The sequence below is a fragment of the Chryseobacterium paludis genome (assembly GCF_025403485.1).
GTDB lineage: Bacteria > Bacteroidota > Bacteroidia > Flavobacteriales > Weeksellaceae > Chryseobacterium > Chryseobacterium paludis.
The window spans coordinates 4152501-4383186 of sequence record NZ_CP099966.1; the positions used below are offsets into that span (position 1 = coordinate 4152501).

At 34.1% G+C, this 230686-nt stretch carries 208 protein-coding genes, 1 tRNA gene and 1 pseudogene (2 of these 210 only partly in view); 103 read left to right on the top strand and 107 right to left on the bottom strand.

Going from position 1 to position 230686, the window contains the following annotated elements:
- A protein-coding gene (locus NG806_RS18855) for an acyl-CoA carboxylase subunit beta (protein ID WP_214833191.1) crosses the window boundary here: on the bottom strand, positions 1-1121 show its 5' portion. 508 nt of this gene lie to the left of the window's left edge; only the first 1121 of its 1629 coding nucleotides appear in the window; it begins with the start codon at positions 1119-1121; the stop codon falls past the left edge of the window.
- Positions 1122-1559: 438 nt separating this feature from the next.
- On the opposite strand from NG806_RS18855, the gene NG806_RS18860 reads away from it, so the two are divergent.
- From NG806_RS18860 to NG806_RS18870, 3 genes are read left to right on the top strand one after another with little or no spacing between them, the layout of a single operon-like run.
- Positions 1560-2438 (top strand): DMT family transporter, encoded by an 879-nt coding sequence (locus NG806_RS18860; RefSeq protein WP_214833189.1) that lies wholly within the window; start codon positions 1560-1562, stop codon positions 2436-2438.
- 13 nt (positions 2439-2451) lie between these two features.
- A complete protein-coding gene (locus tag NG806_RS18865) occupies positions 2452-3534 on the top strand; it encodes a putative type IX sorting system protein PorV2 (RefSeq protein ID WP_214833187.1) in 1083 nt (360 codons plus the stop codon).
- Between the two features lie 11 nt (positions 3535-3545).
- The gene (locus tag NG806_RS18870; RefSeq protein WP_261511022.1) at positions 3546-4316 is read left to right on the top strand and encodes a hypothetical protein; all 771 of its coding nucleotides are present in this window, start codon (positions 3546-3548) and stop codon (positions 4314-4316) included.
- 83 nt (positions 4317-4399) lie between these two features.
- Here NG806_RS18870 and NG806_RS18875 read toward each other — a convergent pair whose 3' ends face one another.
- On the bottom strand, positions 4400-4969 hold the full coding sequence (locus NG806_RS18875) for a fasciclin domain-containing protein (protein ID WP_214833183.1): 570 nt from the start codon (positions 4967-4969) through the stop codon (positions 4400-4402).
- A 384-nt stretch (positions 4970-5353) separates the two neighbouring features.
- On the opposite strand from NG806_RS18875, the gene NG806_RS18880 reads away from it, so the two are divergent.
- On the top strand, positions 5354-5863 hold the full coding sequence (locus tag NG806_RS18880) for an RNA polymerase sigma factor (protein WP_261511023.1): 510 nt from the start codon (positions 5354-5356) through the stop codon (positions 5861-5863).
- Between the two features lies 1 nt (position 5864).
- Positions 5865-6683 carry an anti-sigma factor gene (locus NG806_RS18885; protein ID WP_261511024.1) on the top strand — a complete coding sequence of 273 codons (819 nt, stop codon included), beginning with the start codon at positions 5865-5867 and terminating at the stop codon, positions 6681-6683.
- Positions 6684-6739: 56 nt separating this feature from the next.
- Here the strand turns inward: NG806_RS18885 and uvrC are convergent, their stop codons facing one another.
- Positions 6740-8530 carry an excinuclease ABC subunit UvrC gene (gene uvrC / locus NG806_RS18890; protein ID WP_214833180.1) on the bottom strand — a complete coding sequence of 597 codons (1791 nt, stop codon included), beginning with the start codon at positions 8528-8530 and terminating at the stop codon, positions 6740-6742.
- Positions 8531-8621: 91 nt separating this feature from the next.
- Entirely contained in the window at positions 8622-9386 is a 765-nt protein-coding gene (locus tag NG806_RS18895) for a hypothetical protein (protein ID WP_261511025.1), read from the bottom strand.
- A gap of 123 nt (positions 9387-9509) precedes the next feature.
- On the opposite strand from NG806_RS18895, the gene hutH reads away from it, so the two are divergent.
- The 4 genes from hutH to NG806_RS18915 all read left to right on the top strand — a co-directional run bounded on the left by hutH (position 9510) and on the right by NG806_RS18915 (position 13626).
- Positions 9510-10997: a histidine ammonia-lyase gene (gene hutH / locus NG806_RS18900; protein ID WP_214833177.1), complete on the top strand. Its 1488-nt coding sequence runs from the start codon at positions 9510-9512 to the stop codon at positions 10995-10997.
- 8 nt (positions 10998-11005) lie between these two features.
- Positions 11006-11464 (top strand): DUF2059 domain-containing protein, encoded by a 459-nt coding sequence (locus NG806_RS18905; RefSeq protein WP_261511026.1) that lies wholly within the window; start codon positions 11006-11008, stop codon positions 11462-11464.
- Positions 11465-11570: 106 nt separating this feature from the next.
- Complete coding sequence (locus tag NG806_RS18910; RefSeq protein ID WP_214833173.1) at positions 11571-12017, top strand: GNAT family N-acetyltransferase; 447 nt, start codon at positions 11571-11573, stop codon at positions 12015-12017.
- Between the two features lie 124 nt (positions 12018-12141).
- On the top strand, positions 12142-13626 hold the full coding sequence (locus tag NG806_RS18915; protein ID WP_261511027.1) for a S8 family peptidase: 1485 nt from the start codon (positions 12142-12144) through the stop codon (positions 13624-13626).
- 111 nt (positions 13627-13737) lie between these two features.
- On the opposite strand, the gene ygiD is transcribed toward NG806_RS18915, so the two are convergent.
- The 3 genes from ygiD to NG806_RS18930 form a co-directional block, all read right to left on the bottom strand.
- Positions 13738-14565: a 4,5-DOPA-extradiol-dioxygenase gene (gene ygiD, locus NG806_RS18920; RefSeq protein ID WP_261511028.1), complete on the bottom strand. Its 828-nt coding sequence runs from the start codon at positions 14563-14565 to the stop codon at positions 13738-13740.
- 74 nt (positions 14566-14639) lie between these two features.
- A complete protein-coding gene (locus NG806_RS18925; protein ID WP_214833166.1) occupies positions 14640-15152 on the bottom strand; it encodes a YceI family protein in 513 nt (170 codons plus the stop codon).
- A 125-nt stretch (positions 15153-15277) separates the two neighbouring features.
- Positions 15278-15439, bottom strand: coding sequence for a hypothetical protein (locus NG806_RS18930; protein ID WP_214833165.1), 162 nt, complete (start codon positions 15437-15439; stop codon positions 15278-15280).
- A 142-nt stretch (positions 15440-15581) separates the two neighbouring features.
- Here NG806_RS18930 and NG806_RS18935 point away from each other — a divergent pair, with 142 nt between their 5' ends.
- Entirely contained in the window at positions 15582-17720 is a 2139-nt protein-coding gene (locus tag NG806_RS18935; protein WP_261511029.1) for a S9 family peptidase, read from the top strand.
- Between the two features lie 92 nt (positions 17721-17812).
- Here the strand turns inward: NG806_RS18935 and NG806_RS18940 are convergent, their stop codons facing one another.
- The 13 genes from NG806_RS18940 to NG806_RS19000 all read right to left on the bottom strand — a co-directional run bounded on the left by NG806_RS18940 (position 17813) and on the right by NG806_RS19000 (position 31669).
- Positions 17813-18586, bottom strand: a complete 774-nt coding sequence (locus tag NG806_RS18940; RefSeq protein WP_261511030.1) for a hypothetical protein — start codon at positions 18584-18586, stop codon at positions 17813-17815.
- A 3-nt stretch (positions 18587-18589) separates the two neighbouring features.
- On the bottom strand, positions 18590-18952 hold the full coding sequence (locus NG806_RS18945) for a hypothetical protein (protein WP_261511031.1): 363 nt from the start codon (positions 18950-18952) through the stop codon (positions 18590-18592).
- Positions 18943-19503 carry a LemA family protein gene (locus tag NG806_RS18950; protein ID WP_214833156.1) on the bottom strand — a complete coding sequence of 187 codons (561 nt, stop codon included), beginning with the start codon at positions 19501-19503 and terminating at the stop codon, positions 18943-18945. The genes NG806_RS18945 and NG806_RS18950 overlap by 10 nt, the downstream gene beginning before the upstream one ends.
- A 6-nt stretch (positions 19504-19509) precedes the next feature.
- The gene (locus NG806_RS18955; protein WP_261511032.1) at positions 19510-20595 is read right to left on the bottom strand and encodes a hypothetical protein; all 1086 of its coding nucleotides are present in this window, start codon (positions 20593-20595) and stop codon (positions 19510-19512) included.
- Between the two features lie 179 nt (positions 20596-20774).
- The gene (gene htpG, locus NG806_RS18960; protein WP_261511033.1) at positions 20775-22667 is read right to left on the bottom strand and encodes a molecular chaperone HtpG; all 1893 of its coding nucleotides are present in this window, start codon (positions 22665-22667) and stop codon (positions 20775-20777) included.
- Between the two features lie 223 nt (positions 22668-22890).
- Entirely contained in the window at positions 22891-23898 is a 1008-nt protein-coding gene (recA, locus tag NG806_RS18965) for a recombinase RecA (protein WP_214833150.1), read from the bottom strand.
- Between the two features lie 175 nt (positions 23899-24073).
- The gene (locus NG806_RS18970; protein ID WP_261511034.1) at positions 24074-25270 is read right to left on the bottom strand and encodes an oxygenase MpaB family protein; all 1197 of its coding nucleotides are present in this window, start codon (positions 25268-25270) and stop codon (positions 24074-24076) included.
- 79 nt (positions 25271-25349) lie between these two features.
- Entirely contained in the window at positions 25350-26129 is a 780-nt protein-coding gene (locus NG806_RS18975; RefSeq protein ID WP_261511035.1) for a LuxR C-terminal-related transcriptional regulator, read from the bottom strand.
- A 416-nt stretch (positions 26130-26545) separates the two neighbouring features.
- On the bottom strand, positions 26546-27550 hold the full coding sequence (gap, locus tag NG806_RS18980) for a type I glyceraldehyde-3-phosphate dehydrogenase (RefSeq protein WP_214833144.1): 1005 nt from the start codon (positions 27548-27550) through the stop codon (positions 26546-26548).
- Between the two features lie 28 nt (positions 27551-27578).
- Positions 27579-28565 (bottom strand): 6-phosphofructokinase, encoded by a 987-nt coding sequence (gene pfkA, locus NG806_RS18985; protein WP_214833142.1) that lies wholly within the window; start codon positions 28563-28565, stop codon positions 27579-27581.
- Between the two features lie 82 nt (positions 28566-28647).
- On the bottom strand, positions 28648-29514 hold the full coding sequence (locus tag NG806_RS18990; protein WP_261511036.1) for a DUF4846 domain-containing protein: 867 nt from the start codon (positions 29512-29514) through the stop codon (positions 28648-28650).
- Between the two features lie 82 nt (positions 29515-29596).
- On the bottom strand, positions 29597-30355 hold the full coding sequence (locus NG806_RS18995) for a TIGR03915 family putative DNA repair protein (RefSeq protein ID WP_214833138.1): 759 nt from the start codon (positions 30353-30355) through the stop codon (positions 29597-29599).
- Positions 30356-30409: 54 nt separating this feature from the next.
- Complete coding sequence (locus NG806_RS19000; RefSeq protein ID WP_261511037.1) at positions 30410-31669, bottom strand: putative DNA modification/repair radical SAM protein; 1260 nt, start codon at positions 31667-31669, stop codon at positions 30410-30412.
- A gap of 146 nt (positions 31670-31815) precedes the next feature.
- On the opposite strand from NG806_RS19000, the gene NG806_RS19005 reads away from it, so the two are divergent.
- The 4 genes from NG806_RS19005 to sucC all read left to right on the top strand — a co-directional run bounded on the left by NG806_RS19005 (position 31816) and on the right by sucC (position 36334).
- Positions 31816-33144, top strand: coding sequence for a hydroxymethylglutaryl-CoA reductase, degradative (locus NG806_RS19005; RefSeq protein ID WP_261511038.1), 1329 nt, complete (start codon positions 31816-31818; stop codon positions 33142-33144).
- Positions 33145-33342: 198 nt separating this feature from the next.
- On the top strand, positions 33343-33729 hold the full coding sequence (locus NG806_RS19010; RefSeq protein WP_214833134.1) for a DUF423 domain-containing protein: 387 nt from the start codon (positions 33343-33345) through the stop codon (positions 33727-33729).
- A gap of 5 nt (positions 33730-33734) precedes the next feature.
- Entirely contained in the window at positions 33735-35012 is a 1278-nt protein-coding gene (locus tag NG806_RS19015; RefSeq protein WP_261511039.1) for a chloride channel protein, read from the top strand.
- A gap of 131 nt (positions 35013-35143) precedes the next feature.
- Complete coding sequence (sucC, locus tag NG806_RS19020; protein ID WP_214833132.1) at positions 35144-36334, top strand: ADP-forming succinate--CoA ligase subunit beta; 1191 nt, start codon at positions 35144-35146, stop codon at positions 36332-36334.
- A gap of 62 nt (positions 36335-36396) precedes the next feature.
- On the opposite strand, the gene NG806_RS19025 is transcribed toward sucC, so the two are convergent.
- Positions 36397-37275 (bottom strand): mechanosensitive ion channel family protein, encoded by an 879-nt coding sequence (locus NG806_RS19025; protein WP_214833131.1) that lies wholly within the window; start codon positions 37273-37275, stop codon positions 36397-36399.
- A 98-nt stretch (positions 37276-37373) separates the two neighbouring features.
- Between NG806_RS19025 and NG806_RS19030 the strand changes: the two genes are divergently transcribed.
- Positions 37374-38009, top strand: a complete 636-nt coding sequence (locus NG806_RS19030; protein ID WP_214833130.1) for a peroxiredoxin — start codon at positions 37374-37376, stop codon at positions 38007-38009.
- Positions 38010-38109: 100 nt separating this feature from the next.
- Here NG806_RS19030 and NG806_RS19035 read toward each other — a convergent pair whose 3' ends face one another.
- The 3 genes from NG806_RS19035 to NG806_RS19045 form a co-directional block, all read right to left on the bottom strand.
- Positions 38110-38703, bottom strand: a complete 594-nt coding sequence (locus NG806_RS19035; RefSeq protein WP_214833129.1) for a hypothetical protein — start codon at positions 38701-38703, stop codon at positions 38110-38112.
- Between the two features lie 162 nt (positions 38704-38865).
- Entirely contained in the window at positions 38866-39381 is a 516-nt protein-coding gene (locus tag NG806_RS19040) for a hypothetical protein (RefSeq protein WP_261511040.1), read from the bottom strand.
- Positions 39382-39465: 84 nt separating this feature from the next.
- Positions 39466-41697, bottom strand: coding sequence for a TonB-dependent siderophore receptor (locus tag NG806_RS19045; RefSeq protein WP_214833127.1), 2232 nt, complete (start codon positions 41695-41697; stop codon positions 39466-39468).
- A gap of 185 nt (positions 41698-41882) precedes the next feature.
- On the opposite strand from NG806_RS19045, the gene NG806_RS19050 reads away from it, so the two are divergent.
- The gene (locus NG806_RS19050; protein WP_214833126.1) at positions 41883-42941 is read left to right on the top strand and encodes a Gfo/Idh/MocA family oxidoreductase; all 1059 of its coding nucleotides are present in this window, start codon (positions 41883-41885) and stop codon (positions 42939-42941) included.
- Positions 42942-42997: 56 nt separating this feature from the next.
- Here NG806_RS19050 and NG806_RS19055 read toward each other — a convergent pair whose 3' ends face one another.
- From NG806_RS19055 to NG806_RS19065, 3 genes are all read right to left on the bottom strand, one after another.
- Positions 42998-44899: an ABC-F family ATP-binding cassette domain-containing protein gene (locus tag NG806_RS19055; protein WP_214833124.1), complete on the bottom strand. Its 1902-nt coding sequence runs from the start codon at positions 44897-44899 to the stop codon at positions 42998-43000.
- Positions 44900-45014: 115 nt separating this feature from the next.
- Positions 45015-45737 (bottom strand): ferredoxin reductase domain-containing protein, encoded by a 723-nt coding sequence (locus NG806_RS19060; protein ID WP_261511041.1) that lies wholly within the window; start codon positions 45735-45737, stop codon positions 45015-45017.
- 75 nt (positions 45738-45812) lie between these two features.
- The gene (locus tag NG806_RS19065; RefSeq protein ID WP_261511042.1) at positions 45813-46694 is read right to left on the bottom strand and encodes a helix-turn-helix domain-containing protein; all 882 of its coding nucleotides are present in this window, start codon (positions 46692-46694) and stop codon (positions 45813-45815) included.
- 166 nt (positions 46695-46860) lie between these two features.
- Between NG806_RS19065 and NG806_RS19070 the strand changes: the two genes are divergently transcribed.
- Positions 46861-48507, top strand: coding sequence for an alpha/beta fold hydrolase (locus NG806_RS19070; protein WP_261511043.1), 1647 nt, complete (start codon positions 46861-46863; stop codon positions 48505-48507).
- Here NG806_RS19070 and NG806_RS19075 read toward each other — a convergent pair whose 3' ends face one another.
- Positions 48508-49371, bottom strand: a complete 864-nt coding sequence (locus NG806_RS19075) for a glycoside hydrolase family 25 protein (RefSeq protein ID WP_214833116.1) — start codon at positions 49369-49371, stop codon at positions 48508-48510.
- A 65-nt stretch (positions 49372-49436) separates the two neighbouring features.
- Here NG806_RS19075 and NG806_RS19080 point away from each other — a divergent pair, with 65 nt between their 5' ends.
- From NG806_RS19080 to deoC, 5 genes are all read left to right on the top strand, one after another.
- On the top strand, positions 49437-50696 hold the full coding sequence (locus NG806_RS19080) for an NAD(P)/FAD-dependent oxidoreductase (RefSeq protein WP_214833114.1): 1260 nt from the start codon (positions 49437-49439) through the stop codon (positions 50694-50696).
- A complete protein-coding gene (gene trmD, locus NG806_RS19085; RefSeq protein ID WP_261511044.1) occupies positions 50693-51364 on the top strand; it encodes a tRNA (guanosine(37)-N1)-methyltransferase TrmD in 672 nt (223 codons plus the stop codon). The genes NG806_RS19080 and trmD overlap by 4 nt, the downstream gene beginning before the upstream one ends.
- A 337-nt stretch (positions 51365-51701) precedes the next feature.
- Complete coding sequence (locus NG806_RS19090) at positions 51702-52637, top strand: endonuclease/exonuclease/phosphatase family protein (RefSeq protein ID WP_261511045.1); 936 nt, start codon at positions 51702-51704, stop codon at positions 52635-52637.
- 32 nt (positions 52638-52669) lie between these two features.
- Entirely contained in the window at positions 52670-53140 is a 471-nt protein-coding gene (locus NG806_RS19095) for an Lrp/AsnC ligand binding domain-containing protein (protein WP_214833108.1), read from the top strand.
- Positions 53141-53146: 6 nt separating this feature from the next.
- Positions 53147-53890 (top strand): deoxyribose-phosphate aldolase, encoded by a 744-nt coding sequence (gene deoC, locus NG806_RS19100; protein ID WP_214833106.1) that lies wholly within the window; start codon positions 53147-53149, stop codon positions 53888-53890.
- Positions 53891-53948: 58 nt separating this feature from the next.
- Here the strand turns inward: deoC and dusB are convergent, their stop codons facing one another.
- Both dusB and NG806_RS19110 read right to left on the bottom strand, forming a co-directional pair.
- Complete coding sequence (dusB, locus tag NG806_RS19105; RefSeq protein ID WP_214833104.1) at positions 53949-54944, bottom strand: tRNA dihydrouridine synthase DusB; 996 nt, start codon at positions 54942-54944, stop codon at positions 53949-53951.
- A 98-nt stretch (positions 54945-55042) separates the two neighbouring features.
- The gene (locus tag NG806_RS19110; protein WP_214833102.1) at positions 55043-58246 is read right to left on the bottom strand and encodes a hypothetical protein; all 3204 of its coding nucleotides are present in this window, start codon (positions 58244-58246) and stop codon (positions 55043-55045) included.
- A 178-nt stretch (positions 58247-58424) separates the two neighbouring features.
- Here NG806_RS19110 and NG806_RS19115 point away from each other — a divergent pair, with 178 nt between their 5' ends.
- Complete coding sequence (locus NG806_RS19115; RefSeq protein ID WP_261511046.1) at positions 58425-59267, top strand: T9SS type A sorting domain-containing protein; 843 nt, start codon at positions 58425-58427, stop codon at positions 59265-59267.
- Positions 59268-59471: 204 nt separating this feature from the next.
- Positions 59472-60242, top strand: coding sequence for a T9SS type A sorting domain-containing protein (locus NG806_RS19120; RefSeq protein WP_261511047.1), 771 nt, complete (start codon positions 59472-59474; stop codon positions 60240-60242).
- Positions 60243-60897: 655 nt separating this feature from the next.
- On the opposite strand, the gene NG806_RS19125 is transcribed toward NG806_RS19120, so the two are convergent.
- The 4 genes from NG806_RS19125 to NG806_RS19140 all read right to left on the bottom strand — a co-directional run bounded on the left by NG806_RS19125 (position 60898) and on the right by NG806_RS19140 (position 69117).
- Positions 60898-61065 carry a hypothetical protein gene (locus tag NG806_RS19125; RefSeq protein ID WP_261511048.1) on the bottom strand — a complete coding sequence of 56 codons (168 nt, stop codon included), beginning with the start codon at positions 61063-61065 and terminating at the stop codon, positions 60898-60900.
- Between the two features lie 438 nt (positions 61066-61503).
- Entirely contained in the window at positions 61504-62031 is a 528-nt protein-coding gene (locus NG806_RS19130) for a hypothetical protein (protein WP_261511049.1), read from the bottom strand.
- The gene (locus tag NG806_RS19135; protein ID WP_261511050.1) at positions 62028-68666 is read right to left on the bottom strand and encodes an RHS repeat-associated core domain-containing protein; all 6639 of its coding nucleotides are present in this window, start codon (positions 68664-68666) and stop codon (positions 62028-62030) included. Before NG806_RS19135 ends, NG806_RS19130 begins: the two co-directional genes overlap by 4 nt.
- A complete protein-coding gene (locus NG806_RS19140; protein ID WP_261511051.1) occupies positions 68629-69117 on the bottom strand; it encodes a T9SS type A sorting domain-containing protein in 489 nt (162 codons plus the stop codon). The genes NG806_RS19135 and NG806_RS19140 overlap by 38 nt, the downstream gene beginning before the upstream one ends.
- Positions 69118-69620: 503 nt before the next feature.
- Between NG806_RS19140 and NG806_RS19145 the strand changes: the two genes are divergently transcribed.
- Entirely contained in the window at positions 69621-69818 is a 198-nt protein-coding gene (locus tag NG806_RS19145; RefSeq protein WP_261511052.1) for a T9SS type A sorting domain-containing protein, read from the top strand.
- Positions 69819-69897: 79 nt separating this feature from the next.
- Here the strand turns inward: NG806_RS19145 and NG806_RS19150 are convergent, their stop codons facing one another.
- From NG806_RS19150 to NG806_RS19185, 8 genes are all read right to left on the bottom strand, one after another.
- Entirely contained in the window at positions 69898-72723 is a 2826-nt protein-coding gene (locus NG806_RS19150; RefSeq protein WP_261511053.1) for an aminopeptidase, read from the bottom strand.
- Positions 72724-72779: 56 nt separating this feature from the next.
- Entirely contained in the window at positions 72780-74147 is a 1368-nt protein-coding gene (gene pyrF, locus NG806_RS19155; RefSeq protein ID WP_214833096.1) for an orotidine-5'-phosphate decarboxylase, read from the bottom strand.
- A gap of 124 nt (positions 74148-74271) precedes the next feature.
- Complete coding sequence (locus tag NG806_RS19160; protein ID WP_214833094.1) at positions 74272-74619, bottom strand: YkvA family protein; 348 nt, start codon at positions 74617-74619, stop codon at positions 74272-74274.
- A gap of 83 nt (positions 74620-74702) precedes the next feature.
- On the bottom strand, positions 74703-75242 hold the full coding sequence (locus NG806_RS19165) for a TlpA family protein disulfide reductase (RefSeq protein ID WP_214833092.1): 540 nt from the start codon (positions 75240-75242) through the stop codon (positions 74703-74705).
- Positions 75239-75802: a thioredoxin family protein gene (locus tag NG806_RS19170; protein ID WP_214833090.1), complete on the bottom strand. Its 564-nt coding sequence runs from the start codon at positions 75800-75802 to the stop codon at positions 75239-75241. Before NG806_RS19170 ends, NG806_RS19165 begins: the two co-directional genes overlap by 4 nt.
- A gap of 18 nt (positions 75803-75820) precedes the next feature.
- Positions 75821-76891: a chorismate synthase gene (gene aroC / locus NG806_RS19175; RefSeq protein ID WP_214833088.1), complete on the bottom strand. Its 1071-nt coding sequence runs from the start codon at positions 76889-76891 to the stop codon at positions 75821-75823.
- Positions 76892-77082: 191 nt separating this feature from the next.
- The gene (locus NG806_RS19180; protein WP_261511054.1) at positions 77083-78714 is read right to left on the bottom strand and encodes an LIC_10190 family membrane protein; all 1632 of its coding nucleotides are present in this window, start codon (positions 78712-78714) and stop codon (positions 77083-77085) included.
- A gap of 52 nt (positions 78715-78766) precedes the next feature.
- Positions 78767-79318 carry a YMGG-like glycine zipper-containing protein gene (locus tag NG806_RS19185; protein WP_261511055.1) on the bottom strand — a complete coding sequence of 184 codons (552 nt, stop codon included), beginning with the start codon at positions 79316-79318 and terminating at the stop codon, positions 78767-78769.
- Positions 79319-80568: 1250 nt separating this feature from the next.
- Here NG806_RS19185 and NG806_RS19190 point away from each other — a divergent pair.
- The gene (locus NG806_RS19190; protein ID WP_261511056.1) at positions 80569-84339 is read left to right on the top strand and encodes a fibronectin type III domain-containing protein; all 3771 of its coding nucleotides are present in this window, start codon (positions 80569-80571) and stop codon (positions 84337-84339) included.
- Between the two features lie 207 nt (positions 84340-84546).
- Here the strand turns inward: NG806_RS19190 and NG806_RS19195 are convergent, their stop codons facing one another.
- Positions 84547-85788: a PKD domain-containing protein gene (locus NG806_RS19195; RefSeq protein ID WP_261511057.1), complete on the bottom strand. Its 1242-nt coding sequence runs from the start codon at positions 85786-85788 to the stop codon at positions 84547-84549.
- A gap of 89 nt (positions 85789-85877) precedes the next feature.
- A complete protein-coding gene (locus tag NG806_RS19200) occupies positions 85878-88904 on the bottom strand; it encodes a reprolysin-like metallopeptidase (RefSeq protein ID WP_261511058.1) in 3027 nt (1008 codons plus the stop codon).
- 269 nt (positions 88905-89173) lie between these two features.
- Between NG806_RS19200 and NG806_RS19205 the strand changes: the two genes are divergently transcribed.
- Positions 89174-90613 carry a LuxR C-terminal-related transcriptional regulator gene (locus NG806_RS19205; protein ID WP_261511059.1) on the top strand — a complete coding sequence of 480 codons (1440 nt, stop codon included), beginning with the start codon at positions 89174-89176 and terminating at the stop codon, positions 90611-90613.
- A 759-nt stretch (positions 90614-91372) separates the two neighbouring features.
- On the opposite strand, the gene NG806_RS19210 is transcribed toward NG806_RS19205, so the two are convergent.
- From NG806_RS19210 to thrA, 7 genes are all read right to left on the bottom strand, one after another.
- Positions 91373-91443: transfer RNA gene (locus tag NG806_RS19210), tRNA-Cys, on the bottom strand.
- Between the two features lie 50 nt (positions 91444-91493).
- Entirely contained in the window at positions 91494-92009 is a 516-nt protein-coding gene (locus NG806_RS19215; RefSeq protein WP_214833074.1) for an RDD family protein, read from the bottom strand.
- Positions 92010-92036: 27 nt separating this feature from the next.
- Positions 92037-93407 carry a DUF4403 family protein gene (locus NG806_RS19220; protein ID WP_251040633.1) on the bottom strand — a complete coding sequence of 457 codons (1371 nt, stop codon included), beginning with the start codon at positions 93405-93407 and terminating at the stop codon, positions 92037-92039.
- 25 nt (positions 93408-93432) lie between these two features.
- Entirely contained in the window at positions 93433-93801 is a 369-nt protein-coding gene (folB, locus tag NG806_RS19225; protein WP_261511060.1) for a dihydroneopterin aldolase, read from the bottom strand.
- A 5-nt stretch (positions 93802-93806) separates the two neighbouring features.
- Positions 93807-95111 (bottom strand): threonine synthase, encoded by a 1305-nt coding sequence (gene thrC / locus NG806_RS19230; RefSeq protein ID WP_261511061.1) that lies wholly within the window; start codon positions 95109-95111, stop codon positions 93807-93809.
- A 15-nt stretch (positions 95112-95126) separates the two neighbouring features.
- Positions 95127-96056, bottom strand: a complete 930-nt coding sequence (locus tag NG806_RS19235; protein WP_261511062.1) for a homoserine kinase — start codon at positions 96054-96056, stop codon at positions 95127-95129.
- Positions 96057-96067: 11 nt separating this feature from the next.
- Positions 96068-98518, bottom strand: coding sequence for a bifunctional aspartate kinase/homoserine dehydrogenase I (gene thrA / locus NG806_RS19240; RefSeq protein ID WP_261511063.1), 2451 nt, complete (start codon positions 98516-98518; stop codon positions 96068-96070).
- Positions 98519-99209: 691 nt separating this feature from the next.
- Between thrA and NG806_RS19245 the strand changes: the two genes are divergently transcribed.
- The 8 genes from NG806_RS19245 to NG806_RS19280 all read left to right on the top strand — a co-directional run bounded on the left by NG806_RS19245 (position 99210) and on the right by NG806_RS19280 (position 101378).
- Positions 99210-99338 (top strand): hypothetical protein, encoded by a 129-nt coding sequence (locus NG806_RS19245; RefSeq protein WP_261511064.1) that lies wholly within the window; start codon positions 99210-99212, stop codon positions 99336-99338.
- A gap of 370 nt (positions 99339-99708) precedes the next feature.
- Complete coding sequence (locus NG806_RS19250) at positions 99709-99876, top strand: bacteriocin-like protein (protein ID WP_261511065.1); 168 nt, start codon at positions 99709-99711, stop codon at positions 99874-99876.
- A 41-nt stretch (positions 99877-99917) separates the two neighbouring features.
- Positions 99918-100112, top strand: coding sequence for a bacteriocin-like protein (locus NG806_RS19255; RefSeq protein ID WP_214833064.1), 195 nt, complete (start codon positions 99918-99920; stop codon positions 100110-100112).
- A gap of 128 nt (positions 100113-100240) precedes the next feature.
- Positions 100241-100435 (top strand): bacteriocin-like protein, encoded by a 195-nt coding sequence (locus NG806_RS19260; protein WP_214833062.1) that lies wholly within the window; start codon positions 100241-100243, stop codon positions 100433-100435.
- Positions 100436-100499: 64 nt separating this feature from the next.
- Complete coding sequence (locus NG806_RS19265; RefSeq protein ID WP_261511066.1) at positions 100500-100685, top strand: bacteriocin-like protein; 186 nt, start codon at positions 100500-100502, stop codon at positions 100683-100685.
- 97 nt (positions 100686-100782) lie between these two features.
- Positions 100783-100968, top strand: coding sequence for a bacteriocin-like protein (locus tag NG806_RS19270; protein WP_214833059.1), 186 nt, complete (start codon positions 100783-100785; stop codon positions 100966-100968).
- Positions 100969-101002: 34 nt separating this feature from the next.
- A complete protein-coding gene (locus NG806_RS19275; protein WP_214833057.1) occupies positions 101003-101176 on the top strand; it encodes a hypothetical protein in 174 nt (57 codons plus the stop codon).
- A gap of 22 nt (positions 101177-101198) precedes the next feature.
- Positions 101199-101378: a hypothetical protein gene (locus NG806_RS19280; protein WP_261511067.1), complete on the top strand. Its 180-nt coding sequence runs from the start codon at positions 101199-101201 to the stop codon at positions 101376-101378.
- Between the two features lie 40 nt (positions 101379-101418).
- Here NG806_RS19280 and nadA read toward each other — a convergent pair whose 3' ends face one another.
- The 3 genes from nadA to NG806_RS19295 all read right to left on the bottom strand — a co-directional run bounded on the left by nadA (position 101419) and on the right by NG806_RS19295 (position 104006).
- Positions 101419-102438 carry a quinolinate synthase NadA gene (nadA, locus tag NG806_RS19285; protein WP_214833052.1) on the bottom strand — a complete coding sequence of 340 codons (1020 nt, stop codon included), beginning with the start codon at positions 102436-102438 and terminating at the stop codon, positions 101419-101421.
- A gap of 49 nt (positions 102439-102487) precedes the next feature.
- Complete coding sequence (gene gmk / locus NG806_RS19290; protein WP_261511068.1) at positions 102488-103054, bottom strand: guanylate kinase; 567 nt, start codon at positions 103052-103054, stop codon at positions 102488-102490.
- Between the two features lie 94 nt (positions 103055-103148).
- Entirely contained in the window at positions 103149-104006 is an 858-nt protein-coding gene (locus NG806_RS19295) for a YicC family protein (RefSeq protein WP_214833048.1), read from the bottom strand.
- Positions 104007-104118: 112 nt separating this feature from the next.
- On the opposite strand from NG806_RS19295, the gene miaA reads away from it, so the two are divergent.
- A complete protein-coding gene (gene miaA, locus NG806_RS19300) occupies positions 104119-105027 on the top strand; it encodes a tRNA (adenosine(37)-N6)-dimethylallyltransferase MiaA (RefSeq protein WP_261511069.1) in 909 nt (302 codons plus the stop codon).
- Positions 105028-105077: 50 nt separating this feature from the next.
- On the opposite strand, the gene NG806_RS19305 is transcribed toward miaA, so the two are convergent.
- From NG806_RS19305 to NG806_RS19320, 4 genes are all read right to left on the bottom strand, one after another.
- Positions 105078-106490 (bottom strand): efflux transporter outer membrane subunit, encoded by a 1413-nt coding sequence (locus tag NG806_RS19305; RefSeq protein WP_214833043.1) that lies wholly within the window; start codon positions 106488-106490, stop codon positions 105078-105080.
- Positions 106491-106511: 21 nt separating this feature from the next.
- Positions 106512-109688 (bottom strand): efflux RND transporter permease subunit, encoded by a 3177-nt coding sequence (locus NG806_RS19310; protein ID WP_214833042.1) that lies wholly within the window; start codon positions 109686-109688, stop codon positions 106512-106514.
- A 43-nt stretch (positions 109689-109731) separates the two neighbouring features.
- Positions 109732-110892: an efflux RND transporter periplasmic adaptor subunit gene (locus NG806_RS19315; RefSeq protein WP_214833040.1), complete on the bottom strand. Its 1161-nt coding sequence runs from the start codon at positions 110890-110892 to the stop codon at positions 109732-109734.
- Positions 110893-111232: 340 nt separating this feature from the next.
- The gene (locus NG806_RS19320; protein ID WP_214833038.1) at positions 111233-111829 is read right to left on the bottom strand and encodes a TetR/AcrR family transcriptional regulator; all 597 of its coding nucleotides are present in this window, start codon (positions 111827-111829) and stop codon (positions 111233-111235) included.
- Between the two features lie 166 nt (positions 111830-111995).
- Here NG806_RS19320 and NG806_RS19325 point away from each other — a divergent pair, with 166 nt between their 5' ends.
- The gene (locus NG806_RS19325) at positions 111996-112550 is read left to right on the top strand and encodes a thioredoxin family protein (RefSeq protein WP_214833036.1); all 555 of its coding nucleotides are present in this window, start codon (positions 111996-111998) and stop codon (positions 112548-112550) included.
- 181 nt (positions 112551-112731) lie between these two features.
- Here NG806_RS19325 and NG806_RS19330 read toward each other — a convergent pair whose 3' ends face one another.
- Positions 112732-113631, bottom strand: coding sequence for an AraC family transcriptional regulator (locus NG806_RS19330; RefSeq protein ID WP_261511070.1), 900 nt, complete (start codon positions 113629-113631; stop codon positions 112732-112734).
- A gap of 123 nt (positions 113632-113754) precedes the next feature.
- On the opposite strand from NG806_RS19330, the gene NG806_RS19335 reads away from it, so the two are divergent.
- The 3 genes from NG806_RS19335 to NG806_RS19345 are packed head-to-tail and all read left to right on the top strand — an operon-like array spanning position 113755 to position 118925.
- Positions 113755-114984, top strand: a complete 1230-nt coding sequence (locus tag NG806_RS19335) for an MFS transporter (RefSeq protein WP_261511071.1) — start codon at positions 113755-113757, stop codon at positions 114982-114984.
- 1 nt (position 114985) lies between these two features.
- Positions 114986-116464, top strand: a complete 1479-nt coding sequence (locus tag NG806_RS19340; RefSeq protein WP_261511072.1) for a trehalase family glycosidase — start codon at positions 114986-114988, stop codon at positions 116462-116464.
- Between the two features lie 16 nt (positions 116465-116480).
- Positions 116481-118925 (top strand): TonB-dependent receptor, encoded by a 2445-nt coding sequence (locus NG806_RS19345; protein WP_261511073.1) that lies wholly within the window; start codon positions 116481-116483, stop codon positions 118923-118925.
- A 245-nt stretch (positions 118926-119170) separates the two neighbouring features.
- Here the strand turns inward: NG806_RS19345 and NG806_RS19350 are convergent, their stop codons facing one another.
- A complete protein-coding gene (locus NG806_RS19350) occupies positions 119171-119809 on the bottom strand; it encodes an MBL fold metallo-hydrolase (RefSeq protein WP_261511074.1) in 639 nt (212 codons plus the stop codon).
- A gap of 73 nt (positions 119810-119882) precedes the next feature.
- Between NG806_RS19350 and NG806_RS19355 the strand changes: the two genes are divergently transcribed.
- Together NG806_RS19355 and NG806_RS19360 are read left to right on the top strand one after the other, a co-directional pair.
- The gene (locus NG806_RS19355) at positions 119883-121097 is read left to right on the top strand and encodes a type IX secretion system plug protein (protein WP_261511075.1); all 1215 of its coding nucleotides are present in this window, start codon (positions 119883-119885) and stop codon (positions 121095-121097) included.
- A gap of 388 nt (positions 121098-121485) precedes the next feature.
- Positions 121486-123456, top strand: coding sequence for a M4 family metallopeptidase (locus tag NG806_RS19360; RefSeq protein WP_261511076.1), 1971 nt, complete (start codon positions 121486-121488; stop codon positions 123454-123456).
- A gap of 76 nt (positions 123457-123532) precedes the next feature.
- On the opposite strand, the gene hemH is transcribed toward NG806_RS19360, so the two are convergent.
- The 3 genes from hemH to NG806_RS19375 are packed head-to-tail and all read right to left on the bottom strand — an operon-like array spanning position 123533 to position 125906.
- Positions 123533-124561: a ferrochelatase gene (gene hemH / locus NG806_RS19365; RefSeq protein WP_214833020.1), complete on the bottom strand. Its 1029-nt coding sequence runs from the start codon at positions 124559-124561 to the stop codon at positions 123533-123535.
- The gene (locus tag NG806_RS19370; protein ID WP_214833018.1) at positions 124561-125019 is read right to left on the bottom strand and encodes a hypothetical protein; all 459 of its coding nucleotides are present in this window, start codon (positions 125017-125019) and stop codon (positions 124561-124563) included. Before NG806_RS19370 ends, hemH begins: the two co-directional genes overlap by 1 nt.
- A gap of 8 nt (positions 125020-125027) precedes the next feature.
- Positions 125028-125906 carry a NifU family protein gene (locus NG806_RS19375; protein WP_214833016.1) on the bottom strand — a complete coding sequence of 293 codons (879 nt, stop codon included), beginning with the start codon at positions 125904-125906 and terminating at the stop codon, positions 125028-125030.
- A gap of 153 nt (positions 125907-126059) precedes the next feature.
- Between NG806_RS19375 and NG806_RS19380 the strand changes: the two genes are divergently transcribed.
- Complete coding sequence (locus tag NG806_RS19380) at positions 126060-126575, top strand: gamma carbonic anhydrase family protein (RefSeq protein ID WP_214833014.1); 516 nt, start codon at positions 126060-126062, stop codon at positions 126573-126575.
- Between the two features lie 72 nt (positions 126576-126647).
- Here NG806_RS19380 and NG806_RS19385 read toward each other — a convergent pair whose 3' ends face one another.
- Positions 126648-127094 carry a hypothetical protein gene (locus NG806_RS19385; protein WP_261511077.1) on the bottom strand — a complete coding sequence of 149 codons (447 nt, stop codon included), beginning with the start codon at positions 127092-127094 and terminating at the stop codon, positions 126648-126650.
- An 82-nt stretch (positions 127095-127176) separates the two neighbouring features.
- Here NG806_RS19385 and NG806_RS19390 point away from each other — a divergent pair, with 82 nt between their 5' ends.
- Positions 127177-129303: a helix-turn-helix domain-containing protein gene (locus NG806_RS19390; RefSeq protein WP_214833010.1), complete on the top strand. Its 2127-nt coding sequence runs from the start codon at positions 127177-127179 to the stop codon at positions 129301-129303.
- Between the two features lie 42 nt (positions 129304-129345).
- Here NG806_RS19390 and NG806_RS19395 read toward each other — a convergent pair whose 3' ends face one another.
- Positions 129346-130122, bottom strand: coding sequence for a M12 family metallopeptidase (locus tag NG806_RS19395; protein ID WP_261511078.1), 777 nt, complete (start codon positions 130120-130122; stop codon positions 129346-129348).
- A 570-nt stretch (positions 130123-130692) separates the two neighbouring features.
- On the opposite strand from NG806_RS19395, the gene NG806_RS19400 reads away from it, so the two are divergent.
- On the top strand, positions 130693-131697 hold the full coding sequence (locus tag NG806_RS19400) for an LLM class flavin-dependent oxidoreductase (protein ID WP_261511079.1): 1005 nt from the start codon (positions 130693-130695) through the stop codon (positions 131695-131697).
- A 67-nt stretch (positions 131698-131764) separates the two neighbouring features.
- Positions 131765-132886, top strand: a complete 1122-nt coding sequence (ribB, locus tag NG806_RS19405) for a 3,4-dihydroxy-2-butanone-4-phosphate synthase (RefSeq protein WP_214833004.1) — start codon at positions 131765-131767, stop codon at positions 132884-132886.
- A 43-nt stretch (positions 132887-132929) separates the two neighbouring features.
- On the opposite strand, the gene fmt is transcribed toward ribB, so the two are convergent.
- The 5 genes and pseudogenes from fmt to folK form a co-directional block, all read right to left on the bottom strand.
- Complete coding sequence (gene fmt, locus NG806_RS19410; RefSeq protein ID WP_261511080.1) at positions 132930-133877, bottom strand: methionyl-tRNA formyltransferase; 948 nt, start codon at positions 133875-133877, stop codon at positions 132930-132932.
- A gap of 129 nt (positions 133878-134006) precedes the next feature.
- A complete protein-coding gene (locus NG806_RS19415; RefSeq protein ID WP_261511081.1) occupies positions 134007-135908 on the bottom strand; it encodes a RecQ family ATP-dependent DNA helicase in 1902 nt (633 codons plus the stop codon).
- 78 nt (positions 135909-135986) lie between these two features.
- Positions 135987-137438: an OmpA family protein gene (locus NG806_RS19420; protein WP_214832998.1), complete on the bottom strand. Its 1452-nt coding sequence runs from the start codon at positions 137436-137438 to the stop codon at positions 135987-135989.
- 59 nt (positions 137439-137497) lie between these two features.
- A pseudogene (locus tag NG806_RS19425) lies at positions 137498-138601 on the bottom strand (OmpA family protein); the annotation flags it as partial.
- Positions 138602-138622: 21 nt separating this feature from the next.
- Entirely contained in the window at positions 138623-139039 is a 417-nt protein-coding gene (gene folK, locus NG806_RS19430) for a 2-amino-4-hydroxy-6-hydroxymethyldihydropteridine diphosphokinase (protein WP_214833221.1), read from the bottom strand.
- A 19-nt stretch (positions 139040-139058) separates the two neighbouring features.
- Here folK and sppA point away from each other — a divergent pair, with 19 nt between their 5' ends.
- Positions 139059-140813: a signal peptide peptidase SppA gene (gene sppA / locus NG806_RS19435; protein WP_261511082.1), complete on the top strand. Its 1755-nt coding sequence runs from the start codon at positions 139059-139061 to the stop codon at positions 140811-140813.
- Positions 140814-140886: 73 nt separating this feature from the next.
- On the opposite strand, the gene NG806_RS19440 is transcribed toward sppA, so the two are convergent.
- From NG806_RS19440 to rpmB, 6 genes are all read right to left on the bottom strand, one after another.
- Positions 140887-141141, bottom strand: a complete 255-nt coding sequence (locus tag NG806_RS19440) for a GlsB/YeaQ/YmgE family stress response membrane protein (RefSeq protein ID WP_214832992.1) — start codon at positions 141139-141141, stop codon at positions 140887-140889.
- Positions 141142-141209: 68 nt separating this feature from the next.
- On the bottom strand, positions 141210-142163 hold the full coding sequence (ftsY, locus tag NG806_RS19445; protein ID WP_214832990.1) for a signal recognition particle-docking protein FtsY: 954 nt from the start codon (positions 142161-142163) through the stop codon (positions 141210-141212).
- Positions 142164-142173: 10 nt separating this feature from the next.
- On the bottom strand, positions 142174-142647 hold the full coding sequence (locus tag NG806_RS19450; RefSeq protein ID WP_214832988.1) for a RidA family protein: 474 nt from the start codon (positions 142645-142647) through the stop codon (positions 142174-142176).
- A gap of 90 nt (positions 142648-142737) precedes the next feature.
- Entirely contained in the window at positions 142738-142890 is a 153-nt protein-coding gene (locus NG806_RS19455) for a DUF4295 domain-containing protein (RefSeq protein WP_214832986.1), read from the bottom strand.
- 20 nt (positions 142891-142910) lie between these two features.
- Positions 142911-143093, bottom strand: coding sequence for a 50S ribosomal protein L33 (rpmG, locus tag NG806_RS19460; protein ID WP_214832984.1), 183 nt, complete (start codon positions 143091-143093; stop codon positions 142911-142913).
- Positions 143094-143100: 7 nt separating this feature from the next.
- Positions 143101-143340, bottom strand: coding sequence for a 50S ribosomal protein L28 (gene rpmB, locus NG806_RS19465; RefSeq protein WP_007841810.1), 240 nt, complete (start codon positions 143338-143340; stop codon positions 143101-143103).
- Positions 143341-143578: 238 nt separating this feature from the next.
- Between rpmB and NG806_RS19470 the strand changes: the two genes are divergently transcribed.
- Entirely contained in the window at positions 143579-145291 is a 1713-nt protein-coding gene (locus tag NG806_RS19470; protein WP_261511083.1) for a T9SS type A sorting domain-containing protein, read from the top strand.
- Positions 145292-145436: 145 nt separating this feature from the next.
- On the opposite strand, the gene lnt is transcribed toward NG806_RS19470, so the two are convergent.
- Positions 145437-147077 carry an apolipoprotein N-acyltransferase gene (gene lnt / locus NG806_RS19475; protein WP_261511084.1) on the bottom strand — a complete coding sequence of 547 codons (1641 nt, stop codon included), beginning with the start codon at positions 147075-147077 and terminating at the stop codon, positions 145437-145439.
- Between the two features lie 55 nt (positions 147078-147132).
- On the opposite strand from lnt, the gene NG806_RS19480 reads away from it, so the two are divergent.
- On the top strand, positions 147133-147555 hold the full coding sequence (locus NG806_RS19480) for a VanZ family protein (RefSeq protein ID WP_261511085.1): 423 nt from the start codon (positions 147133-147135) through the stop codon (positions 147553-147555).
- On the opposite strand, the gene proC is transcribed toward NG806_RS19480, so the two are convergent.
- The 4 genes from proC to NG806_RS19500 all read right to left on the bottom strand — a co-directional run bounded on the left by proC (position 147536) and on the right by NG806_RS19500 (position 151179).
- Positions 147536-148339 (bottom strand): pyrroline-5-carboxylate reductase, encoded by an 804-nt coding sequence (proC, locus tag NG806_RS19485; protein WP_261511086.1) that lies wholly within the window; start codon positions 148337-148339, stop codon positions 147536-147538. The genes NG806_RS19480 and proC overlap by 20 nt on opposite strands.
- Positions 148340-148463: 124 nt before the next feature.
- Positions 148464-149477, bottom strand: a complete 1014-nt coding sequence (gene murB, locus NG806_RS19490; RefSeq protein ID WP_261511087.1) for a UDP-N-acetylmuramate dehydrogenase — start codon at positions 149475-149477, stop codon at positions 148464-148466.
- A complete protein-coding gene (locus tag NG806_RS19495; RefSeq protein WP_214832972.1) occupies positions 149467-149964 on the bottom strand; it encodes a hypothetical protein in 498 nt (165 codons plus the stop codon). The genes murB and NG806_RS19495 overlap by 11 nt, the downstream gene beginning before the upstream one ends.
- Positions 149965-149973: 9 nt before the next feature.
- Positions 149974-151179, bottom strand: coding sequence for a pyridoxal phosphate-dependent aminotransferase (locus tag NG806_RS19500; RefSeq protein ID WP_214832970.1), 1206 nt, complete (start codon positions 151177-151179; stop codon positions 149974-149976).
- Between the two features lie 376 nt (positions 151180-151555).
- Here NG806_RS19500 and NG806_RS19505 point away from each other — a divergent pair, with 376 nt between their 5' ends.
- The 6 genes from NG806_RS19505 (at position 151556) to NG806_RS19530 (ending at position 157537) form a co-directional block, all read left to right on the top strand.
- Positions 151556-153256, top strand: a complete 1701-nt coding sequence (locus NG806_RS19505) for a T9SS type A sorting domain-containing protein (RefSeq protein WP_261511088.1) — start codon at positions 151556-151558, stop codon at positions 153254-153256.
- Positions 153257-153380: 124 nt separating this feature from the next.
- Positions 153381-153836, top strand: coding sequence for a DUF1801 domain-containing protein (locus NG806_RS19510; RefSeq protein WP_261511089.1), 456 nt, complete (start codon positions 153381-153383; stop codon positions 153834-153836).
- Entirely contained in the window at positions 153814-154464 is a 651-nt protein-coding gene (locus NG806_RS19515; protein ID WP_261511090.1) for a YiiX/YebB-like N1pC/P60 family cysteine hydrolase, read from the top strand. The genes NG806_RS19510 and NG806_RS19515 overlap by 23 nt, the downstream gene beginning before the upstream one ends.
- 161 nt (positions 154465-154625) lie before the next feature.
- Entirely contained in the window at positions 154626-154937 is a 312-nt protein-coding gene (locus NG806_RS19520) for an NIL domain-containing protein (RefSeq protein WP_214832962.1), read from the top strand.
- A gap of 113 nt (positions 154938-155050) precedes the next feature.
- On the top strand, positions 155051-155605 hold the full coding sequence (locus NG806_RS19525) for a LemA family protein (protein WP_214832960.1): 555 nt from the start codon (positions 155051-155053) through the stop codon (positions 155603-155605).
- A gap of 3 nt (positions 155606-155608) precedes the next feature.
- Positions 155609-157537 (top strand): DUF2207 domain-containing protein, encoded by a 1929-nt coding sequence (locus NG806_RS19530; RefSeq protein ID WP_261511091.1) that lies wholly within the window; start codon positions 155609-155611, stop codon positions 157535-157537.
- 74 nt (positions 157538-157611) lie between these two features.
- Here the strand turns inward: NG806_RS19530 and murA are convergent, their stop codons facing one another.
- Positions 157612-158919, bottom strand: coding sequence for a UDP-N-acetylglucosamine 1-carboxyvinyltransferase (gene murA / locus NG806_RS19535; RefSeq protein ID WP_214832957.1), 1308 nt, complete (start codon positions 158917-158919; stop codon positions 157612-157614).
- The gene (locus NG806_RS19540) at positions 158920-159582 is read right to left on the bottom strand and encodes a DUF4290 domain-containing protein (protein ID WP_214832955.1); all 663 of its coding nucleotides are present in this window, start codon (positions 159580-159582) and stop codon (positions 158920-158922) included.
- A gap of 189 nt (positions 159583-159771) precedes the next feature.
- On the opposite strand from NG806_RS19540, the gene NG806_RS19545 reads away from it, so the two are divergent.
- On the top strand, positions 159772-161205 hold the full coding sequence (locus NG806_RS19545) for an alpha-amylase (RefSeq protein WP_214832953.1): 1434 nt from the start codon (positions 159772-159774) through the stop codon (positions 161203-161205).
- A 53-nt stretch (positions 161206-161258) separates the two neighbouring features.
- Here NG806_RS19545 and NG806_RS19550 read toward each other — a convergent pair whose 3' ends face one another.
- Together NG806_RS19550 and NG806_RS19555 are read right to left on the bottom strand one after the other, a co-directional pair.
- Positions 161259-161672: a thiol-disulfide oxidoreductase DCC family protein gene (locus tag NG806_RS19550; RefSeq protein ID WP_261511092.1), complete on the bottom strand. Its 414-nt coding sequence runs from the start codon at positions 161670-161672 to the stop codon at positions 161259-161261.
- A gap of 13 nt (positions 161673-161685) precedes the next feature.
- Positions 161686-162147 (bottom strand): heme-binding domain-containing protein, encoded by a 462-nt coding sequence (locus NG806_RS19555; RefSeq protein WP_261511093.1) that lies wholly within the window; start codon positions 162145-162147, stop codon positions 161686-161688.
- Positions 162148-162433: 286 nt separating this feature from the next.
- On the opposite strand from NG806_RS19555, the gene katG reads away from it, so the two are divergent.
- The 3 genes from katG to upp all read left to right on the top strand — a co-directional run bounded on the left by katG (position 162434) and on the right by upp (position 167181).
- Positions 162434-164707 carry a catalase/peroxidase HPI gene (gene katG / locus NG806_RS19560; protein ID WP_315941741.1) on the top strand — a complete coding sequence of 758 codons (2274 nt, stop codon included), beginning with the start codon at positions 162434-162436 and terminating at the stop codon, positions 164705-164707.
- A 264-nt stretch (positions 164708-164971) separates the two neighbouring features.
- Positions 164972-166282, top strand: coding sequence for a ribosome biogenesis GTPase Der (gene der / locus NG806_RS19565; RefSeq protein WP_214832944.1), 1311 nt, complete (start codon positions 164972-164974; stop codon positions 166280-166282).
- 248 nt (positions 166283-166530) lie between these two features.
- Complete coding sequence (upp, locus tag NG806_RS19570) at positions 166531-167181, top strand: uracil phosphoribosyltransferase (protein ID WP_261511094.1); 651 nt, start codon at positions 166531-166533, stop codon at positions 167179-167181.
- Between the two features lies 1 nt (position 167182).
- Here the strand turns inward: upp and NG806_RS19575 are convergent, their stop codons facing one another.
- The 3 genes from NG806_RS19575 to NG806_RS19585 all read right to left on the bottom strand — a co-directional run bounded on the left by NG806_RS19575 (position 167183) and on the right by NG806_RS19585 (position 170187).
- Entirely contained in the window at positions 167183-167872 is a 690-nt protein-coding gene (locus NG806_RS19575; protein WP_261511095.1) for an alpha/beta fold hydrolase, read from the bottom strand.
- 112 nt (positions 167873-167984) lie between these two features.
- A complete protein-coding gene (locus tag NG806_RS19580) occupies positions 167985-168635 on the bottom strand; it encodes a ComF family protein (protein WP_214832938.1) in 651 nt (216 codons plus the stop codon).
- 55 nt (positions 168636-168690) lie between these two features.
- On the bottom strand, positions 168691-170187 hold the full coding sequence (locus NG806_RS19585; protein WP_261511096.1) for a helix-turn-helix domain-containing protein: 1497 nt from the start codon (positions 170185-170187) through the stop codon (positions 168691-168693).
- A gap of 126 nt (positions 170188-170313) precedes the next feature.
- Here NG806_RS19585 and aceB point away from each other — a divergent pair, with 126 nt between their 5' ends.
- The 9 genes from aceB (at position 170314) to NG806_RS19630 (ending at position 178428) form a co-directional block, all read left to right on the top strand.
- A complete protein-coding gene (aceB, locus tag NG806_RS19590) occupies positions 170314-171888 on the top strand; it encodes a malate synthase A (protein ID WP_261511097.1) in 1575 nt (524 codons plus the stop codon).
- 144 nt (positions 171889-172032) lie between these two features.
- Complete coding sequence (gene aceA, locus NG806_RS19595; RefSeq protein WP_261511098.1) at positions 172033-173313, top strand: isocitrate lyase; 1281 nt, start codon at positions 172033-172035, stop codon at positions 173311-173313.
- Between the two features lie 97 nt (positions 173314-173410).
- Positions 173411-173794, top strand: a complete 384-nt coding sequence (locus tag NG806_RS19600) for an acyl-CoA thioesterase (protein ID WP_214832931.1) — start codon at positions 173411-173413, stop codon at positions 173792-173794.
- A 59-nt stretch (positions 173795-173853) separates the two neighbouring features.
- Positions 173854-174429, top strand: coding sequence for an OmpH family outer membrane protein (locus tag NG806_RS19605; RefSeq protein ID WP_261511099.1), 576 nt, complete (start codon positions 173854-173856; stop codon positions 174427-174429).
- A 345-nt stretch (positions 174430-174774) separates the two neighbouring features.
- The gene (locus NG806_RS19610; RefSeq protein ID WP_214832927.1) at positions 174775-175221 is read left to right on the top strand and encodes a 6-pyruvoyl trahydropterin synthase family protein; all 447 of its coding nucleotides are present in this window, start codon (positions 174775-174777) and stop codon (positions 175219-175221) included.
- Between the two features lie 26 nt (positions 175222-175247).
- A complete protein-coding gene (locus NG806_RS19615; protein ID WP_214832925.1) occupies positions 175248-176039 on the top strand; it encodes a UDP-2,3-diacylglucosamine diphosphatase in 792 nt (263 codons plus the stop codon).
- Positions 176040-176211: 172 nt separating this feature from the next.
- Positions 176212-177201: a LuxE/PaaK family acyltransferase gene (locus tag NG806_RS19620; RefSeq protein ID WP_261511100.1), complete on the top strand. Its 990-nt coding sequence runs from the start codon at positions 176212-176214 to the stop codon at positions 177199-177201.
- Between the two features lie 61 nt (positions 177202-177262).
- Positions 177263-177769 (top strand): phosphate ABC transporter permease, encoded by a 507-nt coding sequence (locus NG806_RS19625; RefSeq protein WP_261511101.1) that lies wholly within the window; start codon positions 177263-177265, stop codon positions 177767-177769.
- 113 nt (positions 177770-177882) lie between these two features.
- Complete coding sequence (locus NG806_RS19630) at positions 177883-178428, top strand: hypothetical protein (RefSeq protein WP_261511102.1); 546 nt, start codon at positions 177883-177885, stop codon at positions 178426-178428.
- A gap of 49 nt (positions 178429-178477) precedes the next feature.
- On the opposite strand, the gene aqpZ is transcribed toward NG806_RS19630, so the two are convergent.
- Positions 178478-179194 (bottom strand): aquaporin Z, encoded by a 717-nt coding sequence (gene aqpZ, locus NG806_RS19635; RefSeq protein ID WP_214833218.1) that lies wholly within the window; start codon positions 179192-179194, stop codon positions 178478-178480.
- A gap of 217 nt (positions 179195-179411) precedes the next feature.
- On the opposite strand from aqpZ, the gene NG806_RS19640 reads away from it, so the two are divergent.
- From NG806_RS19640 to NG806_RS19700, 13 genes are all read left to right on the top strand, one after another.
- On the top strand, positions 179412-180032 hold the full coding sequence (locus tag NG806_RS19640; RefSeq protein ID WP_261511103.1) for a DUF5715 family protein: 621 nt from the start codon (positions 179412-179414) through the stop codon (positions 180030-180032).
- 148 nt (positions 180033-180180) lie between these two features.
- Positions 180181-180909 carry a hypothetical protein gene (locus tag NG806_RS19645; RefSeq protein WP_261511104.1) on the top strand — a complete coding sequence of 243 codons (729 nt, stop codon included), beginning with the start codon at positions 180181-180183 and terminating at the stop codon, positions 180907-180909.
- A gap of 6 nt (positions 180910-180915) precedes the next feature.
- Positions 180916-181539 carry a hypothetical protein gene (locus NG806_RS19650; protein WP_214832913.1) on the top strand — a complete coding sequence of 208 codons (624 nt, stop codon included), beginning with the start codon at positions 180916-180918 and terminating at the stop codon, positions 181537-181539.
- Between the two features lie 32 nt (positions 181540-181571).
- Positions 181572-182321, top strand: a complete 750-nt coding sequence (locus NG806_RS19655) for a sensor histidine kinase (RefSeq protein WP_261511105.1) — start codon at positions 181572-181574, stop codon at positions 182319-182321.
- Positions 182287-182964 carry a response regulator transcription factor gene (locus tag NG806_RS19660; protein ID WP_214832911.1) on the top strand — a complete coding sequence of 226 codons (678 nt, stop codon included), beginning with the start codon at positions 182287-182289 and terminating at the stop codon, positions 182962-182964. Before NG806_RS19655 ends, NG806_RS19660 begins: the two co-directional genes overlap by 35 nt.
- Before the next feature lie 145 nt (positions 182965-183109).
- Positions 183110-184426, top strand: a complete 1317-nt coding sequence (locus tag NG806_RS19665) for a T6SS phospholipase effector Tle1-like catalytic domain-containing protein (RefSeq protein ID WP_214832909.1) — start codon at positions 183110-183112, stop codon at positions 184424-184426.
- Between the two features lie 161 nt (positions 184427-184587).
- Positions 184588-186525 carry an ABC-F family ATP-binding cassette domain-containing protein gene (locus tag NG806_RS19670; protein ID WP_261511106.1) on the top strand — a complete coding sequence of 646 codons (1938 nt, stop codon included), beginning with the start codon at positions 184588-184590 and terminating at the stop codon, positions 186523-186525.
- Positions 186526-186607: 82 nt separating this feature from the next.
- Positions 186608-186964 (top strand): hypothetical protein, encoded by a 357-nt coding sequence (locus NG806_RS19675; protein WP_214832906.1) that lies wholly within the window; start codon positions 186608-186610, stop codon positions 186962-186964.
- 245 nt (positions 186965-187209) lie between these two features.
- Positions 187210-189594, top strand: a complete 2385-nt coding sequence (locus NG806_RS19680; RefSeq protein WP_261511107.1) for a TonB-dependent receptor — start codon at positions 187210-187212, stop codon at positions 189592-189594.
- A gap of 46 nt (positions 189595-189640) precedes the next feature.
- A complete protein-coding gene (locus NG806_RS19685; protein ID WP_214832902.1) occupies positions 189641-190231 on the top strand; it encodes a hypothetical protein in 591 nt (196 codons plus the stop codon).
- Positions 190232-190369: 138 nt separating this feature from the next.
- Positions 190370-191704, top strand: coding sequence for a trigger factor (locus NG806_RS19690; protein WP_214832900.1), 1335 nt, complete (start codon positions 190370-190372; stop codon positions 191702-191704).
- Positions 191705-191818: 114 nt separating this feature from the next.
- A complete protein-coding gene (locus NG806_RS19695) occupies positions 191819-192502 on the top strand; it encodes a hypothetical protein (protein WP_214832898.1) in 684 nt (227 codons plus the stop codon).
- Between the two features lie 153 nt (positions 192503-192655).
- A complete protein-coding gene (locus tag NG806_RS19700; protein ID WP_261511108.1) occupies positions 192656-195505 on the top strand; it encodes a M16 family metallopeptidase in 2850 nt (949 codons plus the stop codon).
- 53 nt (positions 195506-195558) lie between these two features.
- On the opposite strand, the gene NG806_RS19705 is transcribed toward NG806_RS19700, so the two are convergent.
- Positions 195559-196143: a DUF3109 family protein gene (locus NG806_RS19705; RefSeq protein WP_214832894.1), complete on the bottom strand. Its 585-nt coding sequence runs from the start codon at positions 196141-196143 to the stop codon at positions 195559-195561.
- 8 nt (positions 196144-196151) lie between these two features.
- Complete coding sequence (locus tag NG806_RS19710) at positions 196152-197057, bottom strand: DUF6427 family protein (protein ID WP_214832892.1); 906 nt, start codon at positions 197055-197057, stop codon at positions 196152-196154.
- Positions 197058-197099: 42 nt separating this feature from the next.
- On the opposite strand from NG806_RS19710, the gene NG806_RS19715 reads away from it, so the two are divergent.
- Positions 197100-197333 (top strand): DUF6341 family protein, encoded by a 234-nt coding sequence (locus NG806_RS19715; protein ID WP_214832890.1) that lies wholly within the window; start codon positions 197100-197102, stop codon positions 197331-197333.
- A gap of 79 nt (positions 197334-197412) precedes the next feature.
- Here the strand turns inward: NG806_RS19715 and NG806_RS19720 are convergent, their stop codons facing one another.
- The 5 genes from NG806_RS19720 to NG806_RS19740 all read right to left on the bottom strand — a co-directional run bounded on the left by NG806_RS19720 (position 197413) and on the right by NG806_RS19740 (position 200507).
- Positions 197413-197850, bottom strand: a complete 438-nt coding sequence (locus NG806_RS19720; RefSeq protein ID WP_214832888.1) for a universal stress protein — start codon at positions 197848-197850, stop codon at positions 197413-197415.
- A 59-nt stretch (positions 197851-197909) separates the two neighbouring features.
- The gene (locus NG806_RS19725; protein WP_214832886.1) at positions 197910-198515 is read right to left on the bottom strand and encodes a fumarylacetoacetate hydrolase family protein; all 606 of its coding nucleotides are present in this window, start codon (positions 198513-198515) and stop codon (positions 197910-197912) included.
- 74 nt (positions 198516-198589) lie between these two features.
- Positions 198590-198988, bottom strand: a complete 399-nt coding sequence (locus NG806_RS19730; protein WP_214832884.1) for a DUF2007 domain-containing protein — start codon at positions 198986-198988, stop codon at positions 198590-198592.
- A gap of 3 nt (positions 198989-198991) precedes the next feature.
- Positions 198992-199756, bottom strand: coding sequence for a 3'-5' exonuclease (locus NG806_RS19735; RefSeq protein WP_261511109.1), 765 nt, complete (start codon positions 199754-199756; stop codon positions 198992-198994).
- Between the two features lie 52 nt (positions 199757-199808).
- Positions 199809-200507 (bottom strand): CDP-alcohol phosphatidyltransferase family protein, encoded by a 699-nt coding sequence (locus tag NG806_RS19740; protein WP_261511110.1) that lies wholly within the window; start codon positions 200505-200507, stop codon positions 199809-199811.
- A gap of 89 nt (positions 200508-200596) precedes the next feature.
- Between NG806_RS19740 and NG806_RS19745 the strand changes: the two genes are divergently transcribed.
- The 10 genes from NG806_RS19745 (at position 200597) to NG806_RS19790 (ending at position 211834) form a co-directional block, all read left to right on the top strand.
- The gene (locus NG806_RS19745; protein WP_214832878.1) at positions 200597-202525 is read left to right on the top strand and encodes an LTA synthase family protein; all 1929 of its coding nucleotides are present in this window, start codon (positions 200597-200599) and stop codon (positions 202523-202525) included.
- 151 nt (positions 202526-202676) lie between these two features.
- On the top strand, positions 202677-203096 hold the full coding sequence (locus tag NG806_RS19750; RefSeq protein ID WP_214832876.1) for a DUF2147 domain-containing protein: 420 nt from the start codon (positions 202677-202679) through the stop codon (positions 203094-203096).
- A 113-nt stretch (positions 203097-203209) separates the two neighbouring features.
- The gene (locus NG806_RS19755; protein ID WP_214832874.1) at positions 203210-204193 is read left to right on the top strand and encodes a pyruvate dehydrogenase complex E1 component subunit beta; all 984 of its coding nucleotides are present in this window, start codon (positions 203210-203212) and stop codon (positions 204191-204193) included.
- 103 nt (positions 204194-204296) lie between these two features.
- A complete protein-coding gene (locus tag NG806_RS19760) occupies positions 204297-206288 on the top strand; it encodes a KUP/HAK/KT family potassium transporter (protein ID WP_214832873.1) in 1992 nt (663 codons plus the stop codon).
- A gap of 65 nt (positions 206289-206353) precedes the next feature.
- Entirely contained in the window at positions 206354-206827 is a 474-nt protein-coding gene (locus NG806_RS19765; RefSeq protein ID WP_089027587.1) for a Fur family transcriptional regulator, read from the top strand.
- Positions 206828-206830: 3 nt separating this feature from the next.
- A complete protein-coding gene (locus tag NG806_RS19770) occupies positions 206831-208573 on the top strand; it encodes an OstA-like protein (RefSeq protein WP_261511111.1) in 1743 nt (580 codons plus the stop codon).
- A gap of 18 nt (positions 208574-208591) precedes the next feature.
- Complete coding sequence (locus NG806_RS19775; protein WP_261511112.1) at positions 208592-209173, top strand: hypothetical protein; 582 nt, start codon at positions 208592-208594, stop codon at positions 209171-209173.
- A 27-nt stretch (positions 209174-209200) separates the two neighbouring features.
- Positions 209201-210376, top strand: a complete 1176-nt coding sequence (locus NG806_RS19780; protein ID WP_261511113.1) for an aspartate aminotransferase family protein — start codon at positions 209201-209203, stop codon at positions 210374-210376.
- A 188-nt stretch (positions 210377-210564) separates the two neighbouring features.
- A complete protein-coding gene (locus tag NG806_RS19785; RefSeq protein WP_089027585.1) occupies positions 210565-210951 on the top strand; it encodes an START-like domain-containing protein in 387 nt (128 codons plus the stop codon).
- A gap of 73 nt (positions 210952-211024) precedes the next feature.
- Positions 211025-211834 (top strand): aminotransferase class IV, encoded by an 810-nt coding sequence (locus NG806_RS19790; RefSeq protein WP_214832869.1) that lies wholly within the window; start codon positions 211025-211027, stop codon positions 211832-211834.
- A gap of 325 nt (positions 211835-212159) precedes the next feature.
- On the opposite strand, the gene NG806_RS19795 is transcribed toward NG806_RS19790, so the two are convergent.
- Positions 212160-212708, bottom strand: coding sequence for a YqgE/AlgH family protein (locus NG806_RS19795; protein ID WP_214832867.1), 549 nt, complete (start codon positions 212706-212708; stop codon positions 212160-212162).
- A gap of 24 nt (positions 212709-212732) precedes the next feature.
- Here NG806_RS19795 and pdxH point away from each other — a divergent pair, with 24 nt between their 5' ends.
- On the top strand, positions 212733-213374 hold the full coding sequence (pdxH, locus tag NG806_RS19800) for a pyridoxamine 5'-phosphate oxidase (RefSeq protein ID WP_214832866.1): 642 nt from the start codon (positions 212733-212735) through the stop codon (positions 213372-213374).
- A gap of 75 nt (positions 213375-213449) precedes the next feature.
- Here pdxH and NG806_RS19805 read toward each other — a convergent pair whose 3' ends face one another.
- Positions 213450-213740 carry an HU family DNA-binding protein gene (locus NG806_RS19805; protein WP_034682524.1) on the bottom strand — a complete coding sequence of 97 codons (291 nt, stop codon included), beginning with the start codon at positions 213738-213740 and terminating at the stop codon, positions 213450-213452.
- Positions 213741-214137: 397 nt separating this feature from the next.
- On the opposite strand from NG806_RS19805, the gene panD reads away from it, so the two are divergent.
- The 4 genes from panD to NG806_RS19825 all read left to right on the top strand — a co-directional run bounded on the left by panD (position 214138) and on the right by NG806_RS19825 (position 216868).
- Positions 214138-214488: an aspartate 1-decarboxylase gene (gene panD, locus NG806_RS19810; RefSeq protein WP_214832864.1), complete on the top strand. Its 351-nt coding sequence runs from the start codon at positions 214138-214140 to the stop codon at positions 214486-214488.
- 3 nt (positions 214489-214491) lie between these two features.
- Positions 214492-215520 carry a lysylphosphatidylglycerol synthase transmembrane domain-containing protein gene (locus tag NG806_RS19815; protein ID WP_214832862.1) on the top strand — a complete coding sequence of 343 codons (1029 nt, stop codon included), beginning with the start codon at positions 214492-214494 and terminating at the stop codon, positions 215518-215520.
- Positions 215521-215621: 101 nt separating this feature from the next.
- A complete protein-coding gene (locus NG806_RS19820; protein ID WP_214832860.1) occupies positions 215622-216197 on the top strand; it encodes a TerD family protein in 576 nt (191 codons plus the stop codon).
- A 2-nt stretch (positions 216198-216199) separates the two neighbouring features.
- Positions 216200-216868, top strand: coding sequence for a TerD family protein (locus NG806_RS19825; protein WP_261511114.1), 669 nt, complete (start codon positions 216200-216202; stop codon positions 216866-216868).
- Positions 216869-216894: 26 nt separating this feature from the next.
- Here the strand turns inward: NG806_RS19825 and NG806_RS19830 are convergent, their stop codons facing one another.
- The 5 genes from NG806_RS19830 to NG806_RS19850 form a co-directional block, all read right to left on the bottom strand.
- Positions 216895-217368: a GNAT family N-acetyltransferase gene (locus NG806_RS19830; protein WP_261511115.1), complete on the bottom strand. Its 474-nt coding sequence runs from the start codon at positions 217366-217368 to the stop codon at positions 216895-216897.
- 9 nt (positions 217369-217377) lie between these two features.
- Complete coding sequence (gene tyrS / locus NG806_RS19835) at positions 217378-218577, bottom strand: tyrosine--tRNA ligase (RefSeq protein WP_261511116.1); 1200 nt, start codon at positions 218575-218577, stop codon at positions 217378-217380.
- A gap of 259 nt (positions 218578-218836) precedes the next feature.
- The gene (locus NG806_RS19840; RefSeq protein ID WP_261511117.1) at positions 218837-219469 is read right to left on the bottom strand and encodes an NAD(P)H-dependent oxidoreductase; all 633 of its coding nucleotides are present in this window, start codon (positions 219467-219469) and stop codon (positions 218837-218839) included.
- A gap of 81 nt (positions 219470-219550) precedes the next feature.
- Positions 219551-220375: a helix-turn-helix domain-containing protein gene (locus NG806_RS19845; protein ID WP_261511118.1), complete on the bottom strand. Its 825-nt coding sequence runs from the start codon at positions 220373-220375 to the stop codon at positions 219551-219553.
- A gap of 68 nt (positions 220376-220443) precedes the next feature.
- A complete protein-coding gene (locus NG806_RS19850; protein WP_261511119.1) occupies positions 220444-221067 on the bottom strand; it encodes a TetR/AcrR family transcriptional regulator in 624 nt (207 codons plus the stop codon).
- A gap of 92 nt (positions 221068-221159) precedes the next feature.
- Here NG806_RS19850 and NG806_RS19855 point away from each other — a divergent pair, with 92 nt between their 5' ends.
- Both NG806_RS19855 and NG806_RS19860 read left to right on the top strand, forming a co-directional pair.
- Positions 221160-221291, top strand: a complete 132-nt coding sequence (locus NG806_RS19855) for a hypothetical protein (RefSeq protein WP_261511120.1) — start codon at positions 221160-221162, stop codon at positions 221289-221291.
- Positions 221292-221325: 34 nt separating this feature from the next.
- On the top strand, positions 221326-221667 hold the full coding sequence (locus NG806_RS19860) for a hypothetical protein (protein WP_214832846.1): 342 nt from the start codon (positions 221326-221328) through the stop codon (positions 221665-221667).
- Here the strand turns inward: NG806_RS19860 and NG806_RS19865 are convergent.
- Positions 221664-224042, bottom strand: coding sequence for an outer membrane beta-barrel family protein (locus NG806_RS19865; RefSeq protein ID WP_261511121.1), 2379 nt, complete (start codon positions 224040-224042; stop codon positions 221664-221666). The genes NG806_RS19860 and NG806_RS19865 overlap by 4 nt on opposite strands.
- A gap of 140 nt (positions 224043-224182) precedes the next feature.
- Here NG806_RS19865 and NG806_RS19870 point away from each other — a divergent pair, with 140 nt between their 5' ends.
- Together NG806_RS19870 and NG806_RS19875 are read left to right on the top strand one after the other, a co-directional pair.
- Positions 224183-224779 (top strand): Crp/Fnr family transcriptional regulator, encoded by a 597-nt coding sequence (locus NG806_RS19870; RefSeq protein ID WP_261511122.1) that lies wholly within the window; start codon positions 224183-224185, stop codon positions 224777-224779.
- 62 nt (positions 224780-224841) lie between these two features.
- Positions 224842-225852, top strand: coding sequence for an NAD-dependent epimerase/dehydratase family protein (locus tag NG806_RS19875; protein WP_261511123.1), 1011 nt, complete (start codon positions 224842-224844; stop codon positions 225850-225852).
- Positions 225853-225872: 20 nt separating this feature from the next.
- Here the strand turns inward: NG806_RS19875 and NG806_RS19880 are convergent, their stop codons facing one another.
- Positions 225873-226538, bottom strand: coding sequence for a hypothetical protein (locus NG806_RS19880; protein WP_214832840.1), 666 nt, complete (start codon positions 226536-226538; stop codon positions 225873-225875).
- A gap of 202 nt (positions 226539-226740) precedes the next feature.
- On the opposite strand from NG806_RS19880, the gene NG806_RS19885 reads away from it, so the two are divergent.
- Together NG806_RS19885 and NG806_RS19890 are read left to right on the top strand one after the other, a co-directional pair.
- Positions 226741-227304 (top strand): TetR/AcrR family transcriptional regulator, encoded by a 564-nt coding sequence (locus NG806_RS19885; protein WP_261511124.1) that lies wholly within the window; start codon positions 226741-226743, stop codon positions 227302-227304.
- Between the two features lie 38 nt (positions 227305-227342).
- Positions 227343-228740: an MFS transporter gene (locus NG806_RS19890; protein ID WP_261511125.1), complete on the top strand. Its 1398-nt coding sequence runs from the start codon at positions 227343-227345 to the stop codon at positions 228738-228740.
- Positions 228741-228763: 23 nt separating this feature from the next.
- On the opposite strand, the gene NG806_RS19895 is transcribed toward NG806_RS19890, so the two are convergent.
- Complete coding sequence (locus NG806_RS19895; protein WP_261511126.1) at positions 228764-229870, bottom strand: TlpA family protein disulfide reductase; 1107 nt, start codon at positions 229868-229870, stop codon at positions 228764-228766.
- Positions 229871-229990: 120 nt separating this feature from the next.
- Positions 229991-230686, bottom strand: partial view of a 4-hydroxy-tetrahydrodipicolinate reductase gene (gene dapB, locus NG806_RS19900; RefSeq protein WP_214832832.1) — the 3' portion only. It continues 105 nt past the right edge of the window; only the last 696 of its 801 coding nucleotides appear in the window; the start codon falls outside the window, past its right edge; it ends in the stop codon at positions 229991-229993.

Genomic DNA, 230686 nt, shown 5'->3' on the forward strand with positions numbered 1-230686 from the left:
ATCTTTCTTTGATTACAATTCGCAATAAATCTTGTCGCTTTATCCGCTGAATCAGAATAAATAACTCCTCCAAATTGCATTTCTCCTTTGCCACTTTTTACCAATTTTCTCTGGTTAGCAACAATTCCTACAGACCAGCCATCCACCCGCGCAGTTGCGCAAATAATGGTTTTTCCATAATCAGGTTTATATTCTTCGTACTCAGAATTATCAACCATACATTTTATGATATCTAATGTGTCATATTGTTCAGTTCTGGAAGATGGCATAATACCAAAAATGTTCTCTGGGTTTTCTTTTGGAGGGAAACTTTCAATCCTATCAAAACCTGCTTTTTCAGTACTTCCGATAGATTTCATTATATTTTTTATTCTATCTAAAGCGTCTTTATCATCTTTAGCTTTATAATCAGTAACACCCGAAATAGAACAGTGTGTAGTAGCTCCTCCAAGAGTTTCATTATCTATACTTTCACCAATAGCAGCTTTTACAAGATAACTGCCAGCTAAGAAAATTGAACCTGTTTTATCAACAATCATGGCTTCATCACTCATGATAGGCAGGTAAGCACCACCAGCAACACAACTGCCCATTACTGCAGAAATCTGAATGATTCCCATGGAGCTCATTTTAGCATTATTCCTAAAAATTCTTCCAAAGTGTTCTTTATCAGGAAATATTTCGTCCTGCATAGGTAAATAAACACCAGCAGAATCTACCAGATAAATAATAGGAAGTTTGTTTTCCATTGCAATTTCCTGAGCTCTGAGATTTTTCTTTCCAGTAATTGGAAACCAGGCACCAGCTTTTACTGAAGCGTCGTTAGCGACAATAAGACATTGTCTTCCAGAAACATAACCTATAACTACAACAACTCCACCAGAAGGACATCCACCATGCTCGGTATACATTTCATAACCAGCGAAAGCTCCTACTTCTATGGAATCTGAATTCTTATCAAGGAGATATTCAATTCTTTCTCTTGCAGTCATTTTTCCTTCGTCACGTAACTTTTGAAGCTTTTTCTCTCCACCTCCTTTTTTTATTTCAGCAAGTAAACGATTTATTTCGGATAATTTTAATCTATTTTGATCTTCTCGTTTGTTGAATTCGATGTCCATAAAATTTTTAATTTTTTACGCCTAAAGATACTATTTTTAAAGAGAATATTATTTTTGGTAAAACAAGTGTTTAATAGGTTGGTTTACAGAAAATTGTGAAATATTTAACAAAAAATTATTTTTGATTAATTGATATTTTTGCTAACTTTACGTAAGAGTATTGAGGGGTATTATTCCCTTCGCAAAATACTCTGTTCCTAGTTTATTTTTTTAATAGTTTATTATTTGAAAGCCCCGAAAGTTGAATAAATTTTCGGGGTTTTTTTATTCATTTTATTTCGTTTTCCAAGTCTGTCAATTTATTGAAATTAAGTACTTATAAAATTCTGAAAAAGTCGAATAAAATTTAATTGCTTTTTCTTCAAATCTATTTTTATTTATCAAAGAATTGCAAAACCTATTCGTAAATTTGCATCTTAAAAATTCAAAAGATAGGTTATGCATAAATTAGCACTTTTCAGATTGCATTTAATTATATTTTTATGGGGGTTCACTGCAATCTTGGGAAAATTAATTCATGCCAATGCACAAGTTCTTGTATTTTACAGAATGCTATTTGCAGCCATTTGCCTATACGCCTATATAAGAATCTATAAAAAGGAAAGTATAAAGGTTTCAAGGAAAATATTTTTTCAATTGGCGGCCATAGGAACTGCAATGGCTATCCATTGGTTTTGTTTCTTCTATTCCATTAAAGTCTCGAATGTTTCCATAGCTTTAAGCTGTTTATCGTTATCAACTCTTTTTGCTTCGATATTAGAACCTATTATCTTTAAACGAAAGATCGATGTTTCAGAAGTTATCATGGGAATAGTCATAGTGGCTTGTATTCTTTTAATTTTTAAAACAGAGTTTCAATATAAAGAGGGAATTCTCTACGGGGTATTATGTGCAATTTTCGGGACTGTCTTTTCAGTCTTTAATGGTAAAATGTTTGGAAAAACAAGTTCAGGAAATATCATTTTTTATGAAATTTTCTGTGGTTGGGCAGTTTTGTTGATATTTTATTTGTTTTCGGGACAAATTTTTCAAATGGATGAAATAAACTATAGGGATATTGCGTTAATATGCTTGTTAGCAAGTGTTTTTACGGCTTTTCCAATGTTGGAATCGGTTAATTTAATGAAGTATATTTCTCCGTTTACACTAATTTTAACAGTTAATTTAGAACCAGTTTACGGAATTATACTAGCTTTTTTTATCTTTGGCGAATCAGAACATATGAGCCCTATATTTTATATAGCATCATTTGTTATGATATTGGCAATTATAGCCAATGGATTGATAAAAGCCAGAAAACAAAAAAAAACTAATTAAGCATCAAATTTATATGATGAAAAAATATCTATTATTTTTATTTTCACTGTTATTCGGGATGTCTCAATCCCAAATTATCAGGAAATATTCCAATGAATTTCTAAATATTGGAGCAGGAGCAAGAGGACTGGCTATGGGAGGTGCTGTGATTTCAAACCAGGATGATGTCTACTCTCCAATGTGGAATCCCGCAGGTTTAATGTCAATCGAAAGAGACTGGCAGGGTGCTGCAATGCATGCTGAATATTTCGAATCCATTGCTAAATATGATTATCTGGCTTATGCAAAAGTATTGGAAGAAGGAGTTTTTGGAGTTTCAGTTGTTAGACTTGGTGTTGATAATATCTTGAATACAACTCAAATGATTGATGCTGAAGGTAATATTGATTATGATAAAATCACGAAATTCTCACAATCTGATTATGCTGCAATACTTTCTTATGCTTTTCATCCAGCGGGAAATACAAAATTAGATGTAGGAGTAAATGCGAAAATAGTATATAGAAATGTTGGGAAATTTGCCAGCGGATACGGATTTGGTTTCGATGTTGGAGCCATTTATAAGGCAGATAATGGCTGGAAGTTTGGCGGCATGCTTCGCGATGCTACAACAACAGTTAACTTCTGGAGTATTAATCAAAAAGAATTATCTACAGTTGTTAATGGTGAGGAATTTAACCCGGCACCCAAAGATAAGATGGAACTTACGATGCCCAAGCTTAATGTAGGAGCTAGTAAGATATTTGAAATTAACAGCAGTATATACGTTTTACCGGAAGCTGGAATAAATGTAGATTTTGCTAAAACTGCGGCTCTGGTTTCAACAGATTTTGCTAGTATTACACCTTATGCCGGAGCTGAACTAGGTTATCAGAAAATGATCTTTGTAAGACTAGGGGTAAATCGTTTCCAGTCTATTACGGATATTGAAGATTTAAAAAGAAAAGTTTCTTTTCAACCGAGTGCTGGTTTAGGTATTAGATACAGGGGACTTACTTTAGATTATGCGATTACAAACTCGGGAATTGGAGGATCTAACTTCTATTCTAATTTCTTTTCCCTAAAGCTAGATATGGGAACATTTAGAAATGATTAAAAATTAAAAAAATGAAAAAAGCATCACTATTTATATTGACCGTTTGTTCAATGTTAACTTTCGGACAAAAAGTATCAGATTATAAATATATTTCTATTCCGGAGAAGTTTACAACTTTTAAAGAAAATTTTGAGTTAGATATGGTACTATCGAAATCGCTTAAAAGCAAGAAATATGTTGTTCTTCAGGGAAATAAAGATCAGTGGCCTGCAGAAGCAAAAGATAATTCTTGTAATGTTCTAAATGCAGATGTTGTGGACGACAGTGGTTTTTTAAGAAATAAGGTTGTTTTACAGTTTAAAGACTGTCATGATAAAATTGTATTGGCGAGCAAAGGAGCTTCAAACATTAAGGATTATAAAGAAGGATTTCAGGATGCATTAAAGCAAACCTTTGTGGCAGTGCCTGTTTCTTACCCTACTGTAATGGCCGTTCAGACTGAAACTAAAAGTATTGAACAGGTTAAAGAGACTCCAACAACTGAAGTTGTTGCTTCCTCTGCTTCTACTTCCTCTACTTCTTCTGGAAGTACTGCTAGCAAATATAGTAATGGTAAATTAAATCTACAGAAAGTACAGATCGACAACAGTCAGTTTATTCTTGTAAGACCTGATAGCTCTATTCCTTATGCTACTTTTAAGGAAACAACAAAAAGAGATGTTTTCAGAGTGAAGTTTGAAAATGGAGATACTACGATTGGTTATTATGAAAATGGAAATATTGTAATAGAAGTTCCTGCTGCAAATGGTGGATATTCTAAAGATATATTTTTAGGTAAATAAGATATTATTATCGATTAGGATATAAAAGAATCCCTTGTCTAAACAGACAAGGGATTTTTATTAAACCATTTAAAAATTAAAAACTATGGCATTAAAACAGTGTCTATGACATGAATTACTCCATTGGATTGATTGACGTCTGCGATAGTAACTTTTGCACTGTTACCCTTTGCATCTTTAATATAAAGATCTTTACCTTTCGTCCAGAATGTGACATCTTCACCTTCTACAGTCTTCATCATACTTTTCCCATTTCCAGCTTTTACAGCGGCCCAAATTTCTTTAGCACTGTACTTTCCAGCGAGTACATGATAGGTTAAAATCTTAGTGAGCATTTCTTTATTCTCAGGCTTCACCAGATTTTCTACCGTTCCTTTTGGAAGTTTAGCAAATGCAGCATCAGTAGGAGCCAGGACAGTAAAAGGTCCACTTCCTTGTAAAGTTTCTACCAATCCAGCGGCTTTCACTGCAGCTACTAATGTTTTATGATCTTTAGAGTTTACAGCATTTTCAATGATATTTTTTGAGGGATACATAGCAGCCCCACCTACCATTACTGTTTTTTCTTTCATTGTTTGTGCTGTTACCTTCCCACTTAATACGAATGATAAAGTGACCATTCCGAATACGGCGATTTTTGATCTTGTGTTCATTTTTTGATTTTTTAATTAAATAATATTTGATTCTTATCTTATTCTTATCATCATTTACGACATTAATGTCATTTCAGATTTAAAAAGATTTTGTTTTTAAATTTTTAAGCTCTGTTTAAATATGTAATGGATATACCAGGGTACTATGGGTTTAATTTTTTAGTTTTTGGTTGAATAACATATTTTCTGCAAGTCAGTATTAAAAAGAATAAAGAAATTGTCTTTAAAAAGGTATTTTCCATATTCTTATTTTTTTACTTAAAATCATATACGAAATAAAAGAACTTTTGGTTTTTACTTGTTATATGTTTTATTTTGTTACATTTGGAATGAAAAATATTCGCTATTAAAACAATCTATTCGGAGGACGAACTTGTCGTTTTATTGAAAGAAAAAAACGAAGCTGGTTTTCATTACTTGTATGACCACTATTCTGGTGCGCTCTATGGTGTAGTACTCCGAATTGTACAATCAAAAGAATATACTGAAGAAATTATTCAGGACGTTTTCGTAAAAATCTGGAATTCCATTCATCAATATGATATCAGTAAAGGGAGATTCTATACCTGGATGATTAATATTGCCAGAAACACAGCGATCGATTATTTAAAATCAAAAAGTTTTCAAAACGAACTAAAAAACCAATCAATTCCGGATTTCGTATATAACAGTGCAGAACTTTCTACCACGAATGATGCATCTGATTTCATTGGTTTTAGTAATGTTCTTGAAAGTTTGGAATCTGATAAGCAGGAACTTATAGATCTGGCTTATTATCAGGGATATACACAGAATGAAATATCTGATAAATTGAAAATACCTTTGGGTACGGTAAAAACGAAAATGCGAAATGCATTAATAAAATTAAAGGATTTGTTAAAAGATTATCAATAAATTGAACACTAAGGAATACATATCATCCGGAATCATAGAATCTTATATTCTAGGTCTTGCTTCTCCAGAGGAGGCAGGTATTTTGGAGTGTGTGATGAAAAATAATGCTGAAGTAAAGGCGGCTTTTGAGGAAGCACAAAAAACATTGGAAGATCTTGCGACAGCACAGGCTGTAGCTCCACCTGTAGAATTAAAGTCTAAGATTTGGGCTAAGATTCAAAAGGAGCAAACTATTGACGAAATAAAACCGGTAGTTTTACAAAATGAATCCAATGTACATTCTGAAAAGGAGACAAAAGAAATTGTGGTTCAGAAAAATAATACTTGGAAGACATATGCTATTGCGGCTTCGGTGTTATTTTTAGTAAGTATAGCAGGGAATCTATTTTGGATGAATAATCAATCCAAAAACAAGGCAGATATAGCGAAATTAGAAACTGAAAAACAGTCTAAAGATCTGGCTTTGCAAAAGATGAATGAAAAATGGAATATGATGTCCAGCCCCGATATGCAATTGGTCAAGTTAAAAGGAGTGGAGAAACATGCAGATTCCAAAGCTATGGTTTTTTGGAACAAGAATACCAAAGAGGTCTATCTAAATGCTGAAGACTTGCCGAAAGCTCCGGCAGGAATGCAGTATCAGCTTTGGGCCATAGCAGATGGAAAGCCCGTAAATGCAGGAATGTATACAAAAGAAAAAGACAGTAAAATTGCTCTTGCCAACATATCTAAAGCCCAGGCTTTTGCCATAACTCTTGAAAAAGAAGGCGGAAGTGAGGTGCCTACAATGGAAAATATGTATGTAATGGGAGGTGTATAAAAATATGATTTACCATCTAAATAAAAAAACGCTCGAAAGAGCGTTTTTTTATTTATTTAATCATTGAAATATTCCCAGATAACTTTAGCCTTACTTTTACCCAGTATTTCTTCTAAAGTTTCCAAATTAGATTCTTTAATTCTTTTAACGGATTTTAATTTTGATAATAATAATTCTATTGTTTTTTCACCAACGCCTGGAATCTCTTCTAACTCAGATTTTATCGTAGAGTTTTTTCTTCTTGTCCTGTGATGCTTTACACCAAAACGGTGGGCTTCATCACGAACCCGTTGTAAGATCTTAAGTGTTTCAGATTTTTTATCAAGATACAATGGAATGGAATCCTCAGGAAAGAAAATTTCTTCCAACCTTTTAGCAATTCCAACAATAGTAATTTTTCCATACAGCCCTAATAATTTTAAACTTTTTATAGCTGAAGATAGTTGCCCTTTTCCTCCATCGATAAGAATAAGTTGAGGAAGTGGTTCGGCCTCATCCAACATTCTTTTATAACGGCGGTAAATAACTTCTTCCATAGTTGCAAAATCGTTAGCTCCTTCTACGGTCTTTGGATGAAAAATCCTATAATCTGCTTTACTTGGCTTTCCATCTTTAAAAACAACACAAGCAGAAACGGGATTGGTTCCTTGAATATTGGAATTGTCAAAACCTTCAATATGTCTTGGCTCCACAGGCATTCTTAGCAGTTTCTGCATTTCAGCCATAATTCTGTTGGTATGTCTTTCAGGATCTACGATCTGCACCTGTTTTAATTTCTCTAAGCGATACTCTTTTGCATTCTTTTCAGAAAGTTCTACGATACGTTTTTTATCACCCACTTTGGGAACGATCAACTTTACATTAGGAATTTCTACAGATAAATGGAAAGGGAGCAGTACTTCTTTGGAATCGGAGCCGAATTTCTGACGAATCTCGATCAAAGCCTCTTCCATAATATCCTCATCAGTTTCTTCAAGGATCTTTTTAATTTCCGTAGTGAAACTCTGAATGATATTTCCATTTCTGATTTTAAAGAAATTGACATATGCTGCGGTTTCATCACTGGTCATTCCAAAAACATCTACATCATCAATATTTGGATTTACCACTGTATTTTTAGCCTGATAATCTTCCAGGATATCCAGTCTTTCTTTAATAATTTGAGCATCTTCAAATTGTAAATTAGAAGCATGTTTCATCATCTGGTTAATCAGATAATCTTTGGCTTTTCGGAAATCTCCTTTTACTATTCCCCGGATGGAATCGATCTTTTCATCATATTCCGCTCTACTTTCCAGCCCTTCACAAGGCCCTTCACAGTTTTTAATATGGTATTCAAGACAAACTTTATATTTGCCATCTTCAATTTTATTCTGTGCCAGATTTAAATTACAAGTTCTCAGCTTATAAATATGCTTTATCGTATCCAGTAATATTTTTGCCGGACGAACCTTTGCGTACGGCCCATAATATTCTGAACCATCTTTAATAATATTTCTTGTCAGAAAAATTCTAGGAAAAGCTTCATTTTTAATACAAATCCAAGGATATGTTTTATCATCCTTGAGCATTACATTGTAAAAAGGTCTGTGTTCTTTAATCAGGTTATTTTCTAATAAAAGAGCATCATATTCACTATTTACAATAGTAGTTTCTAATCGTTGGATCTTTCCAACCATTATTTTAATCCTATAACCCGGTAGGTTTTTATTGAAGTAGGATAGAACCCTTTTCTTTAAGTTTTTTGCCTTCCCAACATACAATAGATGATCGTTTTTATCGTAGTAACGATAAACACCAGGTTCAGATGGTAAAGTTTTGAGCTGTAATTCTAAAGAAGGATTCATATAACAAAATTACGGAATCCATCCGGTATTTAAAAGAACAAAAAAACTGCAGAATTTTCTGCAGTTTTATCATATATGTTAAAATTAAATTTTATCCGTTGCTCATTTCAGTGTATGCATTTACTAAAAAACTGAAATAATCCCATTCAGTAGATTTTTTTGGATATTTTTTCATGAATTCAGGATTATCCCCAAATAAGAAGTCATAATTATCTTCAAAATCATCTTTATGAAGCCACATGATTTTATCTCCCTTTTTTACATAGTAAGATTTGATAACGCCACCACCAAGTTGAGGAGAGCCTCCGATTGAAAATCCACCTGTTTCTTTAGCTCTTGGATCATGATAAACGGAAATTATTTCACTGAAATCAGGATTGATCAATTGCATTAAGAATTCTTTTTCGTCTTTTTTGTTTTTTAATGAAACAGTTTGATTAACAAAATGTATACGCTCACCTGTTGTATTTTTGGTCAGTTTTTTAGTTCCAAAGTTTCTGATGTTTCCCATGTACTTTGCAACCTTAGCTATTTTTTCTGCATTACTTGGATACAAATACATTTCACTAATCTGATCAGCATTAAAAGCTTCATTTTTTTTAGAAATACTGTCTTTGACTGAAACTTTGTAGATCTGTCCTTTTTTTGCTTCAATTTTTCCACAAAAACCTTTGTGAGAGCTTCCGTCTTTTAAAACAATGGTAGATGTTTTTTTAGGGGATGGAAGGTTGAATCCTTCATTGAAGAGATAAGTTTCCATTTTCTTGATCTCTTCTTTTGAGTATTTTACCTTGTCTTGTGCAAAAGAAGCTGTACTTACAAAGCATAATGCAAGCAGTAGAGTTTTAAATTTCATAGATTATTGTTTTTTATTGGCGTAAAAATAACAATTTAAACCACTTATTGTTAAAATAAATTATGGTCATATTTAGTTTTTACAATTATTGCTAAATGTGTAATTTTAAAGAAATTTTTAGAAATGATATACGGAGTAGATATTTTCAGTTTCCATGATGTATTGGAAATCTGTAAAAAACCAAATAAAGCTAAACTTAATAAAGCAGCAAAAGAGCAGATTTTAAAATCTCAAAAGAATGTTCAGGAAATTGTGGCATCGGATCGATGTGTTTATGGTATAAATACCGGTTTTGGTCCTCTTTGTGATACTAAAATTTCTGCCGATGAAACAGCGCAGTTACAATATAATTTAATTATCTCTCATGCCGTAGGAGTTGGAAAGCCAATTCACAAAGATTTTTCTAAGATCATGATGATCGCTAAAGTTCATGCATTGTCAAAGGGATATTCAGGAGTTTCTATGGAGGTTATTGAGAGGCTTATTCTAATGCTTGAAAAAGATATCATTCCTGTAGTTCCTGAGCAAGGGTCTGTAGGGGCTTCAGGAGATTTAGCTCCATTAGCTCATTTAGTACTTCCTTTATTAGGTTTAGGACAGGTTTGGGAAGGTGAAAATATTTATGAAACGGCTGAAATTTTAGAAAAACATAATCTGGAACCTTTGACATTAGGACCAAAAGAAGGATTAGGATTAATTAATGGAACTCAATTTATCCTGGCTCACGCTATTAAAGGATTAGAGAAATTCGAATATTTATTAGATCTGGCAGATATGACTGCTGCAATGAGTCTCGAAGCTTACAGAGGTTCTGAGAGCCCATTTAAAAAGGAACTTCATGATATCAGGCCATTTGAAGGAAGTAAAAAAGTGGCAGCAAGAATGCTGAAATTCCTTAAGAATTCTGAGAATATGAAAGCACATGAAGACTGTGAAAGAGTACAGGATCCTTATTCAATGCGATGTGTTCCTCAGGTACACGGAGCTAGCAGAAATGCTTATGAGCATCTGAAACAGATGGCTGAAACAGAATTGAATTCCGTAACAGATAATCCAATTATATTAAGTGCTGAAGAATCTATTTCAGGAGGGAATTTCCACGGACAGCTAATGGCTATGCCATTAGATTATGCAACATTGGCAGCAGCTGAATTAGGAAATATTTCTGACAGAAGAAGTTATTTACTCCTGGAAGGAAAATATGGACTTCCAAGACTATTAACGGAAAGCTCAGGTTTGAATTCTGGATTCATGATTCCTCAATATACTTCAGCAGCATTGGTTACAGAAAATAAAACCTTATGTTTCCCGGCTTCTGCAGATTCTATTCCTACAAGTTTAGGACAGGAAGATCACGTTTCTATGGGAAGTATCTCAGGAAGAAAATTTAACCAGGTTTTAGGTAATTTGGTGAATATTTTATCTGTAGAATTGATGTTTGCAGCCCAGGGACTGGAATTCAGAAGACCTGCTAAGTGCTCAAAGATTATCGAAGAGAATTTTGCTATTCTTCGTACTAAAGTAGCAAAGCTTGAGGATGACAGATTAATAGGAAAGGATATGCTGGCTATCGCAGAATTAATTAATGATAGAAAGTTTATTGTGAATTAATAACGAGAATGAAGAAGATAGTTGTTGTAAGTGCTTTATTTTTGGGAATAAGTACTTTTGCTCAAACAAAACAAGATAAAATAAAAGAGCTAATTTCTTTAAATGGAACTTTTACCATCTCAAAAGAAGTAAAAAAGGATTTTATTTCAGAATATAAGAAAAGGTATAGCCATGTTCCAGATTTAGCTTGGAAACCTATCGAAGAGAAGATTAATATTGATGAACTTGTGGATAAAGTGGTTGATATGTATGGGAATAAATTTAATGAAAAAGAAATTGATCAATTACTCATTTTTTATAAATCAGATGTAGGAAAAAAAGTTATTCAAAATGCACCAACTATGATAGCTGAAATCCAAGATGTTACTCGTAATTGGGCAATAAAAATTAATCAAACAATTAATGATGATTTAGAGAAAATGGGATATTTACAGTCACCACCTCCTCCAATGCCTTCTTCAAAATAAATAAAAAAGCTTCCCATCAGGAAGCTTTTTATTTTGTAAATCTTTCAATTTTTAAATAACATTCAATCTTTAAATCCCCTATCCCTTATATTTGTCAAAAAAAATAATGATAATAAAAAGAGTAGACTCCTCTAATACCGACTTTCAGAATCTTGTACAACTCCTTGATGCTGATCTGGCTATTCGTGATGGTGATGATCACGCATTTTACCATCAGTTCAATGGGATAGATATGCTAAAAAACTGTATTGTAGTATCTATCGATGATATAGCTGTTGCCTGTGGTGCTTTCAAACCTTTTTCTGATGGTACAGTGGAAATTAAAAGAATGTATACCAACCCTCAGTATAGAGGTAAAGGTTTAGCCTCAATGACGCTAAATGAACTTGAAGTCTGGGCCAGAGAATGCGGCTATGAAAGATGTATTTTGGAAACAGGAATTAAACAACCTGAGGCCATTGCTTTGTATGAGAAAAGAGGCTATAAAAAAACAGCTAATTATGGACAATATATAGGAGTTGAGAACAGTGTTTGTTTTGAAAAACTGGTATAACTTAAGTTTATAGTTCTTAAATCATTTTGGAAAAATTAATATTCGGGAAATACTAAATTAATTTTTAAAGAATTGTAATTCAAAAGAAAGTGATATCTTTTGTTTACCAATCAAAATTAATTATATGAAAAAAAATGTATTTTACCTTTTAATCTTATTCTTCTTTGTAGCCTCGTGTAACAGGGAAGGTGTACAAAATGAGACAGCTGACGTCGAAGTTTTTCAAAAAGATCCTTTAACAGCGAAACAGATCAACGCTGAGATCAATCAATCTATTAAAGACAAAGGCTCTTTCAATTGGAGTCAGTCTTCCAATCACGTTCTGTGGAGTGCAATTTTCCGTGGAAACAGAATGGTATCCATCGGATTTGGTTCTTCTAAAGAAGATTTCGACAGAAGCAAATCCCCGAACACTAATGAAATGGAGAAGGAAATCCTGTCTGTTATCAAAAAATATGAAGGAAAAGATGAGAGAGCGTTTCTTCTTCTTTCTGACCGATATCTGAATCAGATGGATGTTGTGATTGAAAAAGAAGAAACTATTTCTGCTCTCCGGCAAATGAAAATAATCCGATATCTGGAGCCGGCAGATTACCATTATTTTGAATTTGAAGCTCAATATAATGCAACAGCAAAATCTTCAGGGAGTGGCTCTTCGGGATGTGGCTTTTCATCAACTACTATAAATGCAGCAGATTATACCGCTACTACTCCAAGTGCAAAAATTCCATGGGCTTTTACAAAACACAGTATTCCTGATGCCTGGAGTTACAGTACAGGGGCAGGTGTTACCATTGGTCTCATTGATACTGGAGTCTCTCCGGACCAGACCTTATTAGGAAGCAATTTTAACAATGGTGCTTCATCAGGAAGAACAATCAATAAATTTGGAGTATATAATTCTGATGGCTCAGGAGATCAATGTGGACACGGAACAAAAATGGCTTCCGTAATGACAGCTCCAAGAAATAATTCGGGATTACCAGTAGGTGTCGCCTATAATGCCAATTTAATAGCTTACAGAGCTGCAGAAAATGTTGTACTGGAAACTTCCAGTGAGCAGACTGGTGTTAAAACAGCTTTTACCGAACTGGCAAATAATACCAATGTAAAGATTATCTCTATGTCGATGGGACATATATTCTCTGTCGGAAAAATTGAAGATGGCGTAAAATATGCCTATTCTAAAGGAAAATTGATCTTCTGTGCGGGTGGAACATCTACCAGTTTTACCAACTTTGTGGGGGTGATATTCCCGGCATCAATGTCGGAAACACAGGCGATTACAGGGGTTAAAGAAAACACTTCCAATCAGAAATGTGATGTTTGCCATTCTGGAAGCCAGATCGATTTTACATTCCAGATGGAAAGAGCTTCAGGAAATACCGTTCCTGTTCTAAGTTACTATAATGAACAGGCCGATTATGTAGGTGGTTCTTCTGTAGCAACAGCGGCTACTGCCGGAATTGCAGCTTTAGTATGGTCAAAAAATCCATCATGGACAAGAGAACAGGTGCTTAATAAAATGAGACAGTCAGCAACATATTATCCGAATCCGAATTCCAGTTACGGATATGGAAATATTAATGTGCTAAACGCGGTACAATAAAATAATACATAAAAAAAGGAAATATCTCAACTAAGATATTTCCTTTTTTATTTTTCAGAGAGAATGTAAACAATATTACAAAATGTATAAATATAAAAACATCCCTTACTTCTAACCGATCCTCACACTCGTCATACTCAAAGAACCACCTATTAATTCATCATTGAATAAACGAAGTTCTTCCGACTGATGTTTTAATCCTAAACTATAAAGCAAAGGTAAATAATGATCCGGTGTAGGAACTGCATACTGTAGAAAAGCACCCTGTTTTTGGTAGTCAATTATATTTTGAAAGTTGCCGTCAAGAAGCCAATTGTTGGTTTTTTCTCTGGCTTCAATAGCCCAATCCCATCCAGCTCCAACTGTATTAATATTTCTCCAGTCTATTAATCGTAAATTATGAACGATATTTCCACTTCCAATAATTAAAATACCTTTTTCACGAAGCTTATTTAATTTCTGAGCCAGGTCAAAATGATATTGTGGCGGCCGGGTATAATCAATACTCAACTGAATCACCGGAATATCCGCTTCAGGATACATATGTTTAATGACAGACCATGCACCATGATCTAATCCCCAATTATGATCTTCTTCAACCAAAACAGGAGCTAAAAGCTCAGCCGTTTCTTTTGCCAATTCAGGATTTCCGGGAGCAGGATATTCTACATCAAATAAAGCTTTAGGGAAACCTCCAAAATCATGAATTGTTCTTGGCATATCCATCGCAGTTACAAAAGTTCCCGGTGTATACCAATGTGCAGAAATACACAAAATAGCATTGGGTTTGGGGATCTCTGTTGCCGCTTTTCGAAATCCCTGTACAAACTGATTTTCTTCAATAGCATTCATTGGCGAACCATGTCCAAGAAATAGAACCGGCATTCTTTGAGTGCTTTGAAAATTATCACTGATGTTTTGTAGATCGTTGAGGTTCATAAGAATCGTATTAAAAATAAAAAAGGTTCAAGGTTTTTAGAAATCCCCGAACCTTTTAAATATATGAATGAAAATTATGCTTGTTTTACAAACTGTAATTCACCGCCTAATTTTACTTCTTCACTTACCATTACACCTCCCGCTTCAAGAGCTGCATTCCAGTTTAATCCGAAGTCTTTTCTGTTGATTTTACCTTCAAAAGAGAAACCTGCTTTAGTATTTCCCCATGGATCAACATTAATTCCATTGAAGTCTACATCAAGCTTTACAGGTTTTGTAATTCCGTTGATCGTAAGATTTCCAGTTACATCTCCGTTCAATGCCTGAGATTCGAATGTAATTGTAGGATTCTGTTCAGCATTAAAAAACTCCTCACCTTTTAAGTGATTATCTCTGTCTTCATTATGGGTTGCTATAGAATTAGTCTGAATAGTAGCCGTTGTTTTTGCGTTAGCAAAAGTGTCATCGTCAGCTTCGATTTCTGCATTAAAATTGGTGAAATTTCCTTTAATGTTAGAGATCATCATGTGTTTTACTTTAAAAGTAATTTCACTATGTGCTGGGTCTAAATTCCATTTTGTTGCCATTGTATTGTATTTTTTTATTGTTATTTATAATGCAAATCTACACCAAGAACCGGGTTCAAAACATTGATATAGGATAAGAAATGAGGATTAATGATTTATTAATATTAGAGTATCATAATTTGGAGCTATTTCCCGCTATTCACTTTTACTCCTCGCTCCATCGCTTTCCAAGCTCTTGCTGTGGGGTAACCGTTACTATCGGGGCTAAGATATCTGTCATTGTGAGCAAAGCGCAGATTCCGCACTCCACTTTGTTCTCCTCTGAATGACAACTCAGTAGGAACCAATTAAAAACGGTTAAGAAAACACGACAATAAGTTAAGGAATTATTTAATTAACATAATAATATCATTTTATGAATGTTTTTAATTTAACATTTCTTAACGGATGACTTTTATTTCTTATTTTTGGTGGATTCAATTTTAAATAATGAAATTACATAAGTTTACTTTATTGATGGTGGTTTTGGGTGGATCAGCTTTTGCCCAGACCCAAAAATTTACGATGGCGGAGGCTGTAAATGGCTTAAGAACTAATCTGGCAGTGAAAAATATCTCTCAATTTTCATGGACTGAAGATGGTAAATCTTACATTCAGGCTGTAAAAGGAGGGTATTTAATTACCGATCTGAAGACAAGCAAGCAAGATACTTTATTGTCTTTAAACCAGCTGAATAAACAGTTTAAAACAAATAAACTGAATGCATTGCCGCCAGTTAAATTTCTAAACAATTCCAATGGTTATTTTAATTCTGATGGCCATATGTTTTGGGTGGAAAAATCAGGAAACGATTGGAAAGTAAAAAGTACTTCATCACTGGATGAAAATGCAGCAAATGTAAAGATCTTTGGAGATAATCAGACATTAGCTTACACAGTGAAAAATAATTTGTACGTCAATAGAAATGGAAAATCTATAGCAGTAACAAAAGATACTGATGAAAATATCATCAGCGGACAGGCAGTACATAGAAATGAATTTGGAATTGATACAGGAATTTTTCCAGCTCCAAATTCCGAGTCTGTAGCTTTCTATAGAATGGATCAGAGTATGGTTGCAGATTATCCTGTTATCGATTGGTCTGTAACACCTGCTGTAAATCACAATATGAAATATCCAATGGCTGGGCAGGCATCACATCAGGTGACATTGGGTGTTTACAATATTAAAGATCAATCAACTACTTTCTTAAAGGTAGAAGGAGAGAAAGATCAGTATCTGACTGCTATTACCTGGAGTCCTGATTCAAAATATATTTTTGTTGGTGTTTTAAACAGAGGACAAAACCATATGAAAATGAATCAGTATGATGCTATAACAGGAGAGCTTGTTAAAACCCTCTTTGAAGAGTCAAGTGATAAATATGTAGAACCTCAGCATCCACTTGTGTTTTTTCCAAAATCTAATACCGATTTTATCTGGCAGAGTCAAAGAACTGGATATAATCATTTATTTCATTACAGTTTAGAAAAAGGATTGGTTTCTCAGATTACCAAAGGAGATTGGTTGGTTACTGATATTTTAGGATTTAATGAAAAGAAAAAAGAAATCTTTTTCGTTTCTACAAAAGAAACTCCTCTTGAAAGACATCTATATAAAATCAACTGGACGAATTTTAAAATGCAAAAACTGGATGATGCGGAAGGAATGCATACAGGGCTTTTGAGCAGTGATGGAAATTATTTATATGATGTATACAGTAATGCCAATACACCAAGAGTCGCCAATATTATTAACACCAATACTTTAAAGTATAACAATATCCTTACTGCTGAAAACACATTAAAAAATTATCAGCGACCGGAAATTAAAAATATAAATCTAAAAGCAGATGATGGAACTCCATTGTTTGGAAAGATCATTCTTCCAACCAATTTTGATCCTAATAAAAAATATCCGGTTATTGTTTATTTATACAATGGACCCCATCTTCAATTGATCACCAATACATTTCCGGCATCAGGAAATCTTTGGTATGAATATATGGCTCAAAATGGATACATCATTTTTACAATGGACGGAAGAGGTTCTTCAAACCGTGGACTGAAATTTGAGCAGGCAGTATTCAGAAATCTGGGAACTACGGAAATGAATGATCAGATGAAAGGAGTGGAATATTTAAAGTCTCTTCCGTACGTGGACTCTGAGAAAATGGGAATTCATGGATGGAGCTTCGGTGGATTTATGACCACAAGTTTTATGCTTCGTCAGCCTGATGTTTTCAAAGTAGGTGTAGCCGGAGGGCCTGTTATCGATTGGAAGATGTACGAGATTATGTATGGTGAAAGATATATGGATACTCCACAGGAGAACCCTGAAGGATATGCAAAGGCAAACCTATTGGATAAAGTTCAGAATCTAAAAGGTAAACTATTGATGATCCATGGAGCACAGGATGATGTAGTCGTTTGGCAGCATTCTATTAAATTTATCAAATCTGCTGTAGACAACGGAGTTCAATTGGATTACTTTGTGTATCCGGGACATCCTCACAATGTAATAGGAAAAGACAGAGTGCATCTGATGCAAAAGATCACAGACTATTTTGATCAGAACTTGAAAAAATAATTAGAATCCAACCGATGAGGTTGGATTTTTTTATTTGAATATTCTTGATATAATATTTTTCAAAAGGATAAAACAGATCACTGTTTTTTTACTTATTTAGAAATTCTTTTCTTTATCTCAGATCTTCTGTTTAATTTAATGACCGACTTGTCTTTTGAGAAAAGCATTTTCATATATCCAAAAAAAGCAGGAATTAAAATGGTAACAAAAAGACTGCATATTCCCAATGCCCAAATTGGCATGTCATCTCTTTTTCCTTGGAAATACTCCCATATCACCCAGGACATTACCCCTATAAAAAACAGCATTGCAAGTGGAAAGACGAGATATACCACAAATCCTAAAGCAATATGGAGAACGATTGAGTAATCTTTACCCACAGCATGTAAGAATATTGCTGATACGGCTAAACCCAGCACGAAAAAGAAAAGAAGAACTGCGCCAACAACAAGCTTTTGTGTTCCAAAACTTAGATTTGTCACGGTTTTATCTCCGTTTTCGTATCCTATTGTAATCATTTTTCCAATTTCGACAGGATCACTTCCACCATAGTTCAGAGGTTTTTTGATCAGTAGGTTATTACTGTCCTTAAATTCCACCACTGCACGGTATGTATCTTCAGAACTTGAGGCTTCATGCTCTACAACCCGGGCTTCATACTTAGTTTTGAATAAAAGGGAGCCGATGGTAGAAGAACACATTGCAACAAGTCCAAAGAACAGGGCAGATAATGCATAAACAACTACACCTTGAAAAACAACGGTGAGCAAAGAGATTTTTTCATCTTTCGACTTCTTTTTTCGGTAATTCATAAAAAGAATAAAAGCTGTAAAAGCCAACGGTATGTATAACATGAAATTTCCCATCAATTAAAATTTTCGATTTTGTTTATCTTTTAATTTTGACGCCTCTTTTATAAAGTTTACAGTTTCTTCGGTATTAAATAGTGTGTAGACTGTTACACAAAGTAAGATAGATAAATAAATGAGACTAAGTTTCAACTTATCAAAACCAACAAAAGCCGAGAAAAAAACAAAAGGAATAAGTATGATAATAGATAATCCGAAGGTGAGAATAATAAACTTCAGGATCTTTTTTATAAAAAAAACTTTTTTAAAAATACCGTATAAACCAAACAATCCAAAGGTGAAAACCGGAAATCCAATAGCCAGACTTCCAAAAAATTTTTGAGAATTGATAAAACTGCCAATAATACCTAGATCTATTTCCATGATAATGTTTCTTTGCTGTTATGTATTTCTGACTCAGAGAATTTCAACATTTCCTTTTTTTGATAGTTCATCATTTTGGCGAAAATAAAATCAGGAAAGACTTCGATACCCGTATTATATAAATTTACAGATTCGTTGAAATATTCTCTTCGGTCTGCAATGATGTCTTCCAGCTCACTTAATCTTTTCTGAAGCTCAAGAAAAGACTGAGTTGCTTTTATCTCTGGATAGTTTTCTACGGTAATCATAAATGACTTAAGCTTGCTATCGATATGTTCTGCAATTTTCATCTTTTCGTTGTCTTTATTGGAATTAAAATACTGAGAACGGAGTGAAACCAAGTCTTTAAGGGTGGTATTCTCATAAAGAGCAGTTGCTTTCACTGTTTTTACCAGATTAGGAACCTCATCCGCACGTTGTTTTAAAACCACATCAATGTTGGCAAAAGATTTTTGCATGTTATTTTTTAATAATACCAATCGGTTGTAGGTGTTGATTAGAAATGTAACCAGTCCAACGCTAACGATAATTAAAATTAAAAGTGAAATCATATTTAGTTATTTCTTTATGAACCAGTCAAAAGGATTGGACTGAAAGGTTTCTTTCCAGTTTTTTTGTTCTATAATAATTTTATTTCCTACCATCCTGATTGGTGTAAAAAGAATGAATGCTGAGAAAATAGCTATAAAAGATAGAGTAGTTAATGCTCTTAATTTTAAAGGTCTCCATTTATTCGAGAAATTAACAATATCTAATGGTGCAATGCCGAAGACATTCTTGTTTTCATCAAAACGGAAAACCGATTTTGAACCTTCATAAAAAGCCTGACCTATTAAAAGGAAATCCGTTTTTTCGTCAATGATAAATTCCCGGTATCGACGTCCCAGGTCTTCTCTGGAATTTGTAGCTGAAAAATTAAGCCATTGCAACTTATCCGGGATAATTTCTATTTTCCCTGTCTCGTCTTCGATGTGGAAGTTTTTAATTTCAGTTTTCCTGGAAATTTCGTGGTATGAAGTTGAGGTTCTGCCATCATCATCTCTGGAAGTACTTATTTCATCAACAGTGTAAATGTATCCTACACATGGAGTATCTGTATCGGGAGAAATAACCGTTTCTATAGCCTTAGCCTTCCCTGAAATTTCAGCAAGACCCATGGCAATACTTTTTATAGTTGAGGTCGGCAAAGTCCTCTGGTAAAAATAAAACCTGTTTTTATTATTGGGAAGTAAAGAGCTTAAGATGATCAGAAAAAAAATAATAAAGAAAGAATAGATTCCCAGATAGAAGAAAATTAAGTAAGCAAAAAGAGCTAAAAATGCACCGCCAATAATTTTCCATACAGGAGTCTTATTTTTTCGTTGTTCCCTGAAAGATTCTATGGTCGATTCTATTCCGTTTTTAATAAAACCAATGATGGCCATTATAAAAACGGATACAAATAATCCGATAAAAATAATTCCTGATTCTTTTGGGACAAATAAATAAGCAAGGATTAAAATAACCGGATCTATAATGAACATCAACCAGCTTGGCTTTAAATTCACATTAAATATTCCGGATAAAATTAAAGTATGGAATAAGGCAATCCCTAAACTGAATAGGACTAAGAAAGGAAGAATTTCGGGAGAGATCTCAAACATTTATTAGGTTTTGAACAAATGTAAGAATATTCGGTAAAGAATTAAATATCAATTACAAATTGACAAAAACCTTACAGCTAAATAAAATTAAAGCGAGATGAATCTATGTACTCTTACCAGAAAAGGAAATACAGTATAATAAAAAAGCGGTACAGATCATCTGTACCGCTTTGATTGTATTATTTCTCAAGCTGCTTATAACTTCTTTGAATGAAGTCTGTAAGATCTTTCCCTTTTAGTAAATTTTGAGAAAGCTTAGCGAGGTCTAATGCATATTTTATAAGATTTTCTTTTTCTTCAGGGCTCTCTGTTTTCAGGATCTGACCAGCAAATTCACTATTTGAATTCACAACAAGATTGTACATCTCAGGGAAACCTCCCATTCCGAACATTCCGCCTCCACCGGTTGCCTGCATTTCTTTCATTCTTCTCATGAATTCTGGTTGCGTAATAGTAAAAGGTGCATCCGTACTATCAAGGTCTTCCAGCTGAACAGTGAACTTTTTATCACTAATTGTTTCCTCAACATTCTTTTTCAATGATTCCTTTTCAGTATCATTCAATTTAGAAATAACAGGCTCATCCTTCTTGATCAGATTATTAACGTGATCTGCATCCACTCTTACAAATGAAATTTTCTCTTTTGAACCTTCAAGCTTTTGAATAACGTGAGGTACGATTGGAGAATCTAACAGAAGAACCTCATAGCCTTTGTCTTTTGCAGACTGAATATAGCTGTGTTGTTCATCAGCATTGGATGCATAAAGAATGATCAGATTGCCGTCTTTGTCAGTTTGTATCGGTTTTACTTTTTCTGTAAGCTCATTCCATAAGAAGTAAGTTCCATCAACAGTAGGGTATAAAGTAAACTTATCAGCTTTTTCATAGAATTTCTCTTCAGAGATCATTCCGTATTCAATTACGATCTTGATATCATTCCACTTTTTCTCGTAGTCTTCACGGCTTTCATTGATAAGAGAAGCCATTTTATCAGCTACTTTTTTAGTAATGTAAGAAGAGATCTTTTTTACTGCGCCATCAGCTTGTAAGTATGAACGGGAAACATTCAACGGGATATCCGGAGAATCAATTACTCCACGAAGAAGCATTAGGAAATCAGGTACAATTCCTTTTACCTCATCAGTAACGAATACCTGATTCTGGTATAACTGGATTTTATCCTTTTCAATATTCAGGTTGTTAGCCAGTTTAGGGAAAAACAATACTCCTGTAAGGTTAAATGGATAGTCAACATTCAGGTGGATATTGAATAATGGTTCTTCAAACTGCATAGGATATAGCTCGTGATAGAACGCTACATAATCCTCTTTCGTTAGATCACTTGGAGCGATCGTCCATGCTGGATTGGGATTATTGATAATATTGTCCACTTCTTCCGTTTCAGCTACAGCATCTTCTGCCGCGTCTTCAGGTAGTGGAAGTGTATGCGTTTTAGTACCGAATTTAATCGGAACAGGCATGAACTTATTGTACTTTAATAGTAATTCACGAATTTTTGATTCCTCAAGAAATTCTGTAGAGTCTTCTGCAATATGAAGAATAATTTCAGTTCCTCTTTCAGTTTTATCTGCAGTTTCCTCAAGAGTAAATTCAGGACTTCCATCACATATCCAACGAACAGCAGGTTCATCACGATATGACTTTGTAAGAATTTCTACTTTTTCAGCAACCATAAATGCAGAATAAAAACCAAGACCAAAATGTCCGATAATTCCTGAATCTTTTGCGCTGTCTTTATATTTTTCTAAAAATTCTTCAGCTCCGGAAAAAGCAACCTGATTGATGTACTTTTCAACCTCCTCTGCAGTCATCCCGATTCCCTGATCAATAATACGAAGTGTTTTTTCTTCCTTATTGATTTTTACTTCAAGCTTAGGATTTCCATATTCTACTTTAGCTTCACCAATGCTTGTTAAGTGTTTTAACTTTAAAGTAGCATCAGTGGCATTGGAAATTAATTCTCTTAAAAATATTTCGTGATCACTGTAAAGAAATTTTTTGATAAGTGGAAAGATATTTTCCACAGAAACATTAATATTTCCTTTAGTCATAATTTTTGGGTTTTAAATTTCCTATAATTTCTCAAAAAAAATACCATACCAAGGAAAGTGACAGATTGACAGGCTTACCTTAATTTAATAATTTAAAAATTAAAATAGATAAGAATTAAAACGCGTTTATATATGAATATGATGATTAATCAGAAATAAGTAAACTTTATTATAACAAAAAAGACAGCACTATGGCTGTCTTTAATTATAGTGTTTTGAAAAACTATTTTACTTTGGTTTTCAATTCTGCCTTGATCTTGTTTTCAAGTTCCTCAGAAAGTTCAGGATTGTCTTTCAGAACATCTTTTACGGCATCACGCCCTTGTCCTAATTTTGTTTCTTCGTAGCTGAACCAAGAACCGCTTTTCTTAACAATTCCTAATTCAACAGCCTGGTCAAGAATTTCTCCTGTTTTAGAAACCCCTTCTCCATACATGATATCAAATTCAGCCTGTTTGAAAGGTGGAGCTACTTTATTTTTAACAATCTTCACTTTCACACGGCTTCCAACTGCTTCATCGCCATTTTTAATCGGTGCACTTGCTTTTCTGATATCTACTCTTACAGATGCATAGAATTTCAAAGCATTACCCCCTGTTGTCGTTTCAGGATTTCCAAACATGACACCTATCTTTTCTCTCAACTGGTTGATGAAAATTACGGTACACTTTGTTCTTGAAATAGTAGCCGTTAATTTTCTTAATGCCTGAGACATCAATCTTGCATGAAGACCCATTTTTGAATCTCCCATTTCGCCTTCGATCTCCGCTTTTGGAGTAAGAGCCGCAACAGAGTCAATAACAACAATGTCAATAGCTCCTGAACGGATAAGATTGTCAGCAATTTCCAAAGCTTGCTCACCGTTATCTGGCTGCGATATAATTAAGTTTTCTAGATCAATACCTAATTTTGAAGCATAGCTTCTGTCAAAAGCATGCTCAGCATCAATAAATGCTGCAATTCCACCTGCTTTTTGAGCTTCCGCAATAGCGTGAAGAGTTAAAGTTGTTTTACCAGAAGATTCAGGACCATAAATTTCAATGATTCTTCCCCTAGGGTATCCGCCTACTCCTAGTGCAATATCTAATCCCAAAGATCCAGAAGGGATAACTTCTATTGTGTTATCAACAGAATTATCTCCCAATGTCATTACAGTTCCTTTTCCGTATGTTTTATCTAGTTTATCAAGCACTAATGCCAATGCTTTTTTCTTATCTTCAATGTTACTCATTTCTATAAAATAATTTCTCAAAAGTACATAATTTTGGAATCAAAAACTAATATTTTTCTATTTCAAAATCTCTTTTTAACGTTAAAAATCCAATAAATCCGATTGGCTAAATAAGTGCTATCTTATTCTGAATGAAATGATAGGATACCTAAATTATAGTTTAAGACAATTTGGTTTAATGAAAGTTGGAAGCTGCTGTAATTCTTAGGTAATCCTCCAGAACCTTGAGATGTTTTTTATTGCCGGCTTCAATTCGTGTATTACGGCTTATCAAGGTATTGTAAACTTTGTTGATCATTTTTTTTACTACTGGAAATGCATTCTTATTGGAAACATCGGGTATGCTTAACCGTTTGCACACTTCATCATCCAAAAGATACCAGGTGCAGCAGATATGGAGATATCTCAGATTTTTTCTTTGAAACTTAAACTTTAATATGGGATTCTCTAAAGATTCATTCAGGAGAGAGTGGGCGAGAAGTGCCGAATCTTTATCCGAAGGTGGCTGAATAGCTGTCCATAAATAAAAATATTCTGTAGCCTGCTTTTTATTATCAGGTAAAAGACTCTCCGGTATACCCAATAAATATCCAACATATTTCCAAAGATGGAAAATACCCAACTCTTCTTCCTTAGAAAAAGTGTTTCCCAATTTTTGTAAACTGTGTAGAAAAACCAGGCTAAAACCAATATAGGTTGCCATCATATCCCATGAATTAATGGGTTCACCCCAGTTCTCAGTATCCCAGTTTTGATAATGTTTTTTAATAGAAAGTCTGGCGTAGGAGTGAATAAGGCGAGTTTTGATGGCGAATTCATAACCTTTAGAATGGATTTCTAACGCATTATAGCGAGTAGCATTAACCCAAAAATCAAGGGTTTCAGAAAGACGTTTTACAGCTCCTTTTTTTAAAGCTTCAGTTACAATAAGAGGTTTGTTGAGGTATGCATAATCGTAACCGCCGATTAAACAATAATCCCGCAAAGAAATTAAGGCATCCAATCCGCTTCTCATACAAAGTTCAGCACCAATTTTCAGTAAATCATCATTCAGCCATTCCGGTTTTCTTTGAGTTTCTATGAAAAGTTTTTTTACACTTTCTGGTACATTGTCATCTTGTAAAACTCCATTACGAATATAGTGTTCAATCTCTCGTGATGCTTCATGAAACTTTTTAGTCAGATAAACATCTTTTACAACCTGGTCACCAATTTCATCTACGTGATAGAAATACGCTGCAAATTTTCCAAAATCTTTGAAACTTATTTCTGCTCCGGAAAACTCAATAAGCTGTTTTCCATTTCCTTTTTCCCAGAAGTCTTTGAAATGAGGTGAATTTTTAAAACGTGGTTGTAAAATAGGTCTTTCCATCTCTTATAAAAGTACAAGTTTTACACCGAAATGTATGAGTGAGATTTATCAGTTGGAGAAATGTTTTTTTATATATACATTAAATAATACCCCATTCGAAAGCTTTTTTTAAAAGTTCTTTGCCGTTCCTTGAATTGGTTTTAGTTAAAATGTTTTTGCGATGAGAGCGAACCGTATGTTGTGATAAAATAAGTATTTCCGAGATCTCTGTACCCGAATAACCTTTTGCAATGAGAGATAGTACCTCCACTTCCCGTTTAGTTAAGCTTTCCAAACATTGATGGGTAGCTAGAAAAGGATCTTCTATTTTAATCTGGTGGAAATCATTTCTTGGGCCTATTCCTGACACCAGCACGGTATACGGATTTTGTTTGGTAATGTGATTAATGTTGGTATGTATATTAATTGCCTGAATAAGATTACCATTCTCATCTTCCAGTGTAGGCATCGCCTGATGATGGAACAGTTCATAATTTCCTTTTGCTGTTTTCATCCTGAAACAGTAGCTGGATTTAAGATAAAGCTGGTGTTCTACACCTATTTCCAACATTTTTGTAATAACAGCCTGCTCTGCTTTTATAACAAAAGGAATATCTTCTGGATGGGTAAGATCAATGACTTCTTTTAAATTTTCCGGAAACTTCTTTAAACCATGCAATTTTAAAATATTTTCATGGTGGTGAGAAAGGGTACTGTTGGTAAGATTCATTACATAATAGTAAAACTCCCCGATGGCAAACATTTCACCTATGATACGCTCGATAGGAGGCTTTTTCAATATTTCCTTCTTCTCTTTCCTGGTACCTGGATAAGTATTCCAAACCTCGATTAATGGATGTTTTTTTTCAGAATCTTCCATGAATATTGCTTTGTTTTAAAAATAGTTAAAATTTTCTTAAAAAATCCCCCCAAAGGGGGATTTTTTTGCTTTGAAAAAAATGCAAAATTTGTTGTAAACTAATAACCCTGAAAACTTAATTTCCAAAACTGTTTTAGAAATTTTATTTTAATTGTCATTTTAGGTAATTTAATTACAATTCGGAAATATATTAATTTATTAAATTAAAGTAATTATAAAGTAGTATATTATTTCGTAATATTTATTTTTTAATGAATATTTAAACATATATCCTTTTGAGTGTATGTGCAGTATGGAAAAAAGTCTTCAGGAAAATAATAGTTTATACTTTCTTTATTAGTTGTTTGGAAATGATAAACTAAAAACCCCGCTCAAATTCTGAGCGGGGTTTATATATTTAATTGCTTAGTTAATTACTATAAAGAAGCAGCGTGAACAAGCATATCAACTAATTTGTTAGAATAACCCATTTCGTTGTCATACCAAGAAACAAGCTTTACAAAGTTAGGTGAAAGCATGATACCCGCATCTTTGTCGAAGATTGAAGTTCTCTTATCTCCTACAAAATCCTGAGAAACTACTGCATCTTCAGTGTATCCAAGAATACCTTTTAATTCTCCTTCAGAAGCTGCTTTAATGGTAGCACAGATTTCATCGTAAGAAGTCGCTTTTTCAATTCTTACTGTAAGGTCTACTACAGAAACATCTACTGTTGGTACTCTGAAAGACATACCTGTTAGTTTTCCGTTCAATGAAGGGATTACTTTTCCTACTGCTTTAGCAGCACCTGTAGAAGAAGGAATAATATTGTTAAGAGCAGCTCTACCACCTCTCCAGTCTTTTACTGAAGGACCATCTACTGTTTTTTGAGTAGCTGTTGTAGCGTGTACTGTTGTCATTAGACCTTCAACAATTCCAAAGTTATCGTGGATAACTTTAGCTAAAGGAGCTAAACAGTTTGTAGTACATGAAGCATTAGATAAGATTTTGATATCATCTGTAAGCTCTTTGTGGTTTACACCCATTACAAACATTGGTGTATCATCTTTAGAAGGAGCAGAAAGGATTACTTTTTTTGCACCCGCATTAATGTGAGCCTGAGCAGTATCTTTAGATAAGAAAAGACCTGTAGATTCTACAATATAGTCAGCTCCTATTTCATTCCACTTTAGGTTGTTCGGGTCTCTTTCTGCAGTTACTCTGATTTTTTTCCCGTTTACCACAAGATCGTTACCTTCTACAGATACCTCACCTGGGAAGATTCCGTGTACAGAATCATATTTTAACATGTAAGCCATGTATTCTGCATTGATAAGGTCATTGATTCCTACTACCTCAATGTTGTCTCTTTCAGTCATTGCTCTGAAAACAAGACGTCCAATTCTACCAAACCCGTTGATACCTACTTTAATTGTTGACATAATATTTTGATTTTTACAATTATAAAAATTAGATTGCTAATATTTCTGAGATCAATAAAAGATCTTTATTAATTTCGTTATGTTTTTTAATGGCTTCTTCAATCGGTGTATAAACCATATCATTAGATCGCATTCCAGCCATTACATTCGTTTTTCCTTCCATTAATCCGACTACAGCTCCATAACCTAATCGACTTGCCAGTACTCTGTCTGCACAACTTGGAGAACCACCTCTCTGGATATGTCCCAAAATAGCAACTCGAATATCGTAATCAGGAAACTCCTGCTTGGTTTTCTCTGCAAGTTCGTAAATATTTGCTAGTCTTTCGCCTTCTGCCACCACAACGATGCTGGAAGCTTTACCCGTTTTTTCAGCATTTCTGAACGTTGCAAAAAGCTCGTCTATGCTGTCTTTTTTCTCGGGAATCAGAATATCTAAAGCACCGGTTGCTAATCCGCTGTTCAAAGCGATAAAACCAGCGTCACGACCCATTACCTCAACAAAGAAAACCCTATTGTGAGAAGTTGCCGTATCACGGATCTTATCAATGGCTTCCATAGCAGTATTTAAAGCCGTATCGTAGCCAATAGTATTGTCGGTACCGAAAATATCATTGTCAATAGTTCCCGGAACTCCAATTACTCTGATGCCAAATTCTTCATTGAAGATCTTTGCTCCGGTAAAAGTTCCGTCCCCACCAATACAAACGATGGCCTCAACACCGTGTTTAACACAATTATTGTAGGCTTTTTTACGCCCTTCTTCAGTTCTAAATTCTACGGATCTGGCGGACTTTAGAATGGTTCCACCCTGGTTGATTATATTTTTTACGGAACGTGGTCCCATTTTTAAGAAATCATCGTTGATAAGGCCATTGTAACCTTCTCTTACTCCGTAACATTCGATATCATAGTAATTTGCCGTTCTTACCACCGCTCTTAATGCGGCATTCATACCCGGAGCGTCTCCTCCGGAAGTAAGAACTGCAATTTTTTTTACAGCACTTTCTTTCATCTAGTAAAAAATTTCGAACACAAATTTACAAAAACAAGTTCAGATTATAGTAGTAACTTGACAATAGTTTGGATATAAATTTTTAAAAACTTCTAAAATTTGTTGGTTTAAAAACATATCTCGCAGTTTTCGTCTCTGGAGCATTTACATCCAAATCGTACCATGGCGAAATATTTTTATCAAAAGGATTGGAAAGAAGGTGGATAGATTGGGCTGGTGTGAAGCCTTCGCTTAACAAAAATAGGCTTTTACCTTCTTTATTTCTGCATATTCCGGTTATCAATACAACATGTCCTGGACTACCGGCTGTTATTAAAATATCCCCGGTTTTTAAGTCTGTATTTTTTGTAATTGGTGTAGTTTCTTTGTTTAAAGAAATGGTTCCTGCATAATTAAAGATCAATTCTAGATAATTCCTGAAATTTTGATAAGAATCGTCGAAACTAGCTGTTTTCCTAAAGCTTACAGAATTACCATTTATATAGGCTCTTATTCCATTTTTATAATCATTCCAACTAACCAGATCTCCGTTGGTAAAATGGAATTTTATGTCATCAAATTTTTTTATTTTGAATAAATACTCAGCCCTTAGTCGAATGACTGCATCAGCACATTGTTGTAAATCTTTATTTCCGGTATCTATATCAAACACAGCTTCATGAAGATGCTGCGTGGAAATAGGAGTTCCGTCATATTTAAGGATTGGACTTTCATAAGGTTTTAGTTTAAAGTTTTCGAGAAAATATCCAAATGTTTCTGGCTTTTCATTGATCCATTCGTAACCATCAGGAGTAGAAAATCTATTCTTGATGGTATTTTTATCTTTATTGATTGTAACTAAAGTTTTTGGAGCTGAATTTTCTTTTGTGCCACTTTTGATACCTGAGGTTTTATCATTGTTACAACTTAGAATTGTTGTTAAAGTGATTGTTAATAGTATTTTTATCATCATAGTTCATTTGCCTAAGCATGTTATCAAATAGTTGGATTTAAAATCTGCATTTTATCTGCAGGAGGACCTATTGTTGAAATTAACTCTTCTCTGTCAGATACTTCCAATACCTTCTTGGAACATGCTGAATATGAAGTTTTAAATTCTTTCTTTCTACAATGTTTGTTTTAGTGAAATAACGCTGCCAGAGTTTTTGATACTGTGCTTCTTCTTCATGGAATTTCTGTTGATACTGATCTAGGTTTAATTTTTCATCGGGATAGAAGAAATCACAGTTTTCAAGATCATATAGGATCCCATAATTTCTTCTGAGATCATAAATCATCCATTTCTGGTCCTGATATCGGTCTTTAAAATGTTTTCTGATCAGCGGAATCACATTGAAATCCGGGTCTATTTTTGCAAAGAAAACACCATCCTGCATTTTTTCAAACCTTACAAAAGCGGTCATCCGATGTCGTTCTCTATCTACAGATTTACAGATCTTTGAGATTTTTAAAATATCATTATCAGCATAATTTTGAAGGATATTTTCTACGGGATGTTGAATGGATTGTTTTATGGCAGATAAAATGATTTGTTCTGACTCTGGGTCTTCTGATAAAAAGACTTTTAATAATTGATTGATTCCGGATTTACCTATATTTTGTTCCAGTTTACTTAAAACCCTTTCTGCTTTATCATTTTGGGTGATTACCTCGTGTATTTCTGCAAAAATATTTTCCTGATGAAACCTTTCTCTATTGAAAATTTCCACATCTTTATAACGGTATTCGAATACTTCAAATACCGCAGTTAAAAGTCCGTCAAAACTGCCGTCATAGAGTAGGGTGATCATTATTTAATATAGCAATGTAAAAGTTTCGTGTTCATTTCTGAAAAAAAATAGTGTCTAAAACAAAGTAAGTTGCTGCGAAAACTGATTTTGAAATTTGGAAGAGCTTCCGCCAATAAGTAGCTTTCTGAAATTCTTATCGGTAAGATATCTTAGGTACATATTTCCAGCATCAAAGTCAATGAAATATTTTGCCCTGTTTACAGCGGCTCCCAGTTTTTTAAGATGATCGATGTTTAAGACCTGAAAACGTCGGGCATGAACGATTTTTTTTGCGGTCTTTACACCAATCCCAGGAATTCTAAGAATCATTCGATAATCTGCTGTTTGCAGGTTTATGGGAAATTGGTTCAGATTTCTGAGTGCCCAACTTAATTTAGGGTCAATCTCAAGATCTAAAAACGGAATATTGGGATCTAAAATTTCTTCTGCCTTAAAACCATAAAATCTCATTAACCAGTCCGATTGGTATAATCTGTTTTCCCTTAACATCGGAACTTCTGTCGTTAAGGAGGGTAATCTTTTATCCTCTAAAACCGGAACATATCCTGAATAATAAACTCTTTTAAGGTTAAAATTTTTATAAAAATGATCTGCAACTTTTATGATCTGCAGATCATTTTCGTTAGTAGCTCCAACAATCATTTGAGTAGATTGGCCAGCTGGAGCAAATTTTGGAACGTTTCGGAAGATTTTCTTTTCGTCATTATATAGTGAAATTCCATTTTGGATATATCGCATTGGACTGATCATATCTGCTCTGTTCTTTTCCGGAGCAAGTAATTTTAATCCACTTTCAGTTGGAATTTCAAGATTTATAGATAGCCGATCTGCATATAAGGCGGCTTCCTGCATCAGTTCATCACTCGCTCCAGGAATAGATTTTAAATGGATATATCCATTAAAGTTTTCTTCCAGACGCAACTTTTTAGCTACTCTTACCAAACGCTCCATGGTAGTATCAGCATTTTTGAAAATACCTGAACTTAGGAAAAGTCCTTCAATATAATTTCTTCGGTAAAAATTTATAGTTAAATCAACCACCTCTTCCACCGTGAAGGCTGCTCTTTTGATATCATTGGAGCTTCTTGAAACACAATAAGCACAATCATAAATACAATGATTGGTTAAAAGAACTTTGAGAAGTGAAACACATCGTCCGTCTTCTGTATAGGTATGACAAATTCCGCTTATGGAACTGTCTCCTAAAGCCCCTTTTTTGTTCTTTCGGGTACCTCCGCTTGAGGAACAGGAAACGTCGTATTTCGCTGCGTCAGCAAGGATTTCAAGTTTTTCTTTTAGACGGTCAAAGTTCATTTGTTATAATGTAACGTCGGTTTAACGTCATGAATTTAAGATCAAATGTAATTCCAAAATTGAGAAATGTCAGGCTTTTTAACATAAAGTTATCAACAGAATAACGCATCAAAATCATTATATTTACGGTTCTTTAAAGTTAAACTATGAATCATCAACCGATTGAAGGTTTTTCCAAGTTGACGAAACAAGGGAAAATGGACTGGCTCGTTAATGAGTATCTTGACGGAAACCAGGAATATCAAAATATATTGCAACAATACTGGAACGAAAATACTGATCTTCAGAAACTTCATGATGAATTTTCCGAAAATACAATTTCCAATTTTTATATGCCTTACGGAATTGCCCCGAACTTTTTAATAGACGGTAAGTTAATAGCTTTGCCAATGGCTGTGGAAGAAAGTTCGGTAGTAGCAGCAGCATCTAAAGCGGCTAAATTCTGGATCGATAAAGGAGGTTTTAAAACAACGATCATTAATACAGAGAAACTGGGACATACCCATTTTATATTTAATGTAGAGGCTCACAAATTGTTACACTTCTTTAATTTTAAATTGAAGAAAAAGTTATTTGAAGCTACGGAAGCAATAACAGCCAACATGAGAAACCGTGGTGGTGGAATTTTAGATATCAAACTGGTAGATAAGACCACTGAGATGGCTAATTACTACCAGTTAAAGGCAAGTTTTGATACCGTAGATTCAATGGGAGCTAATTTCATTAATTCTTGTCTTGAGCAATTTGGAAAGACATTGAAAGAAGAAGTAGCAAAAGAAGAAGATTTTAACCAGGAGGAAAAAGATTCTTTACAGATCGTTATGAATATCCTTTCCAATTTTACGCCTGATTGTATAGTAAGAGCTGAGGTTTCCTGTAAGATTGACGATCTGAAAGATGATAGTGGAATTTCTAACGAAGAATTTGCCAGAAAATTTAAGCAGGCGGTAACCATTGCTGAAATAGAACCGTTTCGTGCGACAACCCATAATAAAGGAGTCATGAATGGGGTAGATGCTGTAGTAATTGCTACAGGTAATGATTTCAGAGCAACGGAAGCTTGTGCTCATGCATATGCTTCGCGAGATGGGCAGTACAGGTCACTGACTCATTGTACTACGGATAATGGGATATTCAGATTCTGGATTGATCTTCCTATTTCTGTTGGAGTTGTAGGAGGGTTAACAAATCTTCATCCTTTGGTAAAATTCTCCTTAGCACTTCTTGGTAAACCATCGGCTCAGGAATTAATGAGTATTCTTGCAGTATCAGGATTGGCACAGAATTTTGGAGCACTCCGTTCCTTAGTGACAACAGGAATTCAAAAAGGACATATGAAAATGCACTTACTGAATATTTTGAATCAGATGGGTGCTACAGAAGATGAAAAACAACACTTTGTCACTTACTTTAAAGATAAAACGGTAACTCATCATGAGGTTATCAATGAATTTAACAGATTAAGGGCCCAATAACATGTTTGGAATTGTATTGTCAGCTTTTATGTTGTTGTTCGGGATCTTTCTAAGCATTACTAAAAATCCGGGTTTTGCAAAGAATAAAAAATTAGCCTGGGTTTTTATTGCCATTGGAGCTTTAGCATTGATATTCAAAATTGTAAACTATAAATAGAAAACAGATTTTCAATTGATCTGTTTTCATAAATTGATAAAATGAAAACAATTACTTTAGTATTTGGTGCCGTTTATGGCATGCTGTCGGTAATTTTAGGTGCATTCGGCGCGCACGCTTTAAAGAAAATTTTATCCGTTGAAAGACTGGAAAGTTTTGAAACTGGTGTAAGATACCAAATGTATGCTGCTTTCTTTCTATTGATTGTAGGGTATATTTTGAAATTTGAAACCTCATCAGAAAAATGGGTTTCCATATTAATGATTGCCGGCACCATGTTATTTTCATTCAGTATTTATTTTCTGAGCCTTCAGGATTATTTAGGTGCTAATCTTAAATTTTTAGGACCAATTACACCACTTGGAGGATTACTAATGATCCTTAGCTGGGGGATGCTTATTCTTTATTTTGCTAAAAATAAGATATAGTTGCAATGAAGATCAACAGAAGAAGGAGGTTAATAAAAACGTTCAATCTTTTAGATCAGCCTATAAAGTTTAATCCTTTTGTATTCAGCCGGACTTTTTTCATGTGGGCACTTACTGGATTGGTGGGCGGTGTGATCGCAGGATTATATTGGATCGTTCTTGAACATTTTACGGAATTTTTAGCACAGTATCAGGGATGGATGGTGATACCAACCATGGCAATCTGCGGATTGTTGGCAGGCCTTGTGATTCATTTTATTGGTGATCCCGGAGAAATCCATTTGATCGTTAATAATATCAGATTTAATAAAGGAAAGCTTGATCCTAAAAATAATCCTTCAATGATTTTGTCATCACTTTTTTGTGTGGCTTCTGGAGGGAGTTTAGGTCCAGAGGCACCATTGGTCCAGGTTACGGGATCTACAGGAACCTGGCTGGGAAAGATTTTCAGATTGAAAGGTGAAGAACTGCGTTCTCTAAGTATTGCAGGAATGGCTTCCGGTTTTACAGCTTTGTTTGGTGCTCCACTTGGAGGGAGTCTTTTTTCACTCGAAATATTACATCACAAACATGCGGTAGAATATTACAGAGCGATAATACCGGCATTGGTTGCTAGCTGCTTTAGCTATGTCATGTTTGCATTGATCATTCACTTGGGTATTGGAGCAACATGGGATCTGAAGGCTTACCATTATTCAGGGGTCTACGATTTTGCCTTCGCTTGTCTGTTTGCGGTTGTAGCTACTTTCGTTGGATGGATCTTTATTTTTGTAGTTAAATTTTTCAAGAAAGTTTTTGAATACAGAAACTTTCCGATCTATATTAAGACATTAGTTGGCGGAATTATTTTAGGAATTATCGCCTATTATTTTCCAATTACAAGATACTTTGGACATCATGAAGTCAATGAACTTATCGGGGGGAATTTTGGATTAAAATTTTTAATTTCGGTTTTGATCTTTAAAATTTTAGCCATAGCCATTACCGTAACTTCTGGTTGGAGGGGAGGCTTTATCATTCCATTATTCTTTGTGGGAACTACTTTAGGTTTAATCATTCATCATCTTTTTCCTTCTGTAGATACCACGTTGGCAATAGTAAGCTGTATGGCGGCAATCAACGCCTGTGTCACAAGAACTCCTATGAGTACGACTATTATTTTGGGGACCTTAACTGGGTTTACTTATTTTGTTCCTATACTTTTTGCGAGCTTAACAGGATATTTCCTGGCGCCTAAAATTCCTTTTATAGGTTCACAGTCTGAAAAATTAACTGAAGAATAAAGAAAATTTCTAAGACCTGTTAAAAATCAAGATGCTTAACCTTTAATTTTTGGACTTAGAATCTTGAACTTCCATGTCTTTTTAGTAAATTTGTCAACCTTTAAAATTTAAAATAAAATAATAAAAATAATATGAATCTTCACGAGTATCAATCAAAAGAGATTTTATCAAAGTACGGAGTAGCAATACAACGTGGTTTCGTAGCTAATAATGTAGACGAAGCTGTTGCAGCTGCTGAAAAATTGACTGCTGAAACCGGAGCACAAGCTTGGGTTGTAAAAGCGCAAATTCACGCAGGTGGTCGTGGTAAAGGTGGTGGTGTAAAGTTCTCTCCAAATATGGATAAACTTAAAGAAAATGCACAGAACATCATCGGAATGCAGTTGGTAACTCCACAAACTTCTGCTGAAGGTAAAAAAGTAAACTCTGTTTTGGTTGCAGAAGACGTTTATTATCCTGGAGAATCTGAAACTAAAGAATTTTACGTTTCTATTCTTTTAGATAGAGCTGAAGGTAAAAATACAATTGTATATTCTACTGAAGGTGGGATGGATATTGAGCACGTTGCAGAAGTAACCCCTCATTTGATCCACAACGAACTTATTGATCCTGCTTTAGGTCTTCAAGGTTTCCAGGCTAGAAAAATTGCTTTCAACCTAGGTCTTGAAGGAAATGCTTTCAAAGAATTTACAAAGTTCATTACTTCTTTATATAACGCTTACGTAGGAATTGATGCTTCTCTTTTTGAGATCAACCCTGTATTGAAAACTTCTGATAACAAAATTATCGCTGTAGATGCTAAAGTAACTTTGGATGGTAACTCATTGTTCCGTCACAAAGATCTTGAAGCTTTAAGAGATACAAGAGAAGAAGATCCTATGGATGTTGAAGCTGGTGAAGCTGGTCTTAACTTCGTAAAACTAGATGGTAACGTTGCTTGTATGGTAAATGGAGCTGGTCTTGCAATGGCAACAATGGATATCATCAAATTATCTGGTGGTAGCCCTGCAAACTTCCTTGACGTTGGTGGTACTGCTGATGCTCAGAGAGTACAAACTGCTTTCGGAATTATCTTGAGAGATCCAAATGTAAAAGCAATCTTGATCAACATCTTCGGAGGTATTGTAAGATGTGACAGAGTTGCCCAGGGTGTTGTAGATGCTTACAAAGCTATGGGAAGCTTACCTGTTCCGTTGATCGTAAGATTACAAGGGACTAACGCTGTAGAAGCTAAAAAATTAATTGATGAGTCTGGTCTTCCAGTACACTCTGCAATTACTTTAGAAGAAGCTGCAAACAAAGTAAAAGAAGTTTTAGCATAAGCCTGAAATTTTTAAATAAATAAAAAAACCGTTTCAAAACTGAAACGGTTTTTTTTATTTTTCTATTGATTTCCTGCCAGATTACTGTCTCCACTTGTAATACTGATACTTGTTGGGGTAACAAGTAAGATATTATCGGAATCGAGGCGTTGTTTGATCTGTAAATAAGCATCACTCTTAACACGGGTGATATTAGCACCTACAGTCATCCAGAATTTAGCCTGAAGATTAAATACTCCCTGTTTAAGATCTGTAAATACAACTTCAGCGGTATCCAGTTTATCGACATATTCTAAGCCTTTTATGACTTCTAAGATTCCTTTTTGAGCTTTGTTGATATCTTCATCTGCAGGAATTTCAAAATTCAATATGATTCTTCTCTGTGGTGAAGCGGTAATATTTGAAAACGGAGAATTGAAAATGACCTGATTAGGAATATATACTTTTTTTCCGTCATCCGTAATTATTTTTGTAGTAAGAAATCCAATCTCCTGTACAGTCCCGGAGTTGGTTCCGATAGATACATAATCACCCACCTTAAAAGCTTTATCAATTCCTATCAGCATCCCAGAAAATATACTGGATACAAGATCTTTTAATGCAACCCCGGCAATCACCCCGGCAACTCCTAAACTTCCGATGAATTTCCAGAGAAAGCCACTGAATCCCATTATTTCTAAAGCTATAAAACTTCCCATCATCATAATGATGAATCGAAAAACAGCTAGTAAAGTAACCAGAGAACTTTCTTTTTGGCTTTTGGGAAATAATTTATGGAAGACCTTAACCGCAATCTTACTCAGATATTTACTTGTAAATAAGAAAAAAGAAAAAACCAGTACTCCAACAATCAATTTAGGGGTAAGTTCTGCAAATTTCAGATACCAGCTTTGCAAGACTTTATAGACCACATCAACATAACTTAAACCAATTTTCTCCATGTATTAATTTTTTTTTAATCTAATATATAATTTTTCATCAAAAAATTTGCCAGTTTGAAAAAGTCTACTAAATTTGTAGACTATAAAAAGAGAATATTATGTCAATTAAACTAGGAGATTCCGCGCCAAACTTTCAGGCAGAAACAACTGCCGGTGATCTTGATTTTTATAATTATCTGGGAGATTCCTGGGGTATTCTATTCTCACACCCTGCAGATTATACTCCTGTTTGCACTACCGAGCTCGGTTTTACTTCTAAACTGAAGTCAGAATTTGAAGCAAGAGATACAAAAGTAATTGCGCTGAGCGTAGATGGAGTGGAAGATCATCAAAGTTGGATCAAAGATATTAATGAGACACAGAATACAGAAGTTCAGTTCCCGATTATCGCAGATAAAGACAGGAAAATTTCAGAGTTGTATGATTTTATCCATCCAAATGCTTCAGCGACTGCTACAGTTCGTTCTTTATTGATTATTGATCCGGCAAAAAAAGTCCGTTTAATTATTACTTATCCGGCATCCACTGGACGGAATTTTAATGAAATTATCCGAGTTCTCGATTCTCTTCAGTTAACAGATTCTCATAAAGTAGCTACCCCTGTAAACTGGAAAAATGGAGAAGATGTTATTATACCACCATCCATATCAACAGAAGATGCTCGTAAAATATTCCCTAAAGGAGTTACAGAAATAAAGCCATATTTAAGATATACACCTCAACCCAATACGTGATTTATTTGATTTTTTATAGTTTAGTTTTAATTTGTACGAAAAGTGCCTCGAAATTCTTCGAGGCACTTTTATGTTTTGTAAAAGCTAATCTTTTTACAGATTAATTTTTTACGTCGTTCATAATTTCTTTTCCTTTAGATGTAGGTAAATAAATACTAAATCCAATATTGAAAGTTAATGTAGATGTTAAACCTTCATTACCAAATCCTGCAACACCATTGTATTTAACCAGACCTTCAACACCGATGTTAGGTGTAATGAAATAAGAATATCCAGGACCAGCACCAAAATCTAAACCTGTTGTAGAATTACTACCTTCAGTAGATGTTCCTCCGATACCAACATTACCTTCAAAGAACCAACGTCCGTGGTGTAAAAGATTATTTATACCTTGTTCTCCTGGCGATACATAATAACGTCCTAAAGCACCAACTTTATATACAAAATTTGTAGGTGTTCCCTTTGTAACTTTATTAAAACCTAAATCAACATAACCACCGACAGCGATATTATCTTCAATAAAATAAGCTGCTTTCGGTTGTAAAGAAATGTTGTATCCGCCACCTGTATTAAGACCAAAATTACTAGCTACAATACTACTACCAACCATCCAGTTACCTTTTTGAATCTGAGCATTCATTGTTGTAGCTAAACCAGCCACTGCTAGTATTCCTGTTAAGATTAGTTTTTTCATAATTTATAATTTTTAATAATTAATGTTTATTATTCTATAGATGGTGAAAATCAATAAATGTGCCATAGTACTCATTTTTAGCTAATTTTACCAAATTAATGTTAAATTAAGAAAAATGAAAATCCAATTTTAAAGGGCGTTTCATTAAGTATTTTATAATTTCTAAATAAAGACCAATATAATAGAAATGATAAGTCCCGCAACAGTAAAAATCATTCCCCGTTTGAAGGCTTTTGTTTTTGGATTGAACATCCAGAAGCTGGAAATAACAAAGAAAAATAAAGCGACTCCGAAAAAAGTATTGAGTGGTGATAGGGTATCTTTAGACTGTGCTTTGTGAAGTTTTGTCATCTTATCAAGTACAAAAGGCAACTCTTTTTTTACATATTTTGCTTCACCGGTTGTCATATTGTAAGCTCCCTGTTTAAAGTATGCGATATTGCCAACCTTACTTTCTATTTCAAAATTTTTAATCTTTAGCTCTTTACCTAATGCTTTTTCAGAAAGATCTTTACCGACAATTGTACTGTAATTTTTTTCTTTTTTTAAGAGGTCCGTATCCCTGTAAACGAGGAGAACACCACTTACTCCGTAAACGGCCATAATTCCTGCCAGAAAATAACCCAAATATCGATGGGTAATCCTCATAAAACTTCTTGTATCCTTTATTTTATCCATATCTATTGTTTGTTATTTAAAAAAGTGAAAGCTGCAAAAATGCAACTTCCACTTTAAATGAAAAAATAATTTATGTTATTATTTTTAAAGTTTGTAAGTCAATGTAAAGTAATAGTTTCTTGGAGTTATTGGATTTACAGAGTAGTTTTCATGAACGTTGTAGTTAACAACATCAAATAGATTACCTACTTTTCCTTGGATACTGAATTTATCCCATGCATAGCCTAGAGATAATGCAACAGTGGTGTAATCTTTTAATTCAAATACTCTACTAATTCCTTTTCGGGCTTGCAGACTATTTGCTCCAGTTTTAGTGTCATTCCATCCTGCCAGCCTATCTCCTATATAGTATGCACTTAATCCTACTTTTAGTCCTTTTGCAAAATTTTGTAGGGTATAGAATACTGAACCATTAGCTGTAGTTGCCGGAGTCCTTACTAATCTTTGTTTTTCTATATAACCGGATATTTCAGGAGTATCTAAATAAACAGAATTATTATAAGAGAAGCCTCCAATGATTGAAAGACCATCAATTGGATTTCCTGTAATGTCCAGTTCTACACCACGACTTCTCATTTTACCTGCAAATTCTTTATAGAATGAATCAGAGTTTGCATTTCCATTTGCTAAAAAAGGTGCAGTCTGATAATAATTGTTATATACAATTTGATAAGCAGTTAAATTAACCGCAAGCGCATTGTTCCAAAAATTCTTTTTAATACCCATTTCATATTGATCAATGGTTGTGGGCTTTAGAGTTTGCTGATAAATGTCCTGCCCTGTATTCTGTGCAAAAGAATTGGTATAGGTTGCGAAAACAGATAGGTTGTCATTAGGCATATAAACAAGCCCTACCTTCGGAGAGAATGCGTTATCTGCTGTAGCTGTGTTAATTTTATCGGATTCAGTATTCTTGACAAAATCCCTAAAAGAATTAGATACTGTTTCTAAATATGACCATCTTAATCCTGCTATAACCTTAAACTGCTTTGTTAAGCTAATATAATCCTGTAAGTAGATGCCAAATCTTTGAGTTGGGATTTTTGTTCTATCCTTTAATGAAGCATCAGGTATTGACCCGCTTGCCCAAGTACTTGGATCATCCATATAAATAATACCATTTAAAGTATTTCCATTGGTTCCATATTTTGTAGGATTGGTGTAAGTGTAATTATTTATTACACCATAATCTCCATCGGCACCAACTAATATCTTATGATTAATTTTTCCTGTATTAAATTCACCATTCACATTAACTTGTAATGAAGTGTAGTTTTGTTCATTAAAAGTTTTGTTTAATGGACGATCCCATTTCAAACGATTGTCCGCATCATAGGTCCATTGAACCCTTTCAGTTGAATAATAATCTTTAGTATAGCTTTGATAAGAGGCAATTGCATTTAAAGACCATTTTTCAGTAAACTGATGATTAAAAGTTATATTTGTGGAAGCCTGTTGCACGTTTTGATATTGCCAGTCTGTTCCTAAGAAAGCATTTCGAGGAAGTAAACTATTCAATTCATAGGTAAGCCCATCCTGTTTGGTAATTGATCCAATTCCAAAATCCGGAGTTAAGTCGTTTTTAAGATAATCAGCTTCAACAATTAACTGAGAATTTGCTCCTAAGTTAAATAAGAATGAAGGATTGAAATAATATTTTGTTGACTGAACAACATCCCTGAAGCTTTCTGCATATTCATATGCCCCATTTATTCTGAAAGCTATATTTTTTGATAATGGACCATAAATATCCACTGTAGGTTTATATGAATTCCAGCTTCCTGCATTTAAACCAACACTTCCTCCAAAATTGAACTTTGGTTTCTTGGTAATCATATTAATGATTCCTCCTGCTGCTGTGTTTCCATAAAGCATAGCATTTGCTCCTTTTAATACTTCCACTCTTTCTAAACCACTTACTTCAGGAAATACTCCACTGTTAACTCTTGCTCCATTTTTGAAAATATTATCATTCCCAAAAGTAAAACCACGAGCACCAAAACTATCTTGAGAGCCTCCTCTTGCAGAAGTAAGGTATACTCCATTTATGTTTTGTAAGACATCACTTAATTGCTTGGCCTGCTGTTGTTCAATTACTTCATGAGTAACTATGGCAATGGGCTGCGGGTTCTCCATTACCGTAAGGTTTGACTTTGTAGATAATGATTTAGCTTTATTTGGATTACCTGTTTTATGGAGATTTACGTCTTCAATAGTTTGAATTCTGATAGTGTCGGTTTCAGATTTATGTCCCATTTGTGCACTTAGCGAAAGGGATATTATCATAAAACCTAAAGTAGTAATTTGTCTTTTCATTTTGTTTTATTTAGAGTGGGTTTAAATAACGCGCAAAAGTAAGTATTTAGCATATCATTATTTAGAATCAATAAAAATGATTGCAGTGATATTTATCATGTTTTAATAAATGATGAATTATTACTATATCAATTATAGTAGTCACAGAGAAAATTTTTCTCAATATCTTTGTTAAAAAATAAAGTATGCAATTGGTAAAAGTGGGTCTTTGTGCCTTTGGAATGAGCGGAAAGGTTTTCCATGCACCTTTTTTGAAAGAACATCCTGGTTTTTTCATGTCTGCTGTAGTAGAAAGAAGTAAAGAAGAATCAAAAGAAAAATATCCTGATGCTACGATTTATCGTTCAGTAGAAGAGATGTTGAATAACTCAGATGTGGAAGTAGTAGTAGTTAACACTCCTGTTCAGACACATTTTGAATATGTAAAAATGGCTCTTGAAGCGGGTAAGAATGTTATTGTAGAAAAACCCTTTACAGTAGATGTTTCAGAAGCTGAGCAATTGGTGAAACTGGCTGAAGAAAAAGGTTTGTTTTTGAGCGTCTACCAAAACAGAAGATTCGATCGTGATTTTCTTCAGGTAAAAAAAATTATTAATAGCAAAAATCTTGGAGACATCAAAGAGGTTGAAATACGATTCGATAGATTTCGCACTGAACCGAGTGGAAAGCAGCATAAGGAAAACCCACAAGAAACAGGTTCAGGATCGCTTCACGATTTAGGGGCTCATTTAGTGGATCAGGCGGTTCAGCTTTTTGGATTTCCAGAAAAGCTTTTCGCCGATGTTTTTTCAATGAAAGGGGCAGAATATGCGAATGATTATTTTGAGATCCTATTATATTATAAAAATAACATGAGGATCAGATTAAAATCATCTGTTTTTAGCAAAGAGGCACATTATGCTTATATGGTTCATGGTAGTAAAGGGAGCTTTTTACAGGAAAGGACAGACAATCAGGAGGCAGAACTGGTAGCAGGAACTTTACCAACGTATGGTGAAAGCTGGATGCTTCCTTTGAAAGATTTTGATGGGATTTTAAATTATATCAGTGACCACTCTGAAACAGAAAGAATTCTAACAACCAGTGAACCTGGAAACTATATGAACTATTACCAGGAGATTTATGAACATATTGTTTTTGGATATGACTTGCCTTCCCCGGGAAAACAAGTCATTCAGAATATGAAACTTATTGATGCTTCTATAAAAAGCTCGAACGAAGAAAAAGTTCTTAACCTGACATAAAAAATTCGGCTTCACTTAATGTGAAGCCGAATTTTTTTATATTTTAATTGATCATCTTAAGCTTCACCCAGGATTTCCTGAAACTCCAGCCATTTCATTTCATGGTCTTCCAGCTTTCCTGAGATGGTTTCCAATTCCGCAGAAAGTTTTGAAATCTTTTCATAATCTTTCTCATTGTTAAGTTGCTCAAGGATCTTCTCACGCTGTTCTTCCAATTGAGGCATTTCCTTTTCAATAGTTTCCAGCTCTCTTTGTTCTTTAAAAGAAAGTTTTCGCTTTTTGGAATTTGTTGGTGGAGCTATAACAGGAACTGGTGCTGTTTCTTTAACTTCCGTTTTTTGAGGTGCATTTTTTTCTAAAGCATCCTCACGGCTTTTTGCTTCTCTGTATTCTGAGAAAGTTCCAATAAAATCTTTTATTTTTCCTTCACCCTCAAAAGCTAAAATATGATCAACAATTCGATCCATAAAATATCTATCGTGAGAAACAATAATTAATGAGCCTTGAAACTGCTGTAAAAAGTTCTCAAGAACCGTTAATGTAGGAAGATCGAGATCATTGGTAGGCTCATCAAAAATCAGGAAGTTTGGATTCTGATAAAGAATATACATCAAATGCAGTCTTCTTTTTTCACCTCCGGAAAGTTTTGAAATAGGAGAGTATTGTGTTTGATCATCGAATAAAAAGAGTCTTAAAAACTGAGATGCTGAAAGGCTTTTTCCATTCGCTAACGGATAGAATTCTGCAATTTCTTTAATAAAATCAATGACCCTTTCATCCTCTTTATAAGTTAGCCCCTTTTGTGAAAAATAACCGAAAGAAATGGTTTCTCCTGTTTCAATTTCTCCGCTATCGGCCTTTTCAAATCCTTGAATAATATTTAAAAGAGTAGATTTTCCCGCACCATTCTTACCTACAATTCCTACTTTCTCTCCACGTTGGAATGAATAGCTGAAATCTTTTAATAATAATTTATCACCAAAACTCTTGTCAATATTTTTAAGTTCCAGGATTTTATTACCAAGACGTTTCATTTCAAAATCAAGTTCAAGACCCTGTTTTGAAGTGTCTGTTTTAGCTACTTTTTCAGTTTCATAAAAAGCGTCAATTCTACTTTTTGATTTTGTGGTTCTCGCTTTAGGCTGTCTTCGCATCCATTCCAATTCCTTTCTGTAAAGGTTATTTGCCTTATCAATGGTAGAATTGAGATTGTCTTCTCTTATCATTTTATTCTCAAGATAAGTAGCATAAGAACCATTATGGAAATAAAGATTATTGTCTTCCATTTCCCAGATAATATTACATACACCATCCAAAAAGTAACGGTCGTGGGTGACCAGTAGTAGAGTAATTTTAGCTTTATTTAAATAATTTTCAAGCCATTCTACCATTTCCACATCCAGATGGTTGGTTGGCTCATCCATTATTAAAAGAGTATGACGATGCTCCGCTCTGGTTTCTGTTAGTAATTTTGCCAAAGCAACACGTTTGATCTGTCCACCCGAAAGTGTTCCCATCTTAGCTTCCAGATCTGTAATTTTAAGCTGCGAAAGGATCTGTTTCATTTCATTCTCAAGATCCCAGGCTTTATGAACTTCCATATCAGCCAATGCCTTTTCAATAAAATCAAGATCTGTTGAATGTAGGGATTTATGATAATTTTTAAGAGCTGCAATAGGTGCAGAATCAAGAGTCATCATAAATTCATCGATCGTAAGATTGGGATCATAGTCAATCTCCTGATCAAATAAAACAACCTGTATATCTTTATTGATGATTACATTCCCACTGTCAGTAATTTCCTTTCCCATCAATATTTTCAACAGAGTGGACTTTCCACTTCCGTTTTTAGCAACAATAGCTATTTTGTCCCCTTCATTGATATTGAAAGAAATATTTTTAAATAAAACTTTTACCCCATACGATTTAGTAAGGTTCTCAGCCGCAACGTAATTCATTCTATAAAGATTTCGTAGCGCGAAAATACGAAATATTGAAGGTTTTACAGGATAAAATATTTTTAACGATATTTTTGATCCTTAACGTCTATTTAATGCTGCAGTACAGTGATATTTACAACCCTTTTTTTCCTTCTATCCAATACGCTTGTGATCTGACATTTGCAGAACGCACTCCTTTTTCTTTGAGGTATCTTCGTAAAAAAGACATTGTTTTACCATTACCGGTAAGGTAAAATGTAACTTCGTCATTTTCTACAGCTTTCTTTTCCTCTCTTAAAAATTCATTGATTTGATTTAAAATAGACATCCAATTATTTTTGGAAGTGTAATAACCGTAAAGACCAAGATTTTCCAGAACGAAAGGGTCTTCCACCTCATGGAGGCATACAAATGAAGCATTGGATTCTTCAGCGGCTTTCTGAATTGAAATTGAACTTCCTAAAGAAGTTTCATCACCTATTGAGAAGTGGATCTTTGCGTCGGGATCGAAAAATCTTTTTCCTCTGGGGATGATCATTTTAAGAGATTCACCTACAGACAAACGATTGATGAAATTACAACCTACAGCATCTGTATCATGAATATGGAAAAGAACATCAAAGCTTCCTTTTTCTTTGTTAAAATGAAAGGGTGAATAATTACGGAAATCCCGGTCATTAATTCTAAATCCTACAGCATAGGCAGGCTCAAAATATATATCGGAAAGATCAGTCAGGAAAGTTATCCGTTTAAGATAATTTGTGATATAGTTTGTTTCTGTAATGGTACAATCTTTAAATTTGGACGGCAATAGATTCTCGACGGCATCATTGATCCATTTTGGTAAACTTGACATAATAATATTTTATTGCAAAGGAAGCTGCAAACTGAAAAAATACCAATAGTCATTTCATGGAATTGATTGGACTATTCACGGTGAGGGAATTTGTTTTCTGCTCTTTCCTCTAAAAGACAATGGTGTAATTCCTTCCAATTTAGAAAATAAACGGGAAAAGTAGGTGTGATCATTGTATCCCAACTGATAGGCAATTTCTTTAACGGTGCAATTGGTGAAAAATAGTAAGCGCTTTGCTTCTACTAAAATTTCCTGCTGAATCCAATATAACGTTGATTTTCCTGTTGTCTTGCTTACGGCTTCATTTAGATAACCTGGTGAAATGTTTAAAAGTTCTGCATATAAAGATGGACTTTTTAGGGTGATAAATTCTTTTCGTACCAAAATTCTAAATTGTCGGGTAAGTTGCCAGGCACGACTTTCTTTTAATCTTTCAGGCTTATTTTCATTTAAAAAAAAAGAGGCAAACATTCCTGTGTAAGCATTAAGTAAAGACTTAGTAATAAAAAAGCCTTCCTTGGTAGACAGCATTTCTTCTGTGTACGAATTGTAAAGTAATTGAGCAAAATCATGAAACTTTCCAGCGCATATACTGTTCAATGGTAAAGGGTTGAAATCCATTATAGATTCTTCAAAAACAGAACGGATAAAATCAGGAACCAGATCTACATTTACTGCAACAAACCATCCGCAAACTTTGTCCATCAGAAGACCCTGATGTACCTGCCCTGGCAAGAGACAGTAGATGTTAGCATTTTCAGCCTCTATAACTTTAAAGTCTACCATCATTTTTGCATATCCGGTTTGCAGGAACATAAAGATATAATGACTGTCCCTGTGAATTCCTTTATCCATAAGGTTGTCATCGGGGCTGCTAATGCGATCTGTAATTTTTTCCACAATGAAACCATGTTTGGAAATAGAATTTAAGCTAAAGGTAGGAATCGTCTGTTTCATCTACTGGAATCAATATGGTAAAGGTAATAATATCCTTAGACCTTCAAAAATTTAGTTTTTAGGTGAGAAGTTGTTTGGAATAATTTAACTAAAAAGTGATAAATTTTAATAACGTGTTGTGATTTTTTAATCAGATAAAAGTAGATTTTTGTGTCAAACTTTTATCATGAAAAAAATCAATTCTTTATTCCTTTTGTTTTTTGCATTCTATCTTAATGCCCAGTTGATTTCCGGAACCGTATTTTCTAAAGAAGAGAATCTTCCAATTCCTTATGTGAAAATAGGTGTGGAAAAAGAAAATGTAGGGGTTATCTCTGATGAAAAGGGAAATTTCTCAATTGATCTTTCTAAGGCTAATATGGGTGGGGATATCAGGATTGAAGTAGCTGGATATGAAAGTTATACCGAAACGATTCAAAGCTTTGTAAAGTATAATTCTCAAAAAATACTTTTAAAGGAAAAAGTTAAGAATATTCAAGAGGTGAAACTAACGCCTAAAAAATTAGTCGATAAAAATTGGGGGGTGAATACAAAAACGAAAAGTATTATGTATTCAGTAAATCCGGAATTTAATCAAAAGAACTTTCTTGGAGAAACGGCATTGGAGTTTAATGCAAATAAAAGATCGAAGATCAAAAATATTAATCTGAATATAGCAAGTTATGTTTCTGATCAGCCTGTATTGATGCGTTATACTATTTACAGTGAGAAAAATGGCTTTCCTGATAAGAATATATTAAATGAAGAGATTACAGTTGAGCTTACTGAAGACATGATAAAATCAGGGGCATTTACATTAAATGTAAATGACTATAATATCTGGGTCCAGGGGAAATTCTTTATTGGGATTCAGTTTTTGAAGAAATTCAATGGTAAAATAAATATCAGTGCAGCCCTTTTCAGAACTGGATTTTTAAGAGAATTTTATGGAGACTGGCAAAAAGTAACATTAGCCGCACCTGCCATTAATATTGATGTTAAAGTAGATAAGAGTGGAAATAACATAAAGGATGAATCCGAAAATCCGGATGGAAGTCTTGAAGATCTGATTCCTGACCTCAGTCAGTACCAAAAAGCATCTGAAAACTCTATATATGGGAAAAACTCCTCTGTGGGGAAATTTCTGAAAGTGAAGAATGCCGATTTATATTATGAAGTTTATGGGGAAGGAGAACCCATAGTATTGCTCCATGGAAATAGCGGAAGTATTAAAGATTTCTATCAACAAATTCCCGTATTATCCAAAAAATATAAAGTGATTGCTTTAGACACAAGGGGACAGGGGAGAAGTACAGATACTTCTAAAAATAATTTAACTTATTCCATTTTTGCAGATGATCTTAAAGTATTGACCGATGAATTAGGGTTTAAAAAGATCAATATTGTAGGTTGGAGTGATGGTGGAAATACAGGACTTGAATTTGTTTTAAAATATCCGGAAAATGTAAGTAAGCTGGTAACAATAGGGGCTAATGTTCAACCTGATGGAGTAGATGAGCGTCTTTTGAATCATATGAAAACGGAGCTTCAGGTTTTAGAGCTTGAAAATAAACCTGAAAAATTTAATCAGACCAGAATTTTGAAAATCATGATTAAAGAACCCAAAATCAGTAAAGGTTCTTTACAAAAAATTCAAAGTCCGGTATTGGTGATAGCAGGAGAAAATGATGTGATAAAAAAAGTGCATACAGAATTTATTGCTAAACAAATTCCCAATGCTAAGCTTAAGATTTATGCAAAGGCGACTCACTTTATCCCATTCGAAAATGCGGATCAACTTAATGCGGATCTTTTAGAATTCTTAGGGAAATAACTAATCTAAAGTCAGTCTTTTCAAAGACCAGGAGCTGCCATTGTATATATCCAGATCTACTTTGGTATTGATGCCATGAACAATCCCGCTTTCTGTGAATTGCCAGAAATCCCATTCATCATCAGGAGAAGGGATAGGGACCTCATTATAATTAGCTAACCAAAGTGGGTAGCCATCAAACTCACCTTTTAGAAAATCTTTATAGTAATGATAATACGTATAGATAATGGGTTTTTTACCGTAGGTTTCTTCAATGATTTTACACCAGACTTTTAAATCCTCGATCAGCTTTTTATTAGTTTTACGTTTGGGGATTTTTTCAATGTCTAAAATTGGAGGCAGATCTCCACTTTCCAATTTTACATTGGCTAAAAAATTATTGGCCTGAATAATTGGGTCTTCGTCGGCTCTGTAGAAATGATAAGCTCCCCGAATAAGCTCATGCTTTTTAGCTTGCGTCCAGAATTCATCAAAATGTTTATCCGCATTTTTATTTCCCATTGTCGCTCTCATAACAACAAATTCTAAAGGAATCGTTTTGTTTCCAATGCTTAAGCTGTCCCATTTAATGTCTTCTCTGTTTTGATAATGAGAGACATCAAAACCATAGGTTTTATCGAGATTATCAGAAAGGATTTTTTGAATTCTTAAAGTTTCTTTTTCGCTGTTGTGAAGCTTTTTATGAGTGAATTTATTAAAGTATAAGGCGTAATAATAGCTGATGGATTGCTTTAGATAAAACCCTGTCCCAATAAGAGCTATGATCAGGATAGCCAACACCACCTTGCGACGAAAAAAATAATTCTTCCGTCTTTTCTTATGAACGTTTTTGGCAGTTTTTTTGGTATACTTTTTTCTCGTCATAAAGTTTTGCAAAACTAACTTTTTAACAAGTAAAATGCTAAATAAAATCAGTAAATTTGTATATTATGGAAACACGCGAAAAAATCATCATTATCGGAGGAGGTTTTGCGGGATTGCAGCTTGCGAAAACGTTGAACAATAAAAATAAAAAAGTAATTGTTCTGGATAGGGTAAACCATCATATGTTTCAGCCTTTATTCTATCAAGTAGCGTGTGGGAGGATAGAACCTTCCAATATTTCTTTTCCGTTCAGGAAAATTTTTCAACAATCCAGAAATACTCAATTTCGTTTAACAGAGGTAAAAGAGATCGATCCTTCACAAAATAAGGTGATCACAGATGAGGCTGAATTTCGTTATGATAAGTTAATTATTGCCACCGGTTGTAAGACGAATTTTTTTGGAAATAAGGATCTTGAAGGCAGAGCTTTCGGAATGAAAAATACCCAGGAAGCAATAGGAATCAGAAATCATGTTTTGATGACCTTTGAGAAACTCATTCTGGAAAAGAGCCGAAGTGATGATGGAAACTGGAATATTGTAATTGTAGGTAGCGGTCCAACCGGAGTAGAGCTGGCAGGAGCTTTTGCAGAAATGAAAAAAGATATCCTTCCTAGAGATTATCCTTACATGAGTTTTGATAATCTTAAAATTATTTTAGTGAGTTCTACAGAGAAGCCCCTTGCTGTAATGAGTAGCGAAGCGCAGGAGAAGTCTGAAAAATATCTTAAAGACCTTGGTGTAACGTTCTTAAGTGGAGAAATAGTTACAGATTATGATGGTGATAAAGTGATCATGAAAAGCGGCAAAGAAATTCCGTCCAATAACGTGATCTGGGCAGCTGGAGTAACCGGAAATACAGTAGAAGGATTTCCTGAAGAAAAATTAATTAGAAACAGATATATAGTAGATCGATATAATAAAATAAAAGGTTACGATAATATTTTTGCCATTGGAGATATTGCCTATATGGAAACTCCAAAATATCCACAAGGCCACCCTCAGGTGGCAAATGTAGCAATCAATCAGGCGAAAAATTTAGGTAAGAATCTTTTAAAGAATAATAATGAGTGGACAGAATTTGAATATCATGATAAAGGATCTTTAGCAACTATTGGAAAGCACAGAGCAGTTGTAGATTTGCCATTTATAAAGTTTCAGGGCTTTTTAGCATGGTATTTCTGGATGTTTTTACATTTGATGCTGATTTTAAGTGTTAGAAATAAGCTTGCCGTATTTTTCAATTGGATGTGGAGCTATTTCAATAAAGACTCATCATTACGATTAATTATTTCGCCTACTAAGAAAAATGGAACATTACAATGAGAATTGATATTATAAGCGTACTTCCGGAACTGATGGAAAGTCCATTCAAAACTTCTATTTTGAAAAGGGCAATGGATAAAGGATTAGCAGAAGTACATTTTCACCACTTGAGAGAGTGGGCAATAAATAAGCACAGACAGATAGATGATGAGCCCTATGGTGGTGGAGCAGGAATGGTGATGATGGTTGAACCCTTGGATAAATGTATTTCTAACCTTAAATCCCAAAGGTTATATGATGAGGTTATTTACCTTACACCCGATGGAGTTACATTGAATCAGAAAATAGCTAATTCTCTTTCCATAAAATGTAATTTAATTTTTATATGTGGACATTATAAAGGGATTGATCAAAGAGTGAGAGATCTGCATGTTACTAAGGAAATTTCGATTGGAGATTATGTTCTTACAGGTGGAGAGCTCGCGGCATGTGTTTTAGCAGATTCCATCATAAGATTAATTCCAGGTGTTTTAAATGACGAGCAAAGCGCTCTTACAGATAGCTTCCAGGATGATCTTCTTTCGCCACCGATTTATACGAGACCTGAAAATTATAAAGGCCTGGAGGTTCCTAAAATTTTACTGAGTGGAAATTTTAAACAAATCGAAGAATGGCGTCATGATGAAGCTGTAAGAATAACTAAAGAGAAACGACCTGATCTAATGTAATTTGTTGAGAGATTTCTTTGTTTACTAAATTGTTTTTTTCTTTTTTTGCAAAATTTGTATAAAATGGAATAATAATTGTAATAGAAAGCAAAATAATAAAGTAAAAACTATTATGGATTTATAGTCGTTTTTAATAAATTATTATTATTTTGCTATTTTGATTTTGTTTCTTACGATTTAAGATCGAATTTGTTAAGGGTTTTCACAGATTGTATTTATTAAAATGTCCTTAAAATTTTTTTTTTAGTACAAAATCAAAAACAATATTTTGTAATTTGACCTACCAAAAATTAACAACCTCAAAATCAAGATTATTTAAAAATAGAAATATGCGTTAATGGAGCTTTTCACTTTTTACAATGTAGAAAATTTATTTTTGCCGGATGTAAAACCTGTTCATAAATATGATCCGACAAAATCAGGTTTGAGGAACTGGGATGAAAGAAAGTACTCCAATAAGCTTTTTAAAATTGCGCATGTTTTTCAATTGATAAAAGAAGAAAATGGTGTATTGCCATTTATAATTGGTTTATCTGAAGTTTCCGGAAGGAAAGTTTTAGAAGAGCTTGTGGAGATGGATCCTTTTAATTCTCAATATGGAATTGTACATTACAATTCTATGGATGAAAGAAAGGTTGATGTTGCCATGTTATATGATAAAAGCAAAGTAGAAGTGATAGATTCAGAAACTATTACATTCTTTTTTGAAATTACAAATAAAAACACTGAATATTACGACACAACTAGAGATGTACTTTATTCAAAATTAAAATATAAAGGAGAGATTATTAATGTCTTTATCGCTCACCTTCCCTCTAAGAGAGAGAAAGACGTTAATAAACCAAAAAGAGACTTTATAATGGAAGAAATTCGTAGCAGAATTTTGAATATAGTGAGCAGTAGTAGTGAGCATATAATTTTGTGTGGAGATTTTAATGAAAACCCAGATGATGAAAACCTCACTAACATTCTTTATGATAATAATCATGAAAAAATGTTAGAAAACCCCTTTAGTGAACTGTTTTTTACTGGAAATTATTCTACTTTTCATTATAAATCTGGTCTATTGTTTGACCAGATTATATTGTCAAAGTCATTTTTTAATGATCAGAATAATGAAGGTGTGTCATTTGAAAGTGCCGGAATATTTAAGTCTGAAAAGATTAGCAGCCGAAATAAGCAATTTGCAGGCAGACCTTTCAGAACATATGCTGGTACAAGATATTTAGGAGGTTACAGTGATCATTTTCCGGTTTTTGTGAAATTTAAATAATAAAAAAAACATAAATAAAAAAAAATTACAAGATGAAAAATTCAACAAATGCAAGCTATCATTTAGATTCAATTGACAAAGAAATTATCTACATGCTAATGGATAATGCTAAAACTTCTTTGGCTCACATCTCGAAACATGTAGGGATTTCAACAACTGCAGTACACCAAAGAATTAAAAAACTGGAACATGCTGGGGTTATTGAAAATTCAATTTCTTTTCTGAATCCTAAAAAAATCGGGTATAAAGTAATTTCTTATATCGGTATCTTTTTGGATCAGCCAAGTCATTATCCAGATGTTGTAAAATCTTTAAAAGAGGTAAATGAAGTGGTAGAAGCTCATTATACCACAGGAAACTATACAATTTTCCTTAAGGTTCTTTGCAAAGACAATGATCATTTGATGCAGATTCTTAATAAACTTCAAAAATTAAAAGGAGTAACAAGAACAGAAACTTTCATATCTTTGGAACAAGGTATAAGCAGACAATTGAAAGTATAATTAACTATGGATATTGCCAGATATTTGGACTCAACATATTTGAAAACTCCTCAACAGTCGGGGATTTCAGAAAATGAAACTTTACAGAAAGATAAAGATCTTACACAGGAAGCCATTGATAATGGTATTTTTGCGGTTATGATCCGTCCGGATTATGTATCAGAGATCAAAAAATATATTCAGGAAAGGAATTCAAATGTTGTAGTAGGTACTGTAATAGGTTTTCATGAAGGAACTTATTCTATTGAAGACAAAATTACAGAAGCTTCTAAGGCAATTGAAGACGGAGCTGATGAATTGGATTTTGTAATTAATTATAAGGCTTACCTTGAAGGAAATCTTCAATTAGTAAAAGATGAATTTGTAAGATGTACCTCATTATGTGTACAAAATCATAAGGCTGTAAAATGGATCATTGAAATTGCAGCTTTAAATGATTCTCAAATTGCCGATCTTACTAAAAATATTTCCGAATGGGCAGAGGAGAATTTTCTTGAAAAGGATTTACATTCTATTTTTGTGAAATCTTCAACAGGATTTTATGTAACCACTGATGGGAAACCTAATGGAGCAACATTTGAAGGCATTAAAATTATGCTGGATAATGCCGGAAAACTTTCCGTGAAAGCTGCAGGTGGTGTAAGGACTCCTGAAGATGCTGAGAAAATGATCAGTATGGGGGTAAAGAGAATTGGAACTTCCTCGGCATTATCTTTAATTAGAAATGAATCTGCTTCAGAAGGTTATTAAAATTATTAAATTTAATTAATCATAAAAAAGCCATCAATATTTTGATGGCTTTTTATTTTTATACTTGTTCCTGATACTCTTCGTAGAAATGTTGTGTTTCTTTTATCAGGGTATCCATTTCGGCTAATGTAAAAACCTCAAGAAACTTTTTTCTGAATTCTTTAAAATGAGGGACACCACGGAAATAATTACTGTAATGTTGTCTCATCTCTATTAAACCCAGTTTTTCACCTTTCCATTCTGCACTCCATTCTGCATGTTGGCGTACGGCCAATAGTCTGTCTGAAATAGTAGGTTCCGGAAGATGTTCGCCCGTTTTAAAGAAGTGTTTTATTTCATTAAAGATCCAAGGGTATCCAATGGCTGCACGGCCTATCATAATTCCGTCACAGGCATATTTCTGTTTATATTCTAATGCTTTTTCAGGAGAATCGATATCTCCATTTCCAAAAATCGGAATTTCTATATTGGGATTTTGTTTAATTCTTGAAATATGTTCCCAGTCAGCTTCCCCTTTGTACATCTGACCTCTGGTTCTTGCATGTATAGTTAAGGCTTTAATCCCTGTTTCCTGCAAACGTTCCGCCACTTCATCAATATTGATAGATGTACTGTCCCATCCTAAGCGTGTCTTTACTGTTACAGGTAGATGAGTCGAACTAACAACAGCTTTTGTAAGACGTACCATAAGGTCAATGTCTTTCAGCACTCCAGCTCCAGCACCTTTGCAGACTACTTTCTTTACTGGGCAACCAAAGTTAATATCAACTAAATCTGGGTTTACGGTTTCCACAATCCTTGCAGACATCGCCATAGCTTCTTCATCACCTCCAAAAATCTGAATTCCAACAGGTCTTTCATAATCGAAGATGTCCAGCTTTTTTCTGCTTTTCATAGCATCACGAATTAAGCCCTCAGAAGAAATGAATTCTGAGTACATCATATCTGCACCATGCATTTTGCACAAACGTCTGAATGGAGGGTCACTTACATCTTCCATTGGTGCCAGTAAAAGCGGAAATTCCGGCAGTTCTATATTGCCTATTTTTATCATGGTGCAAATTTACGAAATTCTAAACTTTCATAGAGACAGATATTATCTATGGAAATTATCAGTAGAGAAATGACAGATTATTACTGTTTAATTATTGATTAGAAGCTTGCTTTCACCTGCATACTTCCGATATGTATGGTTCGGTCACCTGAATTCCGACCTTCATAGTTTAGGTTTAACTGTAAGAACGAGTTGATCGCTTGCTGAATAAAGACACTCCACACCTGGTTTTTTCCAGGTTTTAACCCGTCAAGCATTTGATTTCCTACTATACTGAAGTTATTTCCGGTGAAATTATTATTGATAAATGAGAAGTTTCCTCTAATGGATGTTTTTTTACGATCCCATTGTATAGTTCCGGTAACATCAAAAGCTTTTAACGATTCTTCACCATCTACTCTCTGTTTTTGGCGGAAAGCAGAAGAAAGCTCAGCTTGTATGGCGTCTGTAAATTTGTAAGTGGCTTTGGGTTTGGTTTCGAAATTATTTAATCTGTAATCTCTCGTTGTAAATAACTGTGATGAATTTTTAATATCGTGAACAGAATTCTCCCAATCTACTCTGAATTCTTTGTTGAACCAATACCCTAAATTTAAGAAATGGGAAGTCTGCTCCCGCTCTTCATTGCTGAAATTGGCATTGATGAGGTTGTCATTTGATATATATCTGTAATTTCCATTCCAACCTGATTTTTCAGTAGGATTAAACTGTACTGAGGCTAAGATATTTTGATTTTTTAAGATCTGATCGCTATTTTTTTCGAATGGATTTATAACAAGGACCTTGTCTTTTTTATAGAAAGAGTTTTGAGAATTTAGTGAGATATTGAAATTCCAACGTTTTAAAAATGCGTTTTCGGAATTAAAAACGATGGCCGGATTGACAAATAAAGCCAACTGAATCTTATTCTTATTGGAAGGAATATATCGTACAGAGTTGGTATATACCCTGATATATTTGGCTAAGTCGGAATATTCTGCAATTTCGAACTCATCAAGCTGTTGAATACCATCGCCATTATAATCGGTCCATTTGTAGATTCCCTGGCCGTCTGTCACTTTAATATATTGGAATTCCCTTTGAGCCTCCTGTCCATTTCCAAGCTCATAGAAAGCCTGTAAGCGCATACCATTTCTGAAGAGCTGTTGGTTGTAAAGAATGTTTCCAACTACAAAATCATTATTTCTGCTTACCTCCATATCCTGCTGATTCTGATAGAAGAATTTTCTATAATGGATTAAAACATTTAAAGTAGTCTTTTCTGTTTTTATAAGCTGACTTTCTGCCATGATCCCCAAAATATTGTTCATATTTTGAAGCCTGTTATCACGAACCGAGTCATTATCTCTCATGTATACTTTAGCCAACAACTTCGTTCTTGTACTGTCACCGATCTTCTTTTGAACAAATAGTTCTTTCCAGCTGAAACTCGTAACATCCATTAATTGGGTGTCATTGTATTTCTTTTCATTATGCTCCATGCTTCCTCCAAAAGCCCAACTTCCTTTTTTACCTGTATATTCTGTAGAAGCACTCCCTCTGATAAACTTTGTATCCTGTTGGATGGCATTCGTATTCAGATACGATAAAGTTCCTTTGGTGAAAAATTTCCCTTTGATCCAGCCGAAATCTAAATCATTTTTAAAGCCTTTATAAGTATCCTGCTCATCTAAATAATTAAGACGATAGTTTAATGTTGATTTATTATTCCATTTGTTCAGGAAACTAAAAATAAATCTATTCTGAGTTCGCTGGCTGAATTCTTGAGTTAGGTTGAAATCTCTGGAAAATTCTACATCATTAATTCTGTCAAGAATATGAAATTGTTTATCAATATGCTGATATTCGAAACTCGGTGTTCCTTTCCAGTTGTCTTTTGTGAACGTTTTATTACCATAAATACGACCTGCATATCCTATATTCTGATCAGAGTCTTTAGAGGAAAACAAGTTAAGGTCGTAGTTGCTTAAGGCAATATCTGCGCCAATTTTACCGTCTTTCAATAAGAATTCAGAATTTGCTGAAAACACCTGCGATTTTTGTGGTGAAGGAAGTTTTCTTACAGCTCTGTAATCTCCGGAATTAGGACCCACATATTCAAAAACCCGACCATTATTAGTCGTTTGGGATAATTTATAATCCCCAAGATTAGGTCCGAAATAAGTGAAAGAGACCTGATAAAGTGTTTCAGTGGGGGCCGTGGAAAATTCATAATGACTACTTCCTCCGGAATTTTGAACTAAACGATATAGGATTTTATTAACATCATATTCGGTAATTACTCCAGACGGGGCGTACATCAAATTAGGATCATTCCCGGCATTGGCCAAAATCTGTTCATCCTCTTTAGATAAATTTAATGCCAGTGGAGCATTTTTATTATCATTTTCCATGAACCAGCTTAAACCTACTTTCATCTTTTCTCTTCTATGTTCAACCTTACCGGTGAATAGATATCTGGAGTAGTTTCTGTTGGTATAGTTATAAGAAATGGTGATGAAATTCTGTTGGAAAATAGGTCTGAAACTGGTAAAAGTAACTTCTCCTGTATTATAATTAATAGTATAATCCTGGTTCTCTCCACGTTTCATTAAAATACCATCAATAAATACCTGTTCAGATCCGGAGATCAGAGTAATAAATTGCTCTCCATTTTTACCTGTTAAACGATAAGGCCCCTGGTTACCTTCAACTCCCTGAAAACGGACTCTGTGAAACTCACTTCGTGCAACTCCCATAGAAACATCAACAAACGTTTTGTTATCTTGTCCAAATTCGGTTTGGAACTGAAGTCCCATGCTTCGCCTTTGATATTTTGAAAAATAGTTTTTAGCTTCAACCAAATCCAAATGACCAGCTCTAAGAATTGATTTATCCTTTATATTAAGCTGCATATAGATTTTATCAAATTCCTCCAGGGTCTGCGTATATCCATCTGCCTGAATGGGAAGATTGTGATCTGAGATACTGGCTAATATGGTTACATCTTTAGAAAGCCTTCCTGAGATCTGAAGATCCATTGAACTCTGTACCGACTGCCCCTGATTATTACCAAAAGTAATCCCACGAATAATAGAACCTTTTGAATTTAATTCCCCTAGAAATCTCTTTTTATCATTTTTAGCAAGAACCGCTTCATCAACAATGATCCTGTTTCTTGTTCGTACAAAGTCCAATGTGTCTTTGGCAAAAATATCCTGTTCAAGCTTTGCAGCTAAAATACTATCCTTTTTTATGGTGTCTTCTGGAAGATTGGGATTTTTCCATGAGAAAATTTGAGCATTTGTTGTCAATGTGCCCATAATTAGAAACAAGAATACTAGAATAAAATTCCGCAAATTTTCCAAAATAATTGGTAAAAATACTTAAAAAATGTTAAAGGTGGACGGTTTAGCTTTATTAACAGAAAATTGCTCTAATTATTGTTTTTCATCAAAAAATACCCTTAAGTTTGATATGAAAATTATTAAGAACACAAAAATGAAAAAGATCTATTCTCTATTTGTTGCTTTGGCAACTATTACAAGTGTGTATTCACAAACCGTAATTACCCAATGGAATTTTGATGGAAGTACAAATGCTGCGACAACAGGTTCTGGAGCTGCCACCATAGTAGTGGCAAGTGGCATACCATCGTTTCCTTCTGGGAATCCCGGTTCGGGTAAGTCATGGAGTGTTTCAGGCTTTCCGGCTCAGGGTTCCGGGTCTGGTACAGCAGGATTTAAATTTGCTGCCAGTACAGTAGGATACACTGGAATTTCTGTGTCACTTAGCATAGTGGGCTCTAATACGAGTTCTAAGTATTTCCAAATGCAATACACCATCAATGGTACAGATTGGGATAACGTAGGTATTGCAACGGAGGTTGGTTCAACTTCAGGTTCTAACTGGACGAGTATGAGCAATGCTATTCCTCCTACTGCCAACAATAATATCGATTTTGCGGTTAGAATTGTATCTGTATTCAATCCTTCTAATAACAATGTATACACACCGATTAGATCATCTTCGAATTATGCAACAGCAGGAGCAATAAGAGTGGATAATGTAACAATATCAGGAACAGGAAATACTTTAGCCGTTTCTAATATTAACAATTTGAAATATAATTTTATTAAAAACACATTCATTAAGGATGGTGGAATTACTTTCGGAACTCCAGTTAAAGATGTGAAAGTATATAATATATATGGTCAGATTGTGAAAACAGCTTCCATAAAAGAAAATGCAACTTTAAATGTTTCAGAATTACAAAAAGGAAACTATTTCGTTACAGGTATTGTGAATGGGCAACCGATCTCTCAAAAAGTCCTAATAGACTAATTTTTACTTTTCATAGATATTTAAAACAGTCACTTTTATAGTGGCTGTTTTTTCATGAATTATATAGCAAGATTTATGATGTTATAATCGATTGAATGTGAATTTTTTAGTGCAGGATTATTAATGGAAACTTAATCTATTTACCGTTTTATCGTTTTAAAATACAAGTAATTTTGCCATACTAATTGTTAAAAAACAATAATCATGAAAAAAGTCTTTACAATTTTAAGCGTTACTGCATCATTGGTTTTTGCTACAGCGCAAAATTTAGTGCAAAATCCAGGTTTTGAAACTGGAACCTTAGCACCATGGGCTGCTGGTTGGAGTACTTCGTATACTGCACCTAATGTTATAGCAGATGCTCATACTGGTGCTTTTGGAGCAAATTACGCAGCAACTGTAACAACTGGATTTTATCAAAATGTGAACGTTACTGCTGGGCAGCAGTACACCTTAAGCTTTTGGTTTAAGATAAGTGGGACTGGTAATGGAGGAAGGGTCTGGAGTAACTTTTTAGATGCTGCAGATAATCCGATTAATCTTTTTACAAACGCTTCGGATGATCCATTAAGAACTTATAATCTATATTTGCCTAAAAGCGCAGCATGGCAGCAAAAAACAATTACATTTACTGTTCCTGCTAATGCTACAAGATTACAGTTACACCTTCGTGCATATAGTAACTCGAGCGTAAGTTTTGATGATTTTTCGCTAACAACAGGAACATTAGCTATCGGAGAAGTTACAGCATCTAAGTACAGACTTGTTAAAAATACTTTGGTTAAAGATGATGGAATTACTTTCGGAGCTCAGGTTAAAAATGTAAAAGTATATAACATGTTCGGACAGGTTGTAAAAACTGCTTCTGTAAGAGAAAATGAAACTTTAAATGTTGCTGAATTACAGAAAGGAAATTATATCGTTACAGGTATAATTAACAATGAACTGGTTTCTCAGAAAATTTTAATAGATTAATTTTACTTTTTTAGATTAAAAAACAGAAAGGAAAAATTCCGTAGGCGTTTTGAAGACTCAAGATGGAAAGAAGGGTTAAGACTACTAAAACAAAGTTACAGCAGTTTTTTTGCGGATTATCAATACGATTTTGAAAAACAAAATACTGAAGGCAAATTTGAACGTATAGAACTTAATTTTTCGGCTTTATAATACGACCTTGCAGCTGTCGTTTTAATCGGAGTTAAGATTCCGACTTCTTAAAAATAAAATACCAGGATCAAAATACAATTCCAATGGTGGACTCAAATTAAAATCTCTCATGAATTTATCGTGAGGGATTTTTTATATTACTTAGTTACTAATGATTAGTATAAATAAATGAGAGAAAATATTCTTTTTCTTCTTTTGGAGGGATAGAATAATTAATAGTTAGTTTTAATTACTGGATTCTTATCAAAATTAGCAACAAAACTAGAAGTATTGCCTCCAGTCCAACTTATACCTTGCCTGATTATATAATTGAATTTTAAATAAGATTTACTAGCCATAGTTTCAGGCTTTGAGAATAAATCTAAATCAAGAAATAATTTACTTAGTTGATCATTCATCTTGTTTTGAGCACACACACATACTCAACGCAGTAAATAAAGTTGTTAATATAATTTTCATTTTTTTAGTTATGCTTTACCCATTTTTTAACCTCAGGATCTATACTACCTTCTAAAAACAACTGAGAAAATGCTAAGGCAATTATTTTGTCATTTATGGAGGCTAGATCAATATATTGATTGACCATTGTACTTACTATTCTTTTTAGCTTTTCAGGTTCCTTACCATCCATTTAAATATCAAAACCAGTATAACCAGAGCTTACAAGTTCATCATTTACAAATTCCCTCACATTTTCATTTGGATGCTCTCGTTTCCAGTCACAATACAAATAATAAATATTACTAGCTGTATCATTTCCAAAAGGTTACCCAACTTGAAGTACAATATTCATGAACTCTAACACGTTGATGAGTGGCAGTAATCTCTTCTACGTCAAAAAGTTCAACATTGTTTAAGATAGAATGAAAAATCTCATGTCAACGATTAAGTCCAGTTGTTCCAAACTTGTAAATGTCCATTTTGGTAGATATATTCTTTGATATACAAGATTGTCATTAAAACAAAGGCAGGAATTCCTGCCTTTGTGTCATGTTATTTTATAATTTGAAATACGAAAATCTGAATAGAACCATAAATACACTCGTGTGTAAATTTAATTCCAGTACTTTTATCTTATAAAAGGAATTTTAGCAACAATACTATCTTCTAACATAATATATCCCTTCTTTTCCAATGTCTTTATGTATGAACTACAAGTTGATGGCATACTATTTTTAATACTATGATTTGATTTAATATTCAAAAAATATTTTCCTGATTTAGATAAATCATAGATGCCCCCATCAAGATCATTTAAACTTAAATGTGTATTAATTTTTTGATAGGGATGTATTACAATGAGATCATTTTTACAGTCATCATCAGAATAACGCGTGTAATATCCTCTCGAAATATCAATTTGATTAAGCTTTTCGGAATTAAACAACCAATAAGAATCTCCTGAAAAACCATAGGGATCAATGATATATGTCTTATTGCTTTTATTTATAATATTGTAATTTGGTCTATTGTTCTCTCCAAATTTCCAAGGGCTATCTATTAATATATCTATTTCTTTGCTTTTATTTATTTTCATCTGCGGTGAACAAAAAATACAACCAAAAGATGCTATGATTAATACGAAATATTTTTTCATTTTGTAAGATTTTGAATTTTTAAAAAATAATTATTTAGGTTTTTAAGATATTTATTTATCCCCGGATCTATACTTCCAGTCCACTTTCCTGCAGTAGTATAAGCAGAAACCTCATCTAAACTACTCATTACTACATTATTATCTTGAAACAATCCGTTTCTCAAATTAAAAAGGTGTTTCCCTTCATGTATTATTACATCACCTAAACCATAATTTGTTTTTTTTCCATCAAAAAGCGCTGGAGCTAAAATTATTCTTCCTGTAACAGGATTTGTAATTCCTAATGAATTTTTTGCATTTGAGTCTCTTGGATCGACGATAAGGCCATCTGAACCTATTTGAAATTGGACATAACTTTTTGCCCATTCATTCATTGTATTAGTATTAGCAACAGCAATCCAAGCATCTTTAGGCGCAAATATTGATGCAATTATACCTAAACTATACATATTGGCAGGAGCGTTAGGATTCAAGCCAGAGATAGCCAATACAATACTCAAAGGATCACGTGCCATAGATTCTGAATTAATTCTCAATTCTCTACTATTATAATCATTAGAAACCAGATATTTATATCCGGCATTAAGACCATCTGTTGACGTTATTTTATTATTAAATACATTACCAGTATACGTAATTCCACCCATCATTCCACCGAGGAAATTCGACCCAGTAAATGCAGAATTTAAACCACCTGATATAATTCCTGGTAAGACGTTTTTGATAGCACCTGCATTATTCACAATGTTTCCTAAGGCCCCGGAAATAGCAGCTCCACCAAGTGCACCCCCTAATATTGCACTCCAGTTATTTTTCCAATCCCACTTAGCAGGATTCCATGAGCCATTCGCTTGAACACCACTTAAATACCCTCCAATTAAAGCGCCAGCAAGAAACAACCATTCACCATTTGGATCATTATACATCACTGGATTATTCATTACATACCCATACTTATTGTAATTCTGGGTATTGGATGGATCCTGTATATTTTCATCGGCATTTAAGAACCTTCGGAGCAATGGATCATATAATCGTCCATTCATATGGATAATCCCAACCTCTGAGAGATGTTCATGGCTTGTATAGCCACGATCAATTAGTAATAAGGTACTATTAATGCTGTTGCGGTCAGTCATAGTAGCCGCATTTCCAATCTGTAAGTGAGTGAGGTTGCCCCAGGCATCAAAATGCCTTTGTTCCAGTTTATTTCCCGCTTCATCCGATATCGCTATGATACTTCCTAAATAATCTTTATGCAAGAATTTATAAGAACCTCCTGCCTGATCAAAATTTTTGATATAAATAATATCACTATCATAAGGAGTTCCACCAATATAAAGGATATGCTTTTCTTTTCCAGTGATGTTATTTTTTACAACTTCAAAACTTCCACCTTCACTGTAAAATTTAGTAAATTTCCCCTCTCCAGTATTGCTAAAGTTACCTCCATAAGTTATCCTTTGTCTCATACTTGTAAGGCCATATTGAAATGCTACATCTCCTTTTTCTCCATCAATAAATACAGGATCATTATTCTCATTGAAATTAATACTTTGAATGAGATCATTAGTATAATTCTGTGTTCCTTTAGCATTTAATGTCATACCCGTAGGCTGGTAAACCTTTGCTGAGTTTTCAAATTTTATGGTTCCCAGCTGGTCATTTTCCAGAATCCTACCCTTAATGTCATAGACATTGAGTTTGGCATTCTGTACTTTAACTCCTGTTACTGGGTTTGTCCAGTTAATAAGCCTATTGTTATCATCATAATCAAAGGTTTCTGTAATATTAAAATCGCCCCCCGTAATTCTGCTGTTTAGTTCTCCTTTAATGGCGTCAAATTGATATTGAATATTAAGCAGATTTGTTTTAATTAGTGATCCATGTTTAATTTCACTTAAGTACCCTGTAGCAGTATTATAGTTATTAGTAATATCCACAGCTCCAAGTTTTTCCTTCAGTATCTGGCCTCTGGCGTTAGTTTCCTTAAGTTCCCATAGCACTTTCCCTGATATTTTATCTTTAACTTGGTAAAGCTCTCCATTCCATGAACTATACACATTTTCAATTGCAACTTTAGTTATGACTCCTGCTGATTGCAATTCTTTTTCATAGGAAACAACTTTTCCTTTATTATCATAAGTAATACCTTTCTGGCTATATATTTTCCCATTACTATTCTCTACAGAAGATAATGTTCTTCCATACTGATCAAAGGTGCGAGTAGAACTATAGTCCCTTCCATTAGAAGTTCCTAATTTTGAATTTATTAGACCATAATCTTCATAGTTATAAGTGATCATTTTATTTGTTGTCACTCCACCATCGGAAGTAGAAGTCTCTTTTTGAGAAAGAAGCTGACCTAAAAAATTATGGATATATTCTTTAGTTCCTTTTGGGCTGGTTGTCTTCTTTAGCTGACCAAATCCATTGTATTCATATTTGTAAACTCCGTTGGAGGGGTCGTTAAATTCTGATTTTCTTCCCCAGATGTCATATTTCGTAGTGACTATATTTTCGGCATACTGGGCTTTAATCTGCTGTCCTGCTGCATTGTAAGAGAATTGTACTCCTCCTCCTTTATCTGTTGTAGAAATTATATTACCTAAAGCATCTGTTGTTTTAGAATTCGTTCGTCCATATCCGTTCAATTCCTTAACTGTTGTGGTGAATCCAGAGATGGTTGTTTCTGTTTGTTTGCCATTAAAGCTCGTAGCTGTTACTTTTGAAGGAAAAACAGAATCATCGTATGCTATAGAATTCCACTGAGTAGGATTTTGCCCCTCGAAAAAGGGTTCCGATTCTTTGAGTTTTCTACCCAATTCATCAAACTGTGTTTCTTTAGAAACAAACTGTCCCTGGGTAAAAGCTTTTACTAGTACTTTATATTCCTGGCCCAGTTTATTGATGAACTTTTTGGATACATTACCATCTGAGCTATTTTTAGTGGCAGTAACATTATAGCTATTATCCCTATCATAAACGTACGCAGTTGTTCCTCCTAAATTAGTAGTTGACGTTAAGATTTTTCCCCAGTTATCATAAGTATTGGTAGTTATATTTCCAAAAGGATCAGTTTGTGTTAGAATTTGACCGGCATCAGTATAGGTAAATACTGTTTCTAAGCCTAAATTATCGGTTGTTTTAAGGGCAAACCTCCCTTTTGTATCATACAGGGATCCTGTTGTTTCTGTCCCGTTATCTACACTATTACTTATTATTTTTTGAGTGATATTTCCGAAACCATCGTAATTATAAGTCTCTAATATATTTCCTGTATTATTTTGGTTCCATTTTTTTACAGTTTTAACCCGATTACTTTCATAGATGTACTCTTCTTTACCAGCCTTGCTATCACCATATGCCTGGACAACATCCGTTTTACTTTTGACACGGCCTATATAATAATCAGGACCTATTCCCGAAAGGTTGTGATAATAGTCATAAGTAGATGTCGTTACTGCTAAGGTTGTATTGATTTTAGATATACTTTGTGAAGGCAAATAATATAGGCCATAGGTTAGTGCAGTTTCACCAATAGTATTCGTCAAGAAGTTTTTTACCCTCGTTGTTTTTGGAAGAATAGCAGTAACCACTTTAGCCTTGTTGGCATTAGAAACAGTTGTTACTACCTGCCCATTTAATAGTTTATCAATCTGATAGATTGTTGATTTTAAACTTAAAAGCTGCGTATTAGTCTCAGTAAGATTCGCCGGGAATACCAGTGCATCATTGTTTGTTCTGATTGACCACTCTTTTACAGGAACGCCCTCATTTAAAGGATCTATTTCTGTACCTGACCAGATCTTAGTATTTTCAAATCCCTCAGCATACCAGGAAGAGCGGGCTACTTGGCGGAAACCAATCATTCCTTTACCCAAAATATGGGAAACAAGACCTCTATATTTAAAATCTTGTTTTAATACTTTGGTTGCTCCTGGCTGCGTAAGCTGGGAAACTACCATAACTTTGGATGCCCTGCTGAATTCCAGATAAGGGTAATTCTCTGTCTTAGTAATATCATATATTGTAGGATTAATATTCTTATCCAGCTCCTTATAGGTTATATTTGTTGTGATTCCAGCCTGCGTGATTCCAACAACACGACCTTCCTTTGCAATATCATAATAGGATTGAGATATTGTGTTTTGAAGGTGTGGAGAGTCAGGATTACCTTTTCCACTAGTAAAGACGAATTTCTTCATCATAGAAGCTGCCTGGTAGTTGAGTGCTACTCCTCCATATTCATATTCGCTATAGGCCACTTCAGCAGCAAGATTGCTACTATTCAGATAAACTGTGGAACCAGGAACAGCACAACAACTTCGTGGATTTTTGTCAGGGTTTAATCCCATGTGGGCTAAAACATTAATGTATTCATAACTATGCCTGGCATATCGTATTGCATTGGGGTTATCCTGTTCCCACCATTTATCATAACTTCTTCCAGCTGCTAACTGTACAAGTTCATCTTTTCCATCATTATTTATATCATAAGCTAAAAATTGGCTTGGATATTTAATGCTTATATAATCATTAGCACCTGGAGTTACAGTTCTTGTACTTTGAGGAACAAAAAACGTATTTTGTCTTTCTTCTAAACCAATTCCTGTAGATAAGTATATAAGCCAAAGATCTGAATCCTCAGCTTTTGGAATAAACAAATCACTTAATCCATCACCGTTATAATCTCCCACCAAACTTTTATTCCATAATCCAGTCATACTTCCGAAAGTATTAAATATACTGTTTGTAGGAAATGAATTACTTGTCACCCAATATCGTCCATCTATTTTAGGCAAAGTAACTAGGTAAGGTTTTCTATCACTATCAAGCTTAAGGAAATCCAATTTCCCATCACCGTTAAAATCTCCACTTTTATAATTTATATAATAGTTATCATCAAATGCTAATGAATAATGCCAATCTTCACCGGGAATGTTTTCGTCAAGATCTATAGCGATGTAATTTTTATAATCCGTGCAATTTTCAGGGTATTTATTTGCTCCACCTGTAGTAGGGTCAGGATTCGGTGTACATATCTTGTAATTTAGCCTTAAGATCAGCTCACTTAACCCATCACCATTAAAATCAAAATTATCTATGCCCAATATGGTCATAAATGTAGTACTCGTTCCTGTAGTGGTGTTATTTGTAGTATTTGTGCTTAGTCCACCACCAAAATAATCATAGGTGTCAATATCAGGAATTGTCTTTTTAAAATCCAGGGCAAGGGTATTAGTTTCTGAAACAGTGTAAAACAAAAGATCTAAATCTTTTTTTGAGGTGGTAGCATTGGAAACCTTTTTGTAAATGACAAACCCCTGCTTATTGTATATTAAATTATTTTTTTTGATATTTACAGCAGTAGCTGTTCTTAAATCTGCTTTAGAAATGGTGTTTCCTAAAAATACGGGAGTACCTGCATGGTAGTCATAAACATCTTTAATCAGATACAGCCCTACCTGAGGAATTCCCGGAACAACAACAGTTGCAGGAGAAGTAGTGGAAAAATATCTGATAATATCTAGCTTTCCATCACCATCAAAATCTCCTGTTAAATCAAAATCACTATCAAGCTTATAAATACTTCCATAACCCCAAGCTTGTACATTTGGATCAGGATTTACTTCATAAGATTTTTCATAACCAAAAACAATTGGATTGGCCGGTTCATCCTTACTATTAAAAACCTGAATTTTATCTATATACTTGTACCCGGTCTCTTGCACATCCCCTTTATAGGTAACAACATATTTTTTAAACTGGGTTCCACCTGTAGAAACCACAACAGATCCCAATAATCGTTTTTGTGAAAGTAGCACTCCTTTGACGTATGCTGTTTCAGCTTTTTCTCTTATGCCATAATTAAACTGGATTTTATTAAAATGCGGCTTGTTAAGCGTTTCATTTCCACCCCATTCAATTTTGTCTATAATTGAGGTATTATCTAGGCTGACATAATTATAAGAAATGTAATTTCCATTACTATCTTTTAACTTTACAATATTGTAATCAATTGGCGTCCTTGCACTGCTGCTTCCAGGTGCTGTCCCGCCATACCATGCCTGGGAACCATCTTCAAAAGTTACCTCCCAGTATTCGGGTCCTTTTACAGATTGCCCAACAATTGCCCCTTTTGATTTGATCTTAATATTGGAATATTTTTCGGTAACATATTCTGCTCCATCTTTCCCATACTCCCCGGATTTCAGGATCAATCGTTGTCCATTGAAGCTGTAATAATCGCTGTAATCTAACTGTACTCCATTGGCTATCGTATCTTTCTCAATTGTTTTCCCAACCCTTGATATTGCGGCAATTCCACTGATACTTCCGCCGTAGCCAACCACTCCATTTCCTGAGCCACTCGAGTAAACAATATCAATTTTAGGAGCTATGTTTTTCACTCCTGGTGGAACATCAATAGGGACTGTAAATTGAAGCTGACCCGAATTTGTAACATCAATATTTCCTTTCGTATCATGGAAATATGGTAATGGTGCAGTCTGTGAAAAACCAAGTATTGAAACAAAAAGTAATACCGCAGATGAAAACAATTTCATTTTGTTGTTATAAATCTTCATGGTACTATTATCTTTTAGTGATGTTTTTGCTAAATACTCTGCCATCTTTTAAGGTAAAATGCAATACATACACTCCCCATTCAAAGGAAGACATGTTGATTTTTAGCTGCTTATTTAAACTCGGCATATTCTGCTGTTGGAATTTCCAATGCACCGTGCTGTGCTGGTATAAAGAGACAGACTCAATTAATCCGTCAACCTCTTCAGTCCAATCGATAGTTAATACATCATTCACCGGAACAGGGTATAAACGTATCTGCTTCCAGAATGCTTTTTCATCGATAGCTGGCTGTTGTTTGTTTTCAACCAAAGGTTTTACTTCTTTTTGTTCAGTTTTAGCTACTTTTTTTAATTCATCAGTAGTCTTTTTTTCATTAATATCTGGACCTCTGTATCTCTGGCTTCCTGCCTCATCATATTTGAAATAAACTTCAGTTTGAGAAAAACCAAAGAACCCTATTAGTAAGGAGAATAATGAAAGTATTTTTATTTTCATTTGTTATTTTTTTAAATTCTGGTACTTGTTTTTTATCTCTTTAATACCTAATTTTTAAGCTTCTTTTTTCTGTCTTAAGTTGAAAAATAGTTGAAGAACTATCCAATTCCTGAGCTAGATATGGAAACAAATAATTAAAATCGGTATAATCATAATCTGTATCTTGTTTATAAATCTACTTTTGGTTGTATTTTGGGCAGACAACAAAAAAGATCGGCACGTAGTAAATGCTCTCATGTAGGTTTTTTTATCTATTTTGTGTTTAATTGTTAAATTTATAATTTCGCAAATTTAACATTTTTTAATATTTATTAAATTCACATTAAGAAGATTTAATATGGATTTTGTCATTTTTTTGACTCTCAATTTTAATTCGTTACGCAAAAGTACTATAACACTGCGAAAGAACCTGTCGTGTAAGTTTTGATGATTTTTCGCTAACAACAGGAACATTAGCTATCGGAGAAGTTACAGCATCTAAGTACAGACTTGTTAAAAATACTTTGGTTAAAGATGATGGAATTACTTTCGGAGCTCAGGTTAAAAATGTAAAAGTATATAACATGTTCGGACAGGTTGTAAAAACTGCTTCTGTAAGAGAAAATGAAACTTTAAATATTGCTGAATTACAGAAAGGAAATTATATCGTTACAGGTATAATTAACAATGAACTGGTTTCTCAGAAAATTTTAATAGATTAATTTTACTTTTTTAGATTAAAAAACAGCCACTTTATAGTGGCTGTTTTTATTTTGTCATCGAATAAATTTTAAATGTAAATTAATACCAACCTCTTCTTGCAGCATTAATAATAGAACCCAGATTAAGAATTAAAGTATATCTGATTCGTCTTCCATAATCTTTAAATGCCGGTTCAAAACCTAAAGAGGATTGGATAGGGAAGTAGACTTCAAGAAAATCAGGAACGATCTTTATCTTGATGCCGCTGTCCCAGATAAACTGTGTAGGATTGTTTTTATTTTTATAAAGCCCACCATCTGCATAAATATGGAATATTTTCCAAACACTGGTATCTACATTAACAGAAGTGATCCATTGGTTGACAGTTCCCGGGATAAAAGATTTAAAACCACCATCAGCTAAAATAAACTGTTGAGATAAAAGCCCGCTATTTGCACTTTCCCCTAAGAGATTATAGGAAAAAGAATAATTTGAGACCCTGGAAATTCCATAATTAAATGTATTATTTCGTGTTTCGTTCCTTGCAAAATATCCTGCAAATACTCTGATACTTAGCTTTTGCCTTGGAGCAAATTCCCATCTATAAAATCCTTCTGCCGTTATTTTATTAAAATCTTCCATTCCCTGAGTACTAATGCTGAAACTCTTTTCATGGATCATTTGACTATCTGTGTATCCATATCCTACACTCCACAAGTTATATTTATCATAATCTCTATTGGCGATCCTTAAAGGACTTAGATCTCTTTCAAAATAGTTGTAAGATGCACTTACTCCTCTGCTTACCGTACTTCTGGGGTTTTTCCTAAAATTAATATTCGAAAAAATAGAACCCTTTCTGTAGGCAAGATCGTAGTCGTAGTGAAAATAAGATGCTGAAACACCAAAAGTTAGGCTTCGAATAATACTTTCTGCAGGAAGGAAAGAATAAGATACTGCTCCTGAACCTGTTAGTTTTCCTGTACCTGTACTGTATGTAGGAGTAAAGGAATAGAGGAATTTTTGATCGAAAAAAGATTGATTTTTTATATTAAATCCTAAAAGGAATTTATCATAGGTATTATTGAAACGGATTCTGGGGCTGATATAAATTTCATTAAACTCAGGATTCGGGATATCTTTTATAAGTTTTAGTTTAATTTTTTTTGCATTTGAAAATAAACCTTTGGAGTAAAGAAAATTATCCCGGTATTTTGATTCTGGGAAAATATAATCATTATTCAGTGTGATCTTGTAAATATCCAATGCCGGAATTGAAACTGTTTTTGTCATTTCATCCCCATCTGTTTCTACCCAGTATTCTTTCTTTTCGTCCTCTGTGGTTCTGGTTTCTAGTTTAACAGGAATAGGAGATAAGGTGTTTTTATTGATCTTAATATGCAAAGAGTCGTCCTGTTTTTTGAATTTCTGTAATTTAAAGTTGACCCTGTTTTTTTGTTTTAAAAAATCAGTTAGATAGCTCGTTCTACTATCTTTTTCTGAAAGCTCTTTTAAGAAATCTTTGGGATCGATTTGCTTGTCAGTGTTTTTAGCGATATAATTTTTTAGTAAACTGTTGAAATTCTCGTATCCCATTTTATCTGCAGAATAGTTGAATAAAGTTCCAGTTTCAAAACTACTTATAGCCATCACATTGAAGTTACTTAAGACGGCGAATTTCTCTCCGATTTTTTGATCGAGATTCTGAGACATGATATACTGATAGGTGAGGCCATAACGATCGATCAGCTTTACACTGGAAGCATGGAATAATTTCAAAGGCTTCATTCCAAAAATGGTAGCTTCTGGTAGTTTGCCTAAAAGCTTTGTTTCACCATAGAATTTTTTAAGGTATTGAATTTCTATATATGATTTCAATCCATTTTTAAACCAGTGGTTATCCTGTTTATCTGTAATAATACTTTCATCAAGAATTTTTTTGGCAATAATTCCCAAATAATCAAGATCTACCTTTTCTGCATCACTAAACAATTGAAACTTGAATTTCCAAAAGCTGATATCATTATTTCCAAAAAAATCTTCATCTCTTCTGAATTTCTCAGAAATAAATAATCTGCCAGGTATATAACCGATTTTTTCCTTGATAAATTTTAAATGCAATGGAAGATAAAATTCTAAATTTTCCTTTTCCTGGGGCTTCAGGGCATACCCAAATTGTACTTCCGTATCAATATCTCCGGTATTTATTTTTATGGAAGGATACTTATTTTGAGAGATCACAAACTCTGGATCTGAGTCTAAATACCCTTTAAAGTAATTGTGCTGAATTTCCGGTAAATTACTCTCAATAAAAGAATTGGTAGGGAGGTCAAATTTAACTATCCAATGGGTGTTAAAACTGATAGACTCTTCAATATCATGGTAATTTCTTTCAGAAATATTGTCCGGATCAAAATGATCCGGAACAATAAAGAAATATTTTAAGGCTATATCTTTGTCAGATGTACCATATCCTGTGAATGTTTTATCAGGAAGCTGCATGGTATATTGCAACTGTAACCTGATGCTTTTACCAGATAGTAATGGCTCATTCAGAGAGACAAAAAGATTTTCTTCGGATGTACTCTTGCTGATTGAAACAGTTTGGTCGTCAGAATCTTTGATATTTATCTCTAATAGCTTACCTACCTGTTCAGGTTTTGCGAAATGCAGATCATTATTTCGGTCTTCCAGTTTTCTGTAAACTAATGAGGTTCCTCTTTTCTGGTAAGCAGATACCCAATTTAATAGCTTTATGCTTTTTAAATCTTTTTCAGAATTGTTATAATAAACCAGTTCCTGCTTTATTTCCAGTGTTTTATTATCCAAAGATAATTTAGCTTCAATGTATATGCTGTCTTTTTTTTGTGCAGAAGCCTGTACAATTCCTAAAAATAAAATAAGACAAATAATAATCTTTCTCAATGTGGTGATAAAGGATCAAATATAACTTATTTTAAACAGATTTTGTAAATTTACTATTAAGCTTTTTTTAAGGAATTTACATAGGCATTCCAACCTTCATTTTTATAAGTTACAGCGGCTGATTCAGGATTTTCAGATTTGTAGATCCCTCTTCCTACAATAATAAAATCGGTGTGAAGATTTTTGAAGACGTGTTCCGGTGTATTATATTGCTGTCCTTTTCCATCCCCAGAATCTGCTAAATTTACCCCTGGAGTAAATAACAGTAGTTCTTCAGGGATCTGGTTCTGAGAAACCCCTCCGATAACATTAGGATGAGACAAAGATACTTTAAGAGCTTCTTCACGGTAGCTGTTTGTCGTTAATGTTCCTTTAGAAGACATTCCTATAATAGCAACAACGCCTACATTTTTGAAACAGTCTAAGGATTCAAAACCTCCGATTACCTGCGATGTTACAAAATCTGCCCAATCGGTGATTTTGAAAACACCACTTGTAAATTGTAATTCTTGAGTGTTTCCGATGTCTGCGAATTTTCTGTCTTCCATTAATAAAAACTGATGTTTTGCAGCTAATTCTTTTAATGGAGTAATTGTTTTTTCATACTCAAAATCAGAAATGATATCGATATGTGTTTTTAATGCAATAACGTGTGGACCTACTTTTTCAGCAAGCTCTAACAATTCCCTTGTTGTCGTTACGTCTGCAGAAGCGATAAGGTTGGATTGTTTTGTAATAGCTAATTCTAATAATTTTTTAGAAACAGAATGTTGAGATGATTGTAATTTTTGCTCATAAGTGCTTCTTACTTTTTCTTCGAACTGAATGTGATTGCCTAAAAGAAAATCCTGAATTCTTTTTACCTCTTCATCGGAAAGTTCTCCGTTTTCCTGAAGAATAGTACAGACTTCTGAAATGTTAAAAAGAGTGTGAACTCTGAAACCTTTACTTTCTAAAAGCTGTTTTCCACCTTGCTCTCTGTCAAGAACAACTACGATATCAGATACTTTAAGATCTTCTTGCTCAACTTCAGCGATGGTTTCTAACAAAGATTTTCCGGAAGTAATTACATCTTCTACCAAAAGGCAGTTCTGGCCTTTCTGGTAAATCCCTTCAATCATTTTCTTGGTGCCATAATCTTTCGCTTCTTTTCTTTTAATAATAAGAGGAATATAACTTTCCAATGACATTGCTGTAGCCATCGGAAGAGCAGCATAAGGAACTCCACATATTAAATCAAAATTATCCAAAGGAAGCATTTCCAATAAATAATTAGCTAGATTTTTTAAAATTTTAGGATCTGAAGCTAAAGGTCTTAGATCTACATAAAACGGACTTTCAATACCGCTTTTTAAAGTGAATCTCCCAAATTTAATGATTCCTAGCTTGTAGCACTCCAAAAAGAATTCTTTTTTACTTTCCATTATTTTTTATTAGATAGTGCAAATTTAAGGATTTGTAATAAGGCTTAAAAATTTATAGGTAAATTATAAATAAAAAGCCATTCCAAGAATATCGGAATGGTCTTAAATAATTATTGTTTATAAATTATTCTACGATTTGAGCGTTGATTACTTTTGTACTTCCTGCATTTAATTTCTGTTCAGCTTCCCAAAGCAAAAATTTATCTACTTCTTTAATCAGTTTAGGAATAACCAGGTATAAAACCGCCAGATCATCCAACACCCCAAGAACAGGAACAGCTACTTCTGGAATTAAATCAATCGGAGAAATAATATATAAAATTCCTAACATAGGTAGAATGATATCAATGGACCTCATCGGATAGATTCCTCTTTTCCAATATTTGACCATTCTGAAAATGTCGGGTATTTTTTTTACAAAACCTTTATGGTTGATGGCCTCTTTAGCCAGATTTAATTTAGAATATTTCATTTTGTGTTTGGTTTAAATAAATTCTTGACGTAACAAAATTCGCAAATTCTATACCAAATAATTATAAAAATTCGTTAAAAGATTTATTTAATGATATTATCGATAAACTGATGGACTGATTCCGTATTCCAATCTCTGTAAGCATCTTCTTTTATAAGAATTCTCCCGGTTTTATCTAATAAGAATGTAGTAGGGAAGGCTTTTGGTAATAACTTTTCTGAAATTGGGCTCTGAGCAATGTATACGGGAACAGTATAATTATTTTCTTTAAGAAATTTTCTTACCGCTGATTCTTCATCTTTCATCGCGATCAATACAAAATCTACATTCCCTTTTCTTGTATCATACAATTTTTGAATCGTTGGCCATTCTTTCCTGCAGGGAGGACACCAGGTTCCCCAAAAATTTAAAAAAACAGGTTTATCTTTAAAGTTCTTAAGATTTGTACTGGGAACATTGATTCCCTGAAGGTCAATATCGTAATCATCTTTATTTATGGTAACTGCATTTTCAATGGCAGCAATAGGAAAAAACTGATCTTTCAGAAAATTTCTTACCCCCGGAATAAAAGCAATAATTCCAATAATAACAATAAGTACAAGGTAGATTATATTTTTTTTCATAATAATTCTAAAATTTCCTGAACTGCATCTTTACCTCTGTTTTTAGCATAATAAATCTGCAGATCATTATAGAACTGATCTTTGGGATAGCCTTCAGGATCAGCTTTATATTTTAACAATAATTCTTTGCCATATTTTGGACGTGGGCCCCAAGAGTTTTTTACCGTAAAATCATTATTTAAAATAATAACTTTTGGAATTGATTCTGTTCCATTGGTAAGAAACTGGTTGATTAAAGTTTTATCACTGTCTCTTAGGAAGATTCTAACTTCGTTATGACCTTCAAAAAATTTCACAAAAGCAGGAACGGTTGCACTGGCATCTCCACACCATACTTCAGAAATAATTAAAATTTTGCCATCAAAGTTTTTAGATTGTAATATATTGAGCTGTTCCTCGTCTGGAATATACTTTTTTAAGGTTCTATCCATTCTCTGAAGACCCAGTTCATAATATTGCTTATAATCTATGTCGTTCTGATTGTCAGGGCTCTCAAGTCTTTGTCTTCCAATATGTACATATTCCTCAAAATTGATCCCTTTATCCCAATAATCTTTCATGACTGATATTATTTGTGTTTAAAAATTATTTAAATTTCTTGTCTTGTTAATTAAAAACAGATCAGCCAATACAAATGCAGCCAAACTTTCTACAACAGGGACAGCTCTTGGAACTACACATGGATCGTGTCTTCCTTTTCCTTCAACAATCACAGCGTTTCCATCTCTGTCGACACTGTCCTGAGGTCTTAAAATAGTGGCTACAGGTTTGAAGGCCACACGAAAATAAATATCCATTCCATTTGAAATCCCACCCTGGATCCCACCTGAAAGATTAGATTTTGTAGTGAAGTCCTGGTTGAAAGCATCATTATGTTCTTTACCAGTCATTTTAGCACCGCAGAATCCGCTTCCATATTCAAAACCCTTACAGGCATTAATATTAAGCATAGCTTTAGCCAGTTCAGCTTGAAGTTTTGAGAAAATAGGCTCACCAATTCCTACAGGAACATTTTTAATGACGCAGGTAATGGTGCCTCCAATAGTATTTCCTTCTTTTTTTATCTCTTTAATTCTGGAGATCATCTTTTCAGCAGTCTCTGCATCCGGACAACGTACATCATTGCTTTCTGTTTTTGAGAAATCTAAATCCTGGTAAGGTTTTTCACAGAAAATATCGCCAACAGAAGACACATATGCGTTAATTTCTATATCAGATAACATTTGTTTTGCAAGTGCCCCAGCTACCACCCAATTGATAGTCTCTCTTGCCGAAGATTTTCCACCACCACGATAATCCCTTATTCCAAATTTTTGATCATACGTAAAGTCTGCATGACTTGGACGATATGCATTGGCAATATGATCATAATCTTTTGATTTTTGATTTTCATTTTCGATGGTAAAACCAATAGGAGTACCTGTGGTTTTTCCTTCAAATATTCCGGAAAGAAATTTTACGGTGTCACTTTCTTTTCGCTGAGTAACAATTGCTGACTGCCCAGGTTTACGGCGATCCAGTTCATATTGAATTTTATCAAAATCAACTGTTAATCCTGCCGGAAAGTTATTAATTATTCCACCATAAGCCACACCGTGACTTTCTCCAAATGTTGTAAGACTGAGAAGATTACCTAAAGTATTGAACATAGCACAAATTTACGGCTTTTTCTTAATATAATAATGCCTTTGTATTTGTTCTATTTATGGAAAGTAATGATAATATTCATAATAAGTTCCATACTCTCTTTTGAATGGTTGAAATTAATTGTGAATTACAGCTTTTCCAGAATTTTAAATTCAAAAACTTCAAATGAAAATAAATATTAACGGCCGTCCTATTAATTAGGTCGAGTGGTATTGTTAATGATATGGTTTACTTCTTTTTTCTCCTGGGTATTTATATTCTTCCAGATAAAACCCTGCTTGATTTTGTCTTTATTAATAAGCTGTGGGAAGATATGAGCTTTCGTATTATCAATAATTTGATAAGGAGTAATAGCGGGAAGGGGAGTGCCGAAATTATAAGGGTAGTTTTTAGAAACATTGAATTTGAGATTTCCAACCTTAAAAGAGTTAAAAGCTGTATACTTATATCTTGAGGGTTCGTAAATTTGCTTCTTTTCAAAATTTCCCATGAATTGAGCCATTTTGTAACTTGGAATATGGATGCCGATAAATAAAGGGAATGACAAAAAAGAAATAACAGATATGCTAACGATATAAAATGTAATTATTGATTTTTGTCGGGAGAAATAATGTGAAAACAGGATAAAGAAAACAACAAAAAATACATCTATAAAAAATCGGTACTGAGCAGAAAATAAAAGTACAAGTATAGTTTTTATAACGAGCGAAATAGCAATTAAATAAACGACAGTATTCTTTTTTCTTATTGAAAATAAGATAAACGTAATGAGGCTTAGGATAAATAAAATATTGATCTTGGATTTAATTCCATTCAGGAAAAGCCAGTTTTTAGCATAATCCAGTGCTGAGAACTTTTGAATTTCTTCAAAAGAGTATTGCATATCATACGTTTTTTGAACGGCGAATTGAGAAGATATTTTTAAAAATTGCGGATTAGGCTTCCAATATACTCCAAGATCGCCAATAGGAACCGGAAAAACAGGATAACCAAATGTCCAGATGTTTTTAATAAAAAATAAAATAAGAACTAAACATCCCAGTATTAGATTTTTAAAATTTGACTTTACGATAAAAATCGAATAAAGTAAACTGAATATCGGAAGCCATATCATTGTTGGCTTTATGGTAAAAACAAAAATAGAAAATGCAAACAAAAGACTAGTCTTATTATTACCTGTAAGTACTTCATTTAATATAATCAATGAAAAAATGATCACGGGAAGATCAGGACTTGGAGACTGGGAAAACAAAAGCATGATGGGAACAAATACCAATTGGATCCACGATTTTTTTTCAACGATATAAAGCACATAAACGATTAGAATAATAACATTAATTCTTAAAAATTGATCACTGAAATTAGAAAATCCTGCCTGAAATATATGCCAAACCGACATTTGTCCCAGAGTCAGATCCAGATTTGATATGCCTTTAATCAGACCATATTCAGAAAGCCATTTTATAGATGGAACATAATATCCAAAATGATCTAATATATAAGGATAATAGGAGCCTGAAAAAAGTATGATCAACGATGTGGCTATGATTAACAGTGTATCTTTTTTAGTGAATTGGTAGAACTCGAGGTAGAGCCTGTCTTTAAAAAAGAAAAAAAGTCCAATTGTAATGGTGGATATCTCTACATATATATTAAGCGGAATAAAAAAGGCAAGAATAGTCCATATGATAGATATTGCGAAAATCCCGGATATGATTTTACCTGATATTCCCTGAAATAATGTTCCTGAAATTAACTCCACAATTCTTCCTAAACCTAATAAGGTCGAAATTATAATAATAGAAGAAAACAGAGTTAATATCATAAAAAAAGATTGCCTAAAAATAAGCAATCTTTTATTCTTTTATAAATAATTATTAATTTCGTGGTTGTACTCTACCATCTTTTCTATCTCCTGATCTTCCGATCGCATAACCAGTAGCTCCACCTACAACACCTCCAATTACAGCTCCCAATCCTCTGTTGTTCTTGCTAATAATAGCACCTGCTGCTGCACCACCAACTGTACCAATAATGGTTCCTTTGGCAGCTTTACTCATTCCTTTTTTCTTAGGTGCTTCCTGAGTGGTTCCTTGTGAAGAGTTACTTTCGTTGTTGGCATAAGACCCATTACTTGAATTTGATTCTCTATCTCTGTATACAGTTCTGGTTCTTGTAATTACTTTTGGCTCCGAATTTCTTGCAGCTGACTTGGCTTTATTGGATTCCACAATACTGTCCGCTTTTTTCTGAGATTCATAGGCCATCTTTTCTTTTTCGATAGCTAATTTTTGTTTTTCTATTTCAAGTTGTTTTGCCTGAAATTCAATTTTCTGCTGTTCCAGAGACTTTTCAGCCACCTGATCATCTTTTTTACAGGCTGTCATTAAAAATACTGATAAGAGACCTGTTAATACTATATTTTTCATAAATCAAATTTTTACAAGGTTGCCAAATCAAAAACGACTTTAGCTGTATAGTTATTTCCAATTTTGAAGCCAAGTTTTAGTTAAGTAATGTTAAAAAATCAAAAAGAAATCAAAAAATATGATTTAATGCTTTAAAAATTTCCGATAATAGGTCATTAACTCTGGTATAACCCTCTGTTCTTGGTAGATATGTTTTTTACTATTTATAATTAAATCATAAGAAAGTTAATTTCTGGCAGAAGTTGTTAATTTTTAATATATCAGGCATGAAAATTGCGGCGGTATAATCAGCTTTTAATGATTAAAAAGTTTATAGTCTTCTAAAATATTATTCATCAACGATCCTCAGTTGTATTACTGAGGATTTTTTTGTTAATAATGTAACCTTCATTTAATTATTAGTTTTAATTATATTCATGTAAAATCTCTATTTTTGATTAGCAGATAACAGTAATATGAAAAAGATGTTTTTCAAAGTTTATATTTCATAGAATTATTTTACTTGTAGCATCCTGCTCATGCAGTAATAATATAGTGATATTAAAATTCTATGGCTGCCTGATATATATTCCTGTAAATGGAAAGAATAGGTAATTTGTAAAAATATTTTATAAAATTAGTTCTATTATAGGATTTTATACAGTTTTTATTCACTAGTTTTAGAAATAAATGCTATTTTTAGATTTTGAAAAACTATAATTATGGAACTTTATGATTACTCATTTGTCTTAGGATCAAGCATTTTATTTCTTTCATCAATGCTTATTATCATAACATTTTATCTGATCCTTAGAAAAAAAAGCTATAAGTCGGGATTTTGGTGCTATAGTATTGATTTCCCACAGTCAAAGAAATATTGGAAAAGATGATATTCTAATTTTAAGATATTCTATTTCGATTCTAGAAATAGATTTTTTTTCATCATTTGTGTTTTTTGCGGCCTCTCTGGAGGCCGTTTGTGGTGATAATGGTGTCCTCATTTTAAGTATGTTTTTAGATTAATTAGTCTATGTGAGCTTTCTGATATCCATAGAAATCCAGATTATATTGGCAGTTAAATTAGAGTTATAATTGGATGTTTTCTTGTATTTTAATTCCTGAATTCTGTTATACACCGATGAATTCTCATTTTTTTTTAATCAACTGTTCTTTTATTTTTATAAAATTCCCACAAAAAATATTAGATTATATACTAAATCTTATGAAAAAACGATTTAGATTTGTAGGATTAATATTAATAATGATAACTTATGAAGAGATTTTCTATTTTTTTAATACTTCTTCTGTGTTTGATCAATGTGGGCCTGTATGCACAGGCACCCGCAACATTGCCGTATGTTCAGGATTTTTCTACGGCAAATGATTTCACACTGTTAAATGGAAGTCAACCAAATAAATGGGAATACGGCTCAGCAACAGGTAATGCGGCCAATTCCATTTATATTTCAAATAATGGTGGTACGGCGAATGCTTATGACGTCAGTAATGAGAGTACAGTTCAGGCTTATAGAGATATTGCTATTCCAGCAGGATCAACCATTGCTACATTTGCATTTGACTGGAAGGCAGCTGGAGAAAGCACTTGGGATTATTTAAGAGTTTGGCTTGTTCCTGCTACTTTTACTCCTACAGTCGGAAATCAAATTGCTGCTGGAGCTGGTAGGATTCAGGTGGGTCAGTTTAATCAACAGTCTACCTGGCAATCATATCTTAATACGACTCTGAATGTTAGCAGCTTTGCAGGTAATACAATGCGTTTGGTATTTGAATGGAGAAATGACACCAGTGCAGGAACACAACCTCCAGTAGCAATTGATAATATCAATTTATCAATTCCTACATGTCTTGTACCTACTGCATCGCCTGTATCTGTGGTAACTTCCAATTCAGCTACATTAGCATGGACGGCTCCAACACCAGTACCAGCTAACGGATACGCGTATTACATTAGTACAACAAATACTCCTCCTGTTGCAGGGACAACGCCTACAGGAACTACAACTGCAACATCTGTGAATATAACTACGCTTGCACCAAATACGACTTATTACTGGTGGGTGAAATCTGTATGTAGTCCAACGGATAGTAGTTTATGGGTTACGGGTGCAAATTTTACAACAACACAAATACCGGCAACACTTCCATATAGCCAGAACTTTTCTACAGGTAATGATTTAGGATTTACCAGTGGAACTCAGCCTAATAAATGGGCTTATGGTCCTGCTACCGGAAATCCCGCAAATTCAATTTATATATCGAATGATAACGGGGCTACCAATGGATATAATACAGGTTCAAATAGTTATGTTCATGCTTATAGAGATATTATTATTCCAGCTGGGACTACAGCTACTACTTTCTCATTCGACTGGAAAGGTGATGGAGAAAGTACTTGGGATTTCTTAAGGGTATGGTTGGTGCCATCATCTTTTATGCCTGTTGCAGGAACTCAGATTACTGCTGGCGCAGGAAGAATTCAGGTAGGAGCTAATTACAATCAGCAAACAAGCTGGCAGACTTATTTTAATACGAATTTAAATTTAAGCAGTTTTGCAGGCACAACAATGCGTTTGGTGTTCGAATGGACAAATGACGGAAGTGGGGGAACTCAACCTCCGGCAGCTGTAGATAATATCAACTTATCCATTCCTACATGTATTGTTCCATCAGCGATGGTGGTAAATGGAGTAACGGCGACAGCAGCTACATTAAGCTGGACAGCACCGACTCCAGCACCAGCTAACGGATATGCATATTATCTTACAACAACGAATACTCCTCCTGTAGCAGGTACACCACCAACAGGAACGAGTGCTACAACATCAGTAAACTTAACCACTTTAACGCCAAATACGACTTATTACTGGTGGGTGAAATCTGTTTGTAGCTCAAGTGACAGTAGTTTCTGGATCCCTGGTCCAAGTTTTAGCACAACACAGATACCAGCAACAATTCCATATAATCAAAATTTCTCTACAAATAATGACTTTGGATTTGTAAATGGAACTCAGGTAAACAAATGGTTTTATGGAGCTGCGACAGGAAACACTGCCAATTCCATTTATATTTCAAATACCAATGGAACTACGAATGCCTATGCAACGGGTTCAACAAGTATAGTTCAGGCATATAGAGATATATTAGTTCCAGCAGGAGCTTCCATTGCTACTTTATCTTTTGATTGGAAAGCAGATGGTGAAAGTACTTTTGATTTTTTACGAGTTTGGCTGGTACCAACATCTTTCATGCCGACAGCAGGAACTCTTATCGCTGCAGGTCCGGGAAGAATTCAGTTAGGAAACAACTATAACCAACAAGCTACCTGGCAGTCGTATCTTAACTCGACTTTAAACATCAGTAGCTTTGCAGGAACAACGATGCGTTTGGTGTTCGAATGGAAAAATGATGGCAGTGGAGGTAATCAGCCTCCGGCAGCCGTGGATAATATAAAATTATTAATTTGTAGTACTACAACACCGGTGGTGGCAGTAAGTGGAATTACTCATAATACGGCAACGGTAACATGGCCACAAGATACTGGTGGAGCTTCGTATCTTGTAAGATACAGACCTGTTGGTTCAGGTGGTGCCTGGACATCTGTAGCTGTGCCAGCAGTTGCAGCGCCAGCAACAAACAATTCATATAACTTGCAAGGTTTATTACCTGCAACTTTGTATGAGGTAGAAGTAGCTGCAGTTTGTAACAGCATTCCTGGTACTTATTCACATAATGAGTTTACAACAAAATGTGATCCTACACCTCCGAATGTTACAGTAAGTAATATTACTACAACTTCAGCATTGATTACATGGGGACCACTTGCTGTTAGCTCATCTTATAAAATGAGATACAGAATAGTGGGTAGTGGTAACACAGGATGGAGTGCTGATATTATTCTGCCATTAGCACCAACTAACACCTATCCACTAACGGGTTTAAGTGTTTATACCACTTACGAAGTTCAGATCGCTAATAAATGCGATAATGAAACTACTTACAATGCCTGGTCATCTCCAGCAGTATTTACTACAGAGAGAACGTGTGATCTACCTCCTCCGGGATTAACGATAACTAACTTAACTCCTACAAGTGCTGTTGTGATCTGGGACTCTTTCCCAGGTAGTACTTATACTTTAAGATATAGAAAAGTAGGTATTCCGAGTTGGACATATGTATCTGCACCAACTAATACATACACGATTACAGGATTATTGGAATTAACAAAGTATGAAATGGAGGTTGCTAATATTTGTGGAAGCGCACCTGGAAGCTATACACTTCCTTATTATTTCACTACTCCTACCGTGATCTATTGTCAAATGCAGTCAGGAAGTTCAGCATCTGAATTTATTTCAAAGGTTACCGTGAAACCAAATGGTAAACCTACCATGGAGAATTCTTCCAATGCTACAGTATATTCAGATTTTACTGCGACTCCTGCTACATTTATAGAATTGATTCAGGGTTCTACAGGAAATGAGATCTCTATTGAGAAATCATGGCTTGGAAATACATATAATGAAGGGATTGCAGTATGGATTGACTTCAATAGAAACGGAACTTTTGATATAGACGAAAGAATCCTTGTTTCTTCACCCAATACAACAACACCTATTAAAGGAACATTCAGTGTACCAACCGATGCATTTATCAGTATGACAGATTATAAATATGTTGTCATGAGAGTAGCAATGCAAAGAGATGGTATTCCTGTAAACTGTACAGGTTTTGATAATGGAGAAGTTGAAGATTACACAGTAAGAATTTCTAAAAATCCAGTGGCTAATGCAACTAATCAAACGGAAATTCTTATTTTCCCTAACCCGGTTAGCTCTATACTGAATGTGAAAAATATTAGCAAAAGAGCTAATTATAAAATATACAGTGCGGCGGGTCAGCTTATCACCAGCGGAATTATTTTAAATAATAAAGTTGATGTAAGCAGATTGATAAATGGAGTATATGTAATAGACATCGAAGATGTTCAGGGCAGTGCTCAAAAGAAATTTATCAAAGAATAATATTGATATAATTATTAAATAGAATAAGCTCTCAGAAATGAGAGCTTATTTTTTTTTTGAGTTTAAATTAGCAGTGAAATAGAATCAAAAATGATCATGACAAAAGTGCCAGAGTATTGTATGATTTATGAGATGTTTACTATAGTAGCAAAATAAAAACTCTCCGGAATTGGAGAGTTTGGGAAATTGACGAACCATGGAATGATTTTATTTTTTAATTAATTTGATACTTTCAGAGCCACCATCTTTATATTGAATGCTTAGAATGTAAACTCCTTTGGTAAGAATTGAGAAATCAATTTTTCCATTCATTATATTAAGATCAGGAAATGTCCGGATTTTTCTTCCGTCCATACTATATACAGTAATTTCCTTAATAGGTTTTGTTGTTTTTATAAATGCTGTATTTTCGACAGGATTTGGGTACAATTCGAATTTTGAGGTTTTATTTTCGGTGACCGATAATAAATTAGTATCAACTTGTTTTGATATGGTTTCGGAACACAAATTTTTATTAACGGTAAGTGTAATTGTATAAATTCCCGGGTATGAATAATGATGAGTAGGGTTCGTGGCTGTAGAAACTGTTCCATCACCAAAATTCCAGTTCACACTACTGTAATTGGTTGATTGATTCTGGAGATCTATATTTTGACCTGAACCTGTGACTAAAAAATTAGCATTCAGATGAAAGATATTGGTATTCCATTGTGCAGGATTATTTAAAAATGTATTACCTGCAATTTGTTGATAGTACTCTGCTTTATCCTGGGCAAGGCCTCCATAAAAAGTAGATGGAAAAACAGAGGTTTGGAAGATTGTGGCATATATTGTTGATGCCACGAGATAGCTTCCCTGCAATCCTGGATGTATATCATTATAAGAACCATGTAATGCGAGATCTTGTGTTGCTGTATAATGAGCTCTTGCTGCTTCTCCGGCTGGGATCATTTCCACCTGCATAAGATTGGACATCTTAGTGATAGAATCCTTAATGATCTTTTGATAAGCGAAATAAGTGGCATAATCATTTTGAGCTGGAACTCCATACGGTATTTCATACAGGAAAATTTTAGAACATGGACTGTATTTTTTGATGGAATCCCGTATTATTCTACCACGTTCTGCGGTTAAAATTACGGGATTGCTTACCCCTGCAGACTCACCTGTTCCTGGTTGCATAACTACATATTTATAGTTTTTAGATCTTATTTTTTGAAATAGTGCTGCATCGTTCACATGATTTAGGAATCCGGCTCCTCCAACAGTGTGAGAAGTAACGCCAACGTTTTTTCCTTTTGAAATGGAGATGCTTTTAAAGAGTTCCGGCATATCATTAAAATAGGTAATACTATTACCAATAAAAAGGACATTATCTGTTTGGGAAAAGAGTGATGTTGAAATATTCAGCAGTAATATAATGAAGATATTATGTATAGTTTTTTTCATTCTGGTCTTATTTTATTGATTAAAAAAAGATAATACCTGCAAATAATAAAGCACTCACAGGTATTAAAAAATAAACTAATTGTACGAAATTATTTTTTGATTAGTTTTGTGTTATAAGTTTTGTTCTCACTCGTAATAGAAATGATATACATTCCTTTTATTAATGAAGCAACATTAATTCTCTGACCATCCAGTTTACCACTTTGTACCAGTCTTCCTTCAGCACTGTAAATCTTGTAATCAGCTTTTCCTTTCAGGTTTTTAACCTCTACAAAAGTATCAGCCGGATTTGGATAAATTTCGATTTCAGAGTTTGTTCCTTTTACTTCATTTACAGCAAGAGCATCGGTAATTTTCACAGGGAAATCTCTGAAAGAACCTGCTGAAATAAACTCATTTGGACCCGTTGGAACAGATGGACTGCCACAAGCATCATCTACACCATTAAAGAAAGTACTAGCCACCCTCATTCTTAAAGTTTTATCTCCGGAATATGCCGTTGCAGGTACCGTAAATACTACTGTTCCTGTGTGTCTTCTGTTTGCTCCAGGAATAGCATTTTTAGCGCCAACTTTTTCTGAAGCTTCAAAAACACCATTTCTGTTATAATCGATCCAAACCTGGAACCAGTCATTATATTGACCACCTGCTCTGTTTGCATAATCTGAGTACGACAAAGTGTATTGGGTTCCTTTGATTAAGTTGATCAGTTTAGTAGGATCCTCACTGTAATCTCTATAAGTATTTGATATTGAAGATACGGTTTGTCCTTCGGAATGTACCAAGTTAGAAAGTGACAATGAAAGAAGTGCGCTGTAGGCGATGCTAAGCGTACTATTACCTCCAGTAGTCATTAAACAGTAGTCAACTCCAGTCTTCAGTCCTTTCGTTTTGAAAGCATAGTTACTTGAGAATGTCCCCGGAACAGAATTCACTACAGCAGCAACCTGTACTTCGTAATTCGTTTCATCTTCAAGGTTATTAAGAACTACTGAATTGACAGGACTTGTTGCATTTGACCAGTTTGTAGTCCCTGCTTTTCTGTAATTGACTGAATAAGTAGCACCAGGTACACTGTTCCAATCTACTCTTGCTGTTGTTTTGAAAACTTCAGTATCAATAGTTGCAACTCCTGTTGGAGCATTCGTTGTTGATGTTGGAGCTGTTCCTATAGTAATTTGAGGAGATACTGCATAGAAGATGTTTCCAACTGCAGATATTCTGAATTTAACAATACCTGTTAGGCTACCTGGCATTTGCGCAGAATAGCTACCTGTATTAGGAGCAGAAGCGACCAAGTCCGTCCATGTCGTTCCGTTGTTTGTTGTATAGTCTATTTTGACATTTGTAACATTATATGGAGCAGCGTTTGTATTGGCTACTTCCCACTGAATGGTATTTGTTGCATTATTATACAATACCGAAGAAGCGGTAAGGCCATTGAATTTAAATGGTCCGTCATTTCCAACAGTCACAGTAGTTTCAGAAGAAGATAACATTGGTCTTAGACTATTTTGATCTCTTACTGTTACCGCATAATGTAATGTTCTTGGAATGTATGAAACCGTTTCCCAACCTGCTTTACCTGTTAAGCTTCCACTCATCACTGTCGGCATGCTTGGGAAGTACCTTCTTCCACTTGCCGTTCCTGGCCAAGATCTGGACAAAGCACCCTGGGTGTTATATCCCCATCCACTGTCTCCAGAAATTGAAGCAAAGGTATCTACACTATCATACTGTTCCCAGGTATAATTTAAAGGATCATTTTGTGCGTCGATAGCATTTGCCTCCAGATAATAAGCTGTTCCTTTAGGAATGCTATATGCTATAAGAGGAGCTATTACAGGCGGAGTGTTGGTCGTAATATCCTGAGACACCCCACAAGCGGGTTTACCCTCAAGGTTGGTTAGGATCTGATCAATAGAAGCATAATGGAAATAAGCATCAGAATTCATTTGTACATTATCTTGTGTAATTCCTGCATATCCCATAATGGTTGTTCCCCCACCGGGTTCTACATTCACTCCTGAATTCTCAGTGCTTTTTGAAAAGGTATGATTACCTCCTATCTGATGCCCTATTTCATGAGCTACATAATCGATGTCAAAAGAATCACCACTGGGAAATGCATTGGAAGGTGAAGTGTATCCGGATCCTTTTCCTTCAGGATCTGCAGCTGTAGGATCTACACAGATACATCCAACGCATCCAGCATTTCCTCCACCTCCTGAAGCTCCAAACAAATGCCCAATATCATAAGCAGCATTACCAACATTGGCAGTCAAGGTATTCTGTAACTCTAAATTCCAATTATCCATATCATCAGCAATAGAATAAGGGTCCATTGCTGCATCTGCATAAATAATTCCCGGTAAGTCCTGAACTATTAATTTAACTCCAAAATCTTTTTCAAATACTCCGTTTACACGAGTCATTGTTGTATTGATCTGTGCTACTGCTCCCGGAACTCCATTAAAAAATGCAGTATATTCTCCTGTAACAGATAATGCTAATCTATAGGTTCTGTATTTTGTACTTGATGGTCTGCTCGTAATTCCTACACTAGAAAGATTTTTTTTTCCGTTTTTTTCTAAAGCTTTGATAGCACCGAAATTTTTTTCATCCGTAGAGCAGCTGAAGCCATGTTCTCCACCAGTTCTTTTGGTTTTATAGAAAACACCATAAGTCTGCTTATCAGCAGTTACCGGTTCTATAAACTGATATTGCCCGTCTTTAATGATCATAGACTGCATCTCGGTGGGAGAAGTACTGAATCTAAGATATTTTGAAGGATCATCAATTCCTATCCCAACATAAGATCCCAACTGGTATCTGTCTGCCAGAGACTTTTCCATAACGGGATTATTATAAACCGCAAATTTTTCAATCTTACCATCTACGGTTGGTAAAGAAATAACTACAGGTTTCGCACCATTTCCTGTTTCTACGGCATCTTTTAAAAGATTCCTAAGTGACGCTAAATCTACTCGGTAAGCATATTTAACATCTACCTCTTTTCTCGTTGGGGAAACCTTTGAAGCAGGTTCCCATCTCTGTGCATAAGCACCAGTAAAACCAGCAGCCAATACACAAATGAGTAAAATTTTCTTTTTCATAAAATAATACATTTAATATTTATGGGTTTTTATAAATGAATCCCTAAGTAAGCTAAAACGGACTTACAACAATCAATACTTATTAATTGTTAAAATTTGATGGGATTTGTTTTTTTTATTTTTTCCAAAACTACTTATTATCTTATTTGTAAATGAGTTTTAATGTATTGATAAACAGATAGTAGTATGTAATACGTATGTTTTTATATGGAATGGTAAAAAATAAGTACATTAGTTTTGCAGTTGAAAAAGAAACTACTTTAAAAACTATGGTTAAAAAATTATTATTGCTTGTATTTGCTTTCTGCTTGTCTGGATTTTCGTTTTCTCAAGTTTTAGGAGAAAAGCATTATAAAGATATGATCTATGGTATCGATTTTTCAACAGCAGGTGATGGGGAAATAAAAAAGATCAAAAATATTATAGAGCAATGTGGGGGAGCAGATTATAAAGATTGTGTTGCTTTAGGTAATCTAAAGATTGCTAATATTTATAATAAAAATAATGATATAGAGAAGTCATTTAATTATGGAGATAAAGTTGAAAAATTAATTACTCCCGATACTGATCCTGAAATTGTCTTCTATTTGCGTGCACTGCAATTTGGTTTATTCATGAAACTAGGGAAAAGAATGGATGCGTTAGGTAAATTAGATGAAATACCTCCAAGAGTAAGAGAAAATCCTTATTTTGATTATTTACTGAATTGGTATTATGGTGAATTCTATAATGATACTGGTGAAAAAGAAAAAGCATTATATGCCTATAAAAAAGCATACAAACGGGCTAAAATATTTAGAAGCAATACTAGTAAGTATCTTTCAAATCCAAGTAAAGATAAGATCAGTAATAGTTATAAACCAACATCTTCTATTGCATGGATGTATCTTGATTTAGGTAAAACGGATTCAGCAAAGGTATACATTGAAGAAGCTATCAGTGATGCGAAGAAAATAAATAATATGGAAAGTACCTATTATTCCTCTTTGTATGCGGCCAGATATTATAAGGCCATTAAAGACTACAAAAAAGCTCAGCAATATTTGTGGACCAGCAAATATATCGCGGGCAAATTCTATAAGAGTGAGGGTTATGTAAAAGCGGTTAATACAGCTTTGTTAATTTTATATAGAGACATGAAGGTGACCGATAGTGTTAATTACTATTCGATGCGGCTTCTTGCTGAAGAAAATATCAACGATAAACAGAATAAAAATCTCAATGATATTATTGACAAGAAAAAAAATATTGACGAAACGGAGCATCAAGAACAGGCTGATAGATTAAAATATATTTTAATTGCCAGTTTTTTAATATGTATTCTATTGGTGTATTTTATTTTCTTTTTTTATAAAAAATATAAAAGTAAAAGCTTAGACAAAATCGATAAGCAAGTAGAGCAACCCGTTTTGCATGATAATGGTCTGTTTAATGAAGTAATCCTCTTGGCTAAACAAAATAGCCCTGAATTCCTCACAAGGTTTAATGATTATAATCCTCATTTTACGGAAAAGCTATTAAAAATAAGCAATCTTAAAAGTTCAGAAATAAGGTTTTGTGCCTACCTGTATTTAAATTTTTCAACAAAAGATATTGCAGAATATACCCACACCTCTGTCAGAACCGTTCAGACCAAAAAATATAACCTGCGGAAAAAACTTAGTATTCCCAGTGATGTAGATATATATCTGTGGTTTAGTGATTTATAAAAATGATGGAGTGGTGCTGTTGTCTTTAAACAAGAAATACCCAAACTCTAAGGATAAAGATTTGTATGTAATGGCTCTGTATATTATTGAAACAGGTTGGATTTCTTTTATACAGGAACCTTTGGTTTGCCCAGAATGATATTGCAGGAATTAAAATTATATGTTAAATAATAAAGTCTCCTCTATTGTTTTGTAATGTTCTATAATATAGTTAGTTGTTGTTAAAAAGGAAATATTTTAACTGATTCTTATTGATTTTTTTTTCTTAAAATAATGCTAAAATGGAAATAGATAGCCTTTTTGGCACAATATTTCAATGTAAAATGTAACTCATGTTTAATTTGAGTTTTCATGGTTATTAGTTTTTATCCCCAACTTCGGTTGGGGATTTTTTTATTTAAAAAGGAGTCCTTCATTAAAGAAGAACTCCAAAGGGCAAATGAATGCTATTTTAAAAAGTGTTTTCAGATAAATGCTCCTCAAAAGAAGAGAAACATTGCAATAGTAAACGATGAAAATTATTATTAGATTGGATTTCTAGTTCAAAACTAGTGATAGATCTTTAAATTTATTTATGATCGCAATCATAAAGAGCTGAATTAAAGTGTTTTTGTTACTTTACTACAAAAATTATTGTTAATGTATGTGAGTATATGGTATAACAGAGAAAAAAACACTTTGTTTTTCTGTAGTAACAGGACAAAATAAAAACACCTTTCAATAATCAACTGATTTACAGTCTCTTAAAGAAAGGCGATGAGGTACCTAGCGGATTCGAACCGCTGTAGATGGTGTTGCAGACCACTGCCTAGCCGCTCGGCCAAAGTACCATTTTTGAAGTGTGCAAATATAAAAATTTTTCTGAATGAAACAAAGTTTTTTAGATATTTTCTTTTGTTCCAAGGGTGTTTATATCGCTTTTCAACTGTAACTCAGCTTCATAATCTTTCTTTATAATAACACAGGTCTGGCTCCATTTGTCATGAAGTCCACTTTTATCAGCTAAGTATGATAGCGGATCTACAAAAGGGATTCCTCGGATAATATTTCTTAGCAAGTAATTACCGACATTAGGTGAGGTTCCATCTGTCATAATTACCTTAGTTCCGGTAATCAATTTACCTAGGCTTCTACCTTGAGTAATTAGCTCGGTTAAAAACATAACAAAAAGATATGCAGATAAAGTGATCAGCCGATCCAGCATCGGATTCATATTTTCCATCCTGTATCCTATTTCTTCTACAGTACTGCCTGTGATCAATGCATAAGCAACGCCCAGTAATCCGAACAGGATCAGGATCAATATATAGCTGAAAATAAAATCGATTATATAATTAGCCAGTCTAAGGCCTTGTGAAGCCCTATGTCTGTCAACAATTTGTAAATATTTTCTCATGGTGTATAGTTTAGTTTTTAGTTTTACTTAGATTCCATTGATGATTAGTTTTAATGAGGCATTTGTGTCGATGACAGCGGTAATTCCAGAAGTACCTAAAAGGATTTGACTTGGTCTCAGATTGAAGACTCTTCCATTCATTTTTAAACCCTTATAATATTCTTTATTAAAAGCTTCTTCAATACTTTTTTTAGAAGTATCAACCAGTTCCTGTGTAGGAATTCCGTATTCTTCCTCGATCATTTTTACAATTTTCCCCTGAAACAATAGACTGGCTGTTTTTTGCAGGATATTCATTGTTTTCAGCTTGAACTTAGTGTTCGACAGCACAATTTTTTTCTTGATATCATCATACACAGGAATTCCCGAAATAAGTGCTGTTCCTTTTATATATCCTTCAGTCTGGGCTTCGATCATAATTCTGTTTTCAACACCATATACCCTGATATCTGTAATTTTCACTTTAGAATCCCGGACATCATATTCCTTACCCAGGAACATTTTTCGGGCGATATTCGATGCTTCTGTGAAAGGAACATTTGCTGTCGTCTGCAATGAAAACTGATCTCCAAGGGTTGGCGTAAAGTTAAAATTACCTGCCGTTTTTACGGGTAATGAAGATGCCGGTTTACTTCCTGTAAACGTTTCAGAATAAATATCTATACCAATATTGGCATCGATCTGATTACCATAGAATTTAAGTGGTGTGATATTTACATTCACTGGCGTTACTTTTAGCCACGTATTATATTCTTCAGAGATATTAAAAGGTTGTGAGAAAACATTCCAAGCCATTACAGCATATTGCTGAAAATTAAGTTGAGTTCCCATTTGCTGATCGATCGTTTTGCAGAATTTTAGCTGCTGCTCTTTCAGGCTTTTTTCAACCAGGGAAGTAATGGGGATCTGCACTTTTCCATAATCTAAAACAGGCTTCGTTACCCATTTGAATCCCATCGGCTGTGTGTTTGTAATAATGGTCCAGTTATTTTTAAAATTTAAGGTTGTATTAAAATACATTACCGTTTCAAAAGTAGTATTCTGATATGAATAAATTCCAAGGGTACCAATCCCTTTCTCTGCCCATATTTTCAAAGGAACTTCGATTAAAAGGTTTTGATTGGTTCCGCCAACAAGTCTTATAGGACGTGTTTTCCAGACTTTCACCTTAAACTGGTCATTATTGTTATCCGTGTACGAATCATCCTGATAGATCAGCTCCTTCACTGAAGAATTGATCATATTGCCAATTTCAGAAAGTGGTATTGTTACCGGCATCGTAATGCTGGATTTTATCTTTGGAAAATTATAATCTGCCAGTTGATTATTAATATTGGTCTGGCCAAAAATACTAACAAATAACAGCGAAAATAATAGGGTCGTGAATTTCAAGTTCATAGGTTGGAAAGTGAAAATAATGTTATTAATTATTAGGGTTGAAAGTTTTTTCAAGCTCAATGCTTGCACCTGTCATTTCTCCTTGCATTGGTGGAGCCGTTTTGGTAATTTTTAATTTAATATAAGAAATTTCAGGAAAACTTTCATAAATTTTTGAAATGATCCTTCCTGCAACATGTTCTAAAAGTTTGGATTTAATTTTCATTTCACCATGAATAATATCATTGATGTCGGCATAGCTGATTGTATCATTCAGATCATCAGATTCAGATGCTTTCCAAAGGTCGGTGTGAATTTCTAAATTGAGTAAGTAGTACGTGCCAATGGTGTTTTCTTCAGGTAAAACACCATGGTACGCATATATTTTAACATCCTCTAGAAAGATTTTGCTCATAAAATTCAATTTTTATTTAGCAAAAATCGTTTTAATTCTTCAAAGTCTGAATTAATTTCTACTGTTTTTTTATCCTTGTTCATTAATTCCTTTAATGACGCGGGAATTTTGATTTTTTCTCCAATTGCTTTCTCTACAGAATCAGGAAATTTTACAGGATGAGCCGTTTCCAGAATGAATCCCTTTTTATCAGGATGTTCTTCTAAATAATTTTCCAGGGCTGAATAGGCAACAGCTCCATGAGGTTCAAGAATATAGGTATACTGTTCATAAACTTTCCTTATCGTCTCTAAAGTATCTTCATCATTTACAGAATATCCTGAAATACTGTTTTTTAGATTTTCAAACTGATCCTGAAACAATTCTAAAATACGCACAAAATTACTTGGATTACCAACATCCATTGCATTGGAAAGGGTAGCCACTGTTTCTTTAGGTTCTAAAATTTTTGTTTTTAAATAATAAGGAACAACATCATTAGCATTACAGGCCGCAATAAAATGATCGACTTTCATTCCTCTAAAATGGGCTAGAATTCCGGCGCAGATGTTTCCAAAATTTCCGCTTGGTACACAGATAACAGGATCTCCTTTTTCAGCTTTTTGCCATTTTTTTAAAGCCAGTAAATAATAGATCTGCTGAGGTAGCCATCTTGCAATATTAATAGAATTCGCAGAAGTTAGAAAAATCCTGGAATTAATTTCCTCATCTGAAAAAGCCTGTTTTACAAGATTCTGACAATCATCAAAACTGCCATCCACTTCCAATGCTGTGATATTTTCTCCCAAAGCCGTTAATTGCTTTTCCTGAACAATGCTTACCCTTCCTTTAGGGTAAAGAATAATGACATCGATCCCGGGAACCTTATAAAAGCCACCGGCAACAGCACCTCCGGTATCTCCGGAAGTAGCTACTAAAACCGTAACTTTCTTATCATCATCTTTTAAAAAGTAAGATAGACACAGGCTCATAAACCTTGCGCCAATATCTTTAAAGGCAAGGGTAGGACCATGAAACAATTCAAGTACAGAAATTTTATCATTGATCTTCTTAAGTGGGATCTCAAATGAGATGGTTTCCGAGATCATTTTTCGTAATTCCATTTCAGGAATCTCTTCATCCACAAAATCTTTCATACAGCGAAAGGCAATTTCTTCATCTGAAAACCGGTTGAGATCCCGTATGAAATCTTCATCAAACCGAGGAATCGTTTCAGGAAAGAATAGTCCTTTATTTTTCCCCTGACCTTTAGTAGAAGCTGTTTTAAAATTGACCTGCTCTTCTTTATCTTTTAAATTATAATAATTCATCTTTTATAGTTTTGATTAATGATTATGCTCTATAATGGTAATTCCTGTAGGATTAATATCAGAAACATATCCAAAACTTTCCACTTCAATTTTGTCATAGACGGATTTCATCATCCGGACGATTTCTTCTGCCGTTTCTTTCTTTTCCGTAAGCATAAAAATAGAAGGGCCGGATCCCGAAATGCCGCCACCTAATGCGCCAAGCTCCAAACTCTTTCTTTTAATGGTATCAAATTCCGGAATCAAAATACTTCGGACAGGTTCTACAATCACATCATTTAGACTTCTTCCGATCAGCGATAGATCATTTTTCTCAATACCGGCAATTAACCCGGCAATATTTCCCCATTGCGTTACGGCATCTTTCATCATTATATTTTTCTTCAGTATTTGTCTGGCATCAGACGTTTTCACCTCTACCTGAGGATGAACTGCAGCAACAAACAGATCAGGAGTGTTCAAAGGGATAATATCAATGGGGTTTGAAGATTTTACCAAAGCTATACCTCCATATATGCATGGTGCAATATTATCTGCATGCCTGACTCCGGAAGCTAATTCTTCTCCAAACATGGCAAAATGAATGACCTCATCTCTGGATAAAATATTTCCTAATAAAACATTCGCTGCAAAAGCTGCTCCCGCGGCACTTGCTGCACTGGAACCAAGACCACTGCCTGGTTTTATGTTTTTATGAATAATCACTTCAAATCCATTTTTCAGATTCAGATGCTCCAATATTTTTTTTAATACAACACCTGCTACATTTTTTGAAGCTTCTTCCGGAAGACCAAAGTGATCGGTATGCCGGATGATAATATCAGGTATTTGTGTTATTCTTAATTCCATTTCGTCGTATGGCTCATTAATGGCCATTCCTAAAATGTCAAAACCACAAACCAGATTGGCAATTGTTGCCGGAATTTTAATTTTTATACTTTTCATATTTTATGTTTTTAAACTGAACGAACGATATCTGCAAAAACCCCACTCGCAGTAACTTCAGCACCTGCACCAGCTCCTTTTACCACCAATGGCTGTTCGGAGTATCTTAGAGTTTTGAAAATTACAATATTGTCTTTGCCGTATAGATGATACAAATCGCTGTTGGGACTGATATGCTGTAATCCTACTTTTGCTTTTCCATTGTTAAATTCGGCTACATATTTTAAGATTTTACCTTCTTTTTTAGCCTGATCAAATAAGTTTTTAAAATGATCTTCATATTTCACGAGCATTTTATAAAAATAATCTACATCGCCATTCATACATTCCTCCGGAAGGAAACTGACGTTTTCAATTTCATCAAACTGCAACGGGAAACCAGCTTCACGAGCCAGAATTAAAATTTTCCGTGCGACATCTGTTCCTGCAAGGTCCAGTCTTGGATCAGGTTCGGTAAAACCTTCTTTCTGTGCCTGAGCGACTACTTCAGAAAATGGCTGAGTACCATCATAATGATTGAAAACGAAATTTAAAGTGCCACTTAGCACTGCCAGTATTGAAGTAATAATATCTCCACTTCTAACCAGATCATTTATTGTTCCTATAATAGGTAATCCAGCTCCTACATTGGTTTCAAAGAAAAAGTTACAATTGTGATTTTTTGCAAGATTTTTGAGTTTCTTGTAATTTTCAAAATCTGAAGCCGCAGCAATTTTATTACAAGCCACAATGTTGATACTTTTCTTTAGAAGGTCTTCATAAATTTCGGGAATCTCAGGATTAGCGGTAAGGTCAACAAAAACAGAGTTTCGTAAATTTCGGGTTCTGATTTCCTGACTAAACTGATGGGCAGAAGCAGCCTCTCCATTCTCAAGAAAATGTAGATAATCAGTTTCTGGAATTCCATGGTCTGAAAAGACCATTTTCCGGCTATTTGATAAACCTGCAATTCTAAGATTGATCGACAGATTTTCTATCAGGTATTTGTTCTGTGCGTAAACCTGTTGTATTAACTTAGTTCCTACATTTCCTGTTCCACATATATAAAGATGGACCTGTTTTATTTCGGACTCAAAAAATTCTTCGTGCAGAATATTGACTGCTTTTTTAGTATCAATTTCAGAAATAACAATACTGATGTTTTTTTCTGAAGAGCCTTGCGCAATTGCCCTGATATTAATCCCATTGTTTCCCAGGCAACTGAACATTTTTGCACTAACACCGCTTCTGCTTTTCATATTTTCTCCAACTAACGCCACAATAGAAAGCCTGTCTTCAATTTTTACAGGTTCTATTCTTTTCAGCTTAAAATCATCTTCAAATGCCGAATTGATTGCATTTTCAGCGTGGAAAACTTCTTGTTTATTAATAGCAATGGTAATAGAATGTTCCGATGAGCTTTGGGTAATAAGGATGACATTTATTTTTTCATGACTTAAACACTGAAATAATTTAGCTGAGATACCCGGAACACCTACCATCCCGCTTCCTTCCAAAGTAAGAAGAGCGATATGATTCATATTGGAAATACCAACTGCTATTTGTTCTTGCTCCTTATCAGAAGATTTTGAATGTTGTGTAACCAAAGTTCCGGGTGCCTCTGCATCAAAAGTGTTTTTGATCCTAAGATCAATATTTTTTACCATAACCGGCTGAATCGTTGGTGGATAAAGTACTTTTGCTCCAAAATGGGAAAGTTCCATGGCTTCCTGGTAAGATATTTCAGGAATGACTTTAGCTTGGGAAACGAGTCGCGGGTCAGCGGTCATCATTCCACTTACATCGGTCCAGATCTGAAGTTCCCCGGCATCAATTGCGGAAGCAATAATGGAAGCAGAATAATCTGATCCACCTCTTCCTAATGTTGTTCTGTTTCCATTTTCATCACTCGCAATAAATCCGGGAGCTACAAAGATCTGATTGTGGTTATGTTTAAAATAATGTTTCAGGTTTTTTTCGGTAACATCAAAATCCACTTTTGCATGAGTATAGTTGTTATTGGTTCTGATATGATCAGGTGAACTCAGCCATACAGCATCAAATCCTGCAGATTCTAATCTTGCAGCTATGATATTTGATGACAGAAACTCGCCATAAGATGTTATTTTATCTTTAATTCTTGCCGTAAATTCACCCAAAATGAAAATACCATTACATAGATCTTCAATATCATTGAAATGCTTTTTTACAAAACTTAACCAAGAACTTTGCGCTGAAATAGGGAAGATTTCTTTTACGATTGCTAAATGTTTTTCTTCAAGATTTTTAAGATATTGCAGATAGTTTTCATCAGCAATAGATGCAAGTTCTGCTGCTTTAATCAATAGGTCTGTAACTCCGTGTAAGGCTGAAACGACAACAATAATTTTATGGTCAGAAGATTCTTTTTTTATAATATTTTCGACTTGTAGAATGGCCTGTGCATCAGCTACAGAAGTTCCACCAAATTTTAAGACTTTCATCATTTATTTTTTAAGGTTATGAAAAATTGAGAAGGATACCCTTTAAAAAAAAGAGTACAGGTACCTGAAATAATATGTGAAAATCTACCCCGCTATGGGGTTGTAGTTGTAGAAGTAATTGTAATAATAAAGGATGCAGTCGGAATAGAAAATTCCGAGTAAGTAGTTACAGATATGTTTTGTACTAATTGCATCTTTGAAGAGACAAATGTAGAAGTTATTTTGGGAAATAAAAATATTTCAGAGACTTAAATGAAAAATATTTCAAAACAACATGAAAATAAACGGCTTGTATCTTGTTGGTAATCACGGTTTCATTTGATTTCAAAATTTATTTATTTCTCTTGAGAATTGAAAGAAAATAGTAAACATTATTTTCAAAATAATTACTCAAAAGTTTACAAATATTCAGTATTTGCTTTTTTGGAGATGATTGAAGTTAATGTATAATTAACAAATTTCTTGTTATTTTTTACAATAACAATAATAATAGACTTTTTCATTATTTATGAACATTGTCAAATATCCCATTTGCAAATGTTTTTTTATTTTTTATTTGATTTGTAGTGTATGGTTTTTATTAAAGGATACTTAATCTATTACATTAATTTGTTAAGTATAACTTAATATTAAAATTTACATATATTAAAATTTTTAACTTTTTTTACATGAAAATTTAGCATTTGTAAAAATGAAAGCACGATTAAAGAAATTACATCTCTTATTTTTCATTGTTTCACTGACTGGAGCCAAGCTTAAAAAAGATATGTTGCAGAAATTATCTCAGGTAAGAACTAATCTTTTCCCCGAGCTTACGTAAAAATAAAAAGTTCATGTGAAAATATAATTATGGACATTAATTATTGTTCCCCAAATCCATGTTGTATTTTTTGATTTTTATAATTTAGCGCTTTAAACTCAGGATAAATGATCGAGTTCAAATACAAAACTATTTCGACAAGAATTGGAATAGTTTTTTTTGTATCTAATATTGATCGTTGATAACTCTTATTTTTCTTTTTTCCAATGATCTGAAGAGAAATACAAAAACCATGGAAATCTTCACACTTACTTAATTATTCTATACAGATATTAAGTCTCACTTTGTTTTTTTATTTTTAATTCTCACTTTCGAGTGAAACAAATATTGAATGATATTCTAAACCTTAAAACAATTAAATCATTTTATTATGAAAAATATTAAAAAACTCTCAAGAGAAGAACAAAAAAAAGTAAATGGCGGATTTACCCAGTTTCAGATAGATACCTGTGGTGGCGCAGCCCTTGTATGTTTCCGACCAGGGGGATGGGGGTGCTGGCGAACTCCGGGAGGAACCTGTTATGCTCCTATGGTATAATTTTTAACATAAAAAAAACTGTTTAACAAAATATCTTTATCATGAAAAAATTATCAAGAACACAGTTAAAAACAATTAATGGTTCAGGCTGTCCGGGAGGCTGTCCGGCAGGAAATACGTATGGCCCACCAGGATCAGGTGCAGCTCATTCATGTGCGGCATATCAATCATTATCGCAATGTTGTAAGAATGAAGCATTTCTCAGTCCAGCGTGTGTTGGACCGGTAATATCTTAGGATATAATAAAGGCTGTTCATTTGAACAGCCTTTATTGTGCTCTTTTCACATCTGTAATAATTATCTTAATTTTCATTGTAATCTAATATATTTATTTATATTTATAATTCAAACAAAATTGAATTATATGAAAAATTTAAAGAAATTAAACAGAGGAAATTTAAAATCAATTAATGGAGGAGCTGTTTGTATAGGAAATTGTCCTCCGGGACCTTACGGTCCGGGTTTTCCATCATCTTGTGAAGCTTTTCATGCATTGCCGCAATGTTGCAAATCTAAGGTATTGGTAAGCTCAGAATGTTTTGATCAGACCGTTAATTAGACAGAATTTCTAAAGCTTATTTTTTTAATTTAATCTTTTATTCATGTTTCAAATTAAAACTAATATGAAAAATTTAAAAAAATTATACAGAGAAAATTTAAAATCGATCAACGGAGGAACGGCATGTAATGAGAATTGTCCTGTAGGACCTTACGGACCGGGTTTTCCAAGATCCTGTGCTGACTTTAATGCATTGCCAAAATGCTGTGAGACCTATGTAAAGGTAAGTATGGATTGCTTTCCTCAATAAAGAAATCAAAGCACTGTTGAGACGGTGCTTTTTTGTCATTTCTTGTTCAAAAATAAAAATATTGGACCTCATCAGAAACTAAATAAATATAAATACTATGAAAAATTCTAAAAAGCTAAGCAGAGAAAATTTGAAATCATTCAATGGAGGTGGAACTTGTAACTATGTTTGTCCTCCAGGGCCATATGGACCAGGTTATCCAAGATCATGTGCTGATTATGATGCCTTACCTGCATGTTGTAAGCCTAAAGTTTTATTGAGTTTCGAATGTGCTCCTGATTAATTTTTATGCTAAACTATAGAACAAATTTAATACGATGAAAAAACTATCAAGATCAAAATTGAAAAATATCAAAGGAGCAATGAACTGTGTTGGATGTCCGGTGAATAATAATTATGGTAACGGTCCAGAGTATTCTAATACTTGTGAGCAGTATCATGCTTTATCGGAGAATTGCAAAAATTGTGTTGATGTAGCTTTCGACTGTTAGTTTAAAATAAACTTAATTTATTATGAAAAAACTATCCAGATTAAAACTGAAAAACATTAAAGGTGCCTCGAACTGTTCTGGCTGCCCTGTAAATAATACGTATGGGCCAGGGCCGGAGTATACTAATTCCTGTGACGATTATTTTAATCTATCAGGAAATTGCAGAGCGTGTGTAGACGTGGCAGCCTATTGTTTCGAATAACAATACATAAAAAAAGCACTGTGAAAACAGTGCTTTGAATTTATTTTATACTTTTTGAAAGATCCAGCATCGCTTCGATTGGCTTTAAAGCTCTCAAACGAAGTTCTTCATCGATAAGGATTTCCGGAAGTTCATATTTCATACACAAATACAATTTTTCCATTGTATTACGTTTCATGTAGAAACACTCAGAACAGTTACAGCTTTCATCAAAAACCAAAGCTGGAATCAATTCTTTATGTGGAGCACGTTTTCTCATTTCATGAAGAATACCTTCTTCAGTTGCAATAATGAATTTCTGACACTCGTCTTTTTCTACATAGTTTAACAATGCAGAAGTTGAACCTATAAAATGAGCAAGCTTTAAAACAGCTTCTTCACTCTCAGGGTGTGCAATCAGTTTTGCATCCGGATTGTCTGCCAATTGCTGAGCAATTCTTTCCATTGAGAAAGCTTCATGAACGATGCAACTTCCATCCCAAAGGATCATATCACGACCTGTTTTTTTAGAAAGGTATCTTCCCAAGTTTTTATCAGGTGCAAAAATGATAGGTCTGTCTTTCGGTAAAGCTTCAATTACCGTTTCAGCATTGGAACTTGTTACAATAATATCACTTTCAGCTTTAGTTTCAGCATTACAGTTGATGTATGTTGCAATTAAAGCATTTGGATGCTGCTCACGCATTTTTCTCAATCCTTCACCGCTACAGCCATCAGCTAAAGAACATCCTGCCATTGTATCTGGAAGAACTACTTTTTTGGTAGGGTTTAAGATTTTTGCCGCTTCTGCCATAAAGTGAACACCACAGAAAACGATCATATCAGCGTTCGTATCTTTTGCCTGTCTTGCCAACTGTAAAGAATCTCCAAGAAAATCAGCAATATCCTGAATTTCTCCAGGTTGGTAATAATGCGCTAAAATAACCGCATTTTTTTCTTCTTTAAGTTTAAGAATAGCTTTCACTAATTCTTCTCCTTGAGGAATCGCTATATCTTTTATATCTAAAAATCCCCTAACAGGAATAGCAGATTTAGCTCTTTCTAATGTTTCGGTACTCATATCAACCTCAATGTTTTTGTTTTTAAAAGTAGAAATTTTTAACTGCTTTTTAATGACTACTGATAAAATTTTTTATTAAACTTTCTATTTCTATTTTTGCTTCACCCAAATCCGTATTGATCACGATTTTATCAAATTCGCTGGCATAGGTCATTTCTTCTTCTGCCTTTTCTACACGGGTTTTAATGGTTTCTGCATCATCTGTATTTCTTGAAATCAATCTTCGTTCCAATTCTTCAATAGAAGGGGGTTCAATGAAGATAGAGAAGGCTTTTTTACCAAAATATTTTTTTAAAGAAATTCCTCCCTTCACATCAACATCAAAAATAACTACTTTGCCTTGATTCCAGATTTTCTCTACCTCAGATTTTAAAGTACCGTAATATTTATCGGTATATACTTCTTCATATTCTACAAAAGCACCCTCAGTGATCTTTTGTCTGAATTCATCCGGAGTTAAAAAATGATAATCCACAGCATGTACTTCAGTTCCCCTCGGCTGTCTCGTAGTACAGGAGATCGAGAATTTAAGTTCCGGAAATATATCTAAAGAATGTTTTACTAATGTTGTTTTTCCGCTCCCGGATGGCGCTGAAAATATGATAACTTTTTCCATGGTTGATGGGTTTCAAGTTTCGGATTCCGGATTTTGGGTTTTATCTTCTGATTGAAATTCAGATATTACCCTGCATCTCGGATCACGTAACTATCTATAATACATTTAACGTTTGTTCTTTAATTTTTTCCAGGTCATCCTTCATCATTACTACTAATTTCTGAATTTCAGCATGATTGGCTTTTGAACCTAATGTATTGATTTCTCTTCCGATCTCCTGAGAAATAAAACCTAATTTCTTTCCATTAAAATCTTCATTATCCATTACTTCTTTATAGTATTTCAAATGCTGGGAAAGTCTGACTTTCTCTTCAGAAATATCTAATTTTTCCGTAAAATATGCCATTTCCTGATAGAAACGGGTTTCATCTACATTTTCAAATTCTTTTAAAGATTTTTGATAACGCTCTTTTACACTATTAATTCTTACCTCTTCATAAGGAATAACTTCAGATAAATATTTATCGATATTCTGAATATTTTTCTCCAGTTCCAAATGCAGGGTCTTGCCTTCAGTTTTTCTGAATTCTTCGAATCTATCAACAGAATTGTTTACGATTCTTGCCAGGTTTTCCCATTCTCCATCTGTAAGTTCATCAGGTCTTGATGTAATAGCATCAGGAAGCCTTACTGCCATTTTTAGATATTCAAAGTCAGGTCCGTCAGAGGCTATATTACGGAGTTCACTCATGTATGAATCGATGAGGTTTCTATTGATTTTTACATCATTGCTTTCCTCAAGATTCTCCACTGAAATGTAGCAATCCACTTTTCCACGAATAATTCTGTCGTTAAGAATTTTTCTGATTTCGAATTCTTTTTCTTTATAGCGTAACGGTATTTTAATATTTAAATCAAAGCTCTTGCTGTTCAGTGATTTAATATCTACGCATATTTTTTTACCTTCAAAAACATCTTCAGCTCTACCGAAGCCAGTCATTGATAAAATCATAGTTTTTTATTGTCTTACAAAGATAAACATTTAAATTAGCACTGTGAAAAACATATTCACTGATCAAGATTTAGATTTCATATGACCATTAAAAAAGATAATTAGCCTACCGATGAAAAATTTGATTTCTATAGTAGGACCCACAGGAATTGGAAAAACAAGATTGGCAATTGATCTGGCCAAACATTTCAATACGGAAATTGTTTCCTGTGATTCGCGTCAGTTTTTTAAAGAAATGAAAATAGGCACTGCTTCACCGTCTGTAGAAGAACTGGCTGAAGCACCCCACCACTTTATTGGAAATCTTTCTGTTAAAGAATATTATTCTATTGGGCAGTATGAGGAAGATGTTTTACAAAAACTTAACGAACTTTTTAAAAAATATGATACCGTTATCCTTGTGGGTGGAAGTATGATGTATGAAAAAGCAGTCATTGAAGGATTGAACGATCTCCCTGAGGCTAATATTGAAAATCAAAAGAAACTACAAGAGATTCTGGATTCAGAAGGAGTTGAGAAATTACAGGATATCTTGAAAGAACTAGATCCTGAATACTATGCAGTGGTAGATTTTCATAATCATAGAAGACTTTTGAGGGCAATCGATATCATTTGGCAAACCAATAAAAAATATTCAGACTTAATTGCGGTTTCTCAGGATTCCAGAGATTTTAATGTAATCAGGGTTGGAATTGAAGCTCCAAGAGAAGAGTTGTATGATAGAATCAACAGGAGAGTGGATATTATGATGGAAAAAGGTTTGTTGGAAGAGGCAAGAGGTCTTGAAGAATTTAAAGGACTTACAGCTTTGAATACAGTTGGCTATGCGGAATTGTTTAAATATTTCGAAGGAATCTGGGATCTGGACTTTGCTGTTGGGGAAATCAAAAAGAATAGTCGCAGATATGCAAAAAGACAATTGACCTGGTATCGTAAAGCGGATGACATTCATTATTTACCATTAGGATACACACCACAAGATTTTGATGATTTAATTGAGTGGCTTTCTCAACAACAATAAAAAATGCGACCCGCTAAGGCCGCATTCAACAATATAAATTAAATTTACTACTACTTCCAACCGCCACCTAAAGCTCTGTATAGATCAACAATACTGCTTAATCTCTGTCTTTTTACGGATGCCAGATTCAATTCTGCCTGAAGAGAGTTGGCTTGCGCCGTGATCACTTCAAGGTAGTTTGCCAAGCCTCCTTTATATAACATTTGAGCGCTCTTAATTCCATCTTTCAATGTAGTTACCTGTTCTGTTGCTTTTTGCTCCTGAACTTTTAAATTTTCATTAGAAACCAATGCGTCAGAAACTTCTCCCATTGCATTTAAAACAGATTGACGAAACGCCAATACATTTTTCTCTCTTTGAATTTTAGCAACTGCCAAATCGGTCTTCAACTGTCTCTTTTGGAAGATAGGCTGAGTAATTCCACCTAAAACAGATCCGAATAAAGATGCCGGGATCTGAAACCAGTTATCAAATTTAAAAGAGTTTACTCCTCCATTAGCTGTAATTTTTAATGAAGGATACATATTTGCCTGAGCAATTCCTACTAGTGAATTTGATTCTAGTAAAACCAACTCCTGCTGACGAACATCAGGACGGCGGCTTACCATTTTTGCCGGAAGTCCTGTAGACAGATCCTGAGACAAAGAAGTGTCGGACATTTCAATACCTCTGCTTACTTTATTCGGAGCCTCACCAACCAGAATACTCAATGCATTTTCCTGAATAGCAATATTCTGCTGTAACTGGGAAATTAAAAGTTCTGTAGACTGCTTTTGTGCAGTTGCCTGCTGAACTCCTAATGAAGTAGTATCTCCACTTTCCCACATTTTTTCAGTAATAGATAATGTATTGGAGCTTAGTTCCAAATTAGACTGCGCAATTGTTAATTGCTTATCCAGCATTAATAAATTGTAATATCCTTGAGCAATAGCGGCAACAACCTGGGTCTGAATAGCTTTGGTTGCTTCATAAGTTTGCAGATACTGCATTCTTGAAACTTCCTGTTGATTTTTTATCTTACCCCAGATATCTGCCTCCCATGAAAGATTGAATGCTGCATTATAATCTTCTACATGATTTTTTCCTATAAATAGATTAAGGCTTTGTCCATTCATACTATTTTTCGAAGGTCTTGAAATCTGTCCTGTAACACCAAAACCGATGTCCGGATATTGAAGATATTTCGCTTGAAGTAATCTTTCCTGTGAAGAAGCAACTTGTTTTAAAGCAATCTGCAGATCAAGGTTATGAGCAATTCCTTTTTCAATCAATCCCTGCAAAGCGGGATCTTTGAAAAATTCTTTCCATTCCAAATTCGCAACGCTAGCCGTATCGGCTGTAGCTGTAAAGCGGAATTCTTCCGGAAGCTGTAAGTCCGGTTCCGTGTAGGCGACTTTTGTCTTACACGAAACCGCAGTTACAACCAATATAAAAATTAGAAAAATATTCTTTATTATTTTCATTGTTTTTCTTTTAAATAGACTTTAGTGACCGGTTGTTAAAGCCTGTTCATGATTTTGTTTTTGAAGTCTGCGTTTTTTTCTGCTTGGCATTTTTTCATGCAGATATTGGAAAATTACATACATTACAGGGATAATGAAGATCCCGAATACAACTCCTGTCAACATTCCACCTACAGTACTGATCCCGATAGAATGGTTACCTTTTGCTGAAGCTCCCTGTGTCCAAACCAAAGGAAGCATACCGATGATAAAAGCAAATGAGGTCATCAAAATTGGTCTCAAACGTAATCTTGAAGCCTGAAGAGCAGATTCTATCAATGTTTTGCCTGCTTTTCTTCTTTGAACGGCAAACTCTACAATCAAAATCGCATTTTTCGCCAGCAATCCGACAAGCATGATCAATCCAACCTGTACATAAATGTTATTATCAATGCCAGCTAATCCTGTGAAAGCAAATACTCCAAATATCCCTGTTGGAACAGTAAGAATAATAGCAAAAGGCAGAATGTAACTTTCATACTGGGCTGCCAATAAGAAATACACGAACAAAATACTTAGCATAAAGATGAAAGCAGTCTGTCCACCTGTTTTAATTTCCTCACGGGTAATACCAGTCCATTCATAACCATATCCGCGTGGAAGTGATTGTTTTGCCACCTCTTCAACAGCCTTAATTGCATCTCCCGTACTGTATCCAGGTTTAGGAGTTCCATTGATCGTTACGGCGTTGAATAAGTTATTTCTTGTTACTGTTTCAGGTCCGAAAGTTCTTTTTAAAGTCACCAGCGTTTTGGTTGGAACCATCTCTCCCTGTTTGTTTTTAACATAAATTCCTTCAAGAGAATTGATGTCTGTACGGTAAGGAATATCAGCCTGAGCCATTACTCTGTAATATTTACCAAATCTGTTGAAATCTGAAACGAAGCTACTACCAAAATAGATCTGCATCGTCTGCATAAGATCAGTAACAGATACTCCAAGCTGATTGGCTTTATCCGCATCTACTTCAATAGTATATTGTGGATTTCCTGCTGCATACGTAGTAAAGGCAAATGCAATTTCTTTACGTTTCATCAGTTCCCCAATAAAGGCTTGGGTATTAGCTCCCAATTGTTCAAAAGATCCATTGGTTTTATCCTGTAGCATAAACTCAAATCCACTTACGTTACCAAAACCTTGGATCGTAGGGAAGTTAAAGAAGAATGCGTTGGCGTCTTTTACCTGACTTACTTTTCCTGTTAAACCTGCCGCAATCTGATCAGGATCTTTAATATCACCTCGTTTATCAATATCTTTTAATTTGATAAACCCGGCAGAGTAAGGAGAAGCATTAGCATTACTGATGAAGTTTACCCCATCTGCTACCCATAAGTGGTTAGTTGCTTTTTCAGCGTTTACTATTTTATCGATTTGTTTCGTTGCACGTTGTGTTCTATCCAATGAACTTCCTGGAGGAGTATTTACCGCATATAAAACGAAACCCTGGTCTTCAGTTGGAATAAATCCTGAAGGTGCTTTTTTAATTAAGATAACACTTGCTGCAATTAATAAGGCTAAACCTCCTACAGCCACCCATTTATTTTTGATTAAAAATTTAAGGCTATAGATATACTTCTGTGTCATATTATTGAAGCTGGAATTGAATGCGTTGAAAAACTTCGCTCCAAATCCTTTCTTTAGATGACCATGTTCTCCATCTTGCGGATCTTTTAGGAAAAGGGCACATAAAGCAGGGCTTAATGTTAATGCATTCACAGCCGAAATTAAGATCGCAATAACCAATGTGAAAGCGAACTGTCTGTAAAAGACTCCGGCAGGTCCCTGCATGAAACCAACAGGAATAAACACGGCACACATTACCAAAGTAATCGAAATAATCGCTCCTGAGATTTCACTCATAGAGTTTACTGTTGCCTGCTCTACAGGCATTCCTGTATGTTCCATCTTAGAATGGACTGCTTCTACTACCACAATGGCGTCATCCACCACAATACCAATAGCCAGAATTAAGGCAAACAAGGTAAGCATGTTGATACTGAAACCAAATAGCTGCAGGAAGAAGAAGGTACCAATAATTGCTACCGGAACAGCAATGGCTGGAATTAGAGTAGATCTAAAATCCTGAAGGAAGATATATACTACAATAAATACCAGAATAAATGCAATGATCAATGTTTCTACTACCTGGTCAATAGAAGCATCCAGGAAGTCTTTAGAGTTATACATGATGATTGGATTTACTCCTTTTGGCAGAGTCGTTTTAAGCTCATCTACCTGCTTTTCAATTTGTGTCAGAATCTCATTAGCATTCGAACCTGCAGTCTGTAAAATCGCAAAACCTGCTACTGGTTTTCCATCAACTCTGTTTGTTGCAGTATAGGTATAAGAACCGAATTCTACTCTTGCAACATCTTTTAATCTTAGGAATGAACCGTCATTATTAGCTTTAATAGCGATATTTTCATAGTCTGCATTCTTGCTTAGCTTCCCTTTATATTTAAGGATATATTCATAAGTTTCCTTACTTCCCTGACCAAGACGTCCGGGAGCTGCTTCAAGGTTATGATCTTTGATAGCTGCCATTACTTCCTGTGGAGAAAGATTATTAGCTGCTAAACGATCTGGTTTTAACCAAATACGCATTGAATAATCTTGAGTACCGAATACCTGAGCCTGTGCAACACCGGGAATACGTTGTATCTGTGGAATTACGTTGATCTTAAGGTAGTTCTGTAAAAACAGTTCATCATATTGTTTTGGGTCATCACTTGATAATCCCATAAACATGATCATACTGTTCTGTACTTTTTGAGTTGATATTCCGGCTTGAACAACCTCCTGTGGAAGCTGGCTCATTGCCTTTGATACTCTATTTTGAACGTTTACGGCTGCATTATCAGGATCTGAACCCTGTTTGAAGTAAACGCTCAAAGTCATCGAACCGTCATTACTTGAATTAGAGGTCATATACGTCATGTTCTCAACACCGTTCACTGCTTCCTCAATAGGGACAGCTACTGAACGAGCGACTACTTCCGCATTAGCTCCTGGATAAAATGCCGTTACCTGAACGGTTGGAGGCGCAATATCCGGAAATAATGTAATCGGAAGATTGAAAACCGATAGTATTCCCAGCAATAGTAATATTATGGAGATAACCGTAGAGAGTACTGGTCTTTCTATAAATTGTTTTAACATAAGAAGTTTATTTTTTTAAGTCTTCTGTATCGGATAAGTATGTTTACAAAGGTTTTGATTTGAACAAGCTGTCAGAAGATACTGCTTTCGGTTGTATTGAAGCACCATCTTTTAAGCTTCCAAGACCTTGATATACAATTTTATCACCTACAGAAATTCCATTGGAAACGAAGTAATAGCTTTCTGTTTTTCCAGAAATAGTTATTGGTTTGCTGGTTACTTTTTTATCCTTTCCAACGACATATACATATGTTTTATCTTGAATCTCAAAAGTGGATTCTTGAGGGATAACTAAAATATTGGTAAGAAGCTGAGGCATACGTACTCTTCCTGTATTTCCTGTTCTCAGTGCTCCTTGAGCATTTGGAAATACCGCACGTACACTGATTGCTCCTGTGCTTTTGTCAAACTGACCATCTACAATGCTCATTCTTCCTTTTTCAGAATAGATACTGTTGTCAGCAATTACCAATTCTACCATTGGCATATTTTTTAGTTTCTCCTCTAAAGTAGCTCCAGGATATTTCTTTTGAAAAGCAATGAAATCCAGTTCACTTAAAGAAAAGTAAGCATATATTTCACTGATGTCAGACAATAGAGTTAAAGGGCTTGGATCTGTTCTTGAAATTAAACTTCCTTTTTTATAAGGAATTCTTCCAATATAACCGCTTACGGGAGCTGTAATGGTTGTAAATCCTACATTAATTCTTGCACTTCCAATAGAAGCCTGTGCTTGTGATGCTGCTGCAACTGCTGCTGCATAATTAGCTTTAGCGGTTTTCAGCTGTACATCGGAAACTACTTTTGCAGCTACCAATGGCTGAAGACGGTCGACTTCCACTTTGGCTTTCTGAATATTTGCATTAGCTACTTGTAAGTTAGCCTGTGCCATATTCATTTGCTCACCATAAGCTCTAGAGTCGATTTTGAATAAAGGTTGTCCCGCTCTTACGAAAGCTCCTTCTTCTACATATATCTTATCCAGGTAACCATCTACCTGAGATCTTATTTCTACGTTGTTCTTTCCTTCCAATGCGGTAGGAAATTCCTGATATGTTGTAGCTGGAGAAGTCGTTACAGTATAAACCGGCAATTCTGGAGCAGGAGGCGCTTGGTTCGAATTTTCCGCGGCCTTACTGCAATTCTGTAAAAGGATAATACTTGTTATAAGTAATAAGATCCTCATTGTTCCAGGTATTTTCATTAAAATTTAATTTGTTTTGTTGATTGTTTTGAAATTAATAAGGTTTTTAATAATTCCCGTTATTTTTTCTAACGGTGTTAATGTTTAATTCAAAAAAAATTACAGAATTATTAATAGTAAGTTAGATCGTCATTTCCATAATTAGAGATTTTTTAATGTTGTTTTTATGTATATAAAAGTGAGGTGTGTTGCGTTAATTTTACTAACAGTGTTAATAGTTAAGATTGATGTTACTATTTTAATATGATAAAACCTTAAATTTTTTGTTGATTTAGTTTAAAAATTTAATCTTTCTCTTGATATTTTTCCTAACGGTGTTAATGTTTGATTCAAAAAAAATTTACAATGATTTAACAAAAGCAGAAACCGTCTCGTCTAAAGTGGTTTTGTTCATTGTTGCAGGAATATCAGAGTTTCGCATCATCATAATAGATATTAAACCATGTACTGCAGAAAATAAGGCATGTGACATATGGCATGCATTGTCCGGATTGGATCCATTTTTTATAATAATATTATAAGTACAATCGTAGATCATATCCTGAAATGACGAAAACTCTTCTTTCATTTGTCCTTTACCACTACATTGCATTCCCAAACCAAACATTAATTGGTAATATTCTTTATTTTTAAAAGCAAATTTCCAATAAGTATCTACAATAGCAGTAAGTTGTTCCTCTGGACTATCATATTTTTTTTGAGCCTTTACCAATTCTTTGTGTAAAAGATTGAATCCATTGATAGAGATTTCAAATAAAATAGCTTCTTTATTTTCAAAGTAATCATAAACTACTGGTGCACTGTATTCAATCGCATCGGCTATCTTTCTTATTGAAAGTGAAGCCCAGCCCTCTGTTTTAGCCAAAGTAAAAGCTTCCTGCAAAATATTTGCACGGATAGATTCCTTTTCTCTTTGACGACGTTCATGTAATCCCATGATATTTTTTTACTAACAGCGTTAGCAAAACTACGAAGATTAACTAATATCTTCCAAATAATTCTAAATATTATTTAAACTTTAACATTTAACTGAACTTTATAAAAACCGGAATTGGCAAATCATAAAAGAAACTTTATCTTTGTAATCAAAGAAAATAAAGGATATGAATACTCCCTCAAATATGCTGGCATTAGGAACCAGAGCTCCGTTTTTCGAGCTTCCTAACCCGTCAAAAAGTAACGAAATTCAGTCATTAAATGATCTGAAAGGAGAAAAAGGAACATTGGTGATCTTCATGTGCAACCATTGTCCGTTTGTTCTTCATGTGATCGATAAGCTTAATGAATTATACGAAGATTATCAGGAAAAGGGAATTGAATTCATCGCTATTAACGCGAATGATGTAGAAAAATATCCAGCTGATTCTCCAGAAAAGATGATCGAATTTCAGATTGAAAGAAATTTTGACTTTCCTTATTTATATGATGAGAGTCAAAGTATAGCCAAAGCATACGAGGCGGCATGTACTCCTGATTTCTATTTCTTTGATGATAAATTGGATCTTATTTACAGGGGACAAATGGATGATTCAAGACCAGGAAACAATAAAGATGTAACCGGTGAAGATTTAATCATAGCTTTTGAAAACCTTTTACTGGGAGAACCTCAGGAGGAAATTCAGAGACCAAGTATGGGTTGCAATATTAAGTGGAAATAAGTATTGAATTGAAAATGGAGAATTGAAAGTTAAAAATGACTTTTGATTGTCTTTCTTTTTCAATGTGTAATAATAAGATATAAAGCTGTTCTTTTGTGGAACGGCTTTTTTTGTTTTAAATCTTGCAGATTAAGCTGATAACGTATATTTTACAATATTAGCTTTATACTCAATAAAACTACTAAAACGACTTCTGAACTATTTTGATATTTGAATCCGCATTTTCAATCTTATCATGTGAAGAATTCTTAATAAATTCCGAAGGCGTCTTCTCTGTATATTTTTTAAACATCCTGTTAAAGTAAGTCACATTATTAAAGCCACAGCTGTAACAGCATTCTGAAATACTTTTATCCTGAACCATTAATAGACAAGCCTTGTTAATCCGATACCGGTTTACAAACTCTGTAAAAGTAATCTGAGTAGCCTTTTTAAAGAAATTACAAAACGCAGGCAAAGTTAGATTCGCAAGTTTTGCGACATCTTCAATATTGATGTCCTTATCATAATGATGTTCCACGTAGGTGAATATATTTTCCAGCCGGGTCTTATTTTTTGAAATAATCGTATAAGGCATGATTTCCTTGTTGAGGAGATCATAGTCTTTACATGTGGAAAGTTCAAAAAGGATATCCAATAACAGCAGATATCTCTTATAACCCTCAGATTCAAGCATTTTTTTTAATTTGGGAAGCATAGCTTTTTTTGTAGCGGGACTGAAATGAATTCCATATTTGGATAATTCCAAAAGGTTTTTAATAGACCTTGCCTCGACTTCTTCCTGAGGGAACTGTAAGATCTCTTCCCGGAATTGTAATACAATTTCCTCATGTGGATCTATAGAATTAAGTCCAAATCCGGAATGGGGAATATTAGAGCCTATTAAAACCAGATCTCCATTAGAATAATTGCTTTTATGGTAACCTACATGGCGGGTTCCGCTTCCTGAAATAACACATACCAATTCAATTTCCGGATGGTAATGATATTCCCACTTGAATTCAGAAATAGGAGAATTGTTATGTAGTGTGCGAAAAGAACTCTTCTCACTAGGGATAACTCTTTCAAAACTGACTTTCATTAAATTAATGCTATTTGTGCTATAAAAATAATAATTATATTAATATAGTTCAAATATTTGTTTACTATGTTAAATTAACGTTAAGGCAAATGCTTCTATCTTAGCCACCAAGAAATTAATTTAATGCGAAATTTCAATATAAAAGCCATTTTATTTTTAAACTATTTCGTTTTTGCGATTCTATTGAATTCCGTGGGAACAGTGATTCTACAGGTTCAGCAGAATTTTGGAATTTCGAAATCTTCAGCGAGTGTCCTGGAAGGATTTAAAGATCTTCCCATTGCTATTTGCTCGTTCATTCTGGCTTCTTTTTTACCAAAGATCGGAATTAAAAATTCCATGTTGATCGCACTCTTTCTGGTAAGCTGTATGTGTTTTGTAATGCCTTTTTCAAATGATTTCTGGTTCTTCAAGTTGTTATTTTCTATTGTTGGAATTTCTTTCGCATTAATAAAAATTTCGGTTTTTACATCCATAGGTCTGGTGACGAATACGGATAAAGAACACTCCAGCTTTATGGGGTTTTTAGAGGGCTTTTTTATGATCGGTGTATTGGCAGGAAATGTTCTTTTCAGCTTATTTATAGATGACCATAATCCAAAATCTACCCATTGGTTGAATGTATATTGGGTATTGGGAGCTTTGTCGGCTTTATCATTTTTGTTTTTATTCTTTTCTAAATTAGATGAAAACGAAGCGAAAAATGAAAAAACAGATTTAATAGGAGATATTAAGAACAGTATAAGCTTATTTAGTTATAAAAAAGTATTGTTTTTTTTAGTGTGCGCCTTTCTTTTTGTTTTAGTGGAACAGAGTTTTCAGACCTGGACCCCTACTTTTTATAAAGAAATATTAAAATTACCAACTTCCATGAGTATACAGGCGGGAGCTGTTTTAGCAGGAGCTTTTGCATTGGGAAGATTTTTATCAGGATTCTTTTCTAAGAAATTCAGTTGGATCTATGTGGTTTCTTTTTGTGTGATCGGTTTTGCTTTAAGCCTGTTATTTGTTTTACCACTCACTCATAATACGACTATAAGCGCAAACACGACATGGCTGAATGCTCCGGTTGTAGTTTATCTTTTCCCCTTGATGGGAGGCTTATTAGCACCCATTTATCCAAGTATCAATTCTGTTATTTTGGCTTCAATACCTAAATATTTACACAGTGCTATGTCGGGGCTTATCGTAGTTTTCTCTGCAATTGGAGGAACAATAGGTTCTATAATTACAGGTTTTGTATTTCAGGAATTCAGTGGGCAGAGGGCGTTCTATCTTTCCCTGATACCGCTTTCATTACTGATTATATCGGCTATTATCATGAATAAATTAAAAATAAATCCTAAAAAATAAAATGAATACACAGCTTTACATTAAAGATATCCAAACTCTGTTTGACGATGTTCAGAGATCACAAATTTTTGAAGATCAAAAAATGATGACGGATGCGGTGCCTTTATTTTCTGTATCGGAGATCAATGAAAAATATGAAAAGGAGAAGGTCGTGTCTGGTTTCGATCTTAAAGTGTTTGTGCTTTCAAATTTTGACTTTTTAGGAGCAAAGGTTTCTATTCGGCAAGATGATCATTTACCTATAAAACAACATATAGAAAAGCTGTGGGATGAACTTACCAGGACTTCATATGAAGAAAGAGGAACATTGCTAAAACTTCCAAAACCTTATATCGTTCCAGGAGGACGCTTTAATGAATTTTTCTATTGGGACAGCTATTTCATAATGCTTGGATTGCAGGTTTCAGGAAGAATAGAAATGATGAGGAATATTGTTGAAAACTGTTCTTATCTGATTCAAAATATTGGATTTATTCCGAATGCAAGCAGAACGCATTTCTTAAGTCGTTCACAGCCACCTTATTTTTCATTGATGCTAGATCTGCTGGTGGAGAGCACAAGTGACGAAAAAATTTACATTCAATATTACGATACATTAGAAAAGGAATACAATTTCTGGATGAATGGAGAGGGTAAATTAGAAAATAATATGCAATCTGAAAGGGTCTTAAAAACGAATAATGGAGATGTTCTGAATAGATATTACGATGCAGAAAATACCCCGCGTCCTGAAAGTTATTTAATAGATATTGAAGATCACGAAAATGCTTCCGGGGAAGAGTTTTACAGAAATATAAGAAGCGGCTGCGAGTCAGGATGGGATTTTTCCAGCAGATGGTTTTCAGACGAAGAAACAATACAGACTATAGAAACACTGAATATTGCTCAGGTCGACGTGAATTGCCTTTTATGGCATTTGGAAAAGACATTGGCTAAAACTTCAGGACTTCAGAATTTTAAAGAAAAAGAAAATTATTTTAATGAAAGAGCAGCAAAAAGGAGACAACTGATTGATGTATATTTTTGGGATGAAAATGCCAAAACATATAAGGATTATCACATAAAAAAACACAAAAACACAACCTCCGAACATATTGCTGCTCTTTATCCTTTATTCTTGGGTCTTGCCAGCGAGGAACAGGCAAAAGCAGTTTCAGAAATTATTAGTGAAAAGTTTCTTTATAAAGGCGGCCTTGTTACCACAACGAAACAAACCGGTCAACAATGGGATCTACCGAATGCCTGGGCGCCATACCAATGGCTAGGATTTGTTTCTATGAAAAACTATGGTTTTACACAATTAGCGGATGAAATAAAAAACAATTGGTGCTCTAATGTCGAAAGGGTTTATAATAATACGGGCAAACTAATGGAAAAATACAATGCATTAGATAATGAAACGATTGCCGGAGGAGGAGAGTACCCTAATCAGGATGGATTTGGTTGGACAAACGGAGTCTATTTAAAATTAAAACAATAATTAAATCTATAAGGGTATGAAAAACAAATCAATCTTTTTACTTGCTGGAGTAGCCACGCTTTACTTTAATAATGCGTATGCACAGGAAACAGTTCAGGATTCCACGAGAACAGCATCTATCGATCAGGTAGTTATTACGGGTAATGCAAATCCGAAAAAGAAAATAGAATCCAGTACGGCAATATCTACTTTTAATGCAAAAGAAATTCAAAAACAGAATCCTATCAGTGCTGCGGCTTTATTACAAAGGGTTCCTGGTTTTGCTGTAGAAACATCAGGAGGTGAAGTTGGAAATAACCTTTTTGCGAGAGGGATCCCTTCGGCGGGTGCTTATGAATTTGTACAGGTACAGGAAGATGGTTTACCGGTATTTGAAGATGGTGCTTTACAGTTTGCCAATGCAGATAATTTCTTCCGTGTTGATAATTCTGTGAACAGATTAGAGGCATTAAGAGGAGGTTCAGGATCTATCTATGCAAATAACTCTCCAGGTGGTCTTATTAACTTTATTACTAAAGAAGGAGGTAATGATTTCAGAGGAACCGCTAAATTGGAAACAAGTACATATGGATTAATGCGTACGGATGTGAATGTGGGTGGAGCTTTGGTTCAGGATAAATTGTTCTTTAATGTCGGTGGTTTTTACAGAACCGATAGTGGAATCAGAAAAACCGGCTTTAAAGCTAATGAAGGTGGACAGATCAGAATGAATTTAAAATATGTATTTGATAAAGGATATGCTAAGGTTTATTATAAAAAACTAGATGACAGGAATACATTTTATCTGCCTATTCCTTTGGTTCAGAATGGAAATGACCTGAAAGAATTTCCTGGTTTTGATGCGAATTATGGAACGTATAGTTACAGATCAATTGGGCAGCTTAATATTCCACAACCAGGTGGTGGATTTTTCAAAAGAAATTTGGAGGATGGAATTCACCCGAAAGTTGATGTTGTAGGTGCAGAATTTAAATATGATCTTGGAAATAACTTTACAGTTTTAAATAAAACCAGGTATACCAATATCAACATGAATTATACGGGCATATTTCCAGCGGGTGGACCTCAGCAAGCTGGGGCTTTTGCAAATAGCAATGGAATCACAGGAAATAATTATCAGTATTCCTTAGTTAGTAGTGGGGCTGTTGTAAATCCCCAGTACGTACAGAAGTTAGGATTCTGGGCTATTGATAAGCAGATGAATAATTTTGTTAATGATTTACAATTCAATTATAAATTTGACAAAGGGAATGTAACGGCAGGATTTTATAAATCCAACTGGAAATCCCAGCAGAACTGGAACTGGAGTAATATTTTGACAACAGCTACGGATAGGCCTCAATTGCTTAATCTGGTAGATAAATCTCTTAGTCCTACAGATGTTGGATACTCCAAAACCTATAATGGGGTGACAGATATGTCATTCCTGGTTAGAGATTCTCAAATCCAGGGAAGTTTAAATGATATTTATTTAAATCTGGATTACAATATTACAGATAACTTAAGTTTCAATGGGGGAATTCGCTATAGCCGCGATTATTATAAAGGATATGGAGTGAATACAACTACTGCCAATCTTAATAATTCCGGATTAACAACAGACGGTACCCATAGTTTTGCTACTACGACTGCGGATGATAATATGTCGATTTTAGGAAATAAATATACCTACTGGAATTATGATGTCGATAAAGTATCATTCACAGTAGCATCAAACTATAAGATCAATAACGAAAATGCGGTATATGCACGTTTTTCAAATGGATTCAGATCACCTAATGAAGAGTCGTATTACAATAATATGGCAGATTTAAGCAAGATCAAACCAGTACAGACTAACCAGCTGGAGATAGGGTATAAATATTACTCACGTACTTTCGATATTGGTGTAATTCCTTTTTATTCAACTTTAAAGAATCTTTCATTTACCGATGTATATTCTGATGGAACATCAGAAAATAAATTCGCGAACACGACCAATATGGGAGTAGAGTTAGAAGGGTATGCCAGATTGTTTAATAATCTACTTGAATTGACATTTAATGGGACTTTCCAAAATCCAAAATATAAAGACTTTACAGGAACAAATGCAGACGGAACCAGGTTTGATTATGATGGTAATCAGGTAAGAAGAATACCGAAATTCTATTTCAATATCTCACCTGCTGTTAATATTACTAAGCAGTGGAGAGCTTATGTAAGTTATAATTATTATGGAAAGCGTTTCCAGGATGAAGCGAATAGTGATAAAAATATTTTACCATCATTTAGTGAATTTGGTGCCGGTACTTCCTACCAGCTTGGTAAAATACGTTTTGCTATTGACGGAACAAATATCTTCAATACCATCGGTATTACTGAGGGGGATCCAAGATCCCCGCTAACAGGAGCCGGAGATATAAGAATGGCGAGACCGATTATGGGAGCTGCTGTAAGAGGTTCAGTATCATTTGATTTCTAAATTCTATTTCTTATAAAAGTAGAAACCGTCAGAAAAATCTGACGGTTTTTTTATTAAGCGTTAAAATAATTAAGTCTTTTAAAGTGAATAGTGAACATAATATTAATGTCATTCAGAGTGGAGCGAAGAATCTCAAGGATTAGATGGGATTTGTCCTGTCGTAGAAATGACAAAAAAGTAGTCATTGGTACTTTGCTGTTAATTAGCCTAAATCCGACTAACCTGTAACCCGGATCAAAAACAATCTATCTCAAAAACGGATTATACTGTTTTTCAAAACCAATACTTGTCGGATTTCCGTGTCCTGAAAACACTTTTGTTTCATCATCTAAAACAAATAGTTTTTTTCTGATTCCATCAAGAAGTTGTTCGTAATTTCCTTTGTATAGGTCGGTTCTTCCAATACTTCCTTCAAATAAAACATCTCCGGAAATCATAAATTTCTGATTTTCATTATGATAAACTATGCTGCCTGGAGAATGTCCGGGAACATGGTATATTTTGAATTTCTCACCATCGAAATCAAGTTCATCCCCTTCATTGATATATTCGACATCAACCTTAACAGGATCGATCTTCATCCCAAATCTCATTCCACTCATTTGAAGCATATCCAGAACCTCTTGGTCTTCTTTATGCATAATTACTGGAAGTTTAAATGTATCGTAAGCCCACTGAAGCCCGAAAACGTGATCAATATGAGCATGAGTAAGCAGTATTTTCTGAATTTTTAATTCATTGTCTTTGATGAAATTACTGATCAGGTTAGTTTCCTGCTCATTCATATTTCCCGGATCTATTAACCAGGCGTTTTTATTTTCGTTATAAAGGATATAAGTATTTTCGCTCGCAAAGTTGAATACAAAAGCTTGGATATTAAGCATATTCTGTTTTATTTTTTTTGTCAAAAATACGATATTCTTAAGTAATTGGTGATTTTTCGTTATCTTCGTCATAATGAAAACTTTGCGAATACTTTTACTTTCTTTAGGGGGATTGGTTTTTGGACAGAACATCCAAAGCATTCAGTTATTCAATCCTCAGACGAATGATGAAACCCCTGTGATCAACTTTAACCAGACATTGGTTCTTAGTTTTGATGACCTTACGAATGCCAGCGAAATCTACCGATATACCATAAAGCATTACGACCGGAACTGGAATGATGATAATCTTTTTTTTACGGAAATTGCTAATGGAAGCTTAAACGGATTGCTTGATAAATTCCAGTATTCATTTAATACATTACAGGCCTATACTCATTATACACTTACTTTTCCGAATGAAAAAATACAGCCGAAAATTTCAGGGAATTTTGAGCTGATTGTGTATAAAGATTCTGCAGAAAAGCCGCTTTTTAAAAAGAGATTCTACTTAGTAGAAGATAATGTTTCTTTGGCATTAAATGTATCCAGGATAGCAGATGCTAAAAATCCGAATATCAACCAAAGGGTAGAAGTACAGGCTGTTGCCAAGGGAAATGATTTGTCATCCAACGTCAATTCAATGAGCTTGAATGTGATGCAGAATAACAACCTTAATGTTGCTGTTAATAATTTAAAACCAAGTTCGACACTTGGAAATAAATTACTTTTCCAACAGATGAACCTTACGTTTCCAGGGAATAATGAATTTTATTATTTTGATAATAAAAACATGAATATGGCAGCGGATATGGTTCGTGCTACAGAAATAAAAGACGGGGTAAATCAGACCTATTTACATCCTGTTTGGGCATTTCCTCTTAATTATCAATATCAGCCCGACGTGAACGGAGCTTTTTATTATCGAAGAAATGATTTGGGACTTGAAAGAAATGCCGAAAGAGAGGCCGACTACTCTTGGGTGTATTTCTCTTTAGATTCAGATCCTGTAGATAAAGAAATATATGTACTGGGAGGATTTAACAATTTTATGCCGAGTAAAGAAAATCAGATGCAGTATGATGCAGCTAATAAAAAGTATGTTGCTAAAATATTTCTAAAACAGGGTTTCTACAACTACATTCTGGCTACAAAAGAAGGTAATGGGGCATTGAACTTTGGCGAGATCAACGGGAACTTCTGGCAAACAGAAAACCTGTATCAGGCATTTTTATACTATACTCCTTTCGGAAGGAATTATGATGGTTTGATGGGATATGGTGAATTCAGAACTCCTATTGGAAAGTAAAAATAAATGATTTTCATATAAATCAATAAAAGTTTGAATTTACATCAAAATAAAAAAGCTAAAGCTGTCTCCAAAGAGATGGCTTATTTTTTTTATAAAACTCCCGTTAACCAAAAGGTTTTTACGCGTTTCGGGATGATTTTATGAGATAATATATAGCGTATTGCATAGTAAATAAAAATAATTCACGTATAGATGATTTTTGATTTAATTTATTCATTAAAATATATATATATGGTTAAATAATACTTAGTTTATTTTCTTTTTTTTGAATATGTTATTGTGTTTTATTTATCTATTTGTGTTATTGATTGAATTTTATTTATATTTTTTATCATTTTATTGTGAAAAGTTTATAAATTCGTTTTACCATTTAATAAATATTTTTATGAAAACAAAATTTATTCTAGTAGCAAGTGTTGCTGCTTGCTCTTTCGTTTTTGGGCAAAACAAGCCATTAAAATTAATTCCCGGTAAAAACGGATTACACGCAGAATTTTTAAGATTTGATAAAAGCGGGCCTGCTTTTCAGGGAAGTCCTGTTTTATTTGATGAAACCTCTCAGAGCTATGTTGCGGGACAAGCCCGTAAATTAGGAGTTGAAAAAGATCAATTGGGTTTTGAGACCCACAGATTTCAACAAACAGTCAATAATATTCCTGTAGAATATGGAATGATGGCTGTACAAACTAAAGGAGGAAAAGTTATTGGAGAAACAGGAAACTGGATTCTTAAAGTTCCGGAAGGGATTGAAAAAAAAGCCAATATTTCTGAAAGTATAGCATTGCAAAATGCCTTATCATTTGTAGGAGCAGATTCATATAAATGGCAAAATAGGGAAGAAGAAGATTTCATTAAAAAAGAACTCAATGATGCTAATGCAAGCTTTGCCCCAAAAGGAGAACTGGTCTATTATTCAGATCCTACTGATGAAAAGCTGCGTGATTTAAAACTGGCGTATAAGTTTGATATTTATTCTGAAAAACCATTAAGCAGACAATATGTTTTTGTAGATGCTAAAGGTGGAAAAATCTTAGGAACAGATGCTATAATTCATGATGTAAATGCTCCGGGAACGGCTACAACAGGTTATAGCGGCAGCCGGAATATTACTACAGATTCTTATAACGGAAGTTACAGATTAAGAGAATCGGGAAGAAATGCGGGAACAGGAACAGGAACAAATGTAGAAACATATAATCTAAAAAAAGGAACCAATTATTCATCCGCCGTAGACTTTACAGATGCCGATAATGCCTGGAATAATGTAAACACCAATAAAGATCAATATGCTACCGATGCACATTGGGGGGCAGAAATGACTGTAGATTATTACTATACAAAATTTAACAGAAAAAGTATTGACAACAATAACTTTGCTATAAAATCCTATGTTCATTACTCTACTAATTATTTCAATGCGTTTTGGGATGGATCCAGAATGACTTATGGTGATGGCAGCTCGAGTACAAACGGAGGGTTACCATTAACTGCTATTGATGTTTGCGGACATGAAATTACTCATGGGATGACTTCTAAAACTGCGAATCTGGCTTATCAAAGAGAGCCTGGAGCTTTGAATGAAGGTTTTTCCGATATTTTTGGAAATTCAATAGAACTTTGGGCAAGACCTAATCAGGCAAGCTGGAAGTTGGGCGAAGATTTCAATTATGTGATCAGAGATATGTCAAACCCGAATGCGTATCGCCAACCTGATACTTATAAAGGAACGTATTGGAAAGATGCTACAACTACGGGTTGTGCGGTGCCTGGACAAACAACAAATGACTATTGCGGAGTCCACACTAATTCGGGAGTTCTCAACTTTTGGTATTATTTATTAGTAACCGGAGGTACGGGAACTAACGATAATGGTTTTGCTTATAATGTCTCTGGAATAGGGTTAGATAAAGCAGGAGCAATTGCTTACAGAACATTAACTTCTTATCTTACTTCTTCTTCTACCTATGCCAATGCAAGAACTTCTTCTATACAGGCTGCGAAAGATTTGTATGGGGTGAGCAGTAATGAGGTGACACAAGTAACTAACGCTTGGAATGCAGTGGGAGTTGGTGGAGGCACCTCTTCTGCAGGACGTGTTGCTGGTGCACCAGATGCTTCTCTTTATACCATTAGTCCAAATCCGGCAACAGACAGATTTACTGTGACATTTGATGGAAAGGCAGGAAAAGGAATCGTAGAATTGATAAGTTTAACAGGTAAGAAAGAAATTTCTGAAAAAGTTGAGCTTACAGATGGTGTAAATAAACTGAATCTACAGCTTCCGTCTAATATGCTTCCTGGAGTTTATGTAGTAATAGTGAATGGTCAAAAAGCAGGAAACTTAATTAAAAAATAAATTTTTAATATATCTCTATTGAAAAAGGACACAAGTATTTCTTGTGTCCTTTCTCTATTTTTGTCATTAAGATGATTTATACAAGATAAAATTCATTCAATTTTTCTTCACATAAAGTTTTTACCACATCAATCCATCGGTCCTCATCATTTAAACATGGAATATAATGGAAGTTTTCTCCACCTCCATGTAAAAACTGCTCTTTACCTTCTACGGAAATTTCTTCTAAAGTTTCAAGGCAATCAGAAACGAATGCAGGACAAACCACAGCTAAGTTTTTTACCCCTTTTTTAGGAATAGTTTCCAGTGTTTCATCAGTATAAGGCTCAATCCATTTATCTTTTCCTAATCTGGACTGAAATGAAACAATAGTTTTTTCTTTAGGTAATCCCATTTTTGCTATTACGGATTCAGTGGTTTTATAACACTGATGTCTGTAGCAACGGGCATTATGAGCTTCAATTTTACTGTTGATACAGTTTGCATCATCTATCTTACATGTATTGGAAGGGTCTGTTTTATAAATATGCCTTTCAGGAACTCCATGGTAAGAAAACTGTAAAGCATCGAAATTTTCAGGAAGTTTTTCCTTAATACTTTCGGCTAAACAATTGATGTAAATTTCCCTGTCGTAAAAAGGTTGTATATAGTTAATCTTTACGGTCGGAAATTTTTTCTTTCTTACTTCCTCGGCCTTTTCAATAACCGTCTCCGTCGTACTCATGGCATATTGAGGATACAATGGGAAAAGTACGATCTCAGAAACTCCCTGATCAACTAATTTTTGAATACCCGCTTCAATACTTGGCTGTGCATAACGCATTCCAATTTCCACAGGAACATCAACCAGTTTTTGTAGCTTTTTCTGAATTTTTTCAGTAATCACCACCAATGGAGAACCTTCATCTGTCCAAACTGTTTTATAGGCTTCAGCAGATTTTGCGGGTCTAGTATTAAGAATGATACCACGAACCAAAAGGGCCCTGAAAATCCAACGATAATCAATTACCTTTTCATCCATTAAAAATTCATCAAGATACTCCTTTACATCTTTTACGCTCGTAGATCTTGGTGAACCAAGATTCACTAATAGAATTCCCTTCATTATTTATTTAAATTTTCCAATTGACCATCAATAGTTGGACCGTATTTTTTCTTTAAGTGAAAAATATATACTTCTCTGGAAAGCATTTCTTCTTCTTGGCTGATGCCGAAAGATTTTAAATATTTGTCACCTTTTTCAGACATTATTTCGGCAAATAATTTATAGTATTCCTCGGGATTTTCATTCAGAAAATTCTCTCCTTTTGATTTCTTTATTTCATCCTGGGTTTCTTTATCAAACTTATAGAAATAAGTAATATAGAAATCCAAAAATGGGGTGTTCCTTTTATCTAGCTTACTCAAGAATACATCCATTTTTTGAAGGCTGTCTTTTGCTAACCCCGATTGTACAAGATCTTCATGAAGCCCAACATTGATATTTGTTTTTGAATTCGTAGTTTCTTTCTTACATGAAAGAATACTGATGCTGAAACAAATTAAAAGAAATACTATTCTCATATATAAAATTATCCGTTTACCGCTTCCACTCTTTCGACTAGTTCGGGAACGAATTGTTTTAAAATACTCTCGATTCCATTTTTTAATGTTGCCGTAGAACTTGGACAACCTGAGCAAGCTCCTTGTAAAAGCATTTTTGCAGTTTTATTGGCTTCATCATATTCCATCAAAGAAATTTTTCCACCATCATTTTCTACTGCAGGAGCAACGTATTCATTTAATATATCAGAAATCTTTTGCTCATCATCTGTATAATCTCTGTTGATGATTTTTTCAACCGGATTTTCGTGTGTCTGAGGGGCAAGATTTGAGATTGCACCTCCATTTTGAAGATATTCAGCAATAAGACCACGCACAGCCATCATTACCTGATGCCATTCTACAGAATGATCTCTGGTTACCGCAACGAAATTATCTGAGATAAAAACTTCCTTAGCAAAATCAAATTCTTTAAAAATAGCCTCTGCTAAAGGAACACCCTCTGCTTCAGTTCGAGATTTTACTTCTACAAACCCTTCCAATAATAATTTACTGGAAACGAATTTCATCACATTTGGGTTTGGAGTCATTTCAGCATAGATCTGATACATCTCTTTTTTCTTCTGAAGGTAAATTCTCGGGTTGGCAAGCAATTCATCTTCAATTACATTTTTCAGACTTTCAGTAACATGTTCCCATTCCATAGTATCCTGCTTTGCAATAGCTACAAAATTAGCTGTAATGAAAATTTTTTCTACAAAGGGATAATTAAAAAGTTCCTGAGCTAAAGGAATTTCTGAAATATCTGAACTTCTGTCCAACTCAAGAGACCCTGGAATCAAGTTGTAGTCAGCGACAAATTTCATCACTTTTGGGTTTTCTGTTGGCTCTATAAGTATCTTACGCATTTTTTCTTTAAATTTGAGTTACAAAAATACGCAATTAGAAGTTAGGAGTTAGGAAGAAGAAGTTAGATTTTTGCTATCACTGTAATTTAAAAATAGTGATTGTACCCATTTAATTTTCAAATTAGCTCATTTTCAAAATATCAAATTAAAAATATGGCACTTATAAAAGAACTTTTGGGCAAAGCACCACAAATCGGAGAAAATACTTTTCTGGCAGAAACTGCAACTATTATTGGAGATGTTACCATGGGAAAAGAATGTAGTGTTTGGTATAATGCAGTAATAAGAGGGGATGTTAATTACATTAAAATGGGGGATAAAGTAAATGTTCAGGATAATGTAATGTTGCACTGTACTTATGAGAAGTTTCCTTTAGTGATTGGAAATAATGTTTCAATAGGACATAATGCAATTGTACATGGATGTACTGTTCAGGATAATGTCTTGATAGGAATGGGAGCAATCGTTATGGACGACTGCCTGGTGGAGGAAAATTCCATTATTGGTGCCGGTTCGGTAGTTACTCAGGGAACTCATATTAAATCTGGAGAAGTTTGGGGTGGTGTTCCAGCCAGAAAAATTAAAGATATTTCATCGCAGTTACTTGAAGGAGAAGTAAACAGGATCGCAGATAATTATGTGAAATACTCTTCATGGTATAAAGATTAAAATTTAGTTATATCACTAAAAGCTCTGTCAATTGACAGAGCTTTTTATGATCGGGTTTATATAATATATTTTTTATTGCCCAGCATATATCAGTTCTGCTTTTCCATTATTACATTTTATTCCCTGTGGTTCCGCTACCATTGCACAATCTGAAGTGATGCCATATTTTATGTTGAAGTCAGCCTCTTTTTTATTATAAGCTTCAATTTTAGATAAGATTTCAGTCTCCATTGTTTTAGGATAAGCAATATAAGATTTTGGTCCGCCACAAGCTTTAGAACCTATTGGAGCTGATTTCCAATCATCGGCATTTGTGCATTTTTCTTTGGCAATTTCTGATTCTATAGCTGTTTTTGTTTTTTCCAATTGAACTTCATCGTACTTCTTGCTATTTTCATCTGCCGGTCTCTCTGAAATATCTTTTGGTAAATTATCCGTAACATTTTTTGTTCCGCAAGAAACTAAAGCCAGTGTTATGCATAGTGTTATCACAGAAATTCGAGCGTGTACTTTTCCCATATTAGTTTTTTATTTGAAAAACGAACTCAAAAGTTATGCCATAAGAAGGATTTCAAATTCATTTTCCGTAATTTTGGCAACGATGAACAATCATTTTTTTGACATAATAGAACATACCAACAGAAGTGTTTTCCTTACAGGAAAAGCAGGAACCGGTAAGACAACTTTTCTTAATGACTTTGTAAAAAGAACAAAGAAAAAACACATTGTAATAGCTCCTACAGGAATAGCCGCTATTAATGCGGGTGGTGTTACCATTCATTCTATGTTTGGGTTGCCGTTAAGGACTTTTTTACCCACTACGGAAAGAATAGATAGCAGTTTGGCAAATAATATTGCTGATCTGATGCATCATTTTAAGTATCGAAAAGATAAACTTAAGCTTTTAAGAGAAGTTGAGATCATCATTATTGATGAGGTTTCTATGTTGCGGGCTGATGTTCTGGATATGATGGATTTTTCATTAAGATTTGTAAGAAGGAACAACCAAAGATTTGGAGGTGTTCAGATGTTGTTCATTGGTGATCTTTATCAGCTTCCGCCAGTAGTAAGAGATGAGCATGTTTTGAAACTTTATTATCAATCTCCTTTCTTTTTTGATAGTCATGCGATCAAAGAAATTCCTTTAATTACCATTGAATTGACAAAGGTTTACCGACAGTCTGATCAGGAATTTCTTGAAATTTTAAATGCCATCCGAGACGGTGATGTTGCCAATATCGATTTTGACCATTTAAACGAAAGATATGATCCTGATTTTCAAACAGGGCAGGATTCCTATGTGTACCTGTGTTCCCATAACAGAATGGCAGATGAGATCAATCAACAGAAATTAACAGAAATAAAAGTTGATCCGAGCACTTATGAAGCTAAACTTTTTGGTGAATTTAAAGAAAATCAGTTTCCTAACGAGCAGTTTCTGGAATTGAAGATCGGAGCTCAGGTCATGTTTATAAGAAATGATATTTCTCCGGAGAAAAAATATTTTAACGGAAAACTTGGGGAGATTATTGGTCTTGATGAAAATGAGATTAGGGTTGTTTTAGAAGGAAGTGAAAGAGAAATTGTGGTAAAGAGAGAAGTCTGGGAACAGAAGAAATATTTTCTTGATACCGATAAAAATATTAAAGAAGAGGTTTTAGGAAGTTTTGAACAGTTTCCTATCAAATTGGCTTGGGCTGTAACCATTCATAAAAGTCAGGGTTTGACATTTGATAAAGTGATTATTGACGCTGGAAAAAGTTTTACAGCAGGACAGGTGTATGTTGCTTTATCACGTTGCAGAACGCTGGAGGGGATTATTCTAAAATCTAAAATCACTCCCGAAGTGATATTTAAAGATACACGTATACTACAATTTCAGGGAGATACATTTGCTAATGATCAGGTTGAAACTATTTTAAATAAAGAGAAATACGATTACAGTATTAAAAAAGTGCTTCGTACACTGGATAGTCTTTGGTTTCTTAAAGAGATTGAAGAGTGGAATAACTTATCCATTACCACCAAAAGTATTGACCATGTAAAAACCAATCAGCTTTATCTTCAATTAAAGCATGAGATCGTACAACTTGGAAAGATCTTCGGAAAATTAGAACGTGTCTTAAATCAGAAAATAGATCTTTTTGTCAGTAAGGAAGAGGAGTGGTCTGAGATCGAAAGCAAAGCGAAAGGGGCGGTTAATTTCTTTTTCACTGAAATACGAGACAAGATTTTTAATCCTTTGAAGGAATTTTATGCTGAAATAAAAGGAGCAAAAGGATTAAAACAATATAATGAAGATTTCAGAAACTGGTTGGAAGATATTGAAGAATATTTAAATAGTTTAAAAGAGGTTCATTTATTGGAGACAAAGCTTTTAGATGAAAAAAATGATAAAGAAATTAATTTAAAAATTGCAAAAGTTCCTTCCCAGGTTTTGACGTTTCAATTGTTTGAACAGGGAAAAACCATTGGTGAAATTTCTTTAGAAAGAGGGCTGGTTAAGGAAACGGTAATCGGGCATCTGGCAAAGTTTGCAGAGCAGGGGTTATTGGATATTTCCAGAGTGATTACTTCAGATAAGATCAAAGCTTTTGAAAAAGAATTTTATAAAAAACCACATGAGACACTTACAGAATGGAAAGGTGCTTTACCGAATGATTTTGAGTTTAATGAAATAAGAATTTTGATCAATCATTATAATTACAAAAAGGAAAAGAATTCATAAAAATTCTTTTCCCCAATTATATGATAAACCTTTGGCTGAAAACTAAGGATACATGGTATCGATCGTATTGATATCACCAGTTGTAAATCCGGTTCTATTATATGTAAAGTTTGTGTTATTCGCCCTTTTAATGGTAGGTTGTCCGTTTTTAGAATACGAGTCTGGCCAGTACATCATCACAGAATTAATATTGAATGGACCTATGTCTGTTCCTGAATCATAGATGTCGAAATTATAGGCCTGTCCATTTTGAATATTGTTCCATTGGATACTTACATACTGATCTCTGTCTTTGCGACAATGTTCATGATAAAGTCCTACAGTATGCCCCATTTCATGAATTACTGATCCTAAAGAAATATTTTGATCCAGAGAAATATTCTGCTTTCCGCCTCTGTATCCAATATGTGCCCATCCATCATATCCTGATGAACTTCCGAAAATAAATTCGACATAGTTGGTCTGATTGGTACGGGGAATCCATTGAGTATTTGTTTTATTATTATACTCATTAACTGCATTAGTGATTTTATTTGCATTTATAGAACCCATATTACTGGCAACGGTATAATAAATTTTGCCTCCTGGCCATCTTGAAAGGCTGGCGCCTCCTTTATTAACTGAATTATCTTCCGTTAACTGTTGGTCCGAAAGAACAATATCTCCCTGGAAAAAATTCATTCCATTTTTTCTCTCATAAGTAATGTCCTGGCCTCCAAACTGTCCTTTTTTAATAAAGGTATTTGTTTGAGGCTCCTCCATAATATCTTCATCGCTCTTACTACAAGAAGCTAATGTAATAACAATAAAAAAGCTCATTAATAGCGTTTTTTTGTTAAGATTTTCTGAGATAAGTCTTTTAAATTTTTGTTCATAATAGTACTTTTTAAGTGGTGTTAACATTTAATCTATTTGAATTTGGCTTCAAACACAAATGTAATATTTTATTTCTCTTATTGATGAATTATTAGAATTAATAATGCGATTTTTAATAATTATATGCTTGATTTTGATGGTTTAAAGAAAATTGCGAAAATTGAAATACATCATGGATATTTTTCAATATTTTTTTCGCAACATTAATCAATCTTATCGTATAAGAATCAATCTTATAGTATAAGGGTTCATGTGAGAAGGTGGGAATAGGATAGACGGCAAAATCTTTTATCTTATTAAGCTTTCTAAAATTCATTTACGAAAGATGTACTTAATATTTAAAAATTTTCAATAGTTTTTGCCTGAACTAGGCAATCAGACTTATCAATTACAAAAAGTAACTAATGTGATTTTTATGTTTTAAATTTGTTCGGTTTTTTAAACCTCAAGTTTATATTTATGAAATTGACAAAGGAGATTCTATATCACCTTTAAAAAAATTAACATCTCGATATGAAAAATTTTGAAATATCTGTTTTAGACCTTGCACCAGTAAAACAGGGGAAAAGTATTCATGATAGTTTTCAGGACAGTTTATCTTTAGCAAACTTTACTGAAAATCTTAATTATAAAAGATTCTGGCTTGCCGAACATCATAATATGGAAAGCATTGCCAGTTCCGCTACTTCAGTTCTTATTGGTTTTATTGCCAATGGTACAAAAAAAATAAGAGTAGGTTCTGGGGGAATTATGCTTCCAAATCATAGCTCTCTTGTCATTGCTGAACAATTCGGAACATTGGAATCTCTTTTTCCTGGAAGAATTGATCTTGGTCTTGGGAGAGCACCAGGAACTGATGGTTTGACGGCTCAGGCTTTAGGAAGAAATCCTGCTATTATTAATGAACAATTTCCAAGACAAATTTTAGAACTGCAAAAATACTTTTCTAAAGAAAATTCAAATGCCTTGGTTCGTGCCATTCCGGGAGAAGGTTTAGATATACCACTTTATATTTTGGGATCTAGTACAGATAGTGCATGGCTGGCTGCAGAACTTGGACTTCCTTATGCTTTTGCGGGACATTTTGCCCCAGAGCAAATGGAAATGGCCTTCAATATTTATAGAGAACATTTCGAACCCTCAAAACAGTTAGATAAACCATATATTTTAGCTTGTGTCAATGGAACTGCCGCTGAAACTTCGGAAGAAGCTCACCAACTATCTACTACATTATTTCAGGCATTCCTTAATATAATAAGAAATGATAGAAAACCTTTTGCTCCGCCCGTCGCTGATATGGATGATGTTTGGTCTCCTATGGAAAAATCGGCTGTATTGCAGAAATTGAGATATAGCTTTATTGGAGATCAGTCAGAAATTGAAGAAAAGTTAAAAAGCTTTCAGGAAAAATTTAATGTAGATGAGCTGATCATCAATTCTCATATTTACGATCATCAAAAAAGACTTGATTCTTATGACATTTTCAGAAAAGCTAAAGACTCTTTAATCAAAGCCTAACAAACCATTTATATTAATTGGGAGATGCTTATTTTTATAAGTATCTTTGCACAAATTTAAAGTAAAAATGTCTGATATTAAATTAAATACTATTCCTGAGGCTATTGATGACCTTAAAAATGGTAAGATAATCATAGTAGTAGATGATGAGAACAGAGAAAATGAAGGTGATTTTCTATGTGCTGCCGAACTTACGACTCCTGAATTGATCAATTTTATGGCGGTTCATGGTAGAGGTCTTATCTGTATGCCGCTTCCTGAAAAAAGATGTGATGAGCTTGGCTTAGATATTATGGTAAGCAGAAGCAGTGATCCAAAAGAAACAGCTTTTACAGTATCTGTTGACCTTTTAGGAAATGGTACTTCTACCGGGATTTCTGCTGGAGACAGAGCGAAGACAATCCTGGCTTTGATGGATGAAAATTCCAAGCCAACTGATTTCATGAGACCAGGGCACATTTTTCCGCTTCGTGCAAAGAAAGGAGGGGTATTAAAAAGAGCCGGACATACAGAAGCTGCAATTGATCTTACTCATTTAGCAGGATTAAAAGAGGGTGGAGTTATTTGTGAAATTATGAATGAAGACGGTACCATGTCTCGTCTTCCTGATTTGTATGCATTCGCTCAAAAGCATGATATGAAAATTGTTTCTATTGAAGATCTAATTCATTATCAGCTTAAAAAAGGAAATCTTGTTGACAGAATTGAAGAGAGAAAGGTAAAAACTCATTATGGGGAATTTGATTTTTTCGCTTTCAGAGAAACATCTAACGAGCAGATTCATTTTGTATTGACAAAAGGAGCTTGGACAGTAGATGAACCTGTATTGGTAAGAGTTCAGTCTTCTGATTCTTATTTTGATGTATTAACGAGATTGAATAATGGGGAAACTCCTTTACTGGAAAAAGTAACCAAAATGATCAATGAAGAAGGAAAAGGAGTTATTATTTTTATAAATAACGTCTCCAATTCTGAAAATACGTTAAAGAAATTACAACAGTTTCTGGATTATCAGGATGGTCAGCAACAACATCCAACATTAGCCTATAATTATAGGGACTATGGTATTGGAACGCAGATTTTGAAAAACCTAGGAATCAATAAATTCAAAGTATTAACTCAGAATCCAGATATAAAACCTCAGGTTGGAGGATACGATGTAGAAGTTACAGAAATGGTTCAATTGTAGAATATTTAATCTACTTTAATAATATAGAAAATGGCTTGAGTAATCAAGCCATTTTTATTTCGTCAAAATTTCTGAAACCATTCAGGAAATCTTTAATAGTCATTCTTTTCTTACCCCCTAACTGGAGCTCTAAAGGTTCATAGATTCCATCTTGGGTATAAATTTTAAAAGTATTTTTAGAAATTTCTAATGTTCCTGGCATCTTATCATGACCTGAAACTTCGAACTTACCCCCAAATATTTTCAATCCTTTATCCTCCTCACCAATTTTTAAGACTGTAAAAGCAGCTGGATAAGGAGACATTCCCAGGATAAACTGATGGACAGTTTTTGAAGGTGTATTCCAATTGATTTTGGTATCTTCTTTAAAAATTTTAAAAGCATTTTTTGGATGCTCAACGTGAGGCTGTGGTCTTTCCTCAATAGAGTTTTCAGCAAGTCCATTCAGTGTAGTAACAACGAGTTCTGAACCTACTATCATTAGTCGGTCATGAAGACTTCCCGCACTTTCATCTTGAAGTATTTCTAATTCTCTCTGAAGCAAAATATTTCCTTCATCTATTTTCTCATTGATAAAGAATGTGGTTACTCCTGTTTTTTCTTCACCATTGATCACTGCGTAATTAATAGGTGCAGCTCCTCTATAATCAGGAAGGAGAGATGCATGAAGATTGAAAGTTCCGATTTTAGGCATTTCAAAAAGAACTTTGGGCATCATCCTAAAGGCAACCACCACAAAAACATCAGCATCAAGGTCTTTTATTTCCTTTAAAAATTCGGGATTCCTTAATTTTTCAGGTTGAAAAACAGTTAAATTATTTTCCTCTGCAAATATTTTTACAGGTGACTGATGAATCTTCTGGCCACGTCCGCTTGCTTTGTCAGCCACGGTTACAACGCCTACGACTTTATGATGTGATTGATGAATGGCTTCTAATGCATTTTTTGCAAACTCTGGAGTGCCTAAAAAAACGACTTTCAATGATTTCATATGACAAAGATAAGGGGTCTTTTAGTAATTGAAAAATTTAATGATTTAAAAATTCGAAATGGAGGTTTAGATTCTATTGAGGATTGGAAATTAAATATTAGTATATCTTATTTGCGCTTTTTACGAAATTTATGCGAGCGAATAGGTTCTAAAGTTCAACATTTTTACTTTTCCCAAATCTAAAAGATAGATGAGGTTCTCTAAAATATTCTCTTTTGAATGATAACTTAGTTGGATGGAAAGCTCTTCTATAGTTGATGGTTTTTTAGCTAGTAATGAAATAAGGTGAGTAGAAATATTCTTTCCGAAAATGGTTTGCTTATTTTTTTCACAAACAGAACACTGTCCACATGTCTTAGAATTCTTTTCCCCAAAATAAGACAAAATAAGCTTCATTTTACAATAGTCATTATTTTCGACATAGAATTTCATCTCCTCCCATTTCTGGATTTTATTTCTTTGAATATGTTCAAATAACTTCCAATATGCACCATTAATAGTTCTTTCATCTCTTGGTTTTAGAAATTTAATGCTTGATAAAGCTCCGTCTACATATTCAAGATAGTTCTTCTGTTGAAGTTCTTTAAGGCGTTCTTTTATTAATGGAATTCCTACTCCAATCTTATTGCTTACGTTTTGCTCACTGAACATTACCTTATGTGTTGTGATTCCAGAAACAGTACGAAGCATTAGCTCAATAAAATAAGCATCTTTTTTGGGAAGTTGCTCTATTTCATCTGCCTGCATAAGGAGTTCCAAAGAAGACAGGCTTTTATTATCATTAAAATAGATGATTTCCTGGTTATGCAGAAAGTTCAGAACATTTTTGATCTTTGCTATCGATAATTTGGTGAAATTTTGAATTCCGTTGATATTTAATTGAAACACTTTTTCAGGAAGCTCATATTCTGCAACCTGGAAAATAGAGTAGACATACGTGATGATCCTGAGGAACTCTGATTTATTAGGAATCTGATTTTTTAAGATCTGTTCAAAATTGGTGATCTCCTGCTTGTTCCAGAGTAAAAAAGCAAAACTATCCTGTCCATCTCTTCCGGCTCTACCTATTTCCTGATAATAATTTTCCAGTGATGGTGAGGGAGAGTAGTGGACAACAAAACGTACATTATCTTTATCGATACCCATACCAAAAGCATTGGTTGAAATCAGAACATAATTATTACTGGTATTCCATAGATTCTGTTTTGCATTTTTTTCCTTCGTAGTTAATCCAGCATGAAAGTAATCAACATTTTTCAGTTGATTTTTATGTAAAAATTCAGTTAGTAATTCCGCTTCTTTTCTTGTACGGACATATATAATTCCCGAGCTATTATTGTATTTCAAAATATCAAAGACACGCTGATATTTATCGGAAACCTCTTCGGTGAAGATTCTGATATTCTCTCTCTTAAAACTCTTTTGAAAAACTACCGGATTTTTGAGCTCAAGTTTAGTTTTTATTTCTTCCAGAACTTTTGGAGTAGCCGTAGCGGTTAGAGCTAAGCACGGAATGTCTGGATTATTTTTTCTAAATTCTTTTATGTTTTGATAGGATGGACGAAAATCCTGACCCCATTCGGAAATACAATGTGCTTCATCCACGGCAATAAAGGACAGCTGTATCTCTTCCATATTTTGGAGGAACTGGCGGTTAGTTAATCTTTCAGGAGATATATAAAGTAATTTGGTCAAACTGTCTTTGCACCGGTTAAAAATGACTTCAGCATCATAATCATCGAGCTCCGATGAAAGATATTCTGCTTCGATTCCTCTAAACTTAAGTTGATTGACCTGATCTTTCATTAATGCGAGCAATGGCGAAATCACCAGGCATACTCCTTCTCTGAATAAAGCGGGAAGCTGATAGCACAGTGATTTTCCTGCTCCTGTAGGAAGCAGTACCAATGTGTCTTTTTCGTTGATAATGGAATTAATAATTTCTTCCTGAGAATCTCTGAAACTATCATAACCCCAAAAGTATTTCAGGGTTTTATATTTTAACTGGTCAAAATCGTTGGAAGAAATCATGGTATAAAAATAAGGAAAGTATTATAACAAAAAAAGTCACGCGAAGCGTGACTTTTATATAATTGAATAAATAGTTTATTATTTAGCCTCAAAGTAAACTCTTCTGTTTGCTCTGTTTTTCCATTCAGGACATTTAGTAGCAGGTTCACATTCAGGATATTTAAGATCTTTCTCTCCTTTACCTATAGCGTTTAATTTACCTGTCTGAACACCATTTTTGATTAAGTAATTCTTAACGTTATTAGCTCTTCTTTCAGATAATTTTTGGTTATAAGCATCAGTTCCTCTTGTATCTGTTGCTCCAACTACGCTGTAAGAACCAGTTGAAGAATTGATATAAGTAACTGCATTGTTAAGGATAGGAGTATTTGAAGGTAAAATTCTATCAGAATTTAAATCAAATTCAATTCCTTCTAAAGTTCTTTCTTCTTCTTTTACAGGCCCTGTCGTTGCTGTAGGACAACCGTTGTTTTCAACAGGTCCAGGAACAGTAACACATTTGTCGTAAAGATCAATTACACCGTCCAAGTCAGTGTCAAGGGCAACACCTGCACCGTCAACTCTTGCACCAGCAGGAGTATCAAGTTGTCTGTCCCAATCGTCACAAACTCCATCGTTATCAGCATCTCCTTTTTTACAAACTTCGATATCTTGGTTTTTGTTAGCTAAAACATCCAGTTTATAATAGATCTCCTGCAATGGGTCATGCCACATTAAGTGAGATTCGTGTTTTCCTAATTTTAAAGAAACCCCTAAAGTAGCATTGAAGAAGTTATCAGATGTGTTTTCCTCACGTTGGTTAATTGCACTGTATTGTGCACCACCACCGTCGAATGTGTCATCACCGGTAACCACATACATTACTCTACCTTCGATATCAAGACGTCTATTCACTTTGAATTTAAGACCTGCACCTGCCTGACCGAATAAAGAATTAAATTTGAAAGGTTTGATTTCAGTCATTAATCTTTGATTATTCGAAGCATCTTTTAGATATGCTCTGTAGGCTAAAGTACCAATACCTGCATAACCGTGAAGTGCCCATCTATAAGTTGAATGATTATCTACTCTTCTTAATAAATTAGAGAAGTTAACATCTCCTAAGATAGAGATCGCATCATATTGAGTTCTCGCTCCAAGTCTGTCTCTTACAGCTAAATCTGTAGGAGCAGAGTTTTTTGAGTTGAAGAATCCCTGTCTGGTTTCCCCTCTGTCATATTGTAAGTTAATACCAAAAGCATGGGTAATTGCTTTATCAATACTCACATATGCAGAATATCCAAAAAGATTTTTACCATTACCATTTTTGATAGATGTTAAATCCGCTGATTGCATCAATGGTACACCGGCACCAAACGAAATTGCCCAATCATTAAATCTTTTAGATTTTTGCGTAAAAGGCGAAACATTAGCAGAACCGGAAGAAAATGTATTAGGATATTCTCCATTTGAAACTGCCGTAGAGTCTTGTGCAAAAGAAGCTGTTGGTACAGCCAGTGCTAATGCTACAATTGCTAAACTTAATTTCATAGTGTATTTTTTTATTTAGTTAATTAAATGATTTATTTTTTTCAGAATGATTACTTTCCTGTTGGGCAACCGTTATTTTCAGCTGGTCCCGGAACTGTAACACATTTGTCATACAAGTCAATAACTCCATCAAGGTCCATGTCTAATGCAACACCAGCTCCATCTACTCTTGCACCAGCAGGAGTATTAAGTTCTCTGTCCCAATCATCACAAACTCCGTCGTTATCGTTGTCTCCTTTTTCACAAACTACAAGATCAGTTGTAGCTTTTTCAAGTTCACCTGTTCTATAATAAGCCTCTTGTAAAGGATCATGCCATGCTAAATGAGACATATGCTTTCCTAATTTGAAAGATACCCCTAAGTTTACAGTCCACATATTATCAGATCTTGATTTGTTGATCATATTATACTTAGACACTGTAGAAGCAGGATCGTAATCAGCAGGACCTGCATTACCACCACCATCAAATTCATCATCACCGCTTAAGATATACATTGTTCTTGCTTCAATATCAATAAGTTTCGAAACATTATACTTTAAACCAAATCCAAATTGGTAGAAAATAGAATTAATATCGAAATCCTGTTTGATAAATAAAGGAACTCTTCTAGGAGCATTACTCCATCTGAACTCATTGTTGTCGTGTAAGGATGTATTATATCCCATAACACCAATTCCTCCATACCCATGGAATGCCCATCTGTATGGAGAGTGATTATCAACTCTTCTTAATAGATTCGAAAAATTTACATCACCTAATAAAGCTACCTGGTCGTATCTTGTGTTGGCTACACCTACACCAGCGGCTGCACCTGCAGCACCATCTAATTTAGCTTTTTGATTAGTTTCTCCTCTTTGGTAAATTAAACTAACACCGAAAACGTGAGAGATCTGTTTATCCAAACTGATATATGCATTATATCCCCAATTGATCTTTCCATCATAAAATGAAGTAAGATCAGCATGTGACATAAATGCAGCACCACCACCGATTGAAATAGACCAATCGTTAAATCTTCTTGCCTTATTGTCAAAAGGCTGAACATTAGCGGAACCCGAAGAGAATGTATTAGGGTATTTGTCCGACGAATTTACTGTAGTACTGTCCTGAGCATAAGTAGCAATAGGCAGCGCGGCCAATAATAATAAACCTAATTTCATACAATATGTTTTATGTTTTATTTAAATAAAATCTTTTAATAATATTCTGGAAAAATCCCTTTCAAAAAGATGTTTTAAATGTGGGATTTCCAATCTTTCTGATATAAATTTTAACTCATCATACTTAACAATATCAATGTCAATAATACGGTCATTGTAACCTCCTAATGCTTTTGAATCGTTAACTCTTCCCATTTCAAATTCAATACTTTTAACAAAATCAAGTAGTTGAATAGGTGAAAGATGTGTGCATATTATTGTTGCAATATTACAAAAAATATTAGAACTAACAAACTCTACGGGCTCAGATGTTAAAAAAACGCTAATATTTAACATTTCAATTCCACCCGATTTTAACATTTCAAGAGCCTGTTCTATATTTTTTTTTCCATCCCCAAGGTTACTCCCTAGTAACAAAACGACCTTATGTTGCGACATATTAAAAAATGATTGATATATGAAAAGTTTTTTTAAAAATGTTTTAGCAAATATAGTGGCTATTGTCATACTATGTGCTGTATTTTTCTTCTTTTTTATCATAATGCTGGTGTTTAGTTCTATGAGTAGTGACAAATCGGTAGTGGTAAAAAAGAACTCTGTTTTAACTATAAATTTAAAGACCATTATAATTGATAGTCCTACAGAAGAGCAAACCGGAATATTTAATATCAGCAATCAGAACAAAAGCATTTTAATATATGAGGCGTTAGAAGCAATTGAAAAAGCTAAAACGGATGATAATATTAAAGGAATAAGCATTGAAGCAGATGATCTTAATGCAGGTATCACTCAGATTGATGATTTAAGAAATGCAATTCAGGATTTTAAGAAAAGTGGAAAGTTTGTATATGCATACGGAAATGCAGCTTCACAAATTTCTTATTATCTGGGGTCTGTTGCTGACAAATATTTCCTTAATCCATCTGGAATGATAGAGTTGAAGGGATTAGCTACAGAGGTTACTTTCTTCAAAGATTTTGCTGATAAATATGGAATTGGAATTGAGGTAATTCGTCATGGTAAGTTTAAATCAGCAGTAGAACCTTTTTTACGAAATGATATTTCGCCTGAAAACAAGGAGCAGCTGAGTACGCTTTTAAATGATATCTGGAAGAATACATCAACAAAAATTGCAACTTCCAGAAAAATTGATTCTACACAGTTCAGAACTATTGTGGACAGTTTGTATGGGATGATTCCTGAACAAAGTTTAAAATATAGACTTGCAGATAAGTTGATTCAGAAAACAGAATATGATGAGCTTATTAAATCTAAATTAAGCCTGACAGAAAAGGATAAACTGAATAAAATTTCACTTGGTAAGTATATCAATTCTTATTCTGATGAAGATAAATCAGGTGATAAGATTGCTGTATTGTATGCATCAGGATCCATTAATAATGGGGATGGGTATAATGAAATTTATTCTGAGAAATATATTAAGTATATCAGAGATCTTCAGGAAAATGATAAAGTAAAAGCTGTTGTATTCAGAATTAATTCTCCCGGAGGAAGCGCTAATGCTTCAGATGAGATTTTGTTTGAACTTCAGCAATTAAAAAAGAAAAAACCTCTTATTGTTTCTTTTGGTGATTATGCTGCATCAGGTGGTTATTATATTGCTATGGCTGCAGATAAAATTTATTCAGAACCTAATACATTAACTGGATCCATAGGTGTTTTTGGTGTAATACCTTATTATAAAGATATTGCCAATAAAAATGGAATCCGTTCAGATATTGTTGCTACGAATGCCAACTCCCAATATTATTCGGGGTTAAATGGGGTAACACCTTACGGCGTGAGTATGATCACAAGAAGTGTTGAAGGAACGTATAAGAGATTCGTACATTTTGTTACACAAAATAGAAAACAGACTTTTGAACAGATTGATAGTGTAAGTGGAGGTAGAGTATGGAGTGGTACACGAGCTAAACAAATTGGTTTGGTAGATGAACTTGGAACATTAAATGATGCCGTGAAATTTGCAGCACAAAAAGCAGGATTGAAATCTTATAATGTAGCTTCATATCCAAAGAAAATGTCTCCATTTGAACAAATCTTCAAGGATTTAAATGAAGATGATATTTCTGCCAGAGTTATTAAAAGTAAAATAGGAAAGGCTAATTACGAAATCTTACAACAGATCACCGATGAGAAATTAAGATCTGAGGTAAAAATGGAAATGCCTTATCAAATAAAGATCAACTAAATTATATATATTGTTTTAAAAAAAGACCGGCTTGAATTTCAAGTCGGTCTTTTTAATTTTGATAAATATTTTTTTAGCTTTTCTTCGAGGCCATTCCAAATATCCAAAGGACAATAAGGGCACCACCTACCGCTAATAGCATGCTTCTAAAGTCGAAATTTTCAACTGTTCCCCAGCCGATTAAACTTCCAACAAATCCTCCTACGAAAGCTCCAACGATTCCTAATATGATAGTCATTAACCAACCACCACCTTGTGTTCCAGGCATAATAAGTTTTGCAATTGCACCTGCGATAAGACCGAAAATGATCCAAGTTAAAATTCCCATAGTTCTAAATTTTTAATTGTTAATATACATGAATTGTGTTTGTAAACTCAAGGAGAATATGATATAAATCATCTCTTCTTGAAGAATGAGTCAACAAATTCCGTACCATTAAACAATTGCAAATCCTGCATTTTCTCTCCAACCCCTATGTATTTGACAGGAATTTGAAACTGATCAGAGATGCCAATTACCACACCTCCTTTGGCAGTTCCATCTAGTTTCGTAACTGCTAAAGCATTTACTTCTGTAGCTGCTGTGAACTGTTTTGCCTGTTCGAAAGCATTCTGTCCTGTAGAACCGTCTAGAACCAATAAGATCTCATGAGGAGCGTCTGGAATAACCTTTTGCATCACTCTTTTGATCTTTGAAAGTTCATTCATTAAATTTATTTTATTATGAAGCCTTCCTGCTGTATCAATGATTACAACATCAGCTCCTTGGGCAACTGCACTCTGAACAGTATCGAAAGCAACAGATGCAGGATCTGAACCCATTTCTTGTTTAACAATGGGTACACCAACTCTTTCACTCCAGATTGTTAATTGATCTACAGCTGCAGCTCTAAAGGTATCTCCAGCACCAAGTACTACTTTTCTACCTTCGGATTTAAATTGATGGGCTAATTTTCCTATAGTTGTTGTTTTTCCTACTCCGTTTACACCAACCACCATTATTACATAAGGCTTTTTGGTGGAATCTATATTACCGGTTCCTGCATGAGGGTTTTCTAATAATAATTTGGAAATTTCTTCACGGAGGATATTATCGAGTTCACTTACATTGACGTATTTATCTTTCGCAACACGCTCTTCAATCCTTTCGATAATTTTGATAGTAGTAGACGCACCTACATCCGATGCAATAAGTATTTCTTCAAGATCATCAAGCACTTCATCATCTACCGTGCTTTTACCGACTACGGCTTTTGTTATTTTTTCGAAGAAACCCTGACTGGATTTTTCCAATCCTTTGTCTAAAGTTTCTTTTTCTTCTTTTTTGAAAATATTTTTAAACCAACTCATAGTTCCGTTCTTATTTATTTTTTTTAATCACTGCAGTGGCTTCTACTTCAATAAGCACGTCATCTCGGAAGAGTTTACTTACTTCTATAAGACTGCTCACAGGAGGATTCTGGAGATTGATATACCGATCTCTGATTTTTCTAAAATCTGGTGTTTTGGAAATATCGGTAACAAAAATCCCAAGCTTTACAATATCTTTTCCTGTCCCGCCATATTCTTTTAAAATAATCTCAATATTTTTAAAGATCTGCTCTGTTTGCTTTTCTACATTATCAGTCCCTACTAAATTGCCTTTAGCATCTAAAGGAATCTGTCCTGATAAGAGGATCATATTAGAACTTCCACAATCTATGCTTACAGATTGCGAGAGACCTTTTATAGTGAAAACTTTTTCTGTGTTTTTATATTCTATACTATTCATTGTGCTTTGGCCAAATGAAAACAGAAACATTGACGTAAAAACCAGAACAGCAATCTTTTTCATATTAAATTGATTAAAGCATCTGGTGAGCAAAGATAACAAAAAAACTACCCAAAATATGAGTAGTTTTTATATTGTAAATAAAGTATGAGATTATTTTTTCAAATAAACATCAACTTCGTCTGCATTCATTACTTTTTCTTCGAAAACGTAAGCACCTGATTTAGATGACTTCACCATTTTCACAACTTTAGTCATTTTTTTTGACTGACCGCTTTGTAGGGTTGCTACTACTTTTTTTGCCATGGTAAATTATATTTTATAAATTACTTGATTTCTTTATGAAGAGTATATTTCTTAAGAACCGGATTGAACTTTTTAAGCTCTAATCTTTCTGTTGTGTTCTTTTTATTTTTAGTAGAAATGTATCTAGACATTCCTGCCATACCGCTTTCTTTGTGCTCTGTACATTCAAGAATTACTTGAACTCTATTTCCTTTTTTTGCCATGATTCAATTACTTTTTAATCAATCCGTTTCTTACAGCTCTTTCTAGAGCTTCTTCGATTCCAATCTTGTTAATCACTCTCAATCCATGAGCTGATACTTTCAGTGTTACGTGCTTATCTTGCTCCGGAAGGTAAAACTTCTTCTCCAATAAGTTAATTTCAAAACGACGCTTCGTTTTGTTATTAGCGTGAGAAACGTTGTTACCAACCATTGCACGCTTTCCTGTTATTTGGCAAATTCTTGACATATCTCGATGTTCTTATTTGTATAATATTTGAGGTTGCAAAATAACGAAGAATTTTTTAGATAGGCAAATCTTTTATAAAATATTTGCAAATAACCTCTTGATTAATAATATTGAAGATTGTCCATATAATACTGTATTACTGGTGTGGAGCGAGAACTGATAAATTTCATGTAAAGATAATTAAGAGCGATAAATTAATCTTATATCTTTGTTTTTAATTAATCTAAATAAAAATAACATGAAGAAGGTTTATGTTTTATTGTCTATGTTACCAATTGGTATAATGGCGCAAAATTTTTCTGAAGTTCAGACGGGTATGAAAAATTTCTATTATTCTGCAAGTGATGTAGGTCATGTTGATAACAATGGATTTCAGGATATAGTCATTAATGGAGCTGTAGATACAGATGGTGATGGGAGCGCAGATACATCATTCAATGAAGTCTATAAAAATAATGGAAGCACGCTGACTCTGTATGCAGATTTGGGTATGGATGCTACACATTTGGGGGATATTAAATTTATCGATTATAATAATGATGGTCTTACTGATATTATTTCTACAGGATTGAGTTATATAGATATTGTTAATTATAAGCATTACCGGTTTAGAAATACAGGTTCAGGATTTGTAAAAGAAGCTGAGCTGCCGGGGAAGATTTATGGTTCCATGGAGGTTTTTGATTTTAATCATGATGGATTGCAGGATTATGCAATTAATGGAACCCAGTATATTGATGGAACAGGTTTCGTTAATAAACTAGACTATTATCAGAATTCAGCTGTAGGATTTCAACTATTTCAAGGATGGATGGAAGGGACTCAAAACAGTAGTTTTAAAATGGTAGATCTGAACAATGATCATCTTCTGGATATGGTTATTTTAGGGTACGATGTCAATACCAATCCGATTTTTAGAGTTTATTTAAATAATTCCGGGACGCTTACATTATCGCAAACGCTTCTTCCTCTTGCAAATGGAAAAATTGAGTTTGCTGATTTTAATGCGGATGGCTATCAAGATATCGTTGTGGCGGCTCAGGATGAAAATTTTGCTGGGTATCTGGGGATATTAATGAATGATGGAACCGGTCATCTTAATATTCAGCAGGTGAATGTTCCTGAAATATCAGAACCCGCTCTTGCTGTAGGGGATATGAATAATGATGGATATTACGATTTTATAGTGTCTGGAAATGATGATAATAATGATGCGCTTGTTAAGGTGTTTTTATTTAATTCGGCTAATCAGACATTTACTGAAAATACAACTACAGGTTTGCATAGTTTAGGAGGCCCTGGTTTTGTGCATTTACTTGACTATAACAATGATCATCATCTCGATGTTTTATTGTCCGGATTTGATTGGGCAGATCCGGGAATGCCTTCATTAACTAAAATCTTCAAAAATGTTTCTACAGAAACAAATTTAAAGCCTGCGCCTCCTACAAACCTTAGTCTTACAAAAAACGGAAACCGATTTAATTTCTCATGGACTGGTGCTACTGACGATAAAACACCGGTCACTGCTTTGAGCTATGAAATTACGGTAGGAAAGACTCCTGGAGTTTATGATATTGCTAAATATATTGTGACAACACCTTCCTGGTTTTTAGATCTTGATTCTTCGGTGCAGAATGTATATTGGAGTGTAAGATCAATAGATGCTTCTAAAGCATATTCTGATCGTTCTACTGAAGCTACTTTGGGAACTCAGAACATCATTAAGGAACGTGATTTTATGATATATCCGAATCCTGCTTCTGAGAAAGTATTTATAAAAGGAGAGAAAGTAACTGATGTTGAAATGTATTCAATAGATGGTAAAAAACTAAGTATTGATATGAGTGCTGATCGCTCTCTCAATGTGTCACATCTAATTAAAGGAGTTTATCTTCTGAAAGTAAAAATAAAAGACCAATGGACCACCAGAAAACTCATCATTAAATAATTGAACGTTTATCAATGAGAAAAACCAGATGTCCAGCTGGTTTTTCTCTTTTATTGTTTGTATTTTTTTGTGTCGGATCTTCTTGTAATAAACGAAACGACGTACATCGGGAGACTTTTCAAAGTCTCCTTTTTTTAATTAGGAATCACCCTTTATTTTTTTTAAGTCTGTTTTGAAATCTTTTAATTAAAAAGTAAAACAATAAGAAACCTAAAGCAAAAATTGAAAATCTGGATAAAAGATCACCAGCTCTTGTATAAAAAGTCTGTTGATCATAAAGATTTACCCTGGCAAATAATGTCGTCTGATCCCCATAAAAAGTATCCTCCAGAACTTCACCCTTCGCATTGATATGTGCTGAAATTCCACTGTTGGCAGCACGGACGATTTCTCTTCGTGTTTCAATAGCTCTTAATTTAGCATAAGATAGCAATTGTTTATGGCCCTCTGTAACTCCCCACCATGAATCGTTGGTCATAATGGCCAGGAAATTAGCTCCTTTTTTTACATAATCGGTTACGAATTCTCCATAAATACTTTCATAACAAATGATCGGTGCAATTTTTCCTTTATTGTACGGGTTTGAAAAAGCAACTCTTTCTTTGTCTATTCCTAATGAAACAACTGATCCGCCTAAATTAAGCATTGCATCGCCTAAAAGGGGTTTTAAAACACTCATATAGGGGAAGATCTCAACACCTGGCACCAGTTTTCCTTTATGATATACTTCCACTTTTTGATTAGGGACAACTTGTATTGCTGAATTATAACTGGCAACCCAAAGCCCTGGATTAATTTGATAGGCTTCTTTAGGGAGGTCTTTTTCATTTAAAAAGAAATGATGTGATGAAATTCCTGTAGCAAAGACAGAACCGGGATGCTTTGAAAGGAATCCTTTAATGTTATTTAAAAGTAAACTTTTTTCAAATGCGGTCTCAGAAATAGAGCCTCTTCCGGGAATTGCTGTCTCCGGAGCGATATAATAATCGATCTTTCCTTTTGAGTTTTTCTCTGCAAGATTTAATAGATCATTTTCGATCGTTAAGCTGTCTTTTGAATATTTTTCGGCATAAGGATCAAGATCAGGCTGAAGCATTAAAACATTAACCTGTCCGATAGGTTTTTCATTAAAGTTATTATACTTGATTACTGAAATGATCATTGGTATGATGATTAAAGCAGCAGTAATTGATGTATTTCGGATAAGATCTTTCTTTTTACGTCCTGCTTCCCAGGTTCTTATGGTATAGAAGATAAATAGATTAATAACTAGGATCCAAAAACTTCCTCCTGTTGCTCCTAAGGTATCATACCATTGAATTAATTTTGGATAATCAGCAAACACATTTCCCAGATTAAGCCATGGCCAGGTCAATTCCCAGCTCATATGAAATTTTTCAAATCCCATCCATATCGCTATAAGAAAGGCAAACCCCCAATAAGTTCCCTGTGCATTTTTATACCAATGATAACATTGAAAAACCAAGGAATACAAGAAAGAATTAACCAGAACAGGAAATACTACAGCCATTAGTGAATGGCTTCCGTCCGGGTTTTTTGATCCATACAGCCATCCGGTTGTTACAATATTCCAAATCACAAAACACAGGTAGGAAAGTCCAAAGACTACCCAGCTCTTTCTTTTGAAACCTGAAAATTTGGAAACTCCATGTTCCATCATCAGAAGTGGAACAAGGGCAAAAAAGATAAAGAACGGAATCCCGTAAGTTGGCCATGATATGGACAATAGCATCGCTGAAATGAGCGTAAGTAAAACGTATTTCATTAAATTAGATTAACACACAAATTTAATGTTTTTGAAATGAATAAATTTGCAATTGATGTTAAAGAAAATTTACAAATTTGTTATTGGCCCTTACAGCCTGATTTTGCTCTACCTTATGTTTTTAGGAATGGGTCGGGTTCAGTATGAGGATAATGTGGTAAGGATGGAACCTGTTTTATCAACCATCTGGTATATAAAAGAAACAATTCTTTGGAAAGATATCATTCTGATTGTATTGGGAAATGTTATTATGTTTATTCCTTTTGGCTTTTTAGGATGGATTTTCCCGGGTCTTAATAACCTTAAAAGTCTTTTGTTTAGTTTTTTGTCTGCGATTACAATCGTAGAAGCATTTCAATATTTTACAAGAATGGGAATTTTTGAAGTGGATGATATTATATTAAACACTTTCGGAGTCTATCTTGGTTGGTTAATGCGTAAATTGCTGGAGGATAAATTTAACCATTTAACTCTTTAGCACGTTTCTCAGCATTCAGAATGCCTTTCTTTAAGATTTCTTTGAAATTGTTTTCTTCAAAGGTTTTTAAAGCAGCTTCAGTTGTACCACCTTTTGATGCAACATCTTTTATCAGTTCTTCAATATTTTTTTCAGAATTGTTCATGAGATGATAAGCTCCGAGCATGGTTTGCTTAACAAAAAGTTTGGAAAGGTTTTCATCAATTCCCATTTCAACTCCAGCTTTTATCATTGCATCAACAATATAATAGAAGTAAGCTGGTCCACTTCCTGATAGAGCAGTTACGCCGTCCAATAGTTCTTCATTTTCCAGATAAACAGATCTTCCAGTACTGTTCAGTAGCCTTTCAACATTGATGAGCTGGTTGAAAGAAATACCTTCAGCGGAAGTATAACCTGTAATTCCCATTCCAAGGAGAGTAGGGGAATTAGGCATAGCCCTTACCACCATTGGATGGTTTAACAATTTTTGTATTTTCTCGATTTTAATTCCAGCCATAATGGACAGAACCATTTGGTTCTCTTTTAAAGAAAACTGAATATTGTCAACAACATTTTGAAAGTCCTGAGGTTTTACAGCAATGATAATAAGATCAGCATCGAGTTCCTTAACCTCGTTAAAAGTTGAAATTTTAGAATGAGGAAATTCTTCAGAAATTTTAGCGAACTTAGATTCGTTTCTTGTGATCAGGTGAAGATCTTCAGCCTTTATTAATTCATACTTCAAAAAAGATTTTGAAAATGACAAACCCATATTTCCGGCTCCCAGAATAGCTATTTTCATATTGTGTTTTTATAATTTTTAACTAAAATAGTGCTTTTTATTTTAAAAACGAGCTAGAAACTTAAACAAAAAAACAGCCATAAATAAGGCTGTCTGTATTTAAAAATAATCGTCTTCTTTATTTTTAGATAATATTTACCTCTCTTTCCAGTTCAATACTGAATTTTTCTTTTACAGAATTGATGATCTCTGTAGAAAAATCAAAAATTTCCTTGCCTGTTGCATTTCCGGTAGCATTGATAATAACCAGAGATTGTAATTGATGCGATGCAACATTGCCAATTTGTTTTCCTTTCCAGCCACACTGTTCAATAAGCCATCCTGCGGGGACTTTTACCTGATCTCCGGCTGGGTAACCTTGAATATTTTCGAACTTTTCTTTTAGAGCTTCAAATTGAGGTTGAGGAATTGTGGGATTTTTAAAAAAGCTGCCTGCATTTCCAATAATTTTAGGGTCTGGAAGTTTACTTTGTCTGATGTTGATCACTGCTTTAGAAACATCCTGAATGGTAGGGTTTTCAATATTTAATTTTTCGAGTTCACCCTTTATCGCTCCATATTCGGTTTTAATAGGATGATCTTTTCTGGTTAATCTGAATGTCACATCCAGGATCACATATTTACCTTTTCCTTCCTGCTTGAAAATAGAATCTCTATATCCGAATCTGCATTTTTCTAAATCAAATGTTTCAATATCCAATGTTTCTAAATTCAAGACTGTACAACTTACGAACACATCTTTTATTTCTGTTCCGTAGGCGCCAATATTCTGCATGGGAGAGGTTCCTACATTTCCAGGGATTAATGAAAGGTTTTCCAGTCCGCCATAATTTTTATCGAGGCAATACATCACAAATTCATGCCAGTTTTCGCCTGATCTTGCTGTTACCAAAATATTGTTTTCGTCTACATTCTCTTCAGAAATTCCTTTTAGATTAATCTGAATAGCTACACCTTCAAAATCTTTAGTCAATAACACATTACTGCCACCTCCTAAAAACAGAATGGGTAATGAATAAGAAGTAGAAAATCGAATTGCTTCTTTTAGGTCTTCGATTGTACTGACTTCTGTGAAATATTTTGCTGTAGCTTCAACACCAAAAGTATTATAGGCTTTTAGAGAAAAATTATCTTGCATAAGGTAGTTGGTATTCTTTGGGCAGAATCTCTTCTATTCTGCTTTTAAGCATTTGAAGTTGTTTATAGTGGACCGTATCATGAAATGAATTAACATAAACATGGGCGTTTTTCGGTGTTCTGATCTGAAAAGTTTCGTCTATACCATCTACTGACTGAGCGCTTGGCGAGCTCTTAATTTTGTTCAATGTCTTTACGTTAATGGTCGAGATCAGATATTGCCAGTTTTTCAGATTGTTTGAAGATCCCCAGTATTTGTGTGTTTTCTTGGCCGTGCTGCCCATCTCTAAAGAGATCGAATCTTTAGTTGCTTTAATGATCCTGTAATCTCCCAGGTCACCACCAATATTCGATACACTGATGAAGGTGATCTCATTAGGGTTTTTGGGAGCGGCTTTTTTTTCTTCTTTCTTATTACAGAAAAAAAATGTCAGCAATAAAAGCATTGAAAATATAATTTTCAAAACAGATTTTCCTATTGCTGACATCTTTATAATTTAGAGATTAAATTCTAATTTGTATTGTTTCAGTGCTTCCTTTAGGATTTCAACACTTCTTCTTAAATCTTGCTCTTTTAGTACGTAAGCAATTCTTACCTGTTTTTTTCCTAGTTCAGGATTGCTGTAGAAGCCACCCGCTGGTGCTACCATAATGGTTTCATTATTAAGAGAATATTTTTCCAGCAACCATTGAGCAAATTTTTCAGTATCATCAACAGGAAGTTGAGCTACGCAGTAGAAAGCCCCTTTTGGTTTTGGGCAAATAACACCCGGAATAGCATTTAATAAATCTACTAATACGTTTCTTCTGTGTGTATATTCTTCTCTTACCGCACGGATATAAGCTCCATCATTTTGGTGTGCTGCAGTAGCTGCAATCTGTCCTAAAAGAACAGGGCTTAATCTTGCCTGAGCAAAAAGCATCGCTGCATCATGAATTTTCTTAGAACGTGTAATCATACATCCAATTCTTACGCCACACATAGAATAACGCTTAGATTCCGAATCAATGATTATACAGTTTTCACTTAGTTCAGGAAAAGCCAGCATTGAAACCTGTTGCTTGCCATCATAAACATATTCTCTGTATACTTCATCTGAAATAACTACGATGTCGTATTTTAAAGCAATCTCTGCTAATTTTTGAAGTTCTTCACGGGTATAAAGATATCCTGTTGGATTTCCCGGGTTGCAGATGACGATAGCTCTTGTTCTGTCTGTTATTTTTTTCTCAAATTCTTCAATTGGAGGAAGTGCAAAACCTGTTTCAATCGTTGATGGAACTGCTACAACATTTACATTAAATGTACTTGTAAATCCATTGTAATTAGCATAGTAAGGTTCAGGAATGATTACTTCATCACCATCGTCACATAAAGTTGAAATGGCAAAGTTCAATGCTTCAGAGCCACCATTGGTAACAATGAAATTATCAGGAGTTAAATCAGTAAAATCTAAAGAATGATAGTACTCCGTCAGCGCTTTTCTATATTCAATATTTCCTTCAGAAAGAGCGTACTCCAATACTTTTAAATCAATGTTTTTTAAAGCATTTAGAGCGGTTTCAGGAGTTTCAATGTCCGGTTGTCCGATATTAAGGTGATATACTTTTATTCCCTTTTGTTTAGCTAGCAAGGAAAAAGGAACCAGTTTTCTTACCGGCGATGGCGGCATATGTTGTGCTCTGTTTGAAATATTCGGCATTGTTTAAAAAATTTGTATGGCAAAAATAACATTTAATTTTTCAATATTAAAATTATAAAGGATACTATAAGCTTAGAATTACAGATTTAATTTTTTTTCTGATAAAAATTTTATAACAGACTGATTGTGTAATAAATATTAATGCTTTTTTAATAACTTATTATTGTTTTTAATTTTTTAGAGGTGTTTTATCGAATATATACATTGTAATCTTAAATTGTTGTATTTTATTTAAACAAAATTGTTTTGTGTTGATTTTTTTATAAATTTACAGCACTAATATTAAATTACTATGAATATAAATCGATTTTTTGGTGCATTCAGTGTATGCACTCTTTTTTTCGCGTCAAATGTAGCGGCGCAAAATTTTCAAACAATGCCGGTTGTATCCGGATATACAGCGGATGTTATAGCCAATGGAGTAGGTTCATCTATGACTTCTACAACAATAGATGTAGATGGAGTTTCGTTTGCTTTTGTAGCAAAAGACTTCCAGCTAACAGCAGCTAGTACACCTATAACTTATGGTATTCCGGTAAATGGTACAATCAATTCAGTTGTAGCAAGTACGCCAGGGTTGAGTTTTCAGTTAGGAGATCTAAGTGCAAATAATTCGCTTAGGCTTGCTACTACTGGAGAAACAGGAACGCTGGTTTTTGCTCTTCCAAAAGCCGCTTTTAAACTGTATTTGCTTTCTACCAGTGGAAGTGGTACATCTACTGTAAGTGCAACGGTAACGTTTGCAGATAATACCACTCAGGTATTTTCAGGAATAGCACTATCAGATTGGTATAATGGATCTAATTTTGCAATCCAGGGAATTGGAAGAATTAACCGGACCAATGATGTCTTGGAAGCGAGTGCGAGCAATCCAAGATTGTATCAGTCTGTATTAAATATTGATGCAGCTAACGTAACAAAACCTATACAAAGCATTACTATAGCTAAAAGTGGTGGAACGGGAATCTCTAATATTTTTGCAATCTCAGCAGATGCTTTTACAGATTGTTCTGCCCCAACTTTGCAGCCAGTGGGTACACTTTCTTCTAATTCTGCACAGGTTTCGTGGACTATTCCACCAACAACGACAGCGGCAAGTTATGATTTGTATTACAGCACAACCAATACGCCACCTACAAGTACAACGACCCCAAATATGACTGGGATTACAGGAACATCAACAACGATTGGTAGCTTATCATCATCAACCACTTATTATTACTGGGTAAGAACAAATTGTACCACAGCAACAAGTCAAAGTGGATGGTCAGTTGGTGGTACTTTTACTACTTTATGTGGCGCAATGGTACCTCCTTATACTAATGATTTTACTGCTTTCCCAGGAAATTGCTGGGCTAATGTTTCAGGGGGAACTCCTGCAACAGGATCAACCGGCACCAGTCAATACTGGATAGCAGATGGATTCTTAAATGTTACGGGGACAGGTTCTGCAAGAATTAATCTTTATAGTGTCAATCGCGCAGGATGGTTGAAAACAGTTCCATTTGATCTTTCTGCTGGCGGATACAGGGTAAAATTTGACTATGGAGTGACAGAGTATTCAACTACTGCTGCTTCTCCAATGGGATCTGATGATATAGTACAGTTCCTGGTTTCTAATGATGGCGGAAGTACATGGACCGTATTGCAGACATGGGATGTAAATAATACTCCTTCCAATACATCTACTACCTATTCATATGATTTAACAAGCAATACAAGTCCTAATACAGTATTTGCTGTTTACGGAAATGATGGAGCAGTAAATGATGCACCAGATTATAATTTCTACGTTGATAACTTTATTGTAGAATCTGCACAATTAAGTACTTCTGAAGTTAATGGGAATAAAAAAGCAGTTAGCATTCATCCAAACCCATTCAAAGATGTATTGTATATTTCAGATACAAGAGATCTGAAATCAGTAAGTGTTACCGATGTGTCAGGAAGATTGGTAAAAACTATTGATAATCCAACAAAAGAAATCAATCTGAGTACTTTGAATTCCGGATTGTACCTGATTAATATCCAATTTAAAGATGGTTCAAGAAGTACAGTAAAAGCTATTAAACAATAGATTTTATTGAGAAGATAAAAAGAGGCAGCTATAACATTTATAGCTGCCTCTTTTATTTTAAGTATAATAATATAAAGTTATTTTTAATTTTTGTTAATTTGAAAACTAATAAAACTAAATTAAAATGCAAATCCATGCGGCTTCTGTAGAAGATTATATTTCACAAATTCCTGAGGACCGGAAAGAGATGTTTAGAAAGCTTTTTGACACTGTAAATGATAATTTACCGAAAGGATTTATCAATAATCCAAGTTATGGAATGGTAGGCTGGGCGGTACCTTTAGAAACTTATCCTGCAGGATATCATTGTGCTCCTGGTTCACCATTGCCATTTATAAGCTTAGCTTCCCAAAAGAACTTTATAGCATTATACCATATGGGAATATATGCAAAACCTGAACTTCTAGAATGGTTTGTTGCTGAGTTTCCAAAACATTCTGCAAGAAAACTGGATATGGGTAAATCTTGTATCCGTTTCAAGAAGATGGAAGATATTCCATTCGAATTAATCGCCGAAGTAAGTGAAAAAATGACTGTTGAAGACTGGATAGAATGTTATGAATCGAATTTTAAAAGATAGGCGTATACACCATATAATAGTTGTCATTCTTTTATTTCTATTATCAGGATGTAAAAGTTGGCAGAGGTCTGACCTTAAAGATGGTGATCTACTTTTTGTAACTGCCAAAGAAACTGGACTTTCAGGAGCCATTAATAACGTTACACAAAAGCAAAAAAATACTTCTTTTGATCATATTGGAATTTTAAAGAAAGAAGGGAATTCATTTTTTGTATTGCATGCTGCACCCAAAGGAGGATCTCAGAAACAATCTCTCAGGGATTTTATAAGAGAGGAGACTGAAGATAAACAGAGAATTGTAGTATATCGGCTAAAAGCAGAATTTCAAAATTCAATTCCTTCTGCACTTGAAAAAGCTGGATCAATGCTGGGGAAACCATATAATTTTAATTATATTTTAGATAATAATTCCTATTACTGTTCAGATTTCATTGAAAGAGCATTTAGAGAGGATCATATTTTTAAATTAGAGCCTATGACATTTATTGATCCAAAAACAGGAAAAGTAAACATATTCTGGGAAGAGTTTTATAAGAAAAAGAACCTGAAAGTCCCTGAAGGAGAGCTTGGTTGTAATCCCAATGATCTGGCTGGTTCAGATAAATTGGAAAGAATAAAAGAACTATAAAAAACAGAGAGAAGTGAGTGACTTCTCTTTTTTTATGTTAAAATTAAAAAATATTAGTCTACTAATTTGGTGGACTAATATTTTTTTATATTTTTGTGACAGATTTAACGCAATAAGAAAATGTAAAATCAAGAATAGTCTAACCAAAAAAATGTTTAGTGATGATTACACCAAGTCCGAACCTGCAGGTTCTCCAAAATAAGATCAACCTGCCAAAAAAAGAAATGATACTTGAAATAGAATTAAACGGTAAAATGAAGTTTGAGAATATTTTAAATGCAATGTGCAACCAGTTCGGGATCTATCACAGGGTGTTATCTGCTAATGTAGAGTATATTGAAGGACGTAGTTTTGGTTCTGTTCAGTTATATATAAATGCAAATTCAGATGATTGCAAGCAGCTTGAGCTTTATCTGAATAAAAATAAACTTTTAAATACCAGTGTAGAGTATATCTGCAGGAAGTATTTTTAGGGGAGATTCATATAGTTTTAATTACGAAAGTGTTCAGTTTACTGAACGCTTTTTTTTATGATCAGTGGTAACTGAAAAAATAGTACTTTTAGCATATATAAAACCAATAATTTATGATCGCAATTATTATCATTGTCGCTGTAGTTGTTTTGTTTCTTTTCTATGGAGTTTCTATTTATAACCGTTTGGTAAAATTTAGAAACCTTGTTCAGGAAGCCTGGAGTAGTATTGATGTAATGTTGAAAAAACGTCATGATCTTATTCCAAATCTTGTAGAAACGGTAAAAGGATATGCCAGTCATGAACGTGAAACCTTGGACAGCGTTACAAGAGCAAGAAATCAGGCTGTTGGTGCCAATTCTGTTGAGGGTAAAGAGGCAGCTGAGAAAAACCTGAATCAGGCAATGATGAATCTATTTGCTGTAGCTGAACAGTATCCGGATCTTAAGGCAAATGCCAATTTCCAGCAATTACAGTCAGAACTTACCTCTATAGAAAATGATATTGAGAAATCAAGAAGATACTATAACGGAACCGTTCGTGAAAACAATACCCTAGTAGAGTCTTTTCCAAGCAATATCATTGCGAATATGTACAAATTTGAAAAATCGCCATTCTTTGAATTGGAAAATATAGCCGAAAGAGAAGTTCCATCTGTGAAATTTTAGGTGATGAAAAAGTTTTTACTGCTTTTCAACCTTCTGTTTTTTATAGTTGGTTTTGCTCAGGATGAACCTCGACGTGTGGATCAAATGACGATCGTGGAAAGTCCTGAAAAAATTTCTTCCTTTCATTCTGATATTGATGTTGATAAGAATTCCGGGATCACTGTTACGGAAAATATTAAAGTTCACAGTTTGGGGGATCATATTAAAAGAGGGATTTATCGCGCTTTACCGCTTTCAAGAAACCTTAATAATAAGACCAGGAAAGTAAAGTATACAATCATTTCCATTAAAAAAAATGGAGTTGAGGAAAATTACCACGATCAGATAGAGGATGGCTTTCTTAAAATATATGTAGGAAACAAAGATATTATATTAAGTCCTGGCGATTATGAGTATGAGATCAAATATACGGCAGATCATCAAATAGGATTCTTTGATAAATATGATGAGTTGTATTGGAATGTAAATGGAACATATTGGGATTTTGATATAGATTCTATTTCCGCGAAAATTAATCTTCCCGAAGGAGCCCGGATAATTCAAAATTCTTGTTACACCGGAGCTTATGGCAGTAATTCACAAAACTGTAATGCTAAAGTTTTATCAGATCATTCCATAGAATGGACAGCTGCCGATCTTAAGGCAAATGAAGGCCTTACCATAGCTGTAGGGTTTAATAAAGGAGTAATGATACCACCGCCACCACCCACTTTTCTTGAGAAATTTGGAATTTTAATCGGTGGGTTTATTATTTTCTTAGGATTAATTTTTTACTACTATTCAACATGGAGGAAGTATGGTGTTGATCCTGAAAAACCTGTTGTTTATCCGCAGTTCAATGTTCCCGAAGATCTTTCTCCTGCTTCTTTAGGTTATTTAAAAAGTGAGAATTTTAAAAATAAATATTTAACAGCAGCTATAGTTAATCTTGCTGTAAAAGGATATGTTCAGATCATCGAAGGTGAAGATTCTGGTATTCTAGGACTTTTTAGTTCTAAAACATTTACCATTAAAAAACTGAAAGAAGCAGATCAGTCACTTCCGAAAGAAGAAATTAATTTATTAAATACTCTTTTTTCAAACTCTTCTGATTCCGTAAAGTTTGATGGGAAATATGATTCAAAGATTGAAAGAGTAGTTACCAATTTCAAGGAAACTCTGAAATTCCAGCACGATAAATTTTTAAACGAGGGGAATAACAGTGGCAAACTGGTGTTGCCAACTTTATTGATTATGATAGTTTATGCTCTCGGATTATTTCTTAGTTATACGATATATCCTGAGGCTGAAAAAGTGGCTATTGGAATTGCATTATTTGTGGTTCTTTTTGTAGCCTTTATTTTAGTTGGCTTTTTATTTAAGAATCTTTCATGGAAATTCTTAATACCGATCCCTTTTGTCATATTCTTTGGTATAGGAGGTTTAATAACAAATGGTCATGAAATAACTGAGGATAATAACTTTAATATTTGTTACATCTTTATTGCTCTGGCATTTACCTCACTGATGATCTATCAATATCTAATTAGAAGGCCATCAGAAGAAAAGCTGAAGAAAAAATCCTTGATTGAAGGTTTCAAAATGTATATGGGTGCCGCTGAAAATGAACAGTTGAAATTCCATAATCCCCCTCAGCTGACACCACAGGTTTTTGAAAAACTCCTTCCATTTGCAATGGTATTGGGAGTTGATGAAATTTGGGGTAAAAAATTTGATGACTTATTAAAAAGTATGGCAACCGGAACAGAATATGTTCACGCCTGGTATATAGGAAGTTCTATCAATCACTTAAGTTTTGCAAACAGTTTAAACTCAAGCCTTACGAATTCCATAAAGTCTGCAGCTACACAGCCTTCCAGTTCCGGCAGTGGATCTGGTGGCGGAGGTTTCTCTGGCGGCGGAGGTGGTGGCGGTGGCGGCGGAGGCTGGTAAACCGAAGTAGTCATAAAAATAAAAAGCGTTCAGTTTAACTTGAACGCTTTTTTATATTTTGAATAAATTATATATTAAATTCTTTCGATGTCTGCTCCAATTGCTTTTAGTCTTCCATCGATATTTTCGTAGCCTCTGTCAATCTGTTCGATATTGTGGATAATCGATTTTCCTTCTGCAGAAAGTGCTGCTATAAGAAGAGCGTTACCTGCTCTGATATCTGGAGAAACCATAGTCGTTCCACGAAGTGGAGCTTCTTGATTAAGACCAATAACTGTAGCTCTGTGTGGGTCACATAAAATGATCTGCGCACCCATGTCGATTAATTTATCAACAAAGAATAATCTCGATTCAAACATTTTCTGATGAACCAGAATGCTGCCTTTTGCCTGAGTGGCAACTACCAAAATGATGGATAGTAAATCAGGTGTGAAACCTGGCCACGGTGCATCGGAAATCGTAAGAATAGATCCATCAATAAATTTCTGGATTTTATAATTTTCCTGAGCCGGAATATAAATGTCATCATTGCTTTGTTCAAGCTGGATTCCAAGTTTTCTGAAAGTATTAGGAATAACTCCCAATTGATTCCAGTTTACATTTTTTATGGTAAGCTCAGATTTTGTCATCGCAGCAAGACCGATCCATGAACCTATTTCAACCATATCAGGAAGCATGGTGTGCTCTGTTCCATGTAAGTGAGTAACTCCTTCAATCGTTAATAGGTTTGAACCTATTCCCGAAATATTAGCACCCATTCTGTTTAGCATCTTGCAAAGTTGCTGTAGATAAGGTTCGCAAGCTGCATTATAAATTCTGGTTTTACCTTTTGCTAAAGCTGCAGCCATTACGATATTAGCAGTACCGGTTACTGAAGCCTCCTCCAATAAAATGAATTTTCCGTTAAGCTCTTTAGCTTTTAATGAATAGAAGTATTCCTCCTCATCATAATGGAACTCAGCTCCTAATTCTACCAATCCTTGAAAATGGGTATCTAATCTTCTTCTTCCTATTTTGTCTCCACCAGGTGTTGGCATATAAGCCTCGCCATATCTTGCCAGCATAGGACCCATAAGCATGATCGAACCGCGTAATTTTGCACCGTCCTTTTTGAATTCATTTGATCTTACATAATCAAAATTGACACGATCAGCTTTAAAAGTATAATCTCCTTGTCCGTTTTTTGTGATTTTTACTCCAAAGTCACCCAGAATTTCAATGAGTCTATTGACATCGTGAATGTCGGGAATGTTTTTAATTGTTACCTCTTCATCAGTTAGTAAAACTGCACATAAAATTTGTAAAGCTTCATTCTTTGCCCCTTGTGGAGTAATTTCACCTTGCAGTCTCTTTCCTCCTCTTATTTGAAACGTTCCACTCATTTACTTTCTGTTTTTATGATTGTTGTTATTGTTGTGCCTTCTTTTGTTGGTTTGGTTTTTATTATTGCTGTTGCGATTGTTGTTGTTATTGTTGTTGCTTCGGTTGTTGGTCGTGTAATAGATCTTACTTTTCTCCAAAGATTCAATTCCAGTCAGATCCAATCTGTTTTCCGATAGCTCTTTCAAATGACGGAAAATCACATCATCAGTAACATGTTCTTTATTATATACATTATAAGACTTCTTCATGTTGTTGGCAATAACCTCGATAAGAGCTTCTTTTTCATCTCCCGGTTCAAGTTCTATAGCTTTTTCAATTAATTGAAGAATACTTTTCCCGTAAAATTTAAAGTCACCCTGAAGTTTTGGATATTCCATTCTTTTAGGTTTTTCTTCAAGTTGCTCTTTTGTAGGAAAAGGATAAGGAGAATCTACATCCAATTCATGATTGGCTAAAATATATAGATGATCCCAAAGTTTATGTTTATAATTGTCTTCATCACGAAGTTGTGGGTTTCTTTGTCCCATAAAATCGATGATTGCCATTGCCATTTCGTTTCTCTCCTCTTTAGAAGGAAGCTCTTTGCAACGCTCAACCAACTGTTGTATAATTCTGCCATATTCCGGCATATTAAGTTGCGTTTTTTGGGTGTTATATTCCATAATATGCAAATATATGGATTAAAAGAAAAATTGTCTTGATAATCTTTAAAGTTTATGATTTTTTAATGAAAATTTATGATAGTGTTTTTAGAAATATTTTTAATGACAAGCAAATTTATTCACGTTCCTTGGAATTTATTTTAATAAAATTGTACTTTAGTTGTTATATTAATAATTAAAATACGAACTATGAAAAAAAAACATTTCCTTCTTTCATTAGTAGTTTTAGGTATTATGAATTCCTGTGCTACGAATGATGAGGTGATAGATAAAAGCTCTAATGAATTAGAGGTTCATTCCAAAATAGTGCAGGTTACAAATCATGATGGGAGGCCTTTCAGTACAGGAAAAGAATCGGCTAATGGTAAATTTACTGCAGGTCCTGGCGGTGGAGTTCTGATGCAGGGGTTTTATTGGGATGTTCCCGAAGGTGGAAACTGGTGGAATACCGTTAAAGATAAATTGACCGACTGGTCCAATGCCGGAATAAGTGCAGTTTGGTTGCCGCCAGCATCAAAGGCGCAGAATGGTCCTTATTCAATGGGGTATGATCCTACGGATTATTATGATTTTGGAAATTTTAATCAAAATGGAAGTATAGAGACGCGATTTGGTTCAAGAGCAGAATTAGAAGCATTGATCACTAAAGCTCATGCTGAAAATATGCAGGTTTATGCTGATATCGTTATCAATCATAACAGTGGCGGGCAATCTGAAGCCAATCCTTATACGGGAACCAATACCTGGACTAATTTTTCAGGAATAGCTTCCGGGAAGTTTCCAAGAAGCTACAATGATTTTTATAAGAATGCTTATGGAAATAATGATGAGGGTGCTTTTGGTGGTTTTCCGGATTTATGCCATGCACGTCCTTATGTGCAGGACTGGCTTTGGGGAAGAGATGATTCTGTGGGGAAATACTATAAAAATGTAATGAAGTTTGACGGTTGGAGATTCGATTATGTAAAAGGTTTTGGAGCTTGGGTGGTGAATAGCTGGAATTCTAATGTGGGTGGTTTTTCTGTAGGAGAATTGTGGGATTCCGATGTAAATACATTAAACTCATGGGCAAATAATGCCAACAGTTCGGTGTTCGATTTTGCAGCCTACTATAAAATGGATGAAGCTTTTGATAATGGAAATCTTAATCTTTTGAATGATGATATGATGTGGAAAAGAAATCCTTATAAGGCGGTTACTTTTGTGGCGAATCATGACACCGATATTATCTATAATAAGATGCCTGCTTATGCTTATATTTTAACTCATGAAGGGTATCCCACTATATTTTACAGAGATTATGAAGAATGGTTGAATAAGGAAAGGTTAAATAATCTGATTTGGATTCATAATAATAAAGCGACAGGAACAACTTCTATTCTGTACACGGATAATGATGAATACATTGCGAGACGAAATGGTTATAATGGTAACCCAGGATTGGTTGTATATATCAATACTTCTTCAAGCTGGCAGGAACGATGGGTTGATACGAACTGGACTAATCAACAGATCAAAGATTTTACCGGGGCATCCACCTGGTATCCGACGACACAGGCTGATAAAAGAGTTAAAATTCAATGTCCGCCAAATAGTTATTCTGTATGGTCACTTAATCAATAAAAAGAAGGCTGTTTCAATTTGGAACAGCCTTCTTTTTTATGATATTTTTTAATTTAAACTTCTATAAATTTTCTTTTCTGATTCTGATCAGGAAGAAAACATTTCTGAGCAGCCAATTTCATTCTGTTTCTTGAGATCAGATCATAAACCTGATCACTTAAAAATGTTGGAATCATTTTTCCAGCAGCAATCAGTTGATAAATACCACCTAATAAACTGGCAATTTGAAGAACTGCCCGGGATTTTACCAGGTAATATTGATTAGGTTTCCAAAGATACATCGTGTTGAATACCGTTGTTTCCAGCCCCCTTTCGGATAAAAATTTCTGACCGAAATCAGATTGTAAGGACGCGAATAAAAATTTGTTTTTTGTATCACGTTCCAGGATCCACTGTACCCAGAAATTACAGACTCCGCATTCTCCATCAAAGAAGACAATATATTTATCCTGCCAATTTTCCTGCATAATCCATTTGTTTTTAAAATACCATCGATCTTTCAGTTTCTTCTTTTACTTTTTTAAAGTATTTTATTAATTCCTTTCTTTGTTCAGGAGTTAATTTTGCACCCTGATGACCAATGAAATATGATTCAAGAGGCATTTCCTCTTTTTCGATCATTTCTGTACATTCCTGCAATTTGTGTGCCTGTCTTTTAGGTTCGTACATTGCAAAGGTAGAGAAATTTAGATGTTTTCTTCCTTCATCAATATGTTTTTTTAAAAACCATGAGGAGGGAGCAATACTGGAATACCATGGATACTTTGTTTCATTAGAATGACAGTCATAACAGGAAGTGTTGATGATCTTGGCGATCTCCGGTGGTGTATTTTTTATTTTTAAAAAATCCATGCCTGGATTTAAAGGTGGATTTGTCTTATCAATTGGAAAAAACTGAATGATAATAAAAGCAACTAAGAGAACGATCAATACTTTTTTCATACTGCTGTTTTTGAGTGTTTGTATGGATAAATGTAGGCATTTTTTTTCTTATCGTAAAAGGTAGAATCATTCTAAATAGAGTGGTTTTACGAGTTTTTTATCTTGATTTGAATGAAATATTGCTAACTTCTTGCATTTAATGAGGCAAAATTGCGAGATCTAAATTATAGTTTTTAACTATTGTAAAAATAATATCAATAGATCAAATTTATTGATCAGGTTGTTGTAAGTTTGTCTTATTCATAGCAAGTAAACTATATCTATCAATATTAAAATTTAAGCAACAATGGAAAAAGATTCAAATGACATCAGTAAGTGCCCGTTTCATAATGGAACGATGAAGCAAAGTGTCGCTGGTGGTGGAACTCAAAATCAGGAATGGTGGCCTAACCAGTTAAGAGTTGATATTTTACGTCAGCATTCATCTTTGTCGGATCCTATGGATAAGGATTTTGATTATGCTGAAGCTTTTAAGAATTTAGACCTTGAAGCGGTAAAAAGAGATCTTCATGCATTAATGACTGATTCACAGGAATGGTGGCCTGCAGATTTCGGACACTATGGTCCTTTGTTTATCCGTATGGCTTGGCATAGTGCCGGTACTTATCGTGTAGGTGATGGTAGAGGAGGTGCCGGAGCAGGGCAACAACGTTTTGCCCCATTAAATAGCTGGCCGGATAACGTAAGTCTTGATAAAGCCAGAAGATTGCTTTGGCCTATTAAACAAAAATATGGTAAAAATATATCATGGGCAGATCTTTTGATTCTTACTGGTAATATTGCTTTGGAATCCATGGGCTTTAAAACATTTGGATATGCCGGAGGACGTGAAGATGTTTGGGAGCCGGATATGGATATATATTGGGGATCTGAAACAACATGGTTAGGAGGAGACCTGCGTTATGCACACGGTTCTGAAGGGGTAGTTGAAAATCATGGCGTCCTTCCTACAGATGATAATGCAGATGGGGGTGTTCATTCACGTAATTTGGAAAAACCTTTAGCAGCAGTACAGATGGGTCTTATTTATGTAAACCCTGAGGGGCCTGATGGGAATCCGGATCCTATTCTTGCGGCTAAAGATATTCGTGATACTTTCGGACGTATGGCGATGAATGATGAAGAAACTGTAGCATTAATTGCTGGTGGACACAGCTTTGGAAAAACGCACGGTGCAGGACCGGCGGATCATGTAGGAAAAGAGCCTGAAGCAGCCGGAATTGAGCAACAGGGATTAGGATGGAATAGCAGCTATCGCAGTGGAAGTGGGGCTGATGCCATCAGTAGTGGGCTGGAAGTTACCTGGACCAAAACACCTACTCAGTGGAGTAATAATTTCTTTGAAAACCTATTTGAAAATGAATGGGAACTTACCAAAAGTCCAGCGGGGGCTCATCAATGGGTCGCTAAAAATGCAGAGAATACAATACCTGATGCGTTTGATTCTACAAAAAAACATAGACCTACAATGCTGACAACCGATCTTTCATTAAGATTGGATCCGGCATATGAAAAAATATCAAGACATTTTTATGAAAACCCTGATGCATTGGCGGATGCTTTCTCCCGAGCATGGTTTAAACTTACACATAGAGATATGGGACCAAGAGTCCGTTACCTGGGGCCTGATGTTCCGGCTGAAGTATTGATCTGGCAAGATCCTATTCCTACAGTAGATCATGCGTTAATCGATGCTGGTGATATTGAATCATTAAAAGTGAAAATATTAAATTCAGGACTAAGCTCTTCAGAATTGATAACTACAGCATGGGCTTCAGCATCAACTTTCAGAGGAAGTGATAAGCGTGGTGGAGCAAATGGTGCCAGGATTCGATTAGCTCCTCAAAAAAACTGGCAGGTAAATAATCCTGTTCAATTGCAGAAAGTACTAAATGGATTGGAAAATATCCAGACAGAATTTAATGCACAATCTTCAGGTAAGAAAGTTTCATTAGCAGATTTAATTGTATTGGCAGGAACTGCAGCAGTAGAGAAAGCAGCAAAAGATGCCGGCTATGATATTTCTGTTTCTTTCACACCGGGTCGTATGGATGCTTCACAAGAACAAACTGATGTTGAATCTATGGGATATCTTGAACCTGCAGCAGACGGTTTCCGTAATTACTTAAAAAGAAAATATACCGTTTCCACAGAAGCGTTATTAATAGATAAAGCACAGCTTTTAACACTTACGGCTCCTGAACTAACGGTATTAATCGGCGGAATGAGAGCGCTGGATACTAACTTTGACGGTTCTAAAAATGGGGTATTTACACACCGTCCAGGAGTTCTTACTAATGATTTCTTTGTGAACCTTCTGGATATGAGAACACAATGGAAAGCAACTTCCGCGGATAACGAATTGTATCTGGGAACAGATCGCTCAAGTGGACAGCCAAAATGGACGGCTACCCGTGCTGATTTGGTATTCGGTTCCAATTCAGAATTGAGAGCTATTGCTGAAGTATATGCCAGTGCTGATGCGCAAGGTAAATTTGTAAAAGATTTTGCTGCTGCATGGACTAAAGTAATGAATTTAGATAGATTTGATTTAGTTTAAATCTTAATATCATATAACTTAAAACCATCCTGAGAAGGGTGGTTTTTTGATTTGAACAATTTCAAATTATGAAATAATATATTTGATGTATGGCTATTGTCTGATATACAAAGTCTTAATAATGCCTAAGGTTGTTTTTGAAATCTCGTTTTTTTTATTTCTAAATAATAAAGCCTTATCTTTGCAAAAAATTGAGCTCCAAAAGTTGGAGTAACTCATTAATAACTTGTCCCGAGCGAGTCGAGGGATTATTAAACATTTTTTATGTCAAACATTGTTGCTATCGTTGGGCGTCCCAACGTAGGAAAATCCACATTATTTAACCGATTTCTGGAGAGAAGAGAAGCTATTGTAGACTCTACTGCCGGAGTTACAAGAGACCGTCATTACGGAAAATCAGATTGGAATGGAGTAGACTTTACTGTAATTGATACAGGAGGATATGATGTAGGAACAGAAGATATTTTCGAAGAAGAGATCCGTAAGCAAGTACAGTTAGCAGTAGATGAAGCAACATCTATTATCTTTATGCTGAATGTAGAAGAAGGACTTACCGATACTGATTATGAGATCCATGAACTTTTAAGAAGATCCAATAAGCCTGTATATATTGTTATTAATAAAGTAGATTCTGCTAAGGAAGAATTAGCGGCTACAGAATTTTATCAGTTAGGAATTGAAAAGTATTTTACACTTTCTTCAGCAACAGGTTCTGGAACCGGAGAATTACTGGACGATATTGTTAGGGATTTCCCAACTACCGATTATCAGGATCCTTTTGAAGGTTTGCCTAAAATTACTATTGCAGGTCGTCCAAATGTAGGAAAATCAACTTTAACGAATGCCTTACTTGATGTTGAAAGAAACATTGTAACCGATGTTGCAGGAACAACGAGAGATAGTATTCAGACCCTTTACAATAAATTCGGACACGAGTTTGTGTTGGTAGATACTGCAGGAATGCGTCGTAAGGCTAAAGTTTCTGAAGATCTGGAATTTTATTCTGTAATGAGATCAATCCGTTCTATTGAATATTCTGATGTCGTGATCATTATGGTAGATGCAACTCAGGGTTGGGAATCTCAGGATATGAATATCTTCGGATTAGCCCAGAAGAACAGAAAAGGAATTGTGATCGTGGTTAACAAATGGGATCTGATTGAAGATAAAAAAACAAATACCATTCGTGATTTCGAAAAAGTAATTAAAGATAAGATCGGACAGTTTCAGGATATTCCAATTTTGTTTATCTCTGCTTTAACGAAACAAAGAATTCTAAAAGCTGTAGAAGTGGCAATGGAAGTTTACGAAGACCGTAAGAAGAAAATAAAAACTTCAAAATTAAATGAGGTGATGCTTCCTATTTTTGAACAGACTCCACCTCCTGCAAACAAAGGAAAATATATTAAAATTAAATATTGTGTTCAGCTTCCTACACCATCGCCGCAGTTTGTATTTTTCTGTAACCTGCCGCAATATGTAAAAGAACCATACAAGAGATTTACTGAAAACCAATTGAGAAAAGAATTCGGATTTACTGGAGTTCCTATTGAAGTATATTTCAGACAAAAATAATAAGAATTTAGTTTCTTGGAACTTTCAAAATATCAAAAAAATGAAAGTTGAAATGAGAAATTATTAATCATAAAATCTGGTAAGAATAACGTTCTTACCAGATTTTTTTTGAGCCAATATAAGGGAATATTGATTTCTTTTTCCTGATCTATTTATTTGGCCTCAGGGATTTCAATATCCCGATTCATTTTTTAATTGTAATTTTGCAGGAATTAAAGCCGATCAACTCTAATTAAAATTTAAAATTCATGCTTACTATTTTATCAGAAAACTTTTCTCTTGTTAATGAATGGATTAATGAACTTCGTAATGTAGAAGTTCAACAGGATCGATTGAGGTTCCGTAGAAATATGGAGCGTATCGGAGAGATAGCAGCTTTTGAGATCAGTAAGGACTTAGAACAAAAAGAGGTTGAAATTCAGACTCCTCTGGATACGATAAAAGTAAAGGAAATTGCAGTCCAGCCTGTTGTTACTACAATTTTAAGAGCAGGAGTTCCTTTATTTCAGGGGATTTTAAATTATTTAGATAAAGCAGATTGTGGCTTTGTAGCTGCTTACAGAAAACATGATGCGAATGATTATTTTTCTATTAAACAGGATTATTTAACTTGCCCAAGTATTGAAGGCAGACCTTTGATTGTTGGAGACCCAATGTTGGCAACAGGAGCTTCTTTAATTGAGGCTATCAAAGATCTTTTAACACATGGAACACCTACGCAATTGCATATAGTGGCAGCAATCGCTTCACGCCAGGGAGTAGAAACTATTGAAAAAGCATATCCCGAAGCAAAAATCTGGGTAGGAGCCATTGATGAACAGTTGACCACCAAAGGATATATCACTCCGGGGCTAGGTGATGCCGGAGATTTAAGTTACGGCGAAAAATTGCAGCGATAATTTAGACTAAATTCCAGAAATCTTTCATGATATCAAATACTAATGTTGGACGTACTTTGTCCATCGGATGCTTCGTGTCTGGAAGTACAGCCAGCCTTGCATTTGGAATGCTATGATAGACCTGGATACTTTCTTCCAATGTTACCATATTATCTTTATCTCCAACCATGATCTGAACGGGTGTTGTGATAGCAATTAAACTGCTCTGATCTAATGATGGATTTTTGCCTAGAGAAATCATCATTTTAGCAATTGCGGGAAGAAGTTGTTTCCATTTACTGCCATGTTGAGCTTCCAGTTGTTCTGCATATTTTGGAATTTTTGAAAGGATTGTCTCAGGATCCAGTATTTTACTTTCCCTTACAGCCTGTTCTTCCGTCCAATCGAATTTTGTTCCTAAAGTCAGAATGGAACTTACGTTATCAGGCTTCCGCAAAGTATAACAAAGACCAACATAACCACCCATGCTGTGTCCGAAAATATAAACGTCTTTTAAATTTTCCTTTTCACAATAATTTTCCAGCTCCTTGGTGTATTTTTCAATGCTAATGTCTTCTTCTGAAATGTCAGTATTTCCATGTCCTGAAAATAGAGGAGTATGTATATTGAAGTGTTTCGATAGTTCCTGTTGATAAGGTTTAAAAATATCGCTATGTCCTAAAGCCCCATGTAGTAAAAGCAGATTTTTCATAATTATTAGTTTGATCGGAAAATTATAAAAAAGATTTGAATTGGAAGAGGTGACAGATTAAATATTCAGGACATAGATCTATTTAGTTATAAAACCTATGTTTCATGATCACCTAATCTATCGCCATTACCAGAATGCTCACTTTGTTATTTCCAGTTTTTAAAATCTCCCAGGCAATAGTAGATACCGTATTTCCGGTGGTGAACACATCGTCAATTAATAAAATGTGTTTTTCTGAAATATTTCGGGTTATTGAAAATGTGTTTTCATTTTTTAGGCGGTGTTTTTTATCTTTCAAAGCCTGGGCTTTCGAGTAATGATTTCTTTTAATTAAATGATGGTCAAATGGAATGTCATAAAAGCTGGCTAATATTTCGGTAAAAAGGTGTAGTTGATTGTAGCCTCTTTCTTTTTCTTTCTTAGGATGAAGAGGGACACTTACCAGAAGGTCAGGCTTTTTGCTTTTAAAATCTAACCTTTCTGTAATCCAATAGGCAAGGATTTTTCCGGTTTTCTCCCGGCTTCTGTACTTTAGTTCGTGAATGATCTTGCGGCTAAGGTTTTTTTCTTCAAACTGCATAAGAGCATAGGTATTTTCAACAGGAAATAAAAGTTTGCATTTTTCTTTAATGATATTTTCATCAAAGTAATCATAATGAGTAAAATGGATATGCTTAAAACAAAGATCACATACCAATATATCGGCATCGATGACCCGGTTGCAATGGATGCAACGGTTAGGGAAAAGTAGATTTAGAATCATTTGTGTGTTTGTTAAGCTAATATAAGATTATTGACTTAAACAGGAAAGTCTGAAATTAGTTTTTACTTTGCGGTTCTGATTCTATTTCTTTTCGTATTTTTTCAATAGAACTTTTCATACTCAGATTGAAATATTCCTTCTCCAGTCTAACAGGTGGAGCTTGTCTTACTTCGCAATCAGCAATACTGCAGGATTCACAGGTTACACCTACATTGATCGTAGGTAAAGTGGGTGATTTGATAAAGTTTATTTTCTTTATCGTTTGGGAATTCAGTAAAATTCCGAGACAATAGCTTCTGTTGCTGCCATCTGAAAATGGATTTTTCTGAGAAGTGGAAATTACCAGATAACTTATACCCTGATCTTTGTAATGGGAAATTTGGGCATCCGTCACAGTTTCATTTTCTTTTAAATGCTGAAGGTTTTTAACGGCTATCCATCTTCTGCAGTAATGTTCATTTGTGGCATTGGCATGAGGAGCCTGTTGATGATTAAGATGTAGCTCTTTTAAGATCTGTATCCTATCTGAGCCTTTCTTTTTAACCAGACATAAGTAAAACAGATCTTTAATTCCTAATTCCGATGACAGGATATTGGTCAGTCTGTAATAAAATGTTTCAGGAGAATTGGTGAAGCTTTCAATGAGATCGGTAAAGTTTTTTGGCTTCCATGTATTTTGTAAAAAAAAGTCGGAGGTATTTTCAATGATCTGCTCCTTTGAGATGAGTAATGCACCGGCAAAATAAGAGGCGTAAAAATTATTCAGAATTTCTTCAAAACTTCCAAAGTCCAGCCACGAATAGGTGTTAGGGCGATTTTTTAATTCCAGAACGTTAAAGCCTATCTCTTTAGCCAGGATAAAAGTCTTCTGATCCTTCTCCAGCTTAATATTAAGAAGTAAGAGTTTTTTTTCGGGAATAAATAATGATCGCAGATGAGTTGAAGTTCCATAAGGTTCAAAATCTCTTGATTGGATGGTATAATTAAACTTCTCAATAAGAATACTTTGTAAAACATCAGGATTCATATTTTTATTGAATTCCAATTGATGTTCCTTTGCAAATAGCAATACTTTTTCTTCAATGTCAGGGAAATAATTGTCATAAAGCTCCTGAAAAGAACGCAATACAGCAAAATAAAAACGTTCTTTCCCTAAATTATAATTCTGAGATATTTCAATCAAAGCATTGATAAAAGCTGTTACTTTTTTAGGAGCGTCACTGATAATACTGATCAGGTTATTTTTATTGATCCCGAAAAGATCTAGTGGAACTTCTTTAAAGAAATCTGATTGTAAAATTTCATTGAATGGAGCGAGGCTCTTATCAAGTTTGGTAGACACCAGATCATCAAAAGTACAATTCAAAGATTCTGACAGTTGAATTATTTTATCATGTTTCGGATATTTTTTTCCATTCTCAATTTCGTTCAGATAAGATTTTGATAGACCTGTCTTTAGAGCAAGATCCTGCAGAGACCAATTTTTCTTTTGTCTCTGCTGTTTCAGTTTTAGTCCGAATACCGTTTTAATAAAGTCGCTTTCTGCATTCATTACTCAAATATAAATAATTGATTGCGATTATTCGCATAATAAATTTTAAAAATAATTAGCGAACGTTCGCTAATTGTGAAAATTTTTATTTATGTTTGTAATATCAAATCACAAAATCAATGAGTTATGGAAACCACAACCCAATTAAAAATAAAGGCTCAAAGCCAGTTTAAAGAAATTTTTAATCCTGAGTTAGTAGAATTTCTGGTTGAACTTCATCAGAATTTCAATACCAAGAGACTGGATCTTTTAGAAGAGAGAAAAGAAACTCAACTGGATTTTGACCGGAAACATCTTCCCAGGTTTTTACCACAAACGGAAGAAATAAGAAATGGAAATTGGGTGTGTTCGCCACTTCCTAAAGATCTGCTCGATCGTAGGGTTGAAATTACAGGACCTGTGGACCGGAAGATGATCATTAATGCACTCAATTCTGGCGCTTCTACTTTTATGGCGGATTTTGAGGATAGTAATTCTCCAACCTGGAAAAACTGTATGGAAGGTCAGATTAACCTTTCTGATGCTATTAACAGAAACATCGATTTTACGAACGAGCAAGGGAAATCCTATACGCTTAATAGTAAAACAGCTGTTTTACTGATTCGTCCCAGGGGTTTGCATCTTTCTGAAAAACATATTGAGATCAATGGCGAAGAAACTTCAGGTTCGTTGGTGGATTTTGGAATTTATTTTTTTAGAAATGCCCATCAATTGCTGGAGAATGGAAGTGGTCCCTACTTTTACCTTCCAAAATTAGAACATTATAAAGAAGCCCGTTGGTGGAATGAAATTTTTGATTTTGCTCAGAATTACCTTCAGATCCCAAAAGGAACTATTAAAGCAACGGTTTTAATAGAGACGATCACGGCATCATTTCAGATCGATGAGATTTTATACGAATTAAAAGAACATAGTTCAGGATTAAACTGTGGCCGATGGGATTATATTTTCTCATTTATTAAAAAATTCAGAAACCTTCCGGAATTTATTATTCCTGACCGGGATCAGGTAACGATGACCTCTCCATTTATGGCCGCTTATTCAAAAAGAGTCATTGAGATCTGTCATAAGAGAAATGTCCATGCGATTGGTGGAATGGCAGCACAGATTCCTATAAAAAATGATGATCAGGCGAATGATGCAGCTTTTGAAAAGGTAAAAGCTGATAAAGAACGTGAAGTAAAAAATGGGCATGATGGAACCTGGGTTGCACATCCCGCTTTGGTTTCAGTGGCAAAAAATATTTTTGACCAGTACATGCCTTATCCCAACCAGATTGATAAAAAAGTGGATTATCAGATCAAAGAAAGTGACCTGTTAGAAATTCCAAAAGGCGAGATTAGTGAAAAAGGAGTCCGTAAGAATATTAATGTCGGAATCCTGTATCTCGAAAGCTGGTTGATGGGAGTGGGTGCTGCAGCGATTTATAACCTGATGGAAGATGCGGCCACTGCAGAGATTTCACGAACACAGATCTGGCAATGGCTAAACAATGAAGCGGTATTAATTGATGACAGAGTATTAACCAGAGAAATGGTTCTTCAATGGGAAAAAGAAGAAATGGAGACTATTGAAAAATATGTTGGTGAAGAACGATTTAAGAACGGAAAATTCAACCTCGCGAAAGAACTTTTTAATGAACTGATCTTCTCAGAGAAGTTTGAGGAATTCCTGACGTTGAAAGCGTACCCTTTTATCTAAGCAAAAAGTGCATGAGTTTTGGGTGTTATGATGGAGGAATTTAGAATAAAACCACACCATACAAAATGATTTTATGGAAAATTGTTTCACTCGAATCCTATAAATCGCAATTGAAAATATTAACTAAATACAAATCAAAATATTATGAAAACGAAACAAGAAAAAATTCAGGCTTTAGAGCAGGATTGGTTGAGCAATCCTCGTTGGAATGGCGTACAAAGACCTTATACTGCTGAGGAAGTATTAAAACTCAGAGGCTCTTATACAATCGATTATACGATTGCTACTGAAATGTCTAAAAAGTTCTGGGAGAAACTAATGACTCAGGATTTTGTAGCCGGATTAGGAGCATTAACCGGAAATCAGGCGGTACAGGAAGTAGATGCCGGTCTGGAGGCAATTTACCTTTCAGGATGGCAGGTGGCTGCTGATGCTAATTTATCAGGGGAAATGTATCCTGACCAGTCTTTATATCCTGCGAATTCAGTGCCTTCTGTAGTGAAGAAAATTAATAATGCTTTATTGAGAGCTGACCAGATCCAATCCGTAAGTGGAAATGGAGACAGAGAATATCTGGTTCCTATTATTGCAGATGCAGAAGCCGGTTTTGGAGGCAATCTAAATGCTTTTGAACTCATGAAGCAAATGATAGAAGCCGGTGCTGCGGGAGTGCATTTTGAAGATCAGTTGTCATCAGCAAAAAAATGTGGTCACCTGGGTGGTAAAGTATTGGTTCCAACTCAGGAGGCTATCAATAAATTAGTTGCAGCCCGTTTGGCATCAGATGTAACAGGGGTTCCAAGTGTGATTATCGCAAGAACAGATGCTGATGCTGCAGACTTACTGACTTCAGATATCGATGATCGAGATAAAAAATTTGTAACCGGAGAAAGAACATCAGAAGGTTTTTATGTGGTGAAAAATGGAGTAGAGCAGGGAATAGACCGTGGTTTATCTTATGCTCCGTATGCAGATCTGATCTGGATGGAAACTTCTAATCCTGATCTGGAACAGGCAAGAAGATTTGCAGAAGGAATTCACGCCAAATTCCCAGGAAAAATGCTGGCTTACAATTGTTCACCATCTTTCAATTGGGCAGCAAAATTAAGTGTTGAAGAAATGACTACCTTCCGTGAGGAATTGGCAAAAATGGGTTATAAATTCCAGTTTATCACATTGGCAGGTTTCCATGCGTTGAATACTGCGATGTTTGAATTGGCTTTGGCATATAAAGAAAAAGGAATGGCTGGATATTCCGAATTACAGGAACGTGAGTTTGCTTTACAGCAAAAAGGTTTCAGAGCAGTAAAACACCAGTCTTTTGTAGGAACAGGATATTTTGATGAGGTTCAGAATGTGGTGACTGGTGGTTCTTCAGCTACGGTAGCAATGAAAGACTCTACTGAAATGGCACAATTTCATTAAGATTCATTTTTCGCATTATACATATTGTTTGAAAGCCTCCTCAATTTTGGGGAGGTTTTATTTTTAAGTATTATTTTTGAATAAATTTTTCAAAAGGATGAGTTTAGTATATCAAAAAGAAATAAAAGTAACAGAAGAAAATATAGATCAGAATAAGCATGTCAATAATGTGCAATATGTAAGCTGGGTGGAAGAAATAGCCACAGAACATTGGGATTTTGTAAAGCATAGGACTGAGTATCCCGAAGATATCTGGATGCTTCTGGATCATCATATTCAATACAAAAAACAGGTGTATCTGAATGATGTAATAACTGTAAAAACCTACCCCAAAGATCCGGAAGGCATCAAACAGCCCAGAAAAGTTGAGTTCTATTGTAATGGTCAGCTTGTGGTAGATTCCCTGACGCTGTGGGTTTTAATTGATTCTAAAACACAAAAAATTCAAAGATTGAAAAGTGATTGGCTGGAAAAGCTTTAAATATATTATATTTGGAAACTAAAAAAGAACTACAAAAGTTTTAAAATAATTATAAAAAAATGAAGTTAATTAAAGTGTTTTTTATTGCAGCAGGATTGACGCTGACTGCTAATGTCGCAAATGCTCAACAAAAGATAGGGAATGTAAATTCTGATGATATTTTTGCAAGTATGTCTGAAGTGAAAACAGCAAATGCAACCGTCGATAACCTTACTAAAGCAAAGCAAACTGAAATTGAAAAATTAATCAGTGATTACCAGGCTAAACTGAAAGTAGCACAGGATAAAGAAAAGACAATGAATGAGGCTAATAAAGAAGCCGTAACTAAAGAACTGATAGCAGCACAAACAGAATTACAAGGTTTGGGTAAGAAAATAGAAGAAGCGAGAACAACCGCAGCTAAAGATATTTCAGCTAAACAAAATGAGCTGTTTACTCCTTTACAGCAAAAAATACAAACTGCTATTTCTGCTGTAGCTAAAGAAAGAAGTCTGAATTATGTATTTGATACTTCATCAGCACAAGGTGCTAACAATCTTGTGTACACAGATGGAAGCGAAGATATCACAGCTGCTGTGAAAACTAAATTAGGAGCAACAGCAACAGCAACTAAACCAGCTGCAAAATCTAAATAATAGTTTCTGTAAATTAAAATATTCTAAACGGAATCGGATCAAAAGTCTGGTTCCGTTTTTTTATACATATAGCTCCTGGAAAATATAATAATACTATTGTATATTGTTTCCTTGACTGTCAAAAATGAAAGAATTTATTTTAAGTCCTTATTTTTGAAAAAATTGGATAAATAACAGAGGAAATTAACTTTTGAACTATTAGAAGAGTCTTGCAATGATTACAAATATTTTGTCGGATCATTGATGGAATTTTTATCAGAAATAGATCCCTATTAATTTTTTATTATCATATCATACTGCTCAGCAGATGTCCCAAACTCACCCCAAATTCCTTATCTTTGCACCATGATACGTATTACAAAAATTTTTACATTCGAAACAGCGCATGTGCTGTATAATTACGATGGAAAATGTAAAAATATGCATGGACATTCCTATAAGCTGTTTGTAACAGTGAAGGGAAAACCTGTAAATGATTTGGAGAACCCTAAAAATGGGATGGTAGTGGATTTTGGTGATATCAAAAGTATTGTAAAATCTGAAATTGTAGATGTTTGGGATCACGCGGTCTTAATTAACGGATTGTCTCCACATAAAGAATTGGGAGAAGATCTTGAGGGAAGAGGTCATAAAGTGATCTATTGTAATTTTCAACCGACTTGCGAAAATATGCTGTATGCTATTGCAGCTAAAATAAAATCTAAGCTTCCGGCTGAGGTTTCTCTGGCTTATCTTAAACTTCATGAAACTGAAAACTCTTACGGAGAATGGTTTGCTGAAGATAATTCTTAAATTTACCCAACAAAAAACTCAAATAGGTGTTAAAGACAACCATCAATTTAGAACCTGGAAAAAAAGTGTATTTTGCTTCCGATCAGCATTTTGGAGCTCCTGACCCAAAGGAAAGCAAAGTGCGTGAAGAAAAGTTCATCCGCTGGATGGACGAGATAAAAGAAGATGCTCAGGTTTTATTTTTAATGGGTGACCTTTTTGATTTCTGGCATGAATGGAAATATGTGATTCCGAAAGGATACGTCCGTGTATTGGGAAAGATCGCAGAATTAAAGGATAGAGGTATTCATGTTTACTTCTTTGTAGGCAATCACGATCTATGGATGAAAGATTATCTCGAGGAGGAAATCGGCTGTACTGTATTTTATAAGAAACAATATTTTGAAATGGGTGGTAAACAGTTTTTACTCGCTCATGGAGACGGTTTAGGGCCTGGTGATAAGGGCTATAAAAGGATGAAAAAGTTATTCACAAATCCTATTGCACAATGGGCTTTTAAATGGCTTCATCCGGATATTGCAATGAAGATCGCATTGTATCTTTCACAGAAAAATAAAATGATTTCTGGTGAAGAAGATAAAGCATTTTTAGGGGAAGATAAAGAGTTTTTGATCATCTACTCGAAAGAGAAACTGAAGACTGAGAAGATCGATTATTTTATTTATGGACACCGTCATCTTCCGATGGTTTTAGATCTGGAACAAAATGCCAAATATATCAATCTTGGAGATTGGATTTCCTATTTTACCTACGGTGTTTTTCAAGAAGATTTTGAATTAAAGACCTTTGAGGAAAAGACAAAAAAAAATTACCCCTAAAAGAGGTAATCTTCGAATGAATAAATTCACTCTGTTTTTAATCCATATTCCGCATACATCATTGCAATAACTTGACCAAAAATTTCAATTTATATTAAAAAAATATTAAAAAGGGTTGATGTTGGGTTAATCGATTAGAAATGAGACGATAAGAATATTAAAAATTTAGAAATTGGAAAATATATTCAACATACAGACTGAGCAGGATTTTTTAAATGCTTCATTGAAAACATTTCGTTATCAATACGAGAATGTTGAGATATACAGGAAGTTTGTAGATTATCTTAAGGTGAATCCTGAAACAGTTAGTGAACTGTCAAAAATTCCATTTCTACCAATAGAAATGTTTAAGAATCATCAGATCCTGGACAAAAAAGCATCTGCAGATCTGTATTTTCAAAGTTCGGGAACCACACAGATGAACTTATCTAAGCATTTCATTGCGAATGAAAACCTGTACCGTGAAAGTATTTATAAAAGCTTTGAGCAGTTTATCGGAAAGCCTGAGGATTTTATTTTCCTTGGATTGTTACCAAGTTATCTGGAAAAACAGAATTCATCATTAATTTATATGGTAGATTATTTGATGAGCACTTCCGCAAAACCTGAAAACGGATATTTTTTATACAACCACTCCGATTTATTTGACCTTTTAAATACATTGAAAGATAAAAAAGTGATACTATTCGGTGTTTCTTTTGCGCTTTTGGATTTTCTGGACTATTGTCATTCCGAACGAAATGGAGAATCATTAAATTTTATGGAAAACTTAGTGGTGATCGAAACCGGTGGAATGAAAGGCAGAAAGGAAGAAATGACAAAAGATGAATTGCTGGTAATTCTTCAGGAAGGTTTTAAAACAGATAAGATCTATTCAGAATATTCAATGACAGAATTGTTATCTCAGGCATATTCCCTTGGAAATAATGAATATAAGTGTCCAAATTGGATGCGTATTTTAGTGAGAAATGTAGAGGATCCACTGACGTATGAGAAAGAGGGTAGAACCGGGGCTGTTAATATTATAGACCTGGCGAATATTCATTCCTGCTCTTTTATTGCAACACAGGATTTAGGAAAAACACTTGTTGATGGGAAGTTTCAGATTCTCGGAAGAATAGATCATTCTGATATTCGTGGATGCAGCTTACTGGTTTCTTAAATCAGAAGTCAGGTTGAGCAGGAAAATGCGATCATCTAAAACATTGTAAAAGATTAAAAATATGGATGTGATTAAAAAATTGTTCTTATACTCTCTTTTGATTGGATTATCCAATTTGTTGTCTGCTCAAAAAGATGTGAAATCTGATATTTGGTCTGGAATTTATGTTGTACGTTCGGTAAATAAAGAAAGTTCAGAAATTGTTGATACTTTAATAATTAATAGAACAAAAGATGCCGATCCGAAAAAAGTTGCTGCCCGCTATGAATCGGATTTAGCCCGATGGACAATTTTTTCTAAAAAAGATGGTGATAAAGAAAAAGCTGTTATTAAGAGATTTTTATTTGATATAAAAAATAAAGAAGACGGATATAAAGAATTTGGTTGGACGGATTTACATGAGAAAGGGAAGATGAACTGTATTGATGGTGGACATTTTTTTATTTGTCAGACAGAACCGGATACTAAGGTTTCCTTTAGTAAAGATGAAGCCTATCCTACTAAAACAGGTATTTTTGGGATATGGTTAGATTACGGAATAGCCGAACTGGAGAAGATCGAAAATTGAAGTGAGAAACAATAATGACGATCTTTGTTTTTATAAGTCGTGAATTTTAATATAATACGAATTCCCCCAATCCCCGAAGCTCCCGCATCTAAAGACCTCTTAAATAAGAAAACATGCTTAAAATAGAAGAACTTGTTCATGCATATATCCATTCTCACTGTGATTTTGAGAAAGAAATTGTTTTAACCAATCATTTTCATTCTGATTGGGAAGCTGATATATTGATCATAAATACTTTGGGGCTGAGTCATGAAATTGAAATTAAGCTGTCTAAAAGTGATTTTAAAAATGATTTCAAAAAATCCTATATCAATACTGCTACAGGAGAGAAATTTTTAAAACACGATAAAATTTCCTGTGGAGATTATGTGTGTAATGCATTTAGTTTTCTCCTTCCTATGGGTATGATTGATCATAATGTGATTCCTGAACATTGTGGGATCATCGAATTTTATCATAATGTGGATACGTGGGAAACTGAATTTTATCTCATAAGAAAGCCTATTCAGGTACATCAGGATTCCTATTGGAAACTAAATGATAAAGATCTTTTTATCCGAAAAATAGCACTTAATTTACTACAGCGAAAAATGGAGATCAAAGGAAAACACGAAGAACTTATCTTTAAAAATCCTTTTGATATCAAAAAAAGAAAATAAAAAATCCTGCCAATTTAGACAGGATTTTTTTTAGATATATATTTTTTTATTAAGCAGCTACCTCGGTATCTGTTCGTTGAAGTAAGAATTTGTAGATCAATCCGCCAGCAATTCCACCAAGAATAGGAGCTACCCAGAACAACCAAAGTTGAGACATCGCAGCACCACCTACAAAAAGAGCCTGGGAAAGGGATCTTGCAGGATTTACAGATGTATTGGTAATAGGAATTGATATTAAATGTATCAATGTTAAAGCAAGGCCAATGGCAATTCCAGCGAATTTTCCGTTAGCCCATTTATCCGTTGCTCCCATAATAATGATCAGGAAGAAAGCAGTTAACAAAAACTCGGCTAAGAACGCTGCTCCCATCGAATAGCTTCTGTTATGATAGCCGGGCATATCATAGAAGTTGGTGGCAAAAGCTCCTGGTCCTTCTGTAGTAAATGCTCCAGCACCGTTGAGGATAAAATAAAGGCAGGCAGCTGCTGCGATTGCACCCAGACACTGGGCGGCAACATAAGAGATCAGGTCTTTGAAAGGAAATCTTCCTCCGGCTAAAAGACCAAAAGTCACAGCAGGGTTAAAGTGTCCTCCTGAAATATGACCCACAGCATAAGCCATGGTGAGAACCGTAAGACCAAATGCTAAAGCAACACCTAAAAGTCCAATTCCAATGTCGGGAACTCCGGCAGCGAAAACTGCACTTCCGCAACCACCGAAAACAAGCCAAAATGTGCCGAAAAATTCAGCAAAAAGTTTTTTTATCATAATGTTTATTTTTATATTGAAACCAAATTTATAGTTTAAATTTCAAATTTTCAAATTAATTTTTAAAAAGAATGAAATTAAATCGAATAACAGGTGTGGATATGGCAATGTTATTCAGTATTTAATGAAGAATATATTTTATGAATACTTCTCTTATAGTTGAATTGTATCACATAAATGTTTATTTTTCGTTTTTTAATTAAAAAGCTTGCGAATGAAAAAGTTTCTGTGTGTAATTTTTGGATGTTTTATTTCTCATTTTCATTATGCCCAATCCTCTAAAAATACAGGATCCTGTTATGACCTTAATGAAGTTTTAAAAGTGGAACCAACACCTCTTTATAAACCTCACCTGGATGCTTCAAAAAGTTTTGGGGTAAAATTACTGAAGGATACTAAAATCATTCAGAAATATATCAACAGCGGAAAGTTTCATAAAATTAAAAAAACGGGGAAAGGATACCGGGTTCAGAAATTGAATTATAGCAGAGCTTATATGGTTTCTAAAGCTAAAACAACCCTTGAAAAAATGGGCGCCAGATTTAGTAAAGAGACAAAAGGACATACTTTTACGGTTTCATCAATTACAAGGACGCTTGAAGACCAATGCCGATTAAGAAGAGTGAATTCCAATGCGTCCTTAGGAATAAGCTCTCATAATTATGGAAACTCTTTCGATATTTCTTACGTACGGTTTAATGATGTTTTAAAATATAATCCTAAAATGGAAATTGCTTTAGAAAAAGTATTGAAATATTACGCTAATGCCGGCCGGATTTATTACATAAAAGAAAGACAACAGAGCTGTTATCATATTACCGTTAGGAATTATTGATCATTGTAATAATTTGATGATTTGAAAAGAAATAAAAAGGATATTGTTTTATCTTTAATGAAGATTAATAAATCCTCAATTATAAGTGAGATATTTGCATAAGTAGTTTAGTTTATATAATTTTATACGACTAAAAAACCATGAAAATATGACAATTCTTAACAAAGATGAATATACCGCCGCAATTGCCGCGTGGGATACCAGTTCCAAAGATTATTCAACAATCCAAAAGTTAATCCCCTCCAACTTTGTTTTTACCCTTTCGCTGGATCAGATTGACTGGCTGAAAAGAAATAATAAATGTGAAGATTTCTGTACTGAAATAGGAGTGTATAAAAATCAACTTGTATTGATCCTTTGTGCACTTGATGCAAACGGACAAAAAATTGCAGTTAATGAATACCCTTATAGCATTCTTGCAGAGTTAACAACAAACCTTACTTTGGTAGAAACAAAAGAGTATACCTTAGTGAAAAATGCTGTTCTTTCTAAAGAATTACAGCAGGTAGATCGTACTGCGGATATGTATTTACCCGTAGCTAATATGCCGATAATGGAACAGGATAAAGCTGTTGCTGCCATAGAACTTTGGAGAGATGAAGGATCAACATGGTTCTATAGAGAGTGTGAGGAATTTAAGGGAGCAAGGATTTTTAAAAGATTCTATGTTCCTGTAGAAGACCTGAATCCACCGAAAGAGGGACTTAGCTATATCGTATGTTCATTTGGAATCAAATTTTCTGAAATCTATCAGAGACCTTTGGTAACATTGATCTTTATCTCTTTCTTTCGGGATTTACAAAATACAGGAAGTGTAGAGGTAATTTCCAATACATACGATTGGTCAAGACCATGTCCTCCGATTTGTCAATTATAGAAATATATGCATAGCTATTTTATCACTACGTGGGGTATCACAAATATTCTGCTTCTCATTTCTTTTATTTTCGGAATTGCAAAATATTCTGTTTTAAGAAAAGAAGAAAAACAATATGTGTTCTATATTGGATTTCTTTTATTTATAGAAGCCGCAACTAATTTTTTAACAGTTGTTCTTCATTATAAAGACACCTCATTTTTGTATCCGATTTATATAGCTGGCGAATTTTTCCTGTTAACAAGTTTATTCATTAGAAAACTGGGCGTACTAAAATATGGGCTGATCCCAATATTGATCCTTACGGTAGGTTTTTTAATTGTAAATAAATTTTTTGACACCTATTTTAATGATGATGTTGTAAAAGTGACTTCCAACATCATCATTGTATGTTTTGCAGGGTATACTTTATTACAGCAAATTAAGAATAACAAAAGTGTTAATCGCTTTACATTAGTGGATGCCTGTATTTTTTTCTATTATTCTGTCTCCGTTTTTATTTTTATCATCCAGCATCAGATAGCCACTTTGTCAGAGGATAATTATTATGCAATTTTAGGAACCAATAATATTCTGTCAAGTATTTTATATGGTTCTTTTATATATACATTTATCAAATTAAAGAAATAACCCTACATATTGATTTTTTAATATTGATAATTGTGATCCTGGCAGTTATCGTATTATTTATTCTACTGGCTTATAAAACTTTTGTAGATAGGATTATTAAAGAAAAGAATGCGCAACATGAGGCTGAAGTTCTTCATCAGAAAAAATTAGTATTAGAAAATATTAAGGCTCAGGAAGAAGAACGGAAACGAATTGCCGTCATGATTCATGATGATATGGGGAACAGGCTCAATATATTGTCTTTGTGGCTTAATAATCTCGATACCAAGGGAGATGAATTAATTAAGAAAAACATTTATGGACAGATGTCTGCTTTAATTGATTCTGCGAGAACGATATCCCATTCTTTGTATCCGGTAAACCTGGAATCGGTGGGTCTTGTTTTGTATATTGAAGAATTAATTGCAAATCTATCTCATAAAATTAATATCTCATTACAGGTAGCTCCAGGTTATGAACAGAAAGATGTTTTTATAGAAGTTCAGCTGTACAGGATTATACAAGAGTTTACTACGAATGTTATTAAACATTCAGAAGCTACAAAAATCTGGATCTATATAAAAGACTATTCACAGTATACAGCCGTAGTTATTTCAGATAACGGACAGGGTTTTGATTATGATCTGGTGAAAAAAGGAATGGGTATTAAAAATATTGAATCCAGGATCAAATCTATAAATGCTGTTCATAAATGGAAAAATGTACCCAATAAAAGAAGTCGTTTAATCATTAAAATTCCTCGTAATAATGAATTCCAAGATCAAAATAGCGCTAATAGATGATGAACAGTTAATTCTGGAGGGTGTCAAATTATTATTATCAAATGAGCAGAATATATCCGTAAACCTTACAGCGGATAACGGACCAGATTTTATAAAAAGTTTAGAAGACCTACCTGAGAAAGATTTTCCGGATATTGCTTTAGTGGATGTACAGATGCAGCCAATGAACGGTTTTGAACTGGTTGAAATTCTTAAAGAAAAATACCCTAATCTGAAAATTATTATTCTTTCTTCCCATTATAAAAGCTCCATTCTGGGTTATATGGTTAAACTGGGAGTTTCTGCTTTTCTGCCTAAGAACTCAAATAAGAAAACATTTATAGACGCTATTACAATGGTTTTTAAAAATGGTGTTTTCTTTACAGCTGAAGATCATCAGATGTTGTTTACCTACATGAACAGTTCCAGTAAGAAGAAATCTTTGTTTGAAATGGAAGATGAACTTTCAGAACGTGAAAAGGATGTGGTAAAACTGATATGTCAGGAATATACCAATAATGAAATAGCTGAAAAGCTTTTTATAAGCCCGAGGACGGTGGAAAGTCACCGACAGCGCGTTCTTGAAAAGATAGGTGCTAAAAATACAGTCGGTATTGTAATCTATGCGATTATTAACAATATCTATTCTCTTGAAAAAATATAATTCCGTAGAAATACGGAATTTTTAATTTAGTATCTTTTACTCTATTATTCTCTCCCTTTTCATGGTTACTTTGAAATGATTATCTAACGGAGCTATAATATAAAAAAAGCGACGGTAGATTATTGATCACTTAAAAATTGTTACCATGGGAAATGATATAGTATCTGTCGGAATTTTTTTTGATGGAACAGGAAATAACGGATTCAATGCAACTTCAGATAAAAAGCCACTGATTAACCATGAAAGCTATCATGCAGCACCCACAAATGTTTTTAAGCTCTTCGAATTGTTCAATGGAGATGAAAAAATATATGTTGAGGGAATAGGAACGATAACCGGAGCCGAAGACAGTGATTTTGCGAAAGCAACCTGTAAAAATCCGATAGGATGTTCTGGGTATTCTTCCGATGATAAGCTTCGGAAAGCATACTCTTTTATTGAACAGAAAATGCAGGATAAGACCAAAGAATATCAGTTTTATGTATATGGATTCAGTAGGGGATCTATGCTGGCTAGAAATTTTTGTTATGAACTATTAAGTCCGGGTTCTGTATTATCAGGAAATATTAAAGTAAAGTTCTTAGGCGTTTTTGATACCGTAGAATCAGCTCCTTTTAACGATTATAATGTGAGTTTATCAGCAGGCGTAGAAAATGCACTTCAATTATGTGCGGTGAATGAATGCAGATATTTTTTTCCATTGACCGGATTTTTTGAAAATTCAAAAAGTATGGAAGATTCAGAGCTTTCTACCGGAAATTCTGTATGGAAAGAGATCTTTGTTCCGGGTGTTCATGCTGATGTAGGTGGAGGTTATCTGGAAACCTCACAATCGGTGTATGTTTCTTCAAATCACCTGCAGGTTTCAGAGATAAATTCCTACGTTTCAAATATAAGAGATGTAGCGAAAGATCCTGAGGGAAATAGAATCTGGAATCCTATTTTACAGAATTATCACATAGATGAAGGTGAAATTCTCTCTCAGGCATATGTAGAAAGAGAAATAGTTTACAATGACCTTTCAAAAGTTTACGGAAAATTAATGTTGATGCAAACTAATGCTATAATTTCAGTTTTTAAGACAGATTTTAATGAATCTGATTTCAAAATTGGTCAGGAACATTTGTTTTTAGAATCATTTTATACCGAACTCGAAAGCTATGCCAACAACCTTACCCCGAGTATGAAACCCTCGTATAATTATGAAAAACTTGCAGATTATACCCATATTTCAGCCAATTTTGGTTTATATAAAAAGGGGCAGCTTAAAAGATCTCCAGAATTAATAGATGCAGAAATAATAAATAATGGATTAAATGTTCCCAGCAGATCGTTAGCTAATAATCTTCATCCAGTTCTTCAGGCTGAAATGCATATCCTGGAGGATACAGTGGTTACAGATTTCGCATATGGAGCGAATGTTCCTAATAATGATAACTGGATGCGCTCTATATTAATTTAAAATAAAACTTACATTATTAAATGTTCGTATTTTTCAGTTTTAGCTTAGGTAATGGAGCTCCTCAAATGGGGAGCTTTTTTTATTTATCGTCTATTCATTTCTTTTTCCGTATTTTTGCACCCGAAAAATATTCAGTATTAATTCTTAAATTATATCATTAAATGCTTTCGGTTCAAGGTCTAGGATTACATCATTCGGGAAACTATTTGTTTCAAAATGTGAATTTCACTATTAAAAAGGATGATAAAATTGGTTTAGTAGGAAAAAATGGAGCGGGAAAATCCACTTTATTGAAGATGCTTTCCGGAGAAATTACATTCTACGAAGGAAGTGTTGTACCTGATGGAAATATTACTATTGGTTTCCTGAAGCAGGATTTGGACTTTGTAAAAGGAAGAACGGTTTGGGATGAAACGATGCAGGCTTTTGAGCAGATCAATGCCTGGAAGAATGAACTTGAAGAAGTGAATCACCAAATGACTGTAAGAACTGATTACGAAAGTGATGCTTACACGGATTTGATCAATAGAATGACTGAATTAAATGATCTTTTAATGCACCATGATGCCTACAATTTGGAAGGTGACATGGAAAAGGTATTATTCGGATTAGGATTTAAAGCTGATGATTTCCAGAAAATTACTGACGAGTTCTCCGGAGGTTGGAGAATGAGAATTGAACTGGCAAAACTGCTTCTTCAAAAGAATGACGTAATGCTTCTCGATGAGCCTACCAACCACCTTGATATGGAATCCATCATCTGGCTGGAAAATTTCCTTAAAGATTATCCTGGAGCTATTGTATTGGTAAGTCACGATAAACAATTCATGACAGCCGTTTGTAACAGGACTTTTGATGTTAACAATAAGAAAGTTGATGATTATAAAGCGGATTACACCAAATATCTTGAACTTAGAAAAGATAGAAAAGAAAAACTGATCCAAGCTAAAAAGAATCAGGATGCAGAGATAAAACATACTGAAGAGTTAATTAATAAGTTCCGGGCAAGTGCTTCTAAAGCCGCGTTTGCACAATCTTTAATCAAAAAACTTGAAAAAGTTGAACGTATTGAAGTAGAAAATGATGACGTTTCAAAGTTTAATATTCGATTCGTTCAGTCTGTTGTTCCCGGAAAAGTTAATTTTGAAGCTGAAAAACTGGGTAAAGCATATGGAAAGAAGCAGATCTTTGATGATGTAGATTTTATTGTTCAGCGTGGAGATAGAATTGCCCTGTTAGGACAGAATGGACAGGGGAAAACAACTCTTGCGAAAATATTGGCTGGTGAAATTAAAGACTACAGTGGAACCTGGAATCTTGGTCATAACGTGAATATCGGATATTTTGCTCAAAATCAGGAAGAAGTATTAACACCAAATAAAACGGTTTTAGAAGAGGCGGAAGATGCTGCAACAGAAGAAACCAGACCAAGAGTAAGAGATTTATTAGGATCTTTCTTATTTCAGGGTGAGGCTGTTACAAAGAAAACCAAAGTATTATCGGGAGGAGAAAGAAACCGTCTTGCGCTTTGTAAATTATTATTACGTCCTTTCAATACATTGATTATGGATGAGCCTACCAATCACCTCGATATTCAGTCTAAGGAGATTATCAAATTGGCATTACAGAAATTTGAAGGTACACTGATCGTGATCTCTCACGACAGGGAGTTCCTGCAAGGGCTTTGTGATAAGATTTTTGAATTCCGTGATGGTAAAATGAAAGAGTTCCTTGGAGATATCAATGAGTACCTTGAATACAGGCAGAAAGAAACGATCAGAGAGATCTCAGCTGAAAAGGCAAAGCTTCATGATGAGGTCAAAGTAGAGGTTAAACCTAAGGTTGAGGTTGTGGAGAAAGCAGAACCTATTGTTCAGCCAAAGTCAGGTTTTGTAAGTAAGGAGCAAAAAAATATTCAGAATAAAATAAAAAAAGTGGAAGAGAGAATTTCAGAATTGGAAACAAAATCTGAAGAAATGGAAGTCTCTTTTGCAAAAGAAAATCCTTCTGATGGAATGTTAGAAGAATATAATAAAGTAAAATCTGATTTGGAACTCGCTTTACAAGAGTGGGAGCATTTGGCTTCTCAACTTGAGTAAAAATTTATTCGTTAGCAGATGTTTTAATTTCGATTATTATTTTTATTTAGTAATTACAAATTATTATTGTTATTTTTGATGCATGATTTTTAGGGAAAGTAGACAATTTAAGAATTTTATCTCAAGACTTTTGTTTGGGATTTATTTTCTTGCGCTGTTTTCTCAAAGTTTTCACCATCATGATCCTATAGATGGCTTCAGAAATTTTAATCTTAAAAAATCTGAAAATACAATTACAAAAAATGTAGCTAAGGAAAAAGCCGGCGATTGTTTGGCGTGTCACTTCTTAGCTACCGGCCATACCTTGGTGCCTGAAGAATTTAATTTTTCTTTTGAGGGCTATACTCAGGAAATAAAACAGATTATTGCCGTTCAGGAGATTATCTGGTCTCAGACTAAATTTACTTTTCAGCTTCGGGGTCCCCCCACAATTTCATAATTCACATATTTTATCGGATTTGTCTTAGATCTTTATTGTTTAAAGGTTGCTTAATATTGGAAAATTAGTCCATTAAGTCGTCATTAATTTATTAAGATGGTTAAGATTAAATGTATTTGTAGAGATGTAATTTACATTCAATAGACTATACATTTTACTTTGTACACCTTAAACCGTACAAAAAATCCAAAAAAACAAATTTTTTGAAAATGTACTTTTTAAAGTACTCAATCTATCTATTTACAATGAAATTGATATATAGTTTATTGCTGATCTTTTGTGGATTAGTACTAACAAACGCACAAAAAACTTATACCGTTGAAGGTACCGTTCAGGATTTTCATGATAAAAGCACATTGCAAAATGCTATAGTACAAATTGGAAACTTTACGACTAAAACGGATAAAAAAGGTAAGTTTTTATTTAACAAAATTCCTGCGGGAGCTTATAATCTCATTGCAAAGCATCCTGATTGTCATGATTATACTGAAAATATAGGAGTTAATCAGGATCTTCACTTAACCATTATCCTTGAACACCATGTTCAGGATATTGAAACAGTGACTATACATGGGAGCCATAAAAATAATGGTTCTTTGATTGTTAAGACAATTGATAAATCGGAAATAGAGAAAAACTCTACTGATAACTTAGGTAATTTATTGTCTAAGATTTCTGGTGTTACTGCTTTAAAAACTGGAAATAATATTTCAAAGCCAATTATTCATGGACTATATGGAAGCCGAATTGCCATTATGAATAATGGAGTTAAGCTGGCGGAGCAAGAATGGGGAGTGGAACATGCTCCAAACGTAGATATTAATAATTTCCAGCATATAGATGTCATTAAAGGAGCTTCTGCTTTGAAATATGGGAGTGATGCAATTGGTGGAGTTATAGTTTTGGAACCGGAAATTTTCCCTAAAAAAGATACGGTAAGAGGTTCTGTAAGTCTTTCAGGTATTTCTAATGGAAAAGGTCTGGGATTAGATGTAAATGTTGCCAAAACATGGAAAAATGGATGGGCTGTAAAATCGGGGGGATCAATTAAAAAACTAGGTGATCAGCATACTCCGGATTATAATTTGATGAATACAGGAATGGATTTTTCATCTTTTAATTTTACAGTTCAGAAGAATTCATATGAACAGGGGATTTCCTTCGATTATTATCTTACCAATCAGAATATTGGAATTTACAGAGGTTCACACGTAGGAAATAATAATGACTTTTATAATGCTATGACGTTGAATATTCCTGTTTACACTGGAACTTTCAGTTATGATATTGATAACCCAAGGCAGGTAATAGAACATCATATTGCTAAAATTTCGGCTTTTAAAAGATTCGAAAATATTGGTAAAGTTTCTGCAACCTATAGTTTTCAATATAACCATAGACAAGAATATGATATTAGAAGAGGAGAATTAAAAGATATCCCCTCTTTGGATTTAGCATTAATGACTCATCAGTTTAATCTGAACAATTTACTAGAAAGAGAAAAATGGTCATTGGAAACAGGTATTGATGCTAGTTTTCAAAATAATTACTCAGATCCAGCTACAAAAGCCAGGCGTCTGATCCCTAATTATGACAAATACTCAGCTGGCGTTTATTCTATTTTTAAATATAAAATTTCTAGTGAATTGAACGCTGAGGCAGGGGTAAGATATGATTTTAATCGTTATGACGTAACAAAGTGGTATGATAAGAGTGACTGGGATAAATTATATAAGGCAACTTATCCGCAATTTTATGTAAAAACAGATCAAAACAGAATACTAACCCGTCCGAAGCTTAATTATGGAAATGTTTCTTTCAATGCTGGGCTGGAATATCATCCAAGTTTAAGTTTTAATTTAAAATTTAACTATGCCAAGGTAGGGCGTACACCCAATATTGCTGAATTGTTTTCAGACGGATTACATCATTCAGCTGCTGTAATAGAAATTGGTGATATGGGTTTAAAAAATGAACAGGGACATCAGTTGAATTTAGTTGCGGATGCGAAATTCAATGTTCTTAAGGGATTGAATGTTTCTGTGAACCCTTATTTTTTTATTACCAAAAACTATATCAACGAAATTCCGACTGGTGTACAAAATACAATTAGAGGAGTATTTCCGGTATGGGCATATCAACAGATCGACGCAAGAATGTATGGGGTAGATCTAGATATCAATTTAAAGATTACAAACAATCTTACCTATATTGCAAAGGGAAGCTATGTAAACGGCCAGGATGATACCCACAACGAACCATTAATCTTAATGATGCCTCCCAATTTTTCTAATGCTTTGCAATTCAAAAAAGAAAATTGGAATCAATTCTATTTCAGTCTTGAGAATCAAACATTTTTAAAACAGAATAGATTTCCTATTCATAATGCTCCAGTGACTATTTTTGAAAATGGTGCTGAAGTAGATAAGATAGTAGATTTCAGCACTCCACCAAACGGATACTCACTTTGGAATATCCAGACAGGTATCAATATCAGTAAAAACCTTTCTGCAGGACTTATTGTCAATAACCTGTTTAATGTTTCATATAGAGATTATCTTAATCGCATGAGATTTTTTGCAGATGAGGCAGGAAGAAATTTCATTCTGAATGTTAGATATCGTTTCTAATATTCAACAATTACAAATCAAGATTTTAAAATTTAAATTAAAAAAAATGAACAAATTATTTAGTACTAAAAATATTATCAGACTATTAGCCATTTTATTCATCACTTTTTCTATTGTTTCTTGTCAGAGAGACAATTCGGCGGAAGAAGATGATCTTCCTCAGGAAGATCTTACCAATATTATCTTATTGGTAAAAGATGTTGCCACACAGGTAACAGTGCCTTATAATTATAGTGTTGGTGCTGGAGGGGCGCAAACTATTAAATTAGTGGATGGAAAAACATATGAGGTAGAAGTGCAGTTTAAAAATGGTAATGAGGATGCAACCCAAGAAATTAAAGACGCGAAAGATGAACACTTTTTAGTTTATAATTTCCCTAATTCTGATCTTACTTTAACCCGTACCGATGATGCAGCTTCTACTAGAGCAGATGGTAAACATGTAGGACTTAAAACAAAATGGGTGGTGAGTAAAGCTGTAAAAAATACATCTACAGAAAGTCAACTTATTCTTACTTTGTATCATGAGCCTGCAACGGTTTCTGAAGTTTCTGCTGTGAGTGGAAATGGAGTTGTATATGGAGCTCAAACCGGAGGTGAAACAGATGCACAAGCTACGTACAAGATCAGTAACTAAGAAGATTACAAGATAAATAAAACCACTGAAAATTTCAGTGGTTTTTTAATTATAAATATTTGATGCCTAAGAATTTATCTTTAGTAGTTTATTTTGATAAAATTTTCATATTTTTGCAACCTAAAATTTTAATCAATAATGAAGGTTACCGCACAAAACCATGATGACGTAAGTGCATTACTTACTGTAACATTGGAAAAATCTGACTACAAAGACAAAGTAGAAAAGCAGTTGATTAATTATGCTAAAAATGCGCAAGTTCCTGGATTCAGAAAAGGAAAAGTGCCTTTAAGTATGGTTAGAAAACAATATGAAGCAGGTATTGCATTCGAGGAGATCAACAAGCAAGTTTCTGATGCTTTAAATAGCTATGTAAATGATAACAAGTTAAGATTAGTTGGCCAGCCTGTTCCTCAGCCTGTAAATGATTTCAATCATAATGCTGAACAACTTGAAGTTGCTTTTGAAGTAGGGTATGAGCCTGAATTCACAATAGATTTAGCTAAATATGAAGCTCCACATTATAAAGTAGAAGCTTCTGATAAAGAAATCACAAAGAGCATTGAAAACATGCAAAAGCGTTTCGCTGAGCAGGTTCCTCAGGATAAGATCACTAAAGATTCTTATATTGCTTTAGAAATTTCTCAGGTAGTGGAAGAAGATGCTGAAGGAGAGCACCACCACCATCCAAAGAATGCTACGATTACAGCTGAAAACAAAGAAGCTTTCAAATTAGTTAAAGCTTTAAAAATGGATGGATCTGTAAAAGTTTCTAAAGAAACTCTTGCTGGTGATGAAGAATTAGCTAAAGAATTAGGTTTCTCTAAAGAAGAAGTTGAGCATTTACACCACGCTGAAGTTGAAGTTAAAGTAAAAGATTTCTATAGCTTAAACTTAGCTGAACTTAATCAGGATTTATTTGATAAAGTATATGGAGAAGGAAATATCAAGTCTGAAGAAGAGCTTAAAGAAAAAGTAAAAACTGAATTAGACGAATATTTCCAACAAAATGCTGATGTTCACTTCGTAAATAAAGTATTGGAACAAATTACAGAGAAAGAAGAAGTAAAACTTCCGGAATCTTTCTTAGTAAAATGGTTATTATTCTCTAATCAGAATATCCAATCTGAAGAGCAGGCAAAAGAAATCTTAGAAGCTGAGAAAAAACAATTGGGCTATCAGATCATCGAAGGTAAATTGATGAGTGATAACAATATTCAACTGGATTATGCTGATGTTCTGGCACAAGCTGAGCAATTAGTAAGAAACCAATTGGCAATCTATGGAATTCACCATTTAGGAGATGAAGAGGTTCAAAAATATGCTGTTGAGATGTTGAAAGATCAGGAGCAGGTAAAACAAATTTCTTCTGAAGTTGCTATGACTAAATTAAAAGATGTAATTCTTGAAAAAGCGAGCAAAAAAGAAACTGAAATTTCGCATGACGAATTTTTAGAAGAGCTTAAAAAATAATCTTTTCTAAGATAAATATTTTAAAACCACCATTTTTATGGTGGTTTTTTGTTGTAAGATTCTTAGATTTTATATCGATCAATATTGCTATATTTACGCAATAAATTAAAATATATGAAAAAGATAATCATTCCATTTTTCTGTGCAGTGCTTTTTTCCACTTCAGTAGCAGCACAGCAAAAAACGGCTGCTGTAAAAACAGAAGCAACCAAATCGAAACTGACATCTAAAGAAGTAATTGATAATTATCTTAAAGCTTTGGGAGGAAAAGACAAATTAGAAGCTATAAAAACCGTTATAACTGATAACACACTTAGTGTACAGGGAATGGAGATTTCTATGAGTACCAAAAAGATGGGAAATAAGTTCAAATCTGTTCAAAGTGTAATGGGACAGGAAATGACTCAAATGTTTGATGGTGAAAAAGGAACTTTTGATCAGATGGGAAAGAAAATGGATATTCCTGCTGATAAAATTGCTGATCTTAAAAAAGGAAAAACGGTTGATGCATTAGGATATGACCCTACTACTTTCCAAACAGTGACTGTAGAGAAAATAGATGGTAAAGACTTTAATGTACTAACTTCAGATAAAGGAAAATACTTTTTCGATGCAGCAACTGGTTTATTATATAAAACAGAGTCAAAAGAAGGAACAGCTATTGTAAATAGCTATATGACTGTAGATGGATTAAAGTTTCCTGGTGAAATAAATGCTGAAGGAAACGGACAAAAAGTAGTTATTAAAACAACTAAAATTGTACTTAATTCTGGCGTAACAGATGCAGATTTTAAATAATCTGTCAATAACATAATCTAAAAACAAAAAGGTTGAGCTAGCTCAACCTTTTTGTTTTTAGGTATTTAACTCAACTTTAACTTAATTACAGGTTGATAAATTTCCATAGTTTGTGAATAATTTCTACTTTAGGAGCTAAGAAATTATGACCTTATGAAAACAATTTTATCATCATTTGCAGTAGTCTTTTGTCTGACTGCAAATGTATTTGCACAGAATATTCCAATGGATCCTTCCGTGAAAACCGGGACTCTTCCAAATGGAATGAAGTATTATATCAAGAAAAATACTCTTCCCGAAAAGAAAGTGGATTTTCGGTTAGCAATTAACGCCGGATCCATTCTTGAAGATGAAAACCAAAGAGGACTTGCCCATTTCATGGAACACATGAACTTCAATGGGACTAAAAATTTCCCGGATAACAAATTGGTAGACTTCTTACAATCTATAGGAGTGAAATTCGGACAACACCTGAACGCATATACAAGTTTTGATGAAACGGTATATATGTTACCCGTTCCCTTAGATAAACCCGGAAACTTAGATGCTGGTCTTAAAGTGATGGAAGATTGGGCTTTTAATGCCACACTATCTGATGAGCAGATCAACAAAGAGAGGGGTGTGGTTCTTGAGGAACTGAGATTAGGATTAGGACCGGACAAAAGGATGATGGATAAATATCTGCCTAAATTATTGTATAATTCTCAATATGCAAACAGACTACCAATTGGTAAAAAAGAAGTGCTTCAAAATTTCAGTCTGGATGTCATCAGAAAATTTCATCAGGATTGGTACAGACCGGATCTGATGGCGATTGTAGTAGTGGGAGATATTAACGTGGATGAAGTTGAAAAGAAGATAAAAGATAACTTTAGTTCTTATAAAAATCCAACTAAGCCAAGAGAAAGGAAAACCTTTGACTTACCAAACCATAAAGAAACTTTAGTTGCTGTTGAAACAGATCCAGATGCAACAAATTCGATGGTGCAGTTTATCATGAAAGATTCAGAAGCGTATCAACCGGATGTTACAGTTGAACAGTATAATCAAAGTGTTTTAGAGAATGTTACCACTACAATGCTTAATAACAGGCTTAGAGAATTGATCAATTCTAACAATCCTCCTTTTACATTCGGTTCAGTTTATCATGGTGGCACGTACGCCAGAAGTAAAGAAGCTTTTCAGGGGTTTGCTATGGTAAAAGAAGGAAATCAACTGAATGCACTAAAAATTCTATTAGAAGAGGTTGAAAGAGCTAAAAGATTTGGATTTACACAAACCGAATTAGACAGAGCAAAATCACAAGTTATATCGGACATTGAAAGAACATACAACAACCGGGATAAAACGGAAAGCCGCATGTTGGTAGATGAATATGTAAGAAACTTTCTGGAGCAGGAGCCCATGCCTGGAATTGCTTGGGAATATGAAGATACCAAGAAATTTTTACCTACAGTAACACTGGCTCAAACGAATGATGTTATTAAGAAGTTTGTAAAAGATGACAGCAGAGTAGTAATTCTTACAGGACCTAAAAAAGACAATGTCACAATGCCTACAGAGGCAATGGTTCTTACTACTTTTGAAGGAGTAAAAATGGCTGATCTAAAACCATATCAGGAAAAAGCAACAATTAAAGGTTTGGTAAAACCCTTCAAATCTGAAGGAAAAATTGCAAAGACTGAAACAGATGCCAAGTTAGGAACAACAACCTGGACGTTAAGCAATGGCGCGAAAGTTATTTTTAAGAAAACAGATTTCAAAGATGATGAAATCGTGTTTTCGGCAAAAAGCTTAGGTGGAAGTTCTTTAATTCCTGATGCAGAGTTTAATAAAACTCAGTTTGCTTACGCTGCATTAAGCGAAGCCGGAGTGGGTGGATATTCAAAGTCCGATCTTACAAATTATCTTGCAGGAAAACAAGTAAGTGTGAATCCTTCAATAGGGCCAATGACTGAAGGTATTTCAGGAAGAACAACCCGAAAAGATCTGGGAACGGCAATGGAGTTGATTTATGCTTATTTTACCAGTTTAAATTACAACCCGGATGCTTTCAATGCCTATAAAGAAAAACAATCCGCCATGTTGAATAACCTGAATTCTAATCCGCAGTTTTATTTTTCAAATGAGCATGCTAAATTTATCAATCAGAAAAATCCAAGATTTATAGGATTTATTCCAATGGAAAAAGATTGGGCAAATACAGATTATAAGAAAGCTTATGATATCTATAAAGAGAAATTTACCAATGCAGGGAATTTTCAGTTTTATTTTGTAGGAAACATTGACGAAGCTCAATTTAAAAATGAGGTCTTACAATATATTGCAAGTCTTCCTTCAACAGGAAAATCAACTATGTTTAAAGATACAGGATACAGACCTATGACTGGAGACTATACCAAAATTTATAAAAAAGGTAAAGACCCTAAGAGTATGGTAACCATTGCCTATAGTGGTGAAGCCTCGTATAATGAAAAAGAAGCATTAGCTTTAGAAGCATTGGGACAGGTAGTGACCATTAAAGTTATTGAAAAGCTAAGAGAAGATGAAAGTGGAATTTATGGAGGTGGTGCCAGAGGAGGCATGTCTAAAGTACCTTATGGAACTTATAATTTCAGTATCAGTTTTCCATGTGGACCGGAAAATGCTGAAAAGCTTACGAAAAGTGCTTTAGTTGAACTCCAGAAACTAATTGATAAAGGACCTGAGCAAAAAGATCTGGATAAGTATAAAGAAGGGGAATACAATGATAATAAAACCAATATGAGGGATAATGGCTATTGGATGAATTCATTAACGAAAAATCAGTTGGATGGAAGTGATAAATACGAAATCCTGAACTATCAGGAGAAAGTAAAGGCTCTGACAGTGAAAGATGTACAGGATGTTGCTAAAAAATACCTGTCAAAAGGTAGAATTGTGGCGACGCTAATGCCTGAAGACGGTTGGGAAAATGCTAAAAAAGAAGAAACTAAACCAGTAGCTGTTGGAGCTGGGAATTAAATAATAACCATCTATAAAAAATAAAACCGCAGAGCAATCTGCGGTTTTATTTTTTAATTTCCATATTCTTTTTTCCATTCATCAGCAGCGTCACTTAAAACCGCATAGAACTCTTCACCATACTTTCGTATTAAAGGTGTTTTTAAGAATTTGTATACTGGGACATGCAGTTCTTTTCCAAGAGCACATGCATCATCACATACCGACCATTCATGGTAGTTTAAAGCTGTAAAAGAAGAATACTCAGTAACACGAATCGGATACAGGTGACAAGAAATTGGTTTTTGCCAATCAACAGCACCATCTTCATAAGCCTTTTCAATTCCACATTTTGTAATTCCTTTTTCGTCAAAAGTAACATAGGCACATTCACGATCTTCAACCATAGGTGTTACATACATACCATCAGAAGGATCTGTTGTCCATGTTCCCTGTTCTTCAAGGGCTTTTATCCCATCTTTTGTAAGGTAGGGCTTTATCTTGTCAAAAATGCCATCTAGAATTTCAAGCTCATTTTTATCTAACGGAGCACCTACATCTCCTTCTACACAACATGCACCCTTACATTTTGTAAGGTTACAAACGAAATCTTCGGAAAATATTTCCTCAGAAATTAATTTATCGTCTATCTGAATCATAATCTTTTTTAAAATAAATTAAAATAAGTACCTATTTTAAAGGTAACCAAACTAATAATAATCAGCCATAAGCCGACTTCCTGCATCCAGTATTTGGGTAAAAAACGCATCATCCTGCTCAGTATGATACTGGAAGGAAATGCCAGGAGCAGTAAATACTCGTAGCTCTTATTCATATACAGAATAATGGTAACCAATTGAGCCAAAGAAAAGACAAGCAGGAACGTATATTTATATCTGCTTATCGGACTTTTTTTGTTATAATTTTTAAAATGGTCATATACTGCATATACAAGCATCAGGGCAACCGGAAGTAAAGGAATTATACCTTTGTAATCAGTTATAATTTTCATTTTTCCAAATGGAAAATAATCCAGGTTCCAGGTAGTAAAATCTAAGAAAAACATTACTGAAAAATAACTGAAAACAATAAGAACGATTCCAAGCAGAAATCTGAAGATATTTAAACTTATTCTTTCAGAAGTTGCAATAACATGAATAACCACGAAAACAGCCATTGGCCAGGTGGTCGGTAAAAAAATAAAATTTAATGCAACAATAGCTCCGACCAGAACATATGATTTTTTTCTGACATCTTCATTTGCACTTGTAAGAAGAAGTAAAAGAAAAGAATTTGTAAGAAGTGAAACCGCAATTCCAATATCCAGATCTCCAGGATAAAGACCAAAAATGAAAAATGAGTATAAGAATAATGGGAGATGAGTCTGATAATTCAGTGCAATACTATGAAAACAGAAATATCCTAAGGCAATTCCTAAGAATGTAATTCCGGCAACAATTGCTTCATAAGTGTTGAAATTCAGTATGTTAAATATTATTACTATTAAAAGAAGAAAACCAATATAAACAGGAATTGAAAAAATATTGCTTTCTTTTGAAAGTAATTTAAACATTTTTTATAAATTTGTACAAAGTTAATTTAAAAAAGGAAAATAATGACGTCTTTCTTTCTATTCTTAAGCAAAGTTTTCAAATGGTCTTTCGGCTTTTTTGATACCTTTGGAAATGTTTTAAACTGGATTCTATTTGTAGTTTGCTGTGTACTGTTCACTTATTGGTGTTATGTACTTGTGGTTACACTTGGAAGTAATAAAGATAAAGACTATTATTCTCCTACGGAGGGTAAACATCCTTACTATGATCCTAGTATCTATAAAAAAGAAGGTTAATTAATTGGTTATATAGTAAAAAGCCGATCAAATTTAATATTTGATCGGCTTTTTTATAACGATTAAAATTTAATTTCTCTTATTCATGTATTGGAAGTACCAAAACAGGGATCGTTGAGTTCTTTGTTAATCCTTTCGTAAGGCTTCCAACAAAGACATCATAAATTCCGCTTCTTCCATGTGAGCCCATTACAATATAGCTGGCATTTTTTGTTTTAGCATATTCAAGGATGATATCCTTGGCAATGCCTTGTTTTAAAAGATGTTCACATTCTACGTCATGGGAGAGAATTCTTTGTTCAAGTTTGTTAAGCTGTACCAATTCCTCTCTGATTTCATTTTCTTCAACTTCAGGAAAATATTGGAATCCCATATCGCCAATGGCAAAGCCAATGTCTGTAGGTGCAACATGGATAAGGTTGATTTTGCCATTTACTTCTTTAGCAAACTTTATAGCACCATCTACAAGTTGTTCCGTTTTGTCCCCAAAATCTACGGGCAATACAATGTTTATCATAACCTTTAATTTTGTTATCTAAAGATAAGAAAAAAATGATAAAATGCTCTGTTAAATACTTATAATATTCGGATATCCATAATTTTTTCATCCTCAAGGAATGCTTCCAAGATGTCATTTTCTTCAACTTTTCCAACCCCTTTTGGAGTTCCAGTGAAGATAAGGTCACCTACGCGTAATGTGAAATATTGTGAAGCAAATGCTATAATATCATCAAAGCTGAATATCATATCTTTGGTGTTGCCATTCTGAACTTCCTCTTTATTTTGTAATAATGAAAACTGTAAATTTTCCAGGTTATAATTTTCTTTTTTAAAGAAATTTCCCACTACAGCGGAGCCATCAAAGCCTTTAGCCAGCTCCCAGGGTAAACCTTTAGATTTAAGTTCTGTTTGGAGATCCCTGGCCGTAAAATCTATTCCCAAACCGATCTCATCATAATGTTTATGTGCTGACTCTTTCTGGATGTACTTTCCACCTTTTGAAATTTTCAATACAACCTCAAGTTCATAATGCACATCTTTAGAGAATTCCGGAAGGTAAAAGTCATTACCTTTTAAAACGGCAGTGTCTGGTTTGATGAAAATAACTGGTTTCTCAGGGATTTCATTTCCCAATTCCTTAGCATGTTCACTGTAGTTTCTTCCGATGCAGATGATTTTCATATTCTTCTTATTTTGTCATTGCGAGGTACAAAGTAATCTTTAATTATTGATACCTCCTTTAAATGAAATTATTTTTAATGTGTAAATCTATTCTCACAATAATAACAAACAAATTTATGGCTTGTTAAAATTGAAATTCCAAAAAAGCTGGTCGCACTGTCATCCCTGTAAATATGATTGGAACCACACTTTGGACATACAAAGTCAAACTCAGAATCTTTAATTGTATGTTCCACTTCAAGAGCATATTTTTCATTCTCTTTATAATCTTCCAAAGTCTGTTTTGCTTTTTCTATATCTTCTTCAAAGACCTGTAGCTGAATTCCACCCACAGCCTGAGAGAGTAACCAATCCGATTGAATAAGCTGCTCATTGGCAATGAAGCTCTGGATGCCTTTTTCGGCAAGGATCTGTTTGTCCCTGTTAGCTTCAAGAGCGGTTTCGTAAAATTTGAATCGAATTAGATCAGACATTTTTTAAAATTTACTGGATAACTGAATTTTTGTGAATACCTTCTTCGTGTACAATGGGAAATCAGCATTTTGCAACCAACCGTAGTAACCCAGGTCTTTTTGGAAAACAGATTTTACCCCCTGTCCTTTATATTTTCCGAAGTTGAAAACTTCTTCTGTTTTTTCATTAAAACCTATAAAACCAGCTAGATCTGCATGTTTGTTATGGAATGTAAACTCACTTAAAGCAGCAATCTCATTAGGAACATCTTCATATTTTCCAACCTGAGCATCCAATACCTCAAAAGTAGCCATCACATCTGCCTCTGCTGAATGTGCGTTTTCCAAAGTTTTTCCACAGTAGAACTGATAAGCGGCTCCAAGGTTTCTTGGTTCTTTTTTATGGAAAACGGTTTGCGCATCCACAAGTTTGAATTTACTAAGATCAAAATCGATTTCTGCACGTAAAAGTTCTTCCGCCAAAAGAGGGACATCAAACCTATTGGAATTAAACCCACCCAGATCTGCACCGGAAATCATCTCCATAACTTTAGAAGCAATTGATTTAAAAGTAGGTGCATCCTTGATATCAGCATCATATATACCATGGATTAAACTTGACTCCAATGGAATAGGCATTTCAGGATTGATACGCCATGTTTTACTTTCTCTTGATGCATCAGGATTTACTTTTAAAATACAGATTTCCACAATTCTGTCTTTTCCGATATTAGTTCCTGTGGTCTCCAGGTCAAAAACACAAAGTGGTTTATATAATTTTAAATTCATTGATTTATTATTTGATAATGGAATGGTAATTTGTTAGATACAAATTTAGTTTCTATTTAAGTTGTTTCTGAAATAAGAGTGAAATTAAAATATAGTAAATAATAACCATTGGAATTCCAACAGTTTTAAATATAATTAAAATAACAACCGCTCCGATCAATAAAGCCAGTTTTGGGTAATTATCTTCCAGTTTCATCGATTTGAATTTCATTGCGATCATTTTAACAGGACTCACTAAAAGCAATGAGAGAACCACTGTTAAAGCAATCATTAAATAGGTATTATGAAATAAAAATTCAAAGCCTTGGGTTTCCCTGAAAGCATAATACAGTCCGAAGATTAAAATAGTATTGGAAGGGGTATTCAGTCCTTTAAAATAATACTGCTGATCTTCATCCAGATTAAAAATTGCTAATCTCAGACACGAAAAAGCAGTGATCAAAAAGCCTAAATAACAATACCATGGAATATCTGTATAAGCGTTATTTGCAAGAGCTACAAACATTGTTAGACCTGGAACAAAGCCAAAACTTACCATGTCAGCAAGTGAATCCAGTTGGACTCCAAGATTTGAATTAGCCTTTAAAGCTCTGGCGATAAACCCATCAAAAAAGTCTAAAACCAGCGAGAGAATAAGGCAGATAGCAGTTGTTTGATAATCACCCAGGATCAGATGAACCGCACCGACGCATCCCGAAAACAGATTTCCTAAGGTAAATGCATTGGCAAGATTGTTTTTAATAAAATTCATAATCACAAAATTACATTTTTTAAAAATTCTATATGAAAATATTACCGACTAAAAAATACAGTAATACGAATTTGATGTAAATTTGCCGAATGAAATTTTTTAAAGAATTTAGAAAACAGGAAGTTCTGGTATTGTTATACAGGATTTTTTTGGCATATGTTTTTTATCAGATCGCCAGATTTTTATTCTGGTATTTTAACAAAGATCTCATAAAGGTGGATTCCATTTCAGACTATTTCAGTCTGTCATATCATGGGATAGCCTTTGATACAACGGCAATTTTGTACGTTAATTCTTTATTTATTTTATTAAGTCTTATTCCTATTATTATTAATACGAAAAAAGTCTATCAAAAGGTGTTGTTTTGGCTTTACTTTATTACAAACGGAATCGCTTATGCAATGAACTTTGGTGATTTTGTATATTTCAAGTTTGCACAAACAAGATTAACTTCCGCAGCATTGCAGGTTGCAAAACATGAGACCAATATTGCTAAAGTATTTGCCGCATCCATTGTACAGAATCCTTTTATTCTTATTGGGTTTGTGGTTCTAATGGCATTATGGGTTTTTCTATATAAAAAGGTGAAAATTACGGAACGTAAGCCTGTGAAACTGATTCCTTATTTTATTCTATCTATTCTTTGTCTTTGTGGTATTACAGTATTGGTTATAGGTGGTATCCGTGGTGATTTCAGACACAGTACCAGACCGATTAATCTTGTAGATGCCAATCGTTTTGTAAAAGTTCCGTCTCAGGGAAATCTGGTTTTGAACAGTACATTTTCTTTTTTCAGAACACTGGGTACTAATAGCTTTAAAGAAGTTCATTTTGTAGATCAGAAATTTATAAATGATAATATTCAGCCTTATAAAATTTATGACAGGAAAATAACAAATCGCCCTAATGTTGTGATTTTTATTGTTGAATCTTTCAGCAGGGAATACTCAGGTGCTTTTAATAAAGATACACATATAAAGGATTATGTTTCTTATACTCCGTTTATTGACAGTCTGGCGAATGAAAGTTTAATTTTTCCAAATACTTTTGCCAATGGAAGACAGTCCATTCATGGGATGAGCAGCGTACTTGCTGGAATTCCAAGTCTTACAGATGCATTTACAAGTTCTCCTTATTCCAATCAAAAGATACAGTCTATTGTTTCTGTTTGTAATGAATTAGGTTATGATACTTCATTCTATCACGGCGCACCTAATGGATCAATGGGATTTTTAGGTTTCGGTAATATTCTGGGCTTCAAACATTATTTTGGAAAGACAGAATATAATAACGATGCTGATTTTGATGGCATGTGGGCTATCTGGGATGAACCTTTTTTACAGTATTTTGCTAAAAATGTAGGGAAAACACAACCTTTTATGGCTACTGTTTTTACAGCCTCCTCACACCATCCATTTAAAATTCCTGAAAAATATCAGGGGAAATTTAAAAAAGGAAAAAATCAGATGCATGAGCCTATACAGTACACGGACTATTCTATAAAGAAGTATTTTGAAACAGCAAAAAAACAACCCTGGTACAACAATACCATTTTTGTTTTCACAGGTGATCATACCAATGAGATCTATTATCCTGAATATCAAAAAAGTATGAACCGGTTTTCTGTTCCTATTATTTTATATTCGCCAAATCCTGAATACCAACTAAAAGGAGTGAATAATGAAGAAGCTCAGCAAATTGATATCTATCCTACATTAGCAGATTTAATAGGTTATAATAAAAAGATCAGGAGCTGGGGAAGAAGCTTAGTGAGTGATAAAAAGTATCCTGCTATTATTGCAAATTCAGATGGTGGAGCTGAGCAGTTTATCATTGGTAATTATATTTATCGTTTTGACGGAAAAAATATAGTTGGGATTTATGATAAAACAGATCTTGGTTTAGAAAAGAATCTTGTTGATCATTTAAAAACTCCGGAAACTGAAAAAGGAAAAGAAATCGCAAAAGCTTGGTATCAGGATTATATGGATCGTGTTATCAACCGAAAACTGAACTAATGTTTAAGAAGTGTTTAACTATTACATTTGGTATGTGTATTGTTATATATGCCTAGGATAATAAATGTTTTTGTTTGTTTAAAATTAATTTATATTTTTAGCAATGAAATAGACAACAGAAATATTTTATTAGAATTAAAACAACAAGAATATGAGAAAATTATTATTTACCCTGGTTCTTTCTTTAGTAGGTGTAATGTCGTTTGCACAAATAGAAGGCAAATGGAAGACAATAGATGACGAAACAAAACAGGCAAAATCTATCGTAGAGATCTACAAGAAAACAGATGGGTCGTATTACGGAAAAGTATCACAGTTACTTATAAAACCTGCTGATCCTAATTGTACGAACTGTAAAGACGAAAGAAAAGGAAAGCCTATTTTAGGAATGGAGATCATCAAAGGATTGAAGAAAGATGGTGATGAATTTACAGGAGGAACAATTACAGATCCTAAGACAGGGAAAACTTATAAATGTACCATTACAAGAACCGGAGATCAGTTAAATGTAAGAGGATATGTAGGTTTATCTTTATTAGGAAGAACGCAAACCTGGCAGAAAGTAAACTAATAAGGTTTAAATAAAAAATTAATTAACGGCATTTCATTTAAATGAGATGTCGTTTTTATTATGTGTATAATAAAAAAACACTATTTTTGTACTCTAAATTTTTCAAAGAAATTATGGCAGAATATACTTTTCGTGAGGTAATTGCACAGGCAATGAGTGAGGAAATGCGTAAAGACGAATCCATTTATTTAATGGGGGAGGAAGTTGCAGAATACAACGGTGCTTATAAGGCTTCAAAAGGAATGCTGGATGAATTTGGTCCTAAAAGAATAATCGATACACCAATCGCTGAACTTGGTTTTACAGGGATCTCAGTAGGTGCAGCAATGAATGGGAACAGACCTATTGTAGAGTTTATGACATTCAATTTCTCTTTAGTAGGAATTGATCAGATTATAAATAATGCGGCAAAAATCCGTCAGATGAGTGGGGGACAATGGAACTGTCCAATTGTTTTCCGTGGTCCTACAGCTTCTGCTGGTCAATTAGGAGCTACACACTCTCAGGCTTTTGAAAACTGGTTTGCTAACTGTCCGGGACTTAAAGTGGTTGTACCTTCAAATCCTTATGATGCAAAAGGGTTATTGAAAACAGCTATCCAGGATAATGATCCTGTAATCTTTATGGAATCTGAGCAGATGTATGGTGATAAAATGGAAATTCCTGAAGAAGAGTACTATTTGCCTATCGGAAAAGCAGATATCAAAAAAGAAGGTAAGGATGTAACTTTAGTTTCTTTTGGTAAAATTATGAAAGTAGCAATTCAGGCTGCAGAAGATTTAGCTAAAGAAGGTATTTCTGTAGAAGTAATAGACCTTAGAACAGTTCGTCCATTAGATTACGATACTGTTTTAAACTCTGTTAGAAAAACAAACAGACTGGTTATTTTAGAAGAAGCGTGGCCATTTGCGTCTATTTCTTCTGAAATTGCATATATGGTACAACAAAAAGCGTTTGATTATTTAGATGCACCTATCAAGAGAATTACTACTCCTGATGCTCCTGCACCATATTCAGCGGCTTTGTTTGCAGAATGGTTCCCTAAACTTGAAAAAGTGAAAGAGGAAATTAAAAATGCAATGTATATTAAATCATAGAGAAAAACTTCCGAAAGGAAGTTTTTTCATTTATTCTATGCATGAAGAAAAGTTCTTGAGGTCATAAATTTAGTGTAGATTTGCGCTTTTAAAATTAGCTGATATGGCAGAAGTTACAGAGGGGGGTCATCATTTTGACCTAAAGAAGCTTTCATTTGTAGGGGTTATCGTCTCTCTCGGAATTGTTTTCGGAGATATTGGAACGTCCCCATTGTACGTAATGAAAGCAATCGTGAATGCCCGAAAGGATGGTGCTACGATGCCATTTGATGAATATATTGAAGGTGCGCTTTCATGTATCATCTGGACATTGACACTCCAAACCACGATAAAGTATGTAATTATCGCCCTAAGAGCAGATAATAAAGGTGAAGGTGGGATTTTAGCTCTTTATTCGCTCGTAAAAAAACTTAAGAAAAAGTGGCTCTATGTCGTCGCGATTATTGGAGCATCAACACTTGTTGCGGATAGTGTCATTACTCCTTCATTAACTGTTATGTCAGCTATTGAAGGATTGAAAATATATAATCCGGAAACCCCCGTAGTTATTATTACCCTGGTAATTCTGTTTGTTGTATTTGTTGTACAACAATTTGGAACCGCTTCCATAGGTAAATTTTTCGGACCTGTTATGGTGACATGGTTTCTTGCTTTAGGGGCTTTCGGATCGGTTCATATTTTTGATCATATCGAGATTGTAAGAGCATTCAATCCAATATATGCATATAATCTTATTACCCATTCATCAAGCGCTATTGTGATCATGGGAGCTGTTTTCCTTTGTACAACGGGTGCTGAAGCTTTATATTCAGATCTTGGACACTGTGGTGCTAAAAACATCAGAATAAGCTGGGTTTTTGTTAAATTAATGCTTATTCTTAATTATCTTGGACAAGGTGCATGGTTATTAGATAACTACCATCAGGTATTTAACGGAGTTAATCCTTTCTTTGGAATTATGCCTCAATGGGCGGTTCTTCCTGGAGTGATCTTAGCAACAGCTGCTGCTATTATTGCAAGTCAGGCTGTAATTACAGGATCATTTACCATGTTCTCAGAAGCAATGTCTATTTCATTCTGGCCAAATCAACATATCGAATATCCTTCAGGGATAAAAGGACAGATGTATATTCCGGGAGTAAACTGGGGATTAATGGCATTCTGTTTTGTAGTGGTTATATTCTTCCAGAAATCCGAACGAATGGAGGCGGCCTATGGTTTAACGATTACCATAACCATGTTAATGACTACTATTCTATTGCTGTATTGGCTAAGTAGAACCAGAGTCAGTAAGGTTTTTATAATAGGTTTTGCTGTCGTTTATATTTTCCTTGAATCAGGGTTTTTCTATGCGAATGTGATTAAATTTGTTGATGGCGGATGGTTAACAATGGTATTGGGTGGATTTATAGCGGTTTGTATGTATGCCTGGTATAACGGACGATTAATAAAAGCCAATTTTATTCAGTACGTTAAAATTGATAAATATGTATCCATCATCAAAGACATGAAACTGGATGAAACTATTCCTAAATATGCCACAAACCTTGCTTACCTGAGCAGAGCAAAAAGGAATGATGAGGTAGAATCAAAAATTATTTATTCTATCATTAAAAAACAACCGAAAAGAGCTGATCACTATTTTATTTTGAGCATTGTTAATCAGGAAGATCCATATACTTTTAAATATACTGTAGATGAGATTTTACCAGGTACGGTTTTTAAGGTTAATTTCCTTTTAGGTTTTAAAGTCGACCGTAGAATCAATGATTATTTTAATATGGTTTTGAAAGATCTTATGGCAGATGGTACTATACCTTCCAGAAGCAGTCATCCGTCTCTAAGAGCTCATAATATACCTCCGGACCTCAAATATGTAATTATAGATAATACATATATCAACGATATACTTTTGACGGTAAAACAGAAAATCACACTTAATATTTATAACTTCGTGAAATACATCGGAAGTGATGACTTTAAGGCTTGGGGGGTTACTTCACACAATGTTGTTGTGGAATCTGCACCGATCACTGAAGAGACCTTATATGATAAAAAAATAGAACAGGCTGGATTTTTGCGTCATAACTTCTAAGCTTCAAGTAATAAGCATACTATCTATTTAAATAAAAATTAATAAATTTGTAGATAATTATTTTAATGGATACTATACAAAAAGAAAAAAATATAGCTCTTATCAAAGATGTTTTGAGAAACTACTTATTGGAAAAGGGTTTCCGAAATACTCCTGAGAGATACACCATATTGGAAGAGATCTATAATATGGATCACCACTTCAATGTGGATGATCTGTATCTTCTGATGATGCAGAAGAAATATCATGTTTCCAAAGCAACAATTTATAACACAATTGAGATTTTTCTTGATGCAGGATTAATCCGTAAACATCAATTTGGAGAAAAAACACTAACGTCTTCATCTTATGAAAAGTCTTATTTTGATAAGCAACATGATCATTTAGTAATCTACAAAAAAGATTCAGACAAAGAGATAGAGGAAATTATTGAATTTTGTGATCCTAGAATTCAAGGGATCAAAGAAGCAATTGAAGACGCTTTTGGCGTAAAAATTGATTCTCATTCGCTATATTTTTATGGCATTAAGAATGACTAATCAATGAGACTGATCCTTTTTCTGTTATTTTTTGTTTCTACTTTTACTTTTGCGCAAGATCAACAAAAACCTGCGCAAAGGGATCCTTATTTAAAAGCTCCGGTAACAAGTGCACCTCAGCAAACAAAACCTGAAGATAAAATAAAAATAATCCACGCAGATTTTGTAAAAAAAGATCCTGCAAAATATGATGGTAACCAATATCTTCAGGGAAATGTAAAAATTGAAAATCAAGGTTCTATTCTTACTGCTGATGAAGTGATATTGTATAGTGAAGAAAACTTCGTAAAGGCCATAGGAAATACTAAACTTCAAAATACTGATGGCTCCGTTATTACAGCTGGGGAAATGGAATATGATGGCAATACACAAAAAGGAGTTGCCAGGAAAAATGTAGTTCTTACAGATCCCAAACAAACGATAAGAACAGAGATCTTATACTATGATAAGCTTTCGAATCTGGCTTATTTTAATACCGGTGGTACTATATCTGACGGACAGAACGTAATGTATACAAAGTCAGCTACCTATTTTCTGGATACCAAATTGATTGATTTTGTGGGTAATGTAAAAATTGATACACCTGATTATATCATTGAAGGACCTAATATCAAACAAAATCAGAATACCAAAGTTGCTGAATTCTTTGGTCCGACTACCATAACAAATCGTGTTAATCCCAAGAATTATATATATACCGAAAGAGGTACTTATAAAATGAATTCTAAAGAGGCTTACCTTAATAAGAATTCAAGGATACATTACAATGATAAGATATTGACCGGAGACGATCTGTATTTCAATCAGCTTACAGGTTTTGGAACAGGAACAGGAAATGTAACTCTGGATGACCCTAAAGAAAAAAGATATGTAAAAGGGGGGTATGGAGAAATTTTTCAAAAGAAAGATTCTTCAATGATTACTAAAAGCCCATATGCAGTAAAAATTCTGGAGAAAGATTCTATCTATTTTGCAGCGGAAAAGATTATTTCTTATCAAAAGCCCGATGAAACAGATGTAACAAAGAAAAAAAGTTTTTTAAGAGCTTTCAGGAAAGGAAGATTTTATAAATCCAATGCTCAGGGACGTGCAGATTCAATTGCGTTCAATGAAACGGATGGAATCATGCATATGTATACCGCGCCAATTTTATGGAGTGGAGAAAAGCAGGTGACCGGAGATAAAATAGAAGCCTACTTTAATAGTACAACAGAGGATCTGGATTCATTGAAGGTCATAGGAAACGCTTTTGCAATAAGTAAAGTGGATTCTCTTAATCTTAAAGATGAATTTAACCAGGTGAAAGGCAAGCTGATGACGGTTTATTACGAAAAGAGCGAAGTAAAAGAAACAAAAGTTATAGGAAATGCTCAATCAATCAGTTATGCGGATGATTTTAATGAAAAGACAAAAGAGAATGAAAGAATTGGGATAACCCTTACTTCATGTGGGATTATAGATGCTATGTTCGAAAACAGAGTCCTTCAAATCGTTTCCTGTAATATTGGTGCCAATTCAGACACCTATCCAATGAGTAAAATTGAGCCTTCAAAACGTAAGTTTGCAGACTTTAATTGGAATACAAAAGACAGGATCAGGAAATGGCAGGATATACTCGTTGATACTCCTGGTTATGAAGAGATAAAATATGAGGCTGATAATAAGCTCTATGATAGTGCCAAAGAAGCAATTGACAAAGAAAAAGCAAAAGAAGAAGCTAAAAAGCCTAAAAGGGTTAGAAAATAAGAGGTAGTTATGAAAAAAATGTTACTATTATTTTTATTGTTTCCTTTAATAATTTTTTCACAGAATTTACAAGAAGATGAATTTTTATGGAGCAAGGAAAGAAAACTGCAGAAAGAAGATTATAAATTGCTCATTCATGATACTAATGTTCAAATAAGATCATCGATCAATTTTTCATATCAGCTAAGGGGTTTTAATGTTTTTAATAATAATTTTAATAAGAATATCATAAACAAATTTTCTGGTAATTCTTCAGCATTAGACCTTGATTCAAAGAATATTCCGGCAATGATAGATTATCAACAGGCAAATTTCAATCTATCTGAAATATACGCCCGAAAAATGCGTAAGGAACTTCTAATTCATAAAAATAAACTTTGGAAAGGTTTTGATTACGCTGATAAGGTTTTTAATAATCTAACTTCCGAATTTATGAAGACTCAGGCCTTAATGAATGAAGAAACCTCTTACGGAGTAAACATTCAAAAGCTTCAAGACTGGAAAGAAAAAATTAATAACGAACTGGAAGAACTTTCCGAGTTTGACTATGATAATACATCTAAAATTAAGATAAAGAAAGTTTCTAAAGAAGATATCTGATTTATATTTCTATAAAATATTTCTGAAATGCAAAAAGATTTTTTTACCTATCAGGCACAAACCACACAATTTGCGGCCGGTTTTGAAGTTGAAAGAGCTGAAGGAAGCTATATATATGGCACAGATGGAAAAAAGTATCTCGATTTTGTAGCCGGAGTTTCTGCCAATACATTGGGGCATTCTCATCCCAAAATAGTTAATGCGATCAAAGAGCAGGCAGATAAGTATCTTCATGTCATGGTATATGGAGAATATGCACAGGATAAGCCTGTAGCCTTATGTAAACTACTTGCAGAAGCTACTCCAGATCCCCTTGAAATTACTTATTTAGTAAACAGTGGGGCTGAGGCTATAGATGGAAGCTTAAAGCTGGCAAAAAGATATACAGGAAGGGAAGAAATAGTTTCTTTTAAAAATTCTTATCATGGGAATACCCATGGGGCATTAAGTGTTTCTGGAAATGAATACCATAAAAGAGAGTTTCGCCCCCTTTTACCCATGGTGTCCTTTATAGAATTCAATAATGAAAATGACTTAGATAAGATTACCGGGAAAACAGCTTGTGTCATATTAGAAACAATACAGGGAGCAGCGGGATTCTTGGTTCCGGAAAATGATTATTTAAAGAAGTTAAAGAAACGATGTGAAGAAGTTGGGGCTCTTCTTATCTTAGATGAAATTCAACCGGGATTCGGAAGAACAGGTAAATTGTTTTCTTTTGAACATTATGGAATTGTTCCTGATATTCTGGTGATGGGAAAAGGAATGGGAGGAGGTGTTCCGGTAGGTGCTTTTATGAGTTCCAAAGAAATCATGGACAGCCTGTCTCATTCTCCAAAATTAGGGCACATTACCACTTTTGGAGGTAATCCACTTATTGCTGCTGCCAGTCATGCAACATTAAAAGAAGTTTTAGAAAGTGGCTTAATGAATCAGGTTGATGAAAAAGAAAAGCTTTTCAGACAGCTGCTTGTACATCCTAAGATTAAAAATGTAAATGGACGCGGATTAATGCTGGCTGTGAACTTAGGAGCACCTGAATATACTTTAAAAGTAGCTCAGAAATGTATGGAGAAAGGATTGGTTGTATTCTGGCAATTGTACAGAAATGAATACCTGAGAATTTCCCCACCATTAACGATATCCCTTGATGAAATAAGAGAAGGGTGCCAAATTATTCTTGATGTATTGAACGAAAATTAAATATTGATCTCTTCTGAAAAAGAAGAGATTTTTTATGCTTTGCATCGGATCTTTTGCTTTTAAAGCTTTGTATGATTTGGATTTAACAGCCGTGACAAATATCATACATATTGTATAAAAAAGTAAATACATTTTTGTGTAATAAAAAAATTAATTTATATATTGCGGGACGATAAAACAAAGATTATATGGCGAAACTTAAAGTCCATTACGAATTTCCAATGCATTGTCTTTCAGAGATTTTATATGAGTATCTGGCGACTGCAGAAGGATTATCTGAATGGTTTGCAGATGAGGTAGTAGAGAAAGGGGATGACTTCTTTTTCAGCTGGGGCGGAGGCCCTGCTGAAAAGGCCACTTTGATTAGATATAAGCCAGAAGGTTTCGTACGTTTCAGATGGGAGGAAGATGAAGGGACAAAGAATTTCTTTGAAATGACAATCACAATTGATGATATTACTGAAGATTTAGCTTTAAATATTACAGACTTTTGTGAAGAAGGTAATGAAGAGGAAAATGCAATGTATTGGGAGAATCTTATAGAAAATCTAAGAATAAAATTAGGTGCAGCTTAATGGCAAGCTGTACAAAATGATAAAACTGATGAACGATTTATCGTTCATTATTTTTTTATAAACAAATCAGACATTGGAAAATCAATATTTTACTTCAGAAGAATTGAATGTGAAGAATAGAGCATTCCTTTTGGGAGATGCTGTAAAGGTTTCTTTTTTCGTAAGAGAAGCGAAACTTATCATGGATGAAGAGTGCTACTTCTTCTTAATGGCATCCATGAGAAAGATGAGAATGAATATTCCTCTGACCTATACCCTTGAGTTTTTTCAATCCCTTTTTCAAAAGGATGTTATCGATGGGAAAGGTATTGAAAACGGGATTATTAATTTTCAGGTTTTTAGAAATACAGATGGACTGACATTGGCAAAATCATCCATTTCTTACTTTTATGAAGTTGAAGAAATGAATGATATACTTCATGTTCATCAAAGACCTTTGGAGTTGGATCTGATCAAAGAGATCAACGTAAATAATAATCTGCTAAGCAATATCAGGGTTCATTGTCCTGAAAATATCTATGGACGAATTTACGCCCAGGAGAATGATCTGGATGATGTTATTTTGCTTAATCCCAATAAAAGGATTGCAAGGTCTACTTCAGGGAATCTTTTGTTTTTAGAAGGTGATGTAATTAAAGTTCCAAAGCAATCTGAGGGAGCTTATATTTCGCCTTTAATGGAGAATTTTGTTACTTTTTTACATAAGAATAATCTTGCCGATATTCAGGAACACGAGATTATCGCATTTGAATCTCAAAAAGCCGAAGAGATCTTAATGATTTCTGATGAAAAAGGTATTTTTTCTATAGGAAAAATAAGAAATAAAACTTTTGAAAATTTCCGTTTTTTAGAATTGGTAGAAAGCTGGAAAAAAAGTTTTTAAAATTGACAAACCCGGTAAACAACAAAAGTTCCAAAGTCCTTTACCGGGTTTTATTCTGAATAAATCAGAAATTGTATTTTTTTCTAAAATTGACGAGATGAGACCCGCTCATTTTATCGTATTAATTACTTGTTAGATCGTCTTACCTTTATAGGTTTCAGAGTTAAAAATACTTCCGGAAAGAAAAATAAAATAATTTGCTTTAGGATTTTCATTTCAATGACTTTTTAGTTATTCAAAGAACGTGAATTCTTTCTTAAAAATTGGTTAACATAAGCTTAAAATTTGTTAATTTTTCACTTGCAACATTTTGAATAGTACCGAATTAGTTCAACGAGATGTCTTCAGGGGAATTTGCCCAGAGTAAATACTCGCCGCCGAGATTTTGCATAATAGATTTCCATAAGGTTTGGTCATTCGGTAAGGTATAATCCAAATTATAAATGTCCACTACTGTCCACATTTTTTTCTGAACCTCACTATCTAATTGATTTGCAGCCCAGCCAGAATATCCGGAAAAGATCTTAACATCACCAATATTAAGCTCACCACTAAGTACAGCACTGATGATGTTCTCAATGTCTTCTGTAAGATAAAACCCATCAGCAATATCAGTGTAGATCTCAGTTACTTTTTTCCCTTTTACGATAAAAAATACCTTGTCATTTTCTACAGGTCCGCCATCATATACCTCGATTTTAAAATCGAAAAAGTTTTTGAACTTAGTACTCATCTGGCTGTTCTTTTTGTTTAATATTAAGCCGAATGCGCCACTTTCGTTATGTTCTACAATTAGGACTACTGATCTGGAAAAAATATCGCCGGAAATATCGGGTGTGGAAATTAATATTTTACCTTTGTATGAGTAATTCATACTCAAATTTAATAAAAAATATTTATGGAAAACCTTCACGATAAGAGAAAAGTGTATGAGAAATCCCAACTTATTGAAAGTGAGATAAAACAAAATCCTATTGAACAATTTAGAGACTGGTTTCTTGAGGCATCTGAGAATGCGGGTACTTCTGAAGTGAATGCTATGGCAATTTCTACAGTGGAAGATGATGGTTGCCCGAGAACAAGAATGGTTTTGCTAAAGGCATATACTTATGAGGGTTTTATTTTTTATACAAACTATGACAGCAGAAAAGGAAAAGCAATAGAAAAAAATCATAAAGCATGCCTCCATTTTTTCTGGCCAATGTTGGAAAGACAGGTTATTATAAAAGCTGATTTAGAGAAAATTGCAGATAATCTGAGTGACGGATATTTTCACTCTCGTCCAAAAGGAAGTCAGTTGGGTGCTGTAGTATCACCACAAAGCCAGGTTATTCCCAATAGAGAGTTTTTAGAAGTTAAATTGAAAGAACTGGAAAAAGAATTTGAAAAGAATGAAATTCCAAGACCTGCAAACTGGGGTGGCTATATAGCAAAACCTTATGAAATAGAATTCTGGCAGGGACGGCCAAACAGGCTGCATGACAGAATTATTTATCAACTTGAAGATATCGACTGGAAGATATCACGGTTGGCACCTTAAGAAGTTTAATAAAAAATGTATTTACATAAAAAAACCTCATCGAAAGATGAGGTTTGAATTTTGTAATCTGAATGATTATTTTTTCTTAGCTCCAGAAACTGCAGTAGATAGATCTGCTCCAGCTTTGAATTTAGCAACTTTTTTAGCAGCAATTTTGATTGGTTTTTTAGTTGCAGGGTTGATACCTTGTCTAGCAGCTCTCTCAGCTACTGAGAAAGTACCGAATCCTACTAAAGAAACTTTTCCATCTTTTTTCTTTAAAGTAGTAGTTACATTAGAAATGAAAGATTCAAGAGCAGACTTAGCTGCAACTTTTGTAATTCCTGCATCTTTTGCGATTGCGTCGATTAATTCAGACTTGTTCATAATTTTTAATATTAAAGTTGGTTCGTAATTATAGCAAATATAATACTATTTTCTAATTGTGCAATTTTTTTATTAAATATTGCGTTATTTTTTTGATTTTGGTTAAAAAACATCAAAATATGATAATTTGCTTTTTTACCAAAAATCTACGTTACCCGTTACTAAAATCATGCCAAATGCTTATGTGTATTGACTTTAGCAAAAAACTAATATTATTTTCTGTATTTATTAAATCCTAAATTTGTATTAAGTATTAATGTATTTGGCGATATGATTGTAGATTTAGTAAGTAAAATCCAAAAATTTTGTTTTAAAAAAAATTAAATACCTGTGTATCTGATGCTTTTAAAATGCTTTTAAACGTCAATTTATAAATTTTTATTAATAAATTTGCACCATGTTAATAGAAGTTTTCAAGTCAAAGATCCATAGGGTAAGAGTTACGGCATCAGACCTTAACTATATTGGAAGTATAACAATTGATGAAGATCTTATTGAAGCTGCCGGATTGGTAGTAGGAGAAAGAGTTTACATCGTTAACGTGAACAACGGAGAACGTTTTGACACGTATATTATAAAAGGTAAGAGAAAGTCTGGAGAAGTTTGCTTAAATGGGCCTGCTGCAAGAAAAGTTCAGCGAGACGATATTATCATTATTATCGCTTATGCACAGATGACTCCTGAAGAAGCAAAGAATTTTCAGCCGAAGATCGTTTTCCCAGACGAAAAAACAAACCTTCTTACCTAATTCATGGATAAAAAAACAACCAATCCTTTAAAATCAGTAATTACAATTGTAATTTCGCTTGCATTTGCAGGATTTTTTTTATGGCTTGCATTAAAAGGACTTGATTTTGAAGTGATACAGAAATCTTTAGCAAAGGCGAATTACTTATGGGTACTGTTTGCCTCTGTTTTTGGACTTTTAGCCTATTGGTTCCGCGCAGTCCGATGGAATCTTTTATTAGAACCTATGGGATACCAGATTTCTAATTCCAATTCCTTATGGTCCATTTCTTTTGGATATCTCATGAATCTTACCATTCCAAGAAGTGGTGAGGTTGCAAGAGCAACTGCATTATACGGAGTCGAGAAAGTTCCTGTCGATAAATCTTTTGGAACGATCATTTTAGAAAGGGTAGTGGATCTGATTTGTATGATGGGATTTTTAGGATTGACTCTGATCTTTAAGTACAAGGCAATTCTGTCTTTTTATGAAAATTCGGGAGTACCTGTCAACCCTAATAAAATTTTAATAATTCTGTCAATCCTTATTATAGGGACTGTTTTATTCTTTGTGCTTAAAAAGAGGTTGGCAACAATTCCTGTTTTAGGAAAGATCATTGGTTTTATTGATGGGATCTTCCAGGGATTAACCTCAATTTTTAAACTGAAACAAAAAGGAAAATTTATTCTATATACATTAGGGATCTGGATATCATATTATTTTGCAGCGTATCTTGTGTGTTTTGCATTGCCTGAAACTTCAGATTTTACCATTGCAGATGGGTTCTTTATTATTGTAGTTGGAACACTAGGGATGATTATTCCTGCCAGTGGAGGTATTGGGGCGTTTAATCTGGCGATGAAATTTGGTTTTATGGCCTTGTTTATCTCTATGGGGAAAAGTGCGGAATTAGGCGGTGAAATGGGGCTTACTTATTCTTTTATTTCATTACCGCTACAGATTGTTATTATGCTTGTAATGGGATTAATCTCTATTCCAATGCTTGCAAAAGCCAGAAATAACCGGGTTATTCTCGATCATATTAAAAATTAGAATTTATATATATGCCCGGTCTATTTGATCGGGCTTTTTTTATTAAAAACATTTGGATAATTCGGAAATCGAATTTATCTTAGATTAAATAAGAAATTATTATGGCAATTAACCTACAGAAAGGACAAAGAATAGATTTAGGACTTACAAAAATGACCATTGGTCTGGGTTGGGATCCTAATGACGGGAAGGGATATGATTTTGATCTTGATGCTTCCGCAATTATGATTGATTCTGAGAGAAAACTGGTAAGTGAAGATTATTTTGTTTTTTATAATAATCTGAATTCTCCTGATGGTGCTTTAACGCATACTGGTGATGATCCTAGTGGTAAGAATAGCGATGGGGACGATGATGAATCTATTGTTATTGATCTGGAAAAAGTAGATGAAAGAGTAGAAGAAATACTTTTTGTTGTAACCATTGAGGATTTTGAAAGAAGGAAACAGAATTTCGGACAGGTAAGAAACTCATATATAAGAATTATTGATAATTTTGGTAATCAGGAAATTGCTAAATATGAATTAGACGAAGATTTTTCAATTGAAACAGGAATTGAGTTTGGCAGATTGTATAAGCGTAATGGAAGCTGGAAATTTGAAGCTTCAGGAATTGGTTACAGAGCTGACTTATCTTTCTTTTTGGAAAAATACTACAAAGGACAAATCATTAAATAGCGATGGCGATTAATTTACAAAAAGGTCAGACGATCGATCTACGGAAAAATGATCGTGGAGAAAGTGTTTACGATCTTTCACAGGTAACTATAGGATTAGGCTGGGATGTTCGTAAGCAAGGAGGTTTTTTTGGAAGATTGTTTAGTAATGAACCTGAATATGATCTGGACGCTGTCGCTTTTCTTTTGGATAAAAATGGTAAAGTTGCCAATATGGGAAGGACACTTCAGGGGCATACTGGAAAGCAGGTAGTCCTTTATGAAGGTGATGTGATCTATTTTAATTCTATGAGGCATCCTTCCGGTTATATCTGGTTAACAGGAGATAATAGAACCGGTGAAGGAGACGGTGATGATGAGCAGATCATTGTAAAGCTGGATCAATTGGATCAGCGATATGAAAAAATTGTTTTTGTCGTGTCTATATATCAGGGAAGAGCGAACAGGCAACATTTTGGAATGATTGAAAATGCATTCATCAGAGCAGTTGATGCCAGAGGAAAGGAAATCACAAAGTATAGTCTTTCTGGTGATTCCAGTATGAATGGAATGTGTTCAATGGTCTTTGCTGAAGCTTATCGACATCATGGAGATTGGAAATTCCGTGCAATTGGAGATCCTCATACCACGGATAATTTTATTGATGTTCTGGTACCTTATACCTATAAATAAAAAGTATGCTGAAGAGCATACTTTTTTTATCTAGAAAACTTCATCATATAAGAATGTTCATCCTCATTGATTACTTTAAAACCTAAATTGGCATACAGTTTTTGTGCTTTATTGGTTTTTAAAACACTTAATGAAACAGGTTTCCTGGCTTCTATAGCTTCCTGAATGATATCTTCTAAAATAGATCTTCCAATTCCCTTTCCTTGTTGTGCCGGATCGATCTGGATTTGCATAACCTCTATATGATCGCTATTTCTGTCTATTTTTAATAAACCAATAGGCTCATCATTTAAAATAATAATGTGTGCTTTTTCAAATTGGTGAAGCACTCTCTTTATTGCTGATTCTTTTGTTACCGGCAAATTTGAACTGAGAAGATGTTCAGTCATTGTTTTCATTCTCAGATCGAGTAGAAAGTCCATATCAGTCCCCAGTGCTTTTCTGTATTCTAATTTTAAATTCATTTTATTCAAGCCTTTCATTTGAGCTAATGTACTCATAATAAAAATTTATAGAAGTTCAAAAAAAGCTCTTTTCCCAATTTTAATTTTTGTTTCTTTGGCCACTTCAACCTCCGCATTAGGATTAATCATTTTTACACTGTTGATTTGAACTCCACCATTTTCGATCAATCTTCGTATCGAGGATTTACTTTGATCATTTTTTAGCAGATGGCATAAATCAATCAGCATTATTCTATTATCAATAAAGTTTAAAGTATCAATAAAGATTGGTTCAAATACTTTTTCCTCGAAATTCTTATTCTGAAACTGATTGCTGAAAAATTCTTCTGCAAGTTCTGCTTCTGCTATATTGTGGTATTGGGTAATGATATTTTTTGCAATTTGTTTTTTTATACTCATGGGGTTTTGTCCATTTTCGATTCCTGATTTTAGATCATTTTTTTCAGCAATTGAAAAATCGGTTGTAAGGTCAATAAATTCATTGATCAAAGTGTCAGGAATAGACATTGTTTTTCCAAACATCTCGTTAGGCCCGTCCGTCAATCCGATAAAATTATTCAAAGATTTACTCATTTTTTCCTTTCCATCAAGTCCCTTTAAAAGGGGCATACACATAACGATCTGTGGTGGCAGCTGATGTATTTCCTGTAACTGTCTTCCCATAGTACAATTGAAGAGCTGATCTGTGCCACCAATTTCAATATCGCATTCAATTTTTACAGAATCAAAACCCTGTAAGATCGGGTATACCAGTTCATGCATGGCAATCGGGTTATTTTCTGTAAACCGTTTATTAAAGTCATTTCGGTGCATCAATTGTGCTATGGTTACTTTTGATAATAATTGGATGATTTCTGAGAAATTTAAAGTATCTAACCAATCAGAATTGAATACAATTTTTGTCTTTTCAATATTAATGATCTTTGAAAGCTGATTGATATAAGTCTGCGAATTATGAGTAACATCGTCGATACTCAAGGGCTTTCGAGCTTTATTCTTTCCTGTTGGGTCACCAATCCTTGCCGTAAAACTTCCAACCACAATGATGATCTGATGACCGAGATCCTGAAATTGTTTTAATTTTTTAAGCACTACAGCGTGTCCCAAATGTAAATCCGGAGCTGTGGGATCAAAACCCAGCTTGATCGTGAGTTTTCTTTTTTCTTCTTCGGCCTGTTCTAACTTCCGTTCCAAACCGTTTTGAGGTAGAATGATTTCTACATTTTCTTTTAATAAGTTGATCATTTTGTTGAATTTTTTGCATGAAAAAGCCCGAACAATTCTATTCGGGCTCTATATATTTAAGAATAATTTTTTATTGAATTACAGATATAGAAGATCTTCCCGAACTATTAATCGGGTAATAATATGTACTAAAGAAAGGAAGGCGTAATATGTTATTTAAATGCTTCATCTGAGTAACAAAGATAAAATTTTTTTTAATATTTTCTTTGTTAGGCTTCTTAATAGTTGTAAAATATGCCTTTAATATGATATCTTCTGATCAGGATGGCTGGATCATTCCAAGTTCCTGATGGCTAATGCTCTCGGTTCCGTTATGAATTTCTAAGTAAGTATTTCTGATCTGCTCTTTCCAGATTTCGAGCTCTTCAGGAGCTACTTTATCAGCTTTGTCGAAAAAGAAATGTTGATTGATCTCAAAACCACAGTAAGTGAAGATCCCCTTATCAGAAGTAAGAGAAAGTGCTTTATCCATTCCGATACGCTCATACTCTTCATGGGATTTACCATGGGTATTAATGATTATGGTTTGCTTACCAGCCAATAGACCTTTTTGAACTCCCTGATCATATCTGTAAGCATAGCCATAGCTAAAAACCCTGTCGATATAGCCTTTCATAATAGCCGGCATTCCTGTCCACCAGATTGGATAAATAAAGGTAACATGTTCTGCCCATGTAATAAATTCCTGTTCGTGTTTTATATCATCAGCTAGGTTTCCCTTTCTTTGTTCCTGGATGTCTTTTAGAGAAAAAACCGGATCAAAGTTGATTGCATATAAGTCTCTTACTACTATTTCATGATTTTGAGAGGCCAGACTTTCAATAACGGTTTGTAAAAGATGATGGTTTAAACTGTTTTCGTTATGATGTGCGTAAATAATTAGATGTCTCATTTTTTCTACTTTTTTTAATTGTTACATGACAAAGGTAGATGAGAAGATAAAGTGAAAATTGTAAGAAAACGAAATGTCTATTTATTCTGATTTCGGATTGCAGATATCCTGTTGGAATTTCAGATATTGTGAAGGCGAGAGGTGAATAAAATGTTTGAAATCATGAATCAGCTGGCTTTGATCATAATAATTGCATTCATCGACAATGGTAAACCATTCTACTTTATTTTGATTGGCTATTTCTTTTTCAATAAGCTGGATGGCTTTTGAAAAGCGATTGTAACGATTGATCTCTTTGGATGAATATCCAAACTGTTCTTTTTGTTTTAGTTGAATATTCCGCTCACTTTGATTGGTTTTCCCGGCAATGGTTTTGATAGGATTCAAATTTTTATTAGTAAAGTTGCTTAAAAGCTGACTTGTACTATCTCGGTCTTGCAGATAGGGTTTACAAAACTCAAGAATATGATCCACCTGTTGCTGCGTAGAGGTGATTTTTGAAATCTGATGCCATAAATTGGTAAAACAGTTTTCTGAAAGAAGATCATCAGGATTCATTGCAGTATGATATGAAATACATGCTTTTCCAAAAAAACGGTAAAAAGCATCATCTTTAAAATTAGCGACTAAAATGGAAGTTTTAGATGGTAGGGTATAATCAAAAGAATGTCTGATAGGACCAAAGACAATACATTGATCAACGGTTATCTTTGTTTTCTCCTTAGTGATCATTGAAGCACTCTCTCCAAAGCAAAATAGCATTATGGTCTGATAGGTAGGTAATAGTGTTTTGGTAACAGCCCTTTCAGAAGTGTTTTCTGCGAAATAAAAGTGTGAGAATATGGTCTCAAATTCTAAAGGAACTGAGATCCTGTATCCGTTATATTCTGATTGCGTATCTGACATAGAAATTAGGAGTTTTTTTTGATCATTATTCTATATGGGAATATTATTCCTTTTCTAATTATCATTGACTATTTATTTATGTAATTTAATTTGTATAATTCCTGCTGTTCCGGATTCAGTAGCGGATAAAATAAATTCATCTGTATAAGGCTATAGTGCTTTATTGCTTCGTCTTTTGGCAGCTTTAAAGTGATGCTATTATGGGTAACCCAATTATCGGCGATAATAAATATCTGTGTACTAAGGTTTTCTATAATAAAATCAGGAAGGTTCTCCTGAAAAACTTTGTTTTTCTGGAAGTCCGAAAAAATAGTCTGAAATTCATTTTTTCTGCCCATTGTGATCTTTTCATATTGAGCTTCTATTTGGGGGATCTTTTTTAAAATATCAACAAAATTGAGAAAAATAAAACGGTAAGAGTAGAATATTTCATACGTATGAAAGGTGAAATCAAAAAGACTTTCTAAGGTTTTAACTTCAGCTTCATTCAGGTTATTCATCATTTTATCCATCTCAAGTATTAGTTCCGAAAAAATAACTTTTATAATATCTTCAGAATGTTTAAAATGATAATGCAGATTTCCAGGACTAATATTTAGTTCAGCAGCAATATGTCTTGTAGTTATGTTATTATAACCCTTTTCATTAAAAAGACGAAGCGCCGTTGATATGATCTTTTCCTTGGTTTTCATGATTCAAATATAAGGGAGATTTTCTTATTATTCTTAGAATTAGAACATTTGTTCTAATTTTTATATATTTGCATCATAGAAATCAAAATATAATGGAAGGGAAACAAAAATTTCATTACGAAGCAGCTGATGTTGAAAAGAAAGATGAAAAAGATATTCAGGAGATTGTAGTTAAAGTTCTGCAGGTTATTTTAGGAATTCTTATGGCGATCTTACATGCTTAAGGAATATAAGGTTTCAAATTGTTTTTTACTGGGTTTGTTATTCTGGCTAACCATTATTATTTTGCGAAGAAATGGTATTATTATTCCCTGGATAAATGATTATTTTACTGATCTAATGACCATGCCGATGTATTGCTATCTGATCCAGTATATCATGAATAAAATAATGGGCTTCCAATGGAAACCCAATTTAAAATTTATCATTACATCGACTTTATATTTATCGGTTCTATTTGAAGTAGTTTGTCCTTTAATTTCTAACAGGTTTACTGGAGATGTTTTTGATGTATTGGCTTATTTTGTGGGTGGAGTGGGATATTCTTTTTTAAATAGAAAAGAAAAAAAATATAAACTATTACCTCCGAAATTTTATTAATTACCACCATTTCCACCTGCTCTGCTTGATTCTTCAAAATTTACCTGTTTCGTAGCTCCTTTTACATCATTATTTCCAAATTTATAGGTTACAGCAAGGTACACATTCCGGGTAATTCCTTTTGAATAATACTCTACATTATAATTAGGATAATATTCTATTCCTCTGTCACGATTGGTATTTAATAGGTCGTTTACATACAAATTGATCATAAGATTTTTCTGCATAAGATTTAATTTTACTCCGGTGTAAATAGAAGAATTCCCATAGTAATCGGTATTTCCATCTCTGTTGGGTAGATAGCTCCATAACCCAAGCATCAATGTGACTGTTTTCTCTTTGTTTAAGAAGAAGTTATTGTCCAGATTTAGATTTCCTCCAAATCCTCCTGCTGCAGCTACGGCTTCAGGAAGGTAAGATTTCGATTTAGCATAAAAACCGTTTACAAAAACATTGGATTCCAGCCATTTTAATTTGTTATAGTTATAACTGATATTAATTCCTGCCTGATCTTCATTATAAAAGTTCTTTACGATATTGTATTTAAGATTGTCCTGGACTACCTGAATTCTGTCCCAATTGTCTTTATTATAGTTATAATACAATGTAACGTTGAAATTATTTTTCAGAACATATCCGAATTCGAAGTTATCTGAAAATGAAGGAAGGAGATAAGGATTTCCGGTCTTATACTCAAATTCAGAAGTATAATATTTGAAAGGATTTAAATTTCCAAAATAAGGACGGGTAATTCTTCTTGAATAATTTAAAGAGAAAGTATTATTTTCATTGGCTTTATAGCTTAGATAAGCTGTAGGAAAAAACTTTCCGTATTTGATCTTTGCCGAAGAATTATCATTTAATGATACACCTTCCAAAGTGGTGTATTCGTAGCGAAGTCCTGCTTTGGCATCCCATTTATCATTAATTTTAAAACTTGTGGAAACATACGCAGCATAATTCTGCTCATTATAATTGAATGTATTTGTTCTTTCTTTATTGATTGTAAACTGACCGTCTTCGATATTAAAGAAATTAAAATCGGAATTGTTTCTAATAGTAGTATACTTTAAACCGGATTCTGTTTTTATTTTTGAGAAGCTTTTTTCTAAATCAGCCTGTCCGGAGTAAATTCGGTATTTGCTTATAGGATTTGTAAAAGTTGAAACTGTATTGTCGGTAACTGTATTATAGAAATTTTTTGCATCCGAGTTATTAATCAGTAGATTGGCTGATAAACTAAGTTTACTCCCCGAAGTATCGAGCTTTATATCATAAAAAGCATTGGTATTGTGAACGTTTCTATGGTTTTTATTTTTACTGTCTGAGAAAAGGTTTAGTTTTCCTGTTTCATTGAAAATAGAAGTGTAATTTTCAGCTTGTTCTAAAGGATTACTAAAGGAATAATTATAATTGAACCCAACAAGGTTTTTATCATTGATCTTATATTCACCTTTAAGGTTTCCACCCTTGTATTTGTAATTATTTGAGTTTTTTGTATCGGTGTTCCAGTAGTTTGAATTGGTAGTTCCTGTAAGATAATTGTAAGCTTTATTCTCCCAATAATTATCTCCTGCAGATAAATTGGCTGTCAGTGATAATTTATTTCCCTGATAATTAAAACTGGCTCCACTTCTTGTACTCACTGTGGGCCGTCCATAATAGTAGCTTCCAGAGGTTTGTAAAGAACCATTCCAGCCTAAATTTGTATTTTTCTTTAAAACAATATTAATCAATCCGCTTTTGCCTTCTGCTTCATACTTTGCTGGAGGTGTAGTGATCACTTCAATTTTAGCAACATCATCAGAGCGTAATGTTTTTAGATAATTAATAAGCTCCTGTCCGGATAAATTTAAAAGACGGTCGTTGACCATAATGGCAACATTACTTTTTCCTGCGATAGTAATGGCATCATCCGTAGCACGGACCATTGGAGTCTTGGATAGTGCTTCCACAACATCGATCCCCTGGGATGCCACGGAACTTTCAACATTAAAAACCAACCGATCGACTTTTCTTTCGAATAGTTTTTTCTTTACCGTAACGGTTACTCCTTCTATCTTCTGTTCTGTAGGTGGCGCTCCTTTTAATTGAATGTCTTTTTTCAGATTCCCTGTAATGCTTATTTTTTCACTTTCAGTTTTTATACCATCTTGTATTATTTCCAGTAAGTAATTTCCATTCTTTTTAAGAGCAATTTTAAACGCACCTTTTTCATCCGTAATTGCAGAAAATTTTTCATTATCTTTTGTAACAAGTATCTCTGTTTCTGCTGCTGGTTTATTTTCCTTGTCGGTAATAATCCCTTCAATGCTTTGTGCAAAAATAAAAGAAGAAGATAGAATACATAAGAAAACAATTATCTTTCGGGTCATGTGCGATAGTTTATTCTTAAGACAATTGAATTAAGAGAGGTATTACATACGGATTCAAAAAAAAGTATTGGATATCTACTTAGTCGATTAATTTATTTTATGGTAGAAGTTTCTACATTTAAATTAAATTTGTTTTATAAATGATACTTGTAAAATTGGATATGCACAAAAAGCTTTTAAAATACATAGAATCAGCTTACCATTTCAGTTCATATGAAAAGGCAATGATTGAGGAATATTTTGAACCTGTTATTTATTCTAAAAATACAATCATTGAAGAAGAAGATAAGATTCCGCAGTATTTATATTATATTGTTTCAGGTTACTTAAGGCTATTTCATTTTAACCAAGATGGTAATGAAGTTACCACTCATATCAACTGTCCACCAGGTTTTTTTACCTCTTACTTTCATTTTATCAACCAAACCCGATCAAAAGAAAATATTGAATGCATCACTGCATGTAAACTTTTACGGATTACAAAGGAAAACCTTGACCGGCTAACAGATAAAAGCAGTGGAATGAAGGATTTTAGTATTTCTGTATTTCAAAAATCTATCGCTTACAATGAAAATCGTTCGCGAGAATTGTCTGCATTAAGTGCTGAGCAACGCTATCTAAAGCTTATTGAAGACTATCCTGAGATCGTTCAAAATGTCCCTGTTCAATATATTGCGTCTTTTTTAGGGATGAAACCGGAAAGCCTCAGTCGAATCCGCAGGAAATTAATTAACTAACAAAAGTCAAGTGAATAGGGAATAAGGAGGCTGAACTTTGTATCATTAAAAAATCAAGAAGAATGATACAAGAACATCTAAGCTTAGTCTCAGGAGCTAACGGACATTTAGGCAACAATTTAGTAAGATTTTTGCTGAAAAATGGAATTCCAGTAAGGGCGACAGTAAGAAATAGTAAGAATAAAAAGGCCTTTGAAGGATTAGATTGCGAAGTGATCGAAGCAGATATTACTGATAAGGTTTCATTTATAGAAGCACTTCAGGGAGTGGAGACCTTTTATGCCGTAGGCGCAGCTTTTAAATTATGGGCAAAAGATCCTAAAAAAGAAATCTATGATGTTAATATGTTGGGGACCCAGAATACTATTGAAGCTGCTGCTGAAGCTGGTGTTAAAAGAATTGTTTATGTAAGTTCTATTGCAGCTCTGGATTATACAAAATTACCAACCCGGGAAGATTACGGATATAATCCTGATCGGAGAAATATGTATTACAATTCTAAGAATGATGGTGAAAAGCTTGCATTTGAATTGGCTAAAAAACTAGGGATAGAATTGGTTTCTGTTATGCCTTCTGCAATGATAGGAAGTGAATCTTTTTTGCCTTTGAATGTTTCCTACGGAGTTCTAAAACTAATATTAAATAAAGAAATTCCGGTAGATACAAAGATAACACTGAATTGGATTGATGTAAAAGATGTTGCAGAGGGCTGTTACCTTGCAGCTCAAAAAGGACGCAATGGAGAAAGGTATATTCTGGCGAATGAAAAATGCATGACCATAACCGATACAACGATTCTGGCAGATCGGCTTTTTCCCCAGCTCAAAATCAAAGTGCCTTCTTCTGTTCCTAAATTTTTATTGTACGCGATCGCTGGGATGATGGAGCTTTTTGCTAAATTAAATGACAAAACTCCTGTTTTGACAAGGAAAGATATAGCTATGTTTTCAGGCTTACAACAAAATTTTGATATTTCTAAAGCTAGAAACGAACTGGGATTTAATCCTAAAGACCCTGAAAGTGTGGTTAAAGAAGCCCTACAATATTTAATGGAACATCACAAAATGCGATGAAGGGAGAGAATTCCATCTCCCTAAGAGTTTTGGAGTTTGATGATACATCCTTTATAAAACCTGGTTAGATCATACAATTCATTGAAATAATTATATAATATATCCCGATAGGGAATTGATTTTTTTTCTGCATCCTGAAGAGTTGCTTTAAATTCATCTTCAGCAAAGGAATACAATGTTTTATAATCAGGTTTTAAATAATCCATTAATTGAATATTTTCACTTTCTTTATTATGCAACTGATTCATAAGTCCTGTGAAAAAAATTCCATAGATTAAAAATTGACTAAAATTATCTGCATTGAATTTATAGTGTAAAGTATTTTTAGAATGCCTTTGATAGTCGGAAATGATTTGGTTGAAACTCCTTACATCTTCTGTAGGGATTTCATAAAACTGATCTATCCCATGAATGAATAGTTGATTTATCACTTCCTCTTCACCATTACTATCTCCTGGATTTTCATCTTTATATTCACTTTGAAACCAACGAAAGATACTACAGAATTCTGTTGGAGTAAGATCTTCAATGTTTTCTTTTACTTTGGTTTTAATGATCTCTAAACTGGTTTTTCGATCTTCATCCAGATAGCCGAGAACGATGTTTTCTTCGCCACAAAGTTTTTTATATAAATTAATCTTGGCAATAGTTGGATTGGTTTTTATGAAATAAATTTCTCCTGCCATAATTTTGTATAAAAATATTAATGATAATTAACTACCGTAACTAAAGGTACAAATATGTCATGATATATTATGAATATATTTAAGGGATTTATATGCGATGCTATATTCTCTGTACTTCTCATATTCTTTTTGCCTATAAATTTAATATTTAAAAATAGATAGACTTATCTATTTTTTATGTAGATTTGTGAAAATTATTAGAATGCAAAAGGAGAAAGTAAGAGACCGTATTATCAGAGTTGCGTCAGATCTCTTTTATAAGCAAGGTTTTAACTCAACCGGAATTAATCAGATCATCGCTGAAGCAGATATCGCAATTGGTTCATTATACAACCACTTTTCATCTAAAAATGAACTTTTAAAAGCTTATTTAATTAAAGAAGAACTAAAGTGGTTCAGTGGATTTGAAGAACATTCTTTAAAAATTGTTTCATCGAAAGATAAAATATTTGCTTTAATAGACTATCGTAAAAAGCTTCAGACCTCTTCAAAATTTGCCGGATGTCATTTTATTAAGATCAATGCTGAGATAGGGGATAGCAATCCTGTGATTTCTGATTTTGTTATGCAGCATAAAGAAAAACAGCAGGCAATGATCAAGGAATTGGTCATTCAGTATAATGCGGAGGGTGGATCTGTAAATACAGATGAGATAACGGCTAATATACGTCTGCTTTTAGAAGGAGCTGTTGTGATTTCTACAATTCATAAAAATACAAATGCATTTGATCAGACAAAAAAAATAATTCAAGGCTTATTGCCTTAATTTTTTTATAATTAAAAAAATAGATATATCTATCTAAAATGAAAAATAATACTTTTAAATTAATAGTGATCCTTTTTGCTCAATTGCTCACTATTATGGATATTTTTATCATTAATGTTTCCATTCCTTCTATTCAGAATGATATTAATGCGACTAATGGAGAAATGCAGCTGATCATTGCTTCATACCTCATTGGTTTTGCTTCGTTTCTGATTACTGGTGGGAGATTGGGAGATCTGTATGGAAGAAAGAAGATATTTATAATTGGATTGTTCTTTTTTATGATAAGCTCTATAGCATGTGGACTATCTTCCCATTCAGTATTGCTTATGATCTCCAGATTTGTACAAGGGGTTAGTGCTGCATTGATGTCTCCTCAGGTCTTATCCATGATACAGATTTTTTTCCCAGATCATGAAAATCGAACCAAAGCAATGGGATGGTATGGCATTACCATAGGTCTTGGGACATTATCCGGGCAGTTTTTAGGAGGATATTTTTCATCACTCACTTTCATGGAAGAATCATGGCGTCTTATTTTTCTGATCAATATTCCGATTTGTCTCTTAGCCATCTTTTTAGGGTGGAAAGTTCTGGACGAATCTAAGAATAGTTTAGAAAGCAGTTTCGACTTTATGGGTATTTTCTTATTAGCAACCGGACTTTTTTGCTTTACCTATTCGCTTACAATGATGGAACATGATAATGAGAGAATGAAAAATATTCTTTTACTCGCTGTATCTACTGTTATTTTGTTCTTTTTCATTAAAAATCAAAAAGCAAGAATGGAGCAGACAAAATCCTATTTAATAGATCTTAAACTTTTTGAATTTAGAAATTTTAATATAGGAATTATTGCTGTTTCGTTTTTCTTCATCATGCTAGATTCTTACTTTTATATTCTGTCCCTTTTCTTTCAGGATGGATTAAAGATCAGTCCCCTGCACTCAGGAGAAATTATTGTTTTTCAGGGCCTGGGATTTATTTTGGCATCTATTATCTCACCAACACTGATATTTAGGTATGGAAAGAGATTTCTGATTTTTGGATTGACAATAATTATTTCAGTTTTGATAGCGCAGGGTTATCTGTTCTCTAAACACTCTTCCTTTTTGTTACTCTACATACTGCTTTTTATTCATGGATTGGGAGTGGGTTCTATTATTCCTTCGCTGGCTAATATTGCATTGTCAGGGATTCCTGGAAAATTAGCAGGAAATGCTTCTGGGGTATATGTTACGTTTCAGCAATCTGCTGCCATCTTAGGGATAATTCTGATAGGAAGTATATTCTATTATTTTCTTGGCACAAAACCTTTATTTATAGATTATCAGAAGGCTTTTATTGCTGCCTTATTTACCAATATTCTGTGTCTGATCGTTGTGATCATTTGTATTTGGAGAACACCAGAGGGGCTTTTGCTTAAAAAAAAATGACAGCTTTAGAGCTGCCATTTTTATTATTGAATATACTTTTCTATTTCTGTTGTAATTTGATCCAGCTCTCCAAATTTTCTGGCTATGATCTTTCCATTTTGATCCACGAGGATTTGTAATGGATAGCCTGTAGCATGAAGCTTTGTGATAAATTCTTTATTAAGATCAAAATAGTTTTTCCAGGTTACTTTATTTTCACTTAGAATTTTATTTGCCCGATCCATTCTTTCTTTTACAGTATCATCTGCAACACTTATAAATTGAATTCCCTTTCCTTTATAGGTTTCATATAAATTGACCAATTTTGGCAGGTCTTTAATACAGGGTTTGCAGGTGGTTGCCCAATAATCAATTAATGTAAGTTTATAATCAGAGAAATTGGAAGTGTTTATTTTATCAGAAGAATTAAGCTTTAGGTCAGGAAAGTTTCCTCCTACACCCGTAGAATTTTCTAATTTTAATACTTTATCAAATTCTTTATAGCCGAATATTCCTTTTATCTTTTTAGAGAATAATGGCATATTCTCTATATAACTTCTGTTAAATCCATACTTTGAAAAATCACTTACAATTTCCCAAAATGCTACATACGAATTGGGATTTTTAATAATATAGTTTCTTAGTAATTTCTGTTTATATTCAATATCTCCAGCATCATTATCCTCAAATGGTTTTAATTTTTTATCAGCTAATTCAAGCTGTTTTTTTAATTTTTTATATTCTGCATTTGTTGGTGTTTCTGAGCCAGAAGTAAAATCCAGGTTTTTATCATTTATTTTAATAGTATAGTCTCCTTTTTCAATAAAGAAAACATCAGATCCATAGGCTCCATTTTCAATAGCATTGAAATAACTGAAAAGTATGGGTTGTGGATATTCTATATATCCTGTTATTGTATTTTGATCATGAATCTTAATAAAAGCAGCACTAAAGCTTTTCATAAATCTCACATTCTCATCAGGATGTATGGTAAGATTATAAAGCATATGGATATCTCCCATACCCATTAAAGGTGCAATTGAAATTGAATCCTTCTCAAACATGGGAGCACTGATATCCATTTTGAAATTAGTTTGAGAATAAGCTATACTGAAAGACAAAAGAAGTAAAAATTGTGAGATCCTTTTCATATATACATTTTAATTTAGTACCTTAAATATAATATTATTATGGATAATATTTCCCGTTTTTTTGAATAAAAAAAGAGACTTATAAGTCTCTTGATTGTATATTTTATTTTGAAATGGAGTTTAGAAATCCATCACAGTATCCAGACCTCTACGAAGACCTTTAAATGTTCCTATTTTTTCAATAGCCAGTAAACCTCCTTTTACATATGGTTCTGCACTTGTCCCGGAATCATGTCTTATTGTTAATCTTTCGTCTTTTAATCCGAAAATAGTTTCCACAGCAATTACATACCCAGGAAGTCGCACAGAATGAACATGAACTCCCTCCATATCTGCACCTCTTGTTTCTTTTTCACCAATTAATTGATCAGTAGGAATGTGAACGGTTGGCTTCTGAACCTGTGCAAGACGATGTGCCAATTCTCTTACTGTTCCACTTGGAGTATCAATTTTAAGCTCATGGGCATAATCAATGATTTCGTAATTCGGGATGTATTTAGCGGCAATTTCTGCAAATTTTTGTAAAAGAACGACCGTAATAGCAAAGTTTCCTACAGCCAAAACGGAAGTGTTGTTTTCAAGAGCTGTTTTTTCTATTTCTGCGTAATCTTCACTGGTTAGTCCGGAAGTTCCCACGATTACTTTTTTACCTCTTTTTAAAACTGCCAGAATATTAGCCTTGGCAATATCGGGTTTTGTATAATCAAACAGAACATCGAAATCCACAGTATCAAGTGCTTTTTCAATACTGTCAAATACAGGAATCTCCTCATTTCCTAAATCAAGGATCTCAGCCAGATTTTTCCCGTTATTGGA

Coding starts and splice junctions, on each gene's coding strand:
- NG806_RS19010 (WP_214833134.1), top strand. CDS start 33,343: ATGAAAACAATTACTTTAGTATTTGGTGCCGTTTATGGCATGCTGTCG.
- NG806_RS19265 (WP_261511066.1), top strand. CDS start 100,500: ATGAAAAATTTAAAAAAATTATACAGAGAAAATTTAAAATCGATCAAC.
- NG806_RS19885 (WP_261511124.1), top strand. CDS start 226,741: ATGCAAAAGGAGAAAGTAAGAGACCGTATTATCAGAGTTGCGTCAGAT.
- NG806_RS19545 (WP_214832953.1), top strand. CDS start 159,772: ATGAAAAAAAAACATTTCCTTCTTTCATTAGTAGTTTTAGGTATTATG.
- NG806_RS18975 (WP_261511035.1), bottom strand. CDS start 26,129: ATGGAAGATTCTGAAAAAAAACATCCATTAATCGAGGTTTGGAATACT.
- thrC (WP_261511061.1), bottom strand. CDS start 95,111: ATGAATTATTATAATTTAAAAGATAAAGAAGAGCAGGTCAATTTTAAA.
- NG806_RS19070 (WP_261511043.1), top strand. CDS start 46,861: ATGAAAAAAATCAATTCTTTATTCCTTTTGTTTTTTGCATTCTATCTT.
- NG806_RS19090 (WP_261511045.1), top strand. CDS start 51,702: ATGGAGCTTTTCACTTTTTACAATGTAGAAAATTTATTTTTGCCGGAT.
- deoC (WP_214833106.1), top strand. CDS start 53,147: ATGGATATTGCCAGATATTTGGACTCAACATATTTGAAAACTCCTCAA.
- hutH (WP_214833177.1), top strand. CDS start 9,510: ATGATATACGGAGTAGATATTTTCAGTTTCCATGATGTATTGGAAATC.
- NG806_RS19700 (WP_261511108.1), top strand. CDS start 192,656: ATGAAAACAATTTTATCATCATTTGCAGTAGTCTTTTGTCTGACTGCA.
- uvrC (WP_214833180.1), bottom strand. CDS start 8,530: ATGAATCCTTCTTTAGAATTACAGCTCAAAACTTTACCATCTGAACCT.
- NG806_RS19705 (WP_214832894.1), bottom strand. CDS start 196,143: ATGATTCAGATAGACGATAAATTAATTTCTGAGGAAATATTTTCCGAA.
- NG806_RS19415 (WP_261511081.1), bottom strand. CDS start 135,908: ATGATTTCTTCCAACGATTTTGACCAGTTAAAATATAAAACCCTGAAA.
- thrA (WP_261511063.1), bottom strand. CDS start 98,518: ATGAAAGTCTTAAAATTTGGTGGAACTTCTGTAGCTGATGCACAGGCC.
- NG806_RS19215 (WP_214833074.1), bottom strand. CDS start 92,009: ATGAGAAAATATTTACAAATTGTTGACAGACATAGGGCTTCACAAGGC.
- NG806_RS19185 (WP_261511055.1), bottom strand. CDS start 79,318: ATGAAAAATATAGTATTAACAGGTCTCTTATCAGTATTTTTAATGACA.
- NG806_RS19115 (WP_261511046.1), top strand. CDS start 58,425: ATGAAAAAGATCTATTCTCTATTTGTTGCTTTGGCAACTATTACAAGT.
- NG806_RS19040 (WP_261511040.1), bottom strand. CDS start 39,381: ATGGATAAAATAAAGGATACAAGAAGTTTTATGAGGATTACCCATCGA.
- NG806_RS19045 (WP_214833127.1), bottom strand. CDS start 41,697: ATGAAAAGACAAATTACTACTTTAGGTTTTATGATAATATCCCTTTCG.
- NG806_RS19035 (WP_214833129.1), bottom strand. CDS start 38,703: ATGAAAAAACTAATCTTAACAGGAATACTAGCAGTGGCTGGTTTAGCT.
- upp (WP_261511094.1), top strand. CDS start 166,531: ATGCTTACTATTTTATCAGAAAACTTTTCTCTTGTTAATGAATGGATT.
- ftsY (WP_214832990.1), bottom strand. CDS start 142,163: ATGAGTTGGTTTAAAAATATTTTCAAAAAAGAAGAAAAAGAAACTTTA.
- NG806_RS19830 (WP_261511115.1), bottom strand. CDS start 217,368: ATGAGTACATTAGCTCAAATGAAAGGCTTGAATAAAATGAATTTAAAA.
- NG806_RS19200 (WP_261511058.1), bottom strand. CDS start 88,904: ATGAAAAAGAAAATTTTACTCATTTGTGTATTGGCTGCTGGTTTTACT.
- NG806_RS19130 (WP_261511049.1), bottom strand. CDS start 62,031: ATGAAAAAATATTTCGTATTAATCATAGCATCTTTTGGTTGTATTTTT.
- NG806_RS18910 (WP_214833173.1), top strand. CDS start 11,571: ATGATAATAAAAAGAGTAGACTCCTCTAATACCGACTTTCAGAATCTT.
- ygiD (WP_261511028.1), bottom strand. CDS start 14,565: ATGAACCTCAACGATCTACAAAACATCAGTGATAATTTTCAAAGCACT.
- NG806_RS18995 (WP_214833138.1), bottom strand. CDS start 30,355: ATGATCACCCTACTCTATGACGGCAGTTTTGACGGACTTTTAACTGCG.
- NG806_RS19745 (WP_214832878.1), top strand. CDS start 200,597: ATGAAATTTTTTAAAGAATTTAGAAAACAGGAAGTTCTGGTATTGTTA.
- NG806_RS19455 (WP_214832986.1), bottom strand. CDS start 142,890: ATGGCAAAAAAAGTAGTAGCAACCCTACAAAGCGGTCAGTCAAAAAAA.
- NG806_RS19855 (WP_261511120.1), top strand. CDS start 221,160: ATGGAAGGGAAACAAAAATTTCATTACGAAGCAGCTGATGTTGAAAAG.
- NG806_RS19340 (WP_261511072.1), top strand. CDS start 114,986: ATGAATACACAGCTTTACATTAAAGATATCCAAACTCTGTTTGACGAT.
- NG806_RS18940 (WP_261511030.1), bottom strand. CDS start 18,586: ATGGGAAATTTCATGTTATACATACCGTTGGCTTTTACAGCTTTTATT.
- rpmG (WP_214832984.1), bottom strand. CDS start 143,093: ATGGCAAAAAAAGGAAATAGAGTTCAAGTAATTCTTGAATGTACAGAG.
- rpmB (WP_007841810.1), bottom strand. CDS start 143,340: ATGTCAAGAATTTGCCAAATAACAGGAAAGCGTGCAATGGTTGGTAAC.
- aceB (WP_261511097.1), top strand. CDS start 170,314: ATGGAAACCACAACCCAATTAAAAATAAAGGCTCAAAGCCAGTTTAAA.
- NG806_RS19660 (WP_214832911.1), top strand. CDS start 182,287: ATGAATTCCAAGATCAAAATAGCGCTAATAGATGATGAACAGTTAATT.
- NG806_RS19870 (WP_261511122.1), top strand. CDS start 224,183: ATGATACTTGTAAAATTGGATATGCACAAAAAGCTTTTAAAATACATA.
- NG806_RS19650 (WP_214832913.1), top strand. CDS start 180,916: ATGCATAGCTATTTTATCACTACGTGGGGTATCACAAATATTCTGCTT.
- NG806_RS19690 (WP_214832900.1), top strand. CDS start 190,370: ATGAAGGTTACCGCACAAAACCATGATGACGTAAGTGCATTACTTACT.
- NG806_RS19065 (WP_261511042.1), bottom strand. CDS start 46,694: ATGAAACAGACGATTCCTACCTTTAGCTTAAATTCTATTTCCAAACAT.
- NG806_RS18915 (WP_261511027.1), top strand. CDS start 12,142: ATGAAAAAAAATGTATTTTACCTTTTAATCTTATTCTTCTTTGTAGCC.
- NG806_RS19275 (WP_214833057.1), top strand. CDS start 101,003: ATGAAAAAACTATCAAGATCAAAATTGAAAAATATCAAAGGAGCAATG.
- NG806_RS19750 (WP_214832876.1), top strand. CDS start 202,677: ATGAGAAAATTATTATTTACCCTGGTTCTTTCTTTAGTAGGTGTAATG.
- NG806_RS19325 (WP_214833036.1), top strand. CDS start 111,996: ATGAATACTCCCTCAAATATGCTGGCATTAGGAACCAGAGCTCCGTTT.
- NG806_RS19295 (WP_214833048.1), bottom strand. CDS start 104,006: ATGATTTTATCAATGACTGGCTTCGGTAGAGCTGAAGATGTTTTTGAA.
- NG806_RS19025 (WP_214833131.1), bottom strand. CDS start 37,275: ATGGAGAAAATTGGTTTAAGTTATGTTGATGTGGTCTATAAAGTCTTG.
- NG806_RS19095 (WP_214833108.1), top strand. CDS start 52,670: ATGAAAAATTCAACAAATGCAAGCTATCATTTAGATTCAATTGACAAA.
- ribB (WP_214833004.1), top strand. CDS start 131,765: ATGTCTGATATTAAATTAAATACTATTCCTGAGGCTATTGATGACCTT.
- NG806_RS19770 (WP_261511111.1), top strand. CDS start 206,831: ATGAGACTGATCCTTTTTCTGTTATTTTTTGTTTCTACTTTTACTTTT.
- NG806_RS19205 (WP_261511059.1), top strand. CDS start 89,174: ATGGTTAAAAAATTATTATTGCTTGTATTTGCTTTCTGCTTGTCTGGA.
- NG806_RS19630 (WP_261511102.1), top strand. CDS start 177,883: ATGCTTAAAATAGAAGAACTTGTTCATGCATATATCCATTCTCACTGT.
- aroC (WP_214833088.1), bottom strand. CDS start 76,891: ATGTTCAATACTTTAGGTAATCTTCTCAGTCTTACAACATTTGGAGAA.
- NG806_RS19600 (WP_214832931.1), top strand. CDS start 173,411: ATGAGTTTAGTATATCAAAAAGAAATAAAAGTAACAGAAGAAAATATA.
- fmt (WP_261511080.1), bottom strand. CDS start 133,877: ATGAAATCATTGAAAGTCGTTTTTTTAGGCACTCCAGAGTTTGCAAAA.
- lnt (WP_261511084.1), bottom strand. CDS start 147,077: ATGAAATACGTTTTACTTACGCTCATTTCAGCGATGCTATTGTCCATA.
- NG806_RS19680 (WP_261511107.1), top strand. CDS start 187,210: ATGAAATTGATATATAGTTTATTGCTGATCTTTTGTGGATTAGTACTA.
- folB (WP_261511060.1), bottom strand. CDS start 93,801: ATGAGCAAAATCTTTCTAGAGGATGTTAAAATATATGCGTACCATGGT.
- NG806_RS19755 (WP_214832874.1), top strand. CDS start 203,210: ATGGCAGAATATACTTTTCGTGAGGTAATTGCACAGGCAATGAGTGAG.
- NG806_RS19170 (WP_214833090.1), bottom strand. CDS start 75,802: ATGAAAGATTATTGGGATAAAGGGATCAATTTTGAGGAATATGTACAT.
- NG806_RS19505 (WP_261511088.1), top strand. CDS start 151,556: ATGCCGGTTGTATCCGGATATACAGCGGATGTTATAGCCAATGGAGTA.
- NG806_RS19890 (WP_261511125.1), top strand. CDS start 227,343: ATGAAAAATAATACTTTTAAATTAATAGTGATCCTTTTTGCTCAATTG.
- NG806_RS19385 (WP_261511077.1), bottom strand. CDS start 127,094: ATGGGAAAAGTACACGCTCGAATTTCTGTGATAACACTATGCATAACA.
- NG806_RS19420 (WP_214832998.1), bottom strand. CDS start 137,438: ATGAAATTAAGTTTAGCAATTGTAGCATTAGCACTGGCTGTACCAACA.
- NG806_RS19080 (WP_214833114.1), top strand. CDS start 49,437: ATGGAAACACGCGAAAAAATCATCATTATCGGAGGAGGTTTTGCGGGA.
- NG806_RS19710 (WP_214832892.1), bottom strand. CDS start 197,057: ATGTTTAAATTACTTTCAAAAGAAAGCAATATTTTTTCAATTCCTGTT.
- NG806_RS19845 (WP_261511118.1), bottom strand. CDS start 220,375: ATGTCAGATACGCAATCAGAATATAACGGATACAGGATCTCAGTTCCT.
- NG806_RS19585 (WP_261511096.1), bottom strand. CDS start 170,187: ATGAATGCAGAAAGCGACTTTATTAAAACGGTATTCGGACTAAAACTG.
- NG806_RS19825 (WP_261511114.1), top strand. CDS start 216,200: ATGGCGATTAATTTACAAAAAGGTCAGACGATCGATCTACGGAAAAAT.
- katG (WP_315941741.1), top strand. CDS start 162,434: ATGGAAAAAGATTCAAATGACATCAGTAAGTGCCCGTTTCATAATGGA.
- der (WP_214832944.1), top strand. CDS start 164,972: ATGTCAAACATTGTTGCTATCGTTGGGCGTCCCAACGTAGGAAAATCC.
- NG806_RS19245 (WP_261511064.1), top strand. CDS start 99,210: ATGAAAGCACGATTAAAGAAATTACATCTCTTATTTTTCATTGTTTCA.
- NG806_RS19360 (WP_261511076.1), top strand. CDS start 121,486: ATGAAAACAAAATTTATTCTAGTAGCAAGTGTTGCTGCTTGCTCTTTC.
- NG806_RS18860 (WP_214833189.1), top strand. CDS start 1,560: ATGCATAAATTAGCACTTTTCAGATTGCATTTAATTATATTTTTATGG.
- NG806_RS19695 (WP_214832898.1), top strand. CDS start 191,819: ATGAAAAAGATAATCATTCCATTTTTCTGTGCAGTGCTTTTTTCCACT.
- htpG (WP_261511033.1), bottom strand. CDS start 22,667: ATGACTAAAGGAAATATTAATGTTTCTGTGGAAAATATCTTTCCACTT.
- NG806_RS19305 (WP_214833043.1), bottom strand. CDS start 106,490: ATGAAAATAATAAAGAATATTTTTCTAATTTTTATATTGGTTGTAACT.
- NG806_RS19775 (WP_261511112.1), top strand. CDS start 208,592: ATGTTACTATTATTTTTATTGTTTCCTTTAATAATTTTTTCACAGAAT.
- NG806_RS19510 (WP_261511089.1), top strand. CDS start 153,381: ATGCAAATCCATGCGGCTTCTGTAGAAGATTATATTTCACAAATTCCT.
- murB (WP_261511087.1), bottom strand. CDS start 149,477: ATGCAAGATAATTTTTCTCTAAAAGCCTATAATACTTTTGGTGTTGAA.
- NG806_RS19760 (WP_214832873.1), top strand. CDS start 204,297: ATGGCAGAAGTTACAGAGGGGGGTCATCATTTTGACCTAAAGAAGCTT.
- panD (WP_214832864.1), top strand. CDS start 214,138: ATGTTAATAGAAGTTTTCAAGTCAAAGATCCATAGGGTAAGAGTTACG.
- NG806_RS19605 (WP_261511099.1), top strand. CDS start 173,854: ATGAAGTTAATTAAAGTGTTTTTTATTGCAGCAGGATTGACGCTGACT.
- trmD (WP_261511044.1), top strand. CDS start 50,693: ATGAGAATTGATATTATAAGCGTACTTCCGGAACTGATGGAAAGTCCA.
- NG806_RS19400 (WP_261511079.1), top strand. CDS start 130,693: ATGAAAAATTTTGAAATATCTGTTTTAGACCTTGCACCAGTAAAACAG.
- NG806_RS18875 (WP_214833183.1), bottom strand. CDS start 4,969: ATGAACACAAGATCAAAAATCGCCGTATTCGGAATGGTCACTTTATCA.
- NG806_RS19000 (WP_261511037.1), bottom strand. CDS start 31,669: ATGAACTTTGACCGTCTAAAAGAAAAACTTGAAATCCTTGCTGACGCA.
- NG806_RS19470 (WP_261511083.1), top strand. CDS start 143,579: ATGAAGAAGGTTTATGTTTTATTGTCTATGTTACCAATTGGTATAATG.
- NG806_RS19260 (WP_214833062.1), top strand. CDS start 100,241: ATGAAAAATTTAAAGAAATTAAACAGAGGAAATTTAAAATCAATTAAT.
- NG806_RS19075 (WP_214833116.1), bottom strand. CDS start 49,371: ATGACGAGAAAAAAGTATACCAAAAAAACTGCCAAAAACGTTCATAAG.
- NG806_RS19050 (WP_214833126.1), top strand. CDS start 41,883: ATGCAATTGGTAAAAGTGGGTCTTTGTGCCTTTGGAATGAGCGGAAAG.
- dusB (WP_214833104.1), bottom strand. CDS start 54,944: ATGATAAAAATAGGCAATATAGAACTGCCGGAATTTCCGCTTTTACTG.
- NG806_RS19110 (WP_214833102.1), bottom strand. CDS start 58,246: ATGGGCACATTGACAACAAATGCTCAAATTTTCTCATGGAAAAATCCC.
- NG806_RS19675 (WP_214832906.1), top strand. CDS start 186,608: ATGATTTTTAGGGAAAGTAGACAATTTAAGAATTTTATCTCAAGACTT.
- NG806_RS19345 (WP_261511073.1), top strand. CDS start 116,481: ATGAAAAACAAATCAATCTTTTTACTTGCTGGAGTAGCCACGCTTTAC.
- NG806_RS19645 (WP_261511104.1), top strand. CDS start 180,181: ATGACAATTCTTAACAAAGATGAATATACCGCCGCAATTGCCGCGTGG.
- NG806_RS19120 (WP_261511047.1), top strand. CDS start 59,472: ATGAAAAAAGTCTTTACAATTTTAAGCGTTACTGCATCATTGGTTTTT.
- pfkA (WP_214833142.1), bottom strand. CDS start 28,565: ATGAAAGAAAGTGCTGTAAAAAAAATTGCAGTTCTTACTTCCGGAGGA.
- NG806_RS19730 (WP_214832884.1), bottom strand. CDS start 198,988: ATGTCTGATCTAATTCGATTCAAATTTTACGAAACCGCTCTTGAAGCT.
- NG806_RS19270 (WP_214833059.1), top strand. CDS start 100,783: ATGAAAAATTCTAAAAAGCTAAGCAGAGAAAATTTGAAATCATTCAAT.
- NG806_RS18990 (WP_261511036.1), bottom strand. CDS start 29,514: ATGATAAAAATACTATTAACAATCACTTTAACAACAATTCTAAGTTGT.
- recA (WP_214833150.1), bottom strand. CDS start 23,898: ATGAGTAACATTGAAGATAAGAAAAAAGCATTGGCATTAGTGCTTGAT.
- NG806_RS19575 (WP_261511095.1), bottom strand. CDS start 167,872: ATGAAAAATCTGCTTTTACTACATGGGGCTTTAGGACATAGCGATATT.
- NG806_RS19685 (WP_214832902.1), top strand. CDS start 189,641: ATGAACAAATTATTTAGTACTAAAAATATTATCAGACTATTAGCCATT.
- nadA (WP_214833052.1), bottom strand. CDS start 102,438: ATGAGTACCGAAACATTAGAAAGAGCTAAATCTGCTATTCCTGTTAGG.
- NG806_RS19060 (WP_261511041.1), bottom strand. CDS start 45,737: ATGTCAAGTTTACCAAAATGGATCAATGATGCCGTCGAGAATCTATTG.
- NG806_RS19320 (WP_214833038.1), bottom strand. CDS start 111,829: ATGGGATTACATGAACGTCGTCAAAGAGAAAAGGAATCTATCCGTGCA.
- NG806_RS19865 (WP_261511121.1), bottom strand. CDS start 224,042: ATGACCCGAAAGATAATTGTTTTCTTATGTATTCTATCTTCTTCTTTT.
- NG806_RS19310 (WP_214833042.1), bottom strand. CDS start 109,688: ATGTTAAAACAATTTATAGAAAGACCAGTACTCTCTACGGTTATCTCC.
- NG806_RS19625 (WP_261511101.1), top strand. CDS start 177,263: ATGGATGTGATTAAAAAATTGTTCTTATACTCTCTTTTGATTGGATTA.
- NG806_RS19495 (WP_214832972.1), bottom strand. CDS start 149,964: ATGTCAGCAATAGGAAAATCTGTTTTGAAAATTATATTTTCAATGCTT.
- NG806_RS19375 (WP_214833016.1), bottom strand. CDS start 125,906: ATGCGTAAGATACTTATAGAGCCAACAGAAAACCCAAAAGTGATGAAA.
- NG806_RS19315 (WP_214833040.1), bottom strand. CDS start 110,892: ATGAAAATACCTGGAACAATGAGGATCTTATTACTTATAACAAGTATT.
- NG806_RS19015 (WP_261511039.1), top strand. CDS start 33,735: ATGAAGATCAACAGAAGAAGGAGGTTAATAAAAACGTTCAATCTTTTA.
- NG806_RS19515 (WP_261511090.1), top strand. CDS start 153,814: ATGAATCGAATTTTAAAAGATAGGCGTATACACCATATAATAGTTGTC.
- NG806_RS19335 (WP_261511071.1), top strand. CDS start 113,755: ATGCGAAATTTCAATATAAAAGCCATTTTATTTTTAAACTATTTCGTT.
- NG806_RS19555 (WP_261511093.1), bottom strand. CDS start 162,147: ATGAAAAAAGTATTGATCGTTCTCTTAGTTGCTTTTATTATCATTCAG.
- NG806_RS19815 (WP_214832862.1), top strand. CDS start 214,492: ATGGATAAAAAAACAACCAATCCTTTAAAATCAGTAATTACAATTGTA.
- tyrS (WP_261511116.1), bottom strand. CDS start 218,577: ATGATCAACTTATTAAAAGAAAATGTAGAAATCATTCTACCTCAAAAC.
- NG806_RS19820 (WP_214832860.1), top strand. CDS start 215,622: ATGGCAATTAACCTACAGAAAGGACAAAGAATAGATTTAGGACTTACA.
- NG806_RS19720 (WP_214832888.1), bottom strand. CDS start 197,850: ATGATAAACATTGTATTGCCCGTAGATTTTGGGGACAAAACGGAACAA.
- proC (WP_261511086.1), bottom strand. CDS start 148,339: ATGAAAATAGCTATTCTGGGAGCCGGAAATATGGGTTTGTCATTTTCA.
- NG806_RS19160 (WP_214833094.1), bottom strand. CDS start 74,619: ATGAAATATTCTAAATTAAATCTGGCTAAAGAGGCCATCAACCATAAA.
- NG806_RS19355 (WP_261511075.1), top strand. CDS start 119,883: ATGAAAACTTTGCGAATACTTTTACTTTCTTTAGGGGGATTGGTTTTT.
- NG806_RS18945 (WP_261511031.1), bottom strand. CDS start 18,952: ATGGAAATAGATCTAGGTATTATTGGCAGTTTTATCAATTCTCAAAAA.
- NG806_RS19165 (WP_214833092.1), bottom strand. CDS start 75,242: ATGAAAAAAAATATAATCTACCTTGTACTTATTGTTATTATTGGAATT.
- NG806_RS19670 (WP_261511106.1), top strand. CDS start 184,588: ATGCTTTCGGTTCAAGGTCTAGGATTACATCATTCGGGAAACTATTTG.
- gmk (WP_261511068.1), bottom strand. CDS start 103,054: ATGGAAAAAGTTATCATATTTTCAGCGCCATCCGGGAGCGGAAAAACA.
- NG806_RS19255 (WP_214833064.1), top strand. CDS start 99,918: ATGAAAAAATTATCAAGAACACAGTTAAAAACAATTAATGGTTCAGGC.
- NG806_RS19550 (WP_261511092.1), bottom strand. CDS start 161,672: ATGCAGGAAAATTGGCAGGATAAATATATTGTCTTCTTTGATGGAGAA.
- NG806_RS19370 (WP_214833018.1), bottom strand. CDS start 125,019: ATGAGAATAGTATTTCTTTTAATTTGTTTCAGCATCAGTATTCTTTCA.
- NG806_RS19395 (WP_261511078.1), bottom strand. CDS start 130,122: ATGAGCTTTTTTATTGTTATTACATTAGCTTCTTGTAGTAAGAGCGAT.
- NG806_RS19875 (WP_261511123.1), top strand. CDS start 224,842: ATGATACAAGAACATCTAAGCTTAGTCTCAGGAGCTAACGGACATTTA.
- NG806_RS19030 (WP_214833130.1), top strand. CDS start 37,374: ATGTCAATTAAACTAGGAGATTCCGCGCCAAACTTTCAGGCAGAAACA.
- aceA (WP_261511098.1), top strand. CDS start 172,033: ATGAAAACGAAACAAGAAAAAATTCAGGCTTTAGAGCAGGATTGGTTG.
- NG806_RS19530 (WP_261511091.1), top strand. CDS start 155,609: ATGAAAAAGTTTTTACTGCTTTTCAACCTTCTGTTTTTTATAGTTGGT.
- NG806_RS19580 (WP_214832938.1), bottom strand. CDS start 168,635: ATGATTCTAAATCTACTTTTCCCTAACCGTTGCATCCATTGCAACCGG.
- NG806_RS19740 (WP_261511110.1), bottom strand. CDS start 200,507: ATGAATTTTATTAAAAACAATCTTGCCAATGCATTTACCTTAGGAAAT.
- NG806_RS19805 (WP_034682524.1), bottom strand. CDS start 213,740: ATGAACAAGTCTGAATTAATCGACGCAATCGCAAAAGATGCAGGAATT.
- NG806_RS19765 (WP_089027587.1), top strand. CDS start 206,354: ATGGATACTATACAAAAAGAAAAAAATATAGCTCTTATCAAAGATGTT.
- NG806_RS19350 (WP_261511074.1), bottom strand. CDS start 119,809: ATGCTTAATATCCAAGCTTTTGTATTCAACTTTGCGAGCGAAAATACT.
- NG806_RS19540 (WP_214832955.1), bottom strand. CDS start 159,582: ATGGAATATAACACCCAAAAAACGCAACTTAATATGCCGGAATATGGC.
- NG806_RS19725 (WP_214832886.1), bottom strand. CDS start 198,515: ATGAAAATCATCTGCATCGGAAGAAACTACAGTGAACATGCTAAGGAA.
- NG806_RS19125 (WP_261511048.1), bottom strand. CDS start 61,065: ATGGATGGTAAGGAACCTGAAAAGCTAAAAAGAATAGTAAGTACAATG.
- murA (WP_214832957.1), bottom strand. CDS start 158,919: ATGAGTGGAACGTTTCAAATAAGAGGAGGAAAGAGACTGCAAGGTGAA.
- NG806_RS18870 (WP_261511022.1), top strand. CDS start 3,546: ATGAAAAAAGCATCACTATTTATATTGACCGTTTGTTCAATGTTAACT.
- NG806_RS19480 (WP_261511085.1), top strand. CDS start 147,133: ATGTTAAAGAAAATTTACAAATTTGTTATTGGCCCTTACAGCCTGATT.
- NG806_RS18935 (WP_261511029.1), top strand. CDS start 15,582: ATGAAATTACATAAGTTTACTTTATTGATGGTGGTTTTGGGTGGATCA.
- gap (WP_214833144.1), bottom strand. CDS start 27,550: ATGTCAACAATTAAAGTAGGTATCAACGGGTTTGGTAGAATTGGACGT.
- NG806_RS19840 (WP_261511117.1), bottom strand. CDS start 219,469: ATGAGACATCTAATTATTTACGCACATCATAACGAAAACAGTTTAAAC.
- NG806_RS19330 (WP_261511070.1), bottom strand. CDS start 113,631: ATGAAAGTCAGTTTTGAAAGAGTTATCCCTAGTGAGAAGAGTTCTTTT.
- NG806_RS19640 (WP_261511103.1), top strand. CDS start 179,412: ATGAAAAAGTTTCTGTGTGTAATTTTTGGATGTTTTATTTCTCATTTT.
- NG806_RS19190 (WP_261511056.1), top strand. CDS start 80,569: ATGAAGAGATTTTCTATTTTTTTAATACTTCTTCTGTGTTTGATCAAT.
- NG806_RS19610 (WP_214832927.1), top strand. CDS start 174,775: ATGATACGTATTACAAAAATTTTTACATTCGAAACAGCGCATGTGCTG.
- NG806_RS18865 (WP_214833187.1), top strand. CDS start 2,452: ATGATGAAAAAATATCTATTATTTTTATTTTCACTGTTATTCGGGATG.
- NG806_RS19140 (WP_261511051.1), bottom strand. CDS start 69,117: ATGAAAATAAAAATACTTTCATTATTCTCCTTACTAATAGGGTTCTTT.
- NG806_RS19500 (WP_214832970.1), bottom strand. CDS start 151,179: ATGCCGAATATTTCAAACAGAGCACAACATATGCCGCCATCGCCGGTA.
- NG806_RS19220 (WP_251040633.1), bottom strand. CDS start 93,407: ATGAACTTGAAATTCACGACCCTATTATTTTCGCTGTTATTTGTTAGT.
- NG806_RS18925 (WP_214833166.1), bottom strand. CDS start 15,152: ATGGCAACAAAATGGAATTTAGACCCAGCACATAGTGAAATTACTTTT.
- hemH (WP_214833020.1), bottom strand. CDS start 124,561: ATGAAGGGAATTCTATTAGTGAATCTTGGTTCACCAAGATCTACGAGC.
- NG806_RS19525 (WP_214832960.1), top strand. CDS start 155,051: ATGATCGCAATTATTATCATTGTCGCTGTAGTTGTTTTGTTTCTTTTC.
- NG806_RS19180 (WP_261511054.1), bottom strand. CDS start 78,714: ATGATATTAACTCTGTTTTCTTCTATTATTATAATTTCGACCTTATTA.
- NG806_RS19195 (WP_261511057.1), bottom strand. CDS start 85,788: ATGAAAAAAACTATACATAATATCTTCATTATATTACTGCTGAATATT.
- NG806_RS19795 (WP_214832867.1), bottom strand. CDS start 212,708: ATGAATTACTCATACAAAGGTAAAATATTAATTTCCACACCCGATATT.
- NG806_RS19055 (WP_214833124.1), bottom strand. CDS start 44,899: ATGAATTACGTTGCGGCTGAGAACCTTACTAAATCGTATGGGGTAAAA.
- NG806_RS18905 (WP_261511026.1), top strand. CDS start 11,006: ATGAAGAAGATAGTTGTTGTAAGTGCTTTATTTTTGGGAATAAGTACT.
- sppA (WP_261511082.1), top strand. CDS start 139,059: ATGAAAAGTTTTTTTAAAAATGTTTTAGCAAATATAGTGGCTATTGTC.
- pdxH (WP_214832866.1), top strand. CDS start 212,733: ATGGAAAACCTTCACGATAAGAGAAAAGTGTATGAGAAATCCCAACTT.
- NG806_RS19895 (WP_261511126.1), bottom strand. CDS start 229,870: ATGAAAAGGATCTCACAATTTTTACTTCTTTTGTCTTTCAGTATAGCT.
- NG806_RS19520 (WP_214832962.1), top strand. CDS start 154,626: ATGATTACACCAAGTCCGAACCTGCAGGTTCTCCAAAATAAGATCAAC.
- miaA (WP_261511069.1), top strand. CDS start 104,119: ATGAAAAATTTGATTTCTATAGTAGGACCCACAGGAATTGGAAAAACA.
- NG806_RS19735 (WP_261511109.1), bottom strand. CDS start 199,756: ATGAATTTAAAATTATATAAACCACTTTGTGTTTTTGACCTGGAGACC.
- NG806_RS19380 (WP_214833014.1), top strand. CDS start 126,060: ATGGCACTTATAAAAGAACTTTTGGGCAAAGCACCACAAATCGGAGAA.
- NG806_RS19005 (WP_261511038.1), top strand. CDS start 31,816: ATGAATCATCAACCGATTGAAGGTTTTTCCAAGTTGACGAAACAAGGG.
- NG806_RS19785 (WP_089027585.1), top strand. CDS start 210,565: ATGGCGAAACTTAAAGTCCATTACGAATTTCCAATGCATTGTCTTTCA.
- NG806_RS19850 (WP_261511119.1), bottom strand. CDS start 221,067: ATGAAAACCAAGGAAAAGATCATATCAACGGCGCTTCGTCTTTTTAAT.
- sucC (WP_214833132.1), top strand. CDS start 35,144: ATGAATCTTCACGAGTATCAATCAAAAGAGATTTTATCAAAGTACGGA.
- NG806_RS19235 (WP_261511062.1), bottom strand. CDS start 96,056: ATGAAAAGTATAAAAATTAAAATTCCGGCAACAATTGCCAATCTGGTT.
- NG806_RS19135 (WP_261511050.1), bottom strand. CDS start 68,666: ATGGCAGAGTATTTAGCAAAAACATCACTAAAAGATAATAGTACCATG.
- NG806_RS19280 (WP_261511067.1), top strand. CDS start 101,199: ATGAAAAAACTATCCAGATTAAAACTGAAAAACATTAAAGGTGCCTCG.
- NG806_RS18950 (WP_214833156.1), bottom strand. CDS start 19,503: ATGATTTCACTTTTAATTTTAATTATCGTTAGCGTTGGACTGGTTACA.
- NG806_RS19250 (WP_261511065.1), top strand. CDS start 99,709: ATGAAAAATATTAAAAAACTCTCAAGAGAAGAACAAAAAAAAGTAAAT.
- NG806_RS18895 (WP_261511025.1), bottom strand. CDS start 9,386: ATGAAATTTAAAACTCTACTGCTTGCATTATGCTTTGTAAGTACAGCT.
- folK (WP_214833221.1), bottom strand. CDS start 139,039: ATGTCGCAACATAAGGTCGTTTTGTTACTAGGGAGTAACCTTGGGGAT.
- NG806_RS19665 (WP_214832909.1), top strand. CDS start 183,110: ATGGGAAATGATATAGTATCTGTCGGAATTTTTTTTGATGGAACAGGA.
- NG806_RS19780 (WP_261511113.1), top strand. CDS start 209,201: ATGCAAAAAGATTTTTTTACCTATCAGGCACAAACCACACAATTTGCG.
- NG806_RS19715 (WP_214832890.1), top strand. CDS start 197,100: ATGACGTCTTTCTTTCTATTCTTAAGCAAAGTTTTCAAATGGTCTTTC.
- NG806_RS18955 (WP_261511032.1), bottom strand. CDS start 20,595: ATGTTTGAGATCTCTCCCGAAATTCTTCCTTTCTTAGTCCTATTCAGT.
- NG806_RS19390 (WP_214833010.1), top strand. CDS start 127,177: ATGAACAATCATTTTTTTGACATAATAGAACATACCAACAGAAGTGTT.
- NG806_RS19450 (WP_214832988.1), bottom strand. CDS start 142,647: ATGAAAAAGATTGCTGTTCTGGTTTTTACGTCAATGTTTCTGTTTTCA.
- NG806_RS19440 (WP_214832992.1), bottom strand. CDS start 141,141: ATGGGAATTTTAACTTGGATCATTTTCGGTCTTATCGCAGGTGCAATT.
- NG806_RS19880 (WP_214832840.1), bottom strand. CDS start 226,538: ATGGCAGGAGAAATTTATTTCATAAAAACCAATCCAACTATTGCCAAG.
- pyrF (WP_214833096.1), bottom strand. CDS start 74,147: ATGGAAAGTAAAAAAGAATTCTTTTTGGAGTGCTACAAGCTAGGAATC.
- NG806_RS18970 (WP_261511034.1), bottom strand. CDS start 25,270: ATGGAAAGACCTATTTTACAACCACGTTTTAAAAATTCACCTCATTTC.